Source organism: Rhodococcus sp. MT28 (assembly GCF_058792695.1).
The window spans coordinates 748,004-942,107 of sequence record NZ_JBXAFD010000002.1 but is presented as its reverse complement, the minus strand read 5'-3'; the positions used below and the strand labels follow the sequence as shown (position 1 = coordinate 942,107).

Genomic DNA, 194,104 nt, shown 5'->3' with positions numbered 1-194,104 from the left:
CGGTGTCCGTGTCGCTCTGACCTGGACAAAGTTACGCGAAGATCAACACAACACCAAATCGCCAGGTCAGAGCACTGCGGTCGGTTAACTTCACGGAACCCAGTACCTCTCGGCCAGTTCTTCGACGATCGGATCGCCTTCCTCGGCCTGCTCCAACGCTTCGAGATCGTCGTTGATCGACACCAACCGCGGATCGTCACCCTCAGCTTCCTGAATCGGGTGCCGACCGTCCTCGGCGAGTTGCCTCAGCAACTTTTCCTTGACGCGGGCTTTCAACGAATCAGCCATACCGCCAGCATGTGCCGCGCGGGCCCAGTTGTCGAGGCCTACTCGTCGTCCTTCTTGCCGAAGACACGTCGTGCCGTCGGAATCAGGATGATCAGCGCGCCGAGCAGAACGATGAGCGAAAAACCTGCAGTGCCATGTCGACCTCTTACCGTCACGCCGGCGCGAGCCAGCTCCCCCACGGGGTGTTTCGAACAACCGTAAATGCAACGAGAACTCCGAGCACCACGATCGTCACAGTCGGCCGAAGCACGATCATGCGATCCCGCGTGCCTTTCCAACGGCGCACTGTCCAACCGATCCACGCGATCACCAACACCGCGATAAACGGCACGATCAAGGCATTGCTGGACACTGCGGCGCCAATATCCAGATTAGTCAGGTCATTGACCGCACGAAGGCCACCACACGCCGGGCACCACAATCCCGTCAACGCGTACATCGGACAAACGCCGTAACTACCCGCGCTGTGGGGATCACGGACGTGGAGTACCGCGGCGGCCGTCACGGCCACTGCAGCAACACCGACGGGTGCGGCCAGCGAGCGTCGTCGACTTGTGACCGCTTCCAACTCCATGGCACCCACTGTAAGAGACCCCGGCAGCGACTAGCGGGCGCGAACGACTACCGACCGGACCACCATGTCGTGCCAGCACTGGTGCTTCGAGTCCCAGAGCGGCCAGAGATAGTTGAGGAAGCATGCCCCACCCAGGATCGCCATCATGATCCAACGAAGCAGCGCCATCACCGGGCCGAGCGGTACACCGTCGGACTCCCGAATCACCGAAATTCCCAGCCACTTCTTGCCGAGCGTCTGTCCGGTGTTCCCTTGTCTGAAGACGAGGTTCCATACCTCGATCAAGAAGATCGCCAGTATGCCGACGACCATGACGATCACGCCGACCGGATTGCCGCCTTCAGCGCTCACGCTGCCGTCGTCGTATGTGGTCACTTCGGATCCGGAGAACGCGATCACCGCCCCGATGATCGCGAGGATGACGCCGGGGAGCGGAACGACAAAGCCGTCGAGGATTGACGCAAACACCCGAGAGATCCAGCTTGCGTACGGATAGGCGGGCGTCGGCGGCTGATAACCCTGCGGCGGCATCGGCGGCATCTGCCCGTACGGCGGCTGATTCTGCGATGGTTGGCCTGGTCCCCAGTTCTGATCCGACATCGAGGTCTCCCCTGTTCAGGCACGTGTTCGCCGAACTCAGGATAAACCGCACATACGCAAGAATTGGGAACTAACGACAAGAGCCCCACATCCGGATTTCCGGGTGTGGGGCTCTTGGCTGAGCTGCCTGAGAGAATCGAACTCTCGACCTTTTCATTACGAGTGAAATGCTCTACCGACTGAGCTAAGGCAGCGTGCCTTTCGGCGGTGGCGAGTCTATCTGGTCAACCCCCGGATCGCGAAAACGGGGGTCGGAAAGCGGCTCCGATGGAGGCAACCATCGCATCGAGCGCCCACTGCAACTTGACGTTGAAGTCGACGGCCTCGCGGCATTCGAGCACCGCTTCGATGCACTTGAGCAACCCCTCCGGGGACGTTCGTGCAGCCAACTCGGCGGCCTGCCGAGCCATGTCGGGATGGGTCGCCGTCGACGTCGACCCCAGCGAATAGGAAAGCGCGTCCCGGTACATGCCGGCCAGGTCGATCAGCGTCCGGTCGAGAAGATCGCGGCGGGCCCGGGTGTCGCGCGATTTCTGACGCGCTTCGAGGTCCTTGATCAGACCAGCCGATCCGCGCAGAGTCCCGGCTGTTCCCTTGCCGGTTCCACCACCACCCAAGGAAACCTTGAGCTCCTCGAGTTCCTGTTCCTTGAGTTCGGCGTAGAACGCCTTGGTGTCAGCCTCGATCGACTTCACCAAGTTCTCTGCGGCCTTGTACGCCGTCGAAGCCCCGATCGCGTCTGCGGCAAGTCGAAGCGAACGCTGACGCTCGTCGCGCGCGCTCTCGTCGGTGGCGAGACGCCGAGCCCGGCCGACATGTCCGCCGCTGATCGATGCGGCGATTCTCGCCCGTTCCGGATCCAGCCCGTCGCGGTCGATCAGTACCTGAGCGATCGATTCGACGGACGGCGTCACCAACGGCATGTGCCTACACCGCGATCGGAGGGTGACAGACATGTCTTCCGGATCGGTCGTCGGCGCGCAGAGCAGGATGACCGTGCGGTCCGGCGGCTCCTCGACAACCTTCAGGAGGGCGTTGGCTGCGCCTTCGGTCAAACGATCGGCATCCTCGACCACGATCACCTGCCACCGCCCCGTCGTCGGTCGACGCGAAGCGATGTTGACTATCTCGCGCATGCCTTTGACGCTGATGCTCAGGCCGTCGGGGATGATCCGTCGTACGTCACCATGGGTTCCACCCATCGTCGTCGTACACGCATGACACTCACCGCACCCTGGTGCACCGTCGGAGGTGCATTGCAGGGCAGCGGCGAAGCAGAGAGCAGCCACCGAACGACCAGAGCCGGGTGGCCCGGTGAAGAGCCACGCGTGGGTCATCTCCGAGCCGCTGGAATCGCCACGAGCCGACAGTGCAGCATCACGCAGGCTCTGCTCGACGTCGTGCTGACCCACCAGCCGACCGAACACACCTCGTTCGGCCACTTCAGTACTCATGCAAAAACCCTAACCGTCGGCACCGACGAAGCCTTACGAGTCCTTCTTCGCCGGAGCCTTCTTGGCGGCGGCCTTCTTTGCCGGGGCCTTCTTTGCGGCTGTTTTCTTGGCAGCGGCCTTCTTGGCCGGAGCCTTCTTGGCTGCTGCCTTCTTCTTGACCGGGCCGCGCGCACGACGATCAGCCAGCAACTCCGACGCCCGAGCATCGGAAATGGATTCGACGTCGTCGTCCTTACGAAGGCTGGCGTTGGTCTCGCCGTCGGTGACGTACGGACCGAAACGGCCGTCCTTGATCACCATCGGCTTCTCGCTGACCGGATCGACGCCCAACTCACGCAGCGGAGGCGTTGCCGACGCCTGACGCCCACGACGCTTCGGCTCGGCGTAGATCTTGAGGGCCTCGTCGAGCGTGACGGTGAACATCTGCTCTTCGTTGGCGAGCGAGCGTGAGTCCGTGCCCTTCTTCAGGTACGGACCGTAACGGCCGTTCTGCGCGGTGATCTCTTCCTTCGATTCGGGGTCGACACCCACGACGCGCGGAAGCGACAGCAGACGCAGCGCATCTTCCAAGGTGATCGTCGTCAAATCCATGGACTTGAGCAGCGATCCGGTCCGCGGCTTGGGGCCTGCGACCTTCTTGGCAGCCTTCTTCGCAGGCGCCTTCTTGGCCGCGGCCTTCTTCACCGCAGTCTTGGTGCTGCCCGAGCTGATTTCTTCCGGCTCGGGAGCGGTGACGGGAACGATGTCCGGTTCCGGCTCGGCCGGCGGTTCGGGCAGGATCTCGGTCACGTAGGGACCGAAGCGGCCTTCCTTCGCGACGATCTCGTGGCCCGTCAGCGGGTCGACGCCCAGCTTGCGGCCCTCTTGAGGCGTCGAGAACAACTTCTCGGCGTACTCGGGAGTGAGCTCGTCCGGTGGCAGGTCATCGGGGAGATTTGCCCGCTGCGAGATCAGATCGCCTTCGGGATCGTCCGGGTTCTGAACCATGCGCTCGAGATACGGGCCGAACCGGCCGACGCGCACATGAACCTCGCGGCCCTCGGCGTCGTCGAACAGTCGGATGGAGTTGACCTCGCGAGCGTCGATCTCCTCCAGGTTGACTCCGACCATCTTCTTCAGCCCGCCCTCGCGGGCGACCGAACCTTCAGCGCCTGTCTCGCCGCCGAAGTAGAAGCTGCTCAGCCAGTTGCCACGCTGCTCACGGCCACCGGCGATCGCGTCGAGATCGTCTTCCATTCCTGCCGTGAAATCGAAGTCGACCAGCCGGCCGAAGTGCACCTCGAGCAGCCCGATGACGGCAAACGCCACCCAGGACGGAACCAGCGCGCTGCCACGTTTGTAGACGTATCCGCGATCGAGGATGGTCTTGATGATCGACGAGTAGGTCGAAGGACGGCCGATGCCGAGTTCTTCGAGCGTCTTGATCAGGCTGGCTTCTGTGTAGCGAGCGGGCGGGTTGGTGCTGTGCCCGTCCGGATCGAGCTTGGTGGCCGTGACTTCCTGACCCTTGACCAGCACCGGAAGCCTGGATTCGGCGTCGTCGGACTGACCGCCGGCCTCTTCGTCGACGCTCTCGACGTAAGCCTTGAGGAAGCCGGCGAACACGATGGTGCGACCCGAAGCGGAGAACGTGCAGTCCTCGCCGGTGCCTGCCGTGCCGGAGATGCGGAGCGTCAACGTCGTACCGCGGGCGTCGGCCATCTGCGAAGCGACGGTCCGCTGCCAGATCAGTTCGTACAGCTTGAACTCGTCTGAATCGAGCTTGGAGTGCAGCTGACCCGGGGTCTGGAACACGTCGCCGGCGGGGCGGATCGCCTCGTGCGCTTCCTGCGCGTTCTTGACCTTGCGGGTGTACTGACGCGGCGTCGGATGGACGTACTCCGGACCGTACAACTCGGTGGCCTGCGCACGAGCGGCTGCGATCGCCGACTCCGAGAGAGTCGTCGAGTCGGTACGCATGTAGGTGATGTAGCCGTTTTCGTACAGACGCTGTGCGATGCGCATTGCACGCTCGGACGTGAAACGAAGTTTGCGTCCGGCTTCCTGCTGGAGCGTCGACGTCATGAACGGCGGGTAAGGCTTGCGGGTGTACGGCTTGTCCTCGGCGGAGGAAACCGTGAGGTCGACGCCCTGCAATGCTTCCGCGAGACGACGCGCGTACGCCTCGTCGAGCACAGTGACCGCGCTGCCCTTGAGCTTTCCGTCAGCTCCGAAATCACGGCCGGAGGCGACACGCGAACCGTCGACGGAGACCAGGCGAGCACCGAAACTACGCGGGCTGGCCTCTGCACCGGCGTCGAGCGTCGCGGAAATGTCCCAGTACGACGCCGACTTGAACGCCATGCGCTCGCGTTCACGCTGGACGATGACGCGAGTGGCCACCGATTGGACGCGGCCGGCCGAGAGCTTCGGCATGACCTTCTTCCAGAGAACCGGGCTGACCTCGTAACCGTAGAGACGGTCGAGGATGCGGCGGGTTTCCTGAGCATCGACGAGGTCGGTGTCGAGTTCGCGGGTGTCTTCGGCGGCAGCACGGATTGCCGGCTCGGTGATCTCGTGGAAGACCATTCGACGAACCGGAATCTTGGGCTTGAGAGTCTCGAGGAGATGCCAGGCGATTGCCTCGCCCTCGCGGTCGGGGTCAGTTGCGAGGAAGAGCTCGTCGGCGTCCTTCAACAGAGACTTGAGTTCGGCGACCTTGCCCTTCTTTTCCGGGCTCACGACATAGAGCGGCTCGAAGTCGTGATCGACGTTGACGCCGAGACGGGCCCACGACTCGCCCTTGTACTTGGCCGGAACGTCCGCTGCGCCGCGCGGGAGGTCGCGAATGTGACCGACCGATGCCTCTACGACGTAGTCCTTACCGAGGTAGGGAGCGATTTTGCGCGCCTTGGTCGGTGACTCGACGATCACGAGGCGACGAGGGTTACCGGACGCTCCCTGACCGCTGCCGTTGTCCGCTTTAGCCACCTGCTGCCCGAGCCTTCCTTTGGACGTTCACTGCCGTCGGCAGATCTTCAGAACTAGACGTGTGGAGCAAGTTATACCCCGTGTCTCTCTTTACAGAGTGACATACCCGCAAGACATTCGTGCAGATCAGTACAGTATGGGCTCCGTCGGACACGCGGCATGAGCACTGTCAGACGTGTGGCCAGGCGACCGAGGTGTCGACGTGTTTCGGCGCCTCACCGAGGTATTCGACGAGCTTTGTCAGTCTCTTCTTTCCCGACACACGGAGCCCCGGACCCGGTGTCCGGTTACCCAGTTGAGTCGGCGCGATACCAACCCTCATCAAGGCCTGAGCCAGCGGTGCGTGTGTCTCCTTCGCATGGGGGTCGAGGCCGAACACGAATCGTTCACCGCCTTCTTCGAGTCGGCCGGCGGCGACGGCCCACACTCGGAGTTGGCGAGAATTAGGAACCCACCCGACCGGCACGGCCTTCACTGCTCCTTTGGTCCATTGCACGGACAGCGGAAGGAGTGCGGGCGTCGACTGAGTTCGGACGAGTGGGCTGCCTTCTTCGCTACGCGTCACCTCGGCCCCGAGTCCGCACTGCGCGATCAACTCGGCAACGGCCTGTGCTCTCCAGTCCCGATCCACGACGATCGAGATCCGCGCGCGATCCTCCGAGGTCACGACCTGCCCCGGTCCGGCCAGCATTCCGGCAAGGTCCGTCACGGCAGGTGGAATCGACTCGGCAGAGAAAAAGGACAGTTGGCTCACAGAGTGAAACGTAAGCCACGAAGGTATCGACGGCATAGACGACCGGCCGTGGCCGAACAGCTGCGTGCATTCACCTCGGACAGGGAAAGTACTAACTCAGCCCGAAAAGATTTGTCCCCCACCGCACGGATGCGATGGGGGACAAATACTGTCCGAACTATTCGCTCAGCAAGTGAGCGGAAAAATCAGACCGCGCGAACGCCGGTAGCCTGGGGACCCTTGGTGCCCTGGCCGACCTCGAACTCCACACGCTGGTTCTCCTCGAGGGTACGGAAGCCGTTGCCCTGAATTTCGGAGTAGTGAACGAAGACGTCTGCGGAACCGTCTTCGGGAGCGATGAAGCCGAAGCCCTTTTCAGCGTTGAACCACTTCACAGTGCCCTGTGCCATGCTTTTCCTTCTCTTTCTAACACCGGATTCGGTGAACAGCCCTTACAGTCCACCGGGCCGGTTCCGACCGCTGTACGTCTTTATTTCCCCCTCAGGAAAGGCAGAGCACCGCGCCCGCAACAACGATCCTGCGAGCGTGCACTTTCTCAAGCCTACGAACACAGAAGCTGCGACCGATTGTCAGTCAACCATGTTCTCCGCGTGCACAACAGTCGAAAAGGGAACTAAAAACGTTAAAAGTTCGCTACGAGAAAAACAGCCCACGATCGTGGTTTCCCGCTTGCGCGCCGAGCACCCGGTTCCACCAAGACCGCGGACCGTTGCGTATCATCAAAACTGCAGGTAGCGACAGTTTCCGATTGCCGCCACACCCCAACGCCGAGCCCGGAGAGTCACGTGAACGCACCTTCCCCGATCCCCGCCCCGGGAGGGAAGCCTGGCGAGACCTACGGGCAGATGCTGCTCGATCGGGTCGTCGCAGGGGTCAGTGGAAGCGAAAAACCACTGATGTTCACCGCGCAGTTACCTGCTCGCGTAGCCGAGTTCACCGAATGGCCGGAGTGGGTGCACCCCAGCGTCGTACGTGCGCTCGCCGAGCACAGCGTGCGGTCCCCGTGGATCCACCAGAGTGAGGCCGCCGACCTCGCTTACGCCGGAAAACACGTGGTCGTGGCCACCGGTACGGCGTCGGGTAAGTCACTGGCGTACCAACTCCCGGTGCTGACGGCCATGGCGACCGATCCGCTCGCAACTGCCCTGTACCTCTCCCCCACCAAAGCGCTGGGCTCGGATCAACTGCGAGCAGTGCTGTCCCTCACCGACTTCGACGTCGAACTTCGCAGCACGAACGCCAGTGCGTACGACGGCGACACCTCGCAGGAACTCCGCACTTGGGCACGTGAGAACTCACGCTGGCTCTTCACCAACCCCGACATGATCCACATTTCTCTGCTCAGAACCCATCAGCGATGGGCACACTTCTTCCGCAACCTGAAATACGTGATCATCGACGAATGCCACTCCTACAGGGGAGTCTTCGGATCCAACGTCGCGCTCGTGATCCGGCGATTACGCAGAATTGCAGCCCGTTACGGCGCCGAACCCACCTTCATTCTGGCCAGCGCGACCACAGCAGATCCCGGCGCGGCGGCCTCGCGGCTCATAGGCGCACACTGCACCGAGGTCACGGAAGACGGATCGCCGCACGGCCCACGCACCGTCGCACTGTGGGAACCACCGCTACTGGAGGCATTGACCGGCGAAAACGGTAGCCCGGTACGACGTCCCGCGGGCGCGGAAGCCGCGCGGATCATGGCCGACCTCATGATCGAAGGCGCCCGCACTCTCACCTTCGTCCGCTCCCGCCGCGGCGCCGAACTGACCGCGATGGCCACCAAACGTCTACTCGCCGAGGTGGACCCGGACCTCGCCGAGCGAGTCGCGTCGTATCGCGCCGGATATCTGGCCGAGGACCGACGCGAACTGGAAGCTGCACTCGCCGACGGCACACTGCTGGGCGCAGCCACCACCAACGCACTGGAGCTCGGCGTCGACATCGCAGGCCTCGACGCCGTTGTCGTGGCAGGCTTCCCGGGCACCGTCGCCTCGTTCTGGCAGCAAGCGGGTCGCTCCGGGCGACGCGGTGAGGGTTCACTCGTCGTGTTGATCGCCCGCGACGATCCACTCGACACCTACCTCGTTCACCATCCGTCAGCGGTACTCGACAAACCCGTCGAGGCGACGGTGACAGATCCCGGAAATCCGTACGTCCTGGGACCACAACTTCTCTGCGCTGCAATGGAACTCCCACTTTCCGATGCCGAGGTGGACGCGTTCGGGGCTCTCGAGGTTCTGACGAGACTGTCCGAGGAAGGCAAGATCCGGCGCCGAAAGCACGGATGGTTCGTCACCGCCGATTCGAACCCCCACGGCTCTTTGGACATTCGCGGCGGCATCGGAACTCAGGTGGCCATTGTCGACGGTGAATCCGGCCGGATGCTGGGCACTGTCGACGCGGGCCGCGCTCCGGCCACAGTTCATCCCGGCGCCGTGCACATCCATCAAGGCGAGACCTACGTCGTCGACGAACTGGACCTCGACGTCGGACTCGCACTGGTGCACACCGAGAATCCGGACTGGACCACCTCGGCTCGCGAGACCACCGAAATCACGATCACCGAACAACTCGAGCACAAGAACTACGGCGACATCGCCGTCGCTCTCGTCCAGGTCGAGGTGACACATCAAGTCGTCGGGTACCTACGACGGTTGACTTCGGGTGAAGTCCTCGACTCGATCGAACTCGACATGCCCGCACACACTTTGCCCACCAGGGCAGTGATGTACACGGTCACGCCGGAACTCCTCGAATCAATCGGGGTCCCGCCCGAACGGTTCCCCGGATCACTGCATGCCGCCGAACATGCCGCAATCGGCCTGCTGCCACTGGTGGCGATCTGCGACCGCGGAGACATCGGCGGAGTGTCCACCGCGATGCACGCGGACACCGGACTCCCGACCGTCTTCGTCTACGACGGTCATGCCGGCGGCGCCGGGTTCGCCGACCGAGGGCACAGCGAACTGTCCCGATGGCTCACCGCGACGCGCGACGCCATACTGTCCTGCGAGTGCGCTCACGGTTGCCCGTCCTGCGTCTATTCACCCAAGTGCGGCAACGGAAACGACCCACTCGACAAAGACGGCGCGGTCAAGGTTCTGACCGCCGTCATCGACACCATCAGCTGACCGGACCCGCACGCGCGTAAGCCTGCGCATCCCCGATCCCGAAGCCCGACAACAACACCGGTGCGCGTATCTCGACCAATACATCCCACCCCTGCACCTCGCACTCCTCGAGCACCGTACGCATCCGCTCCGCGATCACCGCGGACATCTCACACGCCGACTCGTCGCCGCCGTCCAAGGCGCCCGCACCGCCGAGAGCCGAAAGATCAGCGGCCGACTGAGCCGTGTGCCGAGCCACCACTGCGGAACCGACATGCAGCATCCCACCGGTCACCATCACGATCGCTGCCAGAACGCAGCACGCCAGAACCGTGGCAACACCTTCGTCGTCACGTAGGTTCACCCCTCCTCCACTCCCGACTCCACAGCTGCCACCGCCTCGGAAGAAATGTCGACCAACGGCAGCAACGCACTCTCGGCGCTGACAACGGCAACGGCAAAACCGTCCACGATCTCCACCGAGATCGACGCATCTTCGGGTGCGATCCGGCGGGCCGTGGCGACCGCAGACTCACGATCACCACGTGCCACCAACCGCGCGGCCTCACGAGCGGCGTCGACACACCGAACCTGCATCGACACCGCCAGGACTCCACCGACACACAGCACGACCACCGTGACGATCGAAGCCAGAGCAATCGCGGCCTCCACCGTCACGGCGCCGTCGTCGGCTTGCCGAATACCTCTCGTGGACAACATCACACAGCTGTCTTGAGCGCCTTGTCGATGATGCCTGTCAGCGCCGAGACAATGGAGTCGCCAGTGACAACCGTGTACAGGACGGCACCGAATGCGGCAGCCGCAATCGTGCCGATCGCATACTCCGCGGTGGACATGCCGTCGTCCTCGGCAACCAACAGCGCAAATCTGGCCGACACCGTCCTCAACGTCTTCGAAATCATTTCTCCCCCTTCAATCCAAACCTGTGGCAGCACTTCTGCCGCAGGAGCTTTCACTCGGATCCGGCTCACAGCAGGCCGTTACCGAGCACAGTCGTGGCAAGCCCGATCACCACCGGGACGATGCCCAAGGCGATGAACGCCGGCAGGAAACACAGCCCGAGTGGACCGCTGATCAGCACTCCCGCGCGTTCGGCTGCGGCAGCAGCAAGATCCTCGGCGTCACCTCGACTGCGCTCGGCGAGTTCGGCCATGGATGAGGACAGCGACGAACCCGAACGGGCGGAACGCCGAGCCATTCTGGCGAGCGCCTCGGTATCGGGATCGAGAGCGGCTTCGCTCCACGCGGCGTCGGGATCGGCACCGAGCGCCAGAAGGTCGGCGACGCGACGAAGCGAGTCGGCCATCGGTTTCGGTGCCGTCGACGCCATCGATGTGATCGCGGCGGAGACGGGAAGCCCCGCTCGTAGGCAGGCCCCGAGAAGGTCGAGACTTGCGGCAACTGCGAGTGGATCCGGCTTGTCCGGGACTGGAACCGAATTTTCTGTTGTTGTGTCCGCGAAGAGAATTTCTGCCGCCCTGGCCGAAGCACCGCGCCGAGCGGGAATGATCGCGAACGCCAACGCCATCATCGCCACGGATGCCCAACTCACGACGTGACCTTCGCAGTTATCCGGTCGGTCCAGAGCAGACCCGCTGAGACACAAGCGGTTCCGATCACCAGGAGCACGCCGCCGAGCCCACCTCCGAACAGCACGCGCAGCGGCGACGCACCCATCAATTGCCCGAGACCGATCCCCAACAGCGGGAGAAAGGCCAACACCGCCGCGGTCGCCCGAGCGCCCGCCAACCCGGCCTCGGTACGCTGACGAAAGCGTCTACGTCCCAACATGTCCGTCCGGACGGCGCCGAGTAGTTCCGCCAGTGCCAGCCCGTGTTGGTCGGCGACCCGCCAGACGGATCCGATGCGGGAGAACTCACGCTCGATGCACGAATCCGGTACCGCGAAGGCCGCTGCGGCAGAACCACCGAGACGCGCCCTGGCCCCAGCGGACCGGAATACGGCACTCACTTCTCCGGTACATTCCTCGCCTGCAACAGAACTGGCCGCTGCAGGATGCGCGCCGACGCTCAGCTCGGCGATCAGCACCTCCAGACCGGAGAGCAGCATCTTCTGTGAGAGGTCCCGGTTTTCGGCCGCCTTCGCGCGGCGCCCACGAAAGATCAAGGTTCCGGCGAGGACAACCGCTGCGCATCCTGCCGACAAGCCTCCGAGAACCCATGCAGCCGACACCGCGAAAAATGCGGCGACCAACTGCCACGGAATCTGCCGGTCGGGCTTGCGGATGCTCGGGGCGTACGCAGCGAGCCGAGCACGTGAATCCCGCACCGGCGCAATCGAGACCGCCAACGCGAGGACCAGGAAGGAAACCGTCACGTCCCGACCTCTCGATTGCGAAGCCGGAACATCCGCTCGAGCCGCTCACGACCCGAACCGCCGTCCGGCCACGCCTGCATGATTCGTACATACCCGTCCGCACCGCGGTCGATGACACCGATCTGTTCGAGACGCCTCGATCCGTCAGCCAATCTGTGCACGTGCAGGATCACTTGAACTGCCGCGGCAAGTTGACTGTGCAACGCGTGGCGATCCATACCGCCGAGCGCCGCCAACGCCTCGAGTCTGGCCGGCACCTCTTCGGGCGAATTGGCGTGAACGGTGCCGGCGCCGCCGTCGTGGCCGGTGTTCATCGCCGTGAGCAGATCAGTCACCTCTGCGCCGCGGACCTCACCGACGACGATGCGATCGGGACGCATTCGTAGTGCCTGCCGAACCAGATCGCGCACCGTCACCTCTCCGACGCCCTCGACGTTGGGAGCTCTGGCGACGAGGCGGACGACGTGTGGATGCGGCGGCGCCAGTTCGGCCGCGTCCTCGACACAGACGATTCGCTCGCGCGGGTCGACCGCGCCGAGCATGGCGGACAACAACGTGGTCTTTCCCGCACCGGTCCCGCCGATCACCAGAAAAGCCAAGCGACAAGAAATGATGCGATTGAGGAGCTCCCGCGCGTCCGGTTCCACGGCGCCGTGGGCGGACAGCGCGTCGAGACCCTGGGTCGCGGGCCGCAACACTCGCAGTGACACGCAGGTTCCACCCTGGGCCACGGGTGCGAGTACGGCATGAAGTCGTACCCCGAAGTGCCCGTCGCCGACGCCCCGCAGGCGGCCGTCGACCCACGGTTGGGCGTCGTCGAGGCGTCGACCTGCCGACAGTGCCAACCGCTGCGCCAATCGACGCACAGCTGCCTCGTCGGTGAACCGCACCCCTGACCTTTCGAGGCCGACCCCGCGGTCCACCCAGACCTGATCCGGCGCGGTCACCAGTACGTCGGCGACCCCGGGTTCGTGCAGCAGAGGTTCGAGCGGCCCCGCGCCTGTCAGTTCCGTCTGGAGCACCCTGACGACCTCCAACAGATCCGTGTCCGCCAGAACGCCCGAGGACTCAGCTCGCACGGCATCGGCAACGGTGGCCGCCGTCGGCTCGGCGACCGACGACGCCGTCAATCGCTCGCGAACTCGGTCGAGCAGTTCGGCCGTGACCAACGCACTCATGCCGCAGCCCTGCGCGGGCGTGCGCCGGATTCGACGGCGTCGAGTACCGCTGTTGCCGCCACACTCAACGGACAACCGCGGGTCAATTCGAGGCCACCACGCTCGAGCATCGGCGCCAGCGATCGGTGGCCGCGCATCACGGCCGTCAGGGGCAGGCCGAGCATGTCTGCCACATCGGCGCCGCGTAGGCCCCCCGGTGCCGGCCCACGCACGACGAGCCCGACGTTGGAGTTGTGTCGCACCACCCAGGCTCCGACCTTCTCGGCCGCGACGCATGCGGCCACGGTGGCCGGAACCACCACGAGCACCGAATCCGACATCTCCAACACGGCCTGACCTACCTCGCTGGGATGACGTGGCACGTCGCAGACCACGAGCCCGCCGGAACTGCGACCTGCGTCAAGCACGGCGCGAACGGCGGTCACTGTCGGACCGTCGATCTCCCGGCGACTGCTCGCCAGAACCCTCAGAAACTTTCCCTTTGCCGGCAGTGCATCGCGCAGCGCCTCCGGGGACAACCGCCCGCCCTCGACGGTCAGTGCACCCCAACGTAATCCGGGAGCAGTCTCGATACCCAACAGCACGTCGGCGCCGGAACCGAGTGCGTCGACGTCCACCAACAGCGTCGGGACGTGACGTGCCGCCGACGTCAACGCGACAGCCGCAGCAGTTGCCGAGGCTCCGCCGCCGCCACAACCACCCACCACGCTCACGACGGTGCCGTCACCACTGACGTCTACGTGATCGGCCAGAACTGCGACCAGCGCGTTCTCTTCCTCGGGCAAGGACAGAACGCTGTCGGCTCCGATCGCGGTGGCGCTCTTCCAATCGTCGACGGTCGGTGTGCCGTCGCATACGAGGAACACTCGCGTTCGCTTGGGGGAACGAGCCAGAGCATCTCGCGCCGCCGACGCGTCCAGTACCACCGCCGAGGCCCGGTTCCACTGTTGCCGGGACACGGGATGTTCGGCCTCGTCCAGCCGGCGGTCCACCGCGGCGGCGACGCGTCGCACGCTCGCGAGGATTTTCGCGTCGTCGACGAGAACCAGAATGGGAGCCCCGGTTTCCTGAGAGCTGATCGTCGTGTTCATGACTGCAGAGCCTGAACGAGCACCGGCAGCGAAAACAGTGGGCCGAACAACCCTGTGGACAACTGGGAGGTTGGGGAGAAACAGGCCTGAGACAGAGGACGGCCCCCGCCAATGGGGGGAGGAGGCGGGGGCCGTCTGAGTTCAGCCCCGGGGGGTCGGGCTGAACTAGTTCGAACGAATCGAACAGCAACGATCTTACACCCGCCATCGGCGAGAAATGCAAGCCTGAGCTGCACTGAACTGCTGTTTTTCGCCGAAAGAGGACGCTTGCCGAAGAGCACACGAACCGCCTGTCGGACTATCCTCAATCCTGTGACCGACAAGCCTGCGAACGGACTGAATACCGGGCGGACAGCCGCTTTCTTCGATTTGGACAAAACGATCATCGCGAAGTCGAGCACCCTGGCGTTCAGCAAGCCATTCTTCGCACAGGGTCTGATCAATCGACGCTCGGTTCTCAAGAGCAGCTATGCGCAATTCCTGTTTCTACTGTCCGGCGCCGATCACGATCAGATGGAGCGCATGCGCGAGCATCTGACGGCGATGTGTGCGGGCTGGGACGTGGAACAGGTGAAGGCCGTCGTCGCGGAGACTCTGCACGACATCGTCGATCCACTCGTCTTCGCCGAGGCGGCCGATCTGATCGCAGATCACAAGCTGCGTGGACACGACGTCATCGTCGTGTCTGCTTCGGGTGAAGAGATCGTCGCACCGATCGCCCGCGCCCTCGGCGCCACCCATTCCGTCGCGACGTCGATGAGGGAGGAAGACGGCCACTACACCGGCGAGGTGGACTTCTACTGCTACGGCCCCGGCAAGGTCGAAGCCATGGAAAAACTCGCCGCGGAGTACGGTTACGACCTCGCCGCCAGTTACGCCTACTCCGACTCGGTGACGGATTTACCCATGCTCGAGGCTGTCGGACATCCGACCGCAGTCAACCCCGATCGAGCGTTGCGCAAGGAAGCGGCCGTAAACGGTTGGCCCATACTGACTTTCTCGAATCCGGTCTCACTTCGTGCCCGATTGTCGGCCCAGTCCACGACCACGGTGGCTACTACCGCTGCGGTGGGAATCGCAGCTCTGGTGGCCGGCGCCATGACCTTCGGGCTACTGCGCCGGAAACGCTGAAATCCAAGGCCCACAAACAAAAATTGGTACTTGCTGTGAGCCCGGACACAGGGTACAAAGGAGTTACGGAAGAACGGAAGGCCAGGAACGGCTCGGAAGAGAAGGACCGTTTCCCCAACCGAAATTCCTAGCACGGGCACTAGGGCACCCACGCGGAGCACAAGCCACTATAAGGGCAGAAGCGTTGTGGGCCTGCGAGATTCGTTCAATTTGAGCGAGGACCCCGCACAGGTTGCGGGGACGACCTCAGAAAGTGCGATCCCTCGCCGAGGCCACCCACACAACCCACCGAGCACGCTTGGTAACGAGTAGTCCGTGCTGACGGGCGGCGAAGTCGATTTATCGGCAGCGCCGCCCGTTCGTTATGTTCCGGCAGGGGCAATTTGCCGGACTATCCGGTAGCAGCGTCGGCAATCGAAGTCGCCTCTCGCGCACCGGCTTCGAGAGCACCACAGCACAGAATCACCCAGCTGCCGACGCCCGCCGGATTTCCCGAAGCGAATCCTGCCGCGCCGTCCGTGTACGCCTGTGGCCGCCGAAGCCAACTGACCTCGGGGACCCCGAGATTGTGCGGATCCAGCCCCGACGAGACCGCAACCAGACGCGAGGCCGCGCGGGCGACGATGCCGTCAGCGGTGCCGAACGGGCTCAGCGCCAAGAGTTCTCCGTGTACGACGGCCGCCAGAACAGGTGCCGGTGCACTGGTTCCGCCTGTAACGAGTTGGGCGAGAGCGTCCAACCGCTCCCCCACTCCGCGATCCGACCGTGGCCGCCCCAGTTGATCTGCGTCCTCGACGAGATCCGCCGCGGCCAACAGGTGCAGCCGGGCCAGAGCCTGAAGTGGGGCTCGCTTCCACGTCGACTCCATGAGCGGAAGGCTGTCGCCGTCGAGAGCCTGAGCCACGCGCAGAGCACCCGCGAGAATCGGATCACCGGCCATGCCCTCGGCCGGCAATTCGGTGGTGCCACCGGCCAGCGATGCAGAAGCGCGCGCAGCGCGAACCGCGGCTTCGGCGGCAGTGGTGGGCCAACCGCGACGGTTGGTCTTGTGCCGATGAACCTCACCCAGAGCATCGCGCGCATGATCGGCGGCGGCGCGTACGCCTGGAAGATCGACGAGGGGCTGCAAGGGGTCCGTCACGATCAACGACGGTACCCTTGCAGCCCCTCTGCGGACTTGCCTACCTACCTGTTGCGTCAGCTTCCCAGCTTGATGGACCCACCGGGAATCGCGTCGAGCAACTTGCGGGTGTAGTCCTGCTGCGGATTGCCGAACACGTCGTCGATCGGTGCCGATTCGACGATCGAGCCACGCGACATCACCAACACGTTGTCCGCGATCTGACGAACCACGGCCAGGTCGTGCGTGATGAAGAGATACGTCAACCCGAACTCTGCCTGCAGGTCGTTCAGCAGGGTCAAGATCTGATCCTGCACGAGCACGTCGAGAGCGGAGACCGCCTCGTCGCAGATCACGACCTCCGGTTGCAAGGCCAGTGCTCGCGCGATCGCGACGCGCTGACGCTGTCCACCGGAGAGTTCGTTCGGGAACCGACGCATGACCGACTGCGGTAGACCCACCTTGTCGAGAAGTTCGCGGACGCGAGCCTCACGCTCGGCTTTGGTCCCGACCTTGTGGGTACGCAGCGGCTCCTCGATCGTGCGGTAGATCGAGTACATCGGGTCGAGTGTGCCGTAGGGGTTCTGGAAGATCGGCTGCACTCGTCGACGGAACGCAAATGTTTCCTTCGCACCGAGTTTCGCCACGTCCTGACCGTCGAAGACCACGTTGCCTGCAGTGGGCTCGAGCAGACCGAGGACCATCTGTGCGACCGTCGACTTACCGGAACCCGATTCGCCGACGATTGCAGTCGTGGTTCCGCGGCGGACCTTGAAGGACACGTCGTTCACGGCTGTGAAGTCGGTGGTCTTGCGGAAACCCTTGCGCAGCTTGAACACCTTGGTCAGATGATCGACGACAAGAACGTCGTCGGTCACCTTGCCGAAGGACTCTGCCGCACTTTCCTCGGCCTTGACCGCTTCGGCGACCTCTTCCGCCTGTTCGCGAATCTCGGCGCGCGCCACCGACGAGCTGAGCCGCTTCGACGCCAACGACGGCGCAGCCGCGACCAGCTTCTGCGTGTACGGATGCTGCGGGCGCTTCAGAATCTCCAGTGCCGGACCGGATTCGACGATACGACCCTTGCTCATCACGATCAGATGCTCGGCGCGCTCGGCGGCCAGGCCAAGATCGTGAGTGATGAGCAGAACGGCGGTGCCGAGTTCCGTAGTCAGACCGTCGAGGTGGTCGAGGATCTGACGCTGGACGGTGACGTCGAGCGCCGACGTCGGCTCGTCCGCGATCAGGAGCTTCGGACGAGCGGACAACCCGATCGCGATGAGTGCGCGCTGACGCATACCGCCCGAGAACTCGTGCGGGTACTGCCCCAACCGGCTCTCGGCTTCGGCGAGGCCGGCCTCCGCGAGCAGTTCGGCGGCCCGAACCTTGGCTGCCTTGCCCTTGGCAATTCCGTTGGCGGCCAGTGCTTCCTCGATCTGGAAGCCCACTTTCCACACGGGATTCAGATTCGACATCGGGTCCTGCGGAACCAAACCGATCTGGCTTCCCCGGATGTGGACGAAGTCCTTCTCCGAGACCTTCGAGATGTCCTTGCCGTCGAAGATGATCTCGCCTGCCGTCACCTTGCCGGTGCCGGGAAGCAGATTGATGATCGAGTGGGCGGTGGTGGACTTACCCGAACCCGATTCGCCGACGATCGCGACCGTCTGACCCGGGTAGACGGTCAGGCTGACGCCTCGAACTGCCGGAACCGGACCGGAATTGGACTGGAAAGACACCTCGAGATCACGAATCTCGAGCAACGGAGTTTCCTCCGAGGTGAGAGTTTCCTTGGTGGTCATCGTGCTCACCGCTTCCGCGACTTGGGATCGAGGGCGTCGCGCAGAGCGTCACCCATCATGATGAATCCGAGAACGGTGATCGCCAAAGCCGTTGCCGGGTAGAACAGAATGGTCGAACCCTGACGCAGCGTCACCTGAGCGTTGCTGATGTCGCCGCCCCACGAAACCTCGGTGGACGGAAGACCGATACCGAGGAAGGACAGCGTCGCCTCGGCAACGATGTACGTACCGAGCGAGATGGTGGCGACCACGATGATGGGCGCCAACGAGTTCGGGATGACGTGGCGGATCAGTGTCTTGAGCTTCGAGACACCCAACGCTTCCGAAGCCATGACGTAGTCGTTGTTCTTCGCCGAGATCACCGCGCCTCGAGCGATTCTTGCCATCTGCGGCCAGCCGAACAGTGCCAGGACGCCGACGACGGTCCAGATGGTGCGATCGGTGAACAGCTGCATCAGGACGATGGCAGCCAGGATCAGCGGGATGCCGAAGAAGATGTCGGCGACACGGGAGAGGATCGAATCGGTCCATCCGCCGTAGAAACCGGACAGCGCACCGAAGATCACGCCGATCACCAGCACCGACGCCGTGACGCCGACGCCCACGAGTACGGATGCGCGAGCACCGTAGATGGTGCGCGAGTACACGTCACAGCCCTGGCGGTCGAAACCGAACCAGTGCCCTGAGGTCGGCCCCTGCATGCTGTAGGTCAGGTCGCAGAACCGCGGATCGGTGCTCGTGAACAAGCTCGGAAACGCTGCGATGACGATGACCGCGAGGATGATGATCGTCGAGATGATGAACAGGGGGCGCTTGCGTAGGTCGCGCCACGCATCGGTCCACATGCTGGTCGGCGCCTGATCGAGTTTGACGGCGTCCGTCTCCCCCGGTGCCGCAACTTCGGGCGGTGCCACGAAATGACTTTGCCGGACTGCGCGTCCGGTCTTCACGGTCTCAGACATAGCGGATCCTCGGATCGAGCGCGGCGTACAAGAGGTCGACGAGCAGATTCGCGATCAGGTAGATCACGATCAGGATGGTGACGAACGAAACCACCGTCGGCGCTTCACCTCTGGTCACGGCCTGGTAGATCGTGCCGCCGACGCCGTTGATGTTGAAGATGCCCTCGGTGACGATGGCGCCGCCCATCAACGTTGCGAGGTCGGCGCCCAGGAACGTGACCACGGGGATCAGCGAGTTGCGCAACACGTGCACGCGAACCACTCGTCCACGGGAAAGTCCCTTGGCGGTAGCGGTGCGGACGTAATCGGCAGTCAGATTCTCCGCCACGGACGTTCGGGTCAGTCGCAGGACGTAGGCGAACGAGACCGAACCAAGAACCAGGGCAGGGAGCAGGAGATTGGTGAAGCTGGTGTTGCCACCGACCGTCGGCGGGACGATGCCCCATTTGACGCCGATGAAGAACTGAGCCAGGAAGCCGATCACGAAGATCGGGATGGCGATGAGAACGAGGCTGAACAGCAGGACGGTGCTGTCGAAGAATCCGCCCTTACGCAGGCCGGCGATGAGGCCGAAGCCGACACCGAAGACGGTCTCGACGATCAGTGCCATGAAGGCGAGTTTCATCGTGATCGGAAATGCCTGTGCCAGAACTTCACTGACAGGTCGTCCGGAGAACGACGTGCCGAAGTCCAGCGTGAAGATGCCCTTCAGGTACAGCAGGTACTGCTGATAGAAGGGGAGATCGAGGTGGTAGCGCTCCCGAAGCTGTGCTGCCACAGCCGGACTGAGCGCCTTGTCGCCCGCCAACGCGGCAATCGGATCACCGGGAAGCAGGAAGACCATGGCGTAGATCAGAAGAGTGGCCCCGAGAAAAACCGGGATCATTTGAAGCACTCGGCGACCGATGTACCAGAGCATCGGATCACCTCCTTGTCGATGATCGTGTACGTCAGCGGACAGTCCGGTGTGAACACGAGTTCGGGACGGCAGGCAGGGCGCCTGCCGCCCCGAACTCACGTTTCAGATGCGGATCGTTCTACGCGTCAGTTCTTTTCGATGTCTTCGTAGACCGGAACACCGTTCCAGCTGATGGTCACGTTGGAAACGTTCTCCGACCATCCACTGGCAGCGTTGCGGTACCACGTCGGAACTGCGGGCAGGTCCTTGAGCAGGACTTCCTGGGCCTGATCGAGCAGTTCCTGAGCCTTCGCCTGATCGGTCTGGCCGGCCGATTCGCGCAGGAGGCGGTCGAACTCGGGGTTGGAGTACTCACCGTCGTTGGAGCTGCCGCCGGTCTGGTAGTTCTGCGCCAGGAAGCCGTACTGCTGCGGGTAGTCGCCCTGCCAACCGGAGCGGAAAGAGCTCTGGATGGTGCGGTCGGTGGCTTCGGTGCGGATCTGAGCGAAGGTGGCGTACTGCTTGCCCTTTGCGTCGATACCGAGGGTGTTGCGGATGCTGTTCGCCGTGGCATCGACCCATTCCTGGTGTCCGCCGTCGGAGTTGTAGGCGATCTCGAAGCTGCCGGACCACGGTGCGATGGCGTCGGCCTTGGCCCAAGCGGCCTTGGCGGCCTCGGGATCGAACTTCACGTTGCTGTTACCGGTCAGCGAGTCGTTCCAGCCCTTGATTGCGGGGCTGGTGAAGTCGAGTGCAGGCGTCCTGGTCTTGTTGAAGATCTGCTGGGTGATCTGATCGCGGTTGATCGCCATCGAGATCGCCTGACGGCGGAGCATGCCCTCTTCGCCGCTGAAGTGCGGCAGGCGACCCGGGATCGTGAACGTCTCGATGGTTGCCGACGGCTGGTTGACGGTGCGTCCGGGCAGGTCCGACTCGAAGGTCGTGACGGCGCTCGGCGGAACCTGGTCGAGAACGTCGACGTTGTTGGCCAGGAGATCGGTGTACGCCGTGTCGAGGCTGTTGTACATGATGAAGTCGACGCCGGCGTTCTTCGGCTTACGGTTGCCGTTGTAGTCCGGGTTCACGACGGTGTCGATGCGGACGTTGTGCTGCCACGCGCCGGTTCCGTCGAGCTTGTACGGGCCGTTGCCGATCGGGTTCTCACCGAAGGCGGTCATGTCCTTGAACGCGACCTCGGGCAGCGGGTAGTACGCCGTGAAGCCGAGGCGATCGGGGAACGCCGACTCGGGCTGCTTGAGTTCGATGGTGAAGGTGGAGTCGTCCACAACCTTCAGACCCGACATGGTCTGTGCCGTCGGAACCTCGGCGGCAACTTCGTCGTAGCCCTTGATCGGATCGAAGAACGATGCCTGAAGCTGAGCGTTGGTGGAGAGGGCGCCGTAGTTCCACGCGTCGACGAACGACTTCGCGGTGACGGGGGTGCCGTCCGTGAAGGTCCAACCGTCCTTGAGCTTGACGGTGAAGTTCTGACCGTCGGTGCTCTCGATGGACTCGGCAACCTCGTTCTCCGTACCGCCGTCTGCGGTGTACGAAACGAGACCGGAGAACAGCGAGTCGAGGACGCGGCCGCCCATGTTCTCACTCGTGTTCGTGGGGATCAACGGGTTCTGAGGCTCGCCCGCCCAGGCGTTGACGACGCCACTGGACGATCCGCCCGACGAATCGCCGGACGAACATGCCGTGATCAGCACTGCCGTCATTCCGAGCGCGACCGCGCCCGTCGCTATGCGTGAGATACGCAAAGGAATTCCTTCCACATCTAAGTGACCCCGAGCATGCTCGCGGCCTGCCGACAGCCGTAACTGCCGGCGTCGTGTCGCCTACAACTGAAAGTGAACGTGACTTCGAGTTGTGGTCGAATAATGGTTTGACAATAGACACATCCGACGCGGGGCGCGCATCGCACCCATTGTCCGCAATTCCGAGGGAAATCTGTCCGCGCCCATTCACTCGTCGGCGGAAGCGACCACCCGTCGCATCAATTCGACCGATCGTCGCAGGACAACGGGTTGCAACGTGATGCAACGGTGCGTTTACGCGAGCTTGTGACTACCCTCACACGGAGTCAGAAAAGTGTCGATCAAAGTGGAAAGAAGGCCGTCAGCCATGACAAGCGCAGCCGAAACAGACGTCCCCCAGGCATATCCGCCGAGCGCAGAGTTCGCTGCGGCCGCCAACGCGGGACCGGAGTTGCAGGCTGCCGCAGATACCGACCGCCTCGCTTTCTGGGCGAATCAGGCTGAGCGCCTTCACTGGCACGAGAAATGGACCGACGTCCTCGACTGGACCGACGCCCCCGTCGCCAAGTGGTTCGTCGGCGGAAAACTCAACGTCGCCTACAACTGCGTCGACCGCCACGTCCTCGCCGGCAACGGCGACCGCGTCGCCATCCACTTCGAAGGCGAACCAGGCGATTCCCGCGACCTGACCTACAACGACCTCCTCGCCGAAGTCAGCCGCGCCGCAAACACTTTCACCGACCTCGGCCTCGTCGCCGGTGACCGCGTCGCGATCTACATGCCGATGATCCCCGAAGCGATCGTCACCATGCTCGCCTGCGCCCGCCTCGGCCTGACCCACTCGGTCGTCTTCGCCGGATTCTCCGCCACCGCCCTACGCTCGCGCATCGACGACGCCCAAGCCAAACTCGTCGTCACCGTCGACGGGCAGTGGCGACGCGGCGCAGCAGCACCCATCAAAACAGCGGTCGACGAATCCGTCGCCGGCGCCGAATCCGTCCAGAACGTGTTGGTGGTCAACCGGACCGGCATCGACGTCGACTGGACCGACGGCCGCGACCTGTGGTGGCACGAAACCGTCGCACAGGCCTCACCCGAGCACGAGGCGCAGGCCTTCGACGCCGAACATCCCCTGTTCATTCTCTACACCTCCGGCACCACCGGAAAGCCCAAGGGCATCATCCACACCTCCGGCGGCTACCTCACCCAGGCCTCGTACACCCACCACAACGTCTTCGATCACAAAGCGGGACAAGACGTCTACTGGTGCACCGCCGACATCGGCTGGGTCACCGGACACTCCTACATCGTCTACGGACCCCTCTCGAACGGCGTCACCCAGGTCGTCTACGAAGGCACCCCCAACTCCCCGAACGAGCACCGCCACTTCGACATCATCGAGAAGTACGGCGTCTCCATCTACTACACCGCACCCACCCTCGTGCGCACGTTCATGAAGTGGGGCCGCGAGATCCCCGACGCCCACGACCTGTCCTCGATCCGCCTCCTCGGATCTGTGGGCGAGCCCATCAACCCCGAAGCGTGGCGCTGGTTCCGAGAGGTCATCGGCGGCAACAAAGCCCCCATCGTCGACACCTGGTGGCAGACCGAGACCGGCGCGATCATGATCTCCCCGCTGCCCGGTATCACCGCCACCAAGCCCGGATCCGCGATGGCACCGCTGCCGGGGATTTCCGCGAAGATCGTCGACGACGACGCCAAGCCCCTCGGCCCCGGCGGCAACGGTTACCTCGTCCTCGACGAGCCGTGGCCGGCGATGCTCCGCGGCATCTGGGGCGACATGGACCGCTACCGCGACACCTACTGGTCCCGCTACGCCGAAGAAGGCTGGTACTTCGCCGGTGACGGCGCCAAGTACGACGACGACGGCGCACTCTGGGTCCTCGGCCGCGTCGACGACGTCATGAACGTCTCCGGTCACCGCATCTCCACCTCCGAAGTGGAATCAGCACTGGTGAACCATCACGGAGTCGCCGAAGCCGCCGTCGTCGGTGCCGCCGACGAGACCACCGGACAGGGCATCGTCGCGTTCGTCATCCTCCGTGAAGGCGTCGAGAACACCGGCGACGTCCTCATCGCCGAACTCAAGGCTCAGGTCTCCACCGACATCAGCCCCATCGCCAAACCGCGTCAGATCACGATCGTGCCGGAACTGCCGAAGACCCGGTCCGGCAAGATCATGCGCCGCCTCCTGCGCGACGTCGCCGAAGGCCGCGACCTCGGAGACACCTCGACCCTGGTCGACCCCAAGGTATTCGACGCCATCCGCGGCAAGTAGGGCCTTCGGCCCCTGTGCGCCTTTTTGGTAGTCCCCACTACCGGAAAGGCACACAGGGGCGAAGCCCCTCTCGCAACTTCACTTCCTCTTTCGACGTCAGCCAGGACTCCTCGGCTACGCGGATGTCTGCGGCAACCCTCTTGTGCAAGGACTTTCCGCGCGAGGAGAGAAACACGCGTACCTTCCGACGGTCGTCCTCCCCGACTTCGCGGTAGATGAGCGCGAGCGAGACCAACTTGTCCGCAACTCGCGTCAGCGTCGGAGCCGGTGTTCCCGTTCGATCGCGCAACTCAGCCATCGTCAGCCCCTCGGTCGACGCCAGGGCTTCGAGCGTCATCCAGTGATCGAGAGTGAGATTCTCTGCCGCCAGCGCCTTCTCCGCCGCTGCCGCGGCCATTCGAGCTGCTCGGACCAGCGCAGTCGTCAGCGACGCATCAAGAATTCCGGAGTCACTTTTTCCCACTGATCGCTCCCCCGCTGTTGCGCAGTTCACACTTCTCGGGCAATACTTTCAAATGAAATGATAGTAACCCAGGCCAGGCCGCTGACTCCCGATTCCGGCGGCGACGCATGAGCGCTACCGGCGCGCTCGAACGCGCGCGCAGCGCGGTGTGGCGCCTGGGCATGGTGCTTCCCCTCCAGGGACCTGCCGGACTGTTCGGCCCCTCCTGCGAAGCAATCAGCGAATTGGCCGCCCGCGACCTCAACAACTCCGGTGGCGTACTGGGACGCGAAGTCCAGATCGAAGTGATCGACGGCGGCGCTTCGCCGAGCGTCGTCGCAGCCCGCGTGCAACAGCTACTCGACGCAGGCGACATCGACGCGGTCAGCGGTTGGCACATCTCCTCTGTCCGCCACGCTCTTGCACCCGTGGTCGCGGACCGCATTCCGTACTCGTACACCTCGCTCTACGAGGGCGGCGAGGTCAGATCCGGCATCTACTGCTCCGGCGAAACACCACGGCAGCAGATCGCGCCGGCGCTGAAGTGGCTGCGCGACAACGTCGGAGCGCGTAAGTGGTTTGTCGTCGGGGACGACTACATCTGGCCACACAGCTCTCTCGGAGCCGTGAGGCAATTCGCCACCGAACTCGATCTCAGCCTTGTCGGCGGTTCGTTTGTCGACCTGGGGCGCGGCAACATGAAACAACTGGTCGAGACCGTCTCGAACTCCGGTTGCGACGGCGTGATCATGCTCCTCGTCGGCCAGGACGCCGTCGATTTCAACCGCGCCTTCGCCCGCCGCGGCCTCGACGAGTCGATGATCCGATTCAGCCCGTTGATGGAAGAGAACATGCTGCTCGCGAGCGGGCCGAGGGCAACCCGCAACCTGTTTGCCTCCGCCGCGTACTTCCGTTCGATGGTCGACGGCAACTCCATGGATCTTCTCGGGCGCTACGTTGCACTGCACGGCGCGCACGCTCCGGCGCTGAACAATGCCGCCGAATCGTGCTACGAAGGGATACATACCCTTTCGGCCCTGGTGCGGCGCGCCGACAGCACTCATCCGCGTGACCTGGACGCCGTCGTCGAGGGTGCCGCGTACGACGGGCCTCGCGGAACCGTCGAGTTTCGTGATCGTGTTGCACGGCAGAAGATTCAGCTCGCCGTCGCCGACGGACTCGACTTCTCGATCATCGCAACGCTCTGAGATTTTCCCTGAGATCTCCCTCTTGACTTCTGTGGCGCGCATCACTTAGTTTCATTTGGAATCATTTCATTTGAAAGTAACCCGTTCCGAAGTAACCGTCCCGAAGTAACCGGAGGTGCCCGATGGGCAGTGTTGGTTTGCTTTACGTGGGAGCCGTCCTCTTCGTCAACGGACTGATGCTGCTCGGCACAGTTCCCGTTCGATCCGCCTCGGTCCTCAACCTCTTCGTCGGCGCACTTCAATGCGTCGTCCCCACCGTCATGTTGATTCAGGCTCAGGGAGATTCGAGTGCCGTCCTGGCGGCCTCAGGGCTCTATCTGTTCGGATTCACCTATCTCTACGTGGGCATCAGCAATCTCGCCGGCTTCGAGCCGGAAGGAATCGGGTGGTTCTCGCTGTTCGTCGCGTGCGCCGCGCTCGTGTACTCCTTCCTCTCTTTCACAGTGAGCAACGACCCCGTCTTCGGGGTCATCTGGCTCGCATGGGCAGCGCTGTGGACGCTGTTCTTCCTGGTACTCGGGCTCGGCCGCGAGAATCTCAGTCGCTTCACCGGCTGGGCAGCGGTCCTCCTGAGCCAGCCCACGTGCACGGTCCCCGCATTTCTGATCCTGACCGACAACTTCCACACCACACCCGCCGTCGCGGCCGGTTGGGCCGGAGCGCTTCTGGTTCTCCTGGGCCTGGCCAAGATCCTCGCTGCACCCAAAACCGCAGTACCCCAATCCCGTCCAGTCTTCAACTGATCGACACAACCAAGGAGTGAAAGACAATGCGACACGGTGACATCTCCTCGAGCAACGACACGGTCGGCGTAGCAGTGGTCAACTACAAGATGCCCCGCCTGCACGATCGCGCCGGTGTCCTCGAGAACGCGCGCAAGATCGCCGACATGATGATCGGCATGAAGACCGGCCTCCCCGGAATGGATCTGGTGGTCTTCCCCGAATACTCCACGCAGGGAATCATGTACAACGAGGAGGAGATGTACGCGACAGCAGCCACCATCCCGGGCGACGAGACCGCGATCTTCTCCGCAGCGTGCCGCGAAGCCAACACGTGGGGAATCTTCTCCATCACCGGCGAACAGCACGAAGACCACCCGAACAAGCCCCCGTACAACACGTTGATCCTCATCGACAACAAGGGCGAGATCGTTCAGAGGTACCGAAAGATCCTGCCCTGGTGCCCCATCGAAGGGTGGTACCCGGGAGACACGACGTATGTCACCGAAGGCCCGAAGGGGCTGAAGATCTCGCTCATCATCTGCGACGACGGCAACTACCCGGAGATCTGGCGCGACTGCGCGATGAAGGGTGCAGAACTGATCGTCCGTTGCCAGGGGTACATGTACCCCGCCAAGGACCAGCAGGTGATGATGTCCAAGGCAATGGCCTGGGCCAACAATTGTTATGTGGCAGTTGCCAATGCGGCCGGATTCGACGGCGTCTACTCCTACTTCGGACACTCCGCGATCATCGGATTCGACGGCCGGACGCTGGGTGAAACCGGCGAAGAAGAATACGGAATCCAGTACGCGCAGCTTTCCGTCTCAGCCATTCGCGACGCACGCGAGAACGATCAGTCCCAGAACCACATCTTCAAACTCCTCCATCGCGGCTACTCCGGTGTCCACGCAGCAGGTGACGGAGACAAGGGCGTCGCGGACTGCCCGTTCGAGTTCTACAAGCTGTGGGTCACCGACGCCCAGAAGGCTCAGGAACGCGTCGAGGCCATCACCCGAGACACAGTGGGTGTAGCGGATTGTCGCGTCGGAAACCTGCCGGTCGAGAAGACAATCGAAGCGTAAGGATCTCACTGTGCCTTATATCACCGACATGCTCCATGACCGGAACAGTGCAGCAGCACCACCGCCGGCCGAGGAACGAACCGAACCCGTACCGGTCGGGGCCTTCGACGCTCGCAAGCTCTCGAAAGCCCTGAGTTCCAAGATCGTCGGACAACAGGCCGCCGTCGACGCAGTGGTTCGTGCGATTTCGATCGCGCATGTCGGTGCCACGGATCCGACGCGTCCGCTCGCCAACATCCTTCTCGTTGGCCCGACCGGCGTCGGCAAGACGGAATTGGTGCGGCGCGTGGCCGCAGAACTACGGTCAGGACCCGATGATCTGTGCCGCATCGACATGAATGCTCTTGCGCAAGAGCATTATGCGGCGTCGTTCTCCGGGGCTCCACCTGGATATGCCGGTAGCAAGGAGTCCTTCACGCTGTTCGACAAGAACACCGTCGAGGGCGATCCGTACACCCCCGGAATCGTCCTGTTCGACGAAGTGGAGAAGGCCGACCCCACCGTGCTGCGTGCGCTCCTGCAGGTCCTCGACAACGGCGAACTCCGGTTGGCGAACGGTCAGCAGAAGATCTCGTTCCGCAACAGCTACGTGTTCCTGACCTCGAATCTCGGCTCTGCTGCGGTGGCAGAACGTCGGCGATCTCACCTGCGGCAGCTCGCCGATCGCGTCCGGATCGATCGACCGCGCCATGGTCATCATCTGGTGCAACGCGCGTTGGAGAAGTTCTTCGACCCCGAATTCTTCAACCGCATCGACGAAACCGTGATCCTCGACGAGTTCGACGAACAGACCGCGGAACAAGTGACCCGTCTCGAGATCGAACTGATCACGACTCGGTTGGCCAGGAGAGGCATCGACGTCGAGGTGGAGGACAGCGCCGTCGCCCTGTTGCAACGGCGCGGGTTCGACCCGGTGTACGGAGCACGTGGCCTGCGCCGGACCATCCGGAACGTCTTGGCCGACCCGGTGGCCGCCGCCGTTCTCGACCTTCGGCCGGTCGGGACGCAACCACTCGCCTTGCAGGCGCGGGCAGTTGGTGATCAGATACAGGTAAAGAAAGTCCCATGAGTGCTCGCTCACGTTGCGGATCGAATCCGCAACGTGGGCGACACATTTCAAACATGTCCGCGTAACGCCACCTCCCTAGGTTGGGTGCCTGCACCACAAAGTGCACATGCACAGGCACCCAGGGGAAGTGACGTCATGACAGCAGTGAACGAGCAGGTGTCCGCCGGCGCACCGGACAGGGTAGATCTCGGTGAGAATGCCGCACTGAAGGAGACTCTGGAGGACTACACCCTCCGATTTGCGCCACGCAGCTACCGCAAATGGGGAACCGGCGTCGTCGCGACCTCCGCGCTCGGCGGAATCGCGTATCTCGCAGACTTCTCGATCGGCGCCAACATCGGCATCTCGTACGGCACCGGTAACGCATTGCTGGGCATCGCCGTGTTTGCCGTCGTCATCATGGCGACCGGCTTCCCACTCGCCTACTATGCCGCGCGATACAATATCGACCTCGATTTGATCACTCGTGGAAGCGGTTTCGGCTACTACGGCTCGGTGGTCACCAACGTCATCTTCGCGACGTTCACCTTCATCTTCTTCGCGCTCGAAGGTTCCATCATGGCCCAGGGTTTGAAACTGGGGCTCGGGATCCCACTCTCGATCGGCTACGCGGTCTCGACCCTGATGGTCATTCCACTGGTCATCTACGGAATGAAGGCTCTGGCAAAGCTCCAAGTGTGGACGACGCCTCTGTGGCTCGTCATGATGGTGCTGCCGTTCCTGTATCTGCTGTTCAAGCACCCTGATTCGGTGAGCGCGTTCTTCGCCTTCGGCGGTGAGGACGGCGCAAACGGCAAGGGCGTCAACTTCGGATCGGTGATGCTGGCCGCGGGTGTCTGCTTGTCGCTGATCGCACAGATCGCCGAGCAGATCGACTACCTACGCTTCATGCCGCCCAAGACGCCGGAAAACACCCGCCGTTGGTGGGCTGCAGTAATTCTCGCCGGCCCCGGCTGGGTGATCTTCGGCGCGTTCAAGCAGATCGTCGGACTGTTCCTCGCCGTGTACATCATCGCGAACGTCGTCGACGGATCCTCGATCGCCAACCAGCCCGTGCACCAGTTCCTCGAGATCTACCAGGACATGATGCCTCACTGGCTGGCCATGACGCTGGCCGTGATCCTCGTGGTCATCAGCCAGATCAAGATCAACGTCACCAACGCGTACTCCGGCTCACTGGCCTGGACCAACTCGTACACCCGCGTCACCAAGACCTACCCCGGACGCATGGTCTTCGTTCTGGTCAACCTGGCGATCGCACTGATCTTGATGGAAGCCAACATGTTCGACTTCCTCAACACGATCCTGGGCTTCTACGCCAACTGCGGTATCGCCTGGGTCGTGGTCGTCGCCTCGGACATCGCAATCAACAAGTACTGGTTGAAGCTCTCCCCGAAAGTCCCCGAGTTCCGACGCGGGATGCTCTACGACGTCAACCCCGTCGGCTTCGTGTCGATGCTGCTGGCCGCGGGCATTTCGATCCTGGTGTTCTTCGGTGCTTTCGGTTCGGCGATCAAGCCGTTCTCCCCGATCGTCGCAATCGTCATCGCGCTGGTGATGCCGCCGGTCCTGGCCGTCGCCACCAAGGGAAAGTACTACCTACGACGCACCGACGACGGCATCGATCTGCCGATGTTCGACGAGTACGGGAACCCCTCCGGTGAAACGCTTCTGTGCTGCGTCAGCGGAATCGAATTCGAGCGTCCCGACATGCTCGCGTCGAACGTGCCCGGCCCGAACGGCGAGAAGCAGTACATCAGCTCCCTGGCCTTGAGCACCGACAAGACCGGTGAGCACGTCCTGCCTGCTCAGCTTCCCTGACAACTGCTGTGCGCCTTTCTTCACCGCCGGGGGTTAATAAAGGCGCACAGCAGGGTTATGCCCCTACATCGTCGAGCGACTCACCCTTCGTCTCACGCATGACCAGCAGCGCGACAAAAGTCAGCGTCGCCGCTACGAGAAGATAGATGCCGACCCAACCGACGCCGTAGTTCTTCGCGAGGTAGACGGCGATGAACGGCGCCACCGCTGCGCCCAGAATACTGGCCGTGTTGTACGCGATTCCCGAGCCCGTGTAGCGGACGTTGGTCGGGAAGAGTTCCGGGAGAACGGCACTCATCGGGCCGAAGGTCAGACCCATGAGCAGCATGCCCACGATGAGGAACGCCAACATGCGACCGTCGTTCATTCCTTCCGGTTCGAGGAAGACACCGAAGGTCAAGCCGAACACCATGATCAGACCGGTGATGATCAGCAAGGTGATACGACGCCCGTAACGGTCGGCGAGCCAACCCGAGACCGGCACGGCAGCAGCGAAGAACACGACTGCGATGAGCTGCAGGACAAGGAAATCGGTGTACTTGAAGCCCGCACCGGTTCCGCCGTCGGCCGCCGTCTTGCCGGTTCCGTGGCTGAGAACCCAGGTGGTCATGATGTAGAAGAGCGTGTACGTCGCGAGCATCACGAACGTACCGATGATCAGCTGACGCCAACTGGTCTTGAACACCTCGGCCACCGGGGTCTTGACCTTCTCGCCGCGCTCGACTGCGCGCGCGAACACCGGGGTTTCCTCGAGCTTGAGCCGGACGTACAGGCCGATCATCACCATGATTGCGCTGAGCAGGAACGGAATTCGCCATCCCCAGCTCAGGAAGGCACCCTCGAGGTCCGGGCTGGAATTGTCGTGGTTCATGAACAACGTGATGATCAGGAACAGTCCGTTGGCCATGAAGAAGCCGATGGGCGCACCGAGTTGCGGCCACATCGCCGCCCAGGCCCGCTTGCCTTCCTTGGCCGTCTCGGTCGCGAGCAGAGCCGCGCCCGACCATTCGCCGCCGAGTCCGAGGCCCTGGCAGAAACGCATGAGCGCCAACAGCGCCGGGGCCAGTAGACCGATCTGGTGATAAGTGGGCAGCAGTCCGATGAGGAAGGTCGCGATGCCCATCGTCAGCAGCGAGCCGACCAGAGTTGCCTTGCGTCCGACGCGGTCACCGAAGTGTCCGAAGAGAATCGAACCGAGGGGACGGGCGACGAACGCGAGTCCGAACGTCGCCAACGACGCGAGAAGCGCGGTGGTGTCGTTGCCCTTCGGGAAGAACAGGTGCGGGAACACCGATACTGCCGCTGTTGCATAGATGTAGAAGTCGTAGAACTCGATGGACGTACCCACCATGCTGGCGACCACGATTCGGCTGCGCGGCACTCCGGCGACGGTATCTGCGTCGCCGCCCTCCGGCTTGGGTGGATTCTCACTGACTGACGTGCTCAAAACATGCTCCTGCGCCGTTATACGAAAGATGTCCAATTGGTGGGATAGTGTCCCAATCAGTAGGAATTGAACACCCGCGGGGTTTTCCGACGCAAATTCGGTTCGCGAATTCGGCTCAGCGGGCAATCCGCGATAAAATTCCGTAAAGGTGAGCCGGGAAGTCTGGTCGGCACGTGCATTCGATGCGTCACAACGTCGATCACGTTCATGTCTGTTGCATCCGAATTCGGTTGCACGAACAAAGGTCGTCCCCACGCGTGATCTCCACCCTGCGTTCCGAACTGTCCCGCTACCTCCGCACCGAAACGGTGGGCGGATCGATCCTCCTGATCGCTGCCGCCCTCGCTCTGATCTGGGTGAACTCTCCTTTCGGTGAGAGCTACATCGCACTACGTGACTTCCAGATCGGTCCGTCCGCACTCCATCTCGACCTCAGCTTGGGCACGTGGGCGCAGGACGGACTGCTTGCCGTCTTCTTCTTCGTTGCCGGCCTCGAACTCAAACGTGAACTGGTGGTCGGCGAACTCGCGGACCGCAAAGCCGCGATGCTCCCGATCATCGCGGCGTGCGGCGGCGTCCTGGTCCCCGCGATCATCGCGGCGTCCATCGGTTTCGGCACGCCCGGCATGGACAAGGGCTGGGCCATTCCCGTCGCGACGGACATCGCTTTTGCCCTCGGCGTGCTCGCGCTGACCGGCTCGAAGATCCCGGCGAGCGCCCGAGTTTTCCTGCTCAGCCTGGCCGTCGTCGACGATCTGCTCGCGATCATCCTCATCGCCGTACTGTTCACCGGTTCCCTCGCGATGTTGTGGCTGCTGACCGCGGCCGCAGCCCTGGCTGCCTACGCCTACGCCCAACACAAACGCATCACGACGCCGTTCCTCTACGTCCCGCTGGCACTACTGACCTGGTACGCGATGCACGAAGCGGGGATACACGCCACACTCGCGGGCGTCGCGCTCGGCTTACTCACCCGGGTGAGGCGCGATCCGGACGAGGAGTACGCGCCCGGTAGCCGTCTCGAGCACCGTATTCAGCCCTACTCTGCAGGCTTCTGTGTCCCCGTCTTCGCACTGTTCGCCTCCGGTGTTCCGATCAACGCGGCGGTGCTCGGCGACATTTTCACCGACCCCGTCGGGCAATCGGTTGTCGTCGGTCTTCTGGTCGGCAAAACCGTCGGAATCTTCGGAATTTCCCTGCTCGCGATCAAATTGGGGATAGCAACCAAACCCAAGACACTGGAATTGAGAGACATGTTTGCCCTCTCAGTTCTCGGTGGCATCGGGTTCACCGTTAGCCTGCTTGTAGCAGACCTCGCATTGGACGGGGTCGGCGATGGCAGCGAGGCCGAGATAGCGAAGGCCGCAGTTCTCGTGACATCGTTGGTGGCATCGCTGATCGGATCAGCGCTGCTGTGGCGACGTGGACGAGTTCATGCGGCTCGAGACGACGCTTCCACCGCCATTGCCACGGACGCGAGAGAACTACCTGGAGAGGTCGACAAGTGAGCTTGACCAACGGAGAGAGCCAGCGCTTCACCGGAGATGGAGTACCGAACACGGTCTCTTCCATCCCTCTCACCGATGTGGACGCCCGCACGCCGGGCGAGGCCACCATCGGGGCCCTCGTCAAGGACGCGACCGCACAGGTCTCCACCCTCGTGCGCGCCGAGGTCGAACTTGCCAAGGCCGAGGTGACGGGCGAGGTCAAGAAGGGTCTGCAGGGCAGCGTCTTTTTCATCCTGGCCTTCACGGTTCTGCTGTTCAGCTCGTTCTTCTTCTTTTTCTTCCTGGCCGAGATGCTCGACACCTGGGTGCCGCGCTGGCTGGCGTTCCTCATCGTCTTCCTGATCATGGTGGTGACCACCGCGATTCTGGCGCTGCTCGGTTATCTGCGCGTGCGCAAGCTGAGGGCTCCGGAGAAGACGATCGAATCGCTCAAGCAGGCCAAGAACGTCATCCCCGGCAGCCATGACGACGCAAAGCCGTCGGTCGATTTCAACGCGCGCCGGTAGCGAGTCTGATCGAAAGTGGCAGCCCCAGATCCATCCACCGTCAGGTTCGACGGCCCCTGGATTCACCGGGACATTCACGCCAACGGCATCCGGTTTCACGTCGTCGAGGTAGGCGACGCGGAGCCGGATGCTCCGTTGGTGGTCCTGTTGCACGGATTCGCCGATTTCTGGTGGTCCTGGCGCCATCAGTTGACGGCACTGTCGGAGCAGGGATTCCGCGTCGTCGCCATGGATCTTCGTGGGTACGGCGATTCCGACAAGCCCCCTCGCGGCTACGACGGTTGGACGCTCGCCGGTGACGTAGCCGGCCTCATTCGTGCGATGGGTTACGGCAAGGCCACGCTGATCGGTCATGCCGACGGCGGGTTGGTGTGCTGGGCGACCGCGCTCCTGCATCCACGCCTGGTGCGGTCGATCGCGCTGATCTCGTCTCCACACCCGATGGCGCTCAAGAAAGCAGTCGTCCGCGACCCCTATCAGCGCCGCGCGCTTTTGCCCTCGTTCCTGGCCTATCAGGTACCGCTACGCCCGGAACGTCGGTTGACGGCCGACAACGGCGCCGAAGTGGAGCGTCTGGTTCGCTCGCGGTCGGGCCCCACCTGGCCGCAGCAACCCGAATTCGCGGACGTCATGAGCAAGATGCGGTCCGCGATCCGGATCCCGGGCGTCGCGCATTCCACCTTGGAGTACCAGCGTTGGGCCTTCCGCAGCCAGCTCCGCCCCGAGGGCCGACGTTTCATGCGTTTGATGGATCAGGTTCTTCGCATTCCGATCGTCCAGATTCACGGCGAACTCGACCCGTACGTGCTCACCCGTACTGTGCGTCGCGACAAGCACTGGGCTCCCGGCGAGAAACTGCGCACCATTGCCGGAGTCGGTCATTACGCGCATCAGGAAGCCCCCGAGCGCGTCAATCGCGAACTCGGGGACTTCCTCCTTACGGAGAAGTGACCGCTACAGGATGCACGCGCCCGTCGGTACGGGCGTCGATGCCGAGGCAGCCGCGTTCAACTGGCGCGAGACTTCCTGCGCGGTGAGGACGAATCCGGTGTCACTGTCGTCGACGGCAGCACCGAACACGACGCCGAGGACCCGCCCCTGATCATCGACCATCGGTCCACCCGAGTTGCCCTGCCGGATGGATCCGCGCACGGTGTAGACCTCACGCTGGGTGGTTCCGGCCTTGTAGATGTCCGGCCCGTTCAGGTTCAGGACCTCACGAACGCGGGCTGCGCTGGCCGTGTACGGACCACCGCCGGGGTAACCGAGCACCAACGCGTTGTCACCGGTCCGAGCCTGCTCCGGAGCGAACGGCAGCACCGGCGCGTCCAATCCGGGAACCGCCAGAATCGCGATGTCCACGGCGGAGTCGAAGAGCACCACCTGCGCGGGCAGTGCGCCCTCCATGGTGTCCACGGTGATGCTCTCGGTTCCGGCAACCACGTGGGCGTTGGTCATGACGCGTTCGGGGGCGACGATGAATCCGGATCCCTCGAGCGCGCGCTGGCAACTCGGTGCGACGCCGTTGATGCGGAGAACACTCGGACGCAACTGCGCCGCCAACGGACTGGCGAGAACGCTCGCGTCGGGTGCTTCGACCTCGGTGATGGGCGTGCGCCCGAACGGGCCGATGACGTCAGGCAGGCCGGAGGTGTCGAGCAGCGCCGAGAACTCGGTCGGGATGCGGCGCAGCCACTGCGGCGCCACTTCGTCCACGCTGGCGAGAACGTCCGAACCACGAACAGCGGCGGCAATATTCGGCTGCGACGAGGAAGTGAGCGGAATCGCGAGCAACCACGCCGCGACCACGACAGCCACCGCCTGTAGACCCGCACCGATGACGCTGTCGACGGATCGCGCCGTCGGACTGTGCATTCCGCTGCGCGCCGCGCGTCCGAGCACCATGCCGGCGACCTCGCCGATGATGACCAACACGACGATCAGCGAGATGCCCGCGAGGATGCGCAGCTTGCCTTCGGTGACGTGCACGAGCAGGTGCGGCGCCAACAGAATCCCGGCGACGGCACCGAGGATCACGCCGACGAACGCCAGCGCCGACGCCACCGCACCCTGACGCCATCCGGACGTGGCCGCGATGAGGGCAACCAGAACGATGGCGATGTCCACCCAACGAGAACCTGTCATCGCGGCACCGCCGAATCCTCGACACCTTCACCGAACTCGGACAGCGCTGTGTCCAGGTCTCTCACGTCCTCGTAGTTCCACGGAATCTCCCAGCCCGACACCGTGAACAGCGCCGCGAGGATTCCTGCTGTGAACCCCCAGACCAGCATGCCGTCGGCGCGGAACGCCGGGCCCTGGTACCCGAGGGGATGTCGAACCTGAAACCGGTTGTCTGGGTCGAGCAACGTGCGCAGCGGCACCCTGGCCACCCGTCCGACCTCGCCCTCGTCCTGAATGCCCACCGTCGTCGGCTGCTCCCAGTAGCCGAGCACCGGCGTCACGTCGAAACCCGACGGCGGGATGAAGATCTCCGGCAGCACGGTGAGCGGCTGAACTCCGCTCGGATCGAGCCCGGTCTCCTCCTGCGCTTCACGCAGCGCGGTGCCGATGGGGCCGTCGTCGCCCGGATCGGCGGCGCCGCCCGGGAATGCGACCTGTCCGCTGTGCTGACGCATCGTCGACGCCCGTTGGGTCAGCAGGACGTCTGCGCCCTCCGGCAAGCCGCCGACGGCGAGAGGGTCTGCCTCACGCGGTCCGCCGAAGAGCACGAGCACCGCGGCCGGACGCGTCACGGTGCCGCGCGGCGCGCGACGCTCGAGGACGGGGTTGATCCGATGGGGATCGGTGGGCTGGGTGCTGGCGACAGCGCGCAACCACTCGGGAACCGGTGTACTCATACGACGACTCCCAGATATTGCGCCGCAGCGGCGGCGATCTCGTCCGCACTGCGGAAGGGTTGGGGCAAGACCTTGGCGACTGTTCCATCCGCGCGCACGAGCACCGACACCGGCAGCACCGGCGGTGCGCCCACTGCGATCCGTACCTTGCCGTCACCGTCCTGGACGCCGGGCAAACGCACCGAGTAGTCGATGAGTCGCGTCAAAGCGTTCTCCTGATTCGGATCCGAATGCACGGTCAGCACGTTGATGCTGCCGTCGGCGCGCTCCGCGAATTCCTGAAGGTACGGAAGCTCTTCGGCGCATGGCGCGCACCAGTACGCCCACAGATTGAGCAGAGTCGGCTTTCCGCCCACCGCTGCGGCAAGGTCGACGGGCGCTCCGTCGGAGACGCAGTCGAGGGTGATTCCGGCGAGAGCCGAGCCGGCAGGCGCTTCGCCGGTCGGAGTCGGGCAGGAGGCCAGAGCCGCCTGGCTACGGAGTTGATCGAGCGATTCCGACGACGGAGTGAACGTCGGCGGCTGATACGCGGACGAGGACGGGCCCGTCGACGTGGGCGTCGTGTCGTCTCCTCCGCGCGGCCAGATCGCCACGACGAGAGCCGCGACGACCACGAGCGCAGCGAGAGACCATCTTCCGGCACTTGTCATCGGCGATCACAACCCTGCCAGGGCGAGCAGATGATCGGTCTCGGGGCCTTTCACCAGGGCCGCGGCCTCGGTTTTGTCGGTCGGGCCGAGACCGTACGACGGGCAGTCCTTGGCCAGAACACACACACCGCATGCGGGCTTGCGCGCGTGGCAGACCCGTCGGCCGTGAAAGATCACGCGATGCGAGAGCAGAGTCCATTCCTTACGTTCGATCAGTGCCCCGACGGCGTGTTCCACCTTGACGGCATCTTCTTCCTCGGTCCACTTCCACCGACGCACGAGCCGACCGAAGTGGGTGTCGACGGTGATTCCCGGAATGTCGAAGGCATTGCCCAGCACGACGTTCGCGGTCTTGCGTCCGATGCCTGGGAGTTTCACCAGATCTTCGAGCTTGTTCGGGACCTGCCCGTCGTGGCGTTCGAGTAGCGCCTGACCGAGTCCGATCAGCGACGTCGTCTTGTTCCGGTAGAAGCCAGTGGAGCGGATGTACTCCTCGAGTTCGGTCCGATCGGCTTCCGCGTATGCCTTTGCGTCGGGATAACGGGCGAAGAGTGCCGGCGTGACCATGTTGACGCGGACGTCGGTGCATTGCGCCGACAGGATTGTCGCCACTGCCAGTTCCAACGGAGTCGTGAAGTCGAGTTCGCAGTACACGTGTGGGAAAGCCACAGCGAGCTCACGATTCATCCGACGCGCCCGGCGTACCAATCCGAGGTGTGATTCTTCCTTCCGCGCACCCCCCGAACGCGGTTTCTTCCGCTGCTCTGAACTGCCTGTCGGGGTGGTCTGCACTCAGACAACTGTACGGATACGACATGAGTGGAGACTCCGTCGTGTCGATTCTGAGACCTTCGACGTGTTTACTTCCCCCTATGCAAGGACTCGCAGTAATTCTCTTTCCGCTACTGCTTATGCTCTTTGCCCTGGCGATGGAACGAGTCGAAGGGCGATTGCGTCGGCTCTCGGTCCAAGAGCATGAAGTAGAAGACTTCCTCGACCAGGCAAGTCACGACGACGTCGCCCGCCTGGCAAGCGATGGGTTTCCCCATGCGTTCGCCCGCTTCCACCGGAAGCGTAAGGGCCGCCAGTCGGAGGCTCCCGAGAGCGCCAGCCTGGGCGAAATCCGGACACAACGGGCAAGTTGACGGCCATACAAAGTAGTCACCGCAGCGGATTCCGGAAGAATTTTCGGCTCTTACGTGGCATCAATCACTCGTCGCGAGCTAACGGGACGTAGACTTCGATGCCGTACCTGTTGCATTGAACACAGATTGCATTGGACACAGTGTCTCACTCATGAGGGCTGAGCCTGTGTACGACGGTTTGTGCGCAGCGCGGGTACAAAGATAGATAGCGCAAAAATGACACCACAAACGAACAAATCCCAACAAGGAGCGCACGTGGACGACGTCCTGGCAAGAGCCGGCATCTTCCAAGGAGTCGAGCCCTCAGCGGTAGCGGCGCTGACAAAGCAGCTGCAGCCCGTCGACTTCCCCCGTGGACATGTCATCTTCAACGAAGGTGAACCCGGTGACCGCCTGTACATCATCGTGTCCGGCAAGGTGAAGATCGGTCGACGCTCACCCGACGGTCGCGAGAACCTGCTGACGATCATGGGCCCGTCCGACATGTTCGGCGAACTGTCCATCTTCGACCCCGGCCCCCGCACCTCGACGGCTACGACCGTCACCGAGGTTCGCGCCGTGAGCATGGACCGCGACGCTCTCAAGGCATGGATCCAGCAGCGCCCCGAGATCGCCGAGCAGCTTCTGCGCGTTCTCGCCCGCCGTCTGCGTCGTACCAACAACACCCTGGCCGACCTGATCTTCACGGACGTTCCCGGCCGTGTCGCCAAGGCGCTCCTGCAGCTCGCGCAGCGCTTCGGCACTCAGGAAGGTGGCGCCCTGCGCGTCACTCACGACCTCACGCAGGAAGAGATCGCCCAGCTCGTCGGCGCTTCCCGCGAGACCGTCAACAAGGCGCTCGCTGATTTCGCACACCGCGGATGGCTTCGCCTCGAAGGCAAGAGCGTCCTGATCTCGGATTCCGAGCGCCTCGCTCGTCGCGCGCGCTAGCTCTTCCTGTTCGACTCTTTCGGCCGCTCCCGCTTCGGTGGGGGGCGGCCGAAGTCGTTCCTGGACTCTTGTTGTACCTATCGGTAAAGTCTGTACCGATAGGTACATATCTGATCGAGAGGCCCCGCAATGACCGTCCGAGCACCGATTCCGCCCTTCACTCACGAAACTGCCGTCCAGAAGGTCCGCCTCGCCGAGGACGGATGGAACTCACGCGATCCGCACAAGGTGTCGCTGGCCTACACGCCGGACAGTTGGTGGCGTAATCGGTCGACGTTCGTCACCGGCCGATCCGAGATCGTCGAACTTCTGACCGAGAAGTGGACCCGCGAACTGGACTACCGGTTGATCAAAGAGTTGTGGGCACACAGCGACGACCGCATCGCAGTGCGATTCGCGTACGAGTGGCACGATCACGACGGGCAGTGGTTCCGCTCCTACGGCAACGAGAACTGGGAATTCGACGCCGACGGACTCATGCACCACCGTCATGCCAGCATCAACGACGTTCCCATCGAGGAGTCCGAGCGAAAGTTCTTCTGGGATCCGACCGGACCACGCCCGCACGATCATCCGGGCCTGAGCGAGTTGGGTCTGTGATGAAAGGATGAATCCATGGCCAGACAGGTAGCTGAACGCTCGGACACGATTCCCGCTCTCGCGAACGTGTTTCGAACCTACGGGTTCGACGGAGCAAGCCTGGCCGTCATCACCGAACACACCGGTTTGGGCAAAGGCAGTCTCTACAACTTCTTTCCGCGCGGGAAGGAAGAGATGGCCGAGGCGGTGCTCGACGAGGTCGACGGATGGTTTCGCAGCGAGGTCTTCGAACCTCTTCGAGCAGAATCGGTTCCACCGAGGCAGCGCATCCAGAGCATGTTCGCTACCGCGGGCGACTACTTTCGGTCAGGGCAACGCATTTGCCTGTTCGGCGCATTTGCACTCGGTGAAGAGCGAAACCGCTTCGGCGCCAGGGTGCGAACATACTTCGACGAATGGACAGCGACTCTCGAGGCGGCACTCGTCGGTGCCGAAGATTCCATCGGACTCGCCGAAGAAGCCGTGGCCGGGATCCAAGGGGCGATCGTGATGTCCCGGGCCCTGGACGACGGAGCCGTATACAGCCGAGTGACGACGCGACTCGAAGATCGACTGGTACAGGCACTCACGCCGTAACGCATACCGCACGACCACAAAGGCATTTGTGCCGCGGCATCCACCTGGCATGCTCGAAAAAGCATGCACAAGAAGAAAGGAACCCATGCCCTCGTTCGAGACGGTGATCGCATCCACCCCTTCGGGGAAGGTCCGCGGCCGAAAGCGTGACGGTTCCTACTACTTCGGTGCGATCCCCTACGCCAGCGCACCGCGCTTCGAGAAGCCGCGACCGGTGGAACCGTTCTCCGACGTCTTCGACGCCACAGCGCTTGGAACGGTCTTCCCCCAACCACCTTCACGACTCGAACGCATCATGGGGCCACCGCTCCCCGAACCGGAGCACAGCGAGGACAGCTTCACCGTCACCGTCACAACCCCGTCGCTGACCGGTCATCGCCCGGTGATGGTGTGGCTTCACGGTGGCGGGTACTCCAGTGGCGGCGGCTCACTCCCCTGGTACGACGGCGGCGCTTTGTCAGCCGAGGGCGACGTCGTCGTGGTGTCGGTCAACTATCGCGTCGGCGTGCTCGGATACCTCCTCCTCGACGGCGTCAGCGAAGGCAATCTCGGGGTACACGATCAGATCGCGGCGCTCGAGTGGGTGCGCGAGAACATCGAGGCATTCGGCGGCGACCCAGACTCGGTCACCGTATTCGGGCAGTCGGCCGGCGCTCATTCCATTGTGAATCTGTTGAGCAGTAACAACTCTCGAACCCTGTTCCATCGAGCAATTCTGCAGAGCACCCCACGGCCGGACCTCAACTTCACGCAGGCTGCCGCGATCGAGAACGGGGAGACGTTTGCCCGACTGCTCGACGGAGATCCTCGGACCGCGCCGCTCTCCCACATTCTCGACACATTCCGCGGCACGGCTGTCGAGTTCAGCCGGCGGTCCCCCAATGTCGTGCAACCGCCCTTCGCGCCGATCTCCGAACTGGAACCGGTGATCCGAACTTTCGAAACAGCGCTTGACGTCATCGTGGGATACACCCGAGACGAGGGATCTGCTTTCGTGCGCGACGTAGCGGGAGTACCCGATCCCGAACACGTCGCCGAAAAGGCACTGACACAGAACATGTTTGCCGAACCGGCAATGGAGCTGGCCGAGACCTTCACAGCGGCCGGCGCGTCGGTGTACACGTACCGCTTCGACTGGGCACCGACGGACGACGTCTTCGGGGCCACTCACTGCATCGAACTACCCTTCGTGTTGGGAACCGAGCAGTCCTGGCAGGGCTCACCGATGCTGGGCAGCAGCGACTGGCAGAGCATCGACGCACTGGGCCGTCGGATACGCCGCCACTGGACGTCGTTTGCGCACATGGGAAGTCCGGACAGCAGCGAAACCTGGGAGAAGTACACCTCGTCCCAATCGATCGGAATCACCTTCTCCTGAGCAACTTCGGGCGCCTACCCACTCGCGGTAATCCCGTCTAGGATTGCTCCATGGACATGCCCAAGCTCCTCGACGGGCGACTCAAACTCCGCCATCTCCTGCTCGTCGACGCATTGAGCCGTCAGGGCAGTGTGGTCGGCGCCGCTGCCGCACTTCACATCACGCAACCCGTCGCGACCCGCAGTCTGCACGACATCGAGTCCATTCTCGGCGTCTCGCTCTTCGACCGCGGCCCACGCGGCATCACCCCGACCATTTTCGGCGAGGCCTTCACAACTCATGCACGGGCCGTGATCGCGCAGCTGACCGAAGCCGGGCGACACGTCGTCGAACTTGCCGACGCCAATCGCGGAACCGTCATCGTGGGAACACATCTCGCCGGATCCAACGTGCTGCTTCCCGGCGCTATCGCGCGCCTGAAGGTTCACCACCCGTTGCTCACCGTCGTCGTGCGCGAAGGTACGCCAGAGCAGTTGCTCACCGATCTGGAAGCGGGCCGAATCGACCTGATCGTCGGCCGGCTCACCTCACCTACCGATGACACCGCGACAAGACGGAACCTCTACGCCGAATCCGTCGAACTCGTCACCCGCGTAGATCACCCGCTCGCTCACCGCGAGGACGTCCAACTCGAAGAACTACGCGGCTTCCCCTGGATCCTTCCTGGGGTCGAGACAGTGCTCCGACGCGAACTCGAGGAGTTCTTCGCCCGGAACGGCTTGCCGTTGCCCGAAAATCGGGTCGAGGCAACCTCTTTCCTCACCGTGCGTCAGCTACTGGTCGAGACCGACATGATCGCGGTACTACCGAGCCTCATCCCCCGCGACGACGCGCGCTTGACCACCCTGTCCATCACACTCGATCCGATCGGGCACAGCGTCGGCATCACCTCGTCGGCGACTCGCACGTCGAGTCCGTCCGCGCAGGCCCTGATCGCGACGCTGGAGTCCTTTGCAACTGAGCTCATGCGACCGTGAAACGCCGATCGGCCCGTTCCCTCCAGAGGGAACGGGCCGATGTCGGATCGACCAGGACTCAGGCGTTTTCGGAGACGCGAATCTCCTCGTGCTCCAAGCCCCGCGACGAATCGGGGACAATCTTGAACAGTGCGATGGCGCCGACCAGGCTGATCGTGCACACCCCGGCGAGATACCAGGTCACACCGACCGAAGATCCGGTGGCGTCGAGCAGAGCCGTGGCGATCATCGGTGCCAGTCCACCGCCGAGAATCGCACCGCTCTGGAGGATCAGAGACGAGCCGGAATAGCGGACCTTGGCCGGGAAGGTATCGGCGATGATGCTGCCCTGGACACAATGTGTGACCGGAACGATCAGGCCCATGCCCAGGAACGCGATGACGGCGACCATTTTGTTCTCGGTATTGAGGAGCGGGAAGAACACGATGCACCACAACAGGATTGCGGCAGATCCGCCGATGAACATGTGCCGACGCCCGTACTTGTCGGCGATCTTTGTCCAGAACGGGATGGAAAGGAACCACAGGACTGCTGCCGCGGTCACGCTGAGCACCAGGAATTGCTTGTCGTAGCCCAGATGTTGAGTTCCGTACGACAGGGTGAACACCATGAAGGCGTACGCCACGGCGGAGTTCGCCAAGCACGCGGCAAGCGTGAGAGACAAACGGGGGAAGCCGACCTTGAGCGACTCACGCAGCGGGAAGCGGACTATTTCGCCCTTCTCCATGATCCCGGCGAATGACGGCGACTCGGTGACGCGCAGGCGAATCACCAGACCGATCGCCACCAGAACGAAGCTGAGCAGGAACGGGATTCGCCAACCCCACGAAGCGAATGCCGAGTCCGACATCACGGCGTTGGTCGTCAGGAAGATGCCGTTGGCGAGAACCAGTCCGGCGGGTGTGCCCATCTGAGGGAAACCTGCATAGAGATTCTTCTGCCCCGCCGGCGCGTGCTCCATCGACATGAGTGTCGCGCCGGCGCCTTCACCGCCCAGACCGATGCCCTGAACGACGCGCATCGCCACCAGGAGGACGGGCGCCCAGAAACCGATGGAGTCGTAGTTCGGGATGAGGCCGATGAGTGTGGACCCGATGCCCATCATCACCAATGAGACCACGAGCGTGGCCTTGCGCCCGATCCGGTCACCGAAGTGCCCGAACACGAGTCCACCCACCGGCCGTGCAATGAACCCGACGGCGAAGGTGCTGAAGGCAGCCAGCGTGCCGGCCGTGGGGCTCAGGCTCGGGAAGAATTGTTTGTTGAAGATCAACGCGGCGGCTGTGCCGTAGAGGAAGAAGTCGTACCATTCGAGAGTTGTGCCGGCCAGGGTTGCCATGGCAACTCGGCTACGGGCCGCTTTCTCCGGCAACGGCTTTCCGTCGCTCGTAGTGCTGTTGGATATCTTGTCTGACATCGCGGAACCTATCGATTGGATGGGGCAGGCGGACGATGAAGTCTGTAGTCACCGACCCCGTCTTCGGGATTGTCGGTATCACGAGCGTCGTCGATCGTTGTGTTTGGAATTGTGCTCGCTCGAGACATGACTCACAAATGCCGAATTCACCGTCCGCCATACCGGAAAAGGTATAGCCGGGGCCTCAGACGAGACCCAGGAAACGTTCGGCATTCCCCCGCGAAATCAGTTGGCGCGCAGTATCGTCCAAGAACTCACTCTTGCGAACCACCTCACCGACCGGACGCTCCCCCAAGGGGTACGGGTAATCACTACCCACCATCACACGGTCCACCCCCACCGTGTCCACCAACAGTCGCAGCGCACGCTCGTCGAAGACGACGGAATCCACGTAGAACCTTCCCAGGTAGTGCGAAGGCGGGAACTGCGACGTACCGATGATGTCGTTGCGGCCGTGCCAGGCGTTTTCCATCCGGCCCAACCAGAACGCGAAAGATCCACCACCGTGCGCAAATCCGATCTTGAGACGATCGTCGATCTTGTCGAACACCCCACCGAGAATCAGTGCGAGTATCGACAGGTGCGTTTCGGCCGGCATCGCAGTGAGCCACTGCGCCATCCAGCGATCGAGGCGCGGAGAGTTGGCCATGTCCCACGGGTGCACGAATACCGGCACGTCCAGCGACGCGCAGTGCTGCAGGAACGTCACCACCCCCTCGCTGTCGAGGTCCAGATCGCCGACATGATTGCCGATCTCGACACCGCGGTGCCCGTTCGCGATGCACCGCTCCAACTCACGGCACGCTGCGTCGGTGTCTTGCAGAGGCACCTGGCAGAAGGGAATCAAACGATCCTTCGCCGGCTCCACGATCTCGAGTGCGAGGTCGTTGAAGATCCGTGCAATGCGACTTGCCTGCTCACCGCTCCGGCCGTAGTTGAAGAACGCCGGAGTAGGTGAGACGACCTGCTTCTGCACGCCGTCGGCATCCATGTCCCGAAGCCGCACCTCGGCGTCCCAGGCATCGGACTGGATGCGACGGAACTCCTTGGTGCCCATCATGATCATTGCTTCGGTTTCCGACTCGACCTTCAGCCACGGCGCTTGCGGCCCCGCGTCTTCGGTCAGATCCGGCCACCCGTTGGGCACGTAGTGGGTGTGGATGTCGATCAGGTTGCTCATAGCTCAGCCCTTGCCGGGATGGAGCGTGCCGCACTTGTCACACGTGCGGGCTTCTTCGCTCTCGTAGAACTTGACGAACACCGGCGGAAGGTCGGCCACGATGTCGCGCACCTGAAGTTCGACCTCGTGAATCTTGTGATCACATTCGAGGCAGTACCACTGGAACTTCTCGAGCGTGCCTTCCTTGCGGACGCGTTCGATGACCAGGCCGATCGAGCCCGCGGTGGGACGCTGCGGCGAATGCGGAATGTCTCCTGGCAGCAACCAAGTTTCACCCTCGCGAATGTCGACGCGCTGAGGACCGTCTTCGGTCATGACATTGACGTGGATGTCGCCTTCGAGCTGGTAGAACCACTCCTCGTACGGATCGAGGTGGTAGTCGGTCCGCTGGTTGGGGCCGCCGACGACCTGCACGATGAAATCGTCTCCGAGCGCCATCGTCTGATTGTTGACTGGCGGCTGCAGGAGGTGGCGGTTGTCGTCGATCCACTTCTTGAAGTCGATGACGGGAGGAATCGTGGTCATGATGCATTCTCCGTATCTTCGGACGCCGAGCGTCGGGAGGCGGGCACGTACGCCACGCCGGAAATTTCGATGAGCAGGTGAGGGTGGGGCAGCTGGTGAACAGCCACAGTCGTTCTCGTCGGACCGTTTTCGTCGAACAGTTCGGCGTACACCTCGTTGTATCCGCCGAAGTCGTTCATCGACACCAGGTAGGAGGTGACCTGAACCAGATCACTCAGTTCTCCGCCCACTTCGGCGAGAATCGCCGTGATGTTCTCGATGACGGCACGCGTCTGCGCCCGAATGTCGAGCGCCGTGGTCCCCATCTCGTCGACCTCGACGCCGACAAACGTGTTGTCGGGTCGACGCGAACTGGTCCCGGAGACATAGACGAAATCGCCGACCACCTTGACGTGGGGGAACTTTCCGCGCGGCTTCGCCAGCTTCTCGATGACCTGCGCCCCACTCATCGCTTCACACCTTTCACCGTGACGGTTCCGAGTCCGTCGATCGTGCACTGTGCGACGCCCTCGTCGAGTCGCACAGCTGCTGTGGCGGCACCGGCCAGAATTACCTGCCCGGCGCGCAACGGGATTCGGCGTCGACGAGCGATGTCGAGCAGTGCATGCAGAGCTCGCACCGGATCGCCGAGAATGGCCGACGTGGAACCGACTACCGTCTCGCCGCCGACTTCCATACGTACGGAACGGTCTTCGACGTTCTGTAGCGGCAGCCACCTCCCGATCACGTACCCGGCAGCGCTGGTGTTGTCAGCGACGACGTCGGTGTAGGTGAAGCGGAAGTCGCGGTACCGCGAGTCGATGATCTCCATTGCGGGAGCCAGTGCGTCGACGCAGGTTTCGATGTCGACGTGCGGATCGTCGAGATCGACGTCCTTCGACAAGCGGTATGCCACTTCGGGTTCGATCTTGGGATGAATGAACGTCCTCAGGTCGACTTCGCCGCCGTTGCTCACGCACATCGCGTCGGTCAACTGACCGACGATCACTTCGGAGACACCCATCTGCGCCATCTTCGCTTTGCTCGTGAAGCCGAGCTTGATGCCCACAATCGATTCACCACGGCTGGTGCGCCGTTCGAGGAGTTCGTTCTGGATCCGGTAGGCCTGGTCGATGTCGATGGTGTGTTCGTCGGCGAGGCTCGGCGTGTCGGTGCGCGTCTGCGCAGCGTCGTCGAGGCGACGCGCGAGCGCGGATACGGTGTCTTCGGGGGCTGTCATCACGCCTCGCTCATTTCTGGAAATCTTTTGCGGTTTCGATGTTCACAGTTGCACACATACATTCGTCGGTTCGGTGTAGAAGTGCAGCGAGGACTCGCCGCCCTCACGTCCGATGCCGGACAGGCCCATGCCGCCGAAGGGAGATCGCAGTTCGCGGGTGAACCACGTGTTGACCCAGGAGATTCCGACGTTCATCTTCTGCGCGACGCGGTGCCCGCGGCGCAGGTCGTTGGTCCACACGGAGGCAGCAAGGCCGTACTCGGTGTCGTTTGCGAGGGCGATCGCTTCGGCTTCGGTCTCGAACGGAATGAGTGCTGCGACGGGTCCGAAGATCTCCTCGCGCACGGCGCGATCCTTGTTGGTCAAGCCTGTCCACAGGGTGGGTTCGATCCAGGATCCGCCCGACAGTTCCTGTCCGAGGTCCGGAATACCGCCGCCGGTCAGCACTTTCGCGCCTTCCTGCTCGGCGATCTCGAAGTAGTCGAGTACCTTCTTCCGGTGTGCCTGCGAAATGAGCGGTCCGGTCGTCGTTGCATCGAGCGTCGGGTCGCCCAGACGCAGTCCTGCTGCCCGCTCGACGAGTCCACCGGCGATGTCGTCGAAAATGCTGCGGTGCACGTACACCCGCTCGGTGCACAGGCAGACCTGGCCGGTATTGGTGAACACCGATTTGGTCAGGCCCGTCAGGGCTTCGTCGATGTCGACGTCGTCGAAGACGATCGCGGCGTTCTTGCCGCCGAGCTCGAACGAGACCGGACGGACTCGCGGCGCAACGGTTTTCATGACATGCGAACCCGTTGCCGAAGATCCGGTGAAGGTGACCCCGTCGATACCGGGGTGCGTGGTGAGGAACTCGCCGGCCGAGTTCGCACCGAATCCATGGACGACGTTGTAGACGCCGGCAGGCAGGCCGACCTCTTCGAGCACCTCGGCCAGCAACGACGCAGTCGCCGGGGTCTCCTCGGAAGGTTTGACCACCACGGAGTTTCCGCACGCGAGCGCGGGCGCAACCTTCCAGGTCAGGAGAAGCAGCGGCAGGTTCCACGGAACGATCACGGCGACGACGCCGAGCGGCTTGCGGATCGCGTAGTTCAGCGCCTGCTTGCCGCCCGCGAGATCCGTGACAAACGATTCCTGTCCCGCCGCGGCGACGATGTCGGCGAAGGTGCGGAAGTTCGTCAGGGCGCGCGCGACGTCGAGTTCGCGTGCCTGCGTGATCGGCTTGCCGGTGTCCGCCATCTCTGCGGCGACGAACTCTTCGAATCGCTCCTCGATCCGGTCGGCGGCGCGTCGCAGCAGAGCCGTCCGCTCTCGAACCGGCGTATCGGCCCAACCGTTGTCCAGAGCACGTCTGGCAGAGGTCACGGCCCGATCGACCAGGGCCTTGTCGGCCTCGTGGACCCGGGCGAGAACACGGCCCGTTGCTGGGTCGACCTGATCGAAGCTCGACGACTCGTCGGGTTCGACATAGGAGCCGTCCACGTAATTGCGGATCCATCCGTCGCATTGTGAGGTCATGGACTAACTATTGGCCCGTGACCCATATCAAACAAATGCAAAAACTGCCGCCAGCTATACCTCGATCGGCATAGATGGCGGCAGTTCGGCCACACAACTCAGCTCTGCATGTCGGCGCCGAGCGCCTCAGCGTCGCAGATACGCCAACTGCACGTTGACGGATTTCTCCGCGACCGGCCACAACTTCGGGTCCACGTCTGAGTAGACGTGTTCGACTACGTCGCGCACCGAGGCCGACTCCCCCAACGTCGACAGAGCGGCCCGCACCTGATCCAGACGCTCCTCGCGGTGGGCGAGGTACTGCTGCGAAATCGCCTGCAGATCGGGCAGGTCCGGACCGTGCCCGGGAAGAACCGTCAGTCCTTCGCCGAGTGCGGCCAGCGATCGCAGCGAGGTGAGGTAGTCCCCCAGATCGCCGTCGGAGTCGTCGAGAACTGCCGTGCCGCGGCCGAGAATGGTGTCGCCCGTCAGCACGCTCGCATCGTTCTCGATGACTATCGACACCGAATCCGCGGTATGACCCGGCGTCGCGAGGATCCGCAACTTCAGGCCCGCTACCTCGATCACTTCACCGTCGACAAGCGCCGAAGCGCCCCCGCGAAGAAAAGTAGGGTCGACGGAACGCACTGGAGCCGAAGTCAATTCGTGGAAACGGTCCACCCCGCCGGTGTGGTCGTAGTGCCGGTGCGTGATCAAGGTCAGCGCTACCGGACCGATACCAGCGACACGTTGCAGGTGTTCCTCGTCGTTGTCGCCTGGATCGACGACAACACACTCGACGCTGCCCGGAGCATGCAGAATCCAAGTGTTCGTACCGTCCAGCGTCATCATGCCCGGGTTGTTCTCGAGCAAGACCGAAGCGATGTCGGTGACGCGGCGTAGCTGCGCGTAGGCGGGATGGACCGTCGGCATCAGCGAACTTCGACGATCAGTTCCACCTCGACGGGTGAGCCGAGGGGAAGTTCTGCCACGCCGACTGCCGAACGGGCGTGGATACCGGCGTCGCCGAGCACCTCGCCGAGGAACTCGGATGCGCCGTTGATCACGCCGGGCTGGCCGGTGAATCCTTCGGCGGATGCCACGAAGCCGACAACCTTGACGACGCGAACGACGTTGTCGATGCCGACCAGGGCGTCGATGGCAGCAAGAGCGTTGAGCGCGCAGGTGCGAGCCGCGGCCTTGGCGTCCTCATCCGACACGCCCGCGCCGAGCTTGCCGGTCAGCGCCAGTTTTCCGTCGACGAACGGGAGCTGACCCGACGTGTACACGTGGTTGCCGCTGCGAACCGCGGGAACGTAAGCAGCGACGGGTGCCGCGACGGCGGGAAGTGCAATGCCCAGTTCGGCGAGACGCTCCGACCAGGTCTGTGTTGCCTCTGCCATGTGATTCAGCCCTTCGGACGCTTCATGTACGCGACGTGCTGCTCGCCCGACGCGCTCGGCAGGACGGCGACGAGTTCCCAGCCGTCGACACCCCAGTTGTCGAGAATTGCCTTCGGATTGTGGACCAGCAACGGAGTCACGGTGTATTCCCAGGAAGTTATTTCGCTCATGCGGTGAGCCTATCCCGCGTACATCTTCGGCCCCAGACTTATAGGCTCGCGGTGTGGTTGCATCCCAAGATGAGCTGAGCAGGACCTGGCCCGAGTCTGCGACGAAGGCCCGCCTGCACTTTGTGTCAGGTAAAGGCGGAACCGGTAAGTCCACGGTTGCCGCCGCGTTGGCGCTCGCGTTGGCCGAAGGCGGCAAGCGCGTTCTCCTCGTGGAGGTCGAGGGCCGCCAGGGAATCGCGCAGCTCTTCGACGTACCACCGCTTCCACCGCAGGAGACCAAGGTCGCGGCCGCCGAAGGTGGCGGTGAAGTGATGGCTCTGGCCGTCGACATCGAGACCGCGTTCCTCGAATACCTCGAAATGTTCTACAACCTCGGCTTCGCCGGCCGGGCGATGCGTAAGTTCGGCGCCATCGAATTCGCCACCACAATCGCTCCAGGCCTTCGCGACGTTCTGCTCACCGGCAAGATCAAGGAGTGCGTCATCCGCACCGATCGAACCGGCAAACGCGTGTACGACGCCGTTGTCGTCGATGCTCCCCCGACCGGGCGGATCGGCAGCTTCCTCGACGTCACCAAGGCGATGGCCGACCTCGCCAAGGGCGGCCCGGTGCATTCGCAGAGTGAAGGCGTCGTTCGGCTGCTGCACTCGCCGGAGACCGTCGTACATCTTGTTGCGCTTCTCGAAGCGCTGCCCGTTCAGGAAACCGCCGACGCCGCCGCAGAACTGGCGCGTGACGACCTCAACCTCGGTGCCATCATCGTCAACCGCGCCAGCCCGAGGTTCTTGCCCGAAGACCAACTCTCCGGTGCTGCAGCCGGCAACATCGATGCGGCTTCGATCCGGTCGACGCTCTCCGATGTCGGCATCGATCTGTCCGACGACGACTTCGCCGGCCTGCTCACCGAGACGATCGAGCACGCGTCGGTGCTCGAAGCTCAAGAATCCAGTGCGGAGAAGCTCCGCGAGATCGACGGCGCGCGGGTGCAACTTCCCGCACTCGCCGACGGCGTCGATCTCGGTGGGCTCTACGAGCTGGCCGAATACCTCACGGAACAGGGCGTGTGATGACCGAGACCACCGAGAACGTGACGGTCGGCAGTTCCAGGACCGGCCGACGCGCAGCTCCTGCCCTCGATATTTCGGCGATCCTCAAGGACCCGACGGCCCGGATCGTGGTGTGTTGCGGCGCAGGTGGCGTCGGCAAGACCACGACGGCTGCGTCGCTGGCGTTGCGGGCAGCCGAAGAGGGCCGACGCGTAGTCGTCCTCACCATCGATCCGGCCCGTCGCCTCGCACAGGCCTTGGGTGTGGCCGAACTCGACAACACTCCGCAGCCGGTGAAGCTGGGTCCCGAGGCTACGGGCGAACTCCACGCGATGATGCTGAACATGCGTCGGACTTTCGACGAGATGGTCATCGAGCATTCGAGCCCTGAGAAGGCCGAGCAGATCCTGGCGAATCCCTTTTACCAAACCGTTGCCACATCGTTCTCCGGAACGCAGGAGTACATGGCGATGGAGAAGTTGGGGCAGCTGGCGTCGAACGACGCGTGGGATCTGGTGATCGTCGATACCCCGCCGTCGCGCAATGCGCTCGACTTCCTCGACGCTCCACAGAGGCTCGGAACATTCCTCGACGGACGGATGATCCGGCTGCTCTCGGCACCCGGCCGTGGCCTGACCAGGCTCGTGGCCGGCGCGATGGGATTGGCCCTGAAGGGTGTCTCGACCATCGTGGGAAGCCAAATGCTTTCGGATGCATCGGCATTCGTGCAGTCGCTCGACTCGATGTTCGGCGGTTTCCGTGAACGCGCCACGAAGACCTACGAGTTGCTGCGTCAGCCGGGGACTCATTTCCTGGTGATCGCAGCGGCCGAGCCCGACGCTCTCCGTGAGGCGGCGTTCTTCGTCGATCGCCTTGCGGGTGACTCGATGCCGTTGGCCGGTCTGGTTCTCAACCGCACTCACCCGACGTTGACGGCTCTGCCTGCCGATCATGCGGTGACCGCCGCCGACAAACTGGAAGCGAAGGAAAATGCGACCGAGGCCGAGGCCCTCACCGCAGCCGTTCTCCGCATCCATGCCCATCGGGCAGTGATCGCGAAGCGAGAAATCGCCTTGCTGAGTCGATTCACCGCGGCTCACCCGAGGGTGCCGCTGATCGGTGTTCCGTCGCTACCGTTCGAGGTCTCGGACCTCGAGGCGCTGCGCGCGGTGGGAGATCAGCTCACTCGTAAGGGCTGATCCCCCGATCGACCTGGATCAGACTGCTGAGTGATGCTGGCGCTGGTCTTCGAAGAACTCGGACCAGGAGTCGACGTCGGGGTGCTGCTTGAGCAGTGCACGGCGCTGACGTTCGGTCATTCCGCCCCACACACCGAACTCGACACGGTTGTCGAGAGCATCTGCTCCGCACTGCATGAGGACCGGGCAGTGACGGCAGATGGTGGCTGCCTTGCGCTGTGCGGCGCCACGAACAAAAAGTTGGTCGGGATCGACCTCGCGGCATCGCGCCTGAGTTACCCAGGCAATTCGTGCCTCGGCCTGCTCGATGTCCAAACGGCTACTCGGGGTGGCTGTGTACATTCTGGGTCCCCTCTACAAAGTCTGACCGTCGCCATGAGGCGAGCAGCGCACCATCTCAGCCGTCTCGCGGTAGCACGTGAAAGCTGAGACACATTCGTGATCGAGTGTTACGTCGATCACACTGATCACAATTTAGGTAAAGAACGCCCCTAACGCAAGACGGTCGGGAGCATTTTTTGGTACGGCAGTACAAAGCGCGTGTTCAGGAGGTTTTGAACACCCGCAAAACACTGAAACCGGTTCCAATGGGTGGGCACACGTACTCTGTAGATCGTGTCGATTGCAAAAACAGTGGCGAAGCTCGCCGGAAGCTCCGCATTGGCGGGTGTCCTGGTCGCAGGGGTGATGTTCCCGGTGGCCGGCGGATTCGGATTCGCGTCCAATCGCGCTGCCGATACCGTCGACAACGTCTCGGCCGAACTGGTCGAAGGCACGGTCCCCGCGGTGTCCACCATGGTCGATGCGGCAGGCAATCCCATTGCCTGGCTGTACGACCAACGACGCTTCGAAGTCCCGAGCGAGAAGATCTCCAACAACATGAAGTTGGCGATCGTCTCCATCGAGGACCGCCGGTTCCCCGACCACAAGGGCGTCGACTGGCAGGGAACGCTGCGCGCCTTCCTCACCAACACGACGACCGGTGAAGTGCAGCAGGGCGCGTCGACACTCGATCAGCAGTATGTGAAGAACTACCAACTGTTGGTCGTGGCCAAGACGGATGCCGAGCGCCGCGCTGCCATCGAGACCACCCCGGCCCGAAAGATCCGCGAGATCCGGATGGCGCTGACGCTGGACAAGGAACTCACGAAAGACGAGATCCTCACCCGGTACCTCAACCTCGTACCGTTCGGCAACGGATCCTTCGGCATTCAGGACGCGGCTCAGACCTACTTCGGCGTCGACGCCGCAGATCTGACCGTTCCGCAGTCCGCGATGCTGGCCGGCATGGTTCAGTCCAGCTCCGCGCTGAACCCGTACACGAACGTCGAGGGCGTGACCGAGCGTCGTAACACCGTGCTCGACACCATGATCACGAACATTCCGGATCGTGCCGACGAGTTCCGTGCAGCCAAGGAAGAGCCCCTCGGCGTCCTCGAAACCCCCAACAACTTGCCGCGCGGCTGCATCGCTGCAGGCGATCGCGGATTCTTCTGTGATTACGCACTGAAGTACCTCTCGGATGCCGGAATCACCCGCGACCAGATCAACGAGGGTGGTTACCTCATCAAGACCACTCTCGATCCGCAGGTCCAGGCGTCCACCAAGGCCGGACTGAACGCGAACGCGAGCGCCAACCTCGACGGCATCGCGAACGTGATGAACGTGATCAGGCCGGGCCAGGATTCACACAAGGTCATCGCGATGGCCAGCAGTCGCACGTACGGACTCAATGCCGACGCCGACGAAACCGTCCAGGCGCAGCCGTACTCCCTTGCCGGTGACGGTGCGGGTTCCGTCTTCAAGATCTTCACGACCGCTGCGGCGATGGAGAAGGGCCTCGGCATCAACGCGACCCTCGACGTGCCCAAGCGCTTCGAAGCCAAGGGCATGGGTAGCGGTGGTGCGGCAGGCTGCCCGGTCTCGACGTACTGCGTGGAGAACGCCGGCAACTATCCGCCGACGCTGTCCGTGACCGACGCCCTGGCACAGTCCCCAAACACCGCTTTCGTCAAGCTCATCGAGGCGACCGGCGTCACGCCGACCGTCGACATGGCTGTCCGTCTCGGCATGCGCTCGTACGCCGATCCCAACACCTCGGGCTTCGACGAGCGCAGCATGGCCGACTTCCAGAAGGAACAAAACCTCGGTTCGTTCACCCTCGGCCCCACCTGGATCAACCCGCTCGAACTCTCCAACGTGGCGGCCACTCTCGCCTCGCACGGCAAGTGGTGCCCGCCGAGTCCCATCGATTCGGTCTTCGACCGCTACGGCAAGCCGGTGGCCGTCACCGAGCAGGGCTGTGAGCAGGTCGTCGATCCCGGCTTGGCAGACACACTCGCCAACGCCATGAGCCGTGACGACGTCGGCGCCGGTACGTCTGCCGGTGCCGCGAGCAGCGCCGGATGGAGCCTGCCGATGTCGGGCAAGACGGGTACCACCGAGACCCACAAGTCCTCGGCGTTCCTCGGTTTCACCAACAACCTCGCTGCGGCCGTCTACATCTTCGGCGACTCCCCGACACCCGGCGAGATCTGCTCGAGCCCGCTACGCCCCTGCTACAGCGGCAACCTGTACGGCGGTACCGAACCGGCGAGATCCTGGTTCGCGGCAATGAACCCGGTCGCCAACAACTTCGGGCCCACCTCGCTGCCCCCGATCGACGAGAAGTACGCACGGGGATCACAGAACGGCCAGGTTCCCGAGGTTGTCGGCCTGAGCCAGTCGGCGGCGACGTCGAGGTTGCAGGCGTCCGGCTTCACGGTCAATTCCGTGACCACGGCATCCGGAGCACGGGCGGGAACGGTCACCGGAGTTTCGCCGTCCGGGTCCGCGATCCCGGGTTCGACCGTCACGATCTACATCAGTGACGGGTCCGTAAGGGCTCCGGCAGCACCCGCATCCCCGGCAGCTCCAGCAGCTCCGGCACCGGGCGCGACTCCCCCGGATGCGACTCCGCCGGGAGGCGAACCCGCACCGCCTGCGGGGACCCCACCGAACTGACGGCCCTGAAAACTGACGGCCCTGAAAACAAGAACGGCCGCGATCTCCGAGTGACTCGGAGTTCGCGGCCGTTTTCGGTTTCCGGTGGCGCGCTTCTACAGGCGGGACTTCACTGCTGCAGAGATACGTGCGCCATCGGCCTTGCCCTTGGCCAGCGCGCTGGCGGCCTTGATGACCTGGCCCATCTGACGCATACCCGGACGCTCACCGAGCTCCTCGGACACCTGAGCGAGGGCGGTGTCGACGACGTCGACGAGTTCGGCGTCGGTCAACGGCGTCGGCAGGTACTCGTCGATGATCTGAGCTTCGGCGCGCTCTTTCGCGGCAAGTTCACCGCGGCCGTTCTCGGTGTAGATCTCGGCCGATTCGCCGCGCTTCTTCGATTCCTTTGCAAGGACTTTGATGATTTCTTCGTCGGTGAGGACCCGTGCTTCCTTACCGGCAACCTCTTCGGTCTGGATGGCTGCCATGAGCATCCGAAGGGTGGCTGTACGTAGCGGATCCTTCGCCTTCATGGATGCAACCATGTCGGTTCGGAGGGTGGCTTTGAGCGATGGTGTCGTGTCGGACATGGTGGAAACGCTACGCGCTCGGCGTTTCGAGCGTGCCGATAGTTACCTCCGCCCGGACACAATTCTCTGTGGAATAGCTGTAAAAGGCGGCGAGAGCGACGCAGAAGAACGCCACACCCGTATCCTTGAGAGGTGTCTTCCCAGTTCCGCACCAATCTGACCCGCACCGCACTTGGTGCCGCGGGCGCCGCTGCACTAGGGATCGGGTACGCATCCGGCATCGAACGCAATGCATTTGCACTGCGTGAGGTGACGATGCCAGTCCTGGCGCCCGGTTCGTCGTCGCTGCGGGTCCTCCATCTCAGCGACCTGCACATGATGCCGAACCAACGGTTGAAACAGAATTGGTTGCGTGAGCTCGAAGGCCTCGACCCCGACCTCGTGGTCAACACCGGAGACAACTTGTCGCATCAGCGCAGCGTCCCGGCAGTGGTCCAGGCGCTCGGCGATCTGTTGGCTCGGCCGGGTCTGTTCGTCTTCGGCAGCAACGACTACTTCGCTCCGAAACCGAAGAATCCACTGAGCTACATCTTCAACAAGGACAAGCGCATCACCGGGGATCCCCTCCCCTGGGGCGATCTGCGGGCCGCGTTCACCGAACGTGGATGGCTGGACATGACCCACGTGCGCCGCGAACTCGAAGTGGCCGGTATTCGCATTGCTGCCGCCGGCGTCGATGATCCGCACCTGAAGCGCGATCGCTACGACACCGTCGCCGGAACACCCAATCCCGTCGCCCAGCTCAAGCTCGGCCTGACGCACTCGCCCGAACCTCGAGTTCTCGACCGGTTCGCCGACGACGGCTACGACCTGGTGCTCGCCGGCCACACGCACGGTGGTCAGCTGTGCCTTCCGTTCTACGGCGCGCTGGTCACCAACTGCCAGATCGACCGATCCCGGGTCAAGGGACCGTCGAAGTGGGGCGCACACACCCAGCTGCACGTCTCAGCAGGCATCGGCACTTCGCCGTGGGCTCCGGCACGCTTCTGCTGCCGCCCCGAGGCAACTCTGCTGACTTTGGTTCCGGCGACCAGGCGCGAACCGGAGCATGTCTCCGCACACAGTTCCGCAGAGTCTCCAGCGTCGGTTCTACGCAACTGACCTGCGGATTTAATGTCAGTCGACTCGGTAATGTAAGCTAACCGAGGTTCGACACGGGGTGTGGCGCAGCTTGGTAGCGCGCTTCGTTCGGGACGAAGAGGTCGTGGGTTCAAATCCCGCCACCCCGACAGTGAAGAACAGAAATCGAGGCCCTTCCGCTCACGCGGGAGGGCCTCGATTTCGTTGACGATAAGGTGAAGCCGTGGCATCCGAACCAGACTTCGCGCACAACGACATGGCGAGCCGTAGCCGACGTGAGAAAGCTGTCGGTCTTGCCAAGTTCGCCTGGGATCGCGATATCAGTAGTGCAGAGTTGCTCGACATGCCCGACGATCGGCTGCGCAAGCTTGCGCGGGCGGCGGGCGCCAATCCGCCGAGCACGCGGGAGACCTGGACGATCGCAGCCGGACTGCTCGACGAGAAAGCCGTGTGGGCAGCAGCCAACCCAGACCGTCCCGAAGCTCGGCGTGAGCATCCGGACGAGAAGATCATGTGGGTGAAGAAGCCGATCGAGCCCTGGCTGTAGTACTTCGCTCCGCGAGGCATGCCTGAACCCGGGCCGCGTTCCTCTCGAGAACAGTCGCGTAGTCGTCGATGTCACCACTGTCCGGGGATCCGCTGAGCACCGAAATAGCGAGCACGTCACCCACCGAGTAGATACCGTGATTGAAGGGACTCCTCGGGGACGCGTATGGGAAAGACACGGTCGACAGGATCTTCGAGGTGCCGAGTGTCATGACAGCGGGACCACGGTTGACACTGCTCGCGACAGTTCCCAGTTTGGGCTCCGCGGACAATCCAGCTTTGATCGCAATTGCCGGAAGTTCGTATTGCAGTGCGCGTACGGCTCGGTATGCGTCGAGATATCCCGCTTTGGCCTGATTGTTGTTCTTGGTGATGGCGACAAGTCGCTCCTCGATATCTACTGTGCCCAACGCCAAGTCGATGTGATAGCAGCCCATGTGATTTTGTCCGCGCACTGCGGCACCCACGGGTGCCCCGGACATAACTTGCATCGACCGCGGACTTTTGTCACCGAAATATTCTTCCAAAGACAACGAGATCACGGTCTGGGCAATGGCAGTCACCGTAACTCCTGGCCATTCTTTCTTGATCTCTCGAATCAGTACCAAATCGAGCGCGACCGCTGTCGCCGAGCGCTCGCCGGTGAAGGTCACAGCGCCACCACCTGAATCCGGCGCGTCGTACTTCCGGGACTCCGGCAGAGCCCTTAATGCGCGGACATACTTACGCGGCGTTCCAATAATTCCCATGACGGACGACCACCACGGGTTCGGCGTTGTCAGTTGCGGAACAAAGTCGGGTAATTGCTTCGTCGAAAACAGATCGTGAACGATTTCGTTGTACATCCGTCCGTCCCCCAGAGCATGGGAGGCCTTGAGAATCACTACCGTTGCTTCCCCCTGCACTCCAGGCGCATCGCGAACACCTCGAATGACGTGCAGACGCCACAGACATTGGTAAGGATCTACAAACCGCGCCGCCAACTCGGCAGAGTATTCGAACACACCTTTCCACGTCGAAATTTCAACATTATCTTCGACATGGTCGTCAATATCGAACGGTTTGGAGTCAATCCAGTAGGGAAAATTCAACCCTCCAGGGACTCTGGTCAAAGTCCATCGCAATTGCGGGATCCTCGACGCACGCGCAGCAAGGAGTTCGAGCAGTTCTTTTCTATCGAGCGGTAGAGAGCTATCTGAATCGAACAGGAATATCGTTAGAACATCGGTAGAACGGTTTTCCACGTTGGCCGCAATCAATCCGAAATCTACCGAGGTCAGTTGCCTGGTGGGCATAAATCTCCAATCGAAATCTTGAAAGCAGGGCGCGAATGGAAGCTGTCAGCGACCTACTTACTTCCGCAGGTGTTTCACGATTATGTACAACCAGCTACGGTTTCGCGAGCCCAACGGTAGTCGGCCTTACCGCTGGGCGAGCGGAGGATGGTTGGTACGAGCACGATCGAGCGGGGGATCTTGTACCCGGCGACGTGGGTGCGGCAATGCTCCGACAATGATTCCGTCGCAACATCTTCGAATCCCGGTCGAACCTGCACCACCGCGGCGACCTTCTCACCGAATCGAGTGTCGGGCGCACCCGCCACCAAAGCGTCGAAAACTGCCGGGTGAGTTTTGAGTGCCTGCTCCACTTCTTCGGGGTAGACCTTCTCGCCGCCGGAGTTGATGCACATCGAACCGCGCCCGAGCAGCATGATGGTTCCGTCGGCTTCCATCGTGCCCATGTCCCCGAGTACCGCCAGACGAACCCCGTCGACGACGGGAAAAGTTGCAGCAGTCTTGGCCGGGTCGCCGAAGTAGGCAACGGGAACATGGCCGGCCCGGGCGATGAAACCGACTGTGTCCGAGCCTGGTTCGATGCGACGGAATTCGTCGTCGACAAGAATCATGTTGGGGTTGGATCGAATTCGCTTGGAACCGTCCTCACCGAATTCGACGACGCCGTCGTTGCCGGATTCCGAAGCACCGAATGCATCCTTGATCACCAACCCCGGTAGTCGGGTTGTCAGTTCTGCTTTCAGGTTCGGGGAGAACAACGCGCCACCCGACCCGATCAGTTGGAGAGTCGAAAGGTCGTAGCGCCCTTCGCTTGCGGTGATGGCGTCGGCGATCGGCCGAGCAATTGCGTCGCCGACGACGGTGATTCCGGTGATCTTCTCGGCCTCGACCAGTCGCAACACTTCCATCGGATCGAAGCTGCGGGTCAGCACTCGGGGCGCTCCCATGAGGAATGCCGTGAGCAGTGAATAGATTGCGGCTCCATGCATGAGCGGCGGGATGAGTAGCAGCACAGTTGGATTGGTGTTCGCTACAGCTGCATCCACAACCTCTTCGAGGCTACGACGCGGCGGCCCGCTGAGGTTCGCTCCGGACAGGGCGGCAAAGAAGAAGTCCTCGTGCCGCCACACCACACCCTTGGGCATTCCGGTTGTGCCGCCGGTGTAGATGATGAAATGGTCGTCGTTGCTGCGAGGGCCGAAGTCGCGGGTATCAGTCTGCGCGGCAAGGGCGTTCTCGTAGTCTTCGCCGACGATCAGCACGTGGGTGATCTCCGGACACTGCGGAACCACGGCCAATGCCGTCGGCGCGAATTCCTCTTCGACCAGCAGTGCCACCATTTGAGAGTTGGTGTAGATGTACAGGAGTTCTGCATCGGTATAGCGGAAGTTGACGTTGATCGGTACCGCTCTGATCTTCAAGCAAGCCAGGAGCGCTTCGACGTACTCGACGCAGTTACGCATGTGAATACCGACGTGCTGCCCAGGCTCGACGCCCACCGACTGCAGATGATGAGCGAGTCGGTTCGATCGCAGTTCGAGTTCGGCGTAGCTCAATCGCACGTCTTCCAGAATCAAGGGAACTCGATCGGGGATCGCATCGGCAACGGCCTCGAACAGATCGGCAATGTTCAGGGTCATCGAAATCCTCACTACACGCGTCTTCGCTTACCAGTACAGGTCTTTCGCGAAGCTAACACGTTGGTCGCACCCTGTAGTCCGAATTGCGTAGCGGTCCCGCTGAGCGAGACCTGACGCGCCGCTCACCTGGCGTCAACGGTGCGGATACCTCCCTGACCAAGCCCGATAGCCGAAAGGTAGGGTAGCCTAATGCACTCACGCACCACTCTCCGGAGCCGCACGTCGGTCCGGGTCGCCATGGTTGCCTTGGCGACTGTTTTTGCCGCTACGGCCTGCGGCTCTTCCGACGCCGGCGGCAACGCGAACGGCAACACCGATGTCGCTACCGGCGGCAAGCTGTTCAGCACCGCCGACACGGAAACCGCGAAGCTCGGCAGCGATGCCGCGCCAGGCGAGTTCCCTCGCACCATCACCCATGCCCTGGGCGAGACCACCCTCGAAGCCAAGCCGACCCGCGTCATCGTCCTCGACAGCGGTGAACTCGACGAGGTTCTCTCGCTCGGGATCACCCCGGTCGGCATCGCCAGCCCGGAAAGCGCCGCCGGTCAGCCGTCGTACCTGGCGGACAAGTTGGTCGGTGTCCCCGATGTCGGCACGACCAACAACCTCAACCTCGAGGCGATCACCGCACTGCAGCCCGATCTGATCCTCGGCAGCAAGCTGCGCCAGGACAAGCTTTACCCGCAACTCGCGGCAATCGCTCCGACGGTCTTCAGCATCCGCCCCGGCTTTCCGTGGAAGGAGAACTTCCTCCTTGCCGGTGACGCACTCGGCGAGGAGACCAAGGCTGAGCAGGTTCTCAACGACTACCAAGAGCACGCCGACAAGGTACGTGAGTCGATCGACGGCTCCCCGACCGTTTCACTGGTTCGTTTCATGTCCGGGAAGCTGCGCCTGTACGGCAATCTGTCGTTCATCGGCGTCATCTTGAAGGACGTCGGCCTGCCCCGCCCGGCGATCCAGGACATCGACGAACTGGCCGTCGAGGTCAGCCCCGAAACGATCACCGAGGCGGAGGGTGACCGAATCTTCTACTCCAGCTACGGAAATCCCGCCGACACGGGCCAGACCACCGTTGTTGCCGGCCCGCTGTGGGCAAGCATGGACGCAGTCAAGGAAGGCCGCGCCACCGAGGTGAGCGACGAGACCTGGTTCCTGGGCCTCGGCCCGACAGGTGCCGGCCTGGTTCTCGACGACCTGCAGGCCAAGCTCGGCAAGTAGCCGTCACCGGCACAAAGAACGCCGCCCGACTCTCCGGAGTCGAGCGGCGTTCTTTGTTCAGCGGTTGTCCTGCTCGAGGTGTTCGTTCATCGTCGAGTGAAGGTCGACGAGAAATTCCTCGAATCGACTGAGCAGTTCGGGCGGGTACTTCGCCATCATGGCGTCGAGTCGCACGGCAAGGGGCCCGAAGAACTCGTCCGCCAGGTCCTGCACATGCGCACTGCTGTGCAGCGTGACCACTCGCCGGTCGGCATTCTCTCGGGTCCGGACGATATGTCCCGCCTTCTCCAGGCGGTTGAGCAACGCGGTGGTTGCACCCGACGTCAGCGAGATCCGCTCTCCGAGGCGGGCGGGTGAGAGCGGCGTCCCCTTCTCCTCGGCAGCGGTGATTTCCATCAAGGCAGTCGCGTCGGTGGAATGCAGGCCGAGCCACGACGCGAATCGATGGCTGAATTCGGTGAACGTGCCACCGTACGCGCGGAATTCGTCCATCAGCCGCTCCCGCTCCACGGAGATGTCGCGCGGTGCCTCCACCTCGGTGATCCCACCTTTCCTGTGCCAGACGGCGGCCGGTCGAACCCAGCGCGCACGTTGACAACTTACCGCCTCAAATATACCTTCATAATGAAGTTACTTCACAATGGAGGTTTATTCGTGAACATCTCACCCACCACCCGCAAGTGGTTGGGCCTGATCGCCATTGCACTCGGCGTGGCATTGATCGTCGTCGACACCACGATCGTCAACGTCATAGTTCCCTCGATCATCGAAGATCTCGGGATCAATTCCGTTCAGGCTCAATGGATCCAAGAGTCCTACGCAATCGTGTTCGCGGCACTCCTGCTTCTGGTCGGCAGAGTTGCCGACCTGGTCGGCGCCCGTCGTATCTTCATCGCCGGTGTCGTCGTGTTCGGCGCAACGAGCCTGCTGGCCGGACTGGCGCCGAACGGCGGTCTGCTCATCCTGGCGCGCTTCCTGCAGGGCGCCGGCGCGGCCATGATCCTGCCCACGTCACTGTCGCTTCTGAACGCGATGTTCACCGGAAAGGCGCGCGGCCAGGCCTTCGCGGTCTGGGGCTCCACCATCGGCGCTGCATCCGCCCTCGGCCCATTGCTCGGCGGCTGGCTTGCCGAACATGCCTCATGGCGTTGGGCATTCGGGATCAACATTCCGCTTGCTGCGCTCATTCTGATCGGCGCAGTGCTGTTCATCGCGCCCTCACCCCGCACCGCTGGGCGCATCGACGCCACCGGAGCAGCACTGTCCATCGCCGGGCTCGGCCTGCTGGCCTTCGGCCTCGTCGAGGGACGAACGTACGGGTGGCTGACGACGAAGGAACCCTTCGATCTGTTCGGTCTTTCATGGTCCAGCGGACCGTCGCCGGTTCTGGTGGCGCTGGTTCTCGCCGTTCTGTCGCTCGGTGCGTTCGCCTACCGTCAAACCATGCTCACCCGCAGCGCCGATCCGTCGCGGGCACTGATGGACGTACGGTTGTTCTCCATCTCGTCGTTCCGCAACGGCAACATCGCGACGCTGATCATCGGACTCGGCGAGTTCGGAATCGTTGCGGTGCTTCCTCTCTGGCTCCAGTTCACGCTCGGATACAGCGCCCTCCAGGCAGGGCTCGCGCTGGTTCCCATTGCCATCGGCAGCTTTGTCGCCAGTGGTGCGAGCTTCGGGCTGGCATCGAAGGTCTCGCCGTTGGGCTTGGTCCGTATCGGCCTGGCTCTCGAAGCGCTCGGTCTCGCCGGCCTCGGATTCATCGCTGCGACAGACAGCCCCTGGTGGACTATCGCCGCAGTGCTGTTCTTCTACGGAATCGGCGTCGGTTTTGCGACTGCCCAGGTGACCAACGTGGTGCTCGAGGAGATTCCCGAGCAGAGCGCCGGTCAAGGCTCCGGCATTCAGAGCGCGTTCCGCCAACTCGGATCCGCACTGGGCATCGCTGTCCTCACCACGGTCTTCTTCAGCACTCTCAATTCGACGCTGAACAACGACCTCACCGGATCCGGTGTCGACCAAGCTCAGGCTGATCAGTTGACGCGGGCAGTCACCGACAGCGCAGGCGCCGCCATCGACTCGCTGGCCGGTTCACCGAACACTGCCTTCGTCGCCGACGCTGCCCAATCTGCGATGACTCACGGCATCACACTCGGCGGATACCTTGCGGCCGGATTTGTCGTGGTGGGTCTGATCGCCACGGCGCTCATCCCGAACAAGCCGGCCCCGTCAAACGAGGAGGAAACGAAAGCAGCAGCCGACGTCGCCTGACGGTCGGATCGGTGCAGTACGGTGCCGGTATGCGATTGCCCTGGTCACGGTCAGCACAGTCACGGTCAGCACCGGTGCTCAGTGAGGCCGACATTGTCGCCGTACGTGAGCAAGCACGCGAACTGGTAGTCCCAGGTTTCGCGACGTTCGACGAAATCTGCGAAGCCGCCCGAGACTGTGTCGAGGGCGGCTTCGAGAACGACGAACTCGGCAGTCAGATCGACGCAGTAGTGCGTGAGGTCTGGGACCACAGACTCGAGGAGCAGACCCAGTGGACGGCTCCCGGAGACTTCGAGCGCCTCTCCGCAGCCTTCGCCGAACTCGAACGCAACGGCATCGTGGCCCGGATGAACTTCACCTGCTGCATGCAGTGCGGCACTACCGAAATCGACGACGAACGCACGCCGTCCGAACCCGACGAGAACGGGTATCCCTTTGCTCAGTGGGCGTACACGTTCTTCCACATGCAAGATGCGGAGCGTCTCGGCGACGAGCCGTCCGATCTCTACTTGTCCTACAGTGCGTTTCGTCCGGCCCACGATCTCGATCCCGCGCTGGTCACCGCTGCCTTCGGCGGCGACGAAACCGCCAAGGCACACATGATCGCGCACACCGATCAGACCGTCGGGCGCCAGGTAGCCGACGCACTCCGAACTCAGGGACTGAGCGTCGATTGGAACGGTGACAACAATCAGCGTATCCGTGTCACCGACGTATGTTGGCGTAAACCGCTTCCGCGGTAACACTCCCGTCAACCACCTGACGTTCGATAAATGCTTCCCCGCCGAACAGTCTCCGATTGAACGCCGCAGTCAAGCAGGGGGCTGGGGCCACACCAGCGCCAGCGTCACGACAGGGCAGCAAGCGCTTCCTGAAGCCCAGGGTAAGTGGGGTCTTCGGCGAGAACCTTTTCGATACTCTTGCGCGCAGCTGCTTTCCGGTTCTGGGAGAGATCGACCTGGGCGCGTTCGAGGAGAGCGCGGTGGCGCACCTCGGAAGCGCGGGAGCGGACTCGCAATGCTTCTTTGAAGCTCTCGCGCGCAGCTTCCTTGTATCCGAGCTGAGCGAATGCTCGCCCACGCAGTGCGAGCAGCAGCGCGGTGGCGTCGTCCTCGTTGGTGATGCCGTTGGTCAGATCGACAACGTCTTGGTGCCGGTCAGCGGAACTGTAGAGATCCGCCAGCGAGAGTGCTGCGTGGGCTGTCGGGGTCGCGTATTCGACTGTCCAGATCGCGGCGGGGAGGTCGTCGGCGCTTTGGTGCAATTCGGCGGCGGCGAGGATGAGGACGTCGTCGCTGATGCGCAGGGCAGCTGTGACGCCGTGGACGATTTCTACCGGCCACCTGCGTTCGGGGAGATATCTCTGCATGAAGGGATCCGTGGACAGGTTGACGTGTTGGGCGACGACCCATCCGAGGAGTGAGCGTGCTCGGTGGGCGGCGGCGGGGTTGGTGTCGGCGAATTCGAAGTGCAGCAAGCCTTCCAATGCTGCGGCGAGGATCCGTATGTTCGGGGCGATGTGCCCGTGCCGTTGAGCGACGCCGACGTAGTCGGCTGGTGTCCGTGAGTGCAGGATCTGGAACAGTTCACGCTCCCAGGCCGGCGCATGCGGAGGCGGTATCACAGGCACGGGCAGCGGTGGTGGGAGTTGGGAGACCGGAATCGCTGCGGCAGTGGGAGTTCGGCGACGGGGAGCGGATGTGCTGGTCGGTCGGGATCGGTTGCCCCCGATCGTCGTTTGATGCGAGAGCCCGGTACCTGGCACGGACAGGGTTCGTCTGACGCGGCCGTTGGCGTGTTTGGTGATTCGGGCGCCCTTGACGCCTGCGGAGTAGCCGATGCCGCTGCGGCTGACGTTGACGCGAACCCCGGGGACGATCTGGATGCTTTTGCGGAATCTGAAACCCATGTTCGGCTCCTACAGTTCGTATCCGGCGGGGACGGGCGGGTTGGACCAGTCGATGGGCGGTGGTCCGTGGACTACGGGTGGGGCAGCGGGTTCGGAGGTCGGGGCGTCGGTGTCGTCGTCGACGGTGACACCGAAATCGCGGGCCAGACCGGCGAGTCCGTCGTGGTAGCCCTGACCGACGGCACGGATCTTCCATTGGTGGTCGCGGCGGTAGATTTCGACGGTGACGGCCGCAGTTTCGCTGCTCCAGTCGTCGATGGTGAACGTAGCGAGTGCGCTACCGCTTGCTCCATGGACGGCGATGTCTGCTTGTCCCAGGTCCGCGAGAGTTGCCGGGGTAGTCGCATCGAGACTGAGGACGATCACGATGCGCTCGATCTCCTGATCGAGGCGGTAGAGGTCCACGGTGATTCGGTCTTCCACCGATGTTCCGGCACTTCGTTTGCCTCCGTGGTGAGTGGAATCGTCTCTGGATTCGGCCTGGTTGTAGAACACGAAATCGAAGTCGCCGCGCACCTTCCCGTCGGGGGTGAGCAGGAGCGCCGATAAGTCGGCGTCGATCGCGGGGCGTTTGTGCCATGTGCAGCGCACAACGACCGCGGCCTGACCGAGTGGGGCGTTCTGCCCTTTGCTCAACTGCACGTGATGCACTCCCTTGTACCGGCTGAGCTACATCAAATCAGGAAGTACCTCCGGCCCGCTCGACCGCCGGGTAGTTCAGACGGTACGGCGGACGTCTTCGAGGTGCTATTCCTGCGTGATCAACTCCATCATCAACCGGTCAAGTTTGCTCAACGCTCTGGAGAGGGTTCTAGGGGCCGCGCGGTAGGCGGATTCGGCACGGACACGTACCGACCGCGGATTTCGTACCGCACGCTGCCGCAACACAACTTGGCAGCAACATCACTCACAGATCACCCGCAGCTTCGGGCCCCTAACACTGTGTTCGGTTGTCTCACTGTGGAAAACACATCCCTACCTCGACGGCGACCCCCCGGTCGACGTCGTCGGCGGATACTGCGGCGACGTGAAAGCCCAGCCCCACCCGGAGTTTGGCAACAGTTCGTTCACAGCAGGAATCTGTCGAGGAACGTATTGCTGAATACGCGGTGCGGGTCGTGTTCGTCGAGAGTGGCGAGAGCGAAGTCCCAATTCCCGTCGCCACCGGCACGGAAGGTGGCAGGCACTGTGCTGGTGAGGAATTCGTCGTCCTGGTACGCCGCCTGATCGGTGAATGCCCACCCCTTGGACCACTCCGGACGGAAGGTCGCGTAATCGCCGGAGTAGTTCGCGACCATCCACCGTTCCATTTCGCGAAGGAACGCAGGCAATCCCGCGGTGCCGGGAATCGAGACCACGTTCATCCAGATGGCAGTGTCCCAGTCTTGACGATCCGCCCGCGGCCGCACCGCTGACAGGTCCGGCACTCCGGCGCTGTCGACCAACACCTCGCCGTCATCGTCGACACCGCAGAGACGCACTTCGAACGGCATGTTGACGGGATACCGCCCCAGCGACGCGTAGTGCGTCATTCGTTCGTTCAGCCAACTCGTCATCTCGTGGACCACTCGGCCGATGTTGGACCGCTTGGTGATCACCGCCCCGCCCCCGGCTACGACGCGCAAGGTCGTGTGCCGGAGGTAGAACAGAACGTCTTTCGACCAGCCCCAGAGATCGTCGGTGTCAGTCAGCACCAATCCTGCTGCTACAGCGCCGAACTGAGAGGCGCCGAACAGCGGCGTCGCAGCTTGGAGACCCTGTGCCACCATCCCTAACGGGGTGGTGACTTCTTCGGGAATCGCGTCGGAGAAGAAGTAGTTGTACGGCCCGCTCACCTCTCGGGACTCCGGCGGTTTGACCGGGGTCGGTGTCCAGACCTTGAGCCACGGTGTTTGCGTGAACGGGAACCAGATTGCTTCCACCCGTCCGGATTTCTCGACGAAACTCTCGTAGGTACGCCCTGGCGAACCGGGAGCAGCAAAGAGTTCTTGCCACGGAATGTCGGTGAAACTCTGGCACCGCAGCCGATAATTCTCCCCGGCTTGCAGCGTCACGGAGGTGACGAAGGTTCGACCCAGATGGGCCAGGAAGGCGGTGCTCTCGACGTCCGATCGGTGAAATGTCTTCAGTGCGTACCGATTGATGCCTTCGTCCCACGCCACCACTGTGATCTCGGTGATCAGGTTGCTCAGCGAACCATACGATTGACCAGGGGTGATCGTCTCCCCCACAGCCGGATAGGTTGCCCCGTGGGCACCGATCGCCAGCGCGCCGGCAATGGACAGCTCACCGATCGCCGGAGAGTTGGCCCAGCCGAGCCCTTCTCGCTCGAGCGCTGTCAGAATCGCTTCGATACTGGCGCCAGCGCCCGCCGTGGCTGTTGCGGGTGTGCCGTGCTGCACCACAACCGAATTCAGTTTGGCCATCGTATCGACCAGCAGAACTCGATCCGAAGGTGCGCCGGGCACCACCGTCAACGGACTCCACCCGTGCATCGTTCCCTTCGCACGCACTGTGTACCCGTTGTCGAACGCCCAGTTGGCGAGGGTGACGACGTCATCGCTGTGACGTGCCGTGGCCGTCCACACGCTGTCGAGCATGATTTCTCGCGACCAGTTCGCGTACGCCTGCTGTGACAACGGAATGTCCGACGGAAATCCGGGCGGTGGCGCGATGGTCGATGCCGAACCCCAGGGAACTGCTCCAGCCGGCGCCCAGGAAATGCCCGCGAGAGCAGCTGCGCCGGCACTCGCTGCGAGAAATCCGCGCCGGCTCACACCGTCTTCGCTCGAGCTGTGCTCTGCCATGCGCTCTGCTTGATGCACCACTGCTCACTCCGTCAGCCGACTCGGTTCATGTCAGGGACGAACGTAGAACAAATATGATTACGATGCCAGTGGTTCCGTAATAAAAGTTTTCCGAAGCTCACTGCACCATCGGAGCGAAGACCGCGTAGATCGCTTCCGGGGCACCGTCGAACGCACTGATGATCAACCAGGCAGTCAGAACCGTCAACGCCGGCCCGATCAGGATCTTCTCGAGGTTCCCACCTGCACGGATGGACAGGAATGACGGCAGCCGTTGTTCCCACCATCGTTTGCCGCCGAGCGGAATCAGGGGCGCGAGAAACGGCACCCCTTCCTTGGTGATCGCATCGCCGAGACAGTGCGTGGCGCAACCCAGTGCCACCGCAACACCTAGCCCCGTGGATCCAGCCTCACTCGGATACCACTGCCAGGTGAGGGCAGAGAGCACCAACGCAACGGCGGAGACCGCGAGCCAACCCTTCTCCTTGGCCAATTCACCCGCCAATCCACGGATGGCCAACCCGAGGCAGAAGAACAGGGTGATGATGATGGCTGGCTTCCCGAACTGAACAACCAGCGCCGAGACCCCGGCACCCAACCCGGCGGCGAACAGCGCGGTGTGCGTGAGCGTCCGATGCCCACCACGACGCTTGCCGTCCTTCTTGCCTTTGGTGATGCGGTAGAAGGTCACCGAAATTGCGTCGATGCCTTTGGCCAGAGCCTTGCTGAGCGGACCGAATGATCGCGAAACCGTCGACTGACCGGTATCGAGGTCGGGAAGCAAGGCGGCTCCGGCGCACACCCCGGCAAAGGTCAAAGTTTCCGCAGTGGATGTGGGCCCTCCCCAGTCGAGAGGCAACAACTCCGCAACCACCAACCCCACAGCAGCACCGGACATCGCGTGGGTGGGGCCCATGACCATGAAACACAACACCTTTCGAAACGCGCCCCGCATCAGGCCGTACCGCACCTCTGCAAGACACCACACACATGACGCCGTCGGCGACGGCCCCGGCATGCTCGCCGAGACCGCCCCGAACGTAGCAAGTGCTACCGACAGGCTTGACCAACCTCCAGACCCAGTTGAGTACGGCCGTACCGTTCCAGGTCAAAGCGGTTCATGCGGAGCTTTTTTCGCTCGTCAGCCCGCGGCAACCGTGCATGACAGGGCAACGCCCTCCTCCAGCGGAGCGACACCGGCCATGTCGAGCACCTCTGCCGGAACACCTTCGGTCGTCGGAGCCCACTCGACGGTCGGCAACGCCGGCACCCCTTCACGCGCAACGAATGTCGCAGCTTCGCTCGGCACTTCGATAGTGACTGCGGCCGCACCGGCCTCCTCCGCGCGCACAACCTTGCCCTCGTCGATGAGCTTCTGCAGCTCCTCGTCGGAAATCGGCGCCGCGACACCACACGCTACTTCGGGAGCCACACCCAACTCGGCTGGAGCGGTCGCGATCGATCGAACCGCCACCGGCGACCCGTCGGAGATCGGGTTGGAAGCCCAGGCGATTCCCGGCGCCACTGCCATACCGAGGACCGCCACGGACGCCACCACCACACCGGTCCGGCGGGCCCGCTTGCCGTTCACTTTCAATCGCGTCATCGTAGTTCTCCTTGATCGAATGTTCTCGAGTTCTCGGCGCGGTCGCATCCGAGAAACCCGAGGTTATGAAGCCAACACTGCAGATCTGTTGTCGGTTTCTTAGGAGTTGATGAGAATGCGACGGCCCTCGCTCCGAGCGAGGCCCCAGGCCTTGATCCGATGGCACCATGGCTGGGGTGAGTACACGCGAGCGCATCCTGATCGTTGACGACGACGCGAAGGTTCTGAATTCGCTCGAACGTGGACTCCGATTGTCGGGCTTCGACACGGCAACTGCCGTCGACGGACGATCGGCCTTGTCATCGGTGAACAAGCAATGCCCGGCCGCGCTCGTTCTCGACGTCAACATGCCCGGCCTCGACGGCGTCGGGGTGGTGACCGCCCTGCGCGCGATCGGCAACGAGGTTCCGATCTGCGTACTCAGCGCCCGAAGTTCCGTGGGTGATCGCATCGCGGGGCTGGAGGCGGGCGCCGACGACTACCTCACCAAGCCCTTCGAGTTGGCCGAGCTCGTCGCCAGACTCCGCGCATTACTTCGACGCACGACGCGAGCCACCCCGTCGGTCGACCATCCGATCACGGTGGGACCGCTGACGGTCGATCTCCGTGGCCATCGAGCGCACATCGACGGTAGGCGAATCGAACTCACCAAAAGAGAATTCGACCTGTTGTCGGTACTCGCCGAGCACGCCGGTGTCGTACTCAGTCGCGCACAACTCCTGCGACTCGTCTGGGGTTACGACTTCGCCGCCGACACCAATGTCGTCGACGTCTTTGTCACCTACCTACGCAAGAAACTCGAAGTCGACGGAGCGCCCCGCGTGATCCACACAGTGCGTGGGGTGGGCTTCGTCCTGAGGGCCGAACGATGAAGCGGCCGCTGTCACTTCAGACTCGCGTAGCCATCGCCTCGGGCCTGGCCGCCGGAATCGTGATTGCCGCGATCGGAATTGCGTTCGCGGTCTTTCTGCGTGTCAACGGATCCGAACAACTCGAACGCACTCTCGATTCCGTCACCCTGGGCGTCGCGGCGAGTGCGCCGAGCCCGCTATTCATCGAAACACCAACTGCAACAACAGAACCATCCGTGGTCAGCCCCGGATTCAACGCCGCGACCGTCAGCGCCTTGGCTACCACCGATGTTCGCAGTCGTGATGTTCTGGTGCCCGGCGACAGCGGCGCCGCACTGGCCGTCAGCATCCCCGAAGACCCACTGACCCAGGCAAATCCGTGAGCAGCAGTTCCAAGTGGCCGCTGCAGCAGTGGTCGCCATCCTTGCCGCGGCCGGGCTCGGTTGGTTCCTCACCGGCCGAGCCGTCCGGCCACTACAGCAATTGACCGAGACCACCAGTTCGATCGGCAACAACCTCGACGTCGACGGACTCTCGCGCCGGGCACCGTCGGTACGTGGAACGCGAGAAGCCGAAGAACTGTCGGAGGCAATCCACAGCATGCTCAGTCGCATCGAAAGCGATCGAAGCCGCACCGAGGAGGCGTTGGAGTCGGCACGCGATTTCGCTCGCGTCTCCGCCCACGAACTGCGCACACCTCTCACGTCGATGCGTACCGATCTCGAAGTTCTCGCAACACTCGATCTCACGGAAAGCCAACGGCGCGAACTGTCCGGCGAATTGTTGGAAGCGCAGCGCCAGATCGAGCGCACCCTGACCGACCTCGAGACTCTAGCCCTGGGTGACGTGGCCGATCCCGAGGATTGTGCCGACGTCGATCTCGTCGAGGTTGCCGATCGCGCCGTCGCTGACGCCGGCCGTCTGCACCCGCAGGTCGACGTTCGTTTGAAAGCACCGGAAGAACTTTCGGTTCAGGCCTTTCCCGCGGGTATCCGTCTGGTGCTGACCAACGCCGTCACCAATTCCGTTCGGCACGGCAATGCCGACGAAGTCGAGATCACCGTCCGATCAGGGGCTGCGACGGGTTCGGCGACGGTTTTCGTCGACGACAACGGCACCGTGATCGCGCCTTCGGAACGCGAAGCTATGTTCGAGAGATTCGTTCGTGGTACCGGTGCGGGCGACGCCGGAAGCGGTTTGGGACTGGCCCTCGTCGCGCAGCAGGCGAGGCTGCACGGCGGTAGCGCGCGACTCGACAAGAGCCCACTCGGCGGAACTCGATTGATCTTCTCGATCAACCCAATTCGACGTGCAGAGCCTCGAGCAGCGGCTTGGCCGCCTCGTCGAAGAATCGGTCTTGGGTATCTCCACCGATCTGTACCAGTGCCACATCGGTGAATCCGGCGTCGGTGTATGCCTTGACCGCTTCGACGATCACATCGAGATCGGGACCACACGGAATGCTTTCAGCTACATCCTCTTTGCGCACGAACTGAGTCGCACCCGAGAAGCTCGCCGGCGTCGGCAGTTCGGAGTTCACGGACCACCCTCCGCCGAACCACCGGAACTGCTGATGAGCTCGTGCAATTGCCGTGTCGCGATCAGGGTCCCACGAGATCGGAATCTGACCGATGGTCCGGCCTGCGGGAGCCAATCCGTATGCTCGGCCGTGCACGTGCTTCCACAAGTGCACTAGCTCCGAATCCGGTTGCACGGCAATCAGATCGTCGGCCATCGGACCGAAACGCTCGACGGACTTGTCTCCGGACATGGCCAGCGCCAGCGGAACCGGGTTCTCGGGGAGATCCCAGATCCTGGCGGACTGGACGTCGAAGTACTCCCCCTTCCAGCTCACCAGATCTCCGGCGAGCAGTGCGCGAATGATGCTCACCGCCTCCTGCAGCATGTCCTGGCGGGTGTCGATGGACGGCCAACCCTCGCCGACCACATGCTCGTTCAGGCTCTCGCCACTTCCCAATCCCAGGGTGAAGCGTCCGTCCGCGAGGATCTGGATCGTCGCAGCTTTCTGAGCGACGACGGCGGGGTGGTACCTCACGGTCGGACAAGTCACGTACGTCATCAAACCGACTCGCTCGGTGGCGTGGGCGACTGCCCCCAGCACCGACCAGGCGTAGGGCGCATGCCCCTGCTCGGTCAGCCACGGCGAGTAGTGATCACTCATCACTTCGAAGTCGAAGCCGACTTCTTCGGCCCGAACTGCATGGCGAACCAGTTCTTTCGGACCTGCCTGCTCCGTCATCAAGGTGTAGCCGAATCGTGCCATCACTGATCAACTCCCGGTATCTAGGCCTGAAACGAGTTCGGAAATCACACTGCCGTCGAGGTGGTCGAGGAGGTCGCGGGCGTCGTCGTACACGGCAGCCGCACCCGCACCTTCGAGTTCGTCGGTCGACATGCCGCCGCTGCGCACTCCCACAGCCACAACGCCCGCCCATGTCGCCGCCTTCATGTCCCAGACGGCATCCCCGACCATGACCGCATTGCCCGCGTCGACACCTGCCTTCGCGAGCGCGACCTCGATCAGGTCCGGATCAGGTTTGGCCTCGTCGACGGATTCCGAAGAGGTGGCGGCGTAGATCATTTCGTCGATGTCGAGCGTCCGGCGTAGCAACTTCAGTTCGTCGTCCGGCGCCGAGGTAGCGAGCACCACGTGCAGTCCGAGCGAGTGAACTCGGCGGATCAACTCGCGCGCTCCCGGCAGTACTCGGAGACGGTCGGCCGACTGCCGGTAGTACGTGGTGTGAAGTTCTTTGGCTCGCGGTCCGCACCCGTCGATGTCTTCGCCGAGCAAGGACTCCAGTAGTTGGTCTCCGTCCATGCCGATGCTGCGGTGTACCCGCCACGCGTCGACCGGGCGACCTACCTCGAAGAAAGCTCGCGACCACGCTTCTACGTGCAGATAGTTGGAATCGACGAGCGTTCCGTCGATGTCGAAGAGAACCGCACCTATTGCCATGGGAATTGACTGCCCAACACCTCGGTTCGCGAAACTTGTGCCCCGAGCATTCTCAGCTCGAGAAGCGGATCATGGAGAGTGCGAACAGCAGAAGTGCACGTCGAACAGGGGTGTCGTCATGGAGTCAGTCGTTGTATTCCTTCTCGCATGCTTCGTCTATTGGTTTGCGCTTCTGTAGTTGGGTAGACGGAAACGGACCGCTGCCGGGAAGTGATTTCCCTTGCAGCGGTCCGCATTCGGTAGACCTAAGCGATGCTCATGTCAGCGGGTCACTGACCTGCGCGTACACCTTCTTCGACGCGCTTGCCCAAATCTGCGTCGACGTTCTTCCAGTACTCGAAGACACGCAACAGAACTTCCTCACTAACGCCGGCAAGGGCGTGGCCGACGATGTTGCTCACCAGGCGCTCACGAGCTGCGTCGTCGAGAACTTCACGGACCAGCGTTCCGGCCTGCGTGAAGTCGCCGTCCTCGGCGTGCTCGATGTATCCGGCGCGCACTGCCTTGCCGTCGAATGCCCACAGTCCTTCGTCACCGGCAACCGACGGATCGGCATGCGGTCCGCCGTACGAGTTCGGTGCGTACACCGGCGTCGACGGGGAATTGAAGCTGTAACGCATGGCGCCCTCCTTGGAGTAGGAGTTCACCTCGTTCTTCGGGGCATTGACCGGCAGGTCGGCGTAGTTGGTGCCGATGCGGTAACGATGTGCGTCGGCGTAGGAGAAGACGCGGCCGAGAAGCATCTTGTCCGGGCTGAATCCGATGCCGGGCACCACGTTCGACGGCTCGAACGAAGCCTGCTCGATCTGCGCGAAGAAGTTCTCCGGATTGCGGTTCAGCGTCCACTTGCCGACCTCGATCAGTGGGTAGTCCTTCTGGGACCAGACCTTGGTGAGGTCGAACGGGTTGAAGCGGTAGCCTTCGGCCTCGTCGACCGGCATGATCTGAACCTTGAGTGTCCAGCTCGGGAAATTACCGGCCTCGATGGCGTTGTACAGATCCGCGCGGTGGTAGTCGGGATCGCTACCGGCGAGGCTGTCTGCTTCGGCCTGCGTCAGGAACTCGATGCCCTGATCGGTCTTGAAGTGGTACTTCACCCAGAAGCGTTCACCCGCAGCGTTGACCCACTGGTAGGTGTGCGATCCGAAGCCGTCCATGTTGCGCCAGGTCTTCGGGATACCGCGGTCACCCATCAGCCAGGTCACCTGGTGAGCGGTCTCGGGACGCAGAGTCCAGAAGTCCCACTGCATGTCGTGGTCACGAAGACCGGAGCCGGGCAGTCGCTTCTGCGAACGAATGAAGTCGGGGAACTTGATGGCGTCCTTGATGAAGAACACCGGGGTGTTGTTGCCGACGAGGTCGTAGTTTCCCTCTTCGGTGTAGAACTTCATCGCGAAACCGCGCGGATCGCGCCAGGTGTCCGGGCTGCCCTGCTCACCGGCGACGGTGGAGAAGCGGACGAGTGACTCGGTCTTCTTACCCGGCTGCAGGAACGCGGCCTTGGTGTACTTGCTGACGTCGTGTGTGATGACGAGTTCACCGAAAGCGCCGCCGCCCTTGGCGTGGACGATGCGCTCCGGGACACGCTCGCGGTTGAACTGCGCGAGCTTCTCGATCAGGTAGTGGTCGTGAAGGAGCACCGGCCCCTGAATACCCGCGGTCAGCGATTCGTCATCACTTGCGACCGCGATACCGAAATTGTTGGTGGTGGGCTTGGTCATGGCGAAGCCTCCTAGCGTTGTGGGCTGGGCGTCAGAGGAGCGGGGCTGCATCCGAGTCGAACGCATGGGCTGCATGCGAGGTGGCTGACTCGGAGGTTCTGGACGCATCAATTCGATTCTGCGAGACCGCGTCCGACTCGGTGTCGGATTCGGCAGAATTCTTCAGGCAATCTTCGCAACGGCCCCAGAACACGACCTCGGCTTCGTCGATTTCGAAGCCGTGATTATCGGAAGGTTCGAGGCAGGGAGCTTGGCCGACAACACAATCGACGTCGACGACCTTGCCGCAGCCGCGACAGACGAGGTGATGGTGGTTGTCACCAGTCCTCGTCTCGAACCGTGCGGGCGAACCCGCCGGCTCGATGCGTCGCAGCAATCCTGCGTTCACGCATGCCTTCAGCACGTCGTAAACGGCCTGTGTGGATACCGATCCGAGCTGCTGCCGCACGAGTGCTGCAACAGAATCGGCGTCTGAATGCGGTTGGGCTGTAACCGCATCCAGCACGGCGAGGCGCGGAGCAGTGACCCTCAACCCGACGGCGCGCAATTGCGCTCGGGGGTCGAAGTCATGCTCTCCGTCTCGCATGTTTCCCAGTATGCCGCTTTTCTGGAATTAGTCAAGAAAAGGATTGCCTAAGTTGAATCGAGACCGGTGTCACATATCAAGGACGGGAACAAATACGGGCAGACCGCCGTTGAACACCCTGTCGGCGTCCGAACAAGCCCCGGGCCCCACCCCTTTTGTCGCTGCGAGCGACCACCCGCCGAGAGGCGCCTGTGGGACGTCGACACCTGACTTTCACACCACACGACCAAGGCCGCCCGGTCACTGACGGGCGGCCTTGGTCGCTTTTTCGCAGGTCAAACCCCCGTTACCGACGCCTGGCCGCTCCCGTAGTCATTTTTCCGCCCAGAATCACGACGCCGTGATGGGTGCCCGCAGCCAACCAGTCCGGCAGGGTCCGCCCCTCTGCCTCGACGCTCACGCGCGCGTATCGGAACGATCCCGTCAGCCTTGCCGACGCGATCGCCAGACCTCCACCGGACTCCGGCTGCGCAAATCCCAACGCCCCGGCAATCGGCAGACGCGGCCCGAGCATCCGCGTATCCGAACGCACCCGCCAACCGTCGCCGGTTGCAGTGAATTTCTGCTGCACGTCTCCGTCGAACTCGGCCAGAACCTTGGGTAGTTGCCAGTGGACTCGCCCACCGTGCACCGACGGTTCCGAATCCACCGCGATGAAAGGGACCGCCATCCGCGGCATAGGCCCGATCCGTTTCCCTGGCGCATGCAAGACCGGACTGGCGAGGATCTCGCGATACGGGCCGACCGGCGAATCGAGGTAGTCCACCATCATGGCCACCGTCATCGGAATCGTTCGACCATCCGGGCCGAGCTCGCGTGCCGCCGACGTACTGCGGTGCCACCACAGTGTCGCGCGAACGCGAGCCGGCCACGGCGGCGGATCACTCACCGGCCAGTCGACGCGGTCACTTGTCGATTCAGGCACGCTCCACATCGGACACCTTCTCAGCTCGAATGGTCAGGGGAAGCCGCAAAGCGCCTGGTGCATGCGTCGGCACCACTGGATCGGACGGCAAAGTCGGATCGATACGTACGTATGGCTCGCCGGTCTTCGGGCGGGCGTCCGCGCCACCCTTGTTCGGCCACATCGCGCACGCTCGTTCCGCCTGCGCAGTGATGGTCAGGGAAGGATTCACTCCGAGATTTGCGCTCACCACCGAACCGTCCATGACGTGCAGTCCCTCGTGACCGTATGCACGCAGATACGGATCGACGACGCCACTCGACGCGCTGTCACCGATCGCGCAGCCACCCAGAAAGTGTGCCGTCATCGGGATGTTCACGATCTCGGCGATGGAACCACCCGGGTCGCCGTCGATCTTCTCGGCGACCTTGCGAATGGCTGTATGACCCTGCGGAATCCACTGAGGAGGTGGATCGCCCGGTCCCGGTCTACTGGTGAGGGAGCGCCCGAATCGTTTGGTGTTCTTGGAAAGTTCGAGGGAGTTGTCGTCGGTCTGCATCACCAGCGCGATGACGGTTCGCTCGGACCAGTTCCGTACCGACAACGACCGCAAGAACGCTCCTGGGTGTCGGGCCGCGACTGCCAGAGTCTTCAGCACCCGGGGAGTTCGCCCACCGCCGTCACTCAGGACGGTCTGCAGAAGTCCTATTGCATTGCTGCCCTTGCCGTATCGCACCGGCTCGATGTGCGTGTGATCATCCGGGTGAAAGGACGACGTGATGGCTACACCCTGCGTGAAGTTCCGTCGACGCGACTTCGACGTTGCGGCCAGTACGGCTTCGGAATTGGTACGTACGACGGTGCCGAGAGTATCCGACAGGCCCGGCAGGGCACCGGATTCCTTCATACCGAGCAGCAGTCTCGCCGTTCCGTACGTTCCGGCGGCAACCACCACCTGATCGGCGGTGAACCGAACTTCTCGCCGGCGGACGCCGTCCGTTCGCCTCGCGAGCAGGCGGTAACCACCGCTTGCCCCCGGCCGAAGGTCGGTGACGGTCGTGAGCGGATGAACCCTGGCGCCCGCTTGCTCGGCGAGATGGAGGTAGTTCTTGACCAGCGTGTTCTTCGCACCGACTCGGCAGCCGGTCATACATCCCCCGCATTCCGTGCAACCTGTGCGTTCGGGTCCTTTTCCGCCGAAGAACGGGTCCGGCACGGAAACTCCTGCCTCCCCGAAGAAAACACCGACGGGGGTGGACGTGAAGGTCTCCCCCACGCCCATCTCTTCGGCTACGTCCTTCATCACCGCATCGGCAGGAGTGAAGGACGGATTGGTGCGAACACCCAACATCCGTTTGGCCTGGTCGTAGTACGGCGCCAGTTCGTCGTGCCAGTCAGTGATGTGCGCCCACTGACGGTCTTCGAAGAACCGATTGGGTGGCTGATACAACGTGTTGGCGTAGTTCAACGACCCACCTCCGACGCCGGCCCCCGCCATCACGAGCACATCCGGAAGAAGATGGATGCGCTGAACCCCATAACATCCGATCCACGGCGCCCACAGGTACTTTCGAAGTCTCCAACTGGTTTCAGGCAACTCGTCGTCGGCAAACCGTCGACCGGCTTCGAGCACCCCGACGCGGTAGCCCTTCTCCGTCAGGCGAAGAGCGGCGACACTGCCACCGAATCCCGAACCGATAACCACCACGTCGTAGTGCGTCGCGGTCATGCCTCGACGCTTTCGATCTTGCGAGCGGAGTAGTTCTCCCGATCGAAATGCTCCAGCAGCGAACGGAATTTGAAAGTGAACGTCGGCCACTGCACCGAGTTGCGCCCCTCCGGATCGATGTACCAACTCGAGCATCCGCCCTTGTTCCACACCGTGTGCTGCAACTCGTGCTGAATTCCCTTGTTGTAGTGCACCTGCACCGTCTCGTTCACGTCGAGGGCATCGATCCGCTCTCGCTTCATGGTGTTCAAGGCGTCGTTGACGTACTCGGCCTGGGACTCGAGCATGTACACGATCGAACTGTGTCCGAGGTTGGTGTTCGGACCGTACATGAGGAACAGATTAGGGAACCCGCTGACCGCAGTACCCTTGTACGCGTTGGGGCTACCGTTCCAATGTGCGGCCAGCGTCTCGCCACGTTTTCCGGTGATCAGATGCGCAACAGGCGGTTCCGTCGGCGTGAACCCCGTGGCGAAGATGATGGTGTCGACCTTGTGCTCGACGCCGCTTCCGTCGACCACTCCGTTTTCGGTGACCGAGACGAGCCCACTGTCGACCAGGCTCACGTCCGCGCGGTCAAGGGTGCGCAACCAGTCGTTGGACAGAAGCATGCGCTTGCAACCGATCGTGAAATCGGGAGTCAGTTTCCGGCGCAACTCCGGATCTTTCACCTGTCTGCGCAGATGAAGGCGCGCGGCCGCCTCGAAGGCAGGCAGCACCCACGTCGCGTGCGACATCGCGGCACCGAGTAGCTCGCGGAAGCCGTAAACCCACCCTCGAATCACCTTCTGTGTAAAGGGAATCCGCGAGTACACGGCCTTCTGTGCAGCAGGCAGGGTGCGATCCATCCGCGGAATCACCCAGGCCGGAGTTCGCTGGAACACGGTGACATGGGCAGCAGGGTCGGCAATTTCGGGAACGAACTGAACCGCCGACGCTCCCGTTCCGATCACGGCTACGCGCTCACCACGCAGTTCATGTTCGTGGTTCCACGTCGCCGAATGGAAAGTGGTCCCCGAGAATTGGTCGAGGCCGGGGAAATCCGGGATCTTGGGCGTCGACAACGCTCCGGTCGCGGCGACCAGAGCTTTGGCCGTCAACGACCCTCGAGATGTCCGAATACGCCACAGCGCCGCATCCTCGTCCCACACAGCAGCTTCGAGTTCGCAGTTCAGGACTACGCGTTCCACGATGCCGGTGTCTGCGGCCACCTTCTTCAGATAGTTGTAGATCTCGGGTTGACGAGCAAAGGTATGACTCCAATCGGCGCTCGGCGCAAAAGAATACGAGTACAACGCCGTCGGCACGTCACAGGCACAGCCTGGATAGGTGTTGTCGCGCCAAGTGCCGCCGATGTCAGCTCCACGCTCGATCAACACGACGTCTGCAGCGCGGTTGTCGCGAAGCATTCTGGCGGCCAAGCCCATACCGGCAAATCCGGCACCGACGATCAGCGTTTCGACATGTTCGGGAAGCTTCACTTCTTCTCCACTCGGGATTGCCAGGCCGGCAACAGTCGCGCTCTGAGCGCGTCGTCGGCTTCGGATGTACGAAACAGGGCTGAGACGGCAAGCCCACGAACGAGTTCGATGGTGAGTTCGACCGACTCGGAATCGAACCGATCACCGAACAACTCGGCGCTGCCGAACTCGAGCGCCTCACTCACCTTGCGTTCGAGGGGCACCGTCGCCGCATGCAGAACGGGATCGGTCCGCGCCGCGACCCACAATTCGAGGGCGGCATAGAACAGCGGCCCGGAGAACGCGTCCGACAGGACCTCGAGGCCTCGACCACGATCCACTTCAGCGGTGAGGATTTCTTCCAGCCGCTTGTCGACCAGATACTCGACGGCCGCAACGACCAGCGATTCCTTGGTCGGAAAATGATGCAGTTGCGTACCCCGCGAGACGCCTGCGCGGCGGGCGATCTCTTGCGTGCTGGTCCGTGCGTAGCCCAGCTCGACCAACGATTCGACGGCGGCGTCGAGGAGGCGCCCACGCATCGCCGCTGTACGTTCGGCCTGGGTACGGCTTACTTTCACATCGGAAGTGGTCTCGGTCACAAGACAACTGTAGAGCCGAAACGTAAAACAGTCCAGGCTGACTTCAAATCTTGACACGTAACATACCGGTCAGTCAGCTCTGCCTGATAACGTCCTCGCATCGAGCGGAGGGAAACAATCGCTATGCCAGAGCAAACAGCATTTCCACACCGCCGTGTCGGGTTGGTGGAAGACCACGAGTCGGTAGCAATCGGCGTGTCCGTGATGCTCGAGGACGAGCCGGACCTCGAATTGGTGTGCATCGCGACCACTGTGTCCGAGATGCTCGCTCAGAACGTCGCCTTGGATCTGGCAATCCTCGACCTCCGGCTGGCCGACGGTTCATCGCCCAAGAGCAATGTCGAGCAACTGCGGGCCGCCGGGCTCGAGACATTGATCTTCACCGGGGCGGAAAACCCGTACCTCGTTCGCTCGGCCGCCCGTGCCGGCGTACTGGGTGTTGTACGCAAGTCCGAACCGACTGCCGTCGTGGTTGATGCGATACGCGCCGCCGCGTCGGGAAGGCAGGTGGTGACGACAGAGTGGGCTGCCGCAATCGACGGGGATCCAGGTCTCGACGAAGTGGGTCTGAGCCCTCGACAACTCGAGGTCCTCGAACTTTACGCATCCGGAGAGAAGGCGGATCGAGTTGCGCGACTCACCGGTTTGGCGCCGCAGACGGTTAACGACTACCTCCAGCGCATCAGGCAGAAATATGCGGCTGTCGGACGACCCGCACCGACAAAAACGGATTTGTACAAACGCGCGGTCGAAGACGGGGTGTTACCAATTCCTGAACGGCCTACTTCCGGAAAAAAGCTGACTTTGACTAACAATGAGGTTCGGCAACAATAACTCTCACAGCGCTGCCCCTGAAAATATGGGCAGAGGAATTGATGTCTGGGAAAAATTTCCCTCTTCGAATTACATTCATCTGACAAGAAGACGGCACTGTCGGGGGTCTGTCATTCCGCTACAGAGAAGTAAGGACGAAACTCATGACAGTCACTGTGGAAAACTGCATGGCACAGGATCCCGTAGGACCGCACCTTTCGGAGCGCGAAATCGAGGTTCTCAGGGAATGGCTACTGAGTGATTCGAAGTCACGCGTTGCTCAAAACCTCTACATCAGCGTGGGAACGGTGGGGACCCACCTGTCGCGGATTCGCGAGAAGTATGCCGACGTTGGAAGGAACGCACCGACGAAATGCGAATTACTCGTGCGAGCGATACAAGATCAGATAGTGACGATCGACGAACTCTGATCAGACTGCCTCACCCATCCTTGGCGAATGATTCAGCAGAGAGTCAATCAAGTACTACCGATTCCACCTTCACCGACAAGATCCTTCGTCTGTTCGGTAGATTCGTGTGCGCCGGCTACCTGTTCTACCTGCTCATCCTGATTCCGAATATCAGAGACGCAGCGGCAACCACCGCGGCCTGGTGGACACCTGTGGCCATCTTCGCGATATTCGGAACAGCCATGGTGTTGGGACTTTCGACGTTCCTGCCCCAGACAATCTGGATTCGTCGAGCTGCCGCAATTAATGCGATTGCCTATATTCTCGTTGCGTGCGCGTGGTGGCCTGCCTGGACCGGTGAACATGTCCAAGGCTTCGGGACGTGGCTCGCCAACATCCCTGGTGTCGCCGGGCTAGCAGCCGCAGCTGCATGGCAGCCTGCCTGGGCTCTGCTATACCTCGGGGTGGGAGTCACGCTCGTCCAACTGATCAATCACGCCATCCGCGAAGCACCCCTGTTCTATCTTCTGATTCCGGATCTCAGTGCTGCGCTGATGTTCTGCACAGTTTTTGTTGCAGCATCTGTTGTCGCACTTCGCACCGGGCAAACCCTTGACGCCACCATCGCGAGTACCCACGCTGCGGCCGCCGGAGCCGCGGCTGCAGCTGCAAAAGACGTCGAACGCGAACGCTTCAACGCCCTGATCCACGACACCGTGATGTCGACCTTGTTGGCTGCTGCACGAACGGACTCCGACTCCACCGTCGCCGGGCAGTCACGGCGCACACTGGCCCGCCTGGACCATCTTCGTTCGGGAGTCGAGACCGCAGAGCGATTGGACCCGGATGCGGTTCTTGCTCAACTCCGTTCGGCAGCCTCGGAAGTCGATGAGAATGTCACCTTCACATCACACGTGGAGTCAAACGCCAACAATGCCGAGTTCCCGTCGGAACCGGTGAGTGCTCTCGCAGGAGCCTTGAGTGAAGCACTGCGTAACAGTAAGAAACACGCCGGGCCGGACGCACGTCGTTCGGTCGACGCAATTGTCGAAGAAACTCGAATGGAGGTGACGGTATGTGACAACGGAATCGGTTTCGATCCTCGCACCGTACCGACGCATCGACTCGGCATCGCCGTGAGCATTCATGCCAGGGTACGCAGTATCCCCGGAGGGGCAGCAGACGTCGCGTCTTCTCCAGGAGCAGGAACCAAAGTCACTCTGTCCTGGCAACGAGCTGAGATGGCTCCTCGATGAACTTCGATGCGGGAAACATCGCCGTAGGCAAAGACATCCGCGACCTACTCGGAATGCGTAGTAGATCCGCTCTCCTTCTCGTTGCCTGCTTCACCGTCACGTATTCGATTTCCGCCGCGTACGGGACAAGCGGAGTCAGGTCCTCGTGGCCGCTGGCAGTCGCGGTACTCGTTGGGTCAGCAGCTGCTTTCTCCATCGTCCTGACTGACGGGGACCCCATGCCCCTTCACCAGAGCATCCTGCTCAGTGCTACCGGCTTAGTCGCCTGCGGCGCGGTGTTCATGGTATTGCCGGTACCTGTGCATAATCCGGCCCAACTCTGGCCTTTCGGAATGTGTACTGTCGTCTTCACCTTCATGTGTGTGCGGGGAAGGACGGGCTACGCCTGGCTTGGCGTGATTCTTTTGATTGCCTCCTCGGTTGCCTGGGCGACTGTGACAGGTCAAGGACCGTTGTACGGCTTCGCCGAGTCTTTCGCCAACGTCGGACCAGTTCTAATGTCGACGGTCTTCGCACTTACGATTCGGCCACGAGCCAAGACGATCTTCGAACTACGCCAAGCGTCTACCGAACGCATCGCCGCAGGAGCAGCCACGTCGGCAGTCATCGAAGAAAGAGACGCCCAACTCGACAGACTCAACATACTGGCCCGGCCTCTGCTCGAGCGGATTGCTTCAGGCGTGCCAATGGATTCCACCGAGAAATTGGCATGTGAATTACTCGAAGCTCAACTACGTGACTCGCTCCGAGCGCCGGGATTTCAGAAGAATCACGTGATCGATGCTGTGCGTGCCGCTCGAAACCGCGGCGTCGAAGTAGTCCTGCTCGACGACCACGGAATGGATGGCGCGAACGCCGACGTGCGCGACCGAATCCACTCGAGCATCGTCCGGGAACTCACCGCGATCACGCGAGGAAAAGTGACCATACGGATTCTTCCACCTCGGCGTACCGCTATGGCCACGATGCTGGTCGACACTGAAGACGTTCGACGAATCGAGTTCGATCACAACGGCATGCAGCTGCTACGGCAGGGGGGACCGGGGAGAGCTCGGCACCTCGTCCATGTCCGTCGATCCGACTACAGACAGCGCCGTCGAACCCGAATAGCTTTCGAGGAGAGTGAGATCCACCGGGTCGATCACCAGGAGAAATGAATGATCTTCGAACTGCGTCCAGCGCATGTCGCACGTGCCCTCGCCGCACTGTGTGCCCTTCCGATTCTGTGGACCTTCGCAGTAGAGGGAATCACCACGACAACGGAATACGACTACAGCACAGGCGAAGTGTCCTCGTCGAGCGACCTGGGCTCTCAGATCGGAAGCGTCGCGATCTGGATCGTCCTCGCGATCGCATTTGCCGCCGGTGCCTGGTATCTGGAGAAGCAGCGCATCGGTTGGCCGCCGGCGGCGCACGAGCAGCTGGTCAGACTGCAGCTGGCATCACCCAACCGAGAAGAGTAAAGGTCCCTACCGCTTCCGATCGCCGGCGCGGAGAAGATTACTGGGAACCGTATGGCCCACTATCTCCTCTGCAACGGCAGCGGCACGAATGCTCGCATCCAGGTCGATACCCGTCGCAATGCCCATGTCTTCGAGCATGTAGACCAGTTCCTCCGTCGCGATGTTGCCACTGGCACCGGGAGCGAACGGACAACCGCCGAGACCTCCGGTGGACGCGTCGAGGTTTCGAACACCGTGCTGCACAGCCGCAAACGCGCAAGCAAGACCAGCGCCACGCGTGTTGTGGAAGTGCGCACCCAAGCCGAAGTCACCTACTCTTTCGCCCACAGCGTCGATCAATCGTCCGACACGTCCCGGCGTGGCGGTGCCGATGGTATCTGCGATCGAGAACTGATCAGCACCGAACTCCTTGGCCTGCTCCGCAATCCGCAGAACACGATCCGGGTCGGTTGGACCGTCGAACGGACAGTCCCAGGCTGTGGCCACGATGACCTCCACCCGTCCTCCGGCGTCGTGGACGATCCTGACGACCTCTCCGATACGTTCGGTCGCTTGCTCCGTCGTCGACCGAGTGTTGGCCTCGCTGTGGCCATTCGATGCCGACACAACATATTCGACGGTTTTCATTCCTGCGGCGACGGCCCGTTTCGCTCCACCGATTCCGGCGACCAATGCCGAGAACTCGATGCCGGGCCACTGGTGCAGTTCTGCTGCCAACAATTCCGCGTCGGCCAACGCCGGCACAGCGCGCGGTGAGACGAACGACGTCGCCTCGATACGCGAAACACCCGTCGCAGCCAGAGCGTCGACAAGACGAAGTTTCTCCGCCAGCGACACCGGGTCTTCGATCTGCAACCCGTCCCGTGGTCCGACTTCACGAATACTGACTGCTGGAATACCCACGCCAGGTACCGACATGTCAGATCACGCCCTTCATCTTCAGTTCTGCCTGCTCGTCGTCCGAGAGTCCGAGGAGCCCGCCCCACACCGAGGAGTTGTCGTGACCCGGCGCCGACGCTCCCGCGTTGCGCACGGATCCGGGTGTCTCACTGAAGGTAGGCACGACGCCCAAGCCGAGGACGTTTTCACCGATCCGCTCGTCGTAGTGGTCGACGAGCATCCCCCGCTCGATCAGCTGCGGATCCTTGACGACATCTTCAACCGTATTGATCGGCCCGGCAACAACTCCCACTTCGGTGAGGCGTTCCACCAGGCTGGTGGGATCTTGGAGCGCGACCCAGGCGCTGATCAGTTCGTCGAGCTCGTCCTGATGTTTGCCACGGGCAACATGATTGGAGAAGCGGTCGTCATGCGCTAGTTCCGGTCGCCCCATGATGGTGCACAGACGCACGAAGAGCGTATCCTGATTGGCTGCGATCACCACCCAGTTTCCTTCAGAGGTCTGATAGATGTTGGACGGCGCAATACCCTCCAATCTCGTTCCCGAGGGCTGCCGGATGATCCCGCCCCGATCGTAATCCGGGATCGTGGATTCCTGCACCGCCAGACAGGATTCCGTGAGGGCAACGTCGACCACCTGACCACGGCCGGTCCGCTCTCGTGAGAGCAACGCCGCCAGCACTCCCTGAACGGCGAACATCCCGCCGAGAGAATCTCCGAGCGAAAGGGCAATACGCGGAGGCGCCTGCCCTGGATAACCGTTCAGATGCCGAAATCCGCTGACCGCTTCGGCAACCGAGGCGTAGCCGGCGCTCTTGGCTTGCGGTCCGCTCTGCCCGTAACCGGATACCCTGGCCAACACCAACTTCGGATTGCGCGCACTGAGAACGTCGAATCCCAGGCCCCACTTCTCGAGGGTGCCCGGCCGGAAGTTCTCGACCACCACATCGGCATGTTCGATCAGATTCAGAAACAGGTCTCGTCCCGCGTCGACGCGAAGGTCCAACGTCACACACCGCTTGTTGCGGGCGTGAACCGTCCAGAAGAATCGATGACCGTCCTGCTCGGCCTGACCCCAGGTACGAAGCGGGTCCGGGCGGTCCGGCGATTCGATCTTGATCACGTCGGCGCCCATGTCGCCGAGCAGTTTCCCGGCGAAGGGCCCGGCGATCAAGGTTCCGAGTTCAATCACCCGATATCCGTCCAGGGGCCCGGTGGGCGCACCTTCCGACACAGCTGCCTCCTCTGGGAACTTTTCTCCCCTTGAAGGCTACGTCACCACCCGATATCGCAACATCATGTCGTGGTCTTCGTGATCGAGCATGTGGCAGTGCCAGACGTACCCCTGCAGGTCCCCCATGCCGACTTCTCCGTGTGCCGAGTGGTCTGCCATGGAACCTCTCGCGAAAGTTGCATCCGGATCGAAGCCCAACTCGTCGGCCGTCGGAAAGCGCACGATCACGCGGGTAATCGAGTTGGCATCCACGATGACAGTGTCTTTCTCCCCCGTTTCCCAAACTTCGGGAGGCCGCAGCGGGGAGGTCACGAATTCCTCTGCCGACGGCGTCCACCGGACCCCCAGATCAGGTACCGGGTACCGCTGCATGAGCGCTGCAGTGTCGATGTTCTGGCGCCCCACAACGCGGAACGCCACCAGGTGCAGATGAATCGGATGTGGTTCCGTGGTGATGTTGATCAAATTCCATTGCTCGATGGTTCCCTGACGCGGCAGTTCGATATCTGAATCAGTGAACCGCAAATTATTGAGCGACATGGTGATCGACGGGTAATCCGAGGGACGCGACAGCTGCATGATCGTGAGATTTCGCACCACATCCGGGGACGCCGGTTCGGCAGCAACGGAATTCAGCTGCTGCGGGATCGAGCCGGTGAATCCCTTTGCGCTGCCCACGTCGAACCGACAGAAGACCGGCATCACCTGCGTGCCGCGTTGCGCCACCGCAAGGGGTACCGGTTCGTCGTTGCGCAATTCCACCGTCGTGCCCGGCTCGAGCATACTGAAGTCGACCAGCAGATCAGCGCGTTCACCCGGACTCAGCCGGACGTGATCCGTCGGCGCAGGAGCGGCCAAAAATCCTCCTTCGGAACCGATCACCCAGAACCGCATACGATTTGCGAAGTGCAGATTCCACACCGAATAGGTTGCGGCATTGAGCAGTCGCAATCGGTACAGTCCGCGAGCCACCTCCACTTTCGGCCATACGACGCCGTTTACTACACCCACGTCACCGGGAGTCGCCGGATCCCAGGAACCCTGCGGAGTGAGCCACGTGGAACGGACACTCTGTTGACCGTCGGAGGTGAAGACCTTGTCCTGCAGAATCATCGGAAGCTCGAATTCGCCGGACGGCAAGCCGAGAGAATTCCCGGTGGTGCCTGTATCTGCGTCGTCACGGAGAAAATACATCCCGACCAGCCCGGCGTAGACGTTGAGGCGCGTCATTCCCATGGCGTGATCGTGATACCAAAGATTGCCGGCTGCACGACCATTCGTGTACTCGTGAACCAAACCTTCGCCCGGACGCTGGATCAGCTCCGGATGCCCGTCGAACTGCGGTGCAGTAACTCCTCCGTGCAGGTGAAGCGAGGTGGGGACCTGTGTGCGGTCGAGGTCGCTGACGCCGTGCAGACCCGGATCGACATCCGCGGCAAGCGGATACGCAGAAATGTCATTGGCATATCGGACTGTGACGAGCTGATCGACGTGAGCTTCGATGGTGGGGCCCAGATAATCCATTCCGCCGTAACCCAGCGACGGCGACGACGGTAGGTCCGGATGGAATCGGTGCATCGACGATGCCGCACGAAGCTCCAGGTTGCCACCCGAAATGCCCGGCAGGACAGGAAGGGTCTCCCGAAACGGTTCCAGACGGGGCGACGGAAGTTGGAACGGGCGCAGTGGATCGACATCAGGTGGTCGAGCCGTCGCTGATCCAGCGGACAACGCGCTCAGACCGGCCAGCAGGCCAAGCCCTTGAACAAACGATCGGCGACGGATCTTGTGTGACTCGTCCACTCACGGCCCCCTCACGCTGACGGCATCCGGAGCGGGTTACCCGTGTGCCCGCACGGTCAAACACCGACCACCTTCTCCAACCAAAGCTCGAAAATCGGCGACCTTACCCCACCGCACCGGTCGCCGTACTCGACGACCTCCTCCGTCCCGACGAAACACGTTTGCGGACAACGGATGCACTCTTGCAGCTTTGCGAGAAGCCGAAGATTCGAAAACGCTCTTGACTCGAACGCATGTTCGAGTACCCTGTGTGCAGGGGATCGGGGGATTCAATGAGTGTCTTGTTGTCGGACGTGGTGTCTGGTCCTGCGGTGGGGTTACGCGGACGGTTGTGGCAGTTGTCTGCTGCGGAGTTGCGTGCTGCTGCTGTCGAGGCGAGTGCTGAGATTCTGCGCCTCGAGGCGGTTCGTGTGGCCGTGGTGGACGAGTTGTCGTTGCGCCCGGATGATCAGGTGATTGCCAGCCGCGGGGTGGGTGCGTGGTTGGCGGCGAACACGATGCTGCAGGTTCGGGACGGGAAGAAGATCGCCGCGCTGGGTGCAGCTTTGCGGCCGTTTCCGGCGGTGGCGGCTCGGTTCGATGGCGGGGATTGCTCCTTCGATCATGCCGTGTTGATCGTGGCGTTCTGTGAATCACCACCGAAGGGGATGCCGGAGGAGGCGCTCCCTCGCTGTATCGATTTGTTGTTGGCTGCTGCGTCGGGTGTGGAGGCGACGACCACGAAAGTGCGGAACGTGATCGCGACCTTGGAGCGGTTGTTCGAATCGGATGAGATTCCGCCCGCCGAAGATGTCGATCTCAATGAGTTGCGGATCGCTTCGACGCTCAATGGTCGGGTGGTGGTGCGTGGGGATTTCGATGCCCTCACCGGGGAAATGTTGTTGTCGGCGTTGTCGAATCTGACGATGCCGACCCCGGCACCGGACGGGACTCCCGATGCCCGGTCGGCGGCGAAGCGGACTGCGGATGGGTTCACCGAACTGATCCGGCGTTATCTCGATTGCGCCAAAACCGGCACCGACGGTGGTCAGCGTCCGCACGTGAACGTGCACATCAACGCTCGGGATCTGGCCGAGCATCGGGACTGCGCCGCCACACCAACTGATGGTGGTGGAGTGGCTGTGTCGGATCTTGATGTCGGGCACATGCCCTGGCTCGGACCGCTGTCGGTATCGCAGACCAGACTCCTCGGCTGCGACTGCTTCCTCTCCACCGTTCTGCTCGACGATCACGGCGCACCGCTCGATGCGAAACCCGGAAAACGATTGGTCACCGCCGAACAGCGAGTGGCGTTGATCGCCCGAGACAGAGGCTGCGCGTTCCCAGGCTGCACATGTGTACCGGCGTGGACCGATGCGCACCATATCCGGCACTGGGCGAACGGCGGCCCGACGGTGATGAACAACCTGGTCCTGCTGTGCCGTTCACATCACCGACTGATGCACCGAAAATCCGGGTTCGTCGGGAAATGGGAAATCCGAATAGGAGTCGACAACAAACCCTGGTTCATTCCGCCGCCCTCGATCGACCCCGGGCAGCAACCGCGCCCGGCGAACACCACCTTCAAAACCTGAGAACGAACCTCAGGCACAACAGAACACGGCCGAGCACCGCATAGAAGGGATCCCCCCGATGCGGTGCCAACAGGCCGTGGCGAACCCGTCAGACGGCCTGCGCAACCTTGGCGGCTCGCGGGAATCGCTCCCGAATCTCCGCTGGCGTGACAACTCTCGGGTCCAGGGGTTGCTCGTCACGCAGGTGGCGCTCCAACACCTTGCCCGTCATCGGCGCAATGACTTTCAGAGCAGTGGTCATGTTCTTCGGTGAACTACCCAACCGGACTGCCGTTCGCACCGCGGGCGCAATTGCTCTGTCCAACAACGCTGGCTGATCGAACCCACCCATCGTTCGCATCCAGCCGGGCAAAGTCGCGATAGTGGCCGGCGCGACCAATCGGCTGAATGTCGCGAACTTCGTCTTCCCCTGCGCTCTCGGTGTTCTCAACAAGTAGTGCATCGCCCGGTTGGCACGCTCGGAGGTACACAATCTGGGCCTGACTTCAGCGAAGTACTCACGTACCTCGTCTCGGGAGCGTGGAACGTCGGAGGTCTTGCATGTCTGTAGTTCGGCAGCGATCACGCATTCTTCCCAGTACCGCTGCTCTTCGACAGCTGAAAGCGGGCCCGGCCCATACATCTCGTAGCACTTGAGCACCGAATGCCAACCCGTCACGTGGATCCAGAGTTGTGACGCCGGATTGTTTGCGCTGTAACGAGTTCCGGTGATCGGTTCAATGCCCGTGGCCTGAGCATGAACTGTCATGAGGTGGTCGGACAAGGCCAATGCCGTCCGCCCGTCGGCAGTGGCGACGGTCAGGAAGTACGCCAAGGTTCGGTCGAGTCGCCCGGCCGGATCGCTGTAAATCCCGCTCATGTCTGCCACTGCGGCAGCCAAGAAGGGGTCGAAGTGCTCGAGCACCACCGACCGCTGGAACCCGATCAGCGCTGTCGGCGCGGCCCAGATCTTCCAACTGGGTGATCCTGGGCCGAAGAAGCCGTAATCCTCACGCGGTCGATTCATCGTCAGTTCAGACATTTCATTCCTCCCCGTTCGTTGAGCCTGCACCGTTCATTTCGTAGGCACCAGACAAGGCGACTACTTGCTGCCAGACGTACTCGAATCGCTCCGCCGCGAACGTGGGGCGCCGGATAGATGCGAGTGCCAACCGTTGCTGATCTTCACTGGCGCTGGGTTTTCCGTACAACTCCACCGCTGCAGCACTGAAGTCGCGGACCAGGACATCGAAGATCTGATCCAGCACCCCACCGTTCCGCTGCTCCTCGTCCAATCCCAAGATCTCGGCTTGTTCGAGGATCAACTGGCCGTAGACGACGAGGGTGAAGAGTTCGGTGATCGCAAGGCCGAAGTCCAAGTCGACCTGCTGCGCCGCATCCGGTGCAGCTTCGGCTAGAAGGGTCACGAGCGCTTCTGCCTGCTCCACGAACAGTGCAACGTTGGGAACATCCGCAAACTTCGCGTACACCGCTCGCCAGTCGTCGAATCGAACTTTCGACAACCCCCGTGCCGGACCCTGACGGAACAGGAACTCGTCGTCGGCTGCGTCGTTGCGCGTCGGAATCGCCGGAAATGACTCGGGGGCAAAGAGGTACGCCGGCATGAACTTGGCGATCAGGGCGAGATTGACGGCGACGGTCCCCTCGAGCTTGGGCAGCCCGTCGACATCCATCTTGGCCACCGCGAGGTAGCTGTCCTTCTCGAAGCCCTTTGCCGCAGCGATGTCGGAGAGCAGTCCGATCACCTTCTGTGCCTCGGTTGTCACCTTCATCTTGGTGACGGGATTGAACAAGAGGTAGCGGCGGTCCTCGGGCGATGCGGTGCGGAAGTAGTCCACCGCACGATCCGAGAAGAGCCTCATCGCCAGCAGGCGCGCGTACGCGTCGACGAATTCACGTCGTACGTGTGGGAACGCCGTGACGGGATTGCCGAACAGGATTCGATTGTGCGCGTGGGTAATCGTCTCGTACAAGGCATGAGTCGACATACCGATTCCGCCGAAGCACAGGTTGAATTTTCCGATGTTCACGGTGTTGAGTGCGGCACTGAATGCTGCCTCGCCGGTATGCAGGATATCCTCTGCCGCAACGGGATAGTCGACGAGTGAGAACTCCGCTACGTACATCTGGGCCGGAACGATGTTCTTCACCACGGTGAATGCCGGATGGTCCGAGTCGGCGTAGAAGAAGACGTACTGATCAGTGCCCTCCACTCCGTCGACGCGACCGAAGACGGAAACAGTGTTGGCACAGTTGCCATTTCCGATGTAGTACTTCGAACCGCTGGCCACGTACCCGCCGCTGCCGTTGGGCATCAAGACCATGTCGGTGGAGTAGACGTCGGCACCGTGCTCTTTTTCGGACAATCCGAATGCCGCAACGCCGCCGGAAGCCAAAGCGGAAGCTGCTCGCGCCCTTGCCGTCTCGTTTTCGCTCTGCCACACCGGCCCGAGACCGAGGATGGTCACCTGCCACGGGTACCAGTAGTTGAGTCCGTAGAAGCCGAGGATCTCGGACAGCGCGGCGATACGACTGGTATCCCAGCGCTTGTCAGAGTCGCCACCACTGTCGCGGGCGGGCGTCAGAAATGTGGCGAACAGACCTTCCTTCGCCGCGAAATCGAGGAAATCGGAGTAGAAGATCTTGTCGTGATAGTCGGCCAGGAGTCGGTTCTTTCCACGCGCCTCGAACCAGTCGACGGTCGCGCCCAGCAGTCTCCGCGTGGTCGCGTCGAACTCCGGCCGATCGTACGTGGAGGGATGGAGCAACAGATCATTCGGCACTAAAGAGGTCGACGCTGTCATAGCGGTTGTTCTCCTCGAGATCTCGGCAGAGGCGCCTCACTGAGCACCATTCGAATACAACGCCACCGTAACAATTGCGGACGATGAATACAACGGTTGCGTATTATTCACGAAGAAGTGGCAGGCAGATTAGGGTGAGACCGGAGGTGATGCACACGATGACCAGGTCACAAGCTGACGCAACGGATTCACCGCGGCGCAAGTACGCCCCTCGCATGGCGCCGGAGCAACGTCGCGAGCAGCTCCTCGACGCAGCATTCGAGGTCACCGGCCGCGTTGGCCTGCACAACCTCAGCATGGAATCCGTCGCTGCCGAAGCCGGTGTCGGCAAGCCCGTCCTCTACACGATTTTCGATACCAGGACCGATCTCGTCGCTGCACTGCTGCGCCGTGAGCACGAGCGAGCCATCGCTCAGGTACTCGAAACCATGCCGACAGATCTGAGCGAACTCGGCCCAGCGGCGTCATACACCGGGACCGTCGGCGCCTTCGTCGACGCCGTACTGGAGAACCCGACGCGCTGGCGCCTGATTCTGACGTCTGTCGAGAACGCCCCCAGCGAGTATCACGGCTTGTTGAAGCTCTCTCGCGGAGCTGTCTTCGCCCGCGCCGAAGAACTGGCCCGCGCCGGGATTGCCCTCGAGTCGAAGCTCGAAGGCCTTGATCCGGTTCTCCTCGCACACACCATGATGTCGTTCGCCGAAATGCTCGGACGACTGGCCGTCAGTGATCCCGAAACCTATACCCGAGAACGACTTTCCAGTTTTGCCGTGGCTCTCGCACAATCGGTCGGGCGTTAGCGGCCGACTGAAACCTGTCGGTCGGATCTGCTTCAATACACGCATGACATCACCATCGATCGAACCGCTACAGCTTTTCGAAACGTCTCCGGGCAACTGGTCACTGATGCTCACCGACCAGCATTTCGGCAAGGTGGCATCGACATTCGAGCAGGTAGAGGGTTTCGAAGGCTCCGGTTACGACTGGGCGTCGGTCGCCCACGCAGTGGTAGGCCGCGATGCACCGCATCTGGAGGGCCGCTTCGGCACCGATCCCGAAGCGGGCATGTTTGTTGCGTACGGCAGCGACACCGAAGCTCTCGGTGAGCTCGGAGTGCTACTCGCCAAAGCGTATTCGGATGCCGAGTACCTCGGTGGCCTGGTCGCCATTTCCGAACTCGACTAGAGCGCCGGTCGAAACGACACCGGCCCCACACCTAGGTGCGGGGCCGGTACCGAACGAAAGATCTAGCCGACCAACAACTCGGCAATCTGAATCGTGTTGAGCGCGGCACCCTTACGCAGATTGTCGCCCGAAACGAAGAGCGCGAGTCCGCGTCCCTCCGGGACACCCGGATCCTGACGGATACGACCGACCAGCGACGCGTTGCCACCGGCAGCGGCCAGCGGCGTCGGAACCTCGACCAGCTCGACGCCCGGAGCGTCGGCGAGGATCTCCTTGGCGCGAGCAACCGAGAGCGGGTTGGCGAACTCTGCGTTGATCGCGAGCGAGTGCCCGGTCACGACGGGAACGCGCACGCACGTACCCGAAACCAACAGATCGGGAAGTCCGAGGATCTTGCGGCTCTCGTTGCGGAGCTTCTGATCCTCGTCGGTCTCGCCGCTTCCGTCGTCGACCAGCGAACCTGCGAGAGGCAGGACGTTGAACGCGATGGGGGCGACGTAGTTGTTCGGGGCCGGGAAGTCGACGGCACTGCCGTCGTGAACCAGCTTCTCCGCGTCTCCGACTACGGCGCGCACCTGGCCGAGGAGTTCCTCGACGCCGGCGATGCCGCTACCGGACACGGCCTGGTAGCTGGAGACGATCAGACGCTGCAGACCCGCTTCGTCGTGCAGAACCTTCAGCACCGGCATCGCTGCCATGGTGGTGCAGTTGGGGTTCGCGATAATGCCCTTGACCAGGTTCTTCGTGTCCTGCGGGTTGACCTCGCTGACCACGAGGGGAACCTCGGGATCCTTGCGCCATGCCGAAGAGTTGTCGACAACGGTCGCGCCGGCAGCAGCGAAGCGCGGAGCCTGGGCGCGCGAGAGCGTCGCACCGGCTGAGAACAGGGCGATGTCGATGCCCTTCAGGTCCTCATCCGATGTGGCGGCCGCATCCTCGACGATGATCTCTTCGCCGCGGAAGGGCAGCTTCTTACCGGCGGAGCGTGCAGATGCGAAGAACCGCACCTTGTCCGCGGGGAAGTTCCGCTCTTCGAGCAAAGTGCGCATGACGATGCCGACCTGACCGGTCGCACCGACAACAGCGATAGTCGTCATGAGAAATTACCGTCCCGTTCCAGCGTGTACTACTGCTTCTTCTTCGCCACCGAGCCCGAAAGCGTCGTGGATGACACGTACAGCGTCGTCCAATTCGGTGTCCTTGACCAGCACTGAGATGCGGATCTCAGAGGTCGAGATGAGGTCGATGTTGATGTCTGCCTTGGCCAGCGCCTCGCAGAACGTGGCGGTGACGCCCGGGTGGCTCCGCATTCCGGCGCCGACCAGGGAAACCTTGCCGATGTGGTCGTCGAACAAGATCTGCGTGAAGCCGATGTCTTCCTGACGCTTGGTCAGGATCTCGACGGCGCGGGGGCCGTCGGCCGTCGGAAGCGTGAAGGTGATGTCCGTCTTGTTGGTCTCCACCTTGGAGATGTTCTGCAGCACCATGTCGATGTTGATCTCGGCATCGGAGACTGCGCGGAACACCTTGGCAGCGTGTCCCGGTGTGTCCGGCAATCCGACAACGGTGATCTTGGCTTCGCCGCGATCGTGCGCGACTCCGGTGATCAGGGCCTCTTCCACAGGAATGTCCTCCATCGATCCGGACACGATTGTTCCGGGCTTGGTGGTGTATGACGAACGGACGTGCACAGGCACGTTGTAACGACGGGCGTACTCGACGCACCGGAGCATGAGCACCTTGGCACCACACGCTGCGAGTTCGAGCATTTCCTCGAAGGAAACCGTCTCGAGGCGGTGAGCGTCGGGGACGATGCGCGGATCGGCGGAGAAAACGCCGTCGACGTCGGTGTAGATCTCGCAGACGTCGGCGTTGAGCGCAGCTGCCAACGCCACGGCAGTGGTGTCCGAGCCACCGCGTCCGAGCGTCGTGATGTCCTTGCTGTCCTGGCTGACGCCTTGGAATCCGGCGACCAGAACGATCGAGCCTTCGTCCAGCGCAGTGCGAACACGGCCCGGCGTGACGTCGATGATCTTGGCGTTTCCGTGGCTGCCGGTCGTGATGACTCCGGCTTGTGAGCCCGAGAACGAACGAGCTTCGGCGCCGAGGGAGTGAATTGCCATCGCTACCAAGGAGTTGGAGATGCGCTCACCCGAGGTCAGCAGCATGTCCATTTCACGGGCCGGCGGGGAAGGGCACACCTGCTGAGCCAGATCGAGCAGCTCATCGGTGGTATCGCCCATCGCTGACACCACGACGACGACATCATTGCCGGCCTTCTTGGTCTCGACGATCCGTTCAGCGACTCGTCGGATGCGCTCGGCGGTTGCCACCGAGGATCCGCCGTACTTCTGGACGACGAGAGCCACGCGTTTCTACCTCCAGGTCGAAATTGTTTACAGATACCAGAGGTCGAGCTTACCGAGGTGGTCCTGGGACTTCCCGATGCGTACTGCTGTTCGCCTCAGATCCGCGCGGGATCAGTTGCGAGATCCGCGATCGCATCAACGTCGCAGAACGCGAGCCACCGGCAACGTAACCGACCACCGTGACGGCAACTCCGCAGGCGAGAAGCACGCGGATACTGCTGACCAGCGAAACTGCCAGCGCGTCGTACACCGCGACTGCCGCCTCAGATGACGGTATGTCTGAATTCTGTAAATAGACCCGCCGCACGACGGCCAGCGCCACCAACAGGGCGATCATCGCCACCGCCGTCGCCAGCCCGACCATGGACAGTGCGCGCATTCGCCTCGGCGCAACTGCGACGGCCGCGATCGCACAGGCCAGCGACACCCACGGCAGCCAGGCCGCTGCCCGGTCGAGAGTGTTCGAGAGGTCCTGGGCCCGCACCAGCTCGTCGGATTGCAGGATCTCGAACTGCGGATCGAACGTCGGAAGACGATCGACGACGGTGAATCCGCGATCGCGGAGGTTCGTCCGCAGTTCTGTCATGATCGGCTCGAGGGACAAGGTGACTGTTCCGCTGTCGTCGGACCGAACGATGCCGTCGGTGGCTCTGCCGGTCACCATCGCAGCAAGTTGCGCGTGCGCCTGACGGTTGGCCGCGGTCCAGAGCGTCGCGAACTGGTCGCTGGAGACCAACGACTGAGCCGCCTCCCGAACAAGTTTCTCGGCTTGTCTCGTCACCACCTGCGGAAACCGGTCCAACCGCTGCGTCAGTTCCTCGGTCAGCCGATCAACGACAGCCGCTTGGACAGCAGGTTCGGAAGCCAACGGGGCAACCGTCTCGACGTAACTGTCGGTGTCGTTCACCTGGGTGTGGACGAACAGCGCGAGCACCGAGCCGGCAGCACCGAGACCAGCGAGAACGATCAGCAGTGAACAGACGATCCAGCGGATCGAGCGCATCACGTGTGCTTGGCGCGCGCCGGTCGAATCTTCGCGGTGATGTGGTGAATGCGGTGATCGTCAGCGGGTATCCGGAAGGTCTCGGTAACCCGAACGGTCATCAGGTTCCGCCCGAACAACCCGGCGTCGAGGAGGTAGTCAGCCGTCAGGTCGTCCCCGTCGACCGTCCACTCCACCTCACGAATGTCGCGGATCACGCGATACTGAGGACCTCCGGAAAGGCTGCGCCGCAAATGATTCCCCGAAAATCCGGTCTTGAGCCCGACCTCGTGGCGTACCGCGTCCGGAGCCAGCGGTACGGAACTGCCATCGTGACTGCGGAGCGCGTCGAGGTACGTGCTCGCCACGGCGATTCGGGGATCCATGGACGACAGTCCACCATTTTCGGGGCCGAAACGGCAGCACAATTCGGCGACAAATTGGACATGAGGGCGAACCCCACCGATTTCTCGCGAAATCCAGGAGTAGAGTGCTGTGCATGCAGCGCGCACTCCTTCTTGGTTGCCGCGACGGGGTCTGATCCAGACTGGCCTCCCGCCGCGGGGTTTTTGTGCGCCGGTCGACCAAGCCTTCCGGACTCATGGTCTTGACCAACAGGTCAACAGGCCGGGTCCACAATCCTGGAGATCACACCCATGTCCCCCGCTGACGCATTCACCACCGGCACTCGCACCATCACCCCGCCCACGAAGCCGGCACCGTCCGACCAGCCTGCGTGGAACACGCAGAAGAACTCGTCGATGCCGACGTTCCGCTACCGCCCGTTCGCCGAAGAGGTCGAGACGGTCACGCTGCCCGACCGCACCTGGCCGGACAAGATCATCGACCGAGCACCCCAGTGGTGTGCCGTTGACCTGCGCGACGGCAACCAGGCGCTGATCGATCCGATGAGCCCGGCGCGCAAGCGTCGTATGTTCGATCTCCTGGTTCGTATGGGATACAAGGAGATCGAGGTCGGCTTCCCGTCCGCGAGCCAGACGGACTTCGATTTCGTTCGCGAGATCATCGAGGACGGCGCCATCCCGTCCGACGTCACCATCCAGGTGCTGACGCAGTCGCGTCCCGAGCTGATCAAGCGCACGTTCGAGGCCTGTGAAGGTGCCGAGAACGCGATCGTGCACTTCTACAACTCCACCTCGATTCTGCAGCGCCGCGTCGTGTTCCGCGCCGACAAGGACACGATCAAGAAGATCGCCACCGACGCCGCCGAACTGGTCCTCGCCGAGTCGAAGAAGTACCCGGACACGAACTGGCGCTGGGAATACTCGCCCGAGTCCTACACCGGCACCGAGCTCGAGTACGCCAAGGAAGTATGTGACGCCGTCACCGAAACCCTGGGTGCGACGCCGGCCAACCCGGTCATCCTGAACCTGCCCGCCACCGTCGAGATGGCTACACCCAACGTGTATGCCGACTCCATCGAGTGGATGCACCGCAACCTGGCCCGCCGCGATTCGGTCATCCTGTCGCTGCACCCCCACAACGACCGCGGCACGGGTGTCGCTGCAGCCGAGCTGGGCTACCAGGCCGGCGCGGACCGCATCGAAGGCTGCCTGTTCGGCAACGGTGAGCGCACCGGCAACGTCTGCCTGGTCACTCTCGCTCTGAACATGTTCACGCGCGGCGTCGACCCGCAGATCGATTTCTCGAACATCGACGAGATCCGTCGCACGGTCGAGTACTGCAACCAGCTGCCCGTCCACGAGCGTCATCCGTACGGCGGCGACCTGGTCTACACCGCGTTCTCCGGCAGCCACCAGGACGCGATCAACAAGGGCCTCGACGCCATGAAGGTCGACGCCGACAGCCAGAACTCCGACGTCGACGACATTCTCTGGCAGGTCCCCTACCTGCCGATCGACCCGAAGGACGTCGGCCGCAGCTACGAGGCCGTCATCCGTGTGAACTCGCAGTCCGGCAAGGGCGGCGTCGCCTACATCATGAAGGCCGATCACGGTCTGGTGCTGCCGCGTCGTCTGCAGGTCGAGTTCTCGCAGTCGGTCCAGAAGATCACCGACGGCGAGGGCGGCGAGGTCTCGCCGAAGGAAATGTGGGATGTCTTCCACGAGGAGTACCTCGCTCCCATCACCCCGCTCGAGCGCATGAAGCAGAAGGTCACCGCGTCCGAGGAGGACGGCGGCACCGATGCGATCACCGCGATCGTCAAGGTGAACGGCAAGGAGCAGGAGATCTCGGGAACCGGCAACGGCCCGCTCGCTGCCTTCGTCGACGCGCTGGGAAGCATCAACTTCGACGTTCGTGTACTCGACTACTCCGAGCACGCGATGTCCGCCGGTGACGACGCCCAGGCCGCGGCCTACGTCGAGTGCGCCGTGACGGGCCCGGAGGGTCAGAGCACCGTCGTCTGGGGTGTGGGTATCGCCACGTCGATCACGACGGCCTCGCTGCGCGCTGTGGTCTCGGCAGTGAACCGCGCCAGCTGACACTCAGCTCCTGACTCGTGAACAATCCCTGGTCTCACCCGATTTTCGGGTGGGGCCAGGGTCGTTTTCAGAGCACTGAAGATTTTCGGTCGATGTTTTCGATTCGGCATGACATTGGTCCCGAAAGAGTCGGTTAGCGAAGTTAACAAAAAGAATTCACCCATCGAGGATGATGCAGACGCCACGTGCGCGTGAGATAGTCAGCTCAGACAAATCCGACTTGTGAAATGGAGCTCGACAATGGATTCCTTTTGGGACTTCCTCTGGCTGATCATCATCAGCTTCGCGTTCATCGCGTACTTGATCCTGCTCTTCTCGATCATCACCGACCTGTTCCGCGATCACAAGACCTCCGGCTGGGTGAAGGCAATCTGGATCGTCTTCCTGTTCTTCATTCCGCTGCTCACCTCGCTCGTCTACCTGATCGTTCGCAGTGACGGAATGGCACAGCGGTCCCTCGAGGCTGCACAGCAGGTCAAGAACGCACAGGACAGCTACATCCGTGAGGTTGCCGGAAAGTCCCCGGCCGAATCCATCGCAGATGCAAAGGCACTTCTCGACGCCGGCACCATCAGTGAAGAAGAATTCGCAGCACTGAAGGCCAAGGCTCTCGCCTGATACCGGCCCTCACTAAGCGACCCTCACTAAACCGTGAGGATTGCACTACCGAAACGGGAGCGACACTAATCGTGTCGCTCCCGTTTTGTGTTCATTCACCAACAGCTGCTCATTCACCGACAGCCGTTCATTCACCGACGGCCCTTCATTCACCGACAGCCCTTCATTCACCGACAGCCTTCATTCACCGACAGCACGCGCGACGTCACGAAAGGCGTCGAGCACGACTCCGATAGCCGGACTGCGGTTGGCGTGTAACCGAGTTGCCAATTCATAAACTCGTGCAGCGCGCACTCCCGCCACCGGTTTCCTCGAAACTCCGGGATGCGTGATCGCGTATCGCGGCATCAAAGCCACGCCGTGGCCCGCCGCCACCAGCTCTTCGATGACGCGGAAATCGTTTATCCGATGAGCGACGCGAGGCTGGACGCCGGTTACCGACGCAACCGACAGCAGAACGTCGTCGACCGGAAACCCGCCGCGCACGCTTATCCAGTTCTCGTCGGCCAATTGTTCCAGCCGGACCGAATCCTGCTCGGCGAGTGGATGATCAGGCCGCAGCACCAGATCGATCGGTTCACGCATCAGCGGTTGCACGCTGACCCGGGGAAACGACGTCTCGGCTCCGCGTTCGTCACGGTGAGTGAGGATCACATCGTGATCGGCCAACAGCCCAGGGACGGCCGACGCCGGTTTGTCGACGTCGTAGGCGTCGATGTCCACGTCCGAGTTCTTCAGCGCCGTCAGGACACCGGGCAGCAGGAGCGCCGCGCCGGAGGGAAAGAACGCGACTCGCACCTTTCCCCGCGGCGAGCCTCGGTACGACGCCATCTCGTCCGCCGCCCGGTCTAGCGCCGCCACCACGTCGTCGGCGCGAAGCACCAGCGCTCTGCCCGCGTCGGTGAGGCGCAGCGTGCGCCCGTCCGGTTCGAGGAGCGAGACCCCCGCTTCTCGTCCGAGGATCTTGAGTTGTTGCGAGACGGCGGACGGCGTCATCGAGAGGGCAAGAGCAGTAGCGCCGACGGTTCCTCGGTCGGCGAGCTCGCGGAGGATTCGCAGGCGCGTGGCATCCATACGGTGACGAATATCCATGTAGCAAAACTACATGGATAGTGCATCTATATTCGCTTGTTCTGATGCTTCGTACGGCTCACGATTAACGCATGACTCCCCGCGACCGTCTCCTCGGCCTGACCGTGATCGTCTTGTGGGGTCTGAACTTCCTGGCCATTCGCGTCGGCCTGGATCATTTCCCGCCGTTCTTCTTCGCAGCGCTGCGGTTTCTGATCATCGCGATTCCGGTGGTCATCTTCGTGCCGCGTCCACAGGTGCCGCTCCGCTGGCTGCTGCTCTACGGATTCGGTTTCGGATTCGGCCAGTTCGTCTTCCTCTTCTGGGCGATGCATTCGGGGATGCCGACGGGCCTTGCATCACTTGTCCTGCAGTCGTCAGCACCGTTCACCGTCCTACTCGGCGCTTTCCTGCTCCGCGAGAAGCTCAGCGTCTGGCAGGTCTCCGGTATCGCCGTCGCCGTTGGCGGGATGTCCTTGATCGGCTGGGACCGCTCGCACCACGCGGCACTGCTGCCCGTCGTCCTCACACTCCTCGGCGGCCTGTCCTGGGCGTTCGGCAATCTCGGCAGCCGCTTGGCTGCGGCGAACACCGTCGGCGAGCCTGCACCGATGCGCTTGATGTTGTGGATGTGTGTCATCCCGCCGTTACCGATGCTCGCACTGTCAGCCGTGGTCGAAGGCCCCACAGTCGGCTGGCACGCACTCGGCACCGCATTCAGCGCCGACGCCTGGCCGTCGCTGGTCGGACTGGCCTACATCATTCTGCTCGGCACCATCGCCGGATCCGGGCTCTGGACGATGCTCATGGGCCGCTATCCCGCCGGCATGGTGGCGCCGCTCTCCTTGCTGGTGCCAGTCGTGGGAATCGGCGCGTCCTGGCTGTTCCTGCACGAGGATCCGAGCCCGTTGTCACTGGTCGGGGCGGTCATCGTGATCGCCGGAGCGAGTGCCGCACAGATGAGGCGTAAGCCCGCGAACACTGTTTTCTCGGACACACCTGCAGCCTCACCACCGGCGCGACTCGGCGTCTGACGACGCCCTGTGCCAAACTCGGGCCGTGGGAACTGGACTATCGATCACAGCGCGCGGAAAGCTCGCCATGCGAGCTGCCGCAGCAGCATCTTGGGCATCGCAGAAGGCCGGTCGCGGCAAGGGTTCGATGATCGGCGGGCTGATCGCCCTCAAGATCGACCCGACGCTCATGACTCAGCTCGGACGCGGCAAGCGCACCGTCGTGGTCACCGGCACCAACGGCAAGTCGACGACCACACGTATGACCGCCGCAGCGCTCGCGACACTCGGTGACGTCGCCACGCAGGCCGACGGCGCCAACATGGATGCCGGGATCGTGGCCGCCCTGGCCGCGCGTACCGATGCGACGCTGGCGGCACTCGAGGTCGACGAACTGCACGTCCCCCACGTAGCCGACGCCGTGAACCCGGAAGTGATCGTGCTGCTGAATCTCAGCCGCGATCAGCTCGACCGGGTCGGCGAGATCAACATGATCGAACGGAAACTGCGCGCGTGCGTCAACGCGCATCCGAATGCGGTGATCGTCGCCAACTGCGACGACGTACTGGTCACCTCCGTGGCATACGACGCCACCAACGTCGTGTGGGTTGCTGCCGGCGGCGGTTGGGCCGGCGATTCCGTCAGCTGCCCGCGCACCGGCGAACCCATCGTGTGGGAGGGAAAGCACTGGCGCAGTACCGGTTCCGACTTCGCGCGGCCCGAGCCGACCTGGTGGCTCGACGACGACAATCTCTACGGCCCCGACGGCCTGAAGATTCCGATGACGTTGACCCTCCCCGGAAAAGCCAACCGCGGCAACGCAGCTCAGGCCGTAGCGGCTGCAGCGGCTTTGGGTGCAGATCCGGTCGGGGCAGTTGCCGCCGCATCGACGGTTCAAGAAGTCGCAGGTCGATACAGCACCGTCGAGGTCGGACCGCACTCCGTTCACATGCTGCTCGCGAAGAATCCCGCCGGCTGGCAGGAAGCGTTGTCGATGATCGATCCCACGGTGGACGGTCTGGTCATCGCGGTGAACGGTCAGGTGCCGGACGGCGAGGACCTCTCCTGGCTGTGGGACGTGAAGTTCGAGCACTTCGAAGGTGTCAAGGTAGTGGCCGCCGGTGAACGCGGAACAGATCTGGCAGTTCGCCTCACGTACGCGGGCGTCGAGCACACTCTCGACCCGGACCCGTTGCGCGCCATCGCTTCCTGCCCTCCCGGACGTGTGGAGGTACTGGCGAACTACACGGCCTTCCGTGACCTCAACACTGCCATCGCGAAGGAGTCTCGCAATGTCTGACTCGACAGTTCGCATCGGTCTGGTACTCCCCGACGTCATGGGCACCTACGGCGACGGCGGCAATGCCCTGATCCTGCGTCAGCGTCTACGGATGCGAGGCTACGACGCCGAAATCGTGGACATCACCCTCAGCGATCCGGTCCCCGATTCGCTCGACGTGTACACGTTGGGTGGCGCCGAGGATTCCGCTCAGCGCCTCGCCACGCGTCACCTCGCGAAATACCCTGGTCTGCAACGCGCCGCAGAGCGTGGCGCACCGGTTCTGGCGATCTGCGCTGCCATTCAGGTGCTCGGCAACTGGTACGAAACCTCCAGCGGCGAACGCGTCGACGGTGTCTCGATGCTCGACGTCACAACCTCGCCGCAGGAGAAGCGTTCCATCGGCGAAGTCATCACGAAGCCGCTGATCGACGGACTCACCGCGCCCCTCTCAGGTTTCGAGAATCACCGCGGCGGAACAACTCTGGGTAGCTCAGCCTCTGGATTCGCACGTGTCACCCATGGTGTCGGAAACGGCGTCGGCGACGGATTCGAAGGCGTCGTGCAGGGTTCGGTGATCGGGACGTACATGCACGGACCCGCTTTGGCTCGCAACCCCGAACTCGCGGACCTCCTGCTCATGCGCGCCTTGGGTGTGAACGAGCTTGAACCCCTGCATCTGCCCGAGGTCGACAAGCTCCGCAAGGAGCGACTCGCGATTCGCTGAGCCAGTGCCGTCCGTTCGGACGACTGTTGGCCGGCCACGTCAGCTCGTAGCCTCGTTCCATGCGTCTTCGTGTGGCGATCTATATTGCGGCGACTGCGATCATTGCCGTCGGGTGTTCGACGCAGGGCAGTGGCGGGCCCAAAGAAGCAGGCGGGACCCAGCAGGTAAGTGTCACTGCTGATCCAGCTTCAGAAGTGAGCGCAACGGCGCCTACCGTCATCGTGCTGGATGCCTCGGGGTCGATGAAGCAGGACGACGCTCCCGGTCCTCGAATCGATGCCGCCAAGAACGCGATTCACACTCTCGTCAGTGGCCTCCCAGACGATGCTGCGCTCGGTCTGATCGCGTACGGCACCGCCACGGGTAGCAGCGACGCCGAGAAGGTCGCGGGTTGCCGCGACATCAAGACCGTCGTGCCACTCGGACCACTCGATCGAAATGCATTCGCAGCGGGAATCGACGGGTTGTCCGCGTCGGGATACACGCCGATCATGGCTGCGCTTCAACAAGCCGCCGCCGCACTCCCCGCCGATGGTGAGCGCACGATCATCCTCGTCTCCGACGGGGAGGACACCTGCTCGACCGAACCTCCGTGTGAGTCCACCGAAGCGATGCCCCACGATCCTGACCTGACCATCCACACCATCGGATTCAAGCTCGACGCCGCTGCGTCCGCCCAGCTGAAGTGCATCGCCGACGCAACCGGGGGCATGGCGATCGACGCTGCCAACGCGGCGCAACTCACCGCACGGCTGGCGGTTGCCTCGGATCCCGAATCCGCACGGGAGCGACTCTCCACCAGCGGCTTCCGCAACCTTCGGATCGGCATGACGGAGGAGGAAACGCGGAAAGCCGCCGGCGACCTTGCGCCGGTATCGAAGACCGGAACAGTGGTCGTCCAGTGGCAGGACTGCGAATTGACCTTCACCGACGGCGTTCTCGTCGAAATCGCGCCCCGGACCGGCGCTGCCACACTGGACGGACTGACCGTCGGCCAGAAGATGCAGCGTGCCGCCGAACTTTACGGTCCCTTCACTGCCACACCCAATTCCGACGGGGAATCGGTCGCAGTCTTTCCGGCCGACACCGAAGCGGGAACCGGCTATCGCATCACCTTCACACCCGAAGGCAAGAAGGCGGATGAGGGAACGATCACCCGCATAGTCCTCTGCCGATGCTTGCCTGCGACTGCGGGATCATCGGCAGGCGGTACCCCGACCGAGATCGTGAATCTTGTTGCCGTCGACGGTTCCGGCAAACCCAAATCCGGTTGGAGCGTCCAAACGCCGGCCATGAAGATCAGCGAGTGCTACGCAGCATCACAGTCGGCTGTCACGCCGGGAGTCATCACCTGCGGAAGCACCGCAGACGGGGCGGACGCGTGTTGGCCCGGTCCGGAGCCCGATTCGATTCTCTGCCTGCAATTTCCCTGGGGAACAGAACTGATCACCGCTCGGGGAGTCGACGGCGTCGAGGCCTATCCTCCGCCCGCCGACCCGACTCCCTTCGGGCTCGAACTCGAGAACGGTCTTCTCTGCCGCGTCCGACACGGCGGTTCGTGGCCATCTACCGAATCCGACCCCCGTCTGGCGGGCGCCTACTCCTGCCGAGGGCAAGGGGCGGATACCCCCATCGTGTGGGCCGAAAACACCTATCCGATAGATCGTTCCGAAGATCGGTGGACCGTGCTGGTCGGACCGTCGAAGGGACCACTGGAAACCGTCGCCGTCACCAAGGCGATATTCCTTGCCGCCGAATGAGCGCTCAGACGGTTTCGGATTTGCCCTCGGTCAGAATCAGTTCCACGGCCAACAGCGCGGCGCAGGCCAGTCCCGCGACCAGTTCGGGCACCGCGGTGTAGGTACCACCGAGCACGACGACTATCGCGACCGAGAACGGCACGAGGGTGCGTACCGAGGAGTCGTGTAGTCGAATGTGGATGAACCACAAGGCGGCAAGGATGACCGCGACCGGAACGGTGACGGCAGCACCCGTCACCAACGCGCTGCCGTCACCGTGATGAGTCCAGAAGTCGACGCGCGAGGCCAACCCCGCACCGATGGCGGCAGCGGCGGCGAAGATGAAGTAGTGACCGAACCCCCAGACGAAGGGTGAGACGTTGTCACCGCCGATCACTTCGCCTGCATTGCGTTGGAAGTACAACCACCACAGGCTGAAGACAATCAGAATGCCGCCGATCACGACGTAGGTGACCTGCGCTGCCGGATGCTCACCGTCGACCGCGTCCTGAATCGCGATGGTGGTCGAAAGGATCGTCTCGCCCAGAACGATGATGAAGAACAACGAGTACCGCTCCGCGATGTGATGCGGGTGCCACGGCGTCATGCCCGGCTTCTCCGACCAGATCGGTACCGCGAATTCGCACAGAACCAACACCAGGAACGTCGGGACGTAAACGGCGGACGGCACGAAGTAGAAACCGATCCAACCGATCTGGACCAACACGATTCCGAGAGCGTATCGACGCGCCGTGAGCGCATGTTCGGGGTCGTTCCGCGAGACCCTGAGCCATTGGATGACCAGTGCTATTCGCATGATGACGTAGCCGACGATGATCAGCAGGGCGTCGTCGTTGAAGAAGCGGACGATGCCGGCTGCAAGGACCAGCGATCCGAGGATCTGGAAGATGGTCAGCAGCCGGGCGATTCCGTCGTCGTTGTCGTACGCCGAGGTGAACCACGTGAAATTCAGCCACGTCCACCAGATCGCGAAGAAAGCCATCGCGAAGTGCCCGACGCCCGAAGCCGCATGCCCTTCGCTGATCGCGTGGTGCAGACCGGTGGCCGCTTGAGCGACCGCCACGACGAAGCAGAGGTCGGTGAGCAGTTCGAGCGGCGTCGCCACCCGGTGCGGCTCGTGCGGGTCCCGCGGAACCAACGGCCTGATGAACGAACTGGTGCGATTCACGAAGGGCAGAGTAGCGCGATGATTGCCGACGCGCTGCCCGTGACTGGAACCTGTCGTCTCAGATATTCAGGCCGACGCCCCGATCTGGGCTCGGATCTCCAACTGATCGGCGAGTTCGGCGCCTATCGCCCCCGCGCTCCCCAAAGTGAAGGCGATCTGCCGTCCCCACAGGAAATAGCGGTGAATCGGATAGTCGACATCCGCGCCGATTCCGCCGTGCATGTGCTGGGTCGCGTGCACCACGCGCAAACCGCCGCGCGACGCCCACCATTTGGCGACCAGCGCAGCCGCTTCCGCTTCACTCTCGACTCCGCTGTCCATCAGCCAGGCAGCGCGGTGGGTGGTCAATCTTGTGCTCTCGGTGTCGAGGTACGCGTCGGCGGCCCGGACGGCAACTGCCTGGTTGGTCGAGAGTGGACGACCGAATTGCACTCGCTCGGAGGTGTATTTCGCCGTCATCGCCAGCGCTTCCTCGCAGACGCCGGTAGCCAGGGCCGCCAGAGCGACCCGCGCACGTCGTAACGTCCAGTCTCGAACCACCGCGCCGTCCGCGGGAAGTGCGTCAGCTGCAGTAACCGCAACCCCGTCGAACTGCACAGCGCTGTTGCTCTCGCGGTTCGTCACCGCAAGCGGTGTACGCACCAGCGCATCCCGGTCCGTCGGCACGATCATCACGGTGACACTGCCGTCCGGCATCGTCACCGGAACCACCAGTGCGGCAGCGAACTCCGCGGCAGACACGGAGTCGACGCGGCCTGACAGAACCCAACCGTCAGGCGCCGGCTCGGCGCGAACCGCCGTCTCGGCGTTGTAACCGGTGTCGAAGGCGCCGGTGACGATCACCGAGCCGTCGAGCAGTCCCGGAAGCCACGACGCTTTCTGCTCCTTACTGCCGAACTCGGCAATCGGCAGCGCTGCCGTCGAAATCACCGACCAGAGCGGCACCTGGGCGACCCGGCGGCCCTGTTGTTCGAGCACCGCTGCCAGGCCTAGCATTCCGAGTCCCGCTCCCCCGACCTCCTCTGGCAGAGCAATCCCCAGAACGTCGGAATCGGCGAGGAGCTTCCACAGTTCGGCGTCGAAACCGCCGGCGCCCTCCACTTCCCGCAGGCGGTCCACTCCGGACTTCGCCGAGAAGATCGATTCACTCAGATCCCGCACTGCGGACAAGTTGTCGTCGAATTCGAATTCCATGTCAGCTCTTTTCGTTCTGTGCAGCGGGCCGGCGACGCGCAGCAAGCGCCATGCCCAGACATTTTGCGGCGACAATTTCACGCATCACTTCGTTGGTTCCACCGCCGAAGGTGTTGTTCTGGGCGCGTCGACCCAGGTTCTCGACTCGCCCTTCCAGTACCGCTCCGGGTGTGCCGGGGCGCAGTAAGCCCTTGGCGCCCAGCACTTCCTGCAGCATGCCGTACGCACTGACGACGGCTTCGGTACCGAAGATCTTGGCCGCGGCCGAATCCCCGCCGCCCAAGGTGTTGGCGGCGACGTCCGCCACCAGTCGTAGGTTCATCAGGTCGGCAGCACTGAGCAGCGCGTAGACTTCCGCCAATTTCTCACGTACCCAGCCGATGTCGTAGACGTGGCCGTCACCGGCGGGTTCGGTCTTTGCCCATTCGACCACCTCGGCAAAGAGCTCGTTGGCTATACCACCGCGTGCCGCCAGGGCAACACGTTCGTGGTTGAGCTGGTTGGTGATGAGCTTCCACCCTTGATTGAGCTCACCGACGACATTGGTGATCGGCACCCGAACATCTTCGTAATAGGTTGCCGAAGTGCTGATTCCGCCCACGGTGTGAATTTCGGTGACCGAGAACCCCGGCGAGCTGGTCGGTACCAGGACCACGGAAATGCCCTGATGCGTCGGCGCGTCAGGATCGGTACGAACGGCAAGCCAGACCCAGTCGGCAAACACACCGGCACTGGTGAAGATCTTGTTGCCGTTGATGACAAGCTCGTCACCCTCGATGCGGGCGCGTGTTTCGAGTGCCGCGAGGTCGGTGCCCGCATTGGGTTCGGTGTAGCCGATGGCAAAGATCAACTCGCCCGCCAGGATCGGACGCAGGAAGAAGTCCTTCTGAGCTTGCGTCCCGTGCTTGATCAGAGCGGGTCCGACGGTGTTCAGCGTGACCAGCGACAGCGGCGCATTGGCGCGAATCACCTCGTCGTAGAACACGTACAGAGCTTCGGGGTTCTCGCCCCGACCGCCGAATTCCTCCGGCCACCCCAAGCCCAGCCAACCGTCTTTACCCATTCGGCGCAGAATGCGATCGAAGACGGGGCCGCCTTCGGTCTGATCCACGAGAGCACGGCGGTCTTCGTCGTTGATGATCTCCGCGAAGTACGCCCGCAATTCCTTGCGCAGAGTCTTCGACTCCTCCGACAAATCCAAGTACATGGTGAAACTCCTAAGATCTACGAACGCGGCAGGCCGAGTACGCGCTGCGCGATGACGTTGAGTTGAATTTCGACGGTTCCGCCGCCGAACAGAATCGAGGGAAGTCCGATGTGGTCTATCGCGTAATTCGCCGACGGGTCGACAACGGCGGCACGAGGTCCGAGCAGTCGCAACAGATCCCGCGAGCCCTCACGCTGCGCCAGGGCGTTGTACACCTTCGACACGCTGATCTCGGAGCCCGGTTCCTGACCCGCCAGTCGCGCCGACACCCCGCGTAGATTCATCGCGGACAGTGCCAACTCACGAGAGATACTGCGGCCGAGGCCATCCACTGCGTCTTCGCGAGGGCAGTCGTGGCTCGCGTCGGCAATAACCTGACGGAACAGCCGACTCGAACCGTGGTGCAGCGTGCTGCCCATACTCAGGCGTTCGTTGGACAGCGTTGTCGCAGCAAGCTTCCACCCTTGCCCCGGCTCCGCCACCAGGCAGTCGTCCGGGACGAAGACGTCGTCGAGGAATACCTCGTTGAACTCCGACTTACCGGTGGCTTGTTTCAGCGGACGTACGTCGATGCCTTTCGAGGTCATGTCGACCAGGAAGTACGACAGCCCACGATGTTTCGGAGCGTCGGCGTCCGAACGCGCCAGGCATACTCCCCAATCGGCCTCGTGCGCGCCCGAGTTCCACACTTTCTGACCCGACAGGACCCAGCCACCGTCGACCTTGCGCGCTTTCGTGCTCAGACCGGCCAGGTCTGATCCCGCGCCCGGCTCACTGAACAGCTGGCACCAGATGATGTCGGCGCGCAGCGAAGGCTCGACGAACCTGTCCTGCTGCTCGGCGTTGCCGTGTTCGAGAATCGTGGGCAGCACCCATTCCCCGATCACCGTGGACGGTTGAGCCCAACCTCGCATCGCGAATTCGTGTGCGATGACGGCCTGTTCTCTCGGTCCTGCTCCCAGCCCGTACGGCGCCCGATAGTGCGGGGCAACCAGTTTGGCGTCGGCAAATCGGGCGCGTCGAGCGCTCCCCTTGGCCGGCGCCCAACTGGCGCTGGTGGTTCCGTCGTCGGGCAGCAGCGCAACCTCGTCCAGAACCCTGCGAACCTGCTCTCGTAGTTCCGGCAGCATGTCCGGGTCGACAAAGGAGAAATCCCGTTCCGAATCGGCAGACCGGTCTCCCAACGTGTGTGCCCACTTCACCTCGGAACCCGCCACCGCAGCGATACTGATTGCCCGGCGCCAGTACAGATGCGCGTCATGCTCCCAGGTGAATCCGATTCCGCCGAGCAACGTGACACATTCGAGGGCGTTCTCGATGCCGACGGGCAAAGCGGCCAACGCAGCTTGAGCCGAGACAAGTCTCTGTTGATCCTCGTCGTGCTCTTCGGACCGAGCGGCGTCCCACGCTGCGGCACAGGCAATCTCGGAGCGGACCAGCATCATGGCCGCCTTGTGCTGAACTGCCTGGAAGCTTCCGACCGGACGGCCGAACTGCTGCCGGGACTTCACATAGTCGACCGCGGTGCGTAGCGCCCACCCGGCGATACCGCTCGCCTCCGCAGCCAACACCGTGTTGACGATCAGTTCGACTCGGTGCGCCTGGAGACCCTCGACGATCAGCCCAGCGTCGACCTTGTGATCGGTCAACGTCAGTGTCCCGATCGAGCGTGTCAGATCCACTCCGTCTTCGACCTCCACCGCAGCGGAAGACGACTGCTCGAGCCGGAACCACAACTCGCCGTCGTCGCTGTTCGCTTGCACGAGAACGACATCGGCTCCGGGCAGACCTAGAGCCGGGTCGGCAGAACCGCTCACGGTCCACCCTGCATCGCTGCGAGCCGCGCGCAATCCCACGCCGGTGCAGACTGCTCCGGTTGCACCGGCAGCCAATTCGGTCAGCATTGATTCCGCAGCCGGGCCGGCAGCTTTTGCGAGGATCCCACTGGCGATGACCGTCGGAACGTACGGTCCCGGGTAAAGCGCATCACCCAATTGCTCGACTACCACCGCCAGTTCGGCAAGCCCTGCCCCGTCACCGCCGTACTGCTCCGGCAGGTGCACTGCGTGCAGTCCCTGACGGACCAATCCATTCCACGAGTCCGGCCGATCACCGGCGGCGTACCGCTTGACGTTGCTCCGCGTATCGGCGATTCCACCGAAGCGGTTCGCGAATGCGGCTACCGCTTCCGCCAGGTCACGGTGATCTTCGAGCAGGGGCAGTGCCATGGCAGGTTCCTCAATCTTCGGTTCTTGTCAGATGCGTTCGAGAATCAGGCAGGTGGTTGCGGCGGACGCGCAGATCGCGATCAGCGCGATGGACTTGTCCCGGCGCTCCAGTTCGTCGATGGCATTGGCCAACAGTCTGATTCCGGTTGCACCGGCCGGGTGGCCCAACGCGATTGCACCACCGTTGACGTTCAGCAATTCGGGATCGACGCCGTGAACCTGCGCGAACGACATCGGTACCGAAGCAAATGCCTCGTTGACCTCGAACAGATCGATGTCGTCGATCGTCAGACCGGTGCGGCCGAGCACGATGTTTGCCGCGTCCACGGGACCGTCGAGCATGAACTCGATGTCTCCGCCGATGACGCACTGCGCCAATATCTTTGCCCGCGGCCGCACGCCGAGCATCCTGGCTCGATCCTCGGACATCAGCAGAGCGGCACTCGCACCGTCCGAGACCTGCGAAGACGTTCCAGCGGTGTGCAATCCGCCCTCTTGAACGGTACGCAGTTTCGCGAGTCCTTCGAGACTCGATTCGCGCAGACCCTGATCCCGATGAACCGGAACGTCAGAGCCCGGGGCGACCACATCGATGATGTGTGAGTCGAAGCGTCCTGCCTCCCATGCTGCTGCGGCTCGCTGCTGCGAGCGCAGCCCGAAGGAGTCGAGATCCTCGCGGCCGAAACCGCGCTTGACAGCAATCCGATCGGCCGCGGTGTACTGATCGACGGTATCGAGTGACCACGACTCCGGACGTGGTGTTCCGAGGCCGGTACCCACCTTGTACGTCAACGGAGCGCGGGACATCAGTTCCACACCGCACGCCACACCCACGTCGACTGCACCGATGGCAATCTGCCCGGCAATCAACTGCACCGATTGCTGCGCGGTTCCGCACTGCGCGTCGATCGTGGTGCAGCCCGCTTTCAACGGAAGGCCCGCATGCATCCAGGACGTACGCACGATGTTTCCGAACTGCTCACCGAGAGGCGTCACACAGCCGCCGATGACCTGGTCGACCGCGCCAGGATCCACGCCCACCCGATCCAGCACGCCTTTCTGCGCATAACCCAACAGTTCCGCCGCGTGGACTCCGGACAGCCAACCCTCACGCTTGCCGAACGGCGTTCGTGCTGCGTCCACGATGACGGGCTTCATGCCAACTCCTCGGTTCGTAATGCTGGGTTCTCCGGTAATGCTGCGCCGTCCAGACCACGCACGGTCAGGGACCACTCGTCGATCAGGTCCAAGCTGACGCTCGAGCGCGCGGTGAACTCGGTGTCGCAATCACACAGCGCTGTGACCGCTTCCACCATTTCTTCCATAGATTCGACCTGATCCGGCCGGATAGTCTCACCGACCAGGACTCTGGCGCCCTCACTGAGCACCGCTGCCCGCGGTTGAACCGTGTTGACGCGAACCCCCTGGCCGTAGAGTTCCACGCCCATGCCGTTGCTCATCCTGTTGAGCGCTGCTTTGGACGCGCCGTACACGGTCATGGCAGTTCCCGGTTCGACCCACGTGAACGGCGGGCCATGCCACGGTTTGACGGTGCCACTGGACACGTTCACGATCCAGCCGTATCCGTTTGCCACCATCCCCGGCACCACGGCTTGCATCAGATCGAGCGGTGCATGGACATTTGCCTCGAACATCAATCGTCGCCGCCGCAGTGGGTAATCCGAGAGCGGCTGATAGATCGCCGCTGCCGCGTTGTTCACCAGGATGTCGATCGTCCCGCCAAGCTTCTCGATCGCCAGCGGTACAACGGTGTCGCGCTGCTGCTCGTCCGTCAGATCTGCGACAACTATCTCGACTTTGGTTCCGTACTTGGCAATTCGAGCCGCAGTCTCTTCGAGACTGCCGGGCAGGGTTGCATGCGTGCCGAGCGTCCGAGCCACGAGGGCGACGTCGGCACCCTCGGCTGCCAGTCGCTCCGCGACGCCCGCACCGATTCCGCGACTGGAACCGGTGACAAGCGCTCGGCGGCCGTCAAAGCGCCTCGTCATGCTATTTGAACTTCGAGGCGAAGCGATTGATGCTCTCCGCAATCCGTGCAACTTCGTCTTCACGCAGGCCGTGACTCATGCCGAGTGTCATTCCTCGGGCGAAAACCGCGTCGGCTTCCGGCAATCCTTCGGCCGGCTGACGGAACTCGATGTTGTTCATCATCGGGTGACGAGTGACGTTGCCGCTCCACACAGTTCGTGTGTCGATACCGTCGGCCTCGATGGCTTCCTGCAGGTCGCTGCGCGTGAAGGGGGCGTTCTCGTTGATCATCACCGGGTAACACAGCCACGCCGTGTCGAGACCGTCGAGTTCTACCGGCGTCGTGAAGAATTCGGGGTGAGCACCATATGCCGCTGTGAAGGCCGCAAAGGTGGCCTTGCGCGTCTTGTAGTTCTCTTCCAGCTTGTCGAGCTGCACCACGCCGTAGGCTGCGCCGAGTTCGGAGGGCTCGAAGTTCCACGACATGAGCTCGAAAATGAAATCGTTGTCGTAGTCGACGCCGTCGAGTTCTTCACGGAAGACTCGACCGGACTTGGTGCTGCCGAACAGGTTCGGCTCGCTACGACGGCCCCAACGGCGAAGCAGAAGAGCCTTGTCTCGGCTGGCTTCGTCGTCGACGCACACCATTCCACCGGTTCCCGCGCACGTGATGATGTGTGCCATCGAGAAGCTGGTGACGACGATGTCGGCCCGAGAGCCGGTAGGAGTGCCGCGGAGCGTGGCGCCGATCGCATCACACGAATCCTCGATCACCTTGAGTCCATGGCGATCAGCGATATCACGAATGACGTCCCAGTCCGGGCAGTTGCCGGCCAGGTTCGGCATCAGTATGGCACCGGTCTTTTCGGTGACCATGGCTTCGATCTTGGTGACGTCGACGTTGAACGTGTTGGGTTCCACGTCCACGAACACCGGCACCAGACCGGCACGCACGATCGGTGCGATATCGGTGGAGAACGTCAACGGCGACGTGATGATCTCGCTTCCCGCAGGCAGTCCGAGCAGCTCGACTGCCAAGTACAAACCCGAGGATCCCGAGTTGCACATGACGCCGAACTTCTTGCCGGCCAAGGCCGCGATACGTTCTTCCATCTCGAAGACGTTCTTGCCGATGCGCAATCCTTGATGCCCGCTGCGCAAGACGTCGACAACAGCCTGTATTTCTTCCTCGCCGTGGGTGGCCCTGGCGTAGGTGATCCGCTCGCTCATCTTGTTCCTGCTTTCTCGAATAGGCGGCAGATTCAGCGATCTGCCGAGAGGACGAGCGCACTGTGCGGGACGGGAGAGCCGCCGGTCACGAGCACGTTGTCCAGAGTTTTGGTCGGTTGATTGGTGGAGGTGCCGCGGATCAGGCGAACACCTTCGGCAATACCGTTGACGCCGTGGATGTATCCCTCACCGAGTTGACCGCCGTGGGTGTTGATCGGCAGGCGACCGTCCAGCTCGAGATTGCCGTCGGCGATGAAGTCTTTTGCCTCGCCCCGACCGCAGAATCCGTACTCCTCGAGTTGAAGCAGAACCATCGGGGTGAAAGCGTCGTAGAGAATTGCGGCATCGATGTCGTCCGGCCCGATACCGGCCTGGTCCCACAGTTGGCGCGCCACGAGTTCGACTTCCGGCATGCTGTCGATGTCGTCGCGGTAGTAGCTGCTCATCGAAATCTGTTGCGGACCTACACCTTGCGCAGCGCCACTGATGACCGCAGGTTTGTGCGGCAGGTCGCGGGCGCGCTCCGCACTGACGATCACCAGCGCCTGTCCGCCGTCACTTTCCTGGCAGCAGTCGAGCAGGCGGATGGGATCGGCGATCATGCGTGAGTTCTGATGGTCCTCGATAGTGATCGGGCGTTCGTAGAACCAGGCCTTGGGGTTGTTCGCCGCATGCTTGCGTGAGAGGACCGAGATCTGGCCGAAGTCGGCGCTTGTTGCCCCGTACTTGTGCATGTACAGCTTGGCGAGGAAGGCTTCCTGCTGCGCCGGGGTCAGAAGCCCGTACGGGTTGATCCAGTTCCGATACTCCTGGTCCGTCGACGCGTTGTACGCAAAAGGTGGCGGGCCGGCGCCGAATCGGTGACCTGATCTTTCGTTGAAGGCACGGTAGACGACCACAACGTCGGCAACTCCGCTGGAGACGGCAAGCGCTGCTTGTTGAACCGGTGCGCAGGCACCGCCGCCGCCGTGTGGAATTCGACTGAAGAACGTCAATTCCGGGATCCCGAGGGCGCGTGCGACCGCAATCTCAGGATTGTTCTCCATGGTGAACAGCGCAAATCCGTTCACCTCTTCTGCCTCGATGTGAGCGTCGTCGAGTGCGGCGATCACGGATTCGCACGCCAACTGCCATTCGCTACGGCCGGAGTTCTTGGAGAACTCGGTTGCGCCGATTCCGGCGATGGCTGCTTGCCTCGAAAATCCTCGTGTCATGCGATTACCCTTTCCACCGGTTCGAGAGTCACGTCGGCCGTCACGTGTGTTCCACGGGCGTTTTTCCCGAGAACCGTCACGGTGAGCGCCCGGCCGTCTGTGGCGGTGACCTCGCCGGTGAATGTCATGGTGTCTCCGGGAAAGTTCGGAACACCAAGCCGTAGTGATGTTTTGACGATCCGTGATGCCGGGCCGGACCAGTCGGTGATATAGCGGTCGATGAGCCCGTTGGTGGTGTTGATGCTCATGAAGATGTCGGGAGTTCCGCGATCCTGGGCCTTGCCCGGATCGTGATGCACGTCCTCGAAATCCTGAGAAGAGATCGCAGTGGCGACGATCAGCGTTCGATCCAACGGCAATTCGAGGCTGGGGAGGACCGAACCCACTTCGCAGTCAATCAGTTTCGTCATTGCACCGAACCCCGTCGCCTCAGTTGCGGCAGCATCTCGCCGTGAGCGTGCTCGGAGAAGGTCACTTCGAGTTCCAAGCCGAAGTCGAGTTCCTCGTGATCGATCCCCGCGATGTCGGCAACCAGACGCGTGCCTTCTTCGAGATCGACGAGTCCGACGGCGAGTGGGTACTCGAAAGCAGGATCCTTCGGGTGATGGATGACCGTGAAGCTGTGCAACGTGCATCGCCGCGTGGATTCGACTGTGTCCCAACTGAACGAGCGGCATTCCGGGCACGCGGGTGCGGGTGGGTGGCGCAGTGTCTTGCAATCCCCACACCGTTGGATCTCGAGGCGACCCTCTTTGGCCGCAGAGAAGAAGAAATCGTTGTCGTCGGTGACGGTCAGTCTCGGAACAGCGGTGTTGCGGGAGCCAGTCTCGCTCATGCGATTACCTCCTGGACTTCGAGTTGAGTATCTGTCTGGGCATCTGGTTTGAACCTGAGCAATCGAAAGCGCTCTTCGACCAACGTCTTTCCGTCCTGGTCGACGTACTCCTTGAACAGAGTGATGAAACACCCGTGACCGAGGGCAGTCTGTTTGAACGGCGAGATCGCTTCGATGGTGAAATGCGCGGTGACGTGGTCTCCGGGGCTCAGCTCCGCGAAATACTCCTGCTCGACGTTGGTCGCGACAACGGACGTGTATCCGGCCTCGTCCAACAACGCCAGCAGTCGTGAATACGCGAAGTCCTCGGAGGCTCCGTCGGCACGAAGTTGCTGGACCTGCCGATAACGTCGGTAACCCGCCATCACCCAGGTCGAAATCATGGCGGGCGGACAGACGACGTCTCGACGGCCGGTACTGCGGGCGGCCTCTGCGTCGACGTAGATCGGGTTGCGGTCGTCGTGCGCCTCGACCCAGTTGCGGATCATCGCCTCGTTGACGGCGTAGCGGGCGACGCGGGGTGGTTCGGCCTCTGCGCCGATGAAATTCGGAAACTGCGTCTGCAGGCTCTGCACTGAAATCCTCCGTGAACGAAAGTTGAGCAAGCGCTTGATTTTGAAGCTAGCATAGGAATCCGGAAGTGGAAACACGCGATCTCACCGACGAATTGGTTCGAGACGGAGCTATCAGGCAGGATTGCGCTACGTTCGACGCCGGCAGCCCGGCACCCCCGAATCCCTGCCCTGAGCAGGACCGACAACCAGTGGAGATTTCAGTGGCATCACCAGATCGTCGGGAGAAGATCCTGGAGAGCTCAGCCGAGCTGTTTGCCAGGAAGGGTGTCGCCACCACGACCGTTCGCGAGATCGGCGACGCCGCCGGTGTGTTCTCGGGCAGCCTCTACCACTACTTCAAGTCGAAGAATGCGATAGTTGCCGAGCTCATGCGCGGCTTCATCACCGACATTCAGCTCCGCTTCGATCAGGTGGAGAAGACGGCAAACGACCCCGAGGAAGTCCTGCGCGGCTTGATCCGCGAGACGCTGGTCGTCATCGAACTACACCCGCACCCGACGGCGATCTACCAGAACGATCGGGCTTATCTTCGCGACAACGATCTCCTGCAATCCGTCGACGGGCCTTCCCGCCAAGTCCGCGAGCATTGGATGAAAGCGATTGCCGAAGGCGTCGATCAGGGAATCTTCCGCAAAGACGTGGCACCGGAAATTTTCTATCGATCGGTACGAGACACCTTGTGGTCGACAACGCATTGGCCGGATCGCCAGAAGTACACCACCGACGAGTTCGCGGATCTGATGATCACGCTCTTCCTCTCGGGATTCAGGGTCGCCTGACCAGATCCGGCAAATCCAGATGTTTCGGGGTTCGTCCCTGCGGCAACAGGATCGACACCGCGAACACGACCACCGCGCAGCCCGCGCACACCAGGTAGGCGACGGAGAATCCGGTCCACGACGTGGAATGTTCCGAACCGCTGATCACGAATGCAGCGAGAATGGTTGCCACCGTCGCACTGCAGATCGTGCTTCCGGACGTCCGCAGAAGTGAGTTCAGCCCGTTGGCAGCCGCCAGTCGCTGACGAGGCACGGCAACCAGAATCAGCAGCGAGAGCGTGCTGTACACGATGGCAGTCCCGACCGCTGTGATACCCAGTGCTGCAACCACTCCCCACAGCGGCTTACCGGCAACGGCGTGAATCCCGTACCCGCCGGCGAGGAACACGGCGCCGGTCAACATCGCGGTCCGTGAACCGAAGCGGTCGGTGATACGCACCGCAACCGGTGAGAACAGCACCATCGCGATACTCGCCGGAATCTGGCAGAGCGCTGCCGCGATGATCGACAGGCCGTACCCGGCACCCGGCCCCTTCATCCCCTGCAGCAGTTGTGTCGTGATCAGCGTGTTCCCGAAAAACGCGAACCCGACCAGCAGAGCCGCCAGATGCGGGATCAACACTGCACGTTTCACGAGAGCACGGACGTCGACCAGCGGATTGACGTTGCGCCGCTGTTGAATTACCCAGAGCGTGAACAGCACCGCCGACGCGGCCAGCATGGAGATCACCGCTCCACTGGTCCACCCCCAACTCGACCCCTGAGTGATCGGCACAAGCAGAGCAATCATCGCGGCGCTCAGACCAACCGCCCCGACGCCGTCGAATCTTCCCGACGGATTCGGCTCGGACTCTCGAATGAACAGCACCGCAGCAAGAGTCACGGACAGCCCGATGGCGGTGGTTACCCAGAACAGGACGTGCCAATTCGAGTACTGCGCGATCATCGCAGAAAACGGTATGCCCAAAGCGGTTCCGACACCGAGCGTCGAACTCATCATGGCCACTGCGCCGTTGACCTTGTTCCGTGGCAATTCGTCTCGCAGCATGGAGATTCCGATGGGGATGACTGCCGACCCGGCCCCCTGCAACGCTCTCGCGAAGATGAGTACAGCGATGTCCGACGACAGCGCACACAACATCGAGCCGAGAGTCATCATCGAGAAAGCAACCAGAAGCATCTTCTTCTTGCCGAACATGTCGGCGAGTCGACCGAAGATGGGAGTGACGACAGCGCCGACCAGCAGCGTGACGGTCACCAGCCAGGACACGGCCGTGCGTCCAGCGCCGGTGAAGTGCGGCAACTCCGGCAGCAGTGGAACGATGACCGTCTGCAGAACAGCCTGGAACACTGCGGCGGCGACAACGATGGGGAACAGGAAGCGGGAGCGCGGCTGCGCGAGTCCCGCGTCGGAGGTGGTGACTGCAGGCGTGCCCGGCGGACGGTCGAGCGTCGTCACCCCACACCGCCTGTTCTCACTAGGTAAATATCCGTTCACCTACATTAGGTGAACGGATATTTACCTAGCAAGAATTGTGACGCCGCTCACCCGTCGAGCAGCTTTTGCACCAGCGGTGCGTACAGCGCAACCACCTCGTCCTGGGTGCCGGTGGCATGGCCGGCCATCATCCGTCGGCGCATGATCGCCACTCCGACCACCATCGACATCGCCAGTTCCGCGCGCAATCTCGCGTCGGGGCCGGACAGGCGAGCGGCGAGGGTGTCGATCATCTGCGTCGAATAGTTCTCGCGCAGCTTGCGGTTGCTCTCTTCACTGACGCCGCTCATGAACAACAAGCTCATGGACAGCGGCTTGTACGACTCCAGCGGCTTGGTGAACAGCGAGACCATGCGCTCGCCGAGCGAGTCGTTCGGGGCGTCGAAGACCGTGACCGCCGCTGCCCGGAAGTCGACCAACTCGTCGTACAACTGCTCTTTGGAACCGAAGTACTTGATGATCAGAGGCGCGCTGACGCCTGCGTCTTCGGCGATGTCCTTGAGCGTGATTTCGCGGTACGGCCGAGTCGCGAATGCTTTCCCGGCCGACGCGATGATCTGCGCACGCGTCTGCTCGGACGTACGACGCACCTGCTGACCTTGCTCCGTGCCGCTCATCAAGCGTTCCGCGACAATTCACGACGGCCGGACAATGCGCGACCCAGCGTCAACTCGTCTGCGAATTCGAGATCGCCACCCATCGGAAGACCCGAAGCCAACCGAGACACCGTGAGCCCCGGAATGTCTCGCATCATGCGAACGAGATAGGTAGCTGTCGCCTCACCCTCGGTGTTGGGGTCAGTGGCGATGATGACCTCGGACACGTCGACGCCGTCCTCCTGATTTGCGATGCGAGCCAACAACTCCCGGATACGCAACTGGTCAGGCCCGATCCCCGAGAGCGGATTGAGCGCACCGCCGAGCACGTGATAGCGACCCTTGAACTCACGGGTGCGCTCGACGGCCTGAACGTCCTTCGGTTCCTCCACGACGCAGATCACCGTGCGATCGCGACGTGCGTCGGCGCAGATGCGGCACTTCTCCTGATCGGAGACAGTTCCGCACACCGTGCAGAACTGAACGCCGTCACGGATGCGCTGCAATGCATTTTTCAAACGGTCGATCTCGGGAGGCTCCACGGAGAGCAGGTGAAAAGCGATGCGTTGAGCGCTCTTCGGCCCGACTCCGGGAAGCTTCCCGAGTTCGTCGATCAGATCCTGAACCGGACCTTCGTACACGCGTTCTCGTTTCTAGAAGCCGGGGAGACCGGGAAGGCCTCCGCCGAGTCCGCCGGCCAACGGGCCGAGCTTCTCAGCAGCGACTTCCTGTGCCTTACGCGAAGCGTCCTCGATCGCGCCGATCACCAGATCCTGCAGCGTCTCGACATCTTCGGGGTCGACGACCTTGGGATCGATCTGCAGACCGACAACCTCGCCGGTGCCCTTGACCGTGGCGACAACCAGTCCGCCACCGGCCTGACCGGTCACTTCGGCCTGAGCCATTTCCTGCTGCGCCGCCATCAATTGCTGCTGCATCTGCTGAGCCTGAGCCAACAGAGCAGACATGTCGGGTGCTCCACCTGGTTGCACGAGCGGTCCTTTCTACAGAGTTATCCCCACCAGCGTAGTCGGTGCGCGCTACCGTGAGCGGGTGCGCCGGAACCAGTCAGACACCGTAAAACCGTCAAGAGGGTCAAACATGGCATCACGTGTGTTCCGCTCCACTGCCCTGATCGCCGTGGTCGGGGCCGGGCTTCTGAGCGCTGCGTGCACGATTCCGACCGAGACTGCCGAGGCCACGACTTCGGTCGAGGTGTCTCCGCTGAGCACTGTCGCCGCTGACGTCCCCGCTGCGCTCACCGGCAAGGTCGTCTTCCTCGATCCCGGGCACAGCGGGGCGAACGACGACAGCATCAACACCCAGGTCCCCACGGGCCGCGGCGGCACCAAGAACTGCCAGACCACCGGCACCAACACCGATGCCGGGTTCCCCGAGCACACCTTCAACTGGGAAGTCGCGAGCCTGGTCAAGAGCGAACTCGAAGGCCAAGGCGCCACAGTGGTCCTGAGTCGACCGGACGACATCAGCGTCGGATCTTGCGTCGACGCACGCGCCGAAGCTGCCAATTCCTCCGGCGCCGACGTAGTGGTGAGCATTCACGCGGACGGCGCAGCAGCCGGAGCCGAGGGCTTCCACGTCTGCTACTCCGCGCCCCCGCTGAACACGGTGCAGGCCGGCCCGTCCGTCGCCTTTGCCGAAACCATGCGCGACTCACTCGTCACCGCCGGGCTCACCCCGTCGACCTACATCGGTGACGACGGGCTGGCACCACGCGCCGATCTGACGGGACTCAATCTGTCGCAGCGGCCGTCGATTCTGGTCGAACTCGGCAACATGCGAAATGCCGACGAGGCAGCGCGCATGACGAGCCCGGACGGTCAGCAGGAATATGCGTCCGCCGTCACCAGCGGAGTCACCGCCTTCCTCACAACCCCCTGACCTGTCTTTCTGTGGAGAAATTCCACTTGTCCACAGGTATGTCGGCACCGCCGAGGTAGCCCGCTCACCTGGATACGGTTCTGCCATGGGGCCGATACTTCAGGTAGATTTCGCTGCTCTGCAGCAACTTTCAGCTGATCTGTCTCGAATTGCGGAACAGATCTCGGGGATCGATTCCGCCGGTACGATTTTCGAAGCCGCGGCGGCCCTGAACTCGTCCGCCGTCGCGGCTGTGTCGACTGGGAATGCCGGCGTCATCGCCGACGCGTACCGGCACCTGGCTACGCAATTGGGACTCATGGCGTCGGGAACCGCTGCCGCAGCACGTCTGTACGACGCTGCCGAGGGCGAAGTGGTGTCCGAACTGCGCGGAGCCTACTGATGCGGCCCACCGTCTCTCAGCTTCGAACGTGGTCACCGGAGAAATTGCGCACAAGCGCTTCGGAACTGATCGACATCGACCGGCAGATCGAAGTTCTCGGCAATGACGCCGGACGCAGCATCGACGCCGTCCGCGAATTCTGGCAGGGACAAGCGTCGAGCGCGGCGGCAGTGCAGTGGTCTGGCATCTCGCTTTCCTCGTCCCGGCTGTCGATTGCAGTTCGCGTAGTTGCGGATCTGTATGGCGGAGCGTCCAATACGATCGGTGCGGCGCGAAAATCAGTTCTGGACCTGGTCGAGGAGGCGACTCTCGAACACGGCTTGACGGTGTCAGACAGTGGAGCGGTATCGGCACCTGAGACGAAGCAGCCATGGAATCTGGCCGACGCCATGCAAGATTCCGAAAACGCCACGGCTGCACAGGTTTTTCAGCAGAAGATCTCCACTGCATTGACGGCACTCGACGACGAAGACAACCGGGCCGCGACTGCTCTGCGTGCGGCATTCCGAGAGATCGGATCACTCCTTGGCAATCAGCCTGATCGCCTCGACCGCACTGTCGTCGACATCCTCGACGGGAGGTCGACACTCCCCGGGACACCCACGGAGCTACACCGACTCTGGGAATCGCTCACGCCCAACGAGAAAGACGCGTTGGCGAGGTGGGATCCGTCCATCGGTAGCCGCGACGGCCTTCCCGCCCTCGACCGGGACTACTACAACCGGCGGTACCTCTCTGCGCTCGAGCAGTTGCCGGATCGAACGGTAGCTGCCGGATACACGGCCGTGCGCGGCGAACTTCGACCGGACACGTTCCTTCTCTCGGTCACGGATGGGCATGCCGTCGTGGCAGTCGGTAATCCCGATGCCGCCGGCAACGTCGCAACACTGGTTCCCGGAACCGGCTCCGGGCTGTCGGGCGTCGGCGGAGACCTGCAACGAACCAAGGCCATGTACGACGCGTCCGTCAGGGCAGCACCGACGGAAGCCACATCAATGATCCTGTGGTCCGGATACGACGCTCCCCCAGGCATTCCCGACGCAGCATCGGATCGGTACGCCACCTCCGCAGCGCCGAGGCTCGACAGCTTCCAGGACGGGTTACGAACCTCGCATGACGGTCCGCCTTCGCACAACGTGGTGATCGGTCATTCCTACGGCAGCACCGTCATCGGTGCTGCGACTACCCGTGGCGCTTCCCTCGACGTCGACGAACTGGTTTTTGTCGCAAGCCCCGGCGTCGATGCCGAGCGCGTGAACGAACTGAGCCTGGACGGCGTCGACTCGGCCGAGATGGCTCGCCATGTTCATTCGACGACGGCCTTCTGGGATCCGGTCCAATTGATCCCCACGATCCTCGGAGTCCACGGGTTCGACCCGTCGGATCCGGAATTCGGCGCGCAGGTATTCACCGGATCTCCCGGGGAGCCTGGGTTCGGAGTTCACAGCGATTACTGGGAAAGCGGAAACCCCGCACTCACCGAATTCGGACGGATCATTACCGGCCCATGAAAGAAGGCGCCGTACCGGTGAAGGTACGACGCCATCTCGGTGATGCAGGATCGGTTAGACGAGTTCGCGCTTGAGGTTGTCCAGGACCTGGGCCTGGATGCGCTGCAGACCCTTCGGAGCGAACGTGCGCTCGAAGAAGCCGCCGATACCGGTGGCACCCTGCCACTGGGTGAGCGTCGTCACCGTCGTTCCGGTGCCGTTGGGGGCAACGGTCCAGGTGGTGACGAGGCTGGAGTTCGCGTCCTTCTCGGTGATGACGTTGCCGTCGACCGTCACTGTCGCCTTGACGTTGCGCGAGCGCTTTTCCGTCGCCTTGAGCGTCCACTGCGCGACGGTTCCGTCACCCTGGCCACCTTCGACGACCTTGTAGTCGAGGTACTGCTCGGACAGGATTCGCGGGCGAACCGTCTCGTAGTCCGAGAGCGCCGCGAGCACCTTGTCGGGTGCTGCTGTGACGACTGTCGAACTCATTGCATTGACCTGACCCATATGCCCTACGTCTCCTTGCTCGACCAACGCGGCTCGATACCGCGAATGACTACCCGAATCCGCACCTCGAACTGCGCAGATATTCCTTTCCATACTGCCTGCTGCGCCCGGGTATCTCGACCATCTACCCATTCCGTGTGAGCTGGTTCACCACTCGGAGCATTTACCGAGTTCGATTGCAACAACTCGATCAAATTCGGGCATTAATACCCCTCCGGATAGCTTGCACACGCAACTACCGATAGCGTCAGGGTGTGACTCTCTCGTTCAATGGGGTAGTTCAGAAGTTAGATCGAATCCGGACAAAGCAAGGCCCGGGTTCCGATGCTGCGCGTGAAATGGGGTTCGAGCAGCACAGAGAAGGCGTCGAACGCCTACTCGCGTCATACCGCGCCATTCCCGCCGATGCTTCTGTACGCCTGGCAAAGAAGACATCCAATCTGTTCCGCGCTCGCGCCAAGACGTCGGCCCCCGGCCTCGACGTCAGCGGTCTGGCAGGTGTCATCGCCGTCGATGCGCAGGCGCGCACAGCCGACGTCGCCGGCATGTGCACGTATGAGGACCTCGTCGACGCGACGCTGCCCTACGGGCTGGCGCCCCTGGTCGTGCCTCAACTCAAGACCATCACCCTGGGCGGTGCGGTGACCGGCCTGGGCATCGAGTCCACCTCGTTCCGCAACGGCCTGCCGCACGAGTCGGTACTCGAAATCGACGTACTGACCGGAAGCGGCGAGATCATCACGGCAACACCGGACGGCGAACACGCCGAACTGTTCTTCGGTTTCCCCAATTCCTACGGCACCCTTGGCTATTCGACGCGATTGAAGATCGCACTCGAACCCGTCAAGAAGTACGTCGCCTTGCGCCACGTGCGCTTCGATTCGTTGAAGAAGCTCGAAGAAACGATGGATCGCATCGTCACCGAACGCGAGTACGACGGGATCGCCGTCGACTATCTCGACGGGGTGGTCTTCACCGATTCCGAGAGCTACCTCACACTCGGCGTGCAAACCGACAAGGAAGGCCCGGTCAGCGATTACACCGACCAGGACATCTTCTACCGGTCGATCCAGCATTCGTCACTCACCCAGCCCAAGACGGATCGCTTGACCATTCGCGACTACCTGTGGCGCTGGGACACCGACTGGTTCTGGTGCTCACGAGCTTTCGGTGCACAGAACCCGAAGATCCGGCGCTTCTGGCCCAAGCAGTACCTGCGCAGCAGCTTCTACTGGAAGCTGATCGCCCTCGACCACAAGTACGACATCGGAGATCGCCTCGAAAAGCGCAAGGGCAAGCCCCCGCGCGAACGCGTCGTCCAGGACGTCGAGGTACCCATCGAACGAACCGCGGACTTCGTCTCGTGGTTCCTCGAGGAAATCCCGATCGAACCACTGTGGTTGTGCCCGTTGCGTCTTCGCGAGCCAAGCCCTGCCGCCGCTTCTGCATCACGGCCGTGGCCCCTCTACCCCCTCGAACCCAAGCGCACCTACGTCAACATCGGCTTCTGGTCTTCGGTGCCGATCGTTCCCGGTGAGCGCGAGGGGGCAGCAAATCGACTGATCGAAGAAAAGGTCAGCGATTTCGACGGACACAAATCGCTCTACTCCGACTCCTACTACTCGAAGGAAGACTTCGAGGAGCTGTACTACGGCGGCGACCGGTACATCGGACTCAAGGAACGCTACGACCCGAAATCCCGTTTATTGGATCTATTCTCTAAGGCGGTGCAACGTAAATGACCACGTTCAAAGACTCCAAAAGCCAGGACAAGCTCTCTATTGCCGAGATTCTCGAGACGCTTTCCGACGGCATGCTGCCGCTTCGATTCACCGCGTACGACGGCAGCACCGCCGGCCCCGAAGATGCCGACTACGGACTGCACCTCAAGTCGACTCGCGGAACCACTTATCTCGCAACAGCTCCCGGTGACCTCGGCATGGCCCGCGCGTACGTCTCCGGCGATCTCGAAGCCGAGGGCGTCCACCCCGGTGATCCGTACGAGATCCTGCGCATCATGGGTGACGAACTCCACCTCAAGCGCCCGTCCGCACTGACGCTCGCCAGCATCACGCGCTCCCTGGGCTGGGATCTGTTGCGGCCCATCGCCCCGCCGCCCCAGGAACATCTCCCTCGGTGGCGTCGCGTCGCAGAAGGACTGCGTCACTCCAAGACTCGTGACGCCGAAGTCATCCATCACCACTACGACGTCTCCAACACCTTCTACGAGTACGTCCTCGGCCCGTCCATGACGTACACCTGTGCCGCTTACGACAATGCGGAGCAGACGCTCGAAGAAGCCCAGGAGAACAAGTACCGCCTGGTGTTCGAGAAGCTCGGACTCCAGAAGGGTGATCGACTTCTCGACATCGGCTGTGGCTGGGGCTCGATGGTCCGCTACGCGGCCAGGCGCGGCGTCAAGGTGATCGGCGTGACTCTCTCACGCGAGCAAGCGGATTGGGCACAGAAGGCCATCGAGGACGAGGGCCTCGCCGATCTCGCCCAGGTCCGTTTCTCCGACTACCGCGACGTGGCCGAGACCGGATTCGACGCAGTGTCCTCCATCGGCCTGACCGAGCACATCGGCGTCGGAAACTACCCGGCGTACTTCGAGTTCCTCAAGGGCAAGCTGCGTGAGGGTGGGCGTCTGCTCAACCACTGCATCACCCGTCCGGACAACCGAAGCAGCGCCAAAGCAGGCGGATTCATCGACCGGTACGTCTTCCCCGACGGGGAGCTCACCGGTTCGGGTCGCATCATCTCCGAGATCCAGAACGTCGGCCTCGAGGTGCGTCACGAAGAGAACCTTCGCGAGCACTACGCACTGACGCTCGCCGGATGGTGCCAGAATCTCGTCGACAACTGGGACGCCTGCGTCGCCGAGGTCGGCGAAGGAACCGCCCGCGTCTGGGGCCTGTACATGGCCGGCTCACGACTCGGGTTCGAGCGCAATGTCGTTCAGCTGCACCAGGTTCTGGCCGTGAAGCTCGGCCCCAAGGGTGAGGCGCATGTGCCGCTTCGCCCGTGGTGGAAGGCCTAGGGGCAAAGCCCCTGTGCGCCTTTTTGGTAGTCGGCACTACCAAAAAGGCGCACAGGTGCCGCAGGCACCCGACTGCGTCCTCACCCAACCTCCCCGCCGCAAGACCGTCTCCACCTCGTGCGCAACCTGGCACGGGGTCTTCATCACCTCGTCGAATCCGTAGACCAACCGCGGACGACCTGCCAGCTCTGCCGCATTGTCACGGCGGCGATCACGAAATGCCACTTCTGCCATGGAATGCGCCCACCGACCGTCGAGACGCACGATCAGCGGCACACTGACTTCGCTGTAATCGCAGTCCTCGTACAGCGTGCGGCCGTCGACGCGGACCGGAGACTGGCGTCTGGCCGACGGCAACCCGTGCGCCTGCTCCACGTCGACCGCATAGTGGTATTCGAGCGTTGACTGCACCCCGTCTGCCAGGAGGCGTACCGCATCGGAAAGCGCACCCTTGAATCGATGTGGTGTTCGTTCGTCAATCCGACGACGCACATCGTTCAACGGAATTCGCGCATTTGTCACTGTGGTGATGAGTGAAACGTAGGCGCTTCGCGCTGTGGATTCGGCGGTCGCAAGATCAATCGCGGTATCCGCCCGCGACGTTCGAGGTATGACTGACGGCACGCCGATGTATCGGTGGGCTCGGGATCGGTGGACGACTACCCCGGGGTGAACCACGCCACCCACTCTGACAAGTGCACCCGACGTTCGCGCTGGAACTCGGCGGATTGTCGCGGACTGACAGCGAGCCGACTTGCCGTAGGGCACGGTGACATGGACTGGCTTGTCTGCGTCGATGCGACGCATTCCCCATTCCTCAGCTGCAGTGTCGTGGCTCAGAATCGCTTGCGGGCCACCATAAAGCCAAGCGGCGTTCAAGATCATTTCTCTGGTGAGCGGGCCAGCGGTCACTGCATACACGCCTTGTAGAACGCGCTGCCATTCGCCGCGGTCCAGAAAGTTCCGCAGCATCCCTCGGTTGTATCCGAATGACGAGAGTTGCTGTTGCCGTACCAGACCGGATTGCGCATCGAGAATCCGGAGAAACTCGCTTCCACCATGAGACGTAGTCATGGCACCAAGCGTCAGGCCGAACTCCGACAGGACTGACGCGAAATTCGCTGTCGGAGTTCGTCTGTGGATAACTCACAGGCTGGGGATGAACCCCTGTGCGCCTTTTTGGTAGCCGTAACTACCAAAAAGGCGCACGGGGGCTATGCCCCTAGCGAAGCCGGCGGGGTGAACCGCGGGCCGTACTGCGCAGCGAGTTCCTTTGCACGAGCGACGAAGCCGGCCGTGCCGCCCTCGTAACCGACGATGAACTGGTGAACGCCACCGGTCCAGGCCGGGAATCCGATGCCCATGATGGAGCCGATGTTGGCGTCCGCCGTGGTGATCAGGACGTTCTCGTCGAAGCACTTCTGCGTCTCGATCGCCTCGATGAACAGCATGCGGTCGATGAGGTCCTGGATCGGGGCGTCGGAGGTTCCGGAGTTGAAGTTCTCGCGGAGTCCGGACCACAGGCCGGTGCGCTTGCCCTCGGCGTAATCGTAGAAGCCGGCTCCACCGAGCTTGCCCTTACGATCGAACTTCTCGACGAGGGTGTTGATGACCTCGCCGGCCGGATCTGCCGGCAGTTCCTTGCCTTCGGCCTTGGCGGCGTCGGCAGATTCCTTGCGGATCTTCTGCATGAGGGTGAGGTTGAGCTCATCCGAAAGCTGAAGCGGCGCAGCCGGGTAACCGGCCTGCATACCGGCCTGCTCGATGGTGGCAGGCTCGACGCCCTCGGCGAGCATGCCGATGGCCTCGTTGATGAAGGTGCCGATGACACGCGAGGTGAAGAAGCCACGCGAGTCGTTGACCACGATCGGCGTCTTGCGGATCGCCTGGACGTAGTCGAACACGCGAGCCAGAGTCTCGTCGGAGGTCTTCTCACCGCGGATGATCTCCACCAGCGGCATCTTGTCGACGGGCGAGAAGAAGTGGATGCCGATGAAGTCTTCCTGACGCTTCACGCCGGTGGCGAGACCCGTGATGGGCAGCGTCGAGGTGTTCGAGCCCAGCAGTGCCTTGGGATCGACGATGTCCTCGATCTCCTGGAACACCTTGTGCTTGAGTTCCTGGCTCTCGAAGACTGCTTCGATGACGAAGTCGACGCCGGCGAAATCTGCCGGGTCAGCCGTCGGCGTGATCTTGGCAAGGAGTGCGTCGGACTTCTCCTGCGTGGTCTTGCCGCGCGAGAGCGCCTTGGCCTCAATGCCTTCGGAGTACGCCTTGCCCTTGTTTGCAGCCTCGATGGTGACGTCCTTGAGCACGACGTCGAAGCCTGCCTTGGCGGAGACGTACGCGATGCCCGCGCCCATCATGCCCGCGCCGAGGACACCGACCTTCTTGATGGTGGACTTCTCGATGCCTGCCGGACGTGAACCGCCGCCGTTGATCGACTGCAGGTCGAAGAAGAACGCCTGGATCATGTTCTTCGCGACGCGGCCGGTCACCAGCGAGGTGAAGTAGCGAGCCTCGATGAGCAGCGCGTTGTCGATGTCGACCTGCGAACCCTCGACGGCTGCGGCCATGATGGCGCGCGGAGCCGGCATCGGAGCGCCCTTGAGCTGCTTACGCAGGTTCGCGGGGAACGCCGGAAGGTTGGCAGCGAATGCCGGAGTGGACGGAGTTCCGCCAGGGATCTTGTAGCCCTTGACATCCCACGGCTGAACGCCGCCTTCGGGGTTGGCCTTGATCCATGCCTTCGCAGCCGGAACCAGCTCCTCTACCGAGCCGACGACCTCGTCGATGAGGCCGACTTCCTTAGCCTGAACGGGTCCACGCTGCTGCCCCTGGAGCAGGACGCCCATGAGCGCGTTCTGCAGGCCGAGCATCCGCACGGTACGCACGACGCCGCCGCCGCCGGGCAGCAGGCCGAGGGTGACCTCGGGCAGGCCGATCTTGACTCCCTTGACGTCTGCCGCGATGCGGTGGTGGGTCGCGAGAGCGATCTCGAGGCCGCCGCCGAGTGCCGCGCCGTTGATGGCGGCGACGACCGGCTTGCCGAGAGTTTCGAGGCGACGCAGGTCTGCCTTGATCTCGACGCTGTGGTTGTAGATCTCCTCGGCCTGCTCGGGGCCGACCTTGATCATGTTCTTGAGGTCGCCACCGGCGAAGAAGGTCTTCTTGCCGGAAGTGATGACGGCACCGGTGATGGAGTCCTTCTCGGCGACCAGACGGTCGACGGTGGCCTTCATCGACGCGATGTACGCGTCGTTCATGGTGTTTGCGCCCTGGTTGGGATCGTTGATGGTGAGCACGACGATGCCGTCGGCGTCCTGGTCCCAGTTGATGATGTTCTGATCAGTCACTTTGCTTGACTCCTGGTAAGCCTCGTTGGAAGGACGGACGCCGCGTCAGACGCGCTCGATGATGGTGGCAACGCCCATACCGCCGCCGATGCACAGGGTGATGAGGGCGCGCTTGCCGCCACGACGCTCGAGCTCGTCGACCATCGTTCCGGTGATCATCGCGCCGGTTGCACCGAGCGGGTGACCCATGGCGATCGCGCCACCGTTGACGTTGAGCTTCTCGTCCGGGATGTTCAGGTCCTTCTGGAACTTCAGGACGACGGAAGCGAATGCCTCGTTGATCTCGAAGAGGTCGATGTCGTCGACCGTCAGGCCGGCAGCTGCCAGAACCTTCTTCGACGCCGGCGTCGGGCCGGTGAGCATGATGGTGGAGTCGGCGCCGCTGGTGGCGGTGGCGACGACGCGAGCGCGCGGCGTCAGACCCATGTCCTTGCCGGCCTGCTCGCTACCGACGAGCACGAGGGCAGCGCCGTCGACGATTCCCGAGCTGTTGCCGCCGTGGTGAACGTGGTTGATCTTCTCGACCCAGTGGTACTTCTGCAGCGACACGGCGTCGAATCCGCCGATTTCACCGATCACACCGAACGCGGGAGCCAAGCCGGCGAGGTTCTCTGCCGTGGTGCCCGGACGCATGTGCTCGTCGTTGTCGAGGATGGTGATGCCGTTGATGTCCTTGACCGGCACTACCGACTTGGCGAAGTATCCGCCGGTCCACGCCTTGGCGGCGAGGTCCTGCGAGCGCACGGCGTATGCGTCGACGTCGTCACGCGAGAAGCCCTCGATGGTGGCGATGAGGTCTGCGCCGACGCCCTGCGGCACGAAGTAGTTGTCGTAGTTGGTGGCGGGGTCGAGTGCCCACGGTCCACCGTCGGATCCCATCGGAACGCGGGACATCGACTCGACGCCACCGGCGATCACCAGTTCGTCCCAGCCGGACCGAACCTTCTGAGCAGCCATGTTCACGGCCTCGAGGCCGGAAGCGCAAAAACGGTTGAGCTGAACGCCGCCGACGGTGTCGGGCAGTCCCGCATCGTTGACTGCAACGCGGGCGATGTCCATTCCCTGATCGCCAACGGGGGTGACGACGCCCAGGATGAGGTCGGAGATCCGGTCCTCGTCGAGGTCGGGAAAGCGCACGCGCAGTTCCTGGATCAGACCCGTGACCAGCGAGATCGGCTTGACCGAGTGCAACGACCCGGTCTTCTTGCCGCGGCCTCGCGGGGTACGGATGGCTTCATAAATGAATGCCTCTGTGGTCACTGTGAGGTGTTCCTTCCGTGTAATTCGTCGAACCGGTCTGCAGATCGTCCGCGCCACCTTCGGTGGTGGCGCATGGCCGAGGTACAGACCTCAGCCCTTTCACTGTAGAACGTGTTCCAAATTCATGGGAAGGACCGAAGCGATCCTGCTAGGTGACCGAGGTGATCAGGTGCGCGAACGCCTGCCCGCTTCGGTTCATTTCGGGTGCGCCCCCGGAAGCACTCACGGCACGATGCGATACGGCAACATCATGTCGTGATCTTCGTGATCGAGTAGATGGCAATGCCACACATATCCCTGGAGTCGACCAGAATCAGCCATATCGTGGCGCCCGCCGCCCGTCATCCCACCGCCCGTCATCCCACTGCCCGTCATCCCACCGCTCGGAAGACGATCGAACATCGCGTCGGGATCGAAACCCAGCTCATCCGCGGTGGGGAATCGCACGATGATCCGGGTGACGGTGCCGCCGTCCACCCTGACGGTGTCCTTCATTCCCGCTTCCCACGGCGCCGGCGCGATCATCGGCCCCGCCTCGAACCCTTCGGGCGACGGAGTCCACTTGTTGCCGATCACCGGCTGCGGATGTCGGATCAAGTACTCCAGCGTCCGCATCGGTGTTCTGCCGAGAATCCGGAAATTCACCAGGTGCAGGTGTATCGGATGCGGGTCCGGCGTGGTGTTGACGATGTTCCACTGCTCGACGGTGCCTTGCCGCGGCCTCTCGACGTCCGTGGTGCTGAACGTCAGGTTGTTCAGCGTCATCTGAGCCGGTGGATTCCGCAGTTCCAGTTGCTGGCTCACCGTCACCGTGCGAATTACCGTCGGCTGCTCCAACGGGGCGAGAACGTCACGTTGCCGGCGCCCACCGCGCAGTTGCGACGGAACACCACCGGTGAATCCGCGCCTGGCGTCACCGCGGAACCGGCAGAACAGCGGCATCGTCACTTCACCGATGACAGCGGCGGGTAGCGGGGGCGCCTCGTCGTTGCGAAGCTCCACCGTCGAACCCTCCGACAGTCCGGTGAAATCGACGAGGAGGTCGTACCGCTCCCCCGGTGCGCAGCGGAAGGCATTGACCGCGACGGGCGCGTCGAGCATTCCGGCGTCGTTGCCGATGACCCAGAACGTCATCATGTTCGAGAAGTGAAGATTCCACACACTTGCCGACGACGCATTGACGATGCGGAAGCGGTAAAGGCCCCGAGCCACAGCCAGTTCCGGCCACACCTTGCCGTTGACCAAGCCGACGTCGCCCACCGCGCCGCCTTCCCACGATCCTTCCGGGATCAAGATGGTGGATCGGCCGTTCTGGGCGCCTGTCGGCGTGAAGATCTTCTCCTGCAGGATCAACGGGATCTCGAATTCCTCGGCCGGCAACCCCAACGGATTTCCCAGTTTGCCGGTGTCGAATTCATCCCTGATCAGATAGTTGCCGATCAGACCGGCGTAGACGTTGAGCCGGGTGATGCCCATCGCGTGATCGTGATACCAGAGGTGGGCGGCTTCCTGACCGTGCAAAAAGTGATGCATCGCAGCCTGTCCCGGCATCACCAGCAGCTCCGGATGGCCGTCGCTCTCAGGTGAAGTGACTCCTCCGTGCAAGTGCAACGACGTCGGCGGGTTAGCGCGAAAGTCTGCCTGCATTCCATGCAGCGTCATATCCATGTCCGCTGCCAACGGATGTCCGGTCAGATCGTTCTCGAACGTCAACATGATCGGCTCGCCGGAATGCGCCTCGACGGTAGGGCCCAGATAACCGCCACCGATCTCTCCGCTGCGGTACGACAGTGCTGGGGACGAGGGAAAATCCCGATGAAAGGCATGTTGCCCCACTTGCGCTGTCAGTGTGATCTCGTTTCCGGAAAGCGTTGACAACGAATGTAGTTCGTCACAGAACGGCTCGAACTCCGGCGAATGAAAAATCAACGGAGACTCGATATCCACACTCCCCGCCGGAGCAGCACCTGCCTTTGCACCCAAAGCAACAGCCGCTGTGCCGACTACCGACCCTTTCAGAACCGATCTTCTGGAAACCCCGATACCCATACATTCCCCTCCCCATCGAAACGGGTTGCGTTCTCCCGCAAGGAAAACGCAACCCGTCTCTCCACTTCGATCTCGGAAAATCCCCCGCCTACTTTCCGTCGATCGCCTCCAGCACCGAATCGATCAGCGACTGTGGAAGTTTCGACGGCGGAGAGATTTCCAGTTCTCCCGGAGCGCCCGGCATCGTCCAGACAGTTCTGTGCCGAGCGATCGCGAGCTTCTCCCGTGATCCGTCCTCATTGACCTTGAAGTACTCGAACTCGAGGTCGATCCCCCTCTCGTAGAGGGCAGACAAGGACATCGTGACCAGGACGTCGTCGAACGGCATGACCTCGCGCAGATGCTCAACCCTGGTGTGCACACAACGAAGTTCCCCGAGAGCGCCTCTGGCCGCCATGGCCTCACGCTGAGAACGGACCAGGAACTTGTCCCGAACCCTCGACTGCCAGATGTAATAGTTGCCGAAGTAGATGTTGCCCACGACGTTTCCGTCCTGCAACGTCGTCGAGAACACCTCGGATTCGAGCAGGTACGGATTGCGCGGCACCATCGGAGCCGAGCGGATCACGGAACCACGATCGACGTTCTTCGGTTCGGTGGGAACAGCGATGTTCTTCGTCCCCGTCGGAATCGTCATCGGCTCGATGAAATCGTGGAAGTACTGCGGCATCGGCCGTGCCGCCACCACACCGTGGGAGAGGATTTCCACCCACGTCGTCTGCATCGCACTCCACCCGATGTGAGTGCGCGTCTCGCCGTCGACCCGGCACCATTCGACATGCAGATTGGTGGTTGCCCGATCCGGACCGGTGAGCTCGGTGATCCAGATCGTCCCCTCGACAATGTCGTCGGTGTACAGGTTCGCATCGATGAACACCTCGGAGTTGTTGGTCACCATGCCCCAACGACCCGTCGCCATGTCCTCCGCGATCTGCTTCGAGATCGGTCCGGTTCCCCTCTCTCGCAAAGCGCCCAACCACAGCGCGAAGCTCGCGAACCCCACTGATCCACCGACGTTGCACGCGTCCCGGAACCCGACGGGGAACCGGATCGACACCGCCGGATAGCCGCTCCGGGCCACCACATGCACGTCGGAGCCGTAGGCCATCGGATCGAACTGCGCGAGAGACTTCGCCGACAACGGTCCGGAGTCGAACTGCGGTGCCGGGTCCTGCGCCGGTTCCTCCGCATCCTCCTCATGAGTCACAAACGCGAGAATCCGCTCCTCGTTGTCCGTCAACAGAGCTGGAAAAGTCAGAACCACCACGCTTCCCTCTGCGCCGCCGCGGAAGGTCACTGCGTCGTCCTCCCTGGCGCCCATCGCCAGAGAAACCGACATCTGCCCCGTGGCCTTTCGGATCGCCTCGGCCGCCGCCCACAGCCTGGTTCCCGCACGATCGAGTGATTCGCCGCCTGCGATCAACTCGTCCAGCAGCGGAATCCGCGCCGAACCCAGAAGCGCCTTCCACTGCACGGCGGTTCGGGAGCGAATCGGTTCGATGTCACACCCCTGAGGCCAGTCGCCGGCCGAACTGAGTGACTTGCTGCCGTCGTGCGAGAGCGAGACATCCACAGAGGGCGGAATATCACCGACGACGACGGGCTTTCCGGTTTCCTGCCATTCGATGGCAAAGGCATTACTCATTTGATCACCACATCCTCATCGAGATGAATGTTCACGGCCGCCTCGGCGATCGGTTTCTCCTGCTCGTGGCGTTCCGACTTGGTCAACTCGTGAATCCCCGGGGTATGCGCGACCACAACCCGCGGGCTCTTCACTCCCAACGCCCGGCTGTGTTGCGCGAGCTTGTCGAGAATGATCTGTGCGTCGCGCGCAGTCGGATCCGCGATTTCCTCAGCCGTAGGACGGCTTTCGTCGTGGGAGAGAATCTGGGAGCGATATCCCTCGAGCTGCATCACCACTCGTCCGTCCTTCACCACCGCCACGTCGGCTTGCATGTGGGTCTCTGTCTGCACCTTGTCGTAGGCGTACGCGGTGAACGAACGAGCCTCGAATCGTCCGTCGTACATGTCGATTCGCGCAATGTTGACCGGAAGGCAGATCTCCCGCGGAACCATGATCTGACCCGATTGGAGCAGGGAATCGAGGAAGTAGGGATCACCGAGGAGGTGCTGCTTACGGTCGGCTCGCGAAATAGCGCTGAAGAGAATGTGCTCGGAATCGAGGCTCGAGATCTCTTCGAGTCGGCGGAAATCGCCCTCCTGGAACAGCAACCACGAGTAGAGATCGTCCAACGGATCGATGTCGAGCACCGGTCGCGGCAACTCCTTCTCGAACTCCGGCAGTGTTTCGTCCAGCCCGAAGATGAAGTCGGCCGAGAAATGGGGCCGTCCGTACCCGGTCCGTTCGGTGCCGATCGTGACATGCACCCGCGTTCCTGCAGCATCACGATCCTGCTCCACGACGCTTGCCTTGATCTCGACTCTGGTGCCCTCGACCGTGTCGACGACGATCGGTCGATCCAGCTTGATGTCGTCGATGCGGACGCGGCCCAGAGTCACGCGTCCGGTGACATAGGCCGCCGCCTGCGACATCGCCTCAAGCCCGAACACCGTCGGAAGCAGCGCCGATCCCTTCCAGACATGATCGAGGACAAAGGGATCCGCCGAGGTGGACAACGTCGTCCGGGTCACCAGTTCTACCTGCGGCTCGAATGTCACCACTTGGTCGATGTAGCGCGACACCGCCGGCAGAGCCGGTGCTGCCGGCGCCCAGGTGTCGAGACCGCCGAGTCGACTGGTCACGACGATACGACTCGCCTCGGGTCCGCTGTCGACCAGGCGAAGGAAATGATCCACTCCCGCAGCCGTGGAAATCGGCATGACACCCATCTTCGCGAGGTGGTTGACACTGCCCATGCGGGCGCCCATGCCGGTCTCTCCCCACACGCTGTACGCGAGCGAGAACGTCCGAGTCTTCGGGTGCCCGGCGGCATACCGCATCACCATTTCGTCGAGAAGCTCGTTTCCGTATGCATACCAGCTGTTTCCGGGCATACCTGTGAATCCGATGATGGAGGAGAAGCCCACGAACAGCTTCAAGTCGCGATCAGCGAGCGCTTCGACGAAGTTGGCTGCGCCCAGGACCTTAGGTGCAACCTCCTTGAAAGCCGCAGCGCTGTCGACTCTCTCGAACCGCCGCGGAACATTCGCCCCCGCGCCGTGGACAAACCCGGTGATCGGCCCAACCTCGACCTCGATCTGGGCGACGACGCCGGCCACCGCCGCAGCATCCGTGACGTTGCAGCGATAGTAGTGAGCGCTCAAACCGGCAGACGTGAAGTCCGCAAGAGTGGAAGCGATTTCGTCACCCGCTTGTCGCTGAGAGCTTCCGATCAGCACTAGTTCGGCGCCTGTCTTTCGGCCGAGAGCCAGAGCGCATTGCGCCATGATGCCTTTCGCGCCACCGGTCACGACCACTACATCCGAACTCCCCAACCCGCTCTCGCGGACGGTGTAGTCGCTCGAGGCGAGAACCCGCGGTTGCAGTGCCGTGCGTCCCATCTCGGTGTCGTAAGTCGCGAACACATAGGGTGCAACCGAATCCAACTCGGAGACGACGGTGGTTGCCACCACCGCGTCCGCAGTCGAGCCGTCGAATCCTATGACGCGGACATCCAGTTCGGGGCGCTCGTGATGCACCGAAGCGGCAAAAGCCGCCGCACTCGGTACCGGCGCCGGATTGCCCAACTCGACATCGGTGAACTGAATCACTGCCAATGTGGTTCGTGCGCCTCCACTTTGCTGCGCCGGAACCATCTTGTGCATGTGTTCGATCCCACGGCGCAAGCCGATTTCGGTGACGGAATCATCGGTCACACGCGGCATTACGGCAACCACGTGCTGTGCATTCGCAGGAGCGCCGTCGGAGAATGTGCGAATGTCGACCTGAGCACCACGCCCTCGCAGTTCGGATTCCAACCTTCCGACCAAACCGGCGTCGTCACCGATGACGACAAACGTCGTGTCCGTGAGGTCTCGGACTCCGTGCAACGCTGTCTCGCTCCGAACCTTTTCCAGGGTGTAATCGCGAACCCAGGTGAAGCTGTCGGCTGATAGACCCTTTGCCTTCACCGGCAGCGCCCGCGCAACCGGCTGCTGCTGCCCCGACTTCTCTTTCGCGGATCGATCGAGCACTTCGATGAGTTCACCCAGGCTGACGTTGACGAGTTCGGCCGGATCCAGATCACCCTGAACACCCAATCGCGTTGCCACAGTTGCTATCGCATCGGCAGCCTTGATCGAGTCCATGTTCAGGTCGTCGAGCAGGTGGAGATCCACATCGAGAGACTCCACCGGAAATCCGGTGTCCTCCGCGATTACCTCGAGCAGTATTCGCGACACGTCCGACTGCACCGAACTCGCTGCTGGAACGGCAGAACCGGGATTCGGTGATGCCGCAAGGATCAGCGATGCTGCTTCTCCGATCGTGGCATTGGCCAACTCGGCAGGGTCGAGGTCGACAACCTCGAACTGATGCGCAACCTTCGAAATAGCCTCTGCCGCACTGATCGAGTCGAGATTCATATCATCGAGCAGACGCAGATCCGTCGTGATCGACTCGGCGGGGAATCCCGTCGTATCGGCGAGGATCCTGATCAGCTCACTTTCCACGGACCCAGCGCCCGCGTCAGCCGGCTCTTCGACTACCGGAGCCGAAACCGGCGAAGGAGCTTTCGCTGCCACGGATTCGTGGCCGTTGGTGACTGCCCGCGAAGTCGGAGCAGATGGAGAAGACGGAGAAGTCGCTCCACTGCCTACATCAGCACGAATCACGTCGACGAGGAAGGTCCCGCGTCGGCTCAGGTAATCGGCCAGCGCCGCAGCCGGATCCCCGCCGGACGTACCAAGTGCGAGCGGTTCGGGAGCAGAGGTAACCGTCAGCTTCGCCTCGGCCAGGTTCTCGATGAACACCTTCTGATCGGCAGGAACGAATTCGCGCACGAACCGGCCGTCGAAAAGTTCGTTCCATCGGACCTGAGCGCCGTGGACGTACATCGCGGCCAGTGCGACATTGAAGTCCTCGTCGCGTCCGGACTTGGACGCAACGGGGAAGCAGCGCACGCCGTCGGTCCCATTGATCGCCTTGGTGAGCCCGGTCAGCACACGGCCGGGTCCGACCTCGACGAGCAGGTCCACGTCCTGCGAGATTCCACTTACCGTCTTGACCCAGTCGACCGGTGAGACAACCTGTTTGGTGACCAATTCGCGAAGTGCCAGTGGCGTCTGTACGCGTTTCCCTTCGACGCAGGAATACACGGGGCAAGTCAGCGAATCGACTTGCTCGTCAACGGGCACAGTGGACTTCAGCTCCCGCTCGGCCTCGTTCATCATCTCGGAGTGGAAAGCATTCGACACGGCAAGCGCCTGAGCCGACACTCCGCGCGTCTTCGCGATGGCAACCACATCGTCGACCGCGTCTTTGGTGCCCGAAACCACGGTCTGTGTAGGCGTATTCAGATTCGCGACGGTCGCGTAACCCTTTGTTTCCGCGATGATCGCCTCAGCCGTCGATCGGTCGCAGGTCAGGCTCGCCATCGCGCCGTTTCCACCACCACTGACAGCCATGGCCGCACCCTTCGCCGCAGCCAAGGTGATCAGCGTCTTCTGGTCGTAAGCTCCTGCCGCGTAGAGCGCGGTCAACTCGCCGAGACTGTGGCCGGCGACAGCACTGGGTGTGACACCCAATCGGCGGAGGTACTCGAACCAGAGCAGCGAAGCCAAAGCGACGGCAGGCTGGGTGAACTGCGTCTGGGCGAGATCCCGCTTCCACTTCGCCAATTCCGCAGCGTCAGCGCTCTTGACCGGGTTCCGCAGAATTCGAGGCGTGATCGCCTCCGCTCCAACTCCCTCCAACCAGCCGTCCGCCTGGGTCGCCAGTTCGCGTGCCCACTCGAAGCGCTCGATCAGCACGCGCGCCATCTCGAGTTGTTGGGATCCCTGTCCCGGGAACAGGAATCCGATGTCATGGTGGACGGCGTTCGAGATCGAGATCTCGTTGCTCACGACCTTCACCTGGCCGGATGCAGGAGCGGAGTTCTCGCAGATCACGGCAAGCTGACGCATGCGTTCGGCCAACTGCGCGGGACGTCCGGCCACCACTGCAGCACGGAAGGGCGCGGTCGGCGAGATCACGCGAGAGAGCTTCGCCGAAAAGTCCAGCAGCTCGGCAACACTCAACGGAACCGCCAGATCTGCAACATCCCGCGCTCGGGTCGCCAAGTCCACCGCGGAATCTGCAGAAAGTACGAAAACCTCGGTGTCCTGATACGACGCCATCATCGTGCGGACGTCTTGCGAGGGTGTCAGCTTGCTGGATGGTGCATCAGCCGATTCGATCGCGACGTGGCAGTTGATACCGCCGAAACCCATGGCTTGCGCACCGGCACGCATCTTCTCGGACGGATCTCTGATCTCACCGTTGACGAGCGGAAAGAGTGCCGGTGCTTCGGTTCCGAACGCCGGGTTCGGGTCGGTGCAACCGGCGAGCGGCGGAAGGATTCGTTGATTGACGGCCATGGTCGCCTTGATCAGCGCAAGGATGCCCGACGCCGCCTTCGTGTGCCCGATCAACGACTTCAGTGACGTCATGCCGATGCTACGAGCCTCGACGGGCCCGTCCGTCTGAGCGGCCTGCTGGACGCCGGCCAGTTCGACGGGGTCTCCGACGGGAGTACCAGTTCCGTGTCCTTCGACGAAGGCAACCTCGCTGGCCGCGAATCCCGCTCGCGAGTATGCGCGACGGATCATCTCGGCCTGAGTTTCGGCGCGGGGCTTGGTGATTCCACCCTTGCCATCGGTGGAGATGCCCCAGCCGCGAATCGTCGCGTACACGTAGTCGCCGTCCGCCCTGGCGTCCTCGAGTCGTTTCAAGGCCACGAATCCGCAACCTTCACCCGGGATGAATCCGCTTCGGCTTGCGTCGTACACGTTCATGTCGCCACGGGTCAGTGCACCCAAACGGGCGAATCCCACCAGTTCCAAAGGATCCAAGCTGACGTCGACTCCCCCTGCCAAGACGAAGTCGGCCGCGCCGGACGCCAGCTTTTCGGCTGCAGTCGCCACCGCGAGCATTCCGGACGCGCACGCACCGTCCACGACGTACCCGCCGCCGTTGAAGTCGAGATAATTGCAGATCCGGCCGGCAATCGTATTCGACAACATGCCGGCGAGAGTGTCTTCACTCGGCTCCACCAATGGGCCCTTGTAGACCTCTTCCATCGTCTCGGCGAGAGCATCAGCGACGGAACTGTCCAACTGGCGCGCTTCGGCTGCCACAGCGAGTGCGCGCTTGACATAAGGCCAACGCAAACGCATCGACCACATCCGGGATTCTTCACCGGTGAGGGAGTTGCCGACGATTGCGGCGCTGCGTCCAGTGGGTACCGATCCTCGGCTGTAGCCCGCGTCCGTCAAAGCCCCGAGTGCTGTTTCCAGAGCCAACCAGTGTGTGAGATCTGTCGACTTGAAGGTCCGCTCCGGTATCCGGCGACCGACCCAGTCGAATTCGAAACCATCCATGAACGCGCCGCGATCGGCGTATGTCTTGTCGACGTCGTCAGGGCTCGCGCTCCAGTAGTCGTCGAGGGACATCCGTGACTCCGGAAACTTTCGGAATTGCATCCGACGCGCGAGGACGTTCTCCCAAAATCCTTGCAGATCATGCGCACCGGGGGACCACATGCTCATCCCGACTATCGCAATCGCAGGATTAGTTGAATCTTCAGTCATCTTACACTTCCTATTTTCGTGCGCATCCACGGGAGACTCAATCGACCGAAGACTAACCACGCCCTCATCGGTGTGTAAAACGCAGATTCACCTCAAGGCATAAACAAATAACAAAGGTCGTTCGGTGCAATGAACGTGTTTCAGCAATTTGACAGCAATCGAGAGTTAGCTGTAACTCGGAGTTACTTATTTGCTTCGCAACCGGTCATGCTCCTGCTTGGACATCCGTACCGGATCCCGGTTTCACGGCCGCCATTTACTCGAGATCGGCAAATATTCAGTTGAATTTGCACCGAAATGCCGCAATGCCGAATATGTGGCCAATTCGCCGAATGTCCCAAATTGGTCGATCCCCGCAAAACAAACATCCGACAACTATCAATCTGAACATTCGTGACACACCGAAATTTAACAGCAGCACTCGAATGCCCATCAGACAACGAGAACTTCCAGATATTCTTCGGCGACCATCGTCCGAATCGACGTTTCGTTACACCGGAACTGAGCGAACGAATGTGCCAGCAAACCAGCCACATACAATTCAGCTTTGCGAGGCCGAGCCGGTGCGCTTTCGAGACGCGCGCGCACAAAGGGAACGGCACTTATAACAATTCGATCACACAGTGGTGCAGCTGGATTCCGACAGCTGTTTCACGCACACGGACCGACTCGGCAACTCAGCTTTCGAGGCGGCGAGCTCCGAGGACGTCCTTGAGGAGTTCCTTTGCAACATCCTCGGGATCACGTCTGGCAGTCGGATCAGCGGGCTCAGCCGCCTCCGCAAACATCTCGTCCTCGTCCTCCGGCGTTGCAGGCGGAGGAGTTGCCTCGTAGTCGACCTCAGGAGCAGGCGCCGGTCCAGGGTCTTCCGGATAGTCGGGGGCCTCGGGCGGCGGAATGTCGTCCGAATCTCCGCGCTGGGGTTGTGGGGCCTTGGGCTGCTGCGCTGCGCGCTCCTGACTGGGCCGCGAGAAGCGGGGCGCAGCGGCAGGGCGGCTCGGAGCTTCTGTCGCCTTGGTTGCGCTCGATACTGTCGGCGCTGTAGGCGCACCTTCTTGATACTCGACTTGCCAAGTGCCACCGAACATTTCGGCAAGGACCTCGCAAATGACCGCCGCGTTGTGCGGTTGCGTCACACGAGCACCCAGGACCGGTGAGCCGTGAGCGATGACAACGACATGTCCACGCACGTCGTGAACCGTCGCAGCGGACAGCATGGCCGGAAGAACCTTGTTTCGTTCACCGACCTTGTTGCGCAAGGTGTTCCACGATTCACGGAGAGTCTCGACTGTGGGGCCTGCCGAGACCGGCGCAGCTTCGGCAACCGCCGGCTCGTCGAACTCGGGCTCGGGCTCGTAGTCGGGTTCCGGCTCGGCAAGCCCGATCAGCTCTTCCGCCTCGACAGGAGCAGTAACCGGTGGTTCAACCACAGGAGCTTCAACTATTGGAGCTTCGGCAACCGGAGCTTCAACCACCGGAGCTTCGGCAACCGGCGGTTCCACGATCTCGACAGTGGGAGTCTCGACGACGGGAACTGCCGCTACCGGAGGTTCGACGACAGGAGCCTCCACAACCGGCGGCGCCGCAGCTGGAGCAGGCGCGGCTGGTTCCGGCCGCACCTCAGGCTCGGCCTTGCGTTGAGAGGGCCGTTGGAACTTGGAAGCAATCTCCGGTTCGAGCGGCGGCACGGTCGGTGCCGGCGTTGCTGCCGCGCGAGGGGCAGCCGCGACTCCGGCAGCCGGAATACCTTGTTCCAGGCGCTCCAGCCGCTGCAATACAGCTGACTCGGTGTCGGATGCCGACGGCAGCAGCATTCGCGCGCACATCACTTCGAGCAGCAGCCGCGGCGCCGTCGCCCCACGCATTTCGCTGAGTCCGGCATGGACAGTCTCGGCGAAGCGGGTGAGCGTGGCCGGGCCGACTCGTTGAATCTGCTCACGCATCGTGACCAGCTCCGCTTCCGGAGCGTCGACCAATCCTCGTTCGCTGGCGTCGGAAACAGCCTGCATCAAGATGAGATCACGCAGGCGCTCGAGAAGATCGAGCGCGAATCGGCGTGGATCGTGACCGGCGTCCATCACGCGATCGACAGTGCCGAACAACGCGGCCCCGTCACTGGCAGACAGGGCGTCTACTGCTTCGTCGATGAGCGCGACGTCGGTGACTCCGAGAAGAGAGAGCGCGCGCGGATACGTGACACCTTCTTCTCCTGCGCCCGCGAGCAGCTGATCGAGGACACTCAACGAGTCACGAGGGGAACCGCCGCCGGCCTTGATGACCAGTGGATACACCGCAGGCTCGACCGGTACGCCCTCCTGGGCGCAGATCTTTTCCAGGAGTCCGCGCATGGTCGACGGCGCCAACAGGCGGAACGGGTAATGGTGTGTACGCGAACGGATGGTCGGGAGAACCTTTTCCGGTTCCGTCGTCGCAAAGATGAAGATGAGGTGTTCCGGCGGCTCTTCGACGATCTTGAGCAACGCATTGAAACCCGCCGCCGTCACCATATGTGCCTCGTCGATGATGAAGACGCGGTAGCGAGAAGCAGCGGGTGCGTGGAACGCCTTGTCTCGGAGTTCTCGGGTGTCGTCGACGCCACCGTGACTTGCGGCGTCGAGTTCCGTCACATCCAGGTTGCCTGTGCCGCCCGGGCCCAGCGAAACGCACGAGTCGCACACGTTGCACGGCGTCGACGTCGGTCCCTGCTCACAGTTCAGCGAACGCGCCAGGATTCGCGCCGACGACGTCTTTCCGCAGCCGCGCGGGCCGGAAAACAGGTAGGCATGGTTGATGCGTCCGGTGTCGAGGGCCGTGCTGAGCGGTGCGGTGACATGCTCCTGCCCCACCACCTCGGCGAAGGACGCGGGTCGATACTTCCGGTACAGGGCCACGCGCAAAGACTACCGGCGACCCACGACAGGTGGTCCGGTGCGGGTGCAACGCCGACTTCTCCCGAAACATGTTCGCAACACAATCGCAGTGCGGAGGAAACCGCACGCACTCATCGTGGGTTCCGTGCACGCGGGCTGGTCCGCGTGCGTGAGGAGAAAACTGTGCCCGCCACCATCGATGCCGGAGCGACTGCCTGGTTGCTCGTCAGTACTGCACTCGTACTTCTGATGACGCCAGGACTCGCACTGTTCTACGGCGGCATGGTCCGCTCGACGGGCGTACTCAACATGATCATGATGAGTTTCGTCTCCATCGCACTCGTCACGGTCGCGTGGTTGTTCGTGGGCTACAGCCTCGTGTTCGGCGACGATCACGGTGGCATCATCGGCGGACTCGAACACATCGGCATGGCGGGCATCGACCCGTCGACCGTGCACGGGAATGTCCCGGAAGTGTTGTTCGCAACCTTCCAATTGACGTTCGCAATCCTTACTGCAGCACTCATCAGTGGTGCGATCGCCGACCGCGCGAAGTTCTCCGCCTGGATGATCTTCGTCCCCATCTGGTCCTTGCTCGTCTATGTCCCCGTTGCTCACTGGGTGTGGAATCCGCAGGGATGGCTCGCCCAGATGGGCGCACTCGACTACGCCGGTGGCCTCGTGGTCGAAATCGTGTCCGGAGCGTCGGGTCTGGCATTGGCACTGGTCCTCGGCCAGCGGATGGGTTTCAAGGCCGAGTCGATGCGTCCGCACAATCTGCCGTTCGTCCTGCTCGGCGTCGGCCTGCTCTGGTTCGGTTGGTTCGGATTCAACGCCGGCTCGGCCCTTGCGGCCGACGGTATGGCCTCGCAGATCTTCCTCAACACACTCGTCGCCGGTTGCACCGGACTACTCGGCTGGCTGTTCGTCGAGCAGAATCGTGACGGACACCCCACGACGTTCGGCGCAGCTTCGGGCGTCGTCGCCGGTCTGGTCGCGATCACCCCGTCGTGCGGAACGGTGAACATGTTCGGTGCGCTCGTCATCGGTCTGATCGCCGGCATCGTCTGCTCGTACGCCGTGGGATGGAAGCACAAGCTCGGCTACGACGACTCCCTCGACGTCGTCGGCGTGCACCTCGTCGGTGGAATCGTCGGCTCGTTGCTGATCGGACTCCTCGCGACGGCCGTGATGACGGGCGGTCCGGAAGGTTTGTTCTTCGGCGGTGGATTCGCGCAGTTGGGCAAGCAGTTCGTCGGCGTCGTCGTGGTCGCGCTCTATGCCTTCGGTGTGACCTACGGTCTCGGAAAGCTCATCGACAAGACCTTCGGCTTCCGCATTTCGCGTGAAGACGAGGCCCGCGGAATCGACGTTGCCCTGCACGCGGAGTCGGCCTACGAGCACGGAGTCCTCGGCCACGGTCCGATCGGCGGACAGAACCCGAGCCCGTTCCTCCAGCGTCAGCGGGAGGAACGGGAGAACCGCGAGCGGGACTGACCGCCCTCAGCGGTTCGCGATTTCCTCCATCAGGATCGGAACGCCGACATTGCAGGAATGAATCCCGACGACGGTGGTCAGTTTCAGCACCTCGAGAATCTCCTTCGAGGTCACTCCCATGTCGAGCGCGGCGCGAATATGGCGTCGTACGCCGGGTGCGTACATGTGTGTGCTCGCCGCATCGACGGCTATGCACAGCAACTGGATCACCTGAGGTGACAGCACCCCGCTGTTCCAGGGCTGCATCGCTGTCTTCATGTACAGCTCGGTCCACTCGGGATCCAGCTCCGAAAGTCCGTCCCACAACGGATTCCAGCCACCCGAATCCTTCATGGCCTGGGTCACGGGAAAAGCTTCACTTGCTCGAACGTCAGTCATCGATCTCCTCAGACCATCGAAAATGCTTGATTCAGTTCACGTTTGAGAATCTTTCCGGTTGCCGTCATCGGCAGCGACGGCACGAACTCGATGCGACGCGGATATTTGTAGGCGGCCATCTGTTCCCGCGTCCATTCCACGAGATCCGATTCGGAGATCTCTTCACTCGGCTCTCGGATCACGAACGCGACAACTTCTTCGCCGAGGCTCGTGTCCGGCACCCCGACGACGGCGACGAGTGAGACGGCTGGGTGAGTGAGCAGAACCTCTTCGATTTCGCGTGGGTAGACGTTGAATCCGCCCCGCACGATCATGTCCTTCGCGCGATCGACGATGTAGTAATTTCCGTCGGTATCGACCCGTGCCAAATCCCCGGTGCGAAACCATCCGTCGCACATGACTTCCGCCGTCGCCTCTGGTCGGTTGAAATAGCCCTTCATGACGTTGTGCCCGCGAATGGCCAACTCTCCCACTTCATCGGGGCCGGCGATCGTGTGCCAAGAGTCGTCGACAAGCCGCGCTTCGACGCCCCAGATCGGCACGCCGATCGAACCGGGCCGGGGGTCACTCTCCGGGGCACTGAACAAGGCCAGCGGAGAGGTCTCGGACAACCCGTACCCTTCGAGGATCTGAACACCGAAGCGTTCCCGGAACTGTGTCAATATTTCCACGGGAAGCGCTGCGCCACCCGAGATCGCGCACCGCATGCTCTGTGCAACGGTCTCGATATCCACCCCGGATTTCACTACCTCGTCCAGCACGCCGAGCAGTCCCCAATACATGGTCGGGACGCCCGCGAAGACCGAGATCTTTTCGCGTTCCATGATCTCGAGTGCCGCGGTCGCATCGAAGCGCGGCATCAACACCAAAGTGGCACCGACGCAGATTCCCGCATTCATGGTCACTGTCTGGCCGAACGAGTGGAACAACGGCAAAGTCAGGAGATAACGCTCATGCATGGACGGAACGCTCTCGAACAACCGGTTGGCCGACAGTGCATTCAAGACCATGTTGCAGTGAGTGAGTTCGGCGCCCTTGGGCTTTCCGGTCGTGCCGCTGGTGTAGAGAATGACCGCGGTGTCCGTCGGTTCACGAACAACCGCGGCTGCAGGCGTTTCCGTGCCGGACACGGATGCCAGTGCTTCGCCTAGAGTCTCGACTCCGAGGATCGACGACGGTGCACCCGGTTCGGCGCTGATCACGATCAGGGCCGAACAGGTCTCGCTCTGCTCGAACCCGGCGATGGCGTACTCGGCGATCGGTAATTCGGGACTTCCCTCGAAACAGAAGTACAGCTTCGCTTCCGAATCAGCCAGGTGATAGGCAATTTCGCGCCCCTTGAGCAGGATGTTCAGAGGAACGACGACGCCACCGGCCTTGAGAATGCCGTAGTAGACGATCGGGAACTCGAGAACGTTCGGGCAGGACAACGCCACCTTGTCACCTGGCTCGACACCCCGCGAGACGAGCAGATGGGCGATGCGATTCGCGTACGCGTCGAACTGCGCATACGTCAGCCTCGCTTCCCCGAGAACCAGCGCATCCCGTTCCGGGTATCGCCGGGCCGAATCTTCCAGCAGAGCAGCAAGATCAAGCACGACTGTGTTCCTCCTGCGCCTCGGCATCCGTGGCATGAGACGAGGCGGCGCGCGACACCGACTCGAGCAGTTCCCGCACCAACGATTCCGCCCGCGGCCAATACCCGTATCCGGACGCCGGATTGAGATGTCCGACCTCACCCAGATCCAGCAACCGACTCCCCCATCCTTCAGCCAGACCCACAACTCGGCGATACCCGGCGAGCGGATCGTTCCGACTCGCCGCGACCGTGCTTGGAAACGGCAGACGCTGACGCGGTATCGGTAGCCACCCGTGACGGTCGAGATCTTCGAGAGACGGATAGGACTCGGGCAGCGGAAGTTCGAGATCCGCCGGCGTGACCAGAAGTGCGCCCGCAACCTCTCGATGATGCGCCCTCGCCCAGTGAGCAACTGTCATGACTCCGGCGCTGTGCCCGACCAGGACCACCGGCCCGCAGACACTTGTCAGCACCTCGTTCAATGCCGCAACCCGCGCATCGCGGCTGAGCTTGTCGGTCTCGAGGGGAGGAACCGTCAGAACGTTGTCGAGCCTGCGCGCGAGGTGAGTCTGCCAATGATCTTCGACATGATCCCGCAGACCGGGAACCATTACTACCGTAGTTGATTCATTCATCATGAGCTCCGAACGTCTGTTACTTCAGTGGCGCCGGGGATCTCGGGCCGATTCTGCAACGTCGCCAGCCGCCTCATCCCGGCGGGATAGGCACGCTTGCCGGCTACCAACGCGAGGGCCGCGACGACATAGACGAAGGGCGAAAGCTGTAGAGCGCCGAGAAGACCCAGGTGATCGGCGAGGATGCCGACAACGAAGGGACCGAGCGCCAGCCCGAGAAGGTTGTTGGCGACGGTGAGCGTTCCCATGGCCGACGCTCGAATCGAGTGATGGGTAAGGTTCGCGACCATAGCTGCCGTCGGCCCCGACGAACCGGCGGAGAAGAATGCACCGATACCGAGCAACACGAGTTGTGCTGTCCCCGTGCCCAACCGGAGCCCGATGCTCAGCGTCACCAACGAGATGGCGCAGTAGACGATGGCGGTGGTCCATTTTCGCGCCGAATCGTCGCGGCTGAATCTATCTGTGATGAAACCGCAGACCACCATCCCGCTTCCGACCAGGAGGACGAACACGGAAGCCGTGACGCCGGCCTTGTCCGGGGCCAGATCGTAGTAACGATTGAAGAAGCTCGGCAACCACGCCAGAAGTACTGCGGCGGTGAACATCTGGAGACCACCACCGATGTAGGCGAACAACACGGCTGGATTGGTGAACAGCGAGGACACCGGCGCACGAAAACCGTCGTGTCTCACCGCTTCCCCGGCGGCATCCGGCGCGGCCTCGACGGCGTAAGCGGTGAGCTTCTTCTCGGTGACGAGGGCACGGAAGAGCGCGACCAGAATCAGACCGAAGATTGCCATGGCGGCAAAAGACCACCGCCAACTGAACTGGACTGCGATGAACCCACCGATTGCCACACCGATGACCGAACCGAACGATCCACCGGCCATGAAGGCACCTGCAAGAGCTGCGTGCACGCGGGGCGCAAACACACTGAGGACCACGGCGATACCCACGCTGCCGTACGCCGCTTCACCGACACCGACCAGGAACCGGGCGCCCAACATCTGTTCGTAGGTCTGAGCGATTGCGCACAGCAACGTCGCGACACTCCACAACACCGCCATCAAGATCAAGCTCTTGACGCGGCCCCAGCGGTCCGCGAGCAGCGACAACGGGAACGTCAACAGCCCGACCATCAATGCCACCACGCTGCTCAGGGAGGCGAGGTGCGAATCGGAGAGATCCCAGTCCGCTTTCAGGATCGGGAAGACTGCACTGAGCACCTGCCTCGACATGTAGTCCGAGAGCAGAAGACCGAAAGCCAGGGCGAAAACGATCCACGGGTATAACTTTCGTCGTCCGCCGATTCCGAGCGCGGTGTCCACACGTGGCGTGGCGGGAGCTTGCAGTCCCATGACTCTCCTAGGAAGTACTCGAGGTAGACGGGGGGATTCGGGGGTACGAACCGTCGCGGTTCGTACCCCCGGAACTGTTGTACGAGAGGGTGCGAACTCAGGCGTGCTGCGTGAATCCCAGCTGGCCGATCCGGCGGTTGGGCGCGTAACCCAGCTTCGCCAACGTCTCGTCGGTGTCGGCATACGTCTCACCGATCCGGTAGATGTCCCGAGCTTCCTTCGCGGTAGCCACCTCGCGGCCCAATTCGCCTGCAATGCGCACCAACTGCTCGATCTGCTGCACCGACGTCATCTTCTCGCCCTTGCGGCCCCAGATGGTGTCCTCGTTGCCGCAGCGAGCGTGCAAGCCCATCGCGATGGCCATCGTGTTCACCGGCAGGACGCTACGCATCAGCGTTTCCAGCGTCAGGCACGCACCGTCGGGAACACGCTGGACGAAGTTCATCATGTTGTACGGGTTGGGTCCGTCGAAGCCGCCGCCGATTGCGACCCACGTGAGGTTGACCGGACCCGTGTAGATGCCGCGTCGGATCAACCGCTCCACCGTTTCGAGCTGCGGAATACTGGACAACTGGAAATGCGGCTGGATTCCGGCGGCCTGCAACCGGCGCAGGTGCTCTGCCACCCACTCCGGACCGGCGGGCACAGTCATTTCCCGATACGTATCGGCCAATTCCGGACGCTGCATCGACGTACCCGCGATGTCGTCGTCGGTCATCAGTTCCATGATGTTCATCTGGCTGGTATTGATCGCGATCGTCACCTGATCGGGAGCCGGCTCCAATTCCGCCAGCATGTGACGCACGTCGTCGGACAACCACTTCGCATCGGCACCTTCCCCCTCCGGGGCAAACGAAATCGACCCGCCGACCTGCAGAATCATCTCGGGAACGGCCTCACGCAAGCGACCGAGAAGCTCGTTGAACTTCGACAGACGCTTCGAGCCCTTGCCGTCGAGTTCACGCACGTGGATGTGGAGAACTGTGGCACCGGCGTTGAAACAGTCGACGGCTTGCTGGACGTGCTCGTCCATCGACAGAGGGAGGTCTTCTGCAAAATCGTCCGGCTCCCACTCCGGTCCGTAGGGAGCAACGGTGATGACAAGCTTGTCCTGGGTTTCGGGGAAAAGTGAATCGTCGTGGAAATGCATAGCGTGACTCCGATCGAGTGAATGAATTTATCTTCGGGGCTGGGAAGAGAGATCAGAACGGTGCGTCGCCGATGATTCCGGCGCGCTCCATCTTTCGAACCGCGGGCCAGTAGTCCTGCACCGCGTAATGCTGTGTCGAACGGTTGTCCCAGATCGCGACGCTGTTTTCGGTCCAACGCCACCGAACCTGGTACTCGGGAATCTGAGCCTGGCTCGCCAGGTAAGTGAGCAGATTCCCGGCGCCGGGGGCGTAATCGATTCCATAGCGGACGTTCTCGGGCGTGTGATAGTTCACGAGGTGTGTGGCGAACGAATTGACGAAGAGAATCTTCTCGCCGGTCTCCGGATGTGTTCGTACCACGGGATGTTCGGCGTCGGGAAAGCGTTCCTTCAGCTGGTGCCGCTGTTCGATCGGCATCCGAGCGCCGAAGGTCGACTCGATACTGTGCCTGGCACGCAGATCCTTGATCTGCTCCTTGACCCGCGCCGGCAGATTCTCGTAGGCGAGTGCCATGTTCACCCAAATCGTGTCGCCGCCGACAGGAGGTGTTTCCACACAACGCAATACACATCCCATGGGCGGGTTAACGCGCCAGGTGGCGTCGCAGTGATATGCATTCTCGAAATGCTCCGGCGGGCTGTCCAGATCCTTGTAGATGCGGACCAGGCCCGGGTGGTCGGGGTCGCTGCCCAGAGCCGGATGATCCTCGAGTTCACCGAATCGCTGGGCAAGTTCTACGTGCTCGGCTTTGGAGAAGGTCTGGTCGCGAAAGAACAGAACCTTGTGTTCGAGCAACAATGCCTTGATTTCGGCGAAGAGTGCATCATCTCGCGCGACCTCGCCGAGATCCACCCCGGACAACTCTGCCCCGATCGAACAGGTCAATTTCTCGACGCGGATCGTATTCCTCGACGAGGGAAGGTTTTCTGTGAGCGTTGCGGTGTTGGTCATGACAATTCCTCTGGGAAGTGCTGTTTCGGTTCAGACGGAGAAGACGGAGGAACCGATACTGCGACCGGACTCCATGTCGTGGTGCGCACGCACCGCATCTTCGAGGGGGTACCGCTGGTTGATCTCGATCTTGATTCGCCCGGACTCGACGTGTGAGAACAGTTCGCCCGCCAGTTCGGCACGTTCTTCGGGATCCGCGATGTAATCGGCGAGAGCCGGACGTGTGAGGAAGAGTGATCCCTTGACTGCCAACTGCATTGCCTGAATCGGCGGAGTCGGTCCGGACGCCGTTCCGAAGCACACCAGCAGCCCCCGCCTGGCAAGGCAATCGAGAGAGATGTCGAACGTGGAATGCCCGATACTGTCGTAGACAACCGGCACGCCGACGCCCCCGGTGATCTCCTTGACACGCGCGACGACGTCCTCGCGGGTGTAGATGACGACTTCATCGCAACCGTGAGCTCGGGCAACGCTCGCCTTCTCGTCGCTCGACACCGTTCCGATCACATTGATTCCCAACAGTTTTGCCCACTGGGTGAAGATCAGTCCAACCCCGCCCGCCGCAGCATGTAGCAACACGGTGTCTCCCGCTTTCAATGGGTAGATGCGACGTAGAAGGTAGGCGGCAGTCAGTCCTCGCATGGTCATGGCGGCCGCGGTGTCGAAGGCGATGCCGTCGGGTAGCGCGATCAGGTCGGACGACGCCATGATCCGCTCGGTGGCGTACGCACCCAGCGGACTGCCGGTGTAGGTCACACGGTCCCCCACTGCAAAATCGACTACTCCCTCGCCGATCTCTTCGACCACACCCGCGCCCTCGACGCCCATCCCGGCAGGCAATTGCGCAGGATAGAGGCCACTTCGAAAGTAGGTGTCGGCGAAGTTCAACCCCACCGCTTCATGACGAACCCGAACCTCTCCGGCGCCCGGTCGTCCTACCTCGATCTCTTCCCAACGCATGACGGACGGTGTGCCGATCTCGTGGAACCGAATGGCGTTTGCCATCAATGCTCTCCAATTCTGTGGGCGGGCTCGACTCGATTACGGTCGAGCTGTATTCGTACGCAACAACTTCCAGAAGTCGGTGCTCGGCTTCGTGGTCGTGCCGAACTGATGTGAACAAAACTATGTGAGATCCGGCTCACATGCTTAACTTGACGAGACACACAACACAACATTTCGGGACATCGAGTAAAGGGGGACCTATGAAGCCACTCGCCCGCTACGCGTCACTGAACCGATACGTCGACCTGTGCCGAACAGTGGACGTGGACGCTGTGGCCCTCATGAGAAGTGTCGGCCTGAGCCCGGCAAGCCTGGCGAACCCCGACCAATGGGTACCGGCCGCCTCCATCGCATCGCTCCTGGAGCGATCGGCAGCGGAGTCCGGACACGAAGACTTCGGGCTTCTACTCGCCGGCCTGCGTCGACTGTCCAATCTCGGCCCCCTCAGCTTGGTCATCAGGGAAGAGCCAGACGTCAGGAGCGCACTCGACGTATTGATGCGATACGAGCACACGTACAACGAGTCATTACGCATTCGATTGAACGAGGTCAACGGACTCGCCACCCTGCGAATCTCGCTCGAGGTCGGCGAACCGGTCGACACCAGACAGAGCGTCGAACTCGCAGTCGGCGCGACACTGCAGATCCTGCGGAGTTTCCTGGGTTCTCGATGGCAACCGGTCAGCGTGGGATTCACGCACAATGCCCCGAAAGACACGAGCACGCATCGGCGAATCCTCGGCGAGACGGTGGAATTCGATCACGAGTTCACCGGTATCGTTTTCTTCGCCGCCGACCTGGATGCGGCTAACCAACTTTCCGACGAGTTACTCCGGCCGTACGCTCGCCAGTTCCTCGACTCGCTTCCCGCCTCGGAAACCTCCGATACCCTCAGCCGCACCAAGGAATTGATCGAAGTTCTGCTTCCGACCGGCCGCTGCTCTGTCGAGCAGGTGGCACGCAGTCTCGGATTCGACCGGCGGACACTGCACCGTCATCTCGCCGAATCCGGAGATACGTTCACGGCCGTTCTCAATTCGGTTCGAAGCTCCCTCGCGGAACGATTTGTCTCCAACCCTCGCTATTCGTTGACCGAAGTGGCTGTGCACCTCGGGTTTTCGACGCAGGGTAGTTTCTCGCGCTGGTTTCGCACTCAGTTCTCGATGAGCCCGAGCGCGTGGCGGACTCAGCGCTCGATCAGCTGACCAGCACGACTCCGACGTAGGCGATCGTTGCCACCCACACAGTGGAAATCGCGGCCAGCACGAATGGCCGGGCGCCAACTCCACGAATGACGCTCAACCGCACCCCCAGCCCGAGTGCGAACATCGCGGCCGCCAACAGCGCCGTCTGCACCGTCTTCGCCAGCCCCAGAAGCTCATCCGGCAAGATGCCCGTGGAGCGCAAGCCCGTACAGCCGATGAACGCCACGACGAAAAACGGAACCAACGGAGGACGCTTGGTGGCGGTGCTGTCGACCATCCTGCGTTGCCGGATACTCAGAAACGCCATGACCGGCGCCAACATCAACACGCGCGCAAGTTTCACCACGGTCGCGACACCCAACGCGGTGGCGCCGAGAGCGCTGCCGGCAGCCACCACTTGCGCCACTTCGTGGATCGACCCACCGGCCCACATGCCTGCACCGACCTCGTTCATACCGAAAGCGTTGGCCAACAGTGGGATTGTCGGAATCATCAGAGTTCCGAAGATCACCACCAACGCAACAGCGGTGAGCAACTCTTCCTCTCGCGCATTCACCACACCGTCCGCAGCAGCCACGGCGGCAGCGCCACAGATCGAGAAGCCGCAGGCAATCAGAATTCTCTGCGACCAACTCAATCCGAGAAGTTTTCCGGCATACATGGTCCCGGCGATACCGAGGAACACAATCGCCACCACAACGGCGATCACTCCCCAGCCCAAACCGACGATGTCGGAGAACATCAATTGCAGCCCGAGCAGAGCGATACCCACCCGAAGTAGCCGTTTCGCCGAGAATGCCAGGCCAGGTTGGAATTTCGCCGGCAAAGAGACGGTATTCGCCAACACCGCACCCGCCACGATCGCAATCAGCAACGGACTCACGGCGGAGGTGAACTGACCGGCTATCAGCGCGACCGTGGCCCCCAAGGCGCACAACGCAACTCCGGGCACCAATGCAGCCACACTGGACCACCGTCGTACTTCTGACGAAGGGGCGACTGCGGGTTTCTCGGCCACGGACTTCACATCACGGTTCACTCATCCAGCGTCCTTGAGCCACCATCGCTCCGGTAGGGCGATTTCTACCATCACGGCATATCAAATCGATATGAACGTGAAGTTCGGTATAGCCTGTTTGCATGACCAGACGGTGGCCCGACCTCACCACTCTCGAGCTACTCATCGGCATCGATGATCACGGAAGTCTCAGTGCGGCAAGCCGTTCAGCAAACATTGCGCAGCCGAATGCCAGCCGCGCCGTCAAAGCCCTCGAGCGGCAGCTCGGGATGCCACTCATACACCGAAGGTCGACGGGGGCGGCTTTGACTCCGCAGGGGACCGTCATCGTCCACTGGGCGCGCCGCGTCCTCGCCAACTCGAGGCAGCTTCTCGACGTCGCCGAAGGGATGCGGACCGAACGATCCGCGGAATTGACCGTGTGTGCCAGCATGACCGTCGCCGAACATCTGATTCCGGCCTGGCTCGGTATCTTTCGGTCACTACATCCTGGTGTCACCGTCCACCTTCAGGTCTACAACTCGACCCGCGTCCTCGAGGCTGTCGAGGTGGGAATGTGCGACCTCGGATTCGTCGAGTCACCGACCGTTCCGAAGAGCCTGTCCAGCGTCACCGTCGCGCGTGACTCGCTGGTCGTGGTCGTTCATCCGGATCATCCATGGGCGCGTCGACGAAAGCCGCTGACCGTCGCCGAACTGGCAGCGACGCCGCTGCTGGTGCGCGAGCCCGGATCGGGAACCAGAACGACTCTCGACCTGGCGTTACACGAATACGAGCGCGGTGCACCGTTGTTGGAACTGGGTAGTTCGGCCGCGATTCGAACCAGCGTGCTCGGTGGCGTCGGCCCGGCTGTACTGAGCACGCTGGCCGTCGAGGACCAGGTGAAGCAGGGAGAACTTCGGGTGGTAGCCGTCGAAGGCTTGGAACTCGACCGATCCCTGCGCGCAGTGTGGCGCCCGCCGCGTCAGCTCGAGGGTCCCGCAGGCGACCTGATGAAAGTAGTGCGTGCCAGCGGGTCCCGGAAATCCTGAAAGCGACTTACTTCTTGTCGGCCTTCGCTGCTGCCTTTGCGGCCTTCTTGAACTCGCGGACCTCGAGCAAAGACTGTTCGTCGACCACGTCTGCAATCGAGCGCCTCGAACCTTCGAGCCCGTAGTCGCCGGCCGCTTGGCGCCAACCTTTCGGCTCGACGCCGATCTGTTTTCCGAGCAACGCCAGGAAGATCCGGGCTTTCTGATCCCCGTAACCGGGTAGGGCTTTGAGCCGCTTCAGTACTTCCTTGCCGTCGGGATTTCCCGAAGTCCAGATCGCCGCGGTGTCGCCGTCGTAGTTCTCGACGATGAACTGGCACATGAGCTGGATACGCTCGCCCATCGACTTGGGGAATCGGTGCACAGCCGGAGGCTCGGCGCAGACGGCGATGAACTCGTCGGTGTCCATGTCGGCGATACGCCTGACGTCGATACCGCTGAGCCGATCCGCCAGCTTCTTCGGACCGAGGAAGGCCGTTTCCATCGGAACCTGTTGATCGAGAAGCATTCCGATCAACAACGCCAACGGGTCCTCGGCCAGGAGGGCATCAGCTTCGGGGTCACCGACAAGGTTCAGTTGAAGTGCCATGAGTCCGATACTGCCACGTCAGGCGGCAGTTGTGACCGGCGCCGACGCATCCGGGGCCGGAATCTTCCACTTCTTCCAGCCGAACAGAACCAACGTCGAGACCGCGGCAAGCGTGAAGACCCAGAGGTAGACGCCGACGGTCGGAATCCGCAGATACTCGGGCGGCACGAACATGAACAGGCCCATTCCGATGAAGCGATCCGTACCCGGAATGACCGACGGGTCCCACCAGGTGTGAGACCAGTTCAAGACCGGGAGCAGGAAAACGAACGGCGCCACCCACGCCCAGCGCTTCTTCGACACCATCGCGTAGTGCGCGGCGAGGACGACCAGCGGGACGAACCACACCCAGTGATGGCCCCACGAGAACGGCGAGACAGTGGTCGCAGTCAACCCCGTCATGGTGAGGCCGAGCAATTTCTGGCCGTGCCGGTGAGCAATCCACGCGGCACCGAGTCCGAGGCATACCGCCAGCGCACTGAAGACTAGGACCAGGACCCGCGACGGCGTCGGAGTGTGAGTGAGCTGAGCGATCAGACCGGACACGGACTGGTTGCTCGGAGCATCCGTCGGTCCGACGCGTTCGCTGTCGACAAGAGTGCCGGTCCAGTACTTGTACGCATCGTTATAGATCACGACGAAGCCGATCGCAACGGTCGCAACGAACGTCACGACGGCCGTCACCAACGCACGCCATTGACGAGTGATGAAGAGGTACGCCCAGAAGAAGGCCGGAGTGAGCTTCACGCCGGCGGCGATGCCTGCCCCGATTCCTCGGAGCCGACTCTTCTCGTCCCGACCGAGGTCCCACACGATCAAGAGCAGCAGGAAGATGTTGATCTGCCCGAGCCAGAGCGTCGTACGTATCGGTTCCATGAACAGAAAGATCGTCGTCGCCAACGCACTCACGGCGTACGCCTTCACGTCGAGCCGATAACCGAGATACTTCCAGCACAACACGATCACTGCGAACAACGCAGCGATGTTCAAACCCGTCCACACGACAATCGCCTGTTTGAACGAGAGCACCGCCCACACCGTGAACAGCAAAGCCGCAAACGGGGTGTACGTGAACATCATCCCGTCCAGGACTGGCCCGTCGTACAACGGAAGGCCCTGAACCACAACGCTGCCGCCGTGGCGGTAGACGTCGAGATCGAGGAAATTTTCGAAGATGCCCCAGTACCGCGTATTCATCGGCACGGCGAAAAGAACCATCAGCACGGACGCGACTGCCAGAACACCGAGTACAGAGAATCCGAGAACACCGACACGGAGGGTGCGTCGCGGTATGTCAGCTTCGATGACCGACTCTGATTTCGCGGTGTGCGCCTCGAAAGAAGGCCCATCCGAAGCGTTGATCGCGCCCGTCACTACAACCTCCGGGATTTACACCCTATGTCGGGAATTGATGCTCCGAACGGTACAAGACGAGACCGAAAAGTACCGACCGGGCACGCCGCTTCGAGAACTCAGATCTCGGAGAGACGCGATTCGGTAGCTGCGAGCAGGACACACGTAGCCACGCCGTCCATGGCAACTTCGAGTTCAGCCTTGGACGGGAAGCTCGGGGCCAACCGGATGTTCCGGTCGTCCGGATCCGTGCTGTACGGGAAAGCCGATCCGGCAGCGGTGAGCGCGATACCCGCGTTCTTCGCCAGTTCGATGACCCGCTTGGCCGTGCCGTCGACCACGTCGAGGCTGATGAAGTATCCGCCCTTCGGCTCGGTCCAAGACGCGACCTTCGATGCACCGAGACGATCCTCGAGGATCCGCAGTACGAGCTCGAACTTGGGCGCGAGGAACGCGCGATGCTTCTCCATGTGCGCACGAACGCCGTCGGCATTGCCGAAGAAACGCAGGTGGCGAAGCTGATTGACCTTGTCCGGTCCGATGCTCTTCTTGCCCAGGAACTTCTGGTACCAGGCAAGGTTTTCCGCAGAGCTACCGAAGAAGCTCACACCGGCGCCGGCGAAAGTGATCTTGGACGTCGACGCGAACACGAGCGGACGGTTGGGGTGTCCGGCCTCCGCTGCCATCGAGAGAATGTCGTAGGAAGGCGCAGTCTCGCCGACAAGCGGATGTACGGCGTACGCGTTGTCCCAGTACAGGCGGAAGTCGGGCGCGGCCGTCGGCATCGACGCGAGCGTACGGACAATTTCTTCGGAGTACACGGCACCGGTGGGGTTCGCGTAAACCGGAACCGCCCACATGCCCTTGATCTGCGGATCTGACGCAACAAGTTCGGCGATCTTGACGACATCCGGGCCGTCGTGGTTCATCGGCACCGCGATCATCTCGATGCCGAGGGACTCGGTGATCGCGAAGTGGCGGTCGTAGCCCGGTGCGGGGCAGAGAAACTTGATCTTCTCTTCCTGTGCCCACGGCCGGACCGAATCCGGAGTGCCGTGCAGCAGTGAGAACACGACGTTGTCGTGCATGATCTCGAGGCTCGCGTTGTTTCCGGCGAGAAGGTTCGCAACGGGGATACCCAGCAGCTCACCGAAGATGGCGCGCAGTTCCGGCAGACCGGTGAGTCCGCCGTAGTTACGGCAGTCGGTGCCGCTTCCGTCACGGAAATCACCGTCGCCGGGCAGCGTCAGCAGCTCTGCGGAAAGGTCGAGTTGTTCCGGGGAAGGCTTACCGCGGGTCAGATCGAGTGCGAGCTTCTGCGCCTGGAGCTGCGCGTACTTCGCGCTCTGGCTCTCATGCTCGGAGGTGAGTTCTTCATGGCTCATCAACCCGATCTGGGTTTGGATAGGCATCCGGAGCGGCCTTTCACCGACGAGGCGGGGTCGGGTATGTGAAAAAATAGAGGACCCCGCGCACCCGGCAGAGCCCGTTGACCCTTGCTGCCTTCCGGCCCTGGGGGAGTTCACAGGATGCGCGCCGCGCGGGATCCAATGAACAGTGTAGACGGCTTTCGCCGGCCGCTGCACACCACCTACCGGGGCCGAGATGCAAACCTCGAGTTCCACCGGTTCTTCGCAGGTCAGGTACCCGTTTAACGCTTCGCGCCCGCAATTGGGTATGCTGCTCCACGGAGGATTCGCCTAGTGGCCTATGGCGCTCGCCTGGAACGCGGGTTGGGTTAACGCCCTCAGGGGTTCAAATCCCCTATCCTCCGCCAAAGGAACCCCTGTGAACTGCTGAGAAGCGGTTCACAGGGGTTCTTTTCTGTCCTCATGCAACGAGTAATGCAACAGGGTCTCGGTTCAGCTCGATGTTCTGCGAGCTCAGACGGTCTGCCGACTCGTGGTGGTTTCGATCCCGCAGCGCGCCGAATCGGAATGCTGCTGCGTGACTTCGAGTGGCCCGCCGATGGCCTGAACCCGATTCGGGAAGCTATGGCCACATCTGCTCCTGCAGCCCGCGTTGGTCATGAAATGACACCCGCGCCGCAAGTCTTATTTATCCAAATCCCATTCTGGATAAGATAGGCATGGAAAGCAAGGCGGCAATATAGCGTGGATACAGGGAGAGACCAGATGGCGTACAGGACGTTGAAATCGATCTTTCACCAACGAGATCGTGCTGGTGCCGATGCTGAGGAGCGAGCGCGACGCGATTCTCCCGCCGCCGTCCACTGGGACCTACTGATCGGCGAACACTCGACGTTCGCACTGATGACACCCGAAGTCGCAGCGCTGATCGAACGGATCATGAGCTTCGAGCCGAAGATCCGGGCTGAGTGGAACGGGCTGCCGGCCCTCGCGCGCACCCACTACCTGCATCGCATGGTGATCGACGAGATCCAGGCAACGAACGAGATCGAACAGGTCCGCTCAACCCGGAAGGAGATCAGCGAGGCAATCGAGATGGTGTGGGCGGAGCAACCCCTCGCGAACAAGCGGTTCGCCGAGATGGTGCGGCTCTATCTCAATATCGGCAACGACCAGGCCGAGAGTCCACAGACGCTCGACGACATCCGAGACGTCTACGACGCGGTAACTCGGGGCGAGATTCGCGACGAGGACGCCCCCGATGGGAAGCGGTTCCGGCAAGGGCCAGTATCGATCACGTCAGGAATCAAGGTCGTGCACACCGGTGTGGTACCCGAGTCAGCGATCGACGACGCGCTGACCCTCATGCTGAGCCAGGGGGGCGACGACTCGATTCCACGACTGATCAGGGCAGTGGTCGCGCACTTCATCTTCGAGTACACGCACCCGTTCTACGACGGCAACGGCCGAACCGGACGCTACCTTCTCGCGCTGGACCTTCGACAGGTGTTGGCTCCGTATGCGAGCCTGGCATTGTCGGCGACCGTCGCCGACAACAAGGATCGTTACTACAAAGCATTCTCTGACGCGGAGAATCCATTGAACCGCGGAGATCTGACGCCCTACCTGATCGATATGCTGGAGATCATCGCCGAGGCGCAACATCGACTGCTGCTCGACCTCTCCGAGAGGCGGCATAAGATCGACACACTCGAGGCGCGTATCCGCGTTCTGGTGGAGGATGAGGAATTTCCGCTGAACTTGGGACTCGATCGCGAGTCGACGCCGCCGGTTGATAGCAACCACATCGGCGCAGTCCTGTTCACCCTGGGTCAGGCCCACTGCTTCGAGGCGAACCGCGCCATCAAGTTGAACACCCTGGTCGAGGTGGTGGGTCGATCCAGCCAGTTCGCCCGCCCGCGACTTCAGCGCCTGGACGATGCCGGGATCATTGAGACGGTTACGAAGAGACCGCTGCGCTTCCGGCTCACGGCACGGGGGGTATCGCTCCTCGATCTGGATGGGGCGTGATTTTCGCCAGGTCGCAGATGGGCTAGGTGGCGATTGGGCGCACGATCGACGTTTCCATTCCCACTCGCGAATGGAGTGCAGTGGCCGCAACATTTGTGGTCTTCGTCGGCGCACTGGTTCTGCCGCCGGGTACCGCACGGCGATTGGTTGCAGCGAGCTGGGCCGTCCACCCGATTTTCGACCTACTTCACGAGCGTGGTCCAGAATCACGTCTGCCGGATTGGTACCCCGCAATTTGCGCGGGATACGACCTCGGAGCCGCTGGACTTCTTGCTGCCGAACCACGCAATTTCGTTTGACAGACTCACAAACCCGAGGACAGACTTTCCGTCCAACCCAACCATCGGGAGTACGCGTGATTGCCGGCCAGACCAATCTGCTCGCAGATTGCAGCAGTTGCTTCGGTCTGTGCTGCGTCGCACTCCCCTTTTCCAAGTCCTCCGACTTCGCGACCAACAAGAATGCCGGCGACCCCTGCAAGAACCTGCAGCAGGATTTCCGTTGCGGCATTCACACCGGATTGCGAAAGAAGGGCTTCACCGGTTGCACCGTCTACGACTGTTTCGGTGCGGGACAGAAGGTTTCACAGCAGACCTACGACGGCGTCAGCTGGCGTGATGCTCCGGAGACCGCGTCAGACATGTTCGAAACCTTCCCTGTCATACGCCAGTTGCACGAACTGCTCTGGTATCTCGCCGAAGCCCGCTCGCTGAAGCAAACCCACTCGATACGAAAGGAACTCGACGCTGCACTCGTAGAGACGGAAAGCCTGACCAACGGCACACCTTCGCAGATTCGAGCCGTCGACGTCTCAGCACACCGAGCGGCAGTCAACACACTGCTCTTGCAGACGAGTAACCTTGTGCGCTCACCGATCTCAACCAAGAAGGGTCGAAAACTCGACCACCGCGGCGCAGACCTCATCGGCGCCAAATTTCGTGGTTCCGATCTACGTGGGGCCAACTTTCGCGGGAGTTACCTGATCGGTGCAGACCTCCGCGACTGCGAACTCGATCGAGCCGATCTGATCGGTGCAGACTTACGCGGCACCGACATTCGCGGCACAAAACTCCGCGGCAGTATCTTTCTCACTCAGTTCCAGATCAACGGGGCGATCGGCGATTCGGCTACCACGCTGCCCGATTCACTGACCCGCCCCGGCCACTGGGCCTGAACCCGACTGTCAACTCCGTCGACGGAGAACGACCTTGTTAGCTTCCGGATCGACAGACACCCACGGCGGGTCACCGTCCGTTCCGTCCTCACGATGCATCAATGCGCTCTGACGCTGTTCGAATTCATGATGCTTGGACCCCTGAAACAGGGCAGCAACCTCTTCGAAGCCCGCGGCCGAGACCGGACGAGTCGTACGTCCCCGAGTCCACGGCAGTGCCCGGCCGCCGGTGAGCCGGTTCCAGAGAGTCTCGGCGAAAGCGAACAGGACCAGCAGCACGAGCAAGCCTGGCAGCGTCAACGCGAACAGAGTGCCCATGAAAGAAGTCTAGCGACGAACGCCCCCGGTCCCCTCGACTTCCGATCGGCCGCCCTATGTCTGGTCCCGCGGTCGATGATCTGCCAGAATGCAAGCTGTTACGACTAGTAACACCTTCGGGGGGAGGATTTCACATGAGCTTGATACTTGCAGCTACCGACCGTTCGGAGCTTGCCCAGACACTCGGTACCGAATTAATACATTTCGGGCACCAGATACAGCTCGTCCGCACCGGGCGCCGCCTACTCGATGACCTGGACACCGACAGTTTCGATATCGCCGTGATCGATCTCCTGTTGCCGGACATCGACGGCTACGAGATCGCACGGCAGATCCGCTTGCGCAGTTCGATGCCGATCATGATGCTGGTGGATACCTACGAGGACATCGACGAAGCACCACATCGCGCTGTCTCGGACTTTGTGCTGAACCCGATCGATTCTCACGCGCTCGATCTTCGGGTCACCGCAATCCTTCGTGAAACCGCACATCCCGCCCCCGGCAAACACCAACGTCACGGTGACCTGCTCCTCGATCGACGTGCGATGACGGCGACGATGGGCGGAAAGCTGCTGGTCCTCAGCCGGACAGAATGGCGGGTGCTCCTGGAGCTGTCGACCGAGCCTGGGCGCGTGTACTCACGTGATCACCTGATCCGAAACGTGTGGGGTTCCGACCACGAAAGGACGCGTGTAGTCGATGCAACCATTCTCAGCCTGCGGTCCAAACTCGAATCCGATCCCGCGAAACCGAAGTACATCAAAACCATCAGGGGATTCGGATACCGCTTCGGCCCGGTCGACTGAAGTCGCCTTCGTGTCGGTGCCGCTCGATAAGCTCTTGTCATGGGTTGGTACACACCACAATCGGTCGCCCCGGATCTCTCCGACATCCTGGTGTGTGGCTGGACGGCGTGCGCAGAAGGAGAACACCTCCTCGTGCCCGATGCTTGCATGGACGTGCTGTGGATACGCGGCGTCGGCATACGCGTCTGTGGCCCCGAAACCGCTGCATGGTCATTCACTCTTCCGCCCGGAACACGCTCCGTGGGTGTTCGATTCCGCCCTGGATCGGCATCGCCGATGTTGCGAACCTCGGCGTCCGAGCTTCGGGATTCTCGCGCCGATCTCAGCGATGTAACCGACGCACGCACGGAACGAATACTGTTGAACCGCTTGGAAAATTCCGAAGACCACGAACAGGTCTCCATCCTCGAAAGCGCTGTTCGGAGTTGGGTAAGTTCGAGTTTCCGTCACGATCCGGTGATCAACCACGTTCGCACCGCACTGTCCGAACATTCGTGGAATGTCAGCTCTCTCGCCGACGCGGCGGCACTGACTTCGCGCCAACTCCAACGTCGATGCAACGACGCCTTCGGATACGGCCCGGCAACGCTGCGCTCGATCCTGCGCCTCCAGCGCTTCATGGCGCTCGCTCGCAGTCGACCCGCGCTGGGACTCGCTGAATCCGCAGCGCACTGCGGATTCAGCGATCAGGCCCACTTGACCCGTGAATGCCGCCGAATCTCGTCGCTGACCCCGGCGGCTCTACTCCGCACCCAAGCCCCCGACTGGCACGGGTCGGATACCGTTGTCGCGCTGGCGGAGGGAGACGCGGTCGCGTAATCCCGACCGCGCTCCCCCGCCGTCACTTCTGGCTGAAAAGCGTCCTTGCCGACCACAGCCCACCGAGGGAAAGAACTGCGACCGTCATGTAGTAGTAACTGGGGGCGTCGAGCGAGCCTGTTGTACTGATCAACCAGGTCAAGACCAACGGCGCGATTCCGCCGAGCAAAGTCACTCCGAGGTTGTACGACAATGACATGCCGGTAGCCCGGATCTCTGCCGGGAACAGCGAACTCATCAGGGCGGGCAAGGGACCGAAGGCAAACGCCATGATGACACCCAGGACCGAAACAACCAGGACGAGGGTCAGAGTCGACGGGTGATCGACCATCAATTTGAAGAGCGGCCAGGCCAAGACGATTGCCGCAACGGCGGCCCAGGTCATAACTCTCGCCGGTCCGACCCGGTCTGCAAGATGCCCGATCAACGGCACGGTGATCAAGGTGACCAGTCCGGCGACGATGCCGCCGAGATAGCCGGCCGAGGCGGAAACTCCGAGGTTCTTCACGGCAAACGTCGGCATGTACAAGATGAGGTAGATCGAGATAGTCGCGACGCCCACTACTGCGGCACCGGTCAGCACCCGGCCGAGATGCCTGGTCAGCGTCGTCTTCAGCGGAGCCTTTTCCGGAACGCTCGTCTTGAAATCGTCCGTTTCGTCAAGCTTGGCACGGATGTAGAGTCCGACCGGCCCGACGATGATGCCGAAGAAGAACGGAACGCGCCAGCCCCACGAGTAGAGCGCTTCATGCGAAAGGTGAGTGTTGAGCACGTATCCGAACAGCGATGCCAGGAAAACCGAGGCACCCTGGCTGGCAACTTGCCAGGAAGAGTAGAACGCCTTCTTGTGTGGCGCAGTCTCCACGAGGAAGGTTGTAGCAGTACCGAATTCACCGCCGGCGGAGAATCCTTGAATGAGACGTGAGACAAGGATGACGACGCCGGCCCACGGTCCGATCATCGAGGTCGTCGGCGCCACGGCCATGATGAGCGTGCCGATCATCATCAGCATCATCGTCAACGTCAAGGCGTTCTTGCGCCCGCGACGATCGGCGTAGCTACCGAGAACCATCCCGCCAAGCGGCCGGATGACGTACGAGATCGCGAACGTCGCGAACGTCAGTATCAAACCGAGCGTGTTGTCGCCGCCGGGAAAGAAATTATGGGCGATCACCACTGCGAATGATGCGTAGACGATGACGTCGAACCATTCGAGCGCAGCGCCGAGCGAACTGCTGATCACCGCCTTGCGAGCAGCGGCCAGGCGTTCCGGGGTGACTGTTCCGGAGGTTGGCGTAGTTGCCGTGGACATGGTTTTCCTTAGGGGGTCAGGGTGGGTCAGGCGCGGGCGTGAGCGATGACGTTCCGAACGAACTGCTCGCACTGTGCCAATTGGTCAAGTGTCACGTACTCGTCAGGTGCATGCGCCTGAGTGATGCTTCCCGGCCCACACACGACAGTGGGGATACCGATAGTCGCGAACATCCCGGCCTCGGTGGCGTACGCGACCTTTTCGTCCGAGGCCCGACCACCCCATTGTTCGACCAGTGCGGCCGCCGAAGCATTCGCATCCGTCTCCAGGGGAGGGACCGAGGCCGACACGTGCATCGTCACGGAGGCTGACGGGTTTTCTTCCCGCATCAGGTTCTCGATCCGATTCGTCTCGGCGGCAAAGCGTTCGAGCAAATCTGCGGCGCCAGCTGAGCTGATGCTCCTGAACTCGAAAGTGATGGAGCAATCCTCGGGGACAGTGTTCACTGCGATCCCGCCGGATACGAGATTGACCGAACACGTCGTCCAGGCCACGTCGAATGCGTCGTCGTACGGGCCGGACGCACGGAGTTCGTCGGCCGCGCTTCTGACGAATCGAATCAACTCGGCGCCGTATTCGATCGCGTTGACTCCTTGCGGAGTGAGCGACGAGTGCGCCGAAACACCATGCAGATCAACACGTATGACGTTCATCGACTTGTGTGCGCGAATGACCCGCATCTCCGACGGCTCTCCGACGACGCACACATCAGGGCGCAGGTTCCGGGAAACAACCTCCTCGACCAACCCGGCCGCACCGATGCAGCCGACTTCCTCGTCGTAGGAGAATGCAAAGTGAATCGGCTTCGCCAGCGGCCGAGCAACGATGTCGGGGATCGCAGCGACGACGATCCCGATGAACGACTTCATGTCGCACGTGCCACGTCCGTACAGGCTTCCGTCGCGAACGTCGGGCGTGAAAGGCTCGCTACTCCAGTCTTGATCGTCGACCGGCACTACGTCTGTATGGCCGGAGAACATCACGCCGCCGGCAGTACTTCCGTCAGGAGGAGTGAACGTTGCCAACAAGTTGAGCTTCGTTCCCTCGTCATCGGCAACAAGTACCGGCTCGACCCCATGGCGACGTAGTTCCGCCGCAATGAGATCGATCAACGGTCGATTGCTCACGGCACTCGTCGTATCGATTCCGATGAGGCGTTGCACCCACTCGAGGCTTCTCTCGGTCGGAACAGCGGGCAACGTGGTCGATGACATCTGGTTTCTCCTTTCACAGCGTGAACGCGGTGGGCACTCGCCACCGCGTTCTGCCCTTCGAGCATGAATGAAGTGATCCCAGACACAATGAAGATGCACGATACTTGCACCATGATCGAAGAAACGCAGGATTCCGCCGTACTGGACGACGTCGACCTCGCCCTGATCAATTGCCTGCAACTCGACCCGCGAGCGTCGTGGCGCACGGTTGGCGACGCGCTCAAAGTGGATCCGGTTACCGTGGCTCGCCGCTGGCAGCGGTTACAGGATTCCGGCACCGCTTGGGTCTCTGCCAGGGCAACCGGCCATGGCCGTCCGGAATCGTGTCTGGCTTTTGTCGAAGTCGACTGCACGACTTCGAACGCGTTGACGATTGCAGAACGACTTGCCCGCTGGCCGCACGTACTGAGCGTCGAACACACAAGCGGCCCAGGCGACTTGACACTTCTCGTCGAGGTCAGAGACATGGCTTTCCTGTCGCGCTTCCTGCTTCGGTCGCTCGCGTCGGTACCCGGGATCGTCAGTTCGCGTGCACACCTCGTCACCGAGGTCTTCGCGATCGGAGACGACTGGAAATTGCAGGTACTCGATGCCGCGCAGCGAGCGACGATGACAGACCGGCCTGTGCGATACAAATACGCGCCGACGGATCAGCGCCATCACGGGAAGACGTTCGACGCTGTCGACCGACAATTGATATTGAAGCTGGGCGAGGACGGTCGATCCTCGATTGCCGAGCTCACGGTCGGTACCGGCCTCAGCGAAAGTACGGTCAGGCGGCGACTTGCCGAATTGACGTCGCGCAACCAGATCGTGTTCCGCTGCGACGTGTCTCTGCCACTGTCCGGCTGGCCCCTCGTGACCTGGGTGTGGGGATATGTCGATCCCACGGACCGGTCGACGATTCGTGCCCTGGTGGAGCGAGTGCCGGGAACGCGGGTGTGCATGCGGATATCCGGTGGACGCGCCAACACACTGCTCGCGATCGCCGCACACTCCCTTCGCGAAACTCCCATTACCGAAGTACAACTCGCACAAGAGGCACCGGGCCTGGTGGTGCTGAACAGGTCAGTGGTGCTGCGATCGATGAAGAGGGTGGGCCGACTTCTCGACGACGAGGGCAAGAGTGCCGGGGTTGTACCGATGGACATCTGGGCGGAAGCCCCGGAGATCGAGTGAATGTCCGAAATAATCAATCACGATGCGCTGTGGCGGTGAAGGATTGTTGTCATGACTTCAACAGAGATCTCCCCCGCCCAGCGTTATCGGGATCTGGCCGCCGGATTCACGGCCCGGATCGACGCCGTACCCGCCGACCGCTGGGACGACGATTCCCCCTGCGAGGGCTGGACCGCCCGCGACGTGGTGAGACACGTGCTCGACAGCGAACGAGACATGGTCAAGGTAGTCGGCCTGGAATTGGCACCCGGTCCGTCGGTCGACGACGACCCGTCGGCAGCCTGGGCGGCCGTCCGCGATTCGATGCAGGAAATTCTGGACGATCCGGCAAAGTCCACCCTGGAATACGACGGACACTTCGGCAGGACCAACCTCGGGGCCACGGTCGAAGGGTTCTTGTGTTTCGATCTGGTCATCCACGGTTGGGACCTCGCGGCCGCAACCGGCACCGATACGACGATGCGAGACGCGGACGTGGAGTGGGTGTCGGAGATCGCCGCGGGCCTGGGCGAGTCGATCCGCATGAGCGGTGTGTGCGGCCCGGAAATACAGGTTCCGGACAACGCTGACAAAGCGACGAAACTCCTTGCCTTCCTCGGCCGGAAGGCGTGAAAAAGCACCCCTGACGTGGGCATTACTTCCATACGCATGTAATGTCGCGGTATGCCGGAACGCCGAAAATCCTCCACGAGTCCAGACCTGCTTGCGGCGGCATTGTTCGATGTCGCCGCGGAATCCGGACTGGAAAATGCCAGCGTTCGCGAGGTCGCAAAACGGGCGGGTGTCTCGATCGGCGCAGTGCAACATCATTTCTCGACCAAGGACGAGATGTTCGCATTCGCACTGCGAACACTCGTCGATCGATTGTTGACGCGACTGGCCGAATCGTCCGCCGACGCGGACCCGCATACCGCCCTGTTCCAGGCGCTCTCGCAACTCCTGCCCCTCGACGAGCAACGCACGCGTGAGGCGCATGTGCTCGCCGCGTTTGCCGTGCGCGCCGCAACCAGTGAGTCACTCTCCGAAATCCGCCGGACAACCCTGTTCACAATCCGCACCGGCATCTCGACAGTTCTGATCGGCATCGGAACTCCGGAAGCGGAAACCAGAGCGGCACTTCTGCTTTCAACCGTCAATGGATTGGCACTCGACGCACTCGGATGCCCCGCCATGTATCCGCCGCAGTACCTCGATCACGCTTTGGAAACCCAGATCCGCCTCACCCTGCACGACGCCGAGAACCCGCTCGCCTCCGTCGGGCTCGCCAGCTGACGTGGAAGGAGCAGGGCGTTTCGCGCCGAGTCCGTCCGGCGATCTCCATCTGGGAAACCTCCGGACTGCCCTCCTGGCCTGGCTTTTCGCCCGCACCAGCGGGCGCGACTTCCTCATTCGGGTAGAGGATCTCGACCGTGTCCGCCCCGGCGCGATGGAACGACAACTCGACGATCTGCGCAGGCTCGGCCTCACGTGGGACGGCCCAGCCGTATTGCAGTCACACCGTCTTCCCTTGTACCACAAGGCTATCGACCAATTGCGCGAGCGTGACCTGGCCTATCCCTGCTTCTGCACACGCAAGGAGATCCTGCAGGCACCGTCAGCGCCCCATGCTCCAGACGGCGCCTACCCCGGCACGTGTCGGAACCTTTCGGAGGCCGAACGCGCCGAGAAATCGGCAAGTGGCCGATCTCCCGCGCTGAGGCTACGGGCCGGCATCGACTCGTTCACCGTCCATGACGAACTGTTCGGCGAGGTGACGGGACCAGTCGACGACGTCGTCCTGCTCCGCGGAGACGGGGTGCCCGCTTACAACCTTGCCGTTGTCGTCGACGACGGTGCACAGAACATCGACCAGGTGGTTCGCGGCGACGACCTCCTGACCTCGGCTCCACGTCAGGCATACCTTGCCCAGCTGCTCGACATCGAACCACCGTCGTACGCCCACGTTCCTCTTGCCTTGAACAGTGAAGGCAAGCGACTCGCGAAGCGCGACGGCGCAGTGACTCTGGCAGATCAACTCGAGGCCGGACGCAGTACCGAGCAGGTTCTGACGATGATCGCGTCGAGCATCGGTCTCGCCGAACCCGGCGAGGTTGTCACACCACCCCAATTGGCGGATCGATTCGACTCTCGCAAGATCCCCCGGACCCCGTGGGTTTTCCCGGCGAAGTAAGTGACGTATCAATCGGTGCCTCGTCGGAACAAAACTACGATTGTCCGATATGACAAAGCCGTCCGCAATAGCTATTCGTTGGCAATTCTCGAATAGTGAAGTACGGTCGAGACTGGCGAAGGAAATTCAGGGCGAGTTGTTCCTGCAAAACCACGCCCGGGATCTGAACCTGGAATCCGACCACAGTACCCACTTGCAGCATCCACGCTGACACGCACGTGCGGCACGGGCGACTCAGGACGAAAAGGAATACGCATGGTCCGCGAGCTTCGCGAGGCACTCGACGACCATCAATTCGAGGTGTTGTATCAACCCCAGGTCAATCTGAACTCGTCAGCAATTATCAGCTATGAAGCTCTTTTGCGTTGGCGCCATCCGCTGCGAGGGTTGATCGAACCTCAAGATTTCATGCGCTCCGCCGAATCCTCTGGGCTCATCATTCCCATCGGGCTACAAGCTCTGGAAATTATTTGTGCCCAAACAGCGTCGTGGCCTGAGCACATGATGGTCGCGGTCAACTTTTCGCCTCGCCAACTCGCTACCCCGCACGCCGCTCACGAGATCCTCGGAGCCCTCGACAGTTCACAAACGCCACTGAGCAGAATAATCGTGGAAGTCACCGAGCTCGGCGTCGTAGGCCGGCATGCCGCCGAGACTCTTCACGTCTTGCACAACGAGGGAATTCGAATCGCGCTGGATGATTTCGGGGCGGGCTTCGCGTCTTTCTCCGCATTGTCGGAATTGCCGCTCGATATTCTCAAGATCGACCAATCCTTGACCTGGGCCGTCAGCGCAGCGGGTCGTGCTGGAGACCGTGCCTTCATGGTCATGGAGTCCATCGCCGACATCGCTCGGAAGCTAGGGCTTGATTCGATCGCAGAGGGCGTCGAAACCGCGGAACACGCAGCCAACGTCTTGCGGGCCGGCTGCGACATGGGCCAGGGCTATTACTTCGGCAAGCCACTTCCTGCGTCGTCCGTCGTCACTCCCGTGTGAGCGCTCGCCACTTCAGCACGACGACACTTCAGTACGACGACGATGCACTCGCTATGAGTGCGACCACGAGAATCACGGCAAAAATTGCCAAGAAGGCCGCGCCGACCGCAATTCCGGCTATCGCAAGCCCGCGCCCCTGTTGACCTGTCTGCTTGATCTGATTGAGCGCGACAATTCCCAGAATGATTCCGACGATTCCGCCGAGACTGTAGAAGCAACCACCCGCAAGCGATACAACCAGCGATGCAATTGCGAGACCATTGGTGCCGACCGGCTGCATCGGCGGTGCGTACCCACCCGCGAATTGATTCGGTTGACCGTACGCATTCGGCGGCTGAGCGTACTGAGCCTGTCCGTATTGAGCTTGTCCGTATTGTCCGGGTTGCTGATATTGATTCTGCTGATATTGATTCTGCGGTCCGAAATTTTGCGGCGGCAGGTACGGGTTCGGTTCACCGATTCCGCCCGGCTGGGGGTTATTACCGGGCGGGTTGTACGACGGCGGTGGATAACCCGGGTACTGCTCGTTGGGAGTGGTATATCCGGGAACTTCAGGTGAAGACTGCGTTTCGGACGGGGACACGCCGTACCCCTCAGGAGGCAGGCTCGGAAATTCTCCGTACCCAGGTTTTGCCTGGTAATCGCTCGAAGAATCGTCGTTGTTGCCCCCGGAACTCGTCATACAACGCAGCCTAAACCACAGGTGACCTCCGAATCCAAGTGAGCAGATGTCATCCACATCGCTCTTTGATCCCAGTAGGGTCATATCCACTGTCACACTCGAGCGCGATATTTACGACTGAGGGGAACACATGACAACCGGTGGGTACGACCCCAACCAGAATCCAGAAGGCGGGAAGCAATTCCCACCCCAGGATCCATATGGCCAGCAGGGAACACCTCCTCCCGGAAGTTACCCCCCTCCCGCCGGCCCCCCGCAAGGCGGAAGCTACCCGCCCCCGCAGGGCGGAAACTTCCCGCCCCCTCAGGGTGGCAACTACCCGCCTCCCGGTGGATACCCGCCGCCGCCCCAGGGAGGAAACTTCCCGCCGCCTCCGCAGTTCAACGACCAAGGTGCGTACGGCGGAGGAAACCGGCTGCCTTCGGGTGCCGAAGCCGGTGGACTGGGTATTCGATTCGGCGCTCGCCTTATCGACTACATCATCCTCGGCCTAGTGGTCGGGCTCCTGATCATCTTCGTCGACTCGGGATACTGGATAACAGGCCTGCTGACTGCCCTTCTGACATTCGCATATTTCGTTGGGTTCGAGGTCACACAAGGTTGGACCCCAGGCAAGAAGCTCCTTGGGCTGTCGGTGAAGGCCCCGGGAGGCGCGGGCCTTCCCACTCCGCAGCAGTCCGCAATTCGCAACGCATTCAACCTCTTGTCGATCATTCCGATCATCGGAGGACTTCTCTCGCTCGTTGCGTACATCGTCATCGCGGTCACCATCAACAACAGCCCCACCAAGCAGGGCAAGCATGACGAGCTCGCTGGTGGAACTCAGGTAGTCAAGGGTTAGGTGCGCATATGACAACCGGTGGGCACGACCCCAACCAGAATCCCGAGGACGGAAAGCAATTCCCGCCCCAGGATCCCTACGGCCAGCAGGGAACGCCTCCTCCTGGGAGCTATCCCCCGCCGGCGGGGCCTCCGCAGGGCGGAAGCTACCCGCCGCCTGGTGGATACCCCCCACCTCCTCAAGGTGGCAATTACCCGCCGCCAGGTGGATATCCGCCGCCTCCGCAGGGTGGAAGCTATCCCCCTCCCGGAGGCAACTACCCACCGCCCGGTGGATACCCGCCACCTCCCGGAGGCGGTAACTTCCCACCGCCGCCCGCCAACGACTACGGCGCAGGATTCGGTGGACCGCAGCTTTCTGTGGGTGCGGCAATTACCTACGGCTGGAACAAGTTCAAAGACAACGCATTGGTTTGGATCGGAATCTCGATCATCGCGTTCTTGATCGCCGGACTGATCCAGGGCGCTTTCAACGGCTTCGACTACACCAACACAGAGTTCAGCGCGCTGTCCATTGTGGGTGGATTGGTCACCGCTATCGTCGGCTACATCATCCAAGCCGCATTCCTCCGCGGAGCATTGAGCGAATTGGACGGAATCAAGCCGGCTTTCGGCACCTTCTTCCAATTCACGAACATCGGTGCAGTTGTACTCGGCGGTTTCCTCGTAGCCGTAGCCACTTACGTCGGTTTGGCCCTCTGCATCATTCCCGGCATCATCGCGGCGTTCCTGCTCTACTACACGCTGACCTTCATCGTGGACAAGAACCAGGATGCGATTTCGGGAATCAAATCGAGTTACGCATTGACCTCGTCGAACGTCGGAACGTTGGTCCTGCTGGCGCTCGCTCTGATCGGTATCAACATCATCGGCGCGCTGCTGTGTGGAATCGGTCTTCTGGTGACGGCGCCCGTCGCACTGATCGCCAGCACCTACGCATACCGCGTGCTGACCGGCGGTCATGTAGCTGCCTGATCAGTTCGTTTGCATCACCGAAGGCCCTGCGGTTCCACGTGAAACCGCAGGGCCTTCGGTGTGTTCTGCGCAACTGGACGGTCGCCAACTCGCATCCGAGCGCCTTGTGGTGCTTGGATGACGGACGTGACAGCTCAGGATCAGCAAGACGAATCGACCCACGAAACCAAATTTGCGCACGTCAGCCGGGGTTATTACCCGACGATCGTCGCGCTCTTCACCGCAACGCTGCTGATCTCGAACGTGGCGGCGACCAAGGGGGTCGCCTTCTTTGCGGATTCCGACTTCTCGCTCGGTCCCTTGCAGATTCTGCCCATCATCACCGATGGTGGATTCTTCTTGTTCCCGCTCGCCTACGTCCTCGGTGACGTGCTCAGCGAGGTCTACGGCTTCAAAGCGACCCGACGCGCGATCTACCTGGGCTTCGGCGCACTGATTCTTGCCGCTGCGTGCTTCTGGATTGCAGTGCAACTCCCGTCGGCAGAGTTCTACGAGAACCAGGCCGCCCTCGAAACCGTGGTCGGTGTCATTCCCCGACTCCTGGTCGCAGGCTTGGCCGCCTACCTCGTCGGACAGCTACTGAACTCACTGGTCCTGGTCATGATGAAAAAGCGCATGCAGGAGAAGCATCTGTGGGCGCGGCTGATCGGCTCGACCGTCGTCGGCGAATTCGCCGATACCCTCATCTTCTGTTCCATCGCGGCCGGTGTCATCGGCATCAGCACATGGGAAGACTTCATCAACTACGTGCTGGTCGGCTTCCTGTGGAAGACGCTTGTCGAGGTTCTGGTCATGCCGATCACCTACCGCGTCATCGCATACGTGAAGAAGCGCGAACCGACCTACGCCTGAGGTGCAGGCGTCTTCGCCGCGTAGAACTTTCCGAGCATGTCTGCCTTGAAGTCGTGGAAATACCCACCTTCGATGCTGGCTCGGATATCGTCGACCAACTTCACGGTGAATCGCTCGTTGTGGATGGTGCAAAGCGTCGACGCGAGCATTTCCTTCGCCTTGAAGAGGTGATGGATGTACGCGCGGGTGTAATTGGCGCACGTGTAGCAGTCGCACTCGTCGTCGATAGGCGTGAAGTCACGACGGAATCGGCTGGTGTTGATGTTGAACCTGCCGGAGCGGACGTAAATCGCAGCATTGCGAGCAACACGCGACGGGTTGACGCAGTCGAAAGTGTCCGCGCCGTTCTCGATTGCGACGAAGAAGTCGTCCGGTTCACTGATGCCGAGCATATGACGCGGCTTGTTCTCGGGTAGTTCCTCGTTACACCAACGCACGATCGTTCCGAGGTTCTGCTTCTCGAGGGCGCCGCCGATGCCATAGCCGTCGAAGCCGTATCCGTTCTCGCCTTCGATCGACTCGAGTCCGCGGCAGGCTTGACGACGTAGATCTTCGTATTGCGCGCCTTGAATCACGCCGAAGAGAGCCTGATAGGGCTTGTCAGCGCGTTCGGCGGTGAGCTTCTCGTGTTCATTGATACAGCGGATCGCCCAGGCCTGCGTACGCTCGACCGATCGCTCCTGATAGCCGCGGGTGTTGAGCAACGTGGTGAGCTCGTCGAACGCGAACATGATGTCGGCGCCGAGCTGATGCTGAATCTGCATCGACACCTCGGGGGTGAAGCGATGCTTGCTGCCGTCGAGGTGCGATTTGAACGTCACGCCCTCGTCGTCGACCGTCGCCAGACGCTCTTTGCCCTTTGCGATGACGTCGTCGGACTGCACGCCGACGGCCTCCATCGCGAGCACCTTCTTGAACCCGACGCCAAGAGACATCACCTGGAAGCCGCCGCTGTCGGTGAAGGTGGGGCCGTCCCAGTTCATGAACTTGCCCAGCCCCCCGGCCTCGTCGACGATGTCGGGGCCCGGCTGCAGGTACAGGTGGTACGCATTGGCGAGCAACGACTGCGCACCGAGTTCCTTCATGGACTCGGGCAGCACGGCCTTGACCGTGGCCTTGGTTCCGACAGCCACGAACGACGGCGTCGCGATATCGCCGTGCGGTGTGTGGATGGTTCCGGTTCGTCCGAGCCGGTCCTCGAGCCTGGTCCCAATGGTGAAAATCGACTCGGGACGCTTGTCGACGGAGGGCGCGGGCGGTGTCGGTACTGCAGAAGTCACGGGCTCAATCCTGTCACAGGAGCAAATATCGCCGTGATCACAGCGAAGAAAGTTCCTACGCGATCAGCATCCGACATTGGTCTACTGACCGAACCCGAGCGGTACCGCCGCGTGAGGGTCCCCACCATACTTCCCACTACACATCCCCCGGCTCGACCGGTTTACCCCGCCAACCCGCTGACAGGAGCTCACTTGACGAGACAGACCGGCCAGACCTACAACTTCGTCACCGTCGACGTCACAGACTCGATTGCCACCGTGACTATCGACAAACCTCCAGCCAACGCATTCAACCCCAGCATGATCGCCGAGCTTCTGGAGATACTGCCGGTACTCGCGTCGGACCAGACCGTCCGCGCCATTGTAGTGACGGGCACTGGACGGTTCTTCGTCGCCGGTGCGGACATCACCGTGATGCGCGAGCTGACGGAAGAAACTCAGCGCGCGATGCGCCCGTGGGTCGACGTACAGCGGATCCTCGAGTCGGCTCCCAAACCTGTCGTCGCGAAGATCAACGGGCACGCACTCGGCGGCGGAGCAGAACTGACGTTGGCCTGCGACTTCCGCATCATGGCGCAGTCGGCGACCATCGGCTTCCCCGAGATCGGACTTGGGCTTTTTCCGGGTGCCGGTGGCAGCCAGCGACTTCCACGCCTCATCGGTGCTCACCGAGCCAAAGTGCTCATGATCGAAGGCAAGCGCCTCAGCGCCGAGCATGCACTCGATATCGGCCTGGTCGACACCGTCGTTGCGGACGCCGACCTCGATGCGCATTGCGCTGACCTCGCACGCGAACTCGCGACGAAACCCACTGCCACCATCGGAATGATCAAACGCATTGTCGACGAGGGCATGTCGTTGCCGCTCGATCAAGCGCTGGATCTCGAATTCGAGGCAGTGCTCGACCTGATCAAGACGGACGACGCTGCTGAGGGACTTCAGTCATTCCTCGACAAGCGGTCCCCCACCTTCACGGGACGCTGACAGCTCCCATTTACCGAGAGGCCATCATGCTCAACAAATTTCAGAAGAAATGGGTGGGCGCAGTCGCTTCTCTCGCCGCCCTGACGATCGCCGTCAGCGGATGCACCCGCCCCGCTACCGACAACTCCGCCGAAAGTGGTGGCCTGGTACGGATCGCGGTTGGTGTAGACCCGTCGTACGCCCCGATTTTCCTGGCCGACCACGAGGGCATGTTCGAGGCCGCCGGCCTCGACGTCCAGGTCATCCAGACGGAAGGCGGGGCGGCGGGCGCCCAGAACGTCGTAGCCGGAACTTCGGAACTCTCCGGCAATGCCGACTCGACGGCACTGTCCGTCATGGCCGCCAATCCGAGCCTGCGGGCGCTGGGCGTATTTCAGGAATCCGACCGGTACTTCCAGGTTGTACTGAGGAACGGCGTCGAACCGAAGTCGATCAAGACCATGGGCGTCTTCCCCGGCATCGGTCTCTACTTCACGAACCAGTACCTGGCCAGTCTCGGCATCGACCCCACGACGGTCACACTCGTGAGCACAAGCCCGCCCGAACAGCCTGCTTTGCTGGCGCGCGGTGACATCGACGGCTTCCTGTCCTTCGACCCCTGGGTGACGCAGAGTGTCAATACCGGCGGGCGCGTTGTTGCCACGACCGGCGACTTCGGCGCCAAGTACGCCCAATGGATCATCGCTTCGGACAACTGGTTGTCCGCGAACGAAGAAACCGCAGGCAAGGTGTTCAAGGTGATCTCGGAAGCGTCGGCAATCGTGAACTCGGATCCGGATCGGGCTGCAACCGCAATTGCCGCGTCTATCCAGATGGACCCGGCCGAGGCCGCAGACCGGGTGACCCAAATCGATTTCGGTGGACGCGGATTCACCGAGGACGACGTGGAGCGCGCAAACGAACTTGTTGCATTCTTCCGCGAGCAGGGCAAGATCTCCGCGGACATCGATCCGTCCGCTGTCCTCCTCTCGGGATGGTTCGAGCAGAACGCCGCCTGAGCGGAGAGTGAGAACGGGTCCGGTGGGCAGACCGAAATCATGTCGCCCACCGGGCCGCAGAACTACGTTCGACACCAGTCGGTTCGGCGATATCTTTCGATTGAAACGGAGTAGTTGTGGTGCATCCCCCGGTACGGGTCGTAGAGATTTCCAGTCCGTTTGCGCGATTCGCCGGGCGCATCCTGGTCGGGCTGGGTTTCGAAGTCATTCTGGTAGAACCACCCACCGGTGACCCCAGTCGCACCGAGTCCCAGGGTGATTCGTACTTGCATTGGCACGCGGGCAAGAAGTCCGTTGTCCTCGATATCGACGACAGCAACGATCGCCTCGCTTTCGAAGCACTGCTGCGCAGTGCCGACGTCCTGCTCGACGGCAGCGCGACCGGCGCTCTACGCGACAACCGAGGATCTCTCGTTCACGTACGAGTGACACCCTTCGGCACAACCGGACCGCGAAGTGACTGGAAGGCAACAAATCTGACCGTCGCGGCACTCGGCGGGATGATGGCCCAGGTCGGCGATCCCGAGCACCCTCCACTGCTGCTCCCCGAACTCCAGGCTGAGCAGCTCGCCGGAATCAATGCCGCAATCGGCGTGCTTCTCGGACTGCGTTCGCGATCCAAGGGCCACAACCCGTTGCTGGAGATCAGCGCTCAGGAATGTGTTGCCGCCGCGCTGGAAGCGGGCACTCTTGCCTACATTCACGAGGACCGCGTCCCGCCGCGTCCGGGCCGGGTACATCCGCTCGTTCCGCACGGACTGTTCCAGGCCGCCGACGGTTATGTCGGTGGCGGCCTCGGCGGTAGCCCCCGCATGTGGGACGGCATGTTGGCCTGGCTGATCGACAACGATGCTCAGGACGATCTCGATCAACCGGAGTGGTCCGACGCGGTCTACCGAAAGACGCATCAGGAACACATTTTCGACGTTCTGTCCGCCTTCATCGCGAAGTGGCCGAAGGAAGAATTCGCGGTCAGCGCGCAGTCACGCAAGTTGCCGTGGGCAGCGGTCGACCGGCCCGAAGAACTGCTGCGTAACCCGCAACTCAACGACCGGGACTTCTTCACCGACGTGACCGGAGATCACGGTACCTACCGCGATCTCGGGTTCGGCTTCGCTTTCCCCGAAGGCCGGCGCATCGGAACGCTCGAGGCTGCCCGGTTGGGCCAGCATCAGGAACTCTTGAAGGCCACCTCGCCTGTGGCAGTGAACGAAACCCACGAGTTCAGCGGTGGCAGCACGCCCAGCCTCGAAGGTGTCCGCGTCCTGGATCTCACGTGGGTGTTGGCGGGCCCGTACGGCACCAGAATCCTTGCCGACCACGGTGCCGATGTCATCAAGGTCGAATCGATCGGACGCCCGGACCCGACTCGCTTTGCACCGTTCATGCATCTCTCGCGAGGACCGCACGACAATCCGAACACCAGCGGGTACTTCAACGACGTCAACCGCAACAAGCGCAGCATCACACTCGATACCCGATCCGCAGAGGGCCTTTCGGTACTGCGCGACCTGATCAGGAACTCCGACGTCGTGGTCGAGAATTTCAGCTCGTCGGTCATGGACAAGATGGGGCTCGGCTACGAACAACTCCGGGAGCTCAACCCGGACATCATCTACGTGTCGATGTCCGGGATGGGTCACACCGGTCCTCGCAAGGACTGGGTGTCGTATGCCGACATCGTTTCGGCAAGTACCGGTTTGACCGCACTGACCGGCTGGAACGCCGATGACGTTGTCGGAGTCATCTACGGCCATGGCGACATCGTCGCCGGACTGCAAGCCGGCGTCGCGATGCTGGCAGCCCTCGACTACCGCGACCGGACCGGCCGGGGACAGCACGTAGACCTGTCACAACTCGAAGCCATGGCAGCGCACATGGGTACCAGCGTTCTCCGAGCCGCCCGGTCACAGTCCCCCGATCCGATCGGCAACAGCCATCACGAACTGGCACCACACGGCGTGTACCCGTGCCTCGGCAGCGACCGGTGGTGCTCGATTGCCGTTCGCGATACCACGGAATGGAATGCATTGTGCCGCATCATCGAAGCAGAGAAATGGATCGGCAATCCTGACTTCGCGAGTGCAGAAAGCCGCCAAGCCGATCACGAACGTATCGACGACGCCATCGCCGACTGGACCAGGACTCTGTCACCCGAAACCGTCATGGAACGCTTGCAATCGGCGGGTATCGCGGCCGGCACCGTCCAGGACGGACGCGACCTGGTCGAGAGCGATCCACATCTTCGGGCACGCAGTTTCTATTCGGCACAGGAACATCCCCTCGCCGGAACATTCCTCCACGAAGGCATCCCCGTTCGCCGGAACTCCGAACCCGGCTCGATCCGACGCGCTGCGCCGGTGCTGGGCGCGGACACCGACGACGTCCTCGAGTCGGTGCTCGGATACAGCGACGAACTGATCGCCGGACTTCGCGACCAGTCGATCCTGTCCTGACCGCACTCATATTCAGTACATCCATTCACAGATCGCTACTAGGAGACACAATGCGCGCGGCCCGACTCCATCAGTTCGGCACTTCACCGGTCATCGACGACATCGACATTCCCACACGTGAATCCGGTCAGACGCTCGTGCGCATCGACGCTGCCGCGCTCGGCCATCTCGACATCACCGTCGCGAGCGGAAACTTCGGAGTCAAGCCGAACCTGCCACATATCGGTGGAACAGACGGAGCGGCGACGGTAATCGAATCCGACACCTATGAGCCTGGCACCCGCCTTCTGGTCCGAGGCGGCGGAGTCGGCCTGTTCAAGAACGGTTGCTGGGCTGAGTATCTGGTAGCGGCAGACAAGGCGTTCACACCCTTTGATCCCGCACTGTCGCCGGCCGTCGCCGCAACCTTCTTCCTGCCCAGCACAACCGGCTATGTTGCCGTCAACGACATTGCAGCCGTCGCTCCCGGCGAACGAGTTGTTGTCGCCGGAGCATCCGGCGCTGTCGGATCGATGGCAGCACAGTTCGCTCTGCTTGCCGGAGCGTCCGAGGTAATCGGTGTTGTACCGCGCGAAGATCAGGCTGCCTTGCTTCCGGAGGGTGTGCGTCCCGTCGTCGGGCAAGGCGACGAACTTGCCGGAGTGGTGGGATCCGAGCCTTCCGTCGACGCCGTGATCGACACGCTTGGCGGCGACGGCTTGCCGCACCTTCTGGCGAGTGTTGTCCCCGGTGGCCGGGCTGCCCTGATCGGATATACCTTGGGTAAGAGCCTCACCCTGGACTTACCGAACTGGTTGCTCAGCGATGTCCGGATCCTGCCCGTCAACATGATTCGCAAGACTGCCCGGCAAGCCGAACTGGCACCTGAAATGATCCGGCTGCTCATCGAAGGCAAGATTTCCGTTGCAGTGCAGGAGTTTCCGCTGGATGACATCGCAACGGCACTGCAGTTGATGGGTGAGGGCAAGGTTGCCGGCCGGGCCGTCGTCGTACCCTGAGGGATACAATTACCCATGCACCACGACGCACATGCCATTCCGCGCTCGCTTCCGGATTTGATCCGGAGGCGAGCTTTGGAGCGTCCGGAGCACCCGGCGCTCGTCGTCGACGGGATCACGGTCACCTACCGCGAATTGCGGGATCGTGCAGCGTCGATGGGGGCGGATCTCCGTAATCACGGTGTCGGCCGTGGGGAGCGCGTGGCGGCACTGTCCGGCAACAGGATCGAACTGGCAGACCTTGTTCTCGGATGCGCGTGGATCGGTGCGGTTGTCGTCCCACTCAATACGGCCCTCCGAGCCGACAGTGTTGCCAGCGCACTCGAACAGGCTGGTGTACAACGGATCCTGGTTTCACCCGAATACTCAGGCGCTGTAGCCGGATTCGACGGCACCGTGTGGGTCATGGGTGAACAGTGCGTCCCCACTGCCGGTTCGCATCCGGGCTGTGAGCCCGAGACCCTCGATCCGCTCGACCTGGCCGCGATACTCTTCACCTCCGGCACCACCGGTCTGCCCCGAGGCGTCCGATGCCCGCACGCGCAGTTCCTGCAGTGGGGCAAAGGCGTCGGCGCCTCACTCGGGCTCACCGGGGACGATGTGCTGTACAACTGCCTGCCGCTGTTTCACACCAATGCTCTCAATGCCTTTGTTCAGTCCCTTTGGGCCGGGTCTACTTTTTTCCTGGGACAACGCTTTTCGGTCCGCAATCATTGGCGCGAAGTTCGCGAGATCGGCGCAACTGTCGACTACCTGCTGGGTGCGATGGTGGCCATGTTGATGAACGCGGACCCATCGCCGCAAGACCGACAGCACAGCGTCCACGTGGCACTTGCCCCCGCAACGCCGGCTCATCTGATCGAACCGTTTGCCCAGAGATTCGGTGTAGAACTCGTGGACGGATTCGGAAGTACCGAAACCAATCTCGTGATCGGCACACTTCCGGGAGATCGGCGGGCCGGGTACATGGGGCGGGTGATGAGTGGCTACGACGCCGCAGTCGTCAACGACGGTACTGCTGCCGCAGACGGGGAGCCCGGCGAACTGGTGGTCCGCAGCACGATCCCCGGCGCCTGTTCACTGGGCTATCTGGGCGAGGAGATTCCGGCGACGGAGAGTTGGATACAGACCGGTGACAGGGTGATTCGGGAAGCAGACGGCTGGTTCCGATTTGTCGATCGCATCAAAGACGTGATTCGGCGCCGCGGTGAAAATATTTCCGGGGCCGAAGTGGAAACCGTTCTGGCGTTGCATCCGTCGGTCGGTCAGGTTGCCGTCTTCCCGGTACCGTCGGATCTGGCCGAGGACGACGTCATGGCAACTGTAATACTGCGCCCCGGAGTATCTTTCGACCCCATTTCGATTCTGGAGTTCTCCCAGCAACAGCTGCCGTACTTTGCACTTCCCCGGTACATCGACGTCGTGGACACGTTGCCACTCACCGAAACCGGCAAGGTACAGAAAGCAGTGCTACGTGAGAGGGGCGTCGGCCCACACACCTGGGATTGCGAGAAGAGCGTGTTCCGCGCCCGGCGATAGACCGCGCCTCGCTACTTGCCGCAACCGTTGAACGAACACATCACCGGACTGCAGATCGTGCGCAGAGCCAGCGGGTCGCTCGGCGAATGTGTGCACTTCATGGCATGAAGTTTTCGGGTGATTCCGGCGCCGGCAGTGCGCAGGGCCCCGGTGATGCGGCTGACGTTGAGGCGAGCCGTCGGCGCTGTCACAGACAACGCGCCGGCCAGAGTGCGCGGGCCGCTGAACACCGGCACTGCGACGCTCATGTACCCGAGCCGTGTCTCCTCGACCTCCACCGCGAGTTGTTCCTTACGCATCCGCTCGGTTTGCTGGCGCAGCACGCTGACGGACATCGTCGTTCGACTGGTCAAGGCGGTGAAACCCTGCTCGACTACCTCGTCGAAGACCGATTGCGGGGAGAAGGCAAGGATGATCTTGCCGGTGGCGGTGCAGTACAGCGGGAGCCGACCGGCCACCCGCGACTGCTGATTCAGCCCGCGGTGTCCGATGATCTTCTCGATGTAGAGGACGTCGATGCCGTCACGAACCGCAAAGTGAACCGTCTCCTGCGTCGCCAGCAGTAGGTCCTCCATGTACGGCAGCGCCGCGTCGCGCAGAATCCGCTGACGCGGCACCAATTGGCCCAGCTCGAACAATCGCAGGCCGAGCCGGTACTTGGTACCCGCGCGCTCGAGCAATCCCCACTCGACCAGCTCGCCGGCCAACCGGTGAACCGTCGCTTTCGCGACCCCACTGCGCCGGGTGAGCTCCGTCAGAGACAGGTCACTGTGGTCGGTGTCGAAAGCGTCCAAGATCATTCGAGCCTTGCCCAGGACCGAGGACAGTTCACCTGCAGGCTGCGATGCAGCGGTCGTTTCCGACGCGATGGGTAGTACGGATCCGAACCCGACGGATTGTTGTGGAGCGGCCATGAGTGTCCTCCTGAACGATCTGTGACAGCCTGCCGAGACCGAGTGCCACAACGACCGAGATCGGTCGGGGTCCTCGTTAGGTGCAGGTGCTTCGAGACTGACACTATGGTGACGACACGATGAGACGCACGCCACACGGTCCGCTCAGTGAACCCGTCCCGCAGAGTTTACACGGGGCGCCTACCTGCGTAATTCTCCAGAAACATGCGGACGGCGGATGCAATCTGCGGAGCGTGCTCCTCGACGAGTGCGACGGTCCCCGATTCGACGATCTCCGTTTCCACCACTGCCGCACCCGTCAGGTGTGCACGTAACGGCGCAATGTTAGGCATCGAGAAGGGATCCTTCTGCGCGCCGATCAGCAAAACCGGCGCAGTCACCGAACCGACTCTCGCCTCCATGACGTAGCGGGCGCAGGCTTTGTGCCCCTCCGCCGGATCTACCCGGTAGGCAAGCGCGTCTCGGATGTACCTGTCGAGCAGTGCGGTGCCTGGTTCGGGGTAGTAGGGGCGACGCATCTCCCACAGCCTGGTCAGATGGCTACCGTCTGCGGCCCGGTCGACGCAGTCGATCCCACCGGGTCCCGAGTGCCCCTCGCGGTAGTTGCGGTCGGTCCACGGGCACGACGAGAGCACGGCAGCGTGCACCCTCTCGGGGCGTGATGCCGCCATCTCGAGCGCCACTGCCGCACCGGTGTGGTGACCGATGACCGTGACTCGATCGACGCCCAGGGTGTCGAGCAATTCCCACGCGCCTCGCGCATAGGTCTCGATGGTCTGCGGGCCGGGCACCGGAGCACTGTTGCCGTACCCCGGCATGTCCATCGCGACAACGCGGAAGTCGTCGGCAAGGAGTGGAATGAACTCGCGGAACTCGTCCCACGACCGGGGCGCCTGATGAAGCAGGAGAATCGCCTCACCCGAACCTTGCTGCGCGTAATGCAATTGCCCGAAAGACGAATCAACGTATCCGAGTTGCAGGCCGCCAGCCATCAGAACGCCGCAACCATCGGGGTATCGACGCCGACGATGTCGATCTTTGCCGAACCACCCGGATTTCCGACGGGCTCGCTACGGGTAGGCAAGACCTCGAGGAAGAAGCGCTTGTTGTCTTCCTTGAAATCCGGGTCTGCTTTCCGGTCGACGGTGATCGCCTCCACCGGGCAGGCCAATTCGCAAGCGCCGCAATCGATGCATTCGTTCGGGTTGATGTAGAGCTTGCGATCACCCTCGTAGATGCAATCCACGGGGCATTCTTCCATGCATGATCGGTCCGTGTAGTCGATGCATGCTTCACCGATGACAAATGCCATTGCCTAGCTCTCCTGTTCGGTGGAGTGTCCAGGGAAGATTTCTGCTTCCGGATCCAGCACTGCCGCAGCGTTGTTCACCGCAGTCGCGGCCTCGCCGAAACCGACGGCGATCAAGCGGACCTTGCCGGGATAGTCCGTGATGTCCCCGGCGGCATACACACGCGGAACATTCGTCTCCATCCGTGTGTTCACCGCGATGTGGCGATTGTCGATCTCGATTCCCCACTCCATCATCGGACCGAGGTCGGCCGTGAATCCCAATGCAGCGATGACGGATTGAGCGAGCAGCGTGGACGTGCTCTTGTCTTGTTTGTGGGTGATGTCGACCTCGCCGATCCACCCGTTTCCACGTACCGCCGAGACATCGGCGTTGACGAGAACCTGGACACTGCTTTCCTGCACCTTGGCGACTGTGGATTTGTGCGCGCGGAAACGATCTCGCCGGTGAACCAGGGTGACGGACTTGGCAATTGGTTCCAGGTGAACGGCCCAGTCGAACGCGCTGTCGCCGCCACCGACGATGACAACGTCTTTCCCGGTGTGCGCCGACAAATCCGGGACGAAGTAACTCAGCCCCCGATCCATGAACTCCGAACCCTTCGCCAACGGACGCGGGGTGAAGGTTCCGATGCCGCCGGTGATGACAACCGCGCCGGCCACCACGACCTGGCCCGTGCTGGTGGTGATCCGCACCCGGCCGTCGTCGTCATGCGACAGCTCACGAGCCTGCATGCCCAGAAGGTACACCGGATCGAACGGGGCAGCCTGCGCCATCAAACCCTCGATGAGGTTGCGTCCCTTGACCGAAGGGAATCCCGCGATGTCGAGGATCGCCTTCTCCGGGTACATCGCACTGACCTGTCCCCCCGGTTCCGCAAGGGCATCGATCACGGCAACCGAGAGGCCGCGGAAGCCTGCGTAGTACGCGCCGTACAGCCCGGCGGGGCCGGCACCAATGATCAGAATATCGACGCCGATCTCGTTGTCGGTCGCCGTGGAAGACGTTTTGTTCACACTCGATACGGTATTGCGCCGACGGACTCACGCAAATGAAACCGGTCCGCTCAACAGACCTCGGTAACAGTTGCGGGACAACACGAAAAGGGCCCGCCGACCTCTCGGTCGACGGGCCCAATGCTCGCAGGAATTCAGTGCGCGAAGAATTCAGTGCGCGAATACCTCGGGTTCGTCTGCTGCGATCTTCTGGATGATGGTCGAGTACGCAAACCACCCCACCTTCTCGGTGCCGACTGCTTCGTAGGTCTGCGCCGCGATCTTCTCGTGCAGGACAACCGGATCACCGGCGGCTCGCGCCGTCAACTCCGCCTGCATCGACCGCTCCATCGACACATACCACCACACTGCGCTCTCCACGGAAGTTCCGACGGTCAGATGACCGTGGTTGGTGAGGATCACGGCCTTGTTCGATCCGAGGGCATCCGCGATGCGAATCCCCTCCTCTTCGTCCAGCGCCACCCCGTGATACTCCTCGTAGATCGAGTGATCCTCGTGAAAGGCGCACGCGTCCTGAGTGATCGGCGTGAGGCGGGTGTGCAGCGAGGAGAACGCCTTACCGTTCGAACCGTGAGCGTGAACAGCTCCGATGACGTCGGGACGAGCCTCGTGAACCTTGCTGTGGATGACAAACGCTGCTCGGTTGAGCGGTCCGTCTCCGGAAATGACCGCGCCGTCCGACGCCACATGCAGCAATTCCTCCGGCTGAACCTGAGAGAAGTGCCGCCCGAACGGCGCAGTCCAGAAAGTCTCCGGATCTTCTGGGTCTCGGGCGGTGATATGTCCCGAGATTCCCTCGTCCAAACCGAATTTCGACAAAATCCGATACCCGCCGATGACAGCGGTCTTGCGACGACGCCGCTCACTCTCGATATCGGTGAACTCGGGCGGTCCCGGAATTCCGGCCTGCTCGGCAATGCTCAGCGGGTGATTCATGCTGCGCTCCTGACTATTTGACGCCGTAACGGGCGAGGTACCGCGAGGACAGAATGCGGAGAATCCGGTCGAAGATGAAGCCCATGATGCCCAGGACGATGATGCCGACGAACGTCCAGTCGATCCGGCCGTAGTTTCGAGCCTGCCAGATCATCGAACCGATACCCTGGTCGGCGGCGACGATCTCCGCCGACACGATGGTGAGGAAGCTGTTGCCCATCGCCAGGCGAGCGCCCGTGACGATGCCGGGGATCGACGACGGCAAGACCACCGTCTTCATGATCTGAAGTTTGTTGGCACCAAGATTTGCCGCTGCCTGCAGTTTGTTCTCGCTGATCGCTACAGTCGCGGCAATCGTGCTGACCGTGACGATGAATACCGAGGTGTAGAAGATCAGAACAACCTTCGACGTCTCACCGATGCCGAACCAGACGACGGCGAGAGTGACAAACGCAATAGGCGGAATGAACCGGAAGAACTCGATGTACGGATCGAGGAGCTGTCGCACGATGGAAATGCGGCCCATCAGAATTCCGACGGGAGCACCGATCACGACACCCAGGAACCAGCCGATGAGAATTCGCTGACCCGATGCGGTGATCGACGACCACAGAACGCCGCTCTCCCACAGTTCCTGTGCCGCCGACCATACTTCGGCCGGTGATGCAATGGTGGTCGGCCCGTACCACCACGCCAGGAACGACCAGATGCCCAAACCGATTGCCGCTGAGGCTGCATACATCAGCGTCGCTTTGACAATCTTGGATCGCCGCGCCGACGAACGCTTTTTTGTCTCCGCCACCTTCGCTGTTCTCACACCGGCTGAACCACCGGTCACTACAGCCGTCACAGCTCGTCCTCCTCAATGCCTTGGTTCCGCAGCGACGCAACCACTTCTGCCCGAATGTCGTCCCGCAGCTTCTCGTAGAGCTCGATCACCTCGGGATCGTTGCGGTCTCGCGGACGAGCCGCATTGACCTCGTAGACGCTCTTGATCCGGGCCCGCGGGCCGGCCGACATCACGATCACACGGTCAGCCAACGTCAGTGCCTCGTCGATATCGTGAGTCACGAATACCACGGTGCAGCGGGTGTGCCGCCAGATACGGTCGAGTTCGGTCTGCAGAACCTGACGAGTCTGAGCGTCCAACGCACCGAACGGCTCGTCCATGAGAACCAACGACGGCTGGTTGGCAAGAACTCGTGCGATCTGAACACGTTGCCGCATACCGCCGGACAGCTGCGAGGGGAACTTCGCACCCGCGTGGGGCAAGCCGACCATCGCGAGGTACTCGGCCGCGATACTCGCCTGCTCGCTGCGGTTCGCTCCACGCATCCTGGGGCCGTAGGCCACGTTCTGGCTCACGGTCATCCATTCGAACAACGCTTCGGAGCTCTGAAACACCATGCCGGCGTGGCGGTTACTGCCGGCGACGACATCTCCGTCGCACACGATCTCGCCGGCGCTGGGTTCCACGAAGCCGGCCATGGACGACAGCAGCGTCGACTTGCCGCAGCCACTCGGACCGAGCAGACAGACGAATTCACCTGGCTGCACGTGCATGTCGATTCCGGCGACGATCTCCGCCGCGCCGAAGCTGATTCCGAGGTCGACCACGTCGATGGCAACACCGGTGTTCTTCTTGCCGGGGCCGGCTGTCCCCGCGCTATTCGTCGAGCTGGTCGTTGAACCACTTGTTGCGATACTCACTGTGCACCATCCTTGTACCAATCCAGAAGCATTGCCGATTCGAGATCCGGCTGGTCGCTGAGAACACCGATCGACTTGTAGAAATCTACGATCGATTGAGCCGACTCGACATCCGCAGCTTCGAGATTCACCACGGCGAAGTCGATCTCGTCCACCGCGGCAATAGTCTGATCCTCGCTGACGTTCACAGCCGCCTTGGTCGCGGACGCTGCCACGCCCGGATCCGACTCGACCTTGCGCGTTGCCTCGTCGAGCACCTTCGCGACGGTTCGCGCTGTCTCTTCGTTGGCCGACAACCACGGAGCCGTCGTGATCGCCCAATGATGATAGAACCAGCCGTAGTCTCCGGTTACTGCCACCACGTGGCCGGTTCCCTGATCCAGGGCGGTGGCCGGCCACGGCTCCCACAGGACAAACCCGTCGATGTCGCCGCGACTGAGCAGTGCGGGCATGTCCGTCGGGGTCGCCGAGATCATCTCGACCGAACCGGGGGCAATGGAATTGGCAGCGAGGTACTTGTCCGTCGAAATCTGGCTGAGACCCGGGACGATGCCCATCTTCTTGATCGCAGCCGGTGAGTCGACACCGTTACGCAGCACGACCTTGATGTAGTCACCCGACGCCTCGTACGAGTACATCGCGCGCAACGACGGATTCTGACGCAACTGGGCGATCGTTGTCGTATCGGAGCTACCGGCGATCTGGACCTGCCCGGTCGAGAGTGCGTCGACGGCCTCGCCACCACGACCGAACTGGACGAGTTCGACGTCCAAACCGGCAGCGTCGAACATGCCTTCCTGATCCGCTACGAAGAACGGAGCGTAGGAAGCATCGATTCCGACTGCGATACGCAGTGGTCCACTTCCGGCAGAATCAGCTGTGCTTTGCGTCGCCGGGCGGCTGCATGCGCCGGTTGCAACGGTCAGCAGCAGCGCAGCCGAAACAAGAGCAGTCCTTCCAAACTTTGACAGCGAGGCCATCTACTCACACCTTTGTTTGTGATCTGTGCCGCAGTTGCGGGTCGTGGAGAGCAAACCTAGCTGTGTGTACCTACACCCGAGAACCAACCGGGTCCACCGTGCGGACCGGGGACAGGAACTTACCTCGGCGAAACACTGCACCTGGAGGAACGTGCGGACCGAAATACTTCGGTAACACGGCCCTCGATCACAATGTCCACCGAATCACAATGTCCACCGAATTGTCTGCGAGCGCAGCGCACTGGCGACATTCTGCGCCGTCATCGAATAGATCGACGCACGCGCTCCGGCGCTGCCGCCGGCGACGTGCGGGCTCAGGAGGGTCGAATCGAATCCACGGAGCGGGCTCGAAATCGGTAGTGGTTCAACGTCGAACACATCGAGCGCAGCGCCGCCGACATGCCTGGAACGCAAGGCACGCGCCAATGCCGCTTCGTCGACGACAGCGCCGCGCGCCACATTGACCACGATCGCTCCGGTGGGCAACTGCGCAACTCGATGGGAATTGATCAGTCCCCGAGTTGATTCCGTAAGCGGGACGGCCAGCACCAGGACATCCGCGAGAGGCAGTAACTCGTCGAGTGACACAAACGTCGCAGCCACAGTGTCACGCGGTCTCGAACGCGCGGTGACGTAGACGTCGCAACCGAAGGCGGCAAACAATTCTGCACACCGGCGGCCGATCGAACCAACACCTACGACGCCGACCCGGCGCTGCGCCAGATCGCGGCAATCGCGCGTCAGGATGGATTCCTGTGGCCATCGACCATCGGTAACCTCGTTGTGCGCCCAGAACATGGAGCGGCACAACACACCTGCCGCGAGCACTGCCCACTCCGCAACCGAGTTCGCGTTTGCACCGGGAGTATTCGCCACCGGAACTCCGGCGGCGCGCCAGGCTTCGGCATCGATGAAATTGGTTCCGGCACCAGGCTGTTGGACGAGGAGCACATTCCGGCCGAGCTCTGCTTCCTCCTTGCCCAGTGGCAGATCACCACTCCAGTCCCCCACCACGACGTCGCATGTCGGCAACTCCGCACGGAGCGCCCCCGTGGTGCGCTCAGGTAATCGAACTACCTCCGCCTCACCCCTGACGGCGTCACGGATTGCGGTACCGAGTCCGTTGTCGGCGTCGGCCGTCAGCAGAAGTACTTTCTTCACGAGAACTCCTTCGCTGTAAGACGATGACTGTACCTTCGAAAACGCGGAAGCCGGCCTCCCAATCGAGAGACCGGCTCCATTACGCAGCAGCATATTTGGCAGGAACTTCTCAGATAGCTGCCTTCGCGCTGGCTGATGCCTTTGCCAAGAACTCGAGGCTCAGCGGGTTGTACTTCGCTGCCTGCTCGTGCTGCGGCCAGTGACCGCACTCCGAGTAGAGTTCGAGCTGAGCGCCCGGAATATCCTCGGCCATCTTCTTCGCTTCCGGAACATCACCGAACGGATTTTCCTGACCCCAGACCACAAGAGTCGGCGCCTTGATGAGTGCCATTCTTTCCGGGCGCAGCAGGTTCCGCTGGCGAACCTCCATCTCCTGCAAGGAAAGGAGGTTGTGGATGTTGGCGACAAAGTCAGGCTGATGGTAGATCCGGTGACGAGCCTGAACCAATTCCTCGGTTGCATCGGCGGGATCATGCATGAGCAACTGCATACGTGCGCAGGTCAATTCGATGTCGTCACTCTGGACGGCCTTCGCGGTCGACGTCTTGATGCGCTCCATGACTACCGGGTTCGCGACTGTTCCGCCTGCTGCCAGCAACTGCAGCGACAGAACACGTTCGGGCTGCTCGCTGGCCAGGTAGGCAGCGACCCAACCACCGAGGCTTTCACCCACCAAGTGCACACGGTCCAGTCCGACCGCGTCGAGGTAGTTCACCAAATGCTCGACGTAGCGCGGAATCTCGTACGGGTAGTCAGGCTTGCCGGTGT

Annotated in this window: 181 protein-coding genes, 3 tRNA genes and 1 other RNA gene (1 of these 185 only partly in view); 71 read left to right on the top strand and 114 right to left on the bottom strand. The window is 62.2% G+C overall.

What is annotated here, in order from left to right; translation table 11 throughout:
- Positions 1–90: 90 nt before the first annotated feature.
- The 9 genes from AC1Q6C_RS12720 to cspE all read right to left on the bottom strand — a co-directional run bounded on the left by AC1Q6C_RS12720 (position 91) and on the right by cspE (position 7,029).
- Positions 91–288 carry a hypothetical protein gene (locus AC1Q6C_RS12720; protein ID WP_003946112.1) on the bottom strand — a complete coding sequence of 66 codons (198 nt, stop codon included), beginning with the start codon at positions 286–288 and terminating at the stop codon, positions 91–93.
- A 38-nt stretch (positions 289–326) separates the two neighbouring features.
- Positions 327–467, bottom strand: a complete 141-nt coding sequence (locus tag AC1Q6C_RS12715) for a hypothetical protein (RefSeq protein ID WP_492666642.1) — start codon at positions 465–467, stop codon at positions 327–329.
- Positions 440–862 (bottom strand): DUF2752 domain-containing protein, encoded by a 423-nt coding sequence (locus tag AC1Q6C_RS12710; RefSeq protein WP_050655307.1) that lies wholly within the window; start codon positions 860–862, stop codon positions 440–442. Before AC1Q6C_RS12710 ends, AC1Q6C_RS12715 begins: the two co-directional genes overlap by 28 nt.
- Positions 863–892: 30 nt before the next feature.
- Entirely contained in the window at positions 893–1,462 is a 570-nt protein-coding gene (locus AC1Q6C_RS12705) for an RDD family protein (RefSeq protein ID WP_047270004.1), read from the bottom strand.
- A 121-nt stretch (positions 1,463–1,583) separates the two neighbouring features.
- Positions 1,584–1,656: transfer RNA gene (locus AC1Q6C_RS12700), tRNA-Thr, on the bottom strand.
- A gap of 30 nt (positions 1,657–1,686) precedes the next feature.
- Positions 1,687–2,916, bottom strand: a complete 1,230-nt coding sequence (locus AC1Q6C_RS12695) for a DNA polymerase III subunit delta' (RefSeq protein WP_019746652.1) — start codon at positions 2,914–2,916, stop codon at positions 1,687–1,689.
- Positions 2,917–2,949: 33 nt separating this feature from the next.
- On the bottom strand, positions 2,950–5,886 hold the full coding sequence (topA, locus tag AC1Q6C_RS12690) for a type I DNA topoisomerase (protein ID WP_209911133.1): 2,937 nt from the start codon (positions 5,884–5,886) through the stop codon (positions 2,950–2,952).
- A 169-nt stretch (positions 5,887–6,055) separates the two neighbouring features.
- Positions 6,056–6,640 (bottom strand): hypothetical protein, encoded by a 585-nt coding sequence (locus AC1Q6C_RS12685; protein ID WP_003946106.1) that lies wholly within the window; start codon positions 6,638–6,640, stop codon positions 6,056–6,058.
- Positions 6,641–6,825: 185 nt separating this feature from the next.
- Positions 6,826–7,029, bottom strand: coding sequence for a transcription antiterminator/RNA stability regulator CspE (gene cspE, locus AC1Q6C_RS12680; RefSeq protein WP_003946117.1), 204 nt, complete (start codon positions 7,027–7,029; stop codon positions 6,826–6,828).
- A gap of 456 nt (positions 7,030–7,485) precedes the next feature.
- Between cspE and AC1Q6C_RS12675 the strand changes: the two genes are divergently transcribed.
- Positions 7,486–9,774 (top strand): DEAD/DEAH box helicase, encoded by a 2,289-nt coding sequence (locus AC1Q6C_RS12675; protein ID WP_003946107.1) that lies wholly within the window; start codon positions 7,486–7,488, stop codon positions 9,772–9,774.
- On the opposite strand, the gene AC1Q6C_RS12670 is transcribed toward AC1Q6C_RS12675, so the two are convergent.
- The 7 genes from AC1Q6C_RS12670 to ssd all read right to left on the bottom strand — a co-directional run bounded on the left by AC1Q6C_RS12670 (position 9,767) and on the right by ssd (position 14,380).
- The gene (locus tag AC1Q6C_RS12670; protein ID WP_007732450.1) at positions 9,767–10,117 is read right to left on the bottom strand and encodes an Rv3654c family TadE-like protein; all 351 of its coding nucleotides are present in this window, start codon (positions 10,115–10,117) and stop codon (positions 9,767–9,769) included. The genes AC1Q6C_RS12675 and AC1Q6C_RS12670 overlap by 8 nt on opposite strands.
- Positions 10,114–10,473 (bottom strand): TadE family type IV pilus minor pilin, encoded by a 360-nt coding sequence (locus AC1Q6C_RS12665; RefSeq protein WP_047270007.1) that lies wholly within the window; start codon positions 10,471–10,473, stop codon positions 10,114–10,116. The genes AC1Q6C_RS12670 and AC1Q6C_RS12665 overlap by 4 nt, the downstream gene beginning before the upstream one ends.
- Positions 10,473–10,676 (bottom strand): DUF4244 domain-containing protein, encoded by a 204-nt coding sequence (locus AC1Q6C_RS12660; protein WP_007732448.1) that lies wholly within the window; start codon positions 10,674–10,676, stop codon positions 10,473–10,475. Before AC1Q6C_RS12660 ends, AC1Q6C_RS12665 begins: the two co-directional genes overlap by 1 nt.
- Positions 10,677–10,741: 65 nt before the next feature.
- A complete protein-coding gene (locus tag AC1Q6C_RS12655) occupies positions 10,742–11,326 on the bottom strand; it encodes a type II secretion system F family protein (RefSeq protein ID WP_230359456.1) in 585 nt (194 codons plus the stop codon).
- Positions 11,323–12,111 carry a type II secretion system F family protein gene (locus tag AC1Q6C_RS12650; RefSeq protein ID WP_230359455.1) on the bottom strand — a complete coding sequence of 263 codons (789 nt, stop codon included), beginning with the start codon at positions 12,109–12,111 and terminating at the stop codon, positions 11,323–11,325. Before AC1Q6C_RS12650 ends, AC1Q6C_RS12655 begins: the two co-directional genes overlap by 4 nt.
- Positions 12,108–13,289 carry a TadA family conjugal transfer-associated ATPase gene (locus tag AC1Q6C_RS12645; protein ID WP_003946116.1) on the bottom strand — a complete coding sequence of 394 codons (1,182 nt, stop codon included), beginning with the start codon at positions 13,287–13,289 and terminating at the stop codon, positions 12,108–12,110. Before AC1Q6C_RS12645 ends, AC1Q6C_RS12650 begins: the two co-directional genes overlap by 4 nt.
- Positions 13,286–14,380 (bottom strand): septum site-determining protein Ssd, encoded by a 1,095-nt coding sequence (gene ssd / locus AC1Q6C_RS12640; protein WP_042446709.1) that lies wholly within the window; start codon positions 14,378–14,380, stop codon positions 13,286–13,288. Before ssd ends, AC1Q6C_RS12645 begins: the two co-directional genes overlap by 4 nt.
- 312 nt (positions 14,381–14,692) lie before the next feature.
- Between ssd and AC1Q6C_RS12635 the strand changes: the two genes are divergently transcribed.
- A complete protein-coding gene (locus AC1Q6C_RS12635; RefSeq protein WP_003946123.1) occupies positions 14,693–15,511 on the top strand; it encodes an HAD-IB family hydrolase in 819 nt (272 codons plus the stop codon).
- A gap of 391 nt (positions 15,512–15,902) precedes the next feature.
- On the opposite strand, the gene AC1Q6C_RS12630 is transcribed toward AC1Q6C_RS12635, so the two are convergent.
- The 5 genes from AC1Q6C_RS12630 to AC1Q6C_RS12610 form a co-directional block, all read right to left on the bottom strand.
- Complete coding sequence (locus AC1Q6C_RS12630) at positions 15,903–16,652, bottom strand: Fic family protein (protein ID WP_020905979.1); 750 nt, start codon at positions 16,650–16,652, stop codon at positions 15,903–15,905.
- 56 nt (positions 16,653–16,708) lie between these two features.
- Positions 16,709–18,433, bottom strand: coding sequence for a dipeptide ABC transporter ATP-binding protein (locus tag AC1Q6C_RS12625; protein ID WP_209922596.1), 1,725 nt, complete (start codon positions 18,431–18,433; stop codon positions 16,709–16,711).
- Positions 18,434–18,438: 5 nt separating this feature from the next.
- A complete protein-coding gene (locus AC1Q6C_RS12620; protein WP_019746638.1) occupies positions 18,439–19,395 on the bottom strand; it encodes an ABC transporter permease in 957 nt (318 codons plus the stop codon).
- Positions 19,388–20,314, bottom strand: coding sequence for an ABC transporter permease (locus AC1Q6C_RS12615; protein WP_019746637.1), 927 nt, complete (start codon positions 20,312–20,314; stop codon positions 19,388–19,390). The genes AC1Q6C_RS12620 and AC1Q6C_RS12615 overlap by 8 nt, the downstream gene beginning before the upstream one ends.
- A 125-nt stretch (positions 20,315–20,439) precedes the next feature.
- Complete coding sequence (locus AC1Q6C_RS12610) at positions 20,440–22,056, bottom strand: peptide ABC transporter substrate-binding protein (protein ID WP_007732431.1); 1,617 nt, start codon at positions 22,054–22,056, stop codon at positions 20,440–20,442.
- 364 nt (positions 22,057–22,420) lie between these two features.
- Between AC1Q6C_RS12610 and acs the strand changes: the two genes are divergently transcribed.
- The gene (acs, locus tag AC1Q6C_RS12605) at positions 22,421–24,352 is read left to right on the top strand and encodes an acetate--CoA ligase (RefSeq protein ID WP_007732429.1); all 1,932 of its coding nucleotides are present in this window, start codon (positions 22,421–22,423) and stop codon (positions 24,350–24,352) included.
- A 37-nt stretch (positions 24,353–24,389) separates the two neighbouring features.
- On the opposite strand, the gene AC1Q6C_RS12600 is transcribed toward acs, so the two are convergent.
- Positions 24,390–24,815 carry a MarR family transcriptional regulator gene (locus AC1Q6C_RS12600; protein ID WP_042446697.1) on the bottom strand — a complete coding sequence of 142 codons (426 nt, stop codon included), beginning with the start codon at positions 24,813–24,815 and terminating at the stop codon, positions 24,390–24,392.
- A gap of 107 nt (positions 24,816–24,922) precedes the next feature.
- On the opposite strand from AC1Q6C_RS12600, the gene AC1Q6C_RS12595 reads away from it, so the two are divergent.
- From AC1Q6C_RS12595 to AC1Q6C_RS12575, 5 genes are all read left to right on the top strand, one after another.
- Positions 24,923–26,002: a substrate-binding domain-containing protein gene (locus AC1Q6C_RS12595; protein WP_221742616.1), complete on the top strand. Its 1,080-nt coding sequence runs from the start codon at positions 24,923–24,925 to the stop codon at positions 26,000–26,002.
- A gap of 122 nt (positions 26,003–26,124) precedes the next feature.
- Entirely contained in the window at positions 26,125–26,745 is a 621-nt protein-coding gene (locus AC1Q6C_RS12590) for an AmiS/UreI family transporter (protein WP_003946099.1), read from the top strand.
- A gap of 26 nt (positions 26,746–26,771) precedes the next feature.
- A complete protein-coding gene (locus tag AC1Q6C_RS12585) occupies positions 26,772–27,809 on the top strand; it encodes an aliphatic amidase (RefSeq protein ID WP_063315184.1) in 1,038 nt (345 codons plus the stop codon).
- A 10-nt stretch (positions 27,810–27,819) separates the two neighbouring features.
- A complete protein-coding gene (locus AC1Q6C_RS12580; RefSeq protein ID WP_007732419.1) occupies positions 27,820–28,878 on the top strand; it encodes an AAA family ATPase in 1,059 nt (352 codons plus the stop codon).
- Positions 28,879–29,013: 135 nt separating this feature from the next.
- Positions 29,014–30,699, top strand: coding sequence for a purine-cytosine permease family protein (locus AC1Q6C_RS12575; RefSeq protein WP_073513333.1), 1,686 nt, complete (start codon positions 29,014–29,016; stop codon positions 30,697–30,699).
- A gap of 55 nt (positions 30,700–30,754) precedes the next feature.
- Here the strand turns inward: AC1Q6C_RS12575 and AC1Q6C_RS12570 are convergent, their stop codons facing one another.
- Complete coding sequence (locus AC1Q6C_RS12570; protein ID WP_042922877.1) at positions 30,755–32,146, bottom strand: MFS transporter; 1,392 nt, start codon at positions 32,144–32,146, stop codon at positions 30,755–30,757.
- A gap of 173 nt (positions 32,147–32,319) precedes the next feature.
- On the opposite strand from AC1Q6C_RS12570, the gene nhaA reads away from it, so the two are divergent.
- Genes nhaA through AC1Q6C_RS12555 form a run of 3 tightly spaced genes read left to right on the top strand, consistent with a single transcriptional unit; the run spans position 32,320 to position 35,111 of the window.
- Positions 32,320–33,654 (top strand): Na+/H+ antiporter NhaA, encoded by a 1,335-nt coding sequence (nhaA, locus tag AC1Q6C_RS12565; protein ID WP_007732414.1) that lies wholly within the window; start codon positions 32,320–32,322, stop codon positions 33,652–33,654.
- The gene (locus AC1Q6C_RS12560) at positions 33,651–34,160 is read left to right on the top strand and encodes a phage holin family protein (RefSeq protein ID WP_007732413.1); all 510 of its coding nucleotides are present in this window, start codon (positions 33,651–33,653) and stop codon (positions 34,158–34,160) included. Before nhaA ends, AC1Q6C_RS12560 begins: the two co-directional genes overlap by 4 nt.
- Positions 34,161–34,175: 15 nt before the next feature.
- Positions 34,176–35,111 (top strand): alpha/beta fold hydrolase, encoded by a 936-nt coding sequence (locus tag AC1Q6C_RS12555; RefSeq protein WP_007732412.1) that lies wholly within the window; start codon positions 34,176–34,178, stop codon positions 35,109–35,111.
- Positions 35,112–35,114: 3 nt separating this feature from the next.
- Here AC1Q6C_RS12555 and AC1Q6C_RS12550 read toward each other — a convergent pair whose 3' ends face one another.
- The 4 genes from AC1Q6C_RS12550 to nth are packed head-to-tail and all read right to left on the bottom strand — an operon-like array spanning position 35,115 to position 38,463.
- Positions 35,115–36,305: a MarP family serine protease gene (locus tag AC1Q6C_RS12550; RefSeq protein WP_003946095.1), complete on the bottom strand. Its 1,191-nt coding sequence runs from the start codon at positions 36,303–36,305 to the stop codon at positions 35,115–35,117.
- Positions 36,302–37,021, bottom strand: a complete 720-nt coding sequence (locus AC1Q6C_RS12545; RefSeq protein WP_058038253.1) for an NUDIX hydrolase — start codon at positions 37,019–37,021, stop codon at positions 36,302–36,304. The genes AC1Q6C_RS12550 and AC1Q6C_RS12545 overlap by 4 nt, the downstream gene beginning before the upstream one ends.
- Positions 37,018–37,671 (bottom strand): TlpA family protein disulfide reductase, encoded by a 654-nt coding sequence (locus AC1Q6C_RS12540; RefSeq protein ID WP_003943500.1) that lies wholly within the window; start codon positions 37,669–37,671, stop codon positions 37,018–37,020. Before AC1Q6C_RS12540 ends, AC1Q6C_RS12545 begins: the two co-directional genes overlap by 4 nt.
- Before the next feature lie 6 nt (positions 37,672–37,677).
- The gene (gene nth, locus AC1Q6C_RS12535) at positions 37,678–38,463 is read right to left on the bottom strand and encodes an endonuclease III (RefSeq protein ID WP_003943471.1); all 786 of its coding nucleotides are present in this window, start codon (positions 38,461–38,463) and stop codon (positions 37,678–37,680) included.
- Positions 38,464–38,543: 80 nt separating this feature from the next.
- On the opposite strand from nth, the gene AC1Q6C_RS12530 reads away from it, so the two are divergent.
- From AC1Q6C_RS12530 to AC1Q6C_RS12505, 6 genes are all read left to right on the top strand, one after another.
- Positions 38,544–38,816, top strand: a complete 273-nt coding sequence (locus AC1Q6C_RS12530; RefSeq protein WP_019746620.1) for a hypothetical protein — start codon at positions 38,544–38,546, stop codon at positions 38,814–38,816.
- A gap of 255 nt (positions 38,817–39,071) precedes the next feature.
- Complete coding sequence (locus AC1Q6C_RS12525) at positions 39,072–39,746, top strand: Crp/Fnr family transcriptional regulator (RefSeq protein WP_003943506.1); 675 nt, start codon at positions 39,072–39,074, stop codon at positions 39,744–39,746.
- Positions 39,747–39,875: 129 nt separating this feature from the next.
- Positions 39,876–40,346 carry a nuclear transport factor 2 family protein gene (locus AC1Q6C_RS12520; protein WP_007732407.1) on the top strand — a complete coding sequence of 157 codons (471 nt, stop codon included), beginning with the start codon at positions 39,876–39,878 and terminating at the stop codon, positions 40,344–40,346.
- Positions 40,347–40,361: 15 nt separating this feature from the next.
- Entirely contained in the window at positions 40,362–40,922 is a 561-nt protein-coding gene (locus AC1Q6C_RS12515; RefSeq protein WP_230359453.1) for a TetR/AcrR family transcriptional regulator, read from the top strand.
- A gap of 85 nt (positions 40,923–41,007) precedes the next feature.
- Positions 41,008–42,300 (top strand): carboxylesterase family protein, encoded by a 1,293-nt coding sequence (locus tag AC1Q6C_RS12510; RefSeq protein WP_070160866.1) that lies wholly within the window; start codon positions 41,008–41,010, stop codon positions 42,298–42,300.
- A gap of 50 nt (positions 42,301–42,350) precedes the next feature.
- Positions 42,351–43,277: a LysR substrate-binding domain-containing protein gene (locus tag AC1Q6C_RS12505; protein ID WP_003943516.1), complete on the top strand. Its 927-nt coding sequence runs from the start codon at positions 42,351–42,353 to the stop codon at positions 43,275–43,277.
- 58 nt (positions 43,278–43,335) lie between these two features.
- Here the strand turns inward: AC1Q6C_RS12505 and AC1Q6C_RS12500 are convergent, their stop codons facing one another.
- From AC1Q6C_RS12500 to sp36, 9 genes are all read right to left on the bottom strand, one after another.
- Entirely contained in the window at positions 43,336–44,694 is a 1,359-nt protein-coding gene (locus AC1Q6C_RS12500) for an MFS transporter (RefSeq protein ID WP_042446679.1), read from the bottom strand.
- Between the two features lie 184 nt (positions 44,695–44,878).
- Positions 44,879–45,874 carry an amidohydrolase family protein gene (locus AC1Q6C_RS12495; protein ID WP_042446676.1) on the bottom strand — a complete coding sequence of 332 codons (996 nt, stop codon included), beginning with the start codon at positions 45,872–45,874 and terminating at the stop codon, positions 44,879–44,881.
- Between the two features lie 3 nt (positions 45,875–45,877).
- Positions 45,878–46,399, bottom strand: a complete 522-nt coding sequence (locus AC1Q6C_RS12490; RefSeq protein ID WP_003943511.1) for a 3-hydroxyanthranilate 3,4-dioxygenase — start codon at positions 46,397–46,399, stop codon at positions 45,878–45,880.
- Positions 46,396–46,848: a RidA family protein gene (locus AC1Q6C_RS12485; RefSeq protein ID WP_007732394.1), complete on the bottom strand. Its 453-nt coding sequence runs from the start codon at positions 46,846–46,848 to the stop codon at positions 46,396–46,398. Before AC1Q6C_RS12485 ends, AC1Q6C_RS12490 begins: the two co-directional genes overlap by 4 nt.
- On the bottom strand, positions 46,845–47,618 hold the full coding sequence (locus AC1Q6C_RS12480) for a 2-keto-4-pentenoate hydratase (RefSeq protein ID WP_230359452.1): 774 nt from the start codon (positions 47,616–47,618) through the stop codon (positions 46,845–46,847). Before AC1Q6C_RS12480 ends, AC1Q6C_RS12485 begins: the two co-directional genes overlap by 4 nt.
- A gap of 42 nt (positions 47,619–47,660) precedes the next feature.
- Positions 47,661–49,136, bottom strand: coding sequence for a 2-hydroxymuconic semialdehyde dehydrogenase (locus tag AC1Q6C_RS12475; RefSeq protein ID WP_042446666.1), 1,476 nt, complete (start codon positions 49,134–49,136; stop codon positions 47,661–47,663).
- Positions 49,137–49,262: 126 nt separating this feature from the next.
- On the bottom strand, positions 49,263–50,048 hold the full coding sequence (locus tag AC1Q6C_RS12470) for an MBL fold metallo-hydrolase (RefSeq protein ID WP_230359451.1): 786 nt from the start codon (positions 50,046–50,048) through the stop codon (positions 49,263–49,265).
- Entirely contained in the window at positions 50,048–50,518 is a 471-nt protein-coding gene (locus tag AC1Q6C_RS12465) for a RidA family protein (protein ID WP_003943508.1), read from the bottom strand. The genes AC1Q6C_RS12470 and AC1Q6C_RS12465 overlap by 1 nt, the downstream gene beginning before the upstream one ends.
- Positions 50,519–50,523: 5 nt before the next feature.
- Positions 50,524–50,688 (bottom strand): Sp36 family protein, encoded by a 165-nt coding sequence (gene sp36 / locus AC1Q6C_RS12460; RefSeq protein WP_003943454.1) that lies wholly within the window; start codon positions 50,686–50,688, stop codon positions 50,524–50,526.
- 53 nt (positions 50,689–50,741) lie between these two features.
- Between sp36 and bagA the strand changes: the two genes are divergently transcribed.
- Both bagA and bagB read left to right on the top strand, forming a co-directional pair.
- Entirely contained in the window at positions 50,742–51,755 is a 1,014-nt protein-coding gene (gene bagA / locus AC1Q6C_RS12455; protein ID WP_037130910.1) for an ATPase BagA, read from the top strand.
- Positions 51,755–52,933: an ATPase BagB gene (bagB, locus tag AC1Q6C_RS12450; RefSeq protein WP_492666641.1), complete on the top strand. Its 1,179-nt coding sequence runs from the start codon at positions 51,755–51,757 to the stop codon at positions 52,931–52,933. The genes bagA and bagB overlap by 1 nt, the downstream gene beginning before the upstream one ends.
- A gap of 18 nt (positions 52,934–52,951) precedes the next feature.
- On the opposite strand, the gene AC1Q6C_RS12445 is transcribed toward bagB, so the two are convergent.
- Positions 52,952–53,275, bottom strand: coding sequence for a WhiB family transcriptional regulator (locus AC1Q6C_RS12445; RefSeq protein ID WP_007732375.1), 324 nt, complete (start codon positions 53,273–53,275; stop codon positions 52,952–52,954).
- A gap of 291 nt (positions 53,276–53,566) precedes the next feature.
- Here AC1Q6C_RS12445 and AC1Q6C_RS12440 point away from each other — a divergent pair, with 291 nt between their 5' ends.
- Positions 53,567–55,936 (top strand): penicillin-binding protein, encoded by a 2,370-nt coding sequence (locus AC1Q6C_RS12440; protein WP_050655305.1) that lies wholly within the window; start codon positions 53,567–53,569, stop codon positions 55,934–55,936.
- A 95-nt stretch (positions 55,937–56,031) separates the two neighbouring features.
- On the opposite strand, the gene AC1Q6C_RS12435 is transcribed toward AC1Q6C_RS12440, so the two are convergent.
- A complete protein-coding gene (locus AC1Q6C_RS12435; protein ID WP_003943491.1) occupies positions 56,032–56,508 on the bottom strand; it encodes a GatB/YqeY domain-containing protein in 477 nt (158 codons plus the stop codon).
- 132 nt (positions 56,509–56,640) lie between these two features.
- On the opposite strand from AC1Q6C_RS12435, the gene AC1Q6C_RS12430 reads away from it, so the two are divergent.
- The 3 genes from AC1Q6C_RS12430 to AC1Q6C_RS12420 all read left to right on the top strand — a co-directional run bounded on the left by AC1Q6C_RS12430 (position 56,641) and on the right by AC1Q6C_RS12420 (position 58,135).
- Complete coding sequence (locus AC1Q6C_RS12430) at positions 56,641–57,609, top strand: metallophosphoesterase (protein ID WP_003943461.1); 969 nt, start codon at positions 56,641–56,643, stop codon at positions 57,607–57,609.
- A gap of 54 nt (positions 57,610–57,663) precedes the next feature.
- A tRNA-Pro gene (locus tag AC1Q6C_RS12425) sits at positions 57,664–57,737 on the top strand.
- Between the two features lie 74 nt (positions 57,738–57,811).
- Positions 57,812–58,135 carry a hypothetical protein gene (locus AC1Q6C_RS12420; RefSeq protein WP_003943496.1) on the top strand — a complete coding sequence of 108 codons (324 nt, stop codon included), beginning with the start codon at positions 57,812–57,814 and terminating at the stop codon, positions 58,133–58,135.
- Here AC1Q6C_RS12420 and AC1Q6C_RS12415 read toward each other — a convergent pair.
- Both AC1Q6C_RS12415 and AC1Q6C_RS12410 read right to left on the bottom strand, forming a co-directional pair.
- Positions 58,098–59,429, bottom strand: coding sequence for a wax ester/triacylglycerol synthase domain-containing protein (locus AC1Q6C_RS12415; protein ID WP_218679768.1), 1,332 nt, complete (start codon positions 59,427–59,429; stop codon positions 58,098–58,100). The two genes, AC1Q6C_RS12420 and AC1Q6C_RS12415, sit on opposite strands and share 38 nt — an antisense overlap.
- A gap of 80 nt (positions 59,430–59,509) precedes the next feature.
- Positions 59,510–61,069 carry an acyl-CoA synthetase gene (locus AC1Q6C_RS12410; protein WP_221742609.1) on the bottom strand — a complete coding sequence of 520 codons (1,560 nt, stop codon included), beginning with the start codon at positions 61,067–61,069 and terminating at the stop codon, positions 59,510–59,512.
- Between the two features lie 189 nt (positions 61,070–61,258).
- Here AC1Q6C_RS12410 and AC1Q6C_RS12405 point away from each other — a divergent pair, with 189 nt between their 5' ends.
- Positions 61,259–62,290, top strand: coding sequence for an ABC transporter substrate-binding protein (locus tag AC1Q6C_RS12405; RefSeq protein WP_230359450.1), 1,032 nt, complete (start codon positions 61,259–61,261; stop codon positions 62,288–62,290).
- Positions 62,291–62,347: 57 nt separating this feature from the next.
- On the opposite strand, the gene AC1Q6C_RS12400 is transcribed toward AC1Q6C_RS12405, so the two are convergent.
- Positions 62,348–62,824 carry a MarR family winged helix-turn-helix transcriptional regulator gene (locus tag AC1Q6C_RS12400; RefSeq protein WP_003943458.1) on the bottom strand — a complete coding sequence of 159 codons (477 nt, stop codon included), beginning with the start codon at positions 62,822–62,824 and terminating at the stop codon, positions 62,348–62,350.
- Between the two features lie 120 nt (positions 62,825–62,944).
- Between AC1Q6C_RS12400 and AC1Q6C_RS12395 the strand changes: the two genes are divergently transcribed.
- Entirely contained in the window at positions 62,945–64,561 is a 1,617-nt protein-coding gene (locus AC1Q6C_RS12395) for a DHA2 family efflux MFS transporter permease subunit (RefSeq protein WP_042446649.1), read from the top strand.
- Positions 64,562–64,590: 29 nt separating this feature from the next.
- Positions 64,591–65,304: a DUF6891 domain-containing protein gene (locus AC1Q6C_RS12390; RefSeq protein WP_230359449.1), complete on the top strand. Its 714-nt coding sequence runs from the start codon at positions 64,591–64,593 to the stop codon at positions 65,302–65,304.
- A gap of 104 nt (positions 65,305–65,408) precedes the next feature.
- Here AC1Q6C_RS12390 and AC1Q6C_RS12385 read toward each other — a convergent pair whose 3' ends face one another.
- The 5 genes from AC1Q6C_RS12385 to AC1Q6C_RS12365 all read right to left on the bottom strand — a co-directional run bounded on the left by AC1Q6C_RS12385 (position 65,409) and on the right by AC1Q6C_RS12365 (position 70,883).
- Entirely contained in the window at positions 65,409–66,470 is a 1,062-nt protein-coding gene (locus AC1Q6C_RS12385; protein ID WP_397523939.1) for a DUF4236 domain-containing protein, read from the bottom strand.
- A 9-nt stretch (positions 66,471–66,479) separates the two neighbouring features.
- Positions 66,480–67,112, bottom strand: coding sequence for a TerD family protein (locus AC1Q6C_RS12380; protein WP_230359447.1), 633 nt, complete (start codon positions 67,110–67,112; stop codon positions 66,480–66,482).
- A 425-nt stretch (positions 67,113–67,537) separates the two neighbouring features.
- Positions 67,538–69,277: a cholesterol oxidase substrate-binding domain-containing protein gene (locus tag AC1Q6C_RS12375; RefSeq protein WP_230359446.1), complete on the bottom strand. Its 1,740-nt coding sequence runs from the start codon at positions 69,275–69,277 to the stop codon at positions 67,538–67,540.
- A gap of 118 nt (positions 69,278–69,395) precedes the next feature.
- Positions 69,396–70,199: a metal-dependent hydrolase gene (locus AC1Q6C_RS12370; protein WP_007732353.1), complete on the bottom strand. Its 804-nt coding sequence runs from the start codon at positions 70,197–70,199 to the stop codon at positions 69,396–69,398.
- Positions 70,200–70,418: 219 nt separating this feature from the next.
- Positions 70,419–70,883 carry a light harvesting protein subunit alpha gene (locus AC1Q6C_RS12365; RefSeq protein ID WP_209911090.1) on the bottom strand — a complete coding sequence of 155 codons (465 nt, stop codon included), beginning with the start codon at positions 70,881–70,883 and terminating at the stop codon, positions 70,419–70,421.
- A 167-nt stretch (positions 70,884–71,050) separates the two neighbouring features.
- On the opposite strand from AC1Q6C_RS12365, the gene AC1Q6C_RS12360 reads away from it, so the two are divergent.
- Genes AC1Q6C_RS12360 through AC1Q6C_RS12350 form a run of 3 tightly spaced genes read left to right on the top strand, consistent with a single transcriptional unit; the run spans position 71,051 to position 73,132 of the window.
- Positions 71,051–71,755 carry a response regulator transcription factor gene (locus tag AC1Q6C_RS12360; protein WP_003943475.1) on the top strand — a complete coding sequence of 235 codons (705 nt, stop codon included), beginning with the start codon at positions 71,051–71,053 and terminating at the stop codon, positions 71,753–71,755.
- Complete coding sequence (locus AC1Q6C_RS12355) at positions 71,752–72,117, top strand: hypothetical protein (protein ID WP_230359445.1); 366 nt, start codon at positions 71,752–71,754, stop codon at positions 72,115–72,117. Before AC1Q6C_RS12360 ends, AC1Q6C_RS12355 begins: the two co-directional genes overlap by 4 nt.
- A gap of 13 nt (positions 72,118–72,130) precedes the next feature.
- Positions 72,131–73,132, top strand: coding sequence for a sensor histidine kinase (locus tag AC1Q6C_RS12350; RefSeq protein WP_230359444.1), 1,002 nt, complete (start codon positions 72,131–72,133; stop codon positions 73,130–73,132).
- Here AC1Q6C_RS12350 and AC1Q6C_RS12345 read toward each other — a convergent pair.
- The 8 genes from AC1Q6C_RS12345 to AC1Q6C_RS12310 all read right to left on the bottom strand — a co-directional run bounded on the left by AC1Q6C_RS12345 (position 73,029) and on the right by AC1Q6C_RS12310 (position 81,653).
- Positions 73,029–74,018 carry an LLM class F420-dependent oxidoreductase gene (locus tag AC1Q6C_RS12345; RefSeq protein ID WP_007732341.1) on the bottom strand — a complete coding sequence of 330 codons (990 nt, stop codon included), beginning with the start codon at positions 74,016–74,018 and terminating at the stop codon, positions 73,029–73,031. The genes AC1Q6C_RS12350 and AC1Q6C_RS12345 overlap by 104 nt on opposite strands.
- A 6-nt stretch (positions 74,019–74,024) precedes the next feature.
- Positions 74,025–74,711: an HAD family hydrolase gene (locus AC1Q6C_RS12340; RefSeq protein ID WP_003943463.1), complete on the bottom strand. Its 687-nt coding sequence runs from the start codon at positions 74,709–74,711 to the stop codon at positions 74,025–74,027.
- Positions 74,712–74,980: 269 nt separating this feature from the next.
- Positions 74,981–76,432 carry a catalase gene (locus AC1Q6C_RS12335; protein ID WP_003943483.1) on the bottom strand — a complete coding sequence of 484 codons (1,452 nt, stop codon included), beginning with the start codon at positions 76,430–76,432 and terminating at the stop codon, positions 74,981–74,983.
- Positions 76,433–76,463: 31 nt separating this feature from the next.
- Positions 76,464–77,018 carry a Fur family transcriptional regulator gene (locus tag AC1Q6C_RS12330; RefSeq protein WP_003943517.1) on the bottom strand — a complete coding sequence of 185 codons (555 nt, stop codon included), beginning with the start codon at positions 77,016–77,018 and terminating at the stop codon, positions 76,464–76,466.
- A gap of 286 nt (positions 77,019–77,304) precedes the next feature.
- Positions 77,305–77,952: an acetoacetate decarboxylase family protein gene (locus AC1Q6C_RS12325; protein ID WP_065351829.1), complete on the bottom strand. Its 648-nt coding sequence runs from the start codon at positions 77,950–77,952 to the stop codon at positions 77,305–77,307.
- Positions 77,936–79,651, bottom strand: a complete 1,716-nt coding sequence (locus tag AC1Q6C_RS12320; RefSeq protein ID WP_065351828.1) for a GMC oxidoreductase — start codon at positions 79,649–79,651, stop codon at positions 77,936–77,938. Before AC1Q6C_RS12320 ends, AC1Q6C_RS12325 begins: the two co-directional genes overlap by 17 nt.
- A complete protein-coding gene (locus AC1Q6C_RS12315; protein ID WP_064689100.1) occupies positions 79,648–81,132 on the bottom strand; it encodes a flavin-containing monooxygenase in 1,485 nt (494 codons plus the stop codon). The genes AC1Q6C_RS12320 and AC1Q6C_RS12315 overlap by 4 nt, the downstream gene beginning before the upstream one ends.
- Positions 81,129–81,653 (bottom strand): TetR/AcrR family transcriptional regulator, encoded by a 525-nt coding sequence (locus tag AC1Q6C_RS12310; protein WP_202427151.1) that lies wholly within the window; start codon positions 81,651–81,653, stop codon positions 81,129–81,131. The genes AC1Q6C_RS12315 and AC1Q6C_RS12310 overlap by 4 nt, the downstream gene beginning before the upstream one ends.
- Positions 81,654–81,836: 183 nt before the next feature.
- Here AC1Q6C_RS12310 and AC1Q6C_RS12305 point away from each other — a divergent pair, with 183 nt between their 5' ends.
- The 5 genes from AC1Q6C_RS12305 (at position 81,837) to AC1Q6C_RS12285 (ending at position 85,655) form a co-directional block, all read left to right on the top strand.
- Positions 81,837–82,547: a response regulator transcription factor gene (locus AC1Q6C_RS12305; protein ID WP_007732315.1), complete on the top strand. Its 711-nt coding sequence runs from the start codon at positions 81,837–81,839 to the stop codon at positions 82,545–82,547.
- 143 nt (positions 82,548–82,690) lie between these two features.
- Positions 82,691–82,957, top strand: coding sequence for a response regulator transcription factor (locus tag AC1Q6C_RS12300; protein ID WP_370333094.1), 267 nt, complete (start codon positions 82,691–82,693; stop codon positions 82,955–82,957).
- Positions 82,958–82,977: 20 nt separating this feature from the next.
- A complete protein-coding gene (locus AC1Q6C_RS12295; RefSeq protein ID WP_082920527.1) occupies positions 82,978–84,192 on the top strand; it encodes a sensor histidine kinase in 1,215 nt (404 codons plus the stop codon).
- Complete coding sequence (locus AC1Q6C_RS12290; RefSeq protein ID WP_492666640.1) at positions 84,189–85,349, top strand: DUF8320 family protein; 1,161 nt, start codon at positions 84,189–84,191, stop codon at positions 85,347–85,349. The genes AC1Q6C_RS12295 and AC1Q6C_RS12290 overlap by 4 nt, the downstream gene beginning before the upstream one ends.
- Positions 85,350–85,655, top strand: coding sequence for a hypothetical protein (locus AC1Q6C_RS12285; protein ID WP_073513342.1), 306 nt, complete (start codon positions 85,350–85,352; stop codon positions 85,653–85,655). It abuts the gene before it with no gap.
- 6 nt (positions 85,656–85,661) lie between these two features.
- Here the strand turns inward: AC1Q6C_RS12285 and AC1Q6C_RS12280 are convergent, their stop codons facing one another.
- From AC1Q6C_RS12280 to AC1Q6C_RS12270, 3 genes are read right to left on the bottom strand one after another with little or no spacing between them, the layout of a single operon-like run.
- Positions 85,662–86,558 (bottom strand): hydroxymethylglutaryl-CoA lyase, encoded by an 897-nt coding sequence (locus AC1Q6C_RS12280; protein ID WP_370852725.1) that lies wholly within the window; start codon positions 86,556–86,558, stop codon positions 85,662–85,664.
- Between the two features lie 16 nt (positions 86,559–86,574).
- Entirely contained in the window at positions 86,575–87,789 is a 1,215-nt protein-coding gene (locus AC1Q6C_RS12275) for a CaiB/BaiF CoA transferase family protein (protein WP_007732303.1), read from the bottom strand.
- Between the two features lie 36 nt (positions 87,790–87,825).
- A complete protein-coding gene (locus AC1Q6C_RS12270; protein ID WP_058227103.1) occupies positions 87,826–89,592 on the bottom strand; it encodes a multicopper oxidase family protein in 1,767 nt (588 codons plus the stop codon).
- Between the two features lie 272 nt (positions 89,593–89,864).
- Here AC1Q6C_RS12270 and AC1Q6C_RS12265 point away from each other — a divergent pair, with 272 nt between their 5' ends.
- Positions 89,865–91,166 (top strand): HNH endonuclease signature motif containing protein, encoded by a 1,302-nt coding sequence (locus AC1Q6C_RS12265; RefSeq protein WP_492666639.1) that lies wholly within the window; start codon positions 89,865–89,867, stop codon positions 91,164–91,166.
- 88 nt (positions 91,167–91,254) lie between these two features.
- On the opposite strand, the gene AC1Q6C_RS12260 is transcribed toward AC1Q6C_RS12265, so the two are convergent.
- Both AC1Q6C_RS12260 and AC1Q6C_RS12255 read right to left on the bottom strand, forming a co-directional pair.
- Positions 91,255–92,187, bottom strand: a complete 933-nt coding sequence (locus tag AC1Q6C_RS12260) for an oxygenase MpaB family protein (protein ID WP_080961232.1) — start codon at positions 92,185–92,187, stop codon at positions 91,255–91,257.
- A 1-nt stretch (position 92,188) separates the two neighbouring features.
- Positions 92,189–93,970: an acyl-CoA dehydrogenase family protein gene (locus AC1Q6C_RS12255; protein WP_492666638.1), complete on the bottom strand. Its 1,782-nt coding sequence runs from the start codon at positions 93,968–93,970 to the stop codon at positions 92,189–92,191.
- Positions 93,971–94,119: 149 nt separating this feature from the next.
- Here AC1Q6C_RS12255 and AC1Q6C_RS12250 point away from each other — a divergent pair, with 149 nt between their 5' ends.
- Positions 94,120–94,770 carry a TetR/AcrR family transcriptional regulator gene (locus AC1Q6C_RS12250; RefSeq protein ID WP_256520283.1) on the top strand — a complete coding sequence of 217 codons (651 nt, stop codon included), beginning with the start codon at positions 94,120–94,122 and terminating at the stop codon, positions 94,768–94,770.
- Positions 94,771–94,813: 43 nt separating this feature from the next.
- On the top strand, positions 94,814–95,155 hold the full coding sequence (locus AC1Q6C_RS12245; RefSeq protein ID WP_065351821.1) for an Imm51 family immunity protein: 342 nt from the start codon (positions 94,814–94,816) through the stop codon (positions 95,153–95,155).
- Between the two features lie 62 nt (positions 95,156–95,217).
- Here the strand turns inward: AC1Q6C_RS12245 and AC1Q6C_RS12240 are convergent, their stop codons facing one another.
- Genes AC1Q6C_RS12240 through AC1Q6C_RS12225 form a run of 4 tightly spaced genes read right to left on the bottom strand, consistent with a single transcriptional unit; the run spans position 95,218 to position 98,892 of the window.
- Positions 95,218–96,252, bottom strand: a complete 1,035-nt coding sequence (locus AC1Q6C_RS12240) for an aspartate-semialdehyde dehydrogenase (RefSeq protein WP_042447794.1) — start codon at positions 96,250–96,252, stop codon at positions 95,218–95,220.
- 6 nt (positions 96,253–96,258) lie between these two features.
- Positions 96,259–97,524: an aspartate kinase gene (locus tag AC1Q6C_RS12235; RefSeq protein ID WP_003943494.1), complete on the bottom strand. Its 1,266-nt coding sequence runs from the start codon at positions 97,522–97,524 to the stop codon at positions 96,259–96,261.
- Positions 97,525–97,573: 49 nt separating this feature from the next.
- Positions 97,574–98,527, bottom strand: coding sequence for a hypothetical protein (locus tag AC1Q6C_RS12230; RefSeq protein WP_492666637.1), 954 nt, complete (start codon positions 98,525–98,527; stop codon positions 97,574–97,576).
- On the bottom strand, positions 98,527–98,892 hold the full coding sequence (locus AC1Q6C_RS12225) for a DUF8021 domain-containing protein (RefSeq protein WP_003943492.1): 366 nt from the start codon (positions 98,890–98,892) through the stop codon (positions 98,527–98,529). The genes AC1Q6C_RS12230 and AC1Q6C_RS12225 overlap by 1 nt, the downstream gene beginning before the upstream one ends.
- A 270-nt stretch (positions 98,893–99,162) precedes the next feature.
- Between AC1Q6C_RS12225 and leuA the strand changes: the two genes are divergently transcribed.
- Both leuA and AC1Q6C_RS12215 read left to right on the top strand, forming a co-directional pair.
- The gene (gene leuA, locus AC1Q6C_RS12220) at positions 99,163–100,971 is read left to right on the top strand and encodes a 2-isopropylmalate synthase (protein WP_003943488.1); all 1,809 of its coding nucleotides are present in this window, start codon (positions 99,163–99,165) and stop codon (positions 100,969–100,971) included.
- 240 nt (positions 100,972–101,211) lie between these two features.
- Positions 101,212–101,589: a PLDc N-terminal domain-containing protein gene (locus AC1Q6C_RS12215; protein ID WP_003943489.1), complete on the top strand. Its 378-nt coding sequence runs from the start codon at positions 101,212–101,214 to the stop codon at positions 101,587–101,589.
- Between the two features lie 180 nt (positions 101,590–101,769).
- On the opposite strand, the gene AC1Q6C_RS12210 is transcribed toward AC1Q6C_RS12215, so the two are convergent.
- Positions 101,770–102,663, bottom strand: a complete 894-nt coding sequence (locus AC1Q6C_RS12210; RefSeq protein WP_003943476.1) for a LysR family transcriptional regulator — start codon at positions 102,661–102,663, stop codon at positions 101,770–101,772.
- 89 nt (positions 102,664–102,752) lie between these two features.
- On the opposite strand from AC1Q6C_RS12210, the gene AC1Q6C_RS12205 reads away from it, so the two are divergent.
- Genes AC1Q6C_RS12205 through AC1Q6C_RS12190 form a run of 4 tightly spaced genes read left to right on the top strand, consistent with a single transcriptional unit; the run spans position 102,753 to position 107,439 of the window.
- The gene (locus AC1Q6C_RS12205; protein ID WP_003943484.1) at positions 102,753–103,694 is read left to right on the top strand and encodes an EamA family transporter; all 942 of its coding nucleotides are present in this window, start codon (positions 102,753–102,755) and stop codon (positions 103,692–103,694) included.
- 25 nt (positions 103,695–103,719) lie between these two features.
- Positions 103,720–104,973: a Mur ligase family protein gene (locus AC1Q6C_RS12200; RefSeq protein WP_003943457.1), complete on the top strand. Its 1,254-nt coding sequence runs from the start codon at positions 103,720–103,722 to the stop codon at positions 104,971–104,973.
- The gene (locus AC1Q6C_RS12195) at positions 104,966–105,679 is read left to right on the top strand and encodes a type 1 glutamine amidotransferase (RefSeq protein ID WP_007731510.1); all 714 of its coding nucleotides are present in this window, start codon (positions 104,966–104,968) and stop codon (positions 105,677–105,679) included. The genes AC1Q6C_RS12200 and AC1Q6C_RS12195 overlap by 8 nt, the downstream gene beginning before the upstream one ends.
- A 59-nt stretch (positions 105,680–105,738) precedes the next feature.
- The gene (locus AC1Q6C_RS12190) at positions 105,739–107,439 is read left to right on the top strand and encodes a vWA domain-containing protein (protein WP_492666636.1); all 1,701 of its coding nucleotides are present in this window, start codon (positions 105,739–105,741) and stop codon (positions 107,437–107,439) included.
- 4 nt (positions 107,440–107,443) lie between these two features.
- Here AC1Q6C_RS12190 and AC1Q6C_RS12185 read toward each other — a convergent pair whose 3' ends face one another.
- The 11 genes from AC1Q6C_RS12185 to AC1Q6C_RS12135 form a co-directional block, all read right to left on the bottom strand.
- The gene (locus AC1Q6C_RS12185) at positions 107,444–108,607 is read right to left on the bottom strand and encodes a low temperature requirement protein A (protein ID WP_047271595.1); all 1,164 of its coding nucleotides are present in this window, start codon (positions 108,605–108,607) and stop codon (positions 107,444–107,446) included.
- A 66-nt stretch (positions 108,608–108,673) separates the two neighbouring features.
- Complete coding sequence (locus tag AC1Q6C_RS12180; RefSeq protein ID WP_492666635.1) at positions 108,674–109,801, bottom strand: acyl-CoA dehydrogenase family protein; 1,128 nt, start codon at positions 109,799–109,801, stop codon at positions 108,674–108,676.
- Between the two features lies 1 nt (position 109,802).
- Positions 109,803–111,008: an acyl-CoA dehydrogenase family protein gene (locus AC1Q6C_RS12175; RefSeq protein WP_047271591.1), complete on the bottom strand. Its 1,206-nt coding sequence runs from the start codon at positions 111,006–111,008 to the stop codon at positions 109,803–109,805.
- A gap of 17 nt (positions 111,009–111,025) precedes the next feature.
- Positions 111,026–113,236, bottom strand: coding sequence for an acyl-CoA dehydrogenase family protein (locus tag AC1Q6C_RS12170; RefSeq protein ID WP_492666634.1), 2,211 nt, complete (start codon positions 113,234–113,236; stop codon positions 111,026–111,028).
- Positions 113,237–113,263: 27 nt separating this feature from the next.
- The gene (locus AC1Q6C_RS12165) at positions 113,264–114,394 is read right to left on the bottom strand and encodes a steroid 3-ketoacyl-CoA thiolase (protein ID WP_283551879.1); all 1,131 of its coding nucleotides are present in this window, start codon (positions 114,392–114,394) and stop codon (positions 113,264–113,266) included.
- Positions 114,391–115,245, bottom strand: a complete 855-nt coding sequence (locus tag AC1Q6C_RS12160) for an SDR family NAD(P)-dependent oxidoreductase (RefSeq protein ID WP_020905912.1) — start codon at positions 115,243–115,245, stop codon at positions 114,391–114,393. Before AC1Q6C_RS12160 ends, AC1Q6C_RS12165 begins: the two co-directional genes overlap by 4 nt.
- Position 115,246: 1 nt before the next feature.
- Positions 115,247–116,455 (bottom strand): DegT/DnrJ/EryC1/StrS family aminotransferase, encoded by a 1,209-nt coding sequence (locus AC1Q6C_RS12155; protein ID WP_003943793.1) that lies wholly within the window; start codon positions 116,453–116,455, stop codon positions 115,247–115,249.
- A 32-nt stretch (positions 116,456–116,487) separates the two neighbouring features.
- Entirely contained in the window at positions 116,488–117,669 is a 1,182-nt protein-coding gene (locus tag AC1Q6C_RS12150) for a lipid-transfer protein (RefSeq protein WP_030535711.1), read from the bottom strand.
- Entirely contained in the window at positions 117,666–118,079 is a 414-nt protein-coding gene (locus AC1Q6C_RS12145; RefSeq protein ID WP_047271582.1) for a hotdog family protein, read from the bottom strand. The genes AC1Q6C_RS12150 and AC1Q6C_RS12145 overlap by 4 nt, the downstream gene beginning before the upstream one ends.
- On the bottom strand, positions 118,076–118,504 hold the full coding sequence (locus AC1Q6C_RS12140; protein WP_047271580.1) for a Zn-ribbon domain-containing OB-fold protein: 429 nt from the start codon (positions 118,502–118,504) through the stop codon (positions 118,076–118,078). Before AC1Q6C_RS12140 ends, AC1Q6C_RS12145 begins: the two co-directional genes overlap by 4 nt.
- Positions 118,501–119,079 (bottom strand): FAS1-like dehydratase domain-containing protein, encoded by a 579-nt coding sequence (locus tag AC1Q6C_RS12135; protein ID WP_058227087.1) that lies wholly within the window; start codon positions 119,077–119,079, stop codon positions 118,501–118,503. The genes AC1Q6C_RS12140 and AC1Q6C_RS12135 overlap by 4 nt, the downstream gene beginning before the upstream one ends.
- Positions 119,080–119,144: 65 nt before the next feature.
- Between AC1Q6C_RS12135 and AC1Q6C_RS12130 the strand changes: the two genes are divergently transcribed.
- On the top strand, positions 119,145–119,858 hold the full coding sequence (locus tag AC1Q6C_RS12130; RefSeq protein ID WP_492666633.1) for a TetR/AcrR family transcriptional regulator: 714 nt from the start codon (positions 119,145–119,147) through the stop codon (positions 119,856–119,858).
- Here AC1Q6C_RS12130 and AC1Q6C_RS12125 read toward each other — a convergent pair.
- From AC1Q6C_RS12125 to AC1Q6C_RS12110, 4 genes are all read right to left on the bottom strand, one after another.
- A complete protein-coding gene (locus AC1Q6C_RS12125) occupies positions 119,845–121,317 on the bottom strand; it encodes an MFS transporter (RefSeq protein ID WP_492666632.1) in 1,473 nt (490 codons plus the stop codon). The two genes, AC1Q6C_RS12130 and AC1Q6C_RS12125, sit on opposite strands and share 14 nt — an antisense overlap.
- 86 nt (positions 121,318–121,403) lie before the next feature.
- Positions 121,404–121,973, bottom strand: coding sequence for a TetR/AcrR family transcriptional regulator (locus AC1Q6C_RS12120; RefSeq protein WP_007731538.1), 570 nt, complete (start codon positions 121,971–121,973; stop codon positions 121,404–121,406).
- Entirely contained in the window at positions 121,973–122,593 is a 621-nt protein-coding gene (gene recR, locus AC1Q6C_RS12115) for a recombination mediator RecR (RefSeq protein ID WP_003943917.1), read from the bottom strand. Before recR ends, AC1Q6C_RS12120 begins: the two co-directional genes overlap by 1 nt.
- A gap of 12 nt (positions 122,594–122,605) precedes the next feature.
- Entirely contained in the window at positions 122,606–122,944 is a 339-nt protein-coding gene (locus tag AC1Q6C_RS12110; protein WP_003943929.1) for a YbaB/EbfC family nucleoid-associated protein, read from the bottom strand.
- A 109-nt stretch (positions 122,945–123,053) separates the two neighbouring features.
- Here AC1Q6C_RS12110 and AC1Q6C_RS12105 point away from each other — a divergent pair, with 109 nt between their 5' ends.
- From AC1Q6C_RS12105 to AC1Q6C_RS12095, 3 genes are all read left to right on the top strand, one after another.
- Positions 123,054–123,854, top strand: coding sequence for an Rv3717 family N-acetylmuramoyl-L-alanine amidase (locus AC1Q6C_RS12105; protein WP_030535716.1), 801 nt, complete (start codon positions 123,054–123,056; stop codon positions 123,852–123,854).
- A gap of 85 nt (positions 123,855–123,939) precedes the next feature.
- Entirely contained in the window at positions 123,940–124,236 is a 297-nt protein-coding gene (locus tag AC1Q6C_RS12100; RefSeq protein WP_054188610.1) for a hypothetical protein, read from the top strand.
- Positions 124,236–125,747 carry an alpha/beta hydrolase gene (locus tag AC1Q6C_RS12095; RefSeq protein WP_161121112.1) on the top strand — a complete coding sequence of 504 codons (1,512 nt, stop codon included), beginning with the start codon at positions 124,236–124,238 and terminating at the stop codon, positions 125,745–125,747. The genes AC1Q6C_RS12100 and AC1Q6C_RS12095 overlap by 1 nt, the downstream gene beginning before the upstream one ends.
- Positions 125,748–125,801: 54 nt before the next feature.
- On the opposite strand, the gene AC1Q6C_RS12090 is transcribed toward AC1Q6C_RS12095, so the two are convergent.
- The gene (locus tag AC1Q6C_RS12090) at positions 125,802–126,236 is read right to left on the bottom strand and encodes an SRPBCC family protein (RefSeq protein WP_003943959.1); all 435 of its coding nucleotides are present in this window, start codon (positions 126,234–126,236) and stop codon (positions 125,802–125,804) included.
- A 338-nt stretch (positions 126,237–126,574) separates the two neighbouring features.
- Here AC1Q6C_RS12090 and AC1Q6C_RS12085 point away from each other — a divergent pair, with 338 nt between their 5' ends.
- Positions 126,575–127,978, top strand: coding sequence for an FAD-binding oxidoreductase (locus AC1Q6C_RS12085; protein ID WP_050656447.1), 1,404 nt, complete (start codon positions 126,575–126,577; stop codon positions 127,976–127,978).
- Complete coding sequence (locus AC1Q6C_RS12080) at positions 127,975–129,276, top strand: class I SAM-dependent methyltransferase (RefSeq protein WP_003943932.1); 1,302 nt, start codon at positions 127,975–127,977, stop codon at positions 129,274–129,276. Before AC1Q6C_RS12085 ends, AC1Q6C_RS12080 begins: the two co-directional genes overlap by 4 nt.
- Before the next feature lie 36 nt (positions 129,277–129,312).
- Here the strand turns inward: AC1Q6C_RS12080 and AC1Q6C_RS12075 are convergent, their stop codons facing one another.
- From AC1Q6C_RS12075 to AC1Q6C_RS12045, 7 genes are all read right to left on the bottom strand, one after another.
- Complete coding sequence (locus tag AC1Q6C_RS12075) at positions 129,313–130,350, bottom strand: type IV toxin-antitoxin system AbiEi family antitoxin domain-containing protein (RefSeq protein WP_003943834.1); 1,038 nt, start codon at positions 130,348–130,350, stop codon at positions 129,313–129,315.
- A 140-nt stretch (positions 130,351–130,490) separates the two neighbouring features.
- A complete protein-coding gene (locus AC1Q6C_RS12070) occupies positions 130,491–132,632 on the bottom strand; it encodes a 3-hydroxyacyl-CoA dehydrogenase NAD-binding domain-containing protein (protein ID WP_030535720.1) in 2,142 nt (713 codons plus the stop codon).
- A gap of 45 nt (positions 132,633–132,677) precedes the next feature.
- Positions 132,678–133,892 (bottom strand): acetyl-CoA C-acetyltransferase, encoded by a 1,215-nt coding sequence (locus AC1Q6C_RS12065; protein ID WP_007731553.1) that lies wholly within the window; start codon positions 133,890–133,892, stop codon positions 132,678–132,680.
- 222 nt (positions 133,893–134,114) lie between these two features.
- The gene (locus tag AC1Q6C_RS12060; protein WP_047271573.1) at positions 134,115–135,941 is read right to left on the bottom strand and encodes a multicopper oxidase family protein; all 1,827 of its coding nucleotides are present in this window, start codon (positions 135,939–135,941) and stop codon (positions 134,115–134,117) included.
- Positions 135,942–136,029: 88 nt separating this feature from the next.
- Positions 136,030–137,586, bottom strand: coding sequence for a hypothetical protein (locus AC1Q6C_RS12055; protein ID WP_492666631.1), 1,557 nt, complete (start codon positions 137,584–137,586; stop codon positions 136,030–136,032).
- Entirely contained in the window at positions 137,583–143,693 is a 6,111-nt protein-coding gene (locus tag AC1Q6C_RS12050) for a type I polyketide synthase (protein ID WP_076948710.1), read from the bottom strand. The genes AC1Q6C_RS12055 and AC1Q6C_RS12050 overlap by 4 nt, the downstream gene beginning before the upstream one ends.
- A 677-nt stretch (positions 143,694–144,370) precedes the next feature.
- The gene (locus AC1Q6C_RS12045; protein ID WP_007731559.1) at positions 144,371–146,584 is read right to left on the bottom strand and encodes a DNA polymerase III subunit gamma and tau; all 2,214 of its coding nucleotides are present in this window, start codon (positions 146,582–146,584) and stop codon (positions 144,371–144,373) included.
- A 162-nt stretch (positions 146,585–146,746) separates the two neighbouring features.
- On the opposite strand from AC1Q6C_RS12045, the gene AC1Q6C_RS12040 reads away from it, so the two are divergent.
- Positions 146,747–148,060, top strand: coding sequence for an ammonium transporter (locus AC1Q6C_RS12040; protein WP_003943791.1), 1,314 nt, complete (start codon positions 146,747–146,749; stop codon positions 148,058–148,060).
- Between the two features lie 6 nt (positions 148,061–148,066).
- On the opposite strand, the gene AC1Q6C_RS12035 is transcribed toward AC1Q6C_RS12040, so the two are convergent.
- From AC1Q6C_RS12035 to AC1Q6C_RS12005, 7 genes are all read right to left on the bottom strand, one after another.
- Positions 148,067–148,438, bottom strand: coding sequence for a carboxymuconolactone decarboxylase family protein (locus AC1Q6C_RS12035; protein ID WP_007731560.1), 372 nt, complete (start codon positions 148,436–148,438; stop codon positions 148,067–148,069).
- Positions 148,439–148,446: 8 nt separating this feature from the next.
- Positions 148,447–150,036: a long-chain-fatty-acid--CoA ligase gene (locus tag AC1Q6C_RS12030; RefSeq protein ID WP_492666630.1), complete on the bottom strand. Its 1,590-nt coding sequence runs from the start codon at positions 150,034–150,036 to the stop codon at positions 148,447–148,449.
- The gene (locus AC1Q6C_RS12025; RefSeq protein ID WP_039973245.1) at positions 150,029–150,652 is read right to left on the bottom strand and encodes an RBBP9/YdeN family alpha/beta hydrolase; all 624 of its coding nucleotides are present in this window, start codon (positions 150,650–150,652) and stop codon (positions 150,029–150,031) included. The genes AC1Q6C_RS12030 and AC1Q6C_RS12025 overlap by 8 nt, the downstream gene beginning before the upstream one ends.
- Positions 150,652–152,013 (bottom strand): MFS transporter, encoded by a 1,362-nt coding sequence (locus AC1Q6C_RS12020; protein WP_007731563.1) that lies wholly within the window; start codon positions 152,011–152,013, stop codon positions 150,652–150,654. The genes AC1Q6C_RS12025 and AC1Q6C_RS12020 overlap by 1 nt, the downstream gene beginning before the upstream one ends.
- Positions 152,014–152,110: 97 nt before the next feature.
- Complete coding sequence (locus tag AC1Q6C_RS12015) at positions 152,111–153,163, bottom strand: beta-keto acid cleavage family enzyme (protein WP_003943988.1); 1,053 nt, start codon at positions 153,161–153,163, stop codon at positions 152,111–152,113.
- 52 nt (positions 153,164–153,215) lie between these two features.
- Entirely contained in the window at positions 153,216–154,115 is a 900-nt protein-coding gene (locus AC1Q6C_RS12010; protein ID WP_007731564.1) for a TauD/TfdA dioxygenase family protein, read from the bottom strand.
- A 30-nt stretch (positions 154,116–154,145) separates the two neighbouring features.
- A complete protein-coding gene (locus tag AC1Q6C_RS12005; RefSeq protein WP_007731568.1) occupies positions 154,146–155,120 on the bottom strand; it encodes a quinone oxidoreductase family protein in 975 nt (324 codons plus the stop codon).
- Between the two features lie 200 nt (positions 155,121–155,320).
- Between AC1Q6C_RS12005 and AC1Q6C_RS12000 the strand changes: the two genes are divergently transcribed.
- On the top strand, positions 155,321–156,325 hold the full coding sequence (locus AC1Q6C_RS12000) for an AraC family transcriptional regulator (RefSeq protein WP_007731570.1): 1,005 nt from the start codon (positions 155,321–155,323) through the stop codon (positions 156,323–156,325).
- On the opposite strand, the gene AC1Q6C_RS11995 is transcribed toward AC1Q6C_RS12000, so the two are convergent.
- Entirely contained in the window at positions 156,318–157,364 is a 1,047-nt protein-coding gene (locus AC1Q6C_RS11995; protein WP_007731571.1) for a YeiH family protein, read from the bottom strand. The genes AC1Q6C_RS12000 and AC1Q6C_RS11995 overlap by 8 nt on opposite strands.
- Positions 157,365–157,465: 101 nt before the next feature.
- Here AC1Q6C_RS11995 and AC1Q6C_RS11990 point away from each other — a divergent pair, with 101 nt between their 5' ends.
- On the top strand, positions 157,466–158,374 hold the full coding sequence (locus AC1Q6C_RS11990) for a LysR family transcriptional regulator (protein ID WP_007731572.1): 909 nt from the start codon (positions 157,466–157,468) through the stop codon (positions 158,372–158,374).
- 7 nt (positions 158,375–158,381) lie between these two features.
- Here AC1Q6C_RS11990 and AC1Q6C_RS11985 read toward each other — a convergent pair whose 3' ends face one another.
- The 4 genes from AC1Q6C_RS11985 to ffs form a co-directional block, all read right to left on the bottom strand.
- Positions 158,382–158,963, bottom strand: a complete 582-nt coding sequence (locus AC1Q6C_RS11985; protein ID WP_003943868.1) for an HhH-GPD-type base excision DNA repair protein — start codon at positions 158,961–158,963, stop codon at positions 158,382–158,384.
- An 18-nt stretch (positions 158,964–158,981) separates the two neighbouring features.
- Positions 158,982–160,337, bottom strand: a complete 1,356-nt coding sequence (locus tag AC1Q6C_RS11980) for a glycosyltransferase 87 family protein (RefSeq protein ID WP_007731573.1) — start codon at positions 160,335–160,337, stop codon at positions 158,982–158,984.
- A gap of 98 nt (positions 160,338–160,435) precedes the next feature.
- Entirely contained in the window at positions 160,436–161,728 is a 1,293-nt protein-coding gene (locus tag AC1Q6C_RS11975; RefSeq protein WP_007731574.1) for an aspartate aminotransferase type Ic, read from the bottom strand.
- A gap of 41 nt (positions 161,729–161,769) precedes the next feature.
- Positions 161,770–161,869, bottom strand: an RNA gene (ffs, locus tag AC1Q6C_RS11970) — signal recognition particle sRNA small type.
- Positions 161,870–162,005: 136 nt separating this feature from the next.
- On the opposite strand from ffs, the gene AC1Q6C_RS11965 reads away from it, so the two are divergent.
- From AC1Q6C_RS11965 to AC1Q6C_RS11950, 4 genes are all read left to right on the top strand, one after another.
- A tRNA-Ser gene (locus tag AC1Q6C_RS11965) sits at positions 162,006–162,093 on the top strand.
- A 607-nt stretch (positions 162,094–162,700) separates the two neighbouring features.
- Positions 162,701–163,717 (top strand): Fic family protein, encoded by a 1,017-nt coding sequence (locus AC1Q6C_RS11960; protein ID WP_492666629.1) that lies wholly within the window; start codon positions 162,701–162,703, stop codon positions 163,715–163,717.
- An 80-nt stretch (positions 163,718–163,797) separates the two neighbouring features.
- Positions 163,798–164,016 (top strand): hypothetical protein, encoded by a 219-nt coding sequence (locus tag AC1Q6C_RS11955; protein ID WP_230359431.1) that lies wholly within the window; start codon positions 163,798–163,800, stop codon positions 164,014–164,016.
- A gap of 56 nt (positions 164,017–164,072) precedes the next feature.
- Positions 164,073–164,891: a pentapeptide repeat-containing protein gene (locus AC1Q6C_RS11950; RefSeq protein ID WP_007731578.1), complete on the top strand. Its 819-nt coding sequence runs from the start codon at positions 164,073–164,075 to the stop codon at positions 164,889–164,891.
- A 9-nt stretch (positions 164,892–164,900) separates the two neighbouring features.
- Here AC1Q6C_RS11950 and AC1Q6C_RS11945 read toward each other — a convergent pair whose 3' ends face one another.
- The gene (locus AC1Q6C_RS11945; protein ID WP_007731580.1) at positions 164,901–165,209 is read right to left on the bottom strand and encodes a DUF6191 domain-containing protein; all 309 of its coding nucleotides are present in this window, start codon (positions 165,207–165,209) and stop codon (positions 164,901–164,903) included.
- Positions 165,210–165,343: 134 nt separating this feature from the next.
- On the opposite strand from AC1Q6C_RS11945, the gene AC1Q6C_RS11940 reads away from it, so the two are divergent.
- Together AC1Q6C_RS11940 and AC1Q6C_RS11935 are read left to right on the top strand one after the other, a co-directional pair.
- The gene (locus AC1Q6C_RS11940) at positions 165,344–166,015 is read left to right on the top strand and encodes a response regulator transcription factor (protein ID WP_007731581.1); all 672 of its coding nucleotides are present in this window, start codon (positions 165,344–165,346) and stop codon (positions 166,013–166,015) included.
- A gap of 39 nt (positions 166,016–166,054) precedes the next feature.
- Positions 166,055–166,834, top strand: a complete 780-nt coding sequence (locus tag AC1Q6C_RS11935) for a helix-turn-helix domain-containing protein (protein WP_003943809.1) — start codon at positions 166,055–166,057, stop codon at positions 166,832–166,834.
- A 22-nt stretch (positions 166,835–166,856) separates the two neighbouring features.
- On the opposite strand, the gene AC1Q6C_RS11930 is transcribed toward AC1Q6C_RS11935, so the two are convergent.
- Together AC1Q6C_RS11930 and argE are read right to left on the bottom strand one after the other, a co-directional pair.
- On the bottom strand, positions 166,857–168,146 hold the full coding sequence (locus AC1Q6C_RS11930) for an MFS transporter (protein WP_003943831.1): 1,290 nt from the start codon (positions 168,144–168,146) through the stop codon (positions 166,857–166,859).
- 26 nt (positions 168,147–168,172) lie between these two features.
- Positions 168,173–169,360 carry an acetylornithine deacetylase gene (gene argE / locus AC1Q6C_RS11925; RefSeq protein ID WP_007731582.1) on the bottom strand — a complete coding sequence of 396 codons (1,188 nt, stop codon included), beginning with the start codon at positions 169,358–169,360 and terminating at the stop codon, positions 168,173–168,175.
- Between the two features lie 111 nt (positions 169,361–169,471).
- Between argE and AC1Q6C_RS11920 the strand changes: the two genes are divergently transcribed.
- The 5 genes from AC1Q6C_RS11920 to AC1Q6C_RS11900 all read left to right on the top strand — a co-directional run bounded on the left by AC1Q6C_RS11920 (position 169,472) and on the right by AC1Q6C_RS11900 (position 173,705).
- On the top strand, positions 169,472–170,539 hold the full coding sequence (locus AC1Q6C_RS11920) for an Lrp/AsnC family transcriptional regulator (protein WP_064073653.1): 1,068 nt from the start codon (positions 169,472–169,474) through the stop codon (positions 170,537–170,539).
- A 51-nt stretch (positions 170,540–170,590) separates the two neighbouring features.
- Complete coding sequence (locus AC1Q6C_RS11915) at positions 170,591–171,151, top strand: TIGR03086 family metal-binding protein (protein ID WP_007731584.1); 561 nt, start codon at positions 170,591–170,593, stop codon at positions 171,149–171,151.
- Positions 171,152–171,202: 51 nt separating this feature from the next.
- Positions 171,203–171,811 (top strand): TetR/AcrR family transcriptional regulator, encoded by a 609-nt coding sequence (locus AC1Q6C_RS11910; RefSeq protein ID WP_007731585.1) that lies wholly within the window; start codon positions 171,203–171,205, stop codon positions 171,809–171,811.
- Between the two features lies 1 nt (position 171,812).
- Entirely contained in the window at positions 171,813–172,709 is an 897-nt protein-coding gene (gluQRS, locus tag AC1Q6C_RS11905; RefSeq protein ID WP_007731586.1) for a tRNA glutamyl-Q(34) synthetase GluQRS, read from the top strand.
- A gap of 255 nt (positions 172,710–172,964) precedes the next feature.
- Positions 172,965–173,705, top strand: a complete 741-nt coding sequence (locus AC1Q6C_RS11900; protein ID WP_007731587.1) for an EAL domain-containing protein — start codon at positions 172,965–172,967, stop codon at positions 173,703–173,705.
- A gap of 28 nt (positions 173,706–173,733) precedes the next feature.
- On the opposite strand, the gene AC1Q6C_RS11895 is transcribed toward AC1Q6C_RS11900, so the two are convergent.
- Entirely contained in the window at positions 173,734–174,387 is a 654-nt protein-coding gene (locus tag AC1Q6C_RS11895) for a DUF4190 domain-containing protein (RefSeq protein ID WP_007731588.1), read from the bottom strand.
- A 130-nt stretch (positions 174,388–174,517) separates the two neighbouring features.
- Between AC1Q6C_RS11895 and AC1Q6C_RS11890 the strand changes: the two genes are divergently transcribed.
- The 3 genes from AC1Q6C_RS11890 to AC1Q6C_RS11880 all read left to right on the top strand — a co-directional run bounded on the left by AC1Q6C_RS11890 (position 174,518) and on the right by AC1Q6C_RS11880 (position 177,054).
- On the top strand, positions 174,518–175,228 hold the full coding sequence (locus AC1Q6C_RS11890; RefSeq protein ID WP_007731590.1) for an RDD family protein: 711 nt from the start codon (positions 174,518–174,520) through the stop codon (positions 175,226–175,228).
- Between the two features lie 8 nt (positions 175,229–175,236).
- Positions 175,237–176,202: a DUF2189 domain-containing protein gene (locus AC1Q6C_RS11885; protein ID WP_207624207.1), complete on the top strand. Its 966-nt coding sequence runs from the start codon at positions 175,237–175,239 to the stop codon at positions 176,200–176,202.
- A 117-nt stretch (positions 176,203–176,319) separates the two neighbouring features.
- On the top strand, positions 176,320–177,054 hold the full coding sequence (locus AC1Q6C_RS11880; protein ID WP_030535741.1) for a queuosine precursor transporter: 735 nt from the start codon (positions 176,320–176,322) through the stop codon (positions 177,052–177,054).
- On the opposite strand, the gene tgt is transcribed toward AC1Q6C_RS11880, so the two are convergent.
- Positions 177,045–178,334 carry a tRNA guanosine(34) transglycosylase Tgt gene (gene tgt / locus AC1Q6C_RS11875; RefSeq protein ID WP_007731594.1) on the bottom strand — a complete coding sequence of 430 codons (1,290 nt, stop codon included), beginning with the start codon at positions 178,332–178,334 and terminating at the stop codon, positions 177,045–177,047. The two genes, AC1Q6C_RS11880 and tgt, sit on opposite strands and share 10 nt — an antisense overlap.
- 192 nt (positions 178,335–178,526) lie before the next feature.
- Between tgt and AC1Q6C_RS11870 the strand changes: the two genes are divergently transcribed.
- The 5 genes from AC1Q6C_RS11870 to AC1Q6C_RS11850 all read left to right on the top strand — a co-directional run bounded on the left by AC1Q6C_RS11870 (position 178,527) and on the right by AC1Q6C_RS11850 (position 185,309).
- Positions 178,527–179,318: an enoyl-CoA hydratase/isomerase family protein gene (locus AC1Q6C_RS11870; protein ID WP_007731595.1), complete on the top strand. Its 792-nt coding sequence runs from the start codon at positions 178,527–178,529 to the stop codon at positions 179,316–179,318.
- A 26-nt stretch (positions 179,319–179,344) separates the two neighbouring features.
- Positions 179,345–180,316: an ABC transporter substrate-binding protein gene (locus AC1Q6C_RS11865; RefSeq protein ID WP_007731596.1), complete on the top strand. Its 972-nt coding sequence runs from the start codon at positions 179,345–179,347 to the stop codon at positions 180,314–180,316.
- Between the two features lie 119 nt (positions 180,317–180,435).
- Complete coding sequence (locus AC1Q6C_RS11860; RefSeq protein WP_230359430.1) at positions 180,436–182,772, top strand: CaiB/BaiF CoA-transferase family protein; 2,337 nt, start codon at positions 180,436–180,438, stop codon at positions 182,770–182,772.
- A 50-nt stretch (positions 182,773–182,822) separates the two neighbouring features.
- Positions 182,823–183,770: a quinone oxidoreductase family protein gene (locus AC1Q6C_RS11855; RefSeq protein ID WP_007731598.1), complete on the top strand. Its 948-nt coding sequence runs from the start codon at positions 182,823–182,825 to the stop codon at positions 183,768–183,770.
- A 15-nt stretch (positions 183,771–183,785) separates the two neighbouring features.
- The gene (locus tag AC1Q6C_RS11850; RefSeq protein ID WP_007731600.1) at positions 183,786–185,309 is read left to right on the top strand and encodes an AMP-binding protein; all 1,524 of its coding nucleotides are present in this window, start codon (positions 183,786–183,788) and stop codon (positions 185,307–185,309) included.
- Between the two features lie 11 nt (positions 185,310–185,320).
- Here the strand turns inward: AC1Q6C_RS11850 and AC1Q6C_RS11845 are convergent, their stop codons facing one another.
- The 10 genes from AC1Q6C_RS11845 to AC1Q6C_RS11800 form a co-directional block, all read right to left on the bottom strand.
- Positions 185,321–186,223 carry an IclR family transcriptional regulator gene (locus tag AC1Q6C_RS11845; protein ID WP_007731601.1) on the bottom strand — a complete coding sequence of 301 codons (903 nt, stop codon included), beginning with the start codon at positions 186,221–186,223 and terminating at the stop codon, positions 185,321–185,323.
- 167 nt (positions 186,224–186,390) lie between these two features.
- Positions 186,391–187,215: an alpha/beta fold hydrolase gene (locus tag AC1Q6C_RS11840; RefSeq protein WP_230359429.1), complete on the bottom strand. Its 825-nt coding sequence runs from the start codon at positions 187,213–187,215 to the stop codon at positions 186,391–186,393.
- Positions 187,215–187,535 (bottom strand): DUF362 domain-containing protein, encoded by a 321-nt coding sequence (locus tag AC1Q6C_RS11835; RefSeq protein WP_007731605.1) that lies wholly within the window; start codon positions 187,533–187,535, stop codon positions 187,215–187,217. Before AC1Q6C_RS11835 ends, AC1Q6C_RS11840 begins: the two co-directional genes overlap by 1 nt.
- A 3-nt stretch (positions 187,536–187,538) precedes the next feature.
- Positions 187,539–188,549: an NAD(P)/FAD-dependent oxidoreductase gene (locus AC1Q6C_RS11830; protein ID WP_007731607.1), complete on the bottom strand. Its 1,011-nt coding sequence runs from the start codon at positions 188,547–188,549 to the stop codon at positions 187,539–187,541.
- A gap of 150 nt (positions 188,550–188,699) precedes the next feature.
- On the bottom strand, positions 188,700–189,485 hold the full coding sequence (locus AC1Q6C_RS11825) for a class II aldolase/adducin family protein (protein ID WP_007731609.1): 786 nt from the start codon (positions 189,483–189,485) through the stop codon (positions 188,700–188,702).
- A 13-nt stretch (positions 189,486–189,498) separates the two neighbouring features.
- Positions 189,499–190,335 carry an ABC transporter permease gene (locus tag AC1Q6C_RS11820; protein WP_019746502.1) on the bottom strand — a complete coding sequence of 279 codons (837 nt, stop codon included), beginning with the start codon at positions 190,333–190,335 and terminating at the stop codon, positions 189,499–189,501.
- Positions 190,332–191,195, bottom strand: a complete 864-nt coding sequence (locus AC1Q6C_RS11815; protein ID WP_007731623.1) for an ABC transporter ATP-binding protein — start codon at positions 191,193–191,195, stop codon at positions 190,332–190,334. Before AC1Q6C_RS11815 ends, AC1Q6C_RS11820 begins: the two co-directional genes overlap by 4 nt.
- A complete protein-coding gene (locus tag AC1Q6C_RS11810; protein WP_007731624.1) occupies positions 191,192–192,175 on the bottom strand; it encodes an ABC transporter substrate-binding protein in 984 nt (327 codons plus the stop codon). Before AC1Q6C_RS11810 ends, AC1Q6C_RS11815 begins: the two co-directional genes overlap by 4 nt.
- A 204-nt stretch (positions 192,176–192,379) precedes the next feature.
- Positions 192,380–193,336 (bottom strand): NAD(P)-dependent oxidoreductase, encoded by a 957-nt coding sequence (locus AC1Q6C_RS11805; RefSeq protein WP_007731625.1) that lies wholly within the window; start codon positions 193,334–193,336, stop codon positions 192,380–192,382.
- A 109-nt stretch (positions 193,337–193,445) separates the two neighbouring features.
- A protein-coding gene (locus AC1Q6C_RS11800; protein ID WP_492666628.1) for an alpha/beta fold hydrolase crosses the window boundary here: on the bottom strand, positions 193,446–194,104 show its 3' portion. Its footprint extends 214 nt past the window's final position; only the last 659 of its 873 coding nucleotides appear in the window; the start codon falls outside the window, past its right edge — the gene reads right to left on this strand; its stop codon occupies positions 193,446–193,448.

Excerpts from the sequence above, each read along its gene's own strand:
- AC1Q6C_RS12720 (WP_003946112.1), bottom strand. The coding sequence starts at position 288 with ATGGCTGATTCGTTGAAAGCCCGCGTCAAGGAAAAGTTGCTGAGGCAA.
- AC1Q6C_RS12710 (WP_050655307.1), bottom strand. The coding sequence starts at position 862 with ATGGAGTTGGAAGCGGTCACAAGTCGACGACGCTCGCTGGCCGCACCC.
- AC1Q6C_RS12705 (WP_047270004.1), bottom strand. The coding sequence starts at position 1,462 with ATGTCGGATCAGAACTGGGGACCAGGCCAACCATCGCAGAATCAGCCG.
- AC1Q6C_RS12695 (WP_019746652.1), bottom strand. The coding sequence starts at position 2,916 with ATGAGTACTGAAGTGGCCGAACGAGGTGTGTTCGGTCGGCTGGTGGGT.
- cspE (WP_003946117.1), bottom strand. The coding sequence starts at position 7,029 with ATGGCACAGGGCACTGTGAAGTGGTTCAACGCTGAAAAGGGCTTCGGC.
- AC1Q6C_RS12675 (WP_003946107.1), top strand. The coding sequence starts at position 7,486 with ATGCTGCTCGATCGGGTCGTCGCAGGGGTCAGTGGAAGCGAAAAACCA.
- AC1Q6C_RS12665 (WP_047270007.1), bottom strand. The coding sequence starts at position 10,473 with ATGTTGTCCACGAGAGGTATTCGGCAAGCCGACGACGGCGCCGTGACG.
- AC1Q6C_RS12660 (WP_007732448.1), bottom strand. The coding sequence starts at position 10,676 with ATGATTTCGAAGACGTTGAGGACGGTGTCGGCCAGATTTGCGCTGTTG.
- AC1Q6C_RS12645 (WP_003946116.1), bottom strand. The coding sequence starts at position 13,289 with ATGAGTGCGTTGGTCACGGCCGAACTGCTCGACCGAGTTCGCGAGCGA.
- ssd (WP_042446709.1), bottom strand. The coding sequence starts at position 14,380 with ATGAACACGACGATCAGCTCTCAGGAAACCGGGGCTCCCATTCTGGTT.
- AC1Q6C_RS12625 (WP_209922596.1), bottom strand. The coding sequence starts at position 18,433 with ATGACCACCAAGGAAACTCTCACCTCGGAGGAAACTCCGTTGCTCGAG.
- AC1Q6C_RS12620 (WP_019746638.1), bottom strand. The coding sequence starts at position 19,395 with ATGTCTGAGACCGTGAAGACCGGACGCGCAGTCCGGCAAAGTCATTTC.
- AC1Q6C_RS12615 (WP_019746637.1), bottom strand. The coding sequence starts at position 20,314 with ATGCTCTGGTACATCGGTCGCCGAGTGCTTCAAATGATCCCGGTTTTT.
- acs (WP_007732429.1), top strand. The coding sequence starts at position 22,421 with ATGACAAGCGCAGCCGAAACAGACGTCCCCCAGGCATATCCGCCGAGC.
- AC1Q6C_RS12595 (WP_221742616.1), top strand. The coding sequence starts at position 24,923 with ATGAGCGCTACCGGCGCGCTCGAACGCGCGCGCAGCGCGGTGTGGCGC.
- AC1Q6C_RS12590 (WP_003946099.1), top strand. The coding sequence starts at position 26,125 with ATGGGCAGTGTTGGTTTGCTTTACGTGGGAGCCGTCCTCTTCGTCAAC.
- AC1Q6C_RS12585 (WP_063315184.1), top strand. The coding sequence starts at position 26,772 with ATGCGACACGGTGACATCTCCTCGAGCAACGACACGGTCGGCGTAGCA.
- AC1Q6C_RS12575 (WP_073513333.1), top strand. The coding sequence starts at position 29,014 with ATGACAGCAGTGAACGAGCAGGTGTCCGCCGGCGCACCGGACAGGGTA.
- AC1Q6C_RS12550 (WP_003946095.1), bottom strand. The coding sequence starts at position 36,305 with ATGACAGGTTCTCGTTGGGTGGACATCGCCATCGTTCTGGTTGCCCTC.
- AC1Q6C_RS12545 (WP_058038253.1), bottom strand. The coding sequence starts at position 37,021 with ATGAGTACACCGGTTCCCGAGTGGTTGCGCGCTGTCGCCAGCACCCAG.
- AC1Q6C_RS12540 (WP_003943500.1), bottom strand. The coding sequence starts at position 37,671 with ATGACAAGTGCCGGAAGATGGTCTCTCGCTGCGCTCGTGGTCGTCGCG.
- AC1Q6C_RS12530 (WP_019746620.1), top strand. The coding sequence starts at position 38,544 with ATGCAAGGACTCGCAGTAATTCTCTTTCCGCTACTGCTTATGCTCTTT.
- AC1Q6C_RS12520 (WP_007732407.1), top strand. The coding sequence starts at position 39,876 with ATGACCGTCCGAGCACCGATTCCGCCCTTCACTCACGAAACTGCCGTC.
- AC1Q6C_RS12515 (WP_230359453.1), top strand. The coding sequence starts at position 40,362 with ATGGCCAGACAGGTAGCTGAACGCTCGGACACGATTCCCGCTCTCGCG.
- AC1Q6C_RS12510 (WP_070160866.1), top strand. The coding sequence starts at position 41,008 with ATGCCCTCGTTCGAGACGGTGATCGCATCCACCCCTTCGGGGAAGGTC.
- AC1Q6C_RS12505 (WP_003943516.1), top strand. The coding sequence starts at position 42,351 with ATGGACATGCCCAAGCTCCTCGACGGGCGACTCAAACTCCGCCATCTC.
- AC1Q6C_RS12500 (WP_042446679.1), bottom strand. The coding sequence starts at position 44,694 with ATGTCAGACAAGATATCCAACAGCACTACGAGCGACGGAAAGCCGTTG.
- AC1Q6C_RS12495 (WP_042446676.1), bottom strand. The coding sequence starts at position 45,874 with ATGAGCAACCTGATCGACATCCACACCCACTACGTGCCCAACGGGTGG.
- AC1Q6C_RS12490 (WP_003943511.1), bottom strand. The coding sequence starts at position 46,399 with ATGACCACGATTCCTCCCGTCATCGACTTCAAGAAGTGGATCGACGAC.
- AC1Q6C_RS12485 (WP_007732394.1), bottom strand. The coding sequence starts at position 46,848 with ATGAGTGGGGCGCAGGTCATCGAGAAGCTGGCGAAGCCGCGCGGAAAG.
- AC1Q6C_RS12480 (WP_230359452.1), bottom strand. The coding sequence starts at position 47,618 with ATGACAGCCCCCGAAGACACCGTATCCGCGCTCGCGCGTCGCCTCGAC.
- AC1Q6C_RS12475 (WP_042446666.1), bottom strand. The coding sequence starts at position 49,136 with ATGACCTCACAATGCGACGGATGGATCCGCAATTACGTGGACGGCTCC.
- AC1Q6C_RS12470 (WP_230359451.1), bottom strand. The coding sequence starts at position 50,048 with ATGCCGACGGTCCATCCCGCCTACGCGCAGCTACGCCGCGTCACCGAC.
- AC1Q6C_RS12465 (WP_003943508.1), bottom strand. The coding sequence starts at position 50,518 with ATGGCAGAGGCAACACAGACCTGGTCGGAGCGTCTCGCCGAACTGGGC.
- sp36 (WP_003943454.1), bottom strand. The coding sequence starts at position 50,688 with ATGAGCGAAATAACTTCCTGGGAATACACCGTGACTCCGTTGCTGGTC.
- bagB (WP_492666641.1), top strand. The coding sequence starts at position 51,755 with ATGACCGAGACCACCGAGAACGTGACGGTCGGCAGTTCCAGGACCGGC.
- AC1Q6C_RS12445 (WP_007732375.1), bottom strand. The coding sequence starts at position 53,275 with ATGTACACAGCCACCCCGAGTAGCCGTTTGGACATCGAGCAGGCCGAG.
- AC1Q6C_RS12435 (WP_003943491.1), bottom strand. The coding sequence starts at position 56,508 with ATGTCCGACACGACACCATCGCTCAAAGCCACCCTCCGAACCGACATG.
- AC1Q6C_RS12415 (WP_218679768.1), bottom strand. The coding sequence starts at position 59,429 with ATGCCCACCAGGCAACTGACCTCGGTAGATTTCGGATTGATTGCGGCC.
- AC1Q6C_RS12410 (WP_221742609.1), bottom strand. The coding sequence starts at position 61,069 with ATGACCCTGAACATTGCCGATCTGTTCGAGGCCGTTGCCGATGCGATC.
- AC1Q6C_RS12405 (WP_230359450.1), top strand. The coding sequence starts at position 61,259 with ATGCACTCACGCACCACTCTCCGGAGCCGCACGTCGGTCCGGGTCGCC.
- AC1Q6C_RS12390 (WP_230359449.1), top strand. The coding sequence starts at position 64,591 with ATGCGATTGCCCTGGTCACGGTCAGCACAGTCACGGTCAGCACCGGTG.
- AC1Q6C_RS12385 (WP_397523939.1), bottom strand. The coding sequence starts at position 66,470 with ATGGGTTTCAGATTCCGCAAAAGCATCCAGATCGTCCCCGGGGTTCGC.
- AC1Q6C_RS12375 (WP_230359446.1), bottom strand. The coding sequence starts at position 69,277 with ATGGCAGAGCACAGCTCGAGCGAAGACGGTGTGAGCCGGCGCGGATTT.
- AC1Q6C_RS12370 (WP_007732353.1), bottom strand. The coding sequence starts at position 70,199 with ATGGTCATGGGCCCCACCCACGCGATGTCCGGTGCTGCTGTGGGGTTG.
- AC1Q6C_RS12365 (WP_209911090.1), bottom strand. The coding sequence starts at position 70,883 with ATGACGCGATTGAAAGTGAACGGCAAGCGGGCCCGCCGGACCGGTGTG.
- AC1Q6C_RS12360 (WP_003943475.1), top strand. The coding sequence starts at position 71,051 with ATGGCTGGGGTGAGTACACGCGAGCGCATCCTGATCGTTGACGACGAC.
- AC1Q6C_RS12355 (WP_230359445.1), top strand. The coding sequence starts at position 71,752 with ATGAAGCGGCCGCTGTCACTTCAGACTCGCGTAGCCATCGCCTCGGGC.
- AC1Q6C_RS12345 (WP_007732341.1), bottom strand. The coding sequence starts at position 74,018 with ATGGCACGATTCGGCTACACCTTGATGACGGAGCAGGCAGGTCCGAAA.
- AC1Q6C_RS12340 (WP_003943463.1), bottom strand. The coding sequence starts at position 74,711 with ATGGCAATAGGTGCGGTTCTCTTCGACATCGACGGAACGCTCGTCGAT.
- AC1Q6C_RS12335 (WP_003943483.1), bottom strand. The coding sequence starts at position 76,432 with ATGACCAAGCCCACCACCAACAATTTCGGTATCGCGGTCGCAAGTGAT.
- AC1Q6C_RS12330 (WP_003943517.1), bottom strand. The coding sequence starts at position 77,018 with ATGCGAGACGGAGAGCATGACTTCGACCCCCGAGCGCAATTGCGCGCC.
- AC1Q6C_RS12325 (WP_065351829.1), bottom strand. The coding sequence starts at position 77,952 with ATGTGGAGCGTGCCTGAATCGACAAGTGACCGCGTCGACTGGCCGGTG.
- AC1Q6C_RS12320 (WP_065351828.1), bottom strand. The coding sequence starts at position 79,651 with ATGACCGCGACGCACTACGACGTGGTGGTTATCGGTTCGGGATTCGGT.
- AC1Q6C_RS12310 (WP_202427151.1), bottom strand. The coding sequence starts at position 81,653 with ATGCGTGGGCGCCTCCTCGACGCCGCCGTCGAATCGTTGGTCGAGCTG.
- AC1Q6C_RS12305 (WP_007732315.1), top strand. The coding sequence starts at position 81,837 with ATGCCAGAGCAAACAGCATTTCCACACCGCCGTGTCGGGTTGGTGGAA.
- AC1Q6C_RS12300 (WP_370333094.1), top strand. The coding sequence starts at position 82,691 with ATGACAGTCACTGTGGAAAACTGCATGGCACAGGATCCCGTAGGACCG.
- AC1Q6C_RS12290 (WP_492666640.1), top strand. The coding sequence starts at position 84,189 with ATGAACTTCGATGCGGGAAACATCGCCGTAGGCAAAGACATCCGCGAC.
- AC1Q6C_RS12285 (WP_073513342.1), top strand. The coding sequence starts at position 85,350 with ATGATCTTCGAACTGCGTCCAGCGCATGTCGCACGTGCCCTCGCCGCA.
- AC1Q6C_RS12265 (WP_492666639.1), top strand. The coding sequence starts at position 89,865 with ATGAGTGTCTTGTTGTCGGACGTGGTGTCTGGTCCTGCGGTGGGGTTA.
- AC1Q6C_RS12260 (WP_080961232.1), bottom strand. The coding sequence starts at position 92,187 with ATGTCTGAACTGACGATGAATCGACCGCGTGAGGATTACGGCTTCTTC.
- AC1Q6C_RS12255 (WP_492666638.1), bottom strand. The coding sequence starts at position 93,970 with ATGACAGCGTCGACCTCTTTAGTGCCGAATGATCTGTTGCTCCATCCC.
- AC1Q6C_RS12250 (WP_256520283.1), top strand. The coding sequence starts at position 94,120 with ATGCACACGATGACCAGGTCACAAGCTGACGCAACGGATTCACCGCGG.
- AC1Q6C_RS12245 (WP_065351821.1), top strand. The coding sequence starts at position 94,814 with ATGACATCACCATCGATCGAACCGCTACAGCTTTTCGAAACGTCTCCG.
- AC1Q6C_RS12240 (WP_042447794.1), bottom strand. The coding sequence starts at position 96,252 with ATGACGACTATCGCTGTTGTCGGTGCGACCGGTCAGGTCGGCATCGTC.
- AC1Q6C_RS12230 (WP_492666637.1), bottom strand. The coding sequence starts at position 98,527 with ATGCGCTCGATCCGCTGGATCGTCTGTTCACTGCTGATCGTTCTCGCT.
- AC1Q6C_RS12225 (WP_003943492.1), bottom strand. The coding sequence starts at position 98,892 with ATGGATCCCCGAATCGCCGTGGCGAGCACGTACCTCGACGCGCTCCGC.
- leuA (WP_003943488.1), top strand. The coding sequence starts at position 99,163 with ATGTCCCCCGCTGACGCATTCACCACCGGCACTCGCACCATCACCCCG.
- AC1Q6C_RS12215 (WP_003943489.1), top strand. The coding sequence starts at position 101,212 with ATGGATTCCTTTTGGGACTTCCTCTGGCTGATCATCATCAGCTTCGCG.
- AC1Q6C_RS12210 (WP_003943476.1), bottom strand. The coding sequence starts at position 102,663 with ATGGATGCCACGCGCCTGCGAATCCTCCGCGAGCTCGCCGACCGAGGA.
- AC1Q6C_RS12205 (WP_003943484.1), top strand. The coding sequence starts at position 102,753 with ATGACTCCCCGCGACCGTCTCCTCGGCCTGACCGTGATCGTCTTGTGG.
- AC1Q6C_RS12195 (WP_007731510.1), top strand. The coding sequence starts at position 104,966 with ATGTCTGACTCGACAGTTCGCATCGGTCTGGTACTCCCCGACGTCATG.
- AC1Q6C_RS12190 (WP_492666636.1), top strand. The coding sequence starts at position 105,739 with ATGCGTCTTCGTGTGGCGATCTATATTGCGGCGACTGCGATCATTGCC.
- AC1Q6C_RS12180 (WP_492666635.1), bottom strand. The coding sequence starts at position 109,801 with ATGGAATTCGAATTCGACGACAACTTGTCCGCAGTGCGGGATCTGAGT.
- AC1Q6C_RS12175 (WP_047271591.1), bottom strand. The coding sequence starts at position 111,008 with ATGTACTTGGATTTGTCGGAGGAGTCGAAGACTCTGCGCAAGGAATTG.
- AC1Q6C_RS12170 (WP_492666634.1), bottom strand. The coding sequence starts at position 113,236 with ATGGCACTGCCCCTGCTCGAAGATCACCGTGACCTGGCGGAAGCGGTA.
- AC1Q6C_RS12165 (WP_283551879.1), bottom strand. The coding sequence starts at position 114,394 with ATGAAGCCCGTCATCGTGGACGCAGCACGAACGCCGTTCGGCAAGCGT.
- AC1Q6C_RS12160 (WP_020905912.1), bottom strand. The coding sequence starts at position 115,245 with ATGACGAGGCGCTTTGACGGCCGCCGAGCGCTTGTCACCGGTTCCAGT.
- AC1Q6C_RS12155 (WP_003943793.1), bottom strand. The coding sequence starts at position 116,455 with ATGAGCGAGCGGATCACCTACGCCAGGGCCACCCACGGCGAGGAAGAA.
- AC1Q6C_RS12150 (WP_030535711.1), bottom strand. The coding sequence starts at position 117,669 with ATGACACGAGGATTTTCGAGGCAAGCAGCCATCGCCGGAATCGGCGCA.
- AC1Q6C_RS12145 (WP_047271582.1), bottom strand. The coding sequence starts at position 118,079 with ATGACGAAACTGATTGACTGCGAAGTGGGTTCGGTCCTCCCCAGCCTC.
- AC1Q6C_RS12140 (WP_047271580.1), bottom strand. The coding sequence starts at position 118,504 with ATGAGCGAGACTGGCTCCCGCAACACCGCTGTTCCGAGACTGACCGTC.
- AC1Q6C_RS12120 (WP_007731538.1), bottom strand. The coding sequence starts at position 121,973 with ATGAGCGGCACGGAGCAAGGTCAGCAGGTGCGTCGTACGTCCGAGCAG.
- AC1Q6C_RS12105 (WP_030535716.1), top strand. The coding sequence starts at position 123,054 with ATGGCATCACGTGTGTTCCGCTCCACTGCCCTGATCGCCGTGGTCGGG.
- AC1Q6C_RS12100 (WP_054188610.1), top strand. The coding sequence starts at position 123,940 with ATGGGGCCGATACTTCAGGTAGATTTCGCTGCTCTGCAGCAACTTTCA.
- AC1Q6C_RS12095 (WP_161121112.1), top strand. The coding sequence starts at position 124,236 with ATGCGGCCCACCGTCTCTCAGCTTCGAACGTGGTCACCGGAGAAATTG.
- AC1Q6C_RS12090 (WP_003943959.1), bottom strand. The coding sequence starts at position 126,236 with ATGGGTCAGGTCAATGCAATGAGTTCGACAGTCGTCACAGCAGCACCC.
- AC1Q6C_RS12085 (WP_050656447.1), top strand. The coding sequence starts at position 126,575 with ATGGGGTTCGAGCAGCACAGAGAAGGCGTCGAACGCCTACTCGCGTCA.
- AC1Q6C_RS12080 (WP_003943932.1), top strand. The coding sequence starts at position 127,975 with ATGACCACGTTCAAAGACTCCAAAAGCCAGGACAAGCTCTCTATTGCC.
- AC1Q6C_RS12075 (WP_003943834.1), bottom strand. The coding sequence starts at position 130,350 with ATGACTACGTCTCATGGTGGAAGCGAGTTTCTCCGGATTCTCGATGCG.
- AC1Q6C_RS12060 (WP_047271573.1), bottom strand. The coding sequence starts at position 135,941 with ATGGGTATCGGGGTTTCCAGAAGATCGGTTCTGAAAGGGTCGGTAGTC.
- AC1Q6C_RS12055 (WP_492666631.1), bottom strand. The coding sequence starts at position 137,586 with ATGAGTAATGCCTTTGCCATCGAATGGCAGGAAACCGGAAAGCCCGTC.
- AC1Q6C_RS12050 (WP_076948710.1), bottom strand. The coding sequence starts at position 143,693 with ATGACTGAAGATTCAACTAATCCTGCGATTGCGATAGTCGGGATGAGC.
- AC1Q6C_RS12035 (WP_007731560.1), bottom strand. The coding sequence starts at position 148,438 with ATGACTGACGTTCGAGCAAGTGAAGCTTTTCCCGTGACCCAGGCCATG.
- AC1Q6C_RS12025 (WP_039973245.1), bottom strand. The coding sequence starts at position 150,652 with ATGAATGAATCAACTACGGTAGTAATGGTTCCCGGTCTGCGGGATCAT.
- AC1Q6C_RS12020 (WP_007731563.1), bottom strand. The coding sequence starts at position 152,013 with ATGGGACTGCAAGCTCCCGCCACGCCACGTGTGGACACCGCGCTCGGA.
- AC1Q6C_RS12015 (WP_003943988.1), bottom strand. The coding sequence starts at position 153,163 with ATGCATTTCCACGACGATTCACTTTTCCCCGAAACCCAGGACAAGCTT.
- AC1Q6C_RS12010 (WP_007731564.1), bottom strand. The coding sequence starts at position 154,115 with ATGACCAACACCGCAACGCTCACAGAAAACCTTCCCTCGTCGAGGAAT.
- AC1Q6C_RS12005 (WP_007731568.1), bottom strand. The coding sequence starts at position 155,120 with ATGGCAAACGCCATTCGGTTCCACGAGATCGGCACACCGTCCGTCATG.
- AC1Q6C_RS12000 (WP_007731570.1), top strand. The coding sequence starts at position 155,321 with ATGAAGCCACTCGCCCGCTACGCGTCACTGAACCGATACGTCGACCTG.
- AC1Q6C_RS11990 (WP_007731572.1), top strand. The coding sequence starts at position 157,466 with ATGACCAGACGGTGGCCCGACCTCACCACTCTCGAGCTACTCATCGGC.
- AC1Q6C_RS11985 (WP_003943868.1), bottom strand. The coding sequence starts at position 158,963 with ATGGCACTTCAACTGAACCTTGTCGGTGACCCCGAAGCTGATGCCCTC.
- AC1Q6C_RS11975 (WP_007731574.1), bottom strand. The coding sequence starts at position 161,728 with ATGCCTATCCAAACCCAGATCGGGTTGATGAGCCATGAAGAACTCACC.
- AC1Q6C_RS11960 (WP_492666629.1), top strand. The coding sequence starts at position 162,701 with ATGGTGATCGACGAGATCCAGGCAACGAACGAGATCGAACAGGTCCGC.
- AC1Q6C_RS11945 (WP_007731580.1), bottom strand. The coding sequence starts at position 165,209 with ATGGGCACTCTGTTCGCGTTGACGCTGCCAGGCTTGCTCGTGCTGCTG.
- AC1Q6C_RS11940 (WP_007731581.1), top strand. The coding sequence starts at position 165,344 with ATGAGCTTGATACTTGCAGCTACCGACCGTTCGGAGCTTGCCCAGACA.
- AC1Q6C_RS11935 (WP_003943809.1), top strand. The coding sequence starts at position 166,055 with ATGGGTTGGTACACACCACAATCGGTCGCCCCGGATCTCTCCGACATC.
- AC1Q6C_RS11930 (WP_003943831.1), bottom strand. The coding sequence starts at position 168,146 with ATGTCCACGGCAACTACGCCAACCTCCGGAACAGTCACCCCGGAACGC.
- argE (WP_007731582.1), bottom strand. The coding sequence starts at position 169,360 with ATGTCATCGACCACGTTGCCCGCTGTTCCGACCGAGAGAAGCCTCGAG.
- AC1Q6C_RS11920 (WP_064073653.1), top strand. The coding sequence starts at position 169,472 with ATGATCGAAGAAACGCAGGATTCCGCCGTACTGGACGACGTCGACCTC.
- AC1Q6C_RS11915 (WP_007731584.1), top strand. The coding sequence starts at position 170,591 with ATGACTTCAACAGAGATCTCCCCCGCCCAGCGTTATCGGGATCTGGCC.
- AC1Q6C_RS11910 (WP_007731585.1), top strand. The coding sequence starts at position 171,203 with ATGCCGGAACGCCGAAAATCCTCCACGAGTCCAGACCTGCTTGCGGCG.
- AC1Q6C_RS11900 (WP_007731587.1), top strand. The coding sequence starts at position 172,965 with ATGGTCCGCGAGCTTCGCGAGGCACTCGACGACCATCAATTCGAGGTG.
- AC1Q6C_RS11895 (WP_007731588.1), bottom strand. The coding sequence starts at position 174,387 with ATGACGAGTTCCGGGGGCAACAACGACGATTCTTCGAGCGATTACCAG.
- AC1Q6C_RS11890 (WP_007731590.1), top strand. The coding sequence starts at position 174,518 with ATGACAACCGGTGGGTACGACCCCAACCAGAATCCAGAAGGCGGGAAG.
- AC1Q6C_RS11885 (WP_207624207.1), top strand. The coding sequence starts at position 175,237 with ATGACAACCGGTGGGCACGACCCCAACCAGAATCCCGAGGACGGAAAG.
- AC1Q6C_RS11880 (WP_030535741.1), top strand. The coding sequence starts at position 176,320 with ATGACGGACGTGACAGCTCAGGATCAGCAAGACGAATCGACCCACGAA.
- AC1Q6C_RS11865 (WP_007731596.1), top strand. The coding sequence starts at position 179,345 with ATGCTCAACAAATTTCAGAAGAAATGGGTGGGCGCAGTCGCTTCTCTC.
- AC1Q6C_RS11855 (WP_007731598.1), top strand. The coding sequence starts at position 182,823 with ATGCGCGCGGCCCGACTCCATCAGTTCGGCACTTCACCGGTCATCGAC.
- AC1Q6C_RS11850 (WP_007731600.1), top strand. The coding sequence starts at position 183,786 with ATGCACCACGACGCACATGCCATTCCGCGCTCGCTTCCGGATTTGATC.
- AC1Q6C_RS11845 (WP_007731601.1), bottom strand. The coding sequence starts at position 186,223 with ATGGCCGCTCCACAACAATCCGTCGGGTTCGGATCCGTACTACCCATC.
- AC1Q6C_RS11840 (WP_230359429.1), bottom strand. The coding sequence starts at position 187,215 with ATGGCTGGCGGCCTGCAACTCGGATACGTTGATTCGTCTTTCGGGCAA.
- AC1Q6C_RS11835 (WP_007731605.1), bottom strand. The coding sequence starts at position 187,535 with ATGGCATTTGTCATCGGTGAAGCATGCATCGACTACACGGACCGATCA.
- AC1Q6C_RS11825 (WP_007731609.1), bottom strand. The coding sequence starts at position 189,485 with ATGAATCACCCGCTGAGCATTGCCGAGCAGGCCGGAATTCCGGGACCG.
- AC1Q6C_RS11810 (WP_007731624.1), bottom strand. The coding sequence starts at position 192,175 with ATGGCCTCGCTGTCAAAGTTTGGAAGGACTGCTCTTGTTTCGGCTGCG.